Below are 229,611 nucleotides of genomic sequence, written 5' to 3' on the forward strand. Positions count from 1 at the left end.
TGTCGGATGCGCCGACTCTGGTAAAGATGCGATCAGTCAGCCCAATCCTGGCTTCCGTGGCAGGGACAAAGCTTCCCATCTGCGCCATCAATGTAATCAGGGCGACCTGTCGGAGGTAGGTGCTCTTCCCAGCCATGTTGGGGCCAGTCAGAATGTGCAGCCGGCTGGTAGCCAGATCCAGATGGGTGTCGTTCGGGATAAATCCGCCGGAGAGATCAAGACGTTCGACGACCGGGTGTCGGCCCTGAACAATATGGAGGCCATCACCTTCGTCGACGGTTGGTCGCACATAGCGATTGAGCGCGGCGGTTTCCGCCAGGGCGGCGATTACATCAAGGGTGGCCAATCGTCGGCTGATCTCTTGAAGGCGGGCTGTTTCCTCAGCGAGTCGTGTCTGGAGCTGTTCGAACAGCGCTTGCTCCAGGGCCGTCAGTTTTGTGTCGGCTCCCGTGACCCGCTCTTCAAGTTCCTTTAACTCGGCGGTCATGAAGCGCTCGGCATTGACCAGGGTTTGCTTGCGGATATAGTCGGGCGGTACCTTCCCGAGATTCGCCTTCGTGAGTTCAATATAGTACCCGAAGACTTGGTTATATCTGATTTTAAGCGACTCGACGCCGGTCCGTTCGCGTTCTTTGGCTTCGAGGCCGGTAATCCAGCCTTTGCCCTCCCGACTTGCCTTGCGAAGTTCATCGACTTCAGGATGGTATCCGCTCTTCAGGATGCCGCCGTCGCGAATCGATACGGGCGCCTCCTGCTCTATGGCTCCTTCGATCAACTCGTAGAGATCCTGGGCGTTATCCCATGACGACATCAGGTCGGCGATGAGTGGAGAATCGAGCACGGACAATTCGGCCTGAATTGCGGGAAGCGAAGAGACGGAAATTTTCAGAGCGAGGACATCCCGCGGATTGGCAACTCCGAGGGACATGCGGCTACAGAGACGGGAAATGTCCTGGACGGTTCGCAATGCCGTTCGGAGGCGAACTCGTGCGTCGATCTGTCGTTTGAGTTCGTCAACCGCTGTCAGTCGAGCCTCGATTGCCGCGCTGTTGACCAATGGCCGCAGGAGCCACTCACGGAGCAACCGGCTTCCCATGGCGGTGACGGTGCGATCCAGAACGCCCAATAACGTATAGGTGGACTGGTTCGACGAGTCCTCCGCACGACCGGCAGGCCTGACGAGTTCCAGATTGCGGATGGTGACGCTGTCCAGGTGCATGGCGTCATGATCCTGTCTCACTCGTGGCGGGCGGATATGGTCGAGAGGGGCCGACGGTTGAGTCTCCCTGACATACCGCAACACTGCCGCCCCGGCTTGGATGCCCAGTGTGAGTCGGTGGCAGCCGAAGGCTTCCATGGAATGCACGCGAAACTGTTCTTGTAACGTCATGCGACCCTGCTCCAGGTCGAACCACGTCGCAGGTTGTGCGCAGCATCGGGGGCCGGTCAGATCGGCGGTCCATTGCTGTTCGTCCGGAGAGAGATCTTCGGGAAACAGCAATTCTTTCGGTTCAAGCCGCGCCAGTTCGTCCCGCAGGGAGGCTTCTGCCTGGATCCCATGAAACTCACTGAGCCAATAGTCTCCGGTCGAGACTTCAAGCGTTGCGAGGCCATAGGAGGGCTCTTTGCGTCCGGTCCCTGCGGATCGAAGGCGCACGCATACCGCGGCCAGCACGTTTGATTCCGTGGACGGAAGGAATTCGCTATCGATGAGTGTGCCGGGGGTATAGAGCCGGACGACTTCCCTGCGCACCAGACCCTTGGCCAGTTTGGGGTCTTCGACTTGCTCGCACAGGGCGACGGTTCGTCCCGCACGGAGGAGTTTGGCGATGTAATTAGTGGCGGCATGATAGGGGACACCGCAGAGAGGGATCGGGGTTTCGCTGGATTTATCGCGTGATGTCAGCGCAATGGAGAGAAGTTTGGACGCCTCCACCGCGTCCTCCTGGAACATTTCATAGAAATCGCCGACACGGAAAAAAAGGATGGCATCGCGATAGGCCTGCTTGATGTCGCGATACTGCCGCATTAATGGGGTGCCGTCGGCGTCACCCATCGGAGGGCTCTCCCTCAGCGGGAATGTCCGAAGACGTCCCCACGCGGCGGGCAGCCTTGTCGAGGGCTTGTCGGAGGCGCTCCAGATCCACCTCGGCCTCCTGCAGCGCCTTGGTTTTGCGCCGGAGTTCGATGCGGCCGCGTACCCAGGCCGGAAACAGCAGAATCCCGGACACTAACAGTCCGACGCCGAAGGCCGCCAGAATCGGTTTATAGATCAGGATTGAGGCGGATCGAAGACCGAAAAAATACCGCAGAGTGACTTCCTGCTCCTGGTTCTGCAAAAAAAACGACAGCGCGAGTAGCAGCAGCGTTCCCACCAATATCAATCGGATCAATGCGAGGCCCTCCTTGGCCGGTTCAATTGTACACGGGTTTGCTGAGCCGCTCTAGTGGGGCGATTTGCGGAGAGCCGGGAGCGAAGCGCGTCCAGCAGACGCCGTGCAGCAGGGCCTCTGGCTGTGAGAATTGCGCGGCGGGCCGCCGGGGGGCGGTGCGACAAGTGGACATCGAGCCGGTCCGACGGAAGACCGTCGCCCCACCGATCGGCCCATTCGATCGCAGTGACAGTGTGGCCGTCTAAGTAGTCGTTGAGTCCGGTATCTTCGAGTTGGGCGGCGGTCAGGCGGTAGAGGTCGGAGTGGACCAATGGAAGGCGTCCCCGGTATTCGTGGATGAGTGTAAACGTCGGGCTGCTCACGTCCGTCGGTTCGGCGAGCAGCCCGTCGGCGATGCCTTTGACCAGTGAGGTTTTGCCTGCTCCCAGTTCGCCGAACAGGGCGAGAACTTCGCCTCCCTGGAGGAGTGTGCCCAGGCAACGTCCCAGGCGGTGCGTGTGTTTCGGAGATCGAAGCACAATGTGCCACGGTTTGCCGATAGGGGGAGACCCCGCGGTTGTTTGCCTGAGAGGTGCCGCAGGTGATGGCACCGGCTTAGGTGTGTGTGGTCGGCGCGAGGGCATGGGGGATGTGCTGAATGAGATCACTCGCAATCATGCCGGCTTGGCCGAGATGCTGCGCGGCCAAATCTCCGGCCAAACCATGAAAGTATGTCGCCGCGCAGGCGGCGTCCCAAGGGGCCAAGCCTTGCGCGAGTAGCCCGCCGACCATGCCCGTCAAGACATCACCGGTACCGGCGGTGGCCATTCCGGGATTGCCGGTCGGGCAGATGGCTGCCAGGCCATCCGGGCGCGCAATCACCGTGCGGGCTCCTTTGAGGATGACAAAGACGCCGCGTTCCCGCGCAAATCTGGTGGCCGTGCCAAGACGATCTTCATTGACCGATTGCGTGGTTGCCTCGGTTTCCAACCTGGCCATCTCGCCTGGATGAGGAGTGATAATCGGCGGTCGCTTGCACTCGGTCAGTAACGAGGATTTCCCCGCCAATGCATTCAACGCATCGGCATCGAGTACGCAGGGCTTGTCGATTCGCTTCACGAGTTCCTGTACCAGGTCGACGGTCTCGGGATGGGTGGTCAGGCCCGGTCCGATCGCGACGGCATCCCGGGCGCCGGCGAACGCGAGGAGGCGATCCAAACCGGAACGCGCGAAGGTCCGAGCTTTGGTTTCCGGCATCGGCAGTGTCATCACTTCGAGGAGTTTTGCTTCCAGAATATCATTGGCGCTCGAGGGAATTGCGGCCGTCACCAAGCCGGTTCCGATGCGCAGGGCTGAGAGTGCTGCCATGGCCGCCGCGCCTGTCTTGCCGACCGAGCCGGCGATGACGCCGAGGTGGCCGTAGGTGCCTTTGTGTGCCGAGGGGCGTCGTGGGGGGAGTGCCGCGCGAGCAGCCGTATCGGTCAGCAGCATCAACCGACTTCCGATGGCTTCGACAAAGGAGGCGGGAATCCCAATATCCACGAGTCGAACCGTTCCAGCGCAATCGATGCCGGATCCACTATAGAGCCCCGCCTTCGGCAATCCCAACGTCACCGTGAGATCCGCGCGCACGGCGGCTCCCAGCACCGCTCCTGTATCGGCATGCAGGCCTGATGGAAGATCGACGGCCACGGTCGGTCGGCCAACGGCGGTGATGGCTTCGATCGCATCACGATAGAGCCCGGTGACGGGGGTGGAGAGGCCGGTACCGAGAATCGCATCGACGAGAATGTCCCCGGTCGCCAACCGTTGTTGGATTGTCTCCACGTCGGCGGGGCATGTAACGGCCGATTTCCCTGCTGATCGGAGAAATCGCTGGTACATCGTCTTTGCATCGCGACTCAGATCCTCGGGGGACGCGAGCAGCAGGATGTGGACCTGGGCCTGTTTTCGTCGTAACAGCCGTCCGACGACAAAACCGTCTCCACCATTGTTCCCCTTGCCGCAGAGGATGATGACCGATTTCCCGGCAAGCGGTGCATATCGGGCCTCAAGGTGAGTGACGACCCCCGCTCCGGCTCGTTCCATCAGCGTCAGGGACGGCACCAAGGCTTCCGTAATTGTCCGCTGATCCAGGGCTCGCATTTGCTCGGCGGTCACGATCGGTATCATGGTGTTCTGTGACTCCCGGTCGGTTTCTCGCGGCGAGGGTGACAGGCCGTGTCGTGGGGATGGCCGGACTAGGCGATCAATTCCCTCATTTCTCGCACGGCCTGGACCAATCCGACCATGACGGATCGGGCGATGATGCTATGACCGATATTGAATTCCACAATTTCGGGCAACTTGGCGAGTCGTTTCACATTTTTGTAGGTTAAGCCGTGCCCGGCGTTCACGCCGAGACCGAGCTTGTACGCCAGTTTGGCTGCCTGGGTAATGGCCTCGAACTCCTCGTCTTCTTCCTTCGACCGCTTGGCGTTGGAGTAGCGGCCGGTATGTAACTCGACATAGGCCGCGCCGATTTTGTGCGCCGCCTTGATTTGATCGAGACTCGGCTCGACAAACAAGCTTGTGGGGATGCCTCCGTCGCGGAGCAGATCGACGATTTTCTGAATGCGATCGCGGTGATTAGCGACATCGAGACCGCCTTCCGTGGTCAGCTCCTGTCGGCGTTCCGGGACGAGTGTCACCAGGTCCGGTTTGACGCTCAGGGCGATCTTGGCCATGGCGTCGTCGGCGGCCATCTCCAGATCCAGCTTGGTTCGCACGATTTCCCGCAACATGGTGAGATCTCGATCTTGAATATGCCGGCGGTCTTCCCGAAGATGCACAACCAGGCCATCGGCGCCGGCCAATTCCACGAGAATGGCCGCGGTCAAGGGGTCGGGATCGGTCCCTCCTCGCGCCTGCCGGAGTGTCGCCACATGATCGATATTTACACCCAGTCGAGCCATTACGCCTCCGCAATTTCCCTGCAGATCATAGGGGAAAGATTTCGGAACTGGTCGAAAATCATAGACAATTCTCTGGTTGCTGAGGCATTATTAACAGAAGACGGTACGGGGGAGCAAGGAGGCAGATCGTGAGAGGCCTCACTGTTTTGAGTGTGACCACGATAGGGTGCCCACCCCCAAGTCCTGACAATCGTAGCGAAATTGACTCGTTTTGAGGCCTCCATTAAAATACGCCCCTTTCAGAGGCATGGCGACTGAACCTGTTCGGCAGAGGACCCGCCTGTAGGAGTCTGACAAATTCATGGCGATCGGCGACGGATTTTACCGCATTAAACGACTTCCCCCCTACGTATTTGCGCAAGTACAAACCCTGAAACTTGAGGCGCGTCAGCGGGGCGAGGATATCATCGACTTCGGCATGGGCAACCCGGATCAGCCCACGCCGCCTCATATCGTCGATAAATTGATCGAAGCATCGAGGAAGGCCAAAAACCATCGTTATTCAGCTTCACGCGGGATCACGAAGCTGCGTCATGCGATTACCGGTTGGTATAAGCGCAATTACGATGTGGATTTGGATCCTGAGACCGAAGCGATCGTGACGATCGGCTCCAAGGAAGGCATCGCCCACTTGGCGCTGGCTACGATCGGGCCAGGCGATGTGGTGTTGACGCCCACGCCCACCTATCCCATCCATATGTACAGTTTTATCATCGCCGGCGGGGAAGTGCGCGGGATTGAGCTGCGCCAGGACAGCGACTTTTTCGATGACCTGTTGCGCGTCTATCGCCAAACCTTGCCGCGTCCGCGTATTCTCGTGATCAATTTCCCGCACAACCCGACGACCGCCGTGGTCGATCTTGAGTTTTTCAAGAAGATCGTCGCGTTTGCCAAGGAACACGACGTGATCGTGATTCACGACTTGGCCTATGCCGATATCGCGTTCGACGGCTATAAGGCACCGAGCTTTCTGCAGGTGCCGGAGGCGAAGGATGTGGGTGTGGAGTTTTATACGCTGTCCAAGGCCTACAACATGCCCGGCTGGAGAGTCGGATTCTGTGTCGGCAACCGTGAAGTAGTCGGCGCGCTCGCCAAGCTGAAGAGTTATCTCGACTACGGAATTTTTCAGCCGATTCAGATTGCCAGTACCGTCGCGTTGAATGGGCCACAGGACTGCGTCAAGGAAGTCGTGCAGCGGTATCAAAACCGGCGCAATGTTCTCGTGAACGGGCTGAATCGTATCGGCTGGCCGGTGGCGTTACCCCGCGCGACGATGTTCGTGTGGGCCCGTATTCCGGACCCGTTCCGGCATATGGGGTCGCTGGAGTTTTCGAAGCTGCTTCTCCGGGAAGCCAAGGTCGCCGTATCGCCGGGAATCGGTTTCGGAGAAGGCGGAGACGAATTCGTGCGGTTTGCGCTGGTGGAAAATGAGCATCGCACCCGGCAGGCTTTGCGCGGGATCCGCAAAGTATTGAATTTGGATGACCAGGAATCATGAAGAGTGAGATCGGGGTCGGGTTAATCGGATTCGGAACGGTCGGCACCGGTGTGGCTCGTGTGTTGATCGAGAATGCTGAATTGATTCGTCGGCGGGTGGGTGTACCCGTCACGCTGGTTCGCATTGCGGACTTGGACATCACGCGCGATCGCGGCATTGCGATTCCGCCGGGCGTGCTCACGACGGATATCCAGCAAGTCCTCACGGATCCACGGGTGGATATCGTCATCGAGTTGATGGGCGGGTACGATCTCGCCAAGCGTGTGATTTTGGACGCCGTGCAACGAGGCAAACATGTGGTCACGGCTAACAAAGCCTTGCTGGCCGTGCATGGCGAAGAGATTTTTGCCGCGGCTTCGCGTCAAGGCATCGATCTCGGCTTCGAGGCGAGCGTGGGGGGTGGAATTCCGGTCATCCGCGCATTGATGGAAGGATTGGCCGCGAACAATATCCAGTCGATTTACGGCATCATCAACGGCACCTCGAATTATATTCTTAGCCGAATGACCAGTGAAGGCCAGCGTTTCGACGTGGTGCTGGAAGAGGCGAAACGCGCCGGTTATGCCGAGGCTGACCCCACCTTCGATGTGGCGGGAATTGATTCGGCTCACAAGCTGACCATCATGGTCAGCTTGGCCTACGGGACACCCGTCAATTTCAAAGAGATCTATACCGAAGGTATCACCGGGCTTACGCCGCTCGATATTGCTTATGCGAAGGAGTTCGGGTTTACAATCAAGCTGCTGGCGATCGCAAAATATTCCGATGGCGAAATCGAGGCGCGCGTGCATCCGACGATGGTGCCGTCGGCCTCTCAAATCGCGAAGGTCGACGGTGTCTACAATGCGATTCAGCTAGTGGGCGATGCTGTCGAAGATGTCGTGCTGTATGGCCGGGGCGCCGGGTCGATGCCGACGGGAAGTGCGGTCGTGAGTGATGTCATGGCCATCGCGCGCAATCTGCTCAAGGATGCCGCCGGTCGTGTCCCGCCTGCATCCTACCAGCCCGATCAGCGGCGGCCGTTGCGCATGCGACCGATGGAAGAAATTACCTCGCTCTACTATATTCGCTTTATGGTGCTCGACCGGCCGGGCGTGTTGTCGCAGATTGCGGGGGTGCTGGGTCGTTATGGGATCAGCATTTCGTCGGTGCTGCAGCAGGGACGCAAAGAGGGGCAGACGGTGCCGGTGGTGATCATGACGCATATGGCAAAAGAGCGGGATATTCAGAACGCGCTCCGTGAAATCAATCCGATGTCCTACATCTCCGAGCCCACGACGCTGATCAGAGTCGAAGGGCGTGATGAATGAATGTGTCTCTCCCGTTGTGCTGAGAGGATGGTCGAATAGATTGTTATGAATCGTTGGCGTGGGATCATCGAAGAATATCGGAAGTTCCTGCCGGTTACGGCGCAGACCCCTGTGATCACACTGGGCGAGGGCAATACGCCACTGATCCGCGCGGCGCGGCTCGCGAAGAAAATCGCTCCGGGGATCGATCTGTATCTGAAGTATGAAGGCATGAATCCCACCGGATCCTTCAAAGACCGCGGTATGACCATGGCGATCTCCAAGGCTGTCGAGGGGGGCGCGCGGGCGGTCATTTGCGCCTCCACCGGAAACACGTCTGCCTCCGCTGCGGCGTACGGGGCCAGGGCGGGCATTGCCGTGTATGTGCTCATTCCGGCCGGCAAGATCGCGCTGGGGAAGTTGTCGCAGGCGATGATGCATCAGGCCACCGTCATTCAAGTCGAAGGAAATTTTGACCAGGCGCTGACCATCGTCAAAGAGCTGTCGGCGACCTACCCCGTTGAGTTGGTCAACTCCCTGAACCCCTTCCGGATCGAAGGACAGAAAACGGCGGCGATGGAGATTTGTGACGATCTCGGCGATGCACCGGCTATGCATGTACTTCCTGTAGGGAATGCAGGTAATATCACCGCCTATTGGAACGGCTATCGGGAGTATCGTGCGTCCAATCAGACGACGCGGTTGCCTCGGATGATGGGATTTCAGGCCGCTGGTGCGGCGCCGATTGTCTTGGGCCATATCGTCGAAGAGCCACAGACGGTGGCCACGGCGATCCGAATCGGCAACCCGGCCAGTTGGCAATCGGCTCTCACTGCGGTGAAGGAGTCGTCCGGTGCCATTGATATGGTCACCGACGAAGAAATTCTGCATGCCTATGCGTTGGTGGCCAGTGAGGAAGGTGTCTTTTGCGAACCAGCCTCCGCTACCTCCGTGGCCGGTGTCATTAAATTGAGTCAGGCCGGACAATTAAAAGAAGGTGCCACGGTTGTGTGTACGTTGACCGGGCATGGTTTGAAGGATGCCGATACGGCGATCGGCATTTCACGTCAGCCTCAAACGGTGAAAGCCACCCGCGATGATGTGGCCCGCCTCCTTCATGTCTGATTACCTCAGGAACATTGCATGAAATATTTGATCCTGCATGCCGACGGGATGGCAGATCTCGCGTGTCCGGAACTCGGTGGAAAAACCCCGCTTCAAGCGGCCGCAACTCCGAACCTTGACCAGATCGCCCAGCGTGGCGAGGTGGGGTTGTTGAGCCTTCCCTCGGAAGCCGGAGCCGCTGGAAGTGATGTCACCAGTGTGGCTGTGCTGGGATATGATCCGAAAAAGTATTATCCGGGCCCCGGTCCGCTGGAGGCGGCCGGTCTCGGCGTCACGGTGGGTGAGCAGGACGTGGTGTTCCGGTGCACCATGGTGACGGTGCGGGGGGAGTCTGCCTCCGGTAGCAAAGATCGAGCAACCGACATCAAGAAACTCGGGCCGCATGTCCTCATGGAGGACGCGACCGCCGGTCTCATCGACACGGAGCAGGCTCGTGAGTTGCTCGAAGCGGTGAATGAGCAGCTTGGCTCGGAATCGATTCAGTTCTACCCCGGTTCCGGGCATCGACACCTCATGGTCTGGGTCGGAGGAAAATCCCGCGCGACGTGTCTCGATCCACAACCGTTGGTCGGCCGGTCGATTGCCGATGCATTGCCGAGCGGCGATGGCGCCGACGTGCTGCGCAAGATCATGGATGCGGCGTTTTTCATCCTGCGCGACCATCCGGTGAATGAGGAACGTGAGCAGGAGGGGTTGAAGCCCGCCAATTGCCTGTGGTTGTGGGGCCAGGGCCGTGCCGCCGTGTGGCCGCCCTTGCCGGAGCGATACCAGATTGCCGGTGTGGTGGTGTCATCCAGTGATGTCCATCGTGGAGTTGGGGTGTGCGCCGGGTTGGATGCGGTCGAGCTTCCGCTTGCCGACGGAAGCGACGCGAATGAGTTCACGGGTTGCGTGCAGGCGGCGGTGCAGGAGTTGGCCAAGAAGGACTTCGTCTATCTGCATGCCGGGCTTTCCGACGACGTGCTGCACGCGACTGATGTGCAGGACAAGGTGCGGGCCATTGAGCGGTTCGATGCCCAGGTCGTCGGGCCGATTCTCGCGGCACTGGCGACGTATCCAGCCTATCGGTTGCTGGTCGTGTGTGATCCCGGCCTCGCAAAGAGCCACGGTGCTGAGGTTCCGCCGATCCTGTATGCGCTGTGTGATAGTGCCGCCAAGCCGTCGGCCGGAGTCACCAAGCGGTTTCACGAGCAGGATGCGAACATCGCCGGGACCGCGCCTCGCGATGCGACGAAGTTGATGCTGCGATTATTCCCGCGCGGAGTATAGAGCTGTGGCGCTGATCGTTCAAAAATACGGGGGAACATCCGTCGGCACGGTCGAACGGATTCATCGCGTCGCCGAACGTGTCGAACGCGCTCAGAAAGACGGCCACCAGGTGGTAGTGGTGTTGTCGGCCATGAGCGGGGAAACCGATCGACTGCTGAAGTTGGCGCATGAGGTCACCGGTGCACCGGACGAGCGGGAATTGGACATGCTGCTCTCGACAGGGGAGCGCGTGACTATTGCGTTGCTCGCCATGGAGCTCCGGGGGCGAGGGGTGAATGCCCGGTCCTTCACGGGCCGGCAGGTCGGCATTCACACCGACAGCGCGCACACTAAAGCTAGAATTTCCCGCGTCACGGCTGATCGAATCAAGGAAGCGTTGTCTGCGGGCGTGATCCCCGTTGTGGCGGGATTCCAGGGCATTAACGCCAGCTCGGATGTCACGACGCTGGGCCGGGGAGGTTCCGATCTGACAGCCGTTGCGCTGGCGGCGGCGCTCAAGGCCGACCGCTGCATTATTTATACGGATGTGGACGGTGTCTACACTGCCGACCCGAACATCGTGCCGGCTGCGCGGCGTCTGGATAAGATCTCCTACGAAGAGATGTTGGAAATGGCAAGCCTCGGCGCCAAGGTGCTGCAGAGTCGCTCGGTGGAGTTTGCGGCCAAGTACTCCGTGCCGGTGGAGGTCAATTCAAGTTTCAAAGAAGGAAAGGGAACGCTCGTGACACGTGAAGATGCCGATATGGAAGGGGTCATGGTGTCGGGTGTGACGGGGGACCGCAATCAGGCCAAGATTACGATTGTCGGTGTGCCGGATCGGCCAGGGATCGCCGCGCGCGTATTCGGGGCCGTGGCCAATGCCAACATTGTGGTGGATATGATCATCCAAAACGTCAGCCAGGCCTCCACCACCGACATTTCGTTCACGGTCCCCAAGGCTGATTTGCGTAATGCCGTCGATCTCGTTCAGCGTCTGTCCGAAGAGATCGGCGCCCGGTCGGTGGCTGTGACGGAATCCATCGCCAAGGTGTCGCTCATCGGGGTGGGTATGCGGTCGCATTCCGGAGTGGCGGCAAAGATGTTCGAGGTGCTCTCGCGCGAAGGCGTGAACATCATGATGATCAGCACGTCGGAAATTAAGATTTCCTGTGTCATCGAGGAAAAGTATTTGGAATTGGCCATGCGTACGCTTCACACGGCGTTCGGCCTGGATCGGGTTTCGGCGCCTGCCCTGGGCTAGTCTGCTCGGAGGGCGGTCACGGTCGGTGTGCCGTCTCCTCGACAGGTCCGTCATGACCCTGCTACTCTCACATCTATGAAACGTCGCAACACAGCGCCGCGGCGCCCTCGCGGTTCGGAACCTGTTTCGGTGCCGTCGCTCACGGCGGCGCAGGCGTCCGCGCTCGAAATCTACGATACCACCTTGCGGGATGGGGCTCAGGCGGAGGATGTCAGTTTCTCCGTGGAGGATAAACTCCGGGTGGCGCAACGGTTGGATGAACTCGGTGTGCATTTCATTGAAGGTGGGTGGCCTGGCGCGAATCCGAAAGACATCGAGTTCTTTCGCACGGTCAAGACCATTCCCTTTAAGAATGCGACCATCGTGGCGTTCGGGTCGACGCGCAAAGCCAGCAACTCGGTTCGAAAAGATAAAAATCTTCAAGAACTGCTCGCGTCAGGAACTCCGACCATTACGCTCTTCGGCAAGAGTTGGTCGTTTCAAGTGACGGATGCACTGGGCATTGCGCTCGCCAAGAATTTGGAGTTGATCGAAGACTCGATTCACTACCTGCGGTCCAAGGATCGCCGGGTGTTTTACGATGCCGAGCATTTTTTCGACGGGTATAAGGCCAATCCCGACTATGCGTTGCAGACGATTCGCAGAGCGATTGCCGGAGGAGCCGAGCGGGTCATTCTCTGTGATACCAACGGCGGGACCATGCCGTGGGAAATCCGTGAAATTTGCCGCATTGTGAAGCAGGAATGTCCCGTGCCATTGGGGATTCATGCGCACAACGACAGCGAAATGGCGGTGGCGAACTCGCTCGTCGCCGTGGAGTCGGGCATTCTGCAGGTGCAGGGGACGATCAACGGCATCGGTGAACGATGCGGCAATGCCAATCTCTGCTCCATCATCCCGAATCTACAGTTGAAAATGCAGCGGCCTGCGCTCGGCAATAAGCTGACGCACCTGAAGGATGTATCCGGGTTCGTGACGGAGATCGCCAACCTGATGCCCAATAAGCGGCAACCGTATGTCGGTGACGCGGCGTTTGCGCACAAGGGCGGCGTGCATATTCATGCGGTGCTCAAGAATGCGGCGACCTACGAACACATCGATCCCGCAGCGGTCGGAAACCGCCGTCGGATCTTGGTGTCGGATTATGCGGGGCGCAGCGGGCTCCTGGAAAAGGTTGAAGCGTACGGCATTTCACTGAACAAGAATCACGCAAAGTTGCAGGAACTGGTCGAGACGCTCAAGGAGCGTGAAAGCCAAGGGTATCAATTCGAAGGCGCGGAAGGATCGTTTGAGTTGCTGATGCGCAAAGCGATGGGCAGCCATCGCCCGTCCTTTCAGCTGCTTGGTTTCCGGGTGATCGTCGAGAAGAAGCAGGAGCACGGTCTGCTGCTGTCGGAAGCCACCGTGATGGTGAAGGTCGGGGAGGTCGTCGAGCATACGGCCGCCGTCGGGGCCGGTCCTGTGAATGCCCTCGACCATGCGCTCCGCAAAGCCTTGGAAAAATTCTATCCGCAACTTCGGGAAGTGAAGCTCCTCGACTATAAGGTCCGTGTGCTCTCTGCGGATAAAGGGACGGAATCAAAGGTGCGCGTCCTGATCGAGTCGGGCGACCATAAGGACAAGTGGGGCACCGTCGGTGTGTCGGAAAACATTATGGAAGCGAGTTGGCAGGCGTTGGCGGACAGCATTGAGTATAAATTGCTGCTGGCGGATCGCTAGGCTCTTTTCACCTCCGTCGGGCGCACATAATCCTTGACAGGGCAGGTAACCTCACGTAACTTATGGGGAAATTCTTTGTCTTGGACGCTCGACACCAAGAAGCACTTCCTAAGGAACGACTCTAGTGGATGGCGGGGGGAAAGGCATGAGAAAGGCGGATATCGCGAACGAAATCTTCAAGCAGGTTGGAGTCTCCAAGAACGATGCAGCCGATATCGTCGAACTCGTGCTCAATCTGCTGAAGGGAGTGCTGCAAAAAGGTGACGCGGTCAAAATTGCAGGATTCGGGAATTTTGTAGTACGAAGCAAAGGGGCTCGCAAGGGACGGAACCCGCGAACCGGAGAAGAAATCGGGATTACTCCCCGTCGAGTGGTCACGTTTCGGCCCAGTCAGGTGTTTAAAAAGTACGTCAATTCCTAGTCGCTACCTTGTTACGAGCACAAGCAGCATGAGGACCGGTCATGGGGAATGAGCCCCGACTGGGAAGTAAAGTTTTTTACAAAATCGGCGAAGTCAGCAAGATTTCCAAACTGCCGGCTTATGTCTTGCGGTTTTGGGAATCGGAGTTTAGCTTCCTGAGACCGAAGAAGAGCCGTGGGAATCAGCGGCTCTATGTGCAGAAAGATGTAGATACGGTACTGGAGATCAAGCGGATGCTCTATGACGAGGGGCATACGCTGGCCGGGGTTAAGCGCTACTGGGCTCGTCGAGGACGAGTTACCGTGAAGAAGCTGGGCTCGCGGAAAGAGCTGGCACAACGTGTCAGGGGCGATCTCCAGGCGATCATTAGAATGATCGATTCCCATTCGTCCTGAACCGTTCTTGTGATGCGGGCGGCTGCGTCCAATTGTGGGTACATCGATGTCGTGTGTGTCGGGGCGTAGCGCAGCCCGGTAGCGCACTCGCTTGGGGTGCGAGGGGTCGTGGGTTCAAATCCCGCCGCCCCGACCATCGGCACGATGTTCTCTAACACTGTCAGTGTCCTGAGGGACGTTGATCATTGCGGACGATCTTGTGAGCTTGTTCGAGTGCGTTCCTGCCTCTTTCGTCCCCACTCTTGATCCAGCGGTTTCGGTGCTCCCCTTTCACGACGTGTGCGAAGCATAAAGGAGCGGTTGTGGCGCGTGTACGGATCCTTGTGACCAATGACGATGGAATTACGTCTCCCGGGATTCACGCGGTCGCGGCGGCGTTGGGTGCATTGGGGGAGGTGTGGATTGTCGCACCCGACCGGGAGCGCACGGCAGTCGGGCATGCGGTCACGTTACATAAGCCCCTTCGTCTTACCAAGATGGCACCCCGTGTATTTATGGTGAACGGGACGCCCGTAGACTGTGTCAACTTGGCTCTGGTGAAGGTATTGCCAGGGCGGCCGTCGTTGATTGTGTCGGGGATTAATCGAGGGGTCAATCTCGGCGACGATGTGATGTATTCCGGCACCGTGTCGGGGGCTCTGGAAGGAACGATCCTAGGCATTCCTTCGATAGCCGTGTCTCAGGAAGGCAACGAGACATTTCGATTCGATGTCGGAGCGCAGTATGCGGCTCGAGTGGCTGCTGAGGTATTGCGGCATGGATTGCCGCCGGAAACGATCCTGAACGTGAATATTCCGAATGTTCCGGTCCGGTCGATCAAGGGTGTGAAAGTGACCTGTTTGAGTCGGCGTCGTTTCAACAACCCCATCGTTGAAAAAGTCGATCCGAGGGGTCGGAAGTATTACTGGATCGCCGGGACGCGTCAGTCGTGGAGTCGCGAGAACGATGCCGACCACGAAGCGCTGGAGCAGCGCATGGTGTCGGTGACCCCGATTCATCTCGACACGACCCATCATGAGGTGCTGGAACAGTTCAAGGCGTGGGAGCAACCGCTCTCGCGACCATCCGCGCGTCCCAAAACGGTGAAGCCGCATCCTCGAAGGAGAGCCCAGGCGTGACCGGATTGATCGAGTGGCTGATAGAAGTGCTCGGCCGGTTCGTGATCGCCACGATTTCGACGTTCGGCTATACGGGTATTGTCATTACGATGGCGATCGAAAGCGCCTGTATCCCGCTGCCGAGTGAAATCATCATGCCGTTTTCCGGCTACCTGGTCTCCACCGGCCAATTCTCGATGATGGGCGTGACCCTTGCCGGCGCCATCGGGAACGTGCTGGGGTCGTTGGTGGCCTACTACGTGGGTGTGTGGGGAGGGCGACCGTTTGTCGAGCGCTATGGCCGATATGTTCTGGTGTCGCAGCATGATATGGAACTGGCCGATCGGTGGTTTGCGAAACATGGAGAGGCGGCGGTGTTGATCGGCCGTCTACTGCCCGTAGTTCGAACGTTCATCTCTCTCCCGGCGGGGATTGCGCGCATGGACGTCAAGAAGTTCGTGCTCTATTCATTTGTCGGAGCGCTTCCCTTCTGTTATGCGTTGGCCTATGTGGGCTTGAAGATGGGGGAGCACTGGAATCAATTACGTCAGTATTTCCATCACGCGGATCTGGTGATCGGGTTGTGTCTTGCCGTGGGCCTCGGGTATTTTCTCTGGTCCCACTGGCCGAAGCGTCGTCCGTCTATGGAGTAATTGCGCGTTATGTTGCGTGTCCACAATACCCTGACCGGAAGCAAAGAGCCGTTTGAACCCTTGGTGCCCGGCAAGGTCCGCATGTATGTGTGCGGGGTGACGGTGTACGACTATTGTCACATCGGACATGCGCGGAGTGCGCTGGTGTTCGACGTGTTGCGCCGGTATCTGGAATATTCAGGTTTCGTCGTCGAGTTTGCCAAGAACTTCACGGATGTCGATGACAAGATCATCAAGCGGGCGAATGAACAGGGCGTGAGCTGCGAGCACGTCACCACCACCTACATCAACGCCTATTACGAGGATATGGACAAGCTCGGTGTGCGCCGCGCGACGCTCGAACCCAGAGCGACGGAACATATCGCCGACATTGTGAGGCTTGTCGACACGTTGCTCGCCAAGGGAATGGCGTATCGTGTCGACGGGGATGTCTATTTCCAGGTCGATCGGTATCCGGTGTACGGCCGGCTCTCGAAGCGGAACGTCGATGATTTGCAGGCAGGAGCACGGGTGGATGTCGATGAGCGGAAACGGCACCCGATGGATTTCGCGCTGTGGAAAGGCAGCAAGCCCGGTGAGCCTTCCTGGGATAGCCCCTGGGGCCCGGGTCGTCCCGGCTGGCATATCGAATGTTCCGCTATGGCCATGCGGCATCTTGGTGAAACCTTCGATATCCATGGCGGCGGGATGGATCTCATTTTCCCCCACCACGAAAATGAGATCGCGCAATCCTGCGGGGCCACGGGCAAGGAGTTCGCGCGGTACTGGGTGCACAACGGGTTCGTGCAGATCAATCAAGAGAAGATGTCCAAGTCGCTGGGCAATTTTTTTACTATTCGCGAAATCTTTCAGAAGTCGGAATGGTCCGACACGGTGACCGGCGAGATGCTGCGCTATTTCCTCCTTTCTACACACTATCGAAGCCCCTTGGATTTTTCCGATCAGAGTCTGAACGAAGCGAAAAACGCACTCAACGGATTTTACGATCTCTTTGAACGGCTGAATGAATCGGCCCCAGCCCATGGTGCGGCCGATCAGCAGATGCAGGAGTCCACGATGCGGGCGCGAGCGGCATTCGTGGCCGCCATGGACGATGATCTGAATACGCCCAATGCGGTGGCCGCCTTACAGACGTTACGTGGGGAAGCGAACAAGGCTCTCGAGGTCGGATTGTCCGGTGAGATGCGCCGGGTGGTGCGGCAAGAGTTCCGCGTCTTAGGGATCGTCCTGGGACTCCTCCAGACCGACACCTGGCGATTTAAAAGTCAGCGGCAGCAGCCATCATCCGGCGGAGCGGAGGCATCCACGGACACCCTGTCAGATGAGGACATTGCCGACAAGCTAGCCGCACGTCTCGCCGCAAAGCGATCGAAGAATTACCAACTCGCCGACCAGTTACGAGCAGAGTTGGCCTCCCATGGCATTACGATTGAGGACCGGCCGGATGGCACCAGTCGATGGAAACGATAACTCGCTGGAGGTGATCTACGGCCTCCACGCCGTGCGCGAAGCGCTTCGCGCCGGGGTTCGTCCGATCCAACGTCTCCTCGTGTTGGGAACCGACCGACAGTTCGGGGAAATCGCGCGTCTGGCCAGGGATCAGCGTGTGCCCGTGCGAGTGGAACCGCGGGCTGCATTGGATCGCCTGGTTCCTTCCGGTCACCACCAGGGGGTGGTGGGTGTGGTCGCTGCCAAAGCCTATGCGGAGCCGGACGATATTCTCGCTTCCGCACAGGCTGAAGGGCAGACGCCACTGCTGGTCCTGTTGGACGGTGTGGAAGACCCGCACAACCTCGGGGCGATTCTGCGAACGGCCGAGGCGTCGGGTGTGCAAGGCGTCTTTATTCCGGAGCGCCGCGCAGTGGGGCTGACGAGTGTCGTGGCAAAGGCCTCTGCCGGGGCTGTCGATTACATGCCCGTCGGGCGCGTGCCGAATCTGTCGCGCTTGATCGAACGTCTTCAAGGCGCAGGCATCTGGGTCTATGCGTTGGATGCTGAGGCTCCGAAGCCCTATACCGCGCTGGATTTCAGCGGCCCGGTAGCGCTCGTCTTCGGCGGGGAAGGGACGGGGGTTCGCCCAGGGGTGCGTGACGCCTGCGATGAGGCCGCCCACATTCCCATGATGGGGAAAGTCAGCTCGCTCAATGTCTCGGCATCAGCAGCCATCGTGCTGTATGAGGCATTGCGTCAACGTCGGGAAGGTGCGGGAAAGAAGCCGTAAGGAAGGATGCGAAGGGCTCACCGGAGCTTCAGCATTTTCCCTTGGATGGCGGCCTTGAGCAGTTGGGCGGTATTGGAGACCCGGATCTTTTTCATCATATTCGCCCGATGCGCCTCGACTGTCTTGACGCTGATCTTTAACCGCTGAGCAATTTCTTTGTTCTTGAATCCGGTCCAGATCAACTCAAGGATTTCCTGCTCGCGGGTTGTGAGGGCTTCGGGACGTCGTTTGCGAGGGGGAAGGACCGGATCCGGTGCGGATACTTTGGCTCGACTTTTCGTGGTCTTGGCGACTGGCGACATGTACATCTAGCTCCACTTCAGGTAAAGGCAATTCACTGATTGAGGTTTGCGATCTTCCGCGCCCAAATTGCTCCCGGATTATACGCAGTGCCCCCGGCGTTTGTAAATGGAAAGAGCCAAGACGAGGGGGCCTTGTGCCTGCTCTTATTGACCTAGGATTAAATACGTATACTTAGGAGGGGGATCATGTCGAGCCTGGCCACATTGTTTCAGGAATGTTCATGATTTCATACGTTACGGTACTGCTATTCGGCGCGGTGATTGGCAGTTTTTTGAATGTCTGTATCTACCGCCTGCCGCGTGAAGAGTCGGTTGCCTGGCCGGCCTCTCACTGTCCCTCCTGTCGCCAGGCCATTGCTTTCTACGACAACATTCCGATTGTGAGTTATCTGCTTCTGCGGGGCCGCTGCCGGGCCTGCCATGCGCCAATTGCGATTCAGTACCCAGTGGTGGAAGCGGCCAACGCGATCGGATACGTGCTGGTCTTTTGGACGTTTGGGTTTGCGCCGGCGGCCTGGGCCTATGCGGCGCTGGCGTCTGCGCTTATCGTGGTGACGGGGACCGACCTTTCCCATACGATGATCCCGGACGCCGTTACGCTGCCGGGAATCGTCATCGGTCTGCTGTGTGCCATCTTGATCCTCCCGATCGGACTTGTCGATTCCTTGCTCGGTGTGTTGTTGGGCGGCGGGATCTTATGGTTTTTAGCTTGGATCAGTCCCTATGTTTTCGGGAAGGAAGGGATGGGGGGCGGGGATATCAAGCTGATGGCCATGGTCGGGGCCTTCCTTGGCTGGCAGCCGGTGTTGTTGGCGATTATGATCGGATCTTTTCTGGGGTCCATTGTCGGTGTCGGGCTCATCGCCATCGGGGTCATGCGGCGTGAGCAGTACATTCCATTCGGACCGTTCTTGGCAGTGGGATCAATCCTTGCCCTGTTGTTTCATCAGCCCCTGCTTGAGTGGTATTGGGCGCTGATCGACATTCCTCAGTAACTGCCTTCAAATCGTTACCCAGAGCCAATTTCAAAGGATCAGCGCCTCGCCGAACTGTATCTGAACGGATGACTGACTGTATCCGATTCGGAACAGTTCATAACTGTTCACGCGCTTTTTTCTGTCCTACCTCAGGTAACATTCCACGGCTCACGGCAGATTTCCTCAACATTTCTATAGCTTCGCCGGCCGCTTCGTAGAAGAGGCGGCCTCATTGCTTCTACAGGCGTCGGGAATGAGAAACGGCATGGAACTTGGAAATGCTCTACGCGCTCGAAGAAAGGAGCCGGTATGAACGAACGTGGCGGGAGTCTTGTGGAGCTGTGTACGGTAGTCGCGATCATCGGGATTGTGGTGGGCGTGAGTGTGCCTGGATGGGCCGCCCTTGTCGCAAAACATCAACAGCGCGCGGTGATGGTGGAGATCGCATCGGAGTTGCGCATGGCCCGGCAATTGGCGATGGCGAGGCATGAGCGTATTCGAGTGGTCGTGGATGCGGAACAGTCTGAATTGCGCACGGAATGCATGGACTGTGACACAAGCTTGCTGCGCCGGTATGAGTTCGCTCACAAAGGCACGGCGGTTGAGTCGATGACGACGAAACCGGAAATCATGTTTCAGCCCAGCGGTCGTTCGGCCACGGCGACCACCATGGTCCTGGTCGACGGTCGTCGTGCGACACATCAAGTCACGGTGAGCATCACCGGACGGGTGACCCTGTCATGACCCAATGTGAGCCGAATCTTGTGACGCGACGATCTGCGTTGATGAGTGCCAGAGGGTTCACCCTCGTGGAGAGCATGGTGGCGTTGGTGGTGCTGTCGATCGGCGTGATCGGAACGATCGGCATGTGTGAATGGGCTGAGCGCGGTCTGCAGCGCGGGGCGTTGACGACAACCGCGCTGGCGCTCGCTGAATCACGCCTGGAGGCGAAGCGGAGTGTGGCGTGGGAGCGGTTGTTGATGGACGACGTGGACCAAGACGGAATAGTGGAGTCCGTCATGCACGACGATGGCTTGCAGGATGATCAGACGAACGGCGACGGCATCTTCACGGCCAGTGCCACCCAGTCCAACATCCGGCTTGTCTGGACCGTGGAACTGAATCGCGGCCACGAGCCGGCCGGGGCGAGCCTGGCGACTATCGAGGCGCGTGCAATCTTCCGGACTATGGGAGGGCAGGAGAAAGAGGTTCGCGTTCGCACGATCAGGGCCAATCCTCGGTATGTCGGCCTGTCTGTGTTGTCATGAGGCGCGGCATGGTCAACGGTTCGAACGCGCCGAAGCGCATGAATATTGGGTGGTGCCTCGGCTCTGCCGGAGCGAGTCTCATAGAACTCCTCATCGCAATGGCGATCAGCAGTATCGCAATATCCGCTTCGATTCATGTCTTTTCCTCAGTCGGCTTGCGGTTCAGCGGACAGCATTCGACGATGGTGACGAATCAGGACCTGCGCCTCGGACTGGATGTGCTGTGCAGCGAAGTACGTCTGGCTGGAGCCGGGTTGCTAGGTGAAGACTCGCCGTTTCTCAAGGCGAAGTCGGACGAGATCGAATTCTTCGCCAACTTGAGTGGTGCGTCGACTACGCTGACACAAGTCGCAGAAATCGGCCGCCAGGATCTCCCCGTCGAAGACGGAGCCGGTTGGCCGAAAGGCAAGCAACTACTGGTGTGCACAGCCGTGCATTGCGCCTGGAATCAGTTGGCTGCCGATGGACGGAAGCAGACGCTGACATTGGTGACACCGACTGCCGAACAGTTTCCTGTGCGTAGCGCCATATTCCTGCTGAATCGAGTGCGTTACTACGTGAAGCGCCAGGATGATGGGGCGATGCGGGTCATGCGTGATGTGGATGGCGGTGCGAGTACGCTCTTGGGCGATGTGAGTCAGTTCGATCTGCAATATTTTGATAGGGATGGGCGTGTGACGACGGACTTGAGCGAGGTGGTGCGGGTACGTTTGGCGATACAGGCCGGACGACAAGGATCGAGGCTGGTGCGGGACGTGGCAATCCGGATGTAATAGGTAAAAGGAATAACTATGAAGACAAGCATGGGACGATCACGAATTGCGGTGCGGCGAGATGAGAGGGGAATGGCGTTGTTGGCGGTGCTCATGGTGGTGTTTCTGCTGACCTTGCTGGGGATGACTTCTATGCAGTTGGCCGGCCAGGAGATCGTCGGCGCCAGTGCGTTACAAGAGGAACGGCTTGCGCACCACGCCGCTGAAGCGGCGGTTGATGTGGTGATGGGATGGTTTCATGATCCTGCGCTGCATCCGCAGGGAGTCGAGACGACGTGGTTGACGAAACGGCTGGTGAATGCACAGGGAGATGCCTCCTATTTCGATGCACAGGGGCGCGCACAGTTTGCGGGAACCGGTGCGTCTCCGGATGTGGTCTTCGATGCGGCCCATGCTCAGCACGACCGGCTTATGAACGATCCTCAAACGGGTTGGTTCAAATCCCTCAAGGGGCTTGCGAGGATTCTCAAGTTACGAGTCTATGGGGCGACGCGGCCAGGACTGCTCTGCACGGTGGAGGTGACGGCCGGAGCCGGCCATACCTCACGGGTAACGAAAACAGTATCAGTCGAATTCGGCGCCTATGCTGTTCCGGCGCTGCACGCGCCGATCCAGGGCGGCACAGTGGGAAATGAGTCCGCGCCATCCTCAGCCGGTTCCGTGTTCGCCCATTGGGGCGACATGGTGGTACGTGGCAAGGCGTATTTCCCTCGGCCGGAGGCGGTCCCGATGAAGAGCGGGTTGGCGCCGGTGACGGGGCAGTCCTATGACGAAATGACGCACCGCGAGGATCGCTGGTTCACCATCCGACTCGGTGGCGACGCCTTTTTTGCGCAGCTTCCGGCAGAGGCCTGGTCGGGAGTTCCACTGAATCTTCACACGCACCAGGATCCGGTGCCCGGTCTCAAGGTAGACCAGTGGGATTACGACACCTTGAAGCGAATGGCCACGCAGTTCGGGCAGTACTACGGCATAGACCGGGATGGATTGCTCTATGCCGGCGGTGTGATTCAGCCAGGAGCGGGGCACCCAGCCTCGGAAGTGTTTGCCTCGAGGGGCCCCGGTGACCATCGTGGATTGATCTTCGTCGACACGCTTGATGGGATGCCGCCACGACCGGATAATTTGGGGACGATCGTGCTTGATCAAGAGTATGCCGAGGGCATCTTCATTGTGAATGCGCATGTGCTCTGGAAGGCAGGGGCGCATGGGAAACCGGTTTCAGCTCTCAGTCCACCGCCGGAAGGTCAGCAATCTCTTGGAGCCAGGATTCCTGTTCAACTGTCCGGTATTCATCTGCAGGGTGTTCTGTATGTCGCGGGTGACGTGCGGTATGCAGGGCATCTCAAAGTCTACGGTGGGGTGGTGGCACAAGGGGCGATCGTGGACGGCACGAACGGGTCGGGGATGTTGGACGTTTGGTACAACCACGACCTCCGCGATGGGCTGGTGCAGGGCATGCCGCTGGTGTTTGTGGCCCCTGGAAGCTGGCAGGCCAAAATTTGACGGCAGCGCTACGAGGTTGATGCGGTTACTCTGTCAGCATGTTGAGTTCAGACAATCATCTACAATCGAATCGTCTCCACGGTATTCAGAAAGGAATCGGTCCCATGAGTCGTGCCACGGTGCCCATGTTACCAGTCAGTGAGTGTTCCCAAGCGGTCAGCCCTTTGGCGCAGACGCGCTCCGCCACTTGCTACCACCGGCTCGTCGAACAGGGTTTTCTACAACAGGAGGAGTTAGTGCTCGCCACGGCTGAAGCCGCGCGAAAACGGCTCGATGTGGCGACCGTGCTCATGGAGCGGTATCGGATACCGAAGCCGGCGCTCGGTGCCGCACTGGCAGAATTCTATGACTGCCCGTTTCTCGCCTATGACGAGCGCACGGTCATGGAGCGGGAGTTATTGAAGAATCTCAGCTTGGATTATCTTCGGATGAACCATTGGGTTCCGCTCAGGCGTCAGGGCAACGGAATCGAAGTCCTGATCGACGACCCGCACAATCCGGACAAGCTGTTCGATGTGCGGCGAGCGTTTCCAGGCCAGGCACTGTCCTATCGTGTCGGACTCCGTTGCGATATTGCACGGTTGTTGAATGCCATTCAAGGGCGTGAGTCGGGCGATGCGATATCCGACATTCTTGGCGAGCTGGTCAGTGAAGCGCAGCTCGAAGAACAACAAAATGCGACGATTGCGGCAATCACGGAAAACGATTCGGCCATCGTCCGGCTCGCCAATCAGATCATTACCGACGCCTATCGGCGCGGGGCATCGGATATCCATATTGAGCCCTATGCCGATCGAAAGGAAACGGCTGTGCGCTTCCGCGTCGATGGCACCTGCTTTACGTACATGAAGATTCCGGCGGCCTATCGCCGGGCGATCGTCTCCCGCCTGAAGATTATGGCCAGTCTGGACATTGCCGAGCGGCGCAAGCCGCAGGATGGCAAAATCCGGTTCAAGTTGGGTACGGGGCAGGAGATCGAATTGAGGGTGGCAACACTTCCCACTTCGGGCTTCAATGAAGATGTTGTGATTCGCCTGCTGACCGCCCACGGAGCTCGCCGCTTGGAGGATCTGGAGTTCAGCGACGGCACACGCCGGCTCGTAGGACAGTTGGCTCAAAAGCCGCATGGCATCGTCCTGTGCGCCGGTCCGACCGGATCAGGAAAGACCACCACCTTACATGCCATTCTGGCGTCGATTAATACCGATGAGCGAAAGATCTGGACGGCGGAGGATCCGATCGAGATTACGCAAGATGGATTGCGGCAGGTGCAGGTTCATCCCAAGATTGGACTCACTTTTGCCACGACCATGAGGGCCTTCCTGAGAGCAGATCCGGACGTGATCATGATCGGGGAAATGCGGGACAAGGAGACGGCGGATATTGCCATTGAAGCCTCTCTGACCGGACACTTGGTGTTCAGTACCATTCATACGAATAGTGCCGTCGAGACTGTGGTGCGATTGCTCGATCTGGGGTGCGACCCGTTCAATTTTTCAGATGCCATGTTGGGAGTGTTGGCGATGCGGTTGTGCAAGCGCATCTGTCCCAACTGCCGCGAGGCCTACCATCCCACGAGCAGCGAATATGACGAACTCGTGCAGGCCTTTGGGGAGGGTGATTGGGAAGGCGTGCATCCTGCATATAATCTGGGGCTCACACTGTTTCGTGGACGAGGGTGTGACACGTGTAACCAGACCGGGTACCGTGGACGAGTGCCCATCCATGAGTTGATGGTGGTGTCTGATTCCATGAAGGCACTGATTCAGGCCAGGGCGCGCACCGGGGAACTACTCACACTCGCAAAGAGTGACGGGATGAGGACGTTGGTGCAAGACGGTATCGAGAAAGTGCTGCAAGGACTCACCACGTATAAACAGGTGCGGGCAGTTGCGATCAAATAGTGCCCTCGCGTTCGCCGTGTCTCACGTTTTGCCCAGGGCGATACTCTCCGTTCAAGGCCGCTCCTGCTTGTTAATTATGCGCGGGTGAACGTCAGAAACAGCCCGCTTGATCTGGCGCCTATCCTGGGTGAGTTTTTCCGGTCTCTGCCCGCATCAAGAGGTTGGTCGCGGCTTCTCTTGCGCCCTTCCTCTCTCATCATTCCTGGCCCACCAGTAGGTGAAGTACGCCAGACATCCGACAAAAATTGTCATCGAAGTGATCACGGAACGCTCGGAATTGTACGCCGTCCAGTATGAATGGGTTTGATATATCAATCTGTTAGGCCATCGTCCCATGTCATATCCATCGGCATGGCACTTGCTCATCTGGCTGTTGCCATGTGTGTCTCTATCTCTCTCCAACGGTCTGCTGCTGTCCACCGCCAGAGGGGCTTCACCCTTATCGAGGTGATGATAGCGGTCGCGATTGTCGGGATTCTGGCCATGGTGGCCGTCCCCAACTATCTTCAATGGAATGCCCGCTATCAGCTGAAACAAGCCACAACGGAATTGGCTGGCAGTCTCAACCTGGCCCGGATGGCAGCGATGAATCGGAATCTTGCCGTCACAGCCACATTGGTCCTTGTGTCGGGCAGGGTGAATGTCGATTTCGGAGGTGCGTTAGCCCCTATTGTGTTGCCCCAGGCCGTCGTCGGATTCACGGGAGGTCCGACGATTCAATTCACCCAGCAAGGGTTGAGCGGGGCTGCGGCGAATGTTCCTGTGGCGCTGACGTCCCAACAGGGGACCACCTATTCCGTGGTCGTCACTCCGGCAGGCAAGGTGAACTGGTGTGCGCATGCGACGTGCCCATAGAGGCCCAATGAAACACCGTCAAAACTCACACCCCTGCTTCAGTCTGCTCGCCGCCGCACAGCGGGGGTTTACGCTGTTGGAAGCCATGATTGCGGCCGGTGTGCTCTCGGTCGGACTGTTGGGATTAGCGGGTCTCTCGGGGATGTCGCTGGGCAAGAATGTCGATGCCAACGACATGTCGCGCGTGACCAATATCGCCGCCGATATGGCGGAGCGCATTCAAAATAACCGGCAGCGTGTTTTGGACTACCATAACACCAACACGAGCGTGGCCTGCGCGCAGAGCGCGAACACTCAACGCATGGCGTTGGGAGATTGCACCCAATGGCAGGCGCTCGTGGCGAATTCCGGTCTCACGGGTGCCACTGGACTTGTCACCGCGGCCCGCCTTGATCCGGACCCCACCGCGAATCCGGTGACGATGAACCGGTTCCTTGTCACGGTGACCGTCAGCTGGCAAACCAGACAGACGGATGTGAGCACGGCTCGGACCAAGACCGCGATATTTACGACGGTGGTCGCGCCGGAATAGGCGTAGCCTGGAGCATGACGATGCGTAGATTCGACTGGAACCAGCAGGGCTTCACTCTCGTGGAACTGATGGCAGCTGTCCTGATCACGGTGGTGATTGTGGCGGCGACGATGACCACGGTAGTCACTTCGAATCGCGCCAATGTCGTCAACACGCAGGTCGCAGACACGCAGCAGAATGTTCGATTGGCCATCGACTTGCTCAGCAGGGATATCAAACTGGCCGGCTTTAATTACAATGCGACCGATCCGGCAACCGGATCCGTGGGCGCGTGTAATGCCACCATCGGCGCCATCGTCAAGCCGGTTGGACTGCTGCCCCAAGACCAAACGCCGACAGGTGCGGATACCGGGACCGATAGCGTGTCGATGGTGCTGCCGGTGATGAATACGACAGGGTGGACGCTGACGGCGGCGGTCGGTGGAACGCCGAACAATAAGACGTATGACAACAGCATCAGTCTTTCCGGAGCCGTTATGACGGAGATGGTTGCACAAGGTCTTGTGGTCGGATCGACGATTTCCATCGGCGGTGCATTGTCAAAGACGGTGCAGGCTGTCAATGCCACTTCGATTGGCTTCGGTACCGGAAACTTCGTCGATGGACAATTCCCGGTCGGCACGCCTGTGTATTTGATGCAATGCGTGCGGTATCAAGTGGTGGCGAATACGCCGGCGACCTGCGGCAGTGACACGCCTTGCCTCGTGCGAAACAACGTGCCGCTGGTCGATGGCGTGGAAGACTTGCAACTCGCCTATGCCTGTGACGGCTGCAATCAAGCCGTCCCCAATCCCTTATTCCCGGACGGGGTTGTCGATGATCAAGATGCCTCCTCGACGTCGGGATTTCCCACCTTCACGCAGGGAGATTTTGTCTCCAACAGTGCGTGGGCGATTGCCCCGTGGACGCCGGATAAGATCAGGCTGGCGCAAGTGAGCCTGGTGGTGAGGCCGACGAATGCGGATGACGGTCTAGATGAGAAGGGAACCAAGGCCGTCAATACCACCGGGCCTGTGATCGTCGGCGACCATAATCCATCTGCGGATGCGGGTTATAACGCGAGTACTTATATGCAACAGCGCCGGCGCGTGATGATCCGCACGATTCAACCGAGAAACCTGTAACGAGAGACGACGTGATGAATCTGCAACAGGGCATGCACGGCGCGGGTCGCGAGGGCGGAGGAGCCGGATTGAACAATCAGCAGGGCATCGCATTGCTCACCGTCATGTTGATGTTGTTGATTCTCACCATACTCGGCATCGCCTCCATCACGGTGACCAGCATGGAGAATCGAATGGCGGGATTTTTCCGCACGACCGAGGCTGTGGTAGCGGCTGCCGATTCGTGTGAAGGACTGGCCGCGAACATCATTCAGCAGACGTTGTCCCCTCCAGGCGTGCTCCCGGCTTCGTTCATCGCGCCGACGGGGCCGGTTCCGACGGCCAATGCCACCACATTGTACGCAGAAATTTATGGCTACGATCTGCCGTCGCCGGCTCCGGCAAATACACCGGCTGTCAACTATGCGGATGTGGCGAGCACCGCACCGAATTTTGTGATGACGAATCTTCCCGGATTCACAGTCAACGGCGACATCGATCTCTTGTATACGCATACGAAGAGTGGGCAGGGCACAGGAGTGGCCGGCACAGAACATGTCTATCGGATTACCTGCATGGCGAGTAACCCCGCGACCGGTTCCAATAGCACGGTGACCTCGGTGTACGGCTGTTTGGACGGCGATACCTGTGTCAAGAAAATCAACTGAGAGAGGGAGCATGGCGATGAACAACACAGCGTTTATTGTGGTGCTCGGCCTGCTGACACTCGGACAGACGATGCCTTCCGTGCCGTCTATCAGTCTCGCGGAGACAGCGCAAGGCCCGGAGGCGATGCTGTTTTCGACCGTCGGGTTTCAGTCCGGCGTGATCGACGTGGTGCAAGGAGCAAGCATTCGCATCGATGGTCGTAGTTATGTCTTGAAGTCCGCGGTGGTGGTCGTCAATCACGAGGGGGAACCGCTCGAGATCGAGCGGATCATTCCCACTTCGCTCGTCAAGTTTCATCTGAAAGAGGGCCACATCGACAAGATGGTGGTCACGTTGCCGCAATAGCGCATGAAAGGACTTGTCTCAACTTGTAGCCGAGAATCGACGGCTGTTGTCCTGCTTGAGATAAGGAGGAAGAACGCATGAATCGCCGAACCTTTGTCGCTGTGATGTTGGTGGCCGGCAGCCTGAGTGCTGCGTTGCTTGGCTCCCGTGATGCCGTCGCCGTCGTGTCCAACGCCGATTACACGGCTGTGCCGGCTTTCGTGTCGAACGCGACGACGCCGAATATCATTGTGGTGATGGACAACTCGGGCAGTATGAGCAATCGAGCCTGTGAATCGTCGTCGTGTGGGACGTTGGCGGATGGGAGCACGTCGACTACGACCACATGGACCAATACTACACGGTACTCCGGGTACTTTGATTCGCTGCGTTGCTATACCTACAACACAACCGATACTCGATTCGAGAGCGGAACCGGCAAGACCGCATTGGCGACAGCCTGTCCGGACACGGAATGGGACGGGAATTTCTTGAACTGGGCGACGTTGCGCCGGTTCGATGCGGTGAAGCGAGCGATGATCGGAGGAGATTGTACCAGCACGAGAGCTGCCGACGGCACCTGCCCGACGAGCGGCACTCCGGCTCTAAAGACTGTTCGGGCGCAGGGTGCGGGTCTGAGTAATGAACGCGCAGACGTCAATTATGGCGGCGGGACCGGAGCTAATACCTATGTCGGCCGTATTCCATTGGCCGATAGAGGCAGCGATCCAGCAACAATCTCGATTGGTCTTTCGGCAAGCGGAACACCGGCTGCGCCCTACTTCTGTGTGGACAATGACACGACGTTCAATAGCAACTGCGGTGACTCATACAGCGTTCGGAAGTATGAATTGAAAGTCGGGTACTCATCTGAACCTACCGGAGTCATTCAGCAGATCGGCAGCAAGGCGCGGTTCGGGCTGGTTGAGTTTAAGTCCAGCAGCGAAGGCGCGCGTATGCTGGTGGGAGCTGGATCGCGCCAGTCGATCGACTGGGCGGACGGCGACGTTGAGACGTTCACGACAAACACCGCGGCCATGGTTGATGCGGTGCAGGAGTCGTATCCTTCGACATGGACTCCGTTGAGTGAGGCGTTATATGAAACCGCACGGTATGTCGCGCAGATCCAATCCACTTTTGCGACGGGCTATGTCTACCCGATCGCCTTTTCCGGTGGCATTTCAAACGGCGTCAATTTTGCCACGAGCGGTGCCGGTTCGATCGGAACAAGTGAAATAACGGCATTGGTCGGTACTGAAACGTGCCCCGCCGGATATATCACGAGTGCCTGTGGCCGAGACCCGTATTTTTTTGGACAAAACCATACCCCGCCATGGTCCGCCAGTTCTCAGGTTGTGGCCTGCTGTCGGACGTTTGTGATCGTCTTTACGGACGGCGAACCGACACAAGACCAGAATATCCCGACGGCTCTGCAAGACTATGCGCATGCCCATCATGGGCAGCATTGCACCGGGAGCGATGGCGCAGCTCCTCCGCGTACCATCGATGGCACCTGCAATACACACGCAGCCACTCCTTTCAGTGATCTGTTGGCAGAGCACAAAACGAGTTATGCTGATAGCGGCAGCCACTACTTGGATGACGTCGCCTATTGGGCCCACACGACCGACCTCCGGCCTTGTAGCGGCACGACTGACGGCACCATCGCAGGTTTAACAGTCACCGGGCATTGCATCGCAGGGACTCAGAGCCTGACGGTGTACTCCTTCTTTGCGTTCGGCAACATCAATGGTCGCGGAATCCTGGCCCAAGCGGCCCGGTTGGGCGGGTTCGAGGATTCGAACAATGACGGCGTCCCTCAAACGAATGAATGGGATAAGGAAAACAACCTCACGGGAGCGGCGACGCCGGACGGTATCCCGGACGCCTATTTCGAATCCTCCAACGTTGACGATCTTCAGGACAAGCTGCTCGCCACAATCGCAAGCATTCTCAGGCGAAGCGCGTCCGGTTCATCGGTATCCGTCCTGGCTACTGCCTCGACCGGTGAAGGGGCCTTGTATCAATCGTATTTCTTTCCCAGCACGATCGAGCCCTCGACGCTGAGCGATGTGAAATGGACCGGCTATACGCAGGCCCTGTTCATTGACACGTTCGGCAATACCCGAGAGGACACGAATCAGGACGGTCGTCTCGACTACAAAGTCGACAAAATCATCAAGACCCGTTTTGACTCCGCGTCGAATTCGGTGAAGGTCGACAAATATGTAGATTCGGATGGCGATGGATTGCCGAACGATCAGAATAGCGATGGCGTGGTGACGACGGCGGATTGCAATCCGTGCGGGCAGGCATTGAGCGATATTCTTCCGATTTGGGAAGCCGGGAAGCAACTGGCGTTGAAAGACTCCACCACCCGCACCATCCTGACATGGGTCGATTCCGATCATGACGGCGTGGTTGATTCCGGCGAACAGCTGGCATTCACGACAGCCAACGAGCCGACGCTCCGACCATACCTTCGTGCCGCGTCCAGTGCGGAAGGGACCAAGATCATTAATTTTGTGCGTGGGTGCGATGTGGGGACATGCGCGGAACAGGCGACGACGAGGGATCGCCGTCTTCAAGTTCCGGCCGGGAGCGGGAGCCTGAAGGTGTGGAAACTCGGGGATGTCATTCACTCCACTCCGACGGTGGTTGCGGGTCCGAAGGACCGGCATGATGCCATCTATGGGGATCAGAGTTATTCGGCATTTCTCCAGAAATGGTACAACCGCAGACAGGTTGCCTACGTGGGGGGAAACGACGGCATGCTGCACGCGTTCAACGCGGGTTATTACCATCCCGGCGATGATGCGAGTGCCTCTGCTCCCGCCAATACGACTGAACACGGCTGGTTTACGACTGCCCCTGCTGACAATTCCACCGGGGCTCCATTAGGGGATGAATTGTGGGGATTTGTACCCTATGAACTCCTTCCGCAGCTGGAGTTTTTGAGCCGTGCCGACTACCAGCATACGTATTATGTTGATTTGCCGCTCAAAGTGGCGGATGTCCGCATCTTCACTCCAGACACCGATCATCCGAACGGGTGGGGCACGATCCTGATCGGCGGATTCAGAATGGGGGGAAGTTGCGGCGCCTGTTCGGCGGGAACCGGTGCGCCGCCGATGACGGTCAATATCAGCGGCACGGACTACACCTTCTACAGTTCGTACTTTGCGATGGATATCACGAATCCCGATGCTCCCAAATTGCTCTGGTCGTTCAGCAGTTCGAGTTTGGGGTTGACGACCAGTGCTCCTACCGTGGTTCGCGTGAATCCCGCGGCCGATGCCAAGGCCAGCAATACGAACGCGAAGTGGTACATGGTGGTCGGGTCTGGCCCGACCGGATATGACGCCAGCGTAGTTCAAAGTGCAAAAGTCTTTGTCGTCGACCTTGCGACGGGCCCGGGTAGCGGCAACAGCCTCGTGACGTCGTATTCGGTGGGGTCCTGGAATTCGTATATCGGAGACATCACGGCTTTCGATCGAGATCTCGATTACCGTCACGATGTCGTGTATTTCGGGCGAGTGATTCATGACGGAGCGCTTCCCTGGCGGGGCAAGATGTATCGTTTGACCATGGGAGCAGGGGGAGCTACGGCCAAGTTCGGTACGGTCACCAGTCCGACTCAGTGGGGCATCGCCTCGGGAAGTGCTCGCGTGCCCACGGAGATGCTGGATACGTTCGTATCAGGGGCGGAGATGGGCCCCGTTGCGACCGCGCCTTCCGTGACCACAGACGATGCGGCTAACGTGTGGGTCTTTGCGGGCAGCGGGCGGTATTACAGCAAATCCGATAAGACCGACGTGTCCACGCAATACTTCGTGGGGTTGAAAGACTCGGTCCTCAATTCCGGATGCAATCAATCAGCCGGCGCGCTCAACTGCATGGACAATGATCTTGTGGATGTCTCGAATGCCACCGTCTGTGTGGTGGGAGTCGGCGATTGTGGTCAGGCCAGTGGAACCAACCAAGTCTCCGGCGTGTCCGGTGCCACGACGTTTACCGGTTTGATCGGATTGGTTCAGAGTAAAGATGGTTGGGTGACTAAACTGGTCGAACCCGCCAACCCACCGACTAACCCAGTCCCTTACGGCATCGGCGAACGTGCTGTGAGTAGCCCAACGGTATTCGGAGGGGTGGTGTTTTTCCCCACCTTTATTCCAACGAACGACATCTGCGTGTCATCCGGAACGAGCCGACTCTGGGCACTCTTCTATAAAACGGGGAGTGCATATCAAGAGCCGATCATCGGAACGACTACCTCAGGAGCGAATCAAACGGTCAATAAGTTCGGCTCTCTTGGAGAAGGATTGGCGTTCGGTATCGTGGTCCATATGGGCTCAGGACGGGACGGCGGCAGTCCGTTCGGCCTCCTGATCAATATGAGTCAGGGAAACTTCGGTGACTGTGCAACCTGCGGGTTCGGTGGAGGGTCTCCCGGAGGTCTTCCGAGCTCAAACATCGGGGCCAATGTTGCGATTGATCCACGGAGCCGGTACTTCTCATGGACGAACATGTGATGATCCCCTTTGCACAGGCAAAACACGGGAGGGTGGGGGGGCTCCGTCCCCTTGCCTTTCCTCAGGCAACTCGCCTGGGCTTGATGGCCCTCGCGATCGCTGTCTACGGCGGTTGTTCGTCTTCCCCTCAGGACGGCGGGATTCCCGGGGACGGCCCGAACAATAACCACCCTCCGACTGTCCGCCTCGTGACCATCGTTCCCAATCCCTTGATATTGACTGGGCCCATCACTGCACATGTTGCGGCCGATGACCCAGACGGTACCGAACCGACCAAGCGATTCCAGTGGATCGTCAACGGGGTTTCGGTACCTGGTGCGACGGAGCATGAGCTCCCTACTGACCATGTGAAGCGCGGCGACACGGTCGCGCTCGAAGTGGTGGTGTCTGATGGCCAGGCAGAGAGCGCTTCGTATCGCACAGAGCCGGTGATGGTGGTGAATACGCCTCCTCTCGTGTCACGAGTGACAATTGAGCCAGATTCATCCGATAAGGGGAATCGGGTCCTCGCCAAGGTCGAGGCGTTGGACCCTGACCATGACGATATCCAATACGTCTATCGTTGGTGGCGTAACGACAAGCAGGTGAAAGAAGGCGAGGAAAACGTTCTTGATACAACCGGGTTTGGCCGAAAGGATATTGTGGCGGTCGAAGTCGTCGCAAAGGATCAGGATGCGACGGCCGCACCTGCTCGATCAGTGCCGATCGTCCTCGGTAATTCACCGCCACAGATCCTCTCAAGTCCGGCCGCGTTGACCAATAGAGAGCAATACGAGTACGTCGTCCAAGCGAAGGATGTCGATGGCGATAGCATCAGCTATGGGCTCGAGACAGGGCCTCCAGGGATGACGATCGACAAGGCGACGGGCCACGTGACCTGGAAAGTGACGCCGGGTGTCGGGGGAACTCATCGCATCAAGATCATGGTGGAAGATGGGCAGGGTGGCACGGCCTGGCAGGATTTTGAGCTCTCGATACCCTCTACTGCCCAATCGCTGACGGTCCTCCCCACTCAAGGCTAGTCGGTTCCGGTGGGCCTCCTTATTTTCTGTTCTGTCCCCTCCGACCTTGTTCCGGACTTTCCCGGTTTGTTAGAATCTCCCTATCGTCCTGACGAAAGGAGTTTTCGACACCGGCGTGCGCAAGATCAAACTACGGGAAGGCACGAATACCGCAGCCCTGTTCGGGCACCATGATCGACACCTCAAGCTGATTGAGGAAGAGTTCGGTGTGCGATGCTCGGCGCGGGGTGAAGAAGTGACGGTGGAGGGTACGCCTGAGACCGTCAAGCAGGCGGAACGGGTTCTCAATGAGCTCGCTTCGTTGACGAATGAAGGGTATGACCTGCGGTCCGATGATGTGACGCATGCGCTGACCGCTCTCCGCCACAACCACGACGCTTCTCTCAAAGAACTGCTTTTCAGCGCTTCCCCCATCGTCACTCGGAAGCGATTCATCGTTCCGAAGACTCCGACTCAGAAATACTATCTGGACGCGATCGAAAAACACGACATCGTGATCGGTATCGGTCCTGCGGGCACGGGCAAGACCTATTTGGCCATGGCGATGGCGGTCAGTGCGCTGATGAAAAAAGATGTCAGCCGCATCATCCTCGCAAGGCCGGCCGTGGAGGCCGGCGAGAAGCTGGGGTATTTGCCCGGCGACATGTATGCCAAGGTCAATCCCTACCTTCGGCCACTCTACGATGCCCTGTTCGATATGATGGATATGGAACGGGCCAATCGTTTGATTGAGCGAGGGGATATCGAAATTGCGCCCCTTGCGTTCATGCGCGGCCGTACCCTGAACGATTCATTTGTGATCCTGGACGAAGCGCAAAACGCGACTGCCGAACAGATGAAGATGTTCCTCACACGGTTAGGCTTCCATTCGAAGGCCGTCGTGACGGGGGACATTACGCAGATCGACTTGCCGTCGGACCGGGTGTCCGGCCTCATCGAGGTGCGCGACATTCTTCAGGACATTGCCGGGATCGAGTTCGTCTACTTCGATGAGCGAGATGTCGTGCGGCATCGCCTTGTCCAGGAGATCATCAAGGCCTACGATCGCCATACGGCCAGTCCTGCGCCTCCGGCTCAGCCACGAAAAGGCGAGGCTCAGACGAAGGGCCATCGTTCGGATTCTAAGCCCACCCGTCCCGCGGCTCCTGCCACAGGTTCCTGGGGCCAGTCTCATTAATGCCGGTTGTGATCGGCATGCGGTTGACGCGGTGGCCCCTTCGCCTCGGCGCCCTCAAGCAACTCGCCACTCATGTCTTGCAAGCAGTCGGCGAAGCCGAGGCGCTTCTGAGTCTTGAGATCGTCGGCGATGTCAGGATGCGGCGCCTGAATCGAACCTTTCGTCATCGTGACAAGACGACGGATGTGCTGGCGTTTGCGACCAGGGAAGGGCCCGGGCCACCCTCGTCTCTTCTCGGGGACGTCGTTATTTCCCTGCCGCAGGCCATTCGTCAGGCGTGTGGTCATGAACAGGGCGTTGACCACGAGTTAGCGGTACTCCTGATTCACGGCATTCTCCATTTGTGCGGATATGACCACGAGCGTAGTGATGCGGAGGCGCAACGCATGAGCCGGCGCGAAAAGGCCGTGCTCCGCGCCGTTGCTCCGGTTCCACGGCTATTGGTGTCACGCGGATCGGATCAGGTATGATCTAGAATTTGATCGCCGTGCCCGAGAAGTCCTAGTCTGGATCGTTCATCAATCATTCGAGTCGGTCGAAGAGAGGGTGAGGTATGCGGTGGATTGGCTTCAGAAACTAAGTGCGGGGCTCTCCAAAACACGTGATGCAGTCACGGGACAACTGGATCGACTCCTGGGGCGGGCGGCTGATCCGGCGCTGCTGGATGAGCTGGAGGTGGCCTTGATCAGCGCAGATCTGGGCATGCCGGTCGTGGAACGTGTGATGGGGCAGCTGCGGGCCCAGATGCGGGGCGGTAATTTCTCGTCGGCCGATAAAGTACGAGACCTGCTGCGGCAATCCGTGCTGGATATTCTTCTTCCGACACAATCTGCCTCGATGGAGCAATTGGTGGCACAGGGGCCGCGTCCCTTTGTGATTCTTGCCGTGGGGGTCAACGGTGTCGGCAAGACCACGACGGTGGCGAAGCTGACGCAACGGTTTCGACAACAGGGGAAAAAACCATTACTCGTGGCCGGGGATACCTTCCGCGCGGCGGCGATCGATCAATTGCAGGTCTGGGCGGACCGCATCGAGGTCGATGTGATCCGCCATCGACCGGGTGCGGATCCGGCTGCGGTCGCCTACGACGGGATGACCGCTGCGAAAGCGCGCGGGTCGGACGTGGTGTTGATCGATACCGCCGGGCGGCTGCACACGAAAACGAATCTCATGGACGAATTGCGGAAGATCAAGCGAGTGGTCGCGCAAGAGTGCCAGGGGGCGCCACATGAGGTGCTGTTGGTGTTGGATGCGACGGTCGGCCAGAATGCCATTGCCCAGGCGAGACAGTTCCACGAGGCGGTCGGGGTGACTGGAATCGCCCTGACCAAGCTGGATGGAACGGCGCGTGGTGGCATCGTGGTGGCCATTGCCGACACCTTCAAGATCCCGGTCCGCTTAATCGGCGTCGGGGAAGCCGTCGATGACCTCCAGGACTTTGACGCCAAGGCGTTTGTCGACGCGTTGTTCTAGCCCGCATGATTCGTGACGGGTTCGTCACGAACTCTCTTGAAGCACGCGGACTGGCCTTTCCTGACGGAAGGCGGTCCGTGATCCACTCCAGACGTTTTCATTCAATTTCTTCTCATCTTGTCGTGCCCATGCTAGGCTCCTGCTAACGGGCTGCTACCGTCTGCGGCCTTGCGCGACTGGTTGTGACGCACAAACGAGATAAGATGATGAGCACGTTACTGGTGATCGACGATGATCGGTTGCACTGCGACTTGTTGCAGATGGCGCTGGCCCGTCACGGGTATCAAGTCAGCATCGCGACGAGCGGGCGTGAGGGTGTCGTCTTATTTCAACAGCTTCGCCCGCTGGTGACCTTGCTCGATTTGCGCATGCCGGAAATGGACGGTCTGGCGGTGCTCAAGGAGATCCGAACGCATGACCCCCGTGCCGGGGTGATTATGCTGGGTGGCGGCGCGACGGAGGAACTGGAGAATCAGGCGCGCGAGTTGCGCGTCACGGATTTCCTGCGAAAGGGGCTGTCGCTGGATGTGCTCATCGGGGCCGTCCATCGTGTGGCGCAGCAGGCGAGGCGACAGGCTTCATCCGAGCAGTCTCATGCCGGGGGAGAGATAGATCAGCTTCCCGATGAGCAGATCCTTGTCGTCGATGACGACGTGATGGCGCGCGATCTTCTGGTGAGATTTCTTAGCCTGCGCGGGTATCACGTTCGCACGGCGCGCGATGGTCGTGAAGCATTGCGACTGATCGGTGAGTCCGCGCCGGATCTTCTGATTTTGGATCTCGCTATGCCGGAGATGAACGGCGTGGAGGTCTTGCGGACGCTCACGGCGCGAGACTATGCCGGCAGGACGATCATTTTGGGCGGACATCAAAACGATCTCTTCCTGGCCGAGGCCTGGGCGTTGGGCCCGCAAGAGGTCCTGGACAAGCCCATTGATTTGGAGCGGGCGTTGATGGCTATCCAGCTTGTGATGGTCTGTCGGGAGTGTTAATCTTCACCGTCCACCTCAGGGTGCCGGTGAAGGGTGAATGGTTTGTATCGCCTCATCCGTTTCAGTCTCCTCACAATTTGTCTCCTTCCTGCGCCCGCAGTCGCTGATTCTGTTGCTCCCCCTCCGACGATTGAACACCATCAGCTCGCGCTCGAGTTGTCTCCTGATTCCCATCGACTGATCGCGACGGATCGAGTGACCGTTGCGGGAGGATTTCCCGGACAGGAGCTGGCATTTTCCCTTGCACCGACGCTCTTGTTGGAACGGGTCGAGGATCTCACGCATTGTCAGGACCCCTGTGAGTTCGCCCCCTCCGTTCCATTTGCACGGGACAGGTCGTCAAGTCAGGCGGAATCGCAGCGCATTCTCCTGAAGCAGCCGCCTGCCAACCAGGCCGGCGGGTCGATACGGCTGAAGTTTGTCTATCACGGGGTGATTGATGATCCTCCCCGGGATCCACGCCACCTCCGGTTTGTCACGCCGAGCGAAACAGCCGGTCACATCGGTCCTGAGGGGGTGTATCTCAGCAGCGAGAGCCAGTGGTACCCGGACCTCGACGATTCGCTGGCCACCTATGATGTACGCATCACGCTGCCTGAAGGGTGGGCTGCCGTCACGCAGGGCACGGCCCAGGCTGACGCCTCGCGATGGATTGTGTCTACGAAGAGCGAAGCGCTGACGGTGGTGGCCAACCGCTTTGTGGTCAAGACCCGTACCTGGAAGGCGCAATCCGGACAGGCGATTCAATTGGCTACGTATCTGTTCCCGGACGATGCCGCGCTCGCCGACGAGTACCTCGACGCATCAGCCAGATATCTCGACGCCTATATCCCGTTGCTGGGGGCCTATCCCTTTTCACAATTTGCCGTCGTCGAAAATTTTTTCTCGAGCGGATTGGGCATGCCGTCCTTTACGCTGCTGGGGAGCGGGGTCATCAAGCGCCACTATACGCAACCGTACGCCCTGGGGCATGAGATCGTGCATTCCTGGATCGGCAACGGGGTGTTCAACCGGGTGAGTCGGGGCAACTGGGTGGAAGGGCTGACGACCTACCTGTCGAATTACTACTATCACGAACTGACCGGCGACGAGGCTCAGGCTCGTGAACAACGGCGGCTGATGCTGTTGGGCTATTCCGTCTATGTGCGTCCCGGCGAAGGGTACCCGCTCAGGAGGTTTGCGCAAAAGAGCGATGAGAAAGACAATGCCATCGGCTATCAGAAATCCGCCATGGTCTTTCATGCGCTGAGACAGGAAGTGGGCGATGCGGCATTTTGGCGGGCGCTGAAGCGCATCCCGGAACAGCACCTTGGGACGGTAGCTGATTGGAGTGATCTGGAGCGAACCTTTCAGGAAGAGGCGGGTCGCGACCTCCGATGGTTTTTTGCCCAGTGGGTCGAGCGTGCCGGTGTGCCGGAACTCGCCCTGTCCGGCCTTCGCCTGCAAACTGTCTCCGGCGCTTTCGGCCACGCGAATGCGGTCGAGGCGGCGATCCATATCGCCCAGAGCGATGAGCCCTATCGGGCCCCGGTCGAGTTGGAGTTTGTGTTGAGCGGGGAGCGCACCCATCGCGTCCGTGTTCAGTTGAGCGCCGCACAGGAGGATGTGGTTGTACCCCTTGCGGAGCCGCCGTCGGCAGTCCGGCTGGATCCGGACTATCATCTGTTTCGTCGTGTGGCCAGGAGCGAGATGGCTCCCGTGCTGAATCTGTATGTGACGGATGGACAGCGAAGCGTCGTCCTTGCCCAAGGCTCCCCCGCGCAGCCTGGCCCGTTCGGCGATATCCTCCAGCGTATCGTCGCACAGGAATCGGCGAAGCCTGATGCAGTGCGCACGATCGTGCTTCAACCAGGTGAGGGCAACCGATCCGTACCGTCGGGATCGTTGCTGGTGCTGGGAGATCCGCGCGAGAATCCGATAGCCGCAGCGGCCGTGCGGTCGTGTGGTGACCGTGTGCGTTTCCTAGACGGCGGATTTTCCGTGGCGGGTAAGATGTATGAAGGCGCCGCCATGGCGCTGCTGGTATCCTGTCGGCGTGAGGAGCATCCCGGCAGCGTGGTGACGCTGCTGTACGGGGTGACGCCCCAGGCGCTGGGACGTGTGGCCCGGCTCTTGTTTTTTTACGGGTGGCAGAGTTATGTGGTCTTTCAGGAAGGCGCCGTGGTTGCACGGGGAGATTGGGAGGATAGGATGAATACAGAGGTGCGAATTGAAACACGTTAAGACGGCGATGATCGGAATGGTGGGCCTCGCGCTGGTCGCCACTTCAACGGTTTTGGCGGGAGCAGCCGAACCGAAGTCTGCGCAGGCACCGGCGAATGCGTCCGCCTCGGCCGAGCGGCATCTGACGAATATCCGGCAGCTGACATTCGGCCGACAGAATGCCGAGGCCTATTTTTCTTTCAGCGGGAATAAACTCATCTTCCAGTCGACGAACAATTGGATGAAAGACACGTTTGCCGCGGCTATGCATCCGTCCGACATCCCGCTCGGCTGTTATCAAATGTACGTGATGGATCTCGGGAGCGAAAAGATTCGGATGGTCAGCACCGGTGCCGGCACCACGACCTGCGGGTATTTTTTCCCCGGCGATCGCCGAGTCTTGTACTCGTCCACCCACCTGCGAGGGCCCAACTGTCCTCCGAAGCCGAAGCGTGACGGAGGGGCCTATCGCTGGGCGTTGGATGACTACGATCTCTTCTCCGTCCGGATCGACGGGCTGGACCCGCAACGTTTGACGAACACGCCGGGGTACGACGCCGAGGCCACGGTCTCTCCCAACGGCAAGACGATCGTCTGGACCTCTATGCGTGACGGGGATCTGGATATCTACGCGATGGATCTGGATGGGACCCACCCCCGTCGGCTGACGCAGGAGATTGGATACGACGGCGGGGCGTTCTTCTCACCCGACAGCAAGCGGATCGTGTATCGCGCGCAGCATCCGAGCAATCAGGAAGAGCTGGATCAGTACAAGGCGCTGCTCGCTCAAAACCTGGTGGAGCCCGGGCGGCTTGAGATCTTTATCATGAATGCCGACGGGTCGAATAAGCAGCAAGTGACGAATAACGGCGCCTCAAACTTTTCGCCGTTTTTCCATCCCGATGGCCATCGGGTGATTTTTGCGTCGAATGTGGACACGCGGAACGCATCGGGGCGACCGGAGTTTCACCTCTATCTCGTGAACGAGGACGGTTCCGGGCAGGAACGGTTGACGTTCGATGGACAGTTCAACAGCTTTCCCATGTTCTCGCCGGACGGGAAGACTCTTGTTTGGGTGTCGGACCGGCATGCGAAAGAGCCCGGAGAGTTCAATGTGTTTCTCGCCGATTGGGTTCCATGATCGAACCAGGTGACGGGCAGGCGGCGTCGCAACCGGCGCCGCCTGAGCCACCACCGGCCTGCCCACCGATCCCGGTGGTCCTGCTATCGGTGATTGTCTTGTTTGGGTCGTTTGCGGCGCTGTTTTATATCGATATCCCCATCCTGTGGTTCCTCCGCTCGCACAATCTATCGGCGCTCCAATCGCTTGGTGATCTGGGCGAGAAGCTGGGCAATGGCGGCACTCTCGTGACTATCAGCCTGCTGCTCCTGGGGGCCGGGTACATGCTGAAGCGCCGCGCACTCACACGCGTGGCGCTGGATAGTCTCCTGGCACACGGTGCGGTGGCGATACTGGTGAACGGGCTGAAGCACATCATCGGTCGTCCCAGGCCAAGGCTCACACATTCGGGAGGGTGGCAATGGTGGCCATCGCTGGATTCCGGTCTGGATTCGTTTCCGTCCGGCCATACCTCTGCGACCGTCGCGGTGGTGACCGTGCTGGCGAGGGCGCTGCCCCGGTATCGATGGGTACCGTTTGTCCTGGCTGCGTGGGTCGGAGCCAGCCGGGTCTGGCGGGGCTCCCATTTCCCGGGGGACGTGGTGGCGGGGATGGTGCTGGGGTTTGTGGTGGGGTCGATCTTTAATGGCCCGTTGCGCTGGTGGGGACGGTCCTGCGGGCAGGCGCTTATCCGTATCGCTCCGGTAGTCCTATCGCTGACAGGTCTCTTCTGGGTGCTGACGCATCGCATCGTTGACCCGATGACGGATCACATCCTGCTTGCATCCGGAGCCATGCTGGTGGCCGGAGGTATGGCGTTGCGAATGGCAGGACGTCCGAATCCGGCGGGCGACGGTCATGCGACTAGAGTTGCAGCGGCAGAAAGTCTGGTCGGATTGGGATTAGGTGTCGTCACCGGCGCCCCGATCGTGATCGGGTTGGCCGGACTATTGTGCTTCGCACGATGGAGCGGGAGAGTCGCCTATACGGATCCGTCCCCGGCCGCTCCGCCTTCCCCTTCAAGCCACATCCTTTATGCGGCGGGTATTATTGCCGCTGTGGTCGTGATCCAGGCACTCAAAGGGCTCGTGCCGTTGCAGTGAGGAGAGAGTGCGCAGGATGTTCAAAAAGTCCGTCAGCAAGGCCGCAGTGAGCAAAGAGGCGAAGCGTACTCTCGTCCGTACGTTGAGCCTCGGTGCGATGCGAGAACGAAGCTGGTGGGCTTTTTCAACATTCTGTCAGTGCCCTGGAATGCGAACCGGCGGCTGCTCTGCCTCTTCCGGCACATGGATCAGCGATTGGTTGGCCAGCAGGATGTAGCCGTAGCGCTCGAGTAATACCGGGTAGTCCATGGTTTCAAACGGCAGCCTGTTTCGAAGCGCCGCCGGCAGGAGAATCATTGTGCGCCCTGGCTGCGTCAGATAGGGCTTGATGTTCGCTTCTTCATTCTTCGGCACGACGATGGCGTTCCGCTTTGCATAGAACACCAAGGAGGGGCGTGGCTGCCCGTAGAGGATCAACCGATCGTTGGGCCCGAGATTGACGCCTGCGACCTCGGCGAGTTGCTGGGGCGGTTCGATCACAAAGTGGTGCACCAGTGGGAAGATCAACTGTGTGGTCGCAAGGACGACGAGGGCCAGCGATCCGCCGGCCACCCAGAATACGGCCGGTCGTCTCGTCTCGCTGAATCCGAAGTAGGCGATGAGGCCCATACCCACCAGGAAGATCGAAGCGACGGTATAGGGCCCCGGTCCGAGCGTCACCTGCCCCGCAAGGGGAAATTCATCGATCAGCTTTCCTGCGAACTTGGCATAGAGGGGCGGCAATGAAGCAAAGGCCAGCGCCAATATGCAGCCTACGGCGGTGATGGTGTGGATCGCAGCGCGCAGCCCTGGAGTGGCCTGGTCGGTCACGCAGCGGTTCCAGTAGGACGCCGTCAAGATCGCCGCCGCAGGAAACAGAGGACCGATGTAATGCGGCAAGCGGGTCGAGGACAGGCTGAAAAAGACCAATCCGCCCAGGACCCAGGCGGCGGTGAACCATTCGAGTGCATGCGGCGAAGGGTGGATATCCAGCACCGAGGTCTGCGACGGAGGCAAGGCGCCGGATCGTTTCGAATCCCGCCAGCTGCGATAGGCCTGGTACCAGGCGAAAGGCAGCAGGCCGCTCCAGGGAAAAAATCCAAGCAGGAACACGGGGAGATAAAAGACCAGCGTGCCGCCGTGCCCTTCCATGGTGCCGAAGAACCGGCCGATCGTGTCGCCCTGCGCCGAGGTCGTATATCGCTGTCCATGGATATTCAGCATGATGAGGTACCAGGGCAACGCCAGGAGCAGGAACAGCAGGAGGCCGGGAATGGGAAATCCATGACGCCAAAAGAGCCCCCACGAGCGGGTCAGCCACAGGTGCAACCCTACCGCCAGCATGGGAATCAGGAAGCCGATCGGGCCCTTCGTCAGGGTCGCCAGCGCCATGCCGATGTAGAAGAACCACAGGTAGTGGCGTTCACGGCCTTCTCCGTACAAACCCAGCCAGAATCCGTAGAGCGACAAGGTGGTGAAGAAGATCAACACGCTGTCGGTGAGCGCCATCCGGCTGAGGCCGATGATTTCCAGGTTCAGTAACAGCATGGCCGCGCCGAAGAGGCCCACTACCGGCCCCCGGCAGCGTGTCAGGAAGAGGTACTGGAGCAGGATCAACCCGACACCGAAGAGCGCGGAGGGGAATCGTGCGGCGAATTCGCTCACCCCGAAGACGTGATAGGAGAGACTCATCAGCCAATAGATAAAGACCGGTTTGGCGAAGCGCGGCTCATAATTGAAGGTGGGGCTGATGTAATTGCCCGTTTCGTACATTTCGCGGCCGGCTTCGGCGTTCCGCCCTTCATCTCGATCGGTCAGTCCGAGGGAGCCGAGTCCAACGAAGAAGAGCACGGCGGCCAGTGCCAGCAAGAGGATGAGCGCCAACGGTTGGATTGACCGGTCGGCCTGCGCCGACGTCTGCGAGGACGGCTGCTGCCCATTCATGTGAAGTTCCATTAGGATTTTGTCGCCGGAGATGCCGTGCCGGAATCGGCTTGGTTGGGGCGATGAATCAGCATGAGATTGCGCAGATAGACGATGCTGCCGATGCTTTGCCCGGCGATAAACACCGGATCCTGCCGATAGATCGCATAGGCCAGCGTAATCAGCCCGCCGATCATACTCATGTACCAGAAGGCAGTCGGCACGCGACTTTCCGCATGGCGCTCGGAGGCGATCCATTGCACGACCCAGCGCATAAAGAAGATCCCCTGCCCCAGGAATCCGATAATCAGCCAGATGGTGTCGAGTGTCATAGTCGTGTGGGGGCCAAGGCCGAAGGCGATGATGTCGTCGCGGCGGCACGGTATTGGTAGCGCAGGCAACGGTGCTGCATCCATCGCACGGCCACCAGGTCGTACAGGCCTTTGAAGAGACGGTTGCCGACGCCGTATTTCGACGTGCCCCGGGTGCGTGGATAGTGGCGCACCGGCACCTCGGTGACGGTGAACCCATGCATCAGGGCGAGGGCGGGAAAGAATCGGTGCATGCCCTCGAAGAGCTGCATTTTTTCCACCACCGGGCGGCGAAACAGTTTGAGCGAGCAACCGGTGTCGTGTACCCGGTCGCCGGTGACCGCGCTGCGGACGGTGTTGGCAATACGGGAGGAAATCTTGCGTGTCAGGTTGTCATGTCGGTCTTTGCGCCAGCCGCAGACGAGGTCGAAGGTCTTGATGTGCGGAAGCAGCGTGGCGATATCCGCCGGATCGTTTTGCAGGTCGCCGTCGATGGTCAAGACCAGTTCCCCTGTCGACTGCTTGAATCCCGCATCGAAAGCCGCCGATTGCCCGTAGTTCCGGTCGAAGTGAAAGACCTTCACCGTGGGGTATCGGGTGGCCAGATCATCGAGCACGTCTGAACTGCCGTCCGAACTACCATCGTCGATGAAGATCAATTCGAACGGGGCCGAACGCGACTCTTCCCGGCCGCCCAGGACCGTCACAAGTTGCTCAGTCAGTGGCACCAGATTGTCGCGCTCATCCTTGATGGGGATGACTACGGAAGCCCATGGGCGGGTCACTACAGTCATGGAGCGGGAACAGTTCCTTCACGCAGCGGTTTATCGGTGTGTACGGCGCACATTCTACAAAACGCATGGAGGGGCGGTCAAACGGTTCCGTCCAGGGTTCCGTCTCAAGATGTGTGGCCGCGCTCACGAATCGAGCGAAATCCGACGATCAACAAAGGCAGAGAAGTTCGGATCGTTGGAGAGAAAGATGACCGACCAGGGCTCGTCCTTGGCGCAGAGACGGCGAAGCAGCACCTCTCGCGTGGCGGGCAGCATGTTGTGGAGCGTGCCGTCGAAGATCAGTAGTTGCGGCCGTATCACAATCGCGCGGGCCATGAGAAGCCGTAGGATCTGACTCATGGAGAGGTTGGTGTCCAGGCTGGACACGCGCGTGTTCAATCCCTGCGGCAACGCATCGATCTCGTGATCCAGTTCCACGAACCGGAGCGCCCATTGGAGGTCTTGATAGTCGATCGTGGGTCGGCCAAGTGTGATGTTGTCTTCGAGCGTGCCGTCCAGCAGCGTGGGATGGGAGTCGAGGACAAGGCCGCGAACCCGGCTGATCGAATCGCGTTTCACTTCTATTAGATTCATATCGTTGTACCGGACGAACCCGGATGCCGGCGGGTGTAGTCCGGCCAGGACCTTGGCAAGAGCGGTCTTCGCGTTGTTCGTGCTGCAGAGGACCGCCACCTTCTCGCCGGGGGCGACATCGAGGGACACGTTCTCAAAGATCGGAGTGCCATCCGGACCGGTATAGGTCAGGTTTCGGCACGTCAGGTGGATGCCGGCCGCTCCGAACTGTGCCGCCGGCACGTCTTCCTTCGCGCCGTCCTCTTCTGTGGGCAGGGAGAACACCGCGGCCATCTCCCGGCAGGACACGAAGGTGAAAAACATCGCGACCATACGTCGAGCCAAGGTATCCATGTTGATCAGCAGGTTGCCGACCAACACCTCGGCGGCGGCGAATTGCCCCACGGTAAGTTGTCCGTCCGCCACCAGGAGTCCGGCGGTGATGAGCAGCCCGCTGTGGCCGGCGACTTGCCAGAGCGCTGCGGCTTTGTATTGCCTCCCGGTGAGTGTGTCGGACCGGCGCTGTCGAATTCTGGCATACATGCGGGTCAGTGTATCGGTTCGTTCAAGGAGATAGGGGCTGTCGCCGGCGGCTCGCAGATGGGGAAGATTGTGCGCGATGTTTTGAATCCACCCGAAAATATCGTAGTGGAGCCGGGACATCTCCAGAGTGATGAAGAAGCCGCCGCGCCCGAAGAGGGTCAGTAATCCCACAAAGCCTAGAATCAGTACGAGAATGTAGAGAACGAAGAAGGGGTGAAACAGGATCAGCATGGTCACGCCGATGGTACCGACCACGGCGACGTTAAACAGATCCGCCACCATGGCTACCAATGCGCGTGTCAGCAGGTCGGCCTCCATGAACCGGTAGGCCTGCGGCGTGGCGAACGTATCGTCGCGGAGGCGGGGCAGGAGACGTGTGAACCCGATCGCGATGCGCGTGTAGATCCGCTGTTGGAATGTCTCCACTGCGCGCGCCTGCAGCACACGGAATGCCGCGACGCCGGTCAGCGAACTGGCGACGAACAGGGCCAGTGTAAAGATCATGCGGGGTTCCATCGCAAAGGAGAACGTGCTGACGAGCTCCTGGACGGCAATGGGGACACAGAGGAGGAAGAAGCCGATGGCAACTGCATACGAGGCGATGATGCCCAGGATCGATCGCTCCAGCTTCAGCAGCATGCCCAGGTGGGCGAAAATATCGCGAAGGATCTCGGTCAGCTGATACTGGGGATAGGTCGGGGTTGTTGTGGGGCGCTGGTTCACAGAAACTCCTACCGCGTTGGGCGCTGGTAGGAGTTATCAGCCGAATGCGAGGATCGCGACCGGCGGTTCTCGGTGAACTCCATCACCGGGTGGACTGGCTATAACTGCGCAAAGTCTAGACTGAGTTCCCACATTTCGTCAACACAGTGCTCCTCTATTGGGGCTGAGGTCCGTTAGCCTTGCTGAATCTAGCACGCTGCGAACAAATCGATTTTGGCATAACACGCCGGGATCAGCTTATGCGGGGCGTTGATCATCAGAGTGTATGCCGGATGCGCAAAAAGTTCGTCCAGCAAGGCCGCAGCCAGCGAAGGGGCGTAGGCGTACCCTTGTGGTACGTTGAGCCGCTGAGGTTCACGACGCGCTGAATAAAGCGCGTCACGTTTGTGAACGCCGCCGAGTTGGTGAGGCGGCAGTGTCTTGCGAGAACGCCGCTGGCGGAGTTTTTCCGCATCCGGTTAGCGGAGGAAGAGGGACTTGAAGATCAGGGCCGTGCCGGACAAAAAGAGAAATGCGGCGAAGGTGGTGCGGTATCGTTCGGTGCTCATCTTGCTATAGAGCAGCAGTTCGGTAGCCAGAAACATGCTCACGCCCACTGCCATGTAAAGTGCGGTGTCGGAGGTGGCAATTGCAGAAGGACCGAGGGAGATGCCCAACGTGACGAGTTGAAACAGCGCGAACGTGCCGTAGGACAGGGCGGTCGTGGCGCGGGTCTGATCTTTGTCGTACTGTTTGCTGTGGATGATGGCCGTCAACAGCGAGCCACCCAGATTGGTCAGGCCATGAACAACGCCCATCACGATGAAATAGGTGCGCTCATATCGCACCAGCGACTCGATCAACCGATTGAACGGCACATAGATGCTCTTGAGCGCCGCGACGATCAAGAAGAGCCCGACAATGCTGCCGATGTTCAGCTTGAGTGTTGTGACCAGCAGGAGACACAGCACCACGCAGGGAATCGACAGAGTGAGGACCTGCCGGTAGAAGGGCACCTGGACGTGTCGGTAGTCCTTGCTGACTTGTAGCAGGTTGATGGTCAGCGAGATCGGGAGGAGGATAGTCAGGGCGGTGATGAAGTCATAGCCGAGCACGAGGAGGATCGGAGTCCCGAACAGCAGCACTCCCACGCCGAAGAGCGACTGGATGGTGGCCGTCAGGAGGATGGTCGCAAGAATGTCCCACTGCATGGCGATGATGCTCCTCTCGGACCGAACGTGTCCAAGATACAGGCTCTCAACTCCCGGTCCGGTAGCCCGGTATATCCCAGCTTTGGCGCGGGCGTCAATCAGCCCACAGGCGGGGCGTGGTTTACCGGCTCCTGGCAGGGGCCCCCGAGTCTGAGGAGGCGGTGATGGTGAAGCGCATGGTGCCCATCAGGCTCATGTCATTGATCTGTTCGCCGGCATGGATTTCCACCTTATACCGTCCTGGTTTCCAGCCGCTTTCCGTCGGGAACAGCTTCAGATAGCCGGTTTGGTCCTCTAAGGCGATATACATCGCATCTTCAGCGACCACGGTTCTTCCGTCCAGCCCTGTCACTTCCTCCGGGTAGCAGCGCCCGAATACTTGGAACGATTGGTAATGCTGATGGAGTTCGAAGACGATGAAGACCGGTCTGGAGCCGGCGGCGAACTGTTCGGTCGGTCTGACGGGAACAATTTCATGGGTTCGTTGAAATCCGAGCTCCTCATCAAACCCTTCGGCGAGCACGATGTGGCGGAACATTCCTTCGGGTGGGGCGTCGAAGTTATAGGGTTTCGCGCTCTCGGTGCGGTTCTGGAAATCGGGAATCGGCACATTGCGGGTAAGCGGGAGATCCTCGGCCCAGAGAAGGGAGCCGGAGAGCAGGAAGATGGGACAGCAGAACCAGAGCAACTGCCTCATCCCGTCTTGGTACACTCCGCCCGGCCGGCCTGTCAAGGAGAGGCTCTGCGCCGGGCCTCTGGCCGGACGGTCCGCTTGGTAAGAGGGAGGTCTAAGAGGCGAGGCGGGAGCGATGAATCGTGCGGGGCAGGTTGCGGGTGAAAATTGCTTCCTGTTAGACTTTCCTCCTTTCTACGGGGGGACAGACATGGAACAGCACCTCATGACGCAGTTAGAGGATCCCGACGCGCTGCCGCAGCCGCTCGGGGAGTATAAGCCGGTCGATTATTGGCAGGCCCATATCAACACCCTGTTTTATCAACTGCGGGGCGATCAGCAACGCAGCTTCTATCAGACATTCACCTCGGCCGATTATCGATTGGCACATGCGCTGGCCGCCGACTACTTCGAGCAGGTCACCAAACGCGACAAGAAAGTCGCCGCCAATCGTGTGACGTCAAACGGCCCCACTGCGACGCCGTCCACCGACGCCACTCCTCAAGCACAGTTGACGGTGATGGAGTGGGGGCCGGGTAACGGGAATCTGGCCGCATGCTTCCTCAGTCACCTGCAGCGTCTCGACAAGGGCGGGCGGGTGTATCCACGAGTCCGGTATCTGTTGGTCGATTCCCAGGCCCATGCGTTGGAGCGGGCGCGGGCTCATCCGGATCTGGCTCCCCATATGGCGAAGGTGGAGTCGCTGTGCGCCGAGGTCGAGGACTTGGCGACTATCGCCGACGGCACCGTTGATCGCATTCTGTGCAACGAACTCTGGAACGAGTTGGCGACCAAGCTCATGGTGAAGAAGGGGGGCGAGTTCGAAGAGGAGCACCTCCGGCCGAACCTCAACGAGCGAAAGGCCGCGGCCATTGCCGATTGGTCGGGATTTGTCCGTGCCTTTGAGGCGAAGGACATTGAGCGCTTGAAGCAGTTTCCGCCCTTTCTGGACGATCTGATCTGGGAGCGCGAGTACCACAAGGTGGACTGGAAAGACGTTCCCTATCGCAAGACGATCACCGAGTTCATGAAAGCGATCGACGATGAGGTGTTGGTGCCGGTCAATCTCGGCGCGTTTGCATCCCTGAAGGAAGCGAAGCGGGTGTTGGCCCAAGATGCCGTGGGATTCAGCAGCTTCGATGCCGGGACGGCTGACATGGAAGTCCTCAATGATCCGGACAAGCCCTGCTATGGCCAGTTCGGTGGCCAGTACAGCTTCATGGTAAATCTGGCCCTGATTCAGGCTGTGGCCAAGCATCTAGGGCTGAACGCGGTGACGATCGAAACGCAGCGGGAGTTCGTCGGGAGCCGGCTGGGGACGAATGTGATGACGCTGATGGACTTGCTGGCCTGCCACCCGATGGTCGGCTCAAAGGTTCAGCCCTGGGAGCTGGATCGCCTCACAGTCAAAACCATCCGCACGCTGAACGAGACTTATGAGAGTCCCTATCAACGCAAGATCGAGTTCCCGTTGCGCAGTGAGATGCCGGCCGAGGAGCGCGACGCGGCGCAGGGTATTCTGCTCTCGCTCAAACCGAACGGGATTCCCGATACCATCGCGTATGTCACCGAAGAAGAATTGAGCCAGGCACAACCGGAGTTGGAGAATCTGGGCTATGAACGCGAGGCGGTGTTGATGGCGCTCGGGGCGCCTCCGAGTCCTGTCGAGTACTATCACTTTGCATGTCGGCCGTAACCCGCGCTGGATCGTGCGGCAGGACGGGCCACCAGGTGATGTCTGTAGGAGAAAGAGCTTGACTAATTAATTCCATTTCTATAGCCTTTCCCGCGATTTCGAAGAGAAGACCCGTCTCCCCTCCGTGCATCGCGAGCATTCAATCGGGATGGGGTCTCGCAGGCAAGATCATCTCAGACGACGTTCTTCACGAGAGGGCTTTGCAGTCGTGAGTGCGTGAATATACGTCGTGCGAATAATCACACAGCTGTAACAAGGAGCATACAGTACCATGTTTGGTTCGTTTGGCTGGATGGAGCTGTTGCTGATTCTCATCATCGTCCTGATCATCTTCGGTGCGGGGAAAATTCCCCAGCTCGGTGAGGGATTAGGTAAAGCAATCAAGGGGTTCAAGAAATCGGTTCACGAAGCAGATGCTATTGACGTGACGGCCACCGAGGCGGAACCTGCCCCGGCTCAGCCTGCGGCACAGATCCAGCAAACCGGACAGCCGGCTACACCGCCGCCTGCGCAACAGGCCGGTGCGGCTCCACCGCCACGGACGACGCAGGGGTAACTTGCGAAACTGAGGATGCAGACCGAATGACGGCGATGTGATCTCGGAGTCCCGCCGCTCGGTCTTCAGCACACCCCCCTCAGTATGGAACACCATGTTCGGTCTTGGCGCTGGTGAAATTCTCATAATCCTGGTCATTGCGTTCCTGCTCTTCGGGCCCAAGCAGTTGCCTGAGATCGGGCGTCAGGTGGGCAAGGCCGTGAAAGGATTTAAAGAAACGGCGGACGATCTGAAGAAGACGGTTGAGCCGGAGCTCAACATGATTCAGCAGGAAATGAAAATGGTGGAGCAGGATTTCGAGTCGTCGATGAAGGAAGCGGAAGAACAGATTAACCACGCAACATCGGGCGTAGAGCACGGGGCAGAGGAATCGGGTTTGCCCAAGCAGGCCTAATACCATTCATATCCGCTCTACGGCTGTGAAGGGAGGTGACCACAGCAACAATACAAGACCTTACGGTGTGAGGAGCTCGTTTCAGGATGAAGCGAGGATCGGGGCCGAATGGTGGGCACCATTCAGGTTCGAGCCCCCCGACATCACACACAAAGTGGGCTTTGTAGTGCAATAGCGGTTGGATGTATAGGCGGCACCCGGCGTGAGTGGGTACACAATGGGTTGCCATCCAATTCACAGGAGGAACGCTATGAAACGCATCCATGGACGGACCAGGTGGGGCCGGTTGGCCGCCATCTTCGGCGCTGCGGCAGTGACGGCTCTGCAGTGTCTGACAGTCCCGGCCTTTGCCGGATTCGAACTTCCCCCGGGCGAACGTATCACGAATCTTCCTGCCATTCCTCGCAACATGCCGCAAAAAGAAGCGTACGAACTGTATGACCCGGTCATCGGTCGGAACTTCGACATCAAGAATCTCTGGATGCGCGCCGATCTGCGTGTGCGCCCGGAAATGCGGAACAATGCCTGCTTCGGCGGCGCCCAAGGGGCCGGCGGAACATGTAACTCGTTTGGAACCCGCGGAACCGCTCCCGGCGGCGGCAACAAGGGCAACGACATGTTCGTGCAACAGTGGATGCGTTTGGGCATCGGCTATGACCTGTCTCCGGACGTGAATTTTTATGTGGAAATCATCGACAGCGCCACCTGGGGCGGTAACGGCAGCGCCGTGAATGCGGGGAACGCCGGCGATCCGCTGAATCACAATGGTGGGGCTGCGGGTGGTTCGGGCAACGGAGGCCGTTTGGGTGTCCGAGCAGCCTATATGTTGGTCAGAAATCTGGCCGATATCCAGGGCTTGAGCGTGAAGGTCGGTCGCCAGTATGTGATTTTCGGCAACCACTCTCTGTTCGGCCACTTCGATTGGGCCAACACCGGTTATTCACATGACGGTGTGATGTTCGCCTATCAGACCAAGAAGTGGGACAGCTACTTCGGCTGGTTTCGTAATTCGGAAAGCGATCTCGGTCAGGCAGCTCCAGTCGGAAGTGGTGCAGCGAATATCGCCGGCACCGGCGCTCAGGATGCCCAGCGCGATGCCGACATGTTCATTTTCTACAACCAGATCAAGATGGTCCCCGGAATGGTTATCGAGCCGTTCTATGTATTGTACCAGAACCGTTATGGTTCGGCGGACAACGCGGGGCAGGGACTTGGGACCGCCAAGCACTCGAATCAGACCCGGCATATGATCGGAAACCGGATCGAAGTGCGCAAGGGCGGGTTCGATTTCAGCAACGAAATCGCCTATCAATTCGGACAAATGGGCCAGGCTGGGGCCTGCGCGGGCGAACAGAAATGTTTGCACATCAACGCCTGGGCGACCAGAAACTGGATCGGCTACACGTTCTATGACACGGCGTGGAAGACGCGTATTGCGTTCAACCTCGACTATGCTTCCGGAGACAGCAGAAACAATACCTGCGGCGCGACGCCGGGTTCTTGTAAGACAGCCAATACCTTTGAAAATTTCTTCCCGACGAACCACATCCACATGGGCTACATGGACGTGCAAGCGTGGAAGAACATGCTCTCACCGTCCGTCAACTTGCAGGCTCGTCCTTCCGCTCGTGACCATATCGAATTGTGGTACACGAACCTGAACCTCGCCAACTCCAAGGATTGTTGGTATCGAGGGGCTCAGGGCTGCTATGTCTTCTCGAATGCCAATAACACGAAGACGCATATCGGTGATGAAATCGATGTCGCGTACACCAGAATGTTCGCAGACGGCAAGGTGGCCCTCCAGGCTGCTTACGGCACGATTTTCAGCGGTGGCTATCTGACCAGCACCCTGAACCAGACGCAAAATCAGCACTGGGCCTATATGTCGTTGTGGATGAACTTCTAAGGAGAAGACTTCAGCTCATTGCTGTCAGCCATCAGCGCTGAGTGCCGTAGGCTGAGAGCGAAAGCAAGACAAAGGAGATCATGATGAAAAAACTCATGTTCGTAACGCTGGGCATTGCAGCGTTGGCGGTCGGCGGCCAGCCGGTTGCTGCGCAGGCTCAGGTCGCGGATGCGATTCAGGCAGTGAACGATGCCATCGTCGAGTTGACTGATGCGCCCGGCTTGGGCAAGCGCACGACGGTCGATCTGGCGAAGCGATGGGGGTCCGACCGTTCCGTCATCGACAGCGCCACGGCAAAGCTGCAGGATGGGCTCAGCAAGGCTCAGTCTGGCGGAGTTGGTGCCGATGCCATGCGTCAGTTGAAACTGGCGGTGGAGTATGGCAAGGCCCGCTTGCACAAAGAAGCCCGCTTGTCCGCACAGGGCGCTCTGCGCCACTTGTGCGTGGCGAACCAGGATCAAGGGCCTGGTTGCGATACGGTGCCGAAGTTCGGCAGCTATACCGCTCCCTAGGAGTGCGACCTGCATAGTGCGAGGCGTGAGGGAGATCCCCTGCCTGTCTCGAAGAGTGAAGCCCCGCCGGGTGATCCCCGGCGGGGCTTCTTTTTTCCTGCATGGGTGGGGCAACGGGTTACGGTGAGAGCGCTGGCTTGCCCGCAGTCAGTCGATCGCCTTATACTCGGCGCACTCGTAATCTTCATCACCGTTCGTGCGTTTCTTTCCTCATCGTGGACGATCTGAGCACACAGCTGAGCCGGACATTCGGGTTTTCGGCCTTTCGCGCGGGGCAGCGCGAAGTCATGGAAGCCGTGCTGGCCCGTCGCGATGCCATGGCGGTCATGCCGACCGGCCAGGGCAAGTCGCTCTGTTACCAGCTTCCCGCCACCCTGTTGCCCGGGGTGACCCTGGTGATTTCTCCGCTCATTGCGTTGATGCAGGATCAAGTCACTAGTTTGACGGCGCGGGGGATTGCCGCGGCGGCGTTCCACTCCGGGCTTTCCGAGCAGGAGCGGGATCGAGTGGTATTGGATCTCAAGCTGCGCCGGTTGCAGTTGCTCTATCTCGCTCCGGAGCGGATGCAGCATGAGCGGTTTCTCCGTCTGCTCCGTTCGCTGTGGGTGTCGTTACTCGTCGTCGACGAAGCGCATTGTATTTCCCAGTGGGGGCACGATTTCCGCCCTGACTACCTGAACATCGGCCGGTTGCGCCGGGAACTCGAGAATCCCCCTTGCCTGGCCTTGACGGCCACGGCGACCGCGCGCGTGCAGGCAGATTTGTGCGACCGATTGTCACTCCAGGACCCGCTTCGCTTGGTGACCGGCTTTCGACGCTCTAACCTCGCGCTGTCTGTCCGCCTCTGCCGGTCCCGCCAGGAAAAGCTCGCGACATTGGATCGTGTGGTGCGTGAATACGAAACGGGCACCATTCTGATCTATTGCGCCACGCGTCGAGCGGTGGAGGAGGTGGCGGCCTGCCTGGGGCAGTCGCAGTCGTCCGTCGGGTACTATCACGCCGGCTTGTCGGATGAAGAGCGGCGGAAGGTGCATGACGAGTTTCGTGTGGGAACGGTGAGGATTTTGGCGGCGACCAATGCGTTTGGCATGGGGATCGATAAATCGGATGTCCGGTTGGTGGTGCATTTCGATATTCCGGGAAGCCTGGAGGCTTACTATCAGGAAGTGGGCCGGGCGGGGCGTGATGGCCGACCTGCCGCCTGCCTACTGCTGTTTCATGAACGGGATGTGGCCACTCAGGAGTACTTCATTCAGCAAGCGTCGAAAGAATCCGGTAGTTCAGCACGCGCCGATCGCATGAAGACGTTGCTACAGGATTTACTGGAGTATGTGTCGGTGCCGACCTGTCGGCAACTCGCCATTCTCGACTACTTCAGCGATGAGGCCGAACGGGCCCTTGGGCCCTGCGGGCTTTGTGATCGTTGCGTGGTGACGCCACAGCTCAGTGCGCACGTTGTCGGCGATGAGGCCTCCTGCGCGAAGGCTGTCCTGGCGGCGGTCTCCTGGTGTATGGGCCGATTCGGTGTGAGCCGAATTGTCGACATGCTCCGCGGGAGTCGATCGAAGGCGCTGCTCACCTATGGGGCCGAAGAGTGTCCGGGGTATGGGGGGTATCACGCATGGTCGAAGACGGCGTTGACTCATCTGGTGAAAGCCCTCATCGATGCGGGATATCTGCAGGTCGAAGGACTGGAGTATCCCACGCTCGACCTGACGCGGAAGGGACAGGAGGTGTTGAAAGGAATCAGTCCTCTGGTATTGAGCGAGCAGGCTGAGGATCCGGCAGCGTCGACGCTGAAACCACAAGGGAGCGGGCGAGGTAGCTCGATGGCGCCTCTGCATACCGCCTCAGTCGACCCGCAGCTCTTTGAACGGCTTCGTCAACTCCGGCGTGAGCTGGCCGAGGAAGAAGGGGTCGCGCCGTTTGTTATTTTTCATGACAAGACCCTTCGGAATATCGCCGGTTACAAACCCGTGACGCTTGCCGCCCTGCTGGAGATCCCCGGGATCGGCGAGGTCAAGGTGGAGCGGTATGGCCGTCGAGTGCTGGGTGTGGTGAACGAGGCCTACGACTAAGCCGTCTTCTCGTTATTGTCTAACGACCCCTTCAATGCCATTTTGCCGGGGAAGAATGATTTCGTAGCCATTTGGCTATTATTCTCTCAGATTCCCTGCCTTTCGAAATTGCTCCTGCAGTTCGGCATACGTTTTCGTCACCGGAAACTGAGGGAACTCTTTCGGGAGATGGTCAGGGGGGCGGAAAAAGAATCCGGCGTGAGCCTCTCCCAGCATGGCGGTGTCGTTGTAGGCGTCTCCTGCCGCCATGACACGAAAATTGAGGTTCTTCAACGCGGCCACCGCATGTTTTTTCTGGTTCGGCTGGCGGAGTTTGTAGTGGACGATCCTGCCGGTCGTCCCAATCTCCAGTTGATTGCAGAAAATCGTTGGATATCCGAGCTGCCGCATCAAGGGAAGCGCGAATTCATAAAACGTATCCGACAGAATAATGACCTGTGTCCGCTCCCGCAGCCAGGCAATGAATTCGGCTGCGCCTTCCATCGGCCCCATGGCGTCGATCACGGATTGAATGTCCGCCAGGGTCAGGCCATGCTGATCTAGGATGCTCAGGCGGCGTGTCATCAGGGCATCGTAGTCCGGCATCTCGCGGGTGGTGATCTTGAGCTCTTCGATGCCGGTCTTGATGGCAAAGTTCACCCAAATTTCAGGCACCAGCACGCCCTCAAGGTCCAGACACACAATCACGGGGTTCTGCATTCATCCTCCTGCGGGAATTGATGGGTGGTGAAAAGTGGGCTTTTCGGTAACGGGTAGTGATAGGGACAAACCAGCGGTCTGCCCTATCCCGCGTTACTACGACGGGCCTTTTCTTGACTGAGATACCGCCAGATCTTGTCCATGGCCTTCTCGAATAGTTCTGTGCCGGTCCATTGGTTGGTCTGCTCCTCCTTATGCCGTCTGGCCCAATCGACGGCCAGCGGGAGCGGGATCAGCCTGGGTGCTGTTCCGGTCAGGTCTGCCCAGAGCAGGCTCAGAGCCGTACTGAGGCGAACGGCGACGGGAACCGGCTGGACGGTCGGCGTGGTCATGTCCTGACATTCTGTGGCCGGCGACGTGACAGCAAGCTCCCGGCAGGCTGCAGGCCGATCGGCGTAAATGCTGCAGGTTTCATTGTCGAGAAAGGGGCAGGGCATGCGAAGCGCGTAGTAGGCCCGGTTCAACGGCTCGATCGCCTCGTCACTCAACGGCTCAGAAGAATCGGCCAGCGAAGAGAGTTGTTTCAGGATACCGGCGCGAGCCAGTTGTTGCTGGGCCTGGTCGAGTTTGGACAGCAGGCGATTCCGCTCGTTCTGGTCAAGCCGGTCGATGGTGTTGGTGAGAGCAAAGGCTTCCGGCACCGAAATCGGTACGAGCATCCGGCAGCAGGCGGCGCAGCCCTTTTCGCACGAGACCCTCTCGCCGGCTTGGAGTAATCGGCGTTGTTCCAGGACCTGGGCTTCTTCTCCGAGACTGCGCATGAGCGGGAGAATCGCAGTGATCGGTACGAAGCTCGTTGGCACGCCCACGGCAGTGCTGATTTCTCCGCTTGGAGTCTGCAGAGAGATTTCAAAGTGTTCAACGGCAGTGTGGTTACTCACGGGTACCCATCTTTAAGTCCGAATGGGAGTCACTTGCGCGATGGCATTCGTGCCATCCTGCGCAGGCGCTATCATAGAGAACCTCAGAATCAGTGGTCAACCAAAGCCTCATAGCCCTCAGTCTTGCCCCGGGAGGACTGTTGCGGCTACTCTGTCGTCGATGCGTTTGTCAGGCCACATTATTGGATTGCTGAAAGAATACATGCGGGATCTTGTCGAGCAAGCGCGGCAGGAGTCGCAGGCTCAAGAGGCGTTCGGCTTCTCGGCACCTCCGTACCAGCCGGACCATGCCATCGCCGATTTACTGGCTATTTTAGATGACCGCATCGAATCGGAAGGGGTGCAGGTTGGGCTGCCCATTGAGTTTTTGCACGAGATGTGGCGGCGCTGCAACGAAGCGCGCGGTGAGATCACCGATCGTGTGTGGCTCGAAACCAATATCGGCCTGTCTGGTCCTTCCAAGGCTCGTGTTCGTGAGCTGACCTACGCCTCTGTGATCGACTGTCTTGAGCGTGAGCCTTCCGGCGAGTGAGCCAGACGAACGACAGCATTCCGTCGCACAGCTACACGGCCCTTATTCTTTTGGCTGTGTGGAGTCTCAGCAGGCTAGAGTCTTGGGGGGATCCTACAATTTCCCGGCAAGCCAATAAACGATGATCCCTGCCACTTCGTCGACGGCTTGGGTGGTGATGAGCAGGGCCTTGGCTGTGGGCAGGAAGTCAAAGAGGGTGGCCTGTTCCCAGGCTTGTTGTGGAGTGTGTTGAGATTCGTAGCCGCAGGGAAACGGGGTGACGACAAAACCTTGCTTTTCGAAGAGTCTGACTGCGCGGGGCAGGTGATAGGCTGCGGTCACCAATATGATGCGTCCTGACCCAAGTATGGCTTTGGTCTGCACGGCGTTTTCATAAGTGGTCCTGGATTGTTCCTCGATCAGGATCGCGGACTCCGGCACACCAAGGCGAAGGGCCCACCGTTTCATCTCGTGGGATTCCAGCAGACCGGTTCGGAATACAGTGGCGTCGCCCCCGGTGAGCAACAGTTTTGGGGCAAGATTCTGTTGCCACAAGTCTGCGCCACAACCCGTACGCTGGCGGGAGGCATCAGAAACCTCATCGGCTGGGCGGAGTGATCCCTTCTGAAAGACGCCTCCTGCCAGAACCACCACCGCGTCGAACTTCGATGTGGAAGTGGGCTGGAATGATGGATACTGCGTTTCGAGCAGCGCAATGTATAGGAGGGATAGTACGGGAGTGGCCGTCAGCAGCAACAGTAGCACGGTGAGGAACAAGAGGCGCCTGACCCAAGTCCTCCGCCCGGGGGACACGGGGAGGCAGGCGGTCAACAGGGCGAGGAGTCCGGCGATGAGAATCCATGACAAGGGGTAGAGCAGGTATTTCAAGGCCTTATACACACCGAACCACATGGGCGTGAGGTCCATGGACGCTCCCGGTTAATAGGCGAAACAGAGTGCTCAGCATACACTGAGGGCGTACAGACACCAAGTGTTGAGGAGGATTCGATGGCAGACGGACGGCACTATTGGTTGATGAAATCCGAACCCAAGGTCTTTTCAATCGATGATCTTGCTGGGTCACCGAAGAGCACGACTTCATGGGATGGTGTACGGAACTACCAGGCGCGTAACTTTATGCGGGCAATGAAAATCGGGGATCAGGTCCTCTTTTACCACAGTAATGCCAATCCGCCCGCGGTGGTTGGAGTTGCGGAAGTGGTGAGAGCGGCCTATCCCGATGCCACGCAGTTCGATAAGCGGGATTCGCACTACGATCCGGCCGGCAATCCGGCTCAGCCTCGCTGGGACATGGTCGATATCCGGTTTGTTCGCAAATTCCTCGCGCCGCTGTCGTTGGACCTGTTGCGTGCGAAGGCTGGTCTGAAGGGAATGGAATTGCTTCGAAAGGGATCGCGGCTGTCGGTTCAGCCGGTGCGGGCGGCCGAGTGGAATGAAATTATCAGGCTGGAGGAGGTACAGGCGGACAGCTAGCACGGTCCGGGAAGAACTCACTTCCGGACGGGAGGTGTCCTCGGTTCAGCACGGGTCAACTACGAGCCTTTCCATCATCCAGATATCGATGTTGCCAGTCGAGCCAGGCATGTCCCAGTTCATGGGCGAGGATGTATCTCCGCCGCGTGACGGGTAGTCGTTTGCGAATATAGATGGTCTTGGCTTCATTGTCCCAAATCCCATCCGCATTCGAATCCTGCCGGTCCATCTCGGAGTCCGTGACCTGCCTGATCATGATGTGGTAGCCGAATGGAAGGATGACTTTGTTTGGTATTCGCACCATGCCCCTCACGGTCGTATCAAATAGGTGGCCTCAGCCAAGAATTCCTGCTCCGGAATAGCCTAACATATTTTCTCTTTCGTCTTCCTGTCTAAATAATCATTACTATCAGTGGTTTGCGAGAGATTGCTGCTTGGTCGCTGTATGGCTGCTCGGTGGTGGTTGAGCAATTTTCGATGGCGATGAGACAGCGCTGAGCATTTCAATTGAAAGATTGGATGGTGTATCATGCCCCCATGGTCGAGAAACTTCTTGCGCAAGAACTCGCGAACCCCTATCCCGCAGTCGTTCGGATCGTGGGCGTAAAGATCCGTGACCGTGGGGAGGTGAAGAAATTCGATGCCGGAGAGGCGTCCCTGGTGATGGGGGATCGGGTACTGCTCGAAGTGGCCGGCGAGTTGAGCTACGGGGTCGTTTACGGGGCTCCTCAGGTGATGCCGTTCATTCCGCCCATGCGCGTGCTTCAGCCGATCACCAGGAAGGCGACAACCGAAGATGTGGCCACGATCGATCGGTACGAACGGTTGGCATCGGAGGGAATGAAAGCGTGTCGGGAGCAGGCGGCGGCCCTGGGACTCAGAATGAAACTTGTGGAGGTGTTCTGCTCGTTTCATCGCCGGCAGATGACCTTTGTCTATACCGCTGAGGATCGAATCGATTTTCGCGAGTTGGTTCGCTTGTTGGCGCGCCGATTCGGCGGGCGTATTGAAATGCGTCAAGTTGGGGTACGCGACGAAGCCAGTCGGTTGGGCGGGATCGATACATGCGGTCTCGTACTCTGTTGTGCCGCGTTCCTCACTGAAGTGAAACCGGTGACTGTCAAGCAAGCACGGGTGTTGGGGCTTCCTGTCGATGACCCCAAATTACTCGGTGTCTGTGGTCGTCTCAAGTGTTGCCTCTTGTTTGAGGCGATGGACAATCCTTCCTCAAAATCATCAGCTCTGATTAACCCGTCCCGTTCGCGCCTGGCGTCGTCGTAATCCACAGCAGTTCAGAAGAATATTCCCCTCATTCGTCTCCCCGGCCCAGCTCTGTCCCCACCTTTCGTTCAGAAAAGGCGGTTCTTTTCGTCCGAAGGAGTATAATGGGCTGTGAGGTGACTGATGCCTCAGGTGCTGGTGCTTGGAGCCGGAAAAATCGGGTCCCTCGTGGCTGGGTTGTTGTCGGCTAGTGGGCAGTACCACGTTCACCTAGCCGATCTTACCCTTGATGCCCCGAAGCGACTGGTTGATGACTTGTCGTTGTCCGCGGTTACTCCCTGTGCGTTAGACGTGCGGCGACCAGATGCGGTTGCGGCATACGTCAGTTCCTCCCCCTTCGATGCGGTGATCTCCAGCCTGCCGTACTTCTGCAACCCGACCGTTGCCGAGATCGCGCGAGCCCATCAACTCCATTATTTCGACCTGACCGAAGACGTGGCCGTGACCGGTCGCGTCAAGGCGATCAGCGCGGGTGCCGATCATGCGTTTATTCCTCAGTGCGGGTTAGCGCCGGGGTTTATCAGTATCGTGACGAATGACCTTATCGGCCATTTTGAATCCATCGACAACGTGAAGATGCGTGTCGGTGCCCTGCCTGTTCATCCGAGTAATGCGCTGAAGTACTCCCTCACCTGGTCCACCGACGGGTTGATCAACGAGTATGCCAACGTCTGTGTCGGCATTGAGGAGGGGGAGGAGGTCCACCTTCAGCCGTTGGAAGGATATGAGACAATTGAATTGGACGGGCTGCTCTACGAGGCCTTCAACACGTCCGGCGGCCTGGGCACTCTCGCGGACACGTACCGCGGACGGGTCCGAACCATGAATTATAAGACCCTGCGGTATCCCGGGCATTGCGAAAAAATTCAATTTCTCATGAAGGACCTCAAGCTGAAGGAGGATCGGGAGACGCTCAAGCGAATCCTGGAGAGAGCGATTCCTCAGACGCAGCAGGACGTAGTGTTGATCTATGCGGCCGTGACCGGCACCAGGCAGGGTGAGTTGTTCGAGGAGACCTATGTGAAAAAGGTGTATCCGCGGACGATCCTCGGGCGGCTCTGGTCTGCGATTCAGGTCACGACAGCGTCGTCGCTTTGTTGCGTCGTTGATCTTGTGATGGCCAGACCTTCAGCTTATCGTGGCTTTGTCACGCAGGAACACTTTCACTTGCAGGATGTGCTGAACAATCGCTTCGGGGATTGTTTCCGGGCCTGACGGCATCATGACGATACAGGAACTGTTCAAGACCTTGGGGTTGACGCAGGAACAGCCCGGGGGATGTCTCTCCTCTTCGACGTGGAGTCGCACCACCGACGCCGGTATCGTCGAGTCCCGCAATCCATCAACTGGAGAACCGCTGGCGCAAGTGTACGGGTGTTCCCTTGCCGATTACGATGTCCTCGTAGCCGGATCGCAGCAGGCCCAGGCCTCGTGGCGTATGGTGCCGGCGCCGAAGCGCGGCGAGGTGGTCCGTCTGATTGGTCAGGCGCTACGCGTGCACAAGGATGCCTTGGGTACGCTGGTGTCGTTGGAGGTGGGCAAGATCAAGGCCGAGGGCGATGGCGAAGTGCAGGAGATGATCGATATGGCGGACTTCGCCGTCGGGCTGTCACGCATGTTGTACGGGCAGACCATGCATTCGGAGCGTGCACAGCATCGGATGTATGAGCAATGGCATCCATTGGGTGTGGTGGGTGTCATTACGGCGTTTAACTTTCCTGTGGCGGTCTGGGCCTGGAATGCTTTTATTGCCGCGGTAACCGGCAGCACCGTGTTGTGGAAGCCGTCACCGAAAGCTCCACTTTGTGCATTGGCGGTTCAGCGGCTGTGCAATCGTGTGCTGGAAGAGGCCGGGTATCCCGGTGTTTTCGCGCTCTTTACGACGGATCGCGTCGAGCTGGCCGAGCGGATGGTGCGGGACGAGCGGCTTCCGTTGATCTCCTTCACCGGCTCGGTGCCCGTCGGGAGGCACGTTGCGGAGGTGGTCGGACATCGGCTGGGCCGGAGTCTTCTGGAATTGAGCGGGAACAACGCCGTCATCGTGGACGAAACAGCCGATCTGGATTTAGCGACGCGCGCCATCGTCTTCGGCGCGGTCGGTACGGCGGGACAGCGCTGCACCAGTACCAGGCGACTGATTGTGCATGAATCTCAGTACGAGCTGCTGGTCCCGCGACTGCTGTCGGCCTATGCGCAGGTGAAAATCGGTGATCCCCTCGAGCCGGATATGCTGATGGGGCCGCTTATCGACGGGGAGGCGGTGACGCGTTACCTGTCTGCGCTTGAGGAAGTGAAGAAGGCGGGCGGTGAGGTGCTATGCGGAGGATGTGTCTTGTCTCGCCCCGGATATTTTGTTGAGCCCACGATCGTGCGGGCGCAGAACCACTGGGATATCGTCCAGCGGGAAACCTTTGCGCCGATTCTCTATGTCATGACCTATCGAACGCTGGACGAGGCCATCCGGATGCACAATGCAGTTCCACAGGGACTGTCCTCCGCGCTGTTTACCACCCATCTTCGGAACAGTGAGACCTTCTTGTCCGCGATCGGCAGCGACTGTGGCATTGCCAATGTGAACATCGGGACGTCCGGTGCGGAAATCGGCGGGGCATTCGGTGGAGAAAAAACCACGGGTGGCGGACGGGAAGCCGGTTCCGATGCGTGGAAGGCCTACATGCGTCGACAAACCAACACGATTAATTGGGGAACTGAGTTGCCGTTGGCCCAGGGCGTGACGTTTGGACGGGCGGAAGGAGGGAATGATGGGGCAAGAAGCTGACCTCGATGCGGTGATGGCTCGTATGACGGCCGACTTTCTGGCGCAGAATAGCGCAGGACGGATGCTTCGCCGGGCGCTGGACGACGTCGGGGTTGGGTTTATCCCGGTGATCGACCATGTCACCATCCGGACGATGGATATTGATCGGCGCGCCGAGGAATTTCTCGCACTGGGTTATCGGTACGATGAAACGCTTCATTTTGACGATTGGTATGCCAAAGTATTCCGGTGGGCCGGGTATCCGGCGCTGTTTGTCGATCAGGCCTATCCGGACGACCGTGGCAAGACCAGCATCATCCCCCGCTGGGTCGAGAAATTCGGTGATCAGGTGTTTCACCATGTGGCGGTCCGTGTCGAAGACATCGAGCAGGCCATTCTCAAATTGAAGGCGAAGGGCGTGGTCTTTGCCGGCGAGATCGTCGGTGCCCGGGGAGGCACGTTGCGCCAAATTTTTACAGCCCCTGAGATGCTCGATGGGCAACCCTTTTCCGTCCTTGAATTGGCCGAGCGGCACCAGGGTTATCAGGGATTTCTTCCTCCACAAGCTGACAGTCTCATGCGCTCGACAATGCGAGGCCTGTAAGGCCGTAGGCTTCGGCCGACCGCTGCTCTGCTGTCGCGATGTGTTGGCAGCCTCTTCCCGCCGCCCAAAGAGTGCCTCGACCAGATGGGTTGAATTGCGTACAATGCGCCGTGTCGACCAACCAGGTCGAGAGTGTCTGGCATGCGCGATCTCAACAGGAGGTTCTCTTCATGGTGCAATCTAACGCGACGTTACGCTTGATCCTCGCACTGCTGGTGCTCTGTGCACTTGGAGCAGGAAGTGGTTCCGTGCAAGCATCGCCGTCCGGCCATGCCCCTCATGGCACCGTGACGATCGATGGTGTCACGGTCCCGGATGTCGGGCCCCTGCCGACGGTGGTCCCGATACCGTCCTCCAATCTCAACTACACCGCTAAGATCGAACTCGGCAAGCAACTCTATTTTGACGGACGACTCTCCAAAAATAACGCGATCTCCTGCGCCTTCTGCCACAACCCCGGGACCGGATTTGCGGATCCCCGCCAGACGTCCATCGGAGTCGGCGGAGGCGTCGGAGGACGACAGTCACCTACGGTCTACAATACGGGATTGAATCACGTTCAGTTTTGGGATGGTCGGGCACGTTCGCTTGAAGAGCAGGCCATCGGGCCGATTCATAACCCCGTGGAGATGGCCGAGACGCATGAACATGTGGTGGCCAAGCTGGGGAAGATCAAAGGGTATCAGCAACAATTCAGGGCTGTATTTGGAACAGATGTCAATCTTCAGGGCATTGCCGAGGCGATCGCCGCCTATGAGCGCACAGTGCTCTCCACCAATTCCGCTTTTGATAAATACGTGTTAGGCGCGCAGAAAGCCATGGATGAGGCGGCGGTTCGAGGACTGGCCCTTTTTAAGGGCAAGGCTCGTTGCATCCTCTGCCACAATGGGCCGAACTTCACCGATAATCAGTTTCACAACCTCGGCGTGCCTCAGGTCGGTCCGATGAAGGAAGACCTTGGGCGTTTTGCTGTCAGCAGGGCGGAGAAAGACCGGGGCGCATTTAAAACGCCGACGCTCCGTAGCATCACAGAAACCGCTCCGTATATGCACGATGGCGCGTTTAAAACGCTGGAAGAGGTCGTCGAATTTATGGATCAGGGCGGCGGGAGCAATCCCAATCTGAGCCCCCTCGTCAAGCCGTTGAATCTGACGGCGGAGGAGAAAAGCGATCTCGTTGCATTCTTGAAGGCGCTGGCAGGAGAGCCGATCCCGTTCAGTATGCCACAATTGCCGAAATAAAACACGAATCCTTTTGGGCCGCCTGTGACTCTCACGGGCAGATACGTGTGCCTTGGTCAGACTATTTTGTCCAAGCATCGGTACGTTCCAACCCCAACCATAGGAGGCCATCTATGTTTCGAAATCTTTGTGTGCTCGGTGCGAGCACCATTGCGCTCGCCCTCGGCGGGCCTGCACTTGCGGCGGATATGAAGCCGGGTCCGGCGGACGGATTCGACATTCACGTCATGGCGCCCCATAAAATGGAAGATGGGTCGGTGGCAGGCCCGTTCCATCACTATTGTAAGGCCGTCAAGCCGGAAGTCTTGCAATGTCTGCTGTTCGAATCCACGGATCCCAATGCCGTGCTCACCGACGTGGAGTATTTTGTGGCCAAGCCTGTGTCACGGTCGGCGGTGCCTCTCGATGTCTGGAACAAGTTCTATCACGACCATGAGGTCGAAATAGCGACCGGGCGTGTTCAGGTGCTGGATATGCCTGATGCCCAGGCCAAAGAAGTGGCGGCGGCTGCGGCCAAGACGGATGGCATTATTTTCCACTTGTGGCCGAAGGGTGCGAAGGCTCCGGATGGATCGGTGGAGCATCCGACGTCCGTGGGGCATAAACCGCGGACGGAGTAAGTCTGCGAATAGCGCGTGATCCATCCTGTGCCCTAATTGTAAGGAGGCCACTATGCGAAGTGCGATTTTGATGTTTGGATTGTGTGCGGCGGCGTTGACGGCAGCCGGTTGTGCGGAGACTGCCCGCGAAATGAAATCCTCCTCTGCGGCACCAGCTGCCGCCACGGCGGCGAAAGCTATGCCGACACCGGCACAGGGCTATACCATTCATGTCATGGCTCCCCACAAGTTTGAAGACGGATCGGTGCACGGTCCGTATCATCACTACTGCAAGCCGATCTCCCCGGAAGTGCTGCAGTGTTTGTTGTTCGAGTCGACAGATTCCAATGCTTTGTTGACGGATATTGAATATTTCGTCGCAAAGTCCGTCTCTCGCGCGCATGTTCCGTTGGAGACGTGGAATAAGTATTACCACGATCATGAGGTAGAGATTGCCACGGGGCGGGTGCAGATTCTGGACATGCCGGAGGCGCAGGCGAAGGAAGTCGCTGCCATTGCGGCCAAAACCGACGGGATCATTTTTCATCTTTGGCCGGACGGAGCCAAGGCGCCGAACGGTCAGGTGGGGCATCCCCAGTCTGTAGGCCACAAGCATCGCACTGAATAGCCGGAGCGACGCAGATCCATCGGGCGGAGGGGGCACAGCCCTCTCCGCCTGTGCTATTTCTGATGAAAGGGAGACGCTGTGATGGATGCTGGACGTCTATGCCTGATGGGATGGCTGCTGCTCGGCGGTGTATCTGTTGGTTGGGCGGCGAATTCCGAAGTGTTAAGGCCCCGTGTTCCGATCGATCAGATCGAGGCGGCCAGGACTGTAACCAATCCCTTTCCTGTTACACCGGAAATGCTCCAGCAGGGAAAGGCGCTCTTCGAAGGCAAAGCATTCTGTCGCGCCTGCCACGGGTCGGATGGGAAGGGACTAGGAATGGATTTGGACTATTCCACCTTCAAAGGACCACTCCCACGGAACTTTACTGATAGGCTATGGCAGCAGGCCAGGACGGACGGTGAGCTGTTCTGGATTCTGAAGAACGGGAGTCCCGGGACGGATATGGCCCCGTTTATTCCACTCGTCCTGACCGAGGAGGAGGCCTGGCAAGTTCTCATGTATGTCCGTTCTTTCGGTGGGCGATGACGCGTGGGCTCCGTGCCGCACTCACGGTTTCAATGTCGTCGGTAGGCTCGGTTCCTTGCGGGCGGCTTGGTTGTCGGGATGCCGCAAGCTCGCCGCGCTGAGACAGGTGAATGGTCGGCATTGACCGAAGCTGAGGCGCTGTATACCGACAATGTGTCTGACTGGTCCGTTACGCGGCGCCTGCACTATCAAAGGATCTCAGCCAGCCGACGATCACCCCCCCCTGTTCAGCGACAATTAGAATTGCAGGGCGTGTTGCCTCACAATAGAATGTTACCCGAGCGTGGGGGAGAAATCACGGGCCCATTCGTGCGCGCTGGGATTGGCAAGAATGAGCCGCCGAGCCTCCGCCGTCCGCCACGCCTGGACCCGCCGCTGGAGTGTTCGAAGCTGCCCGTCTGAGAATGTATCGGGTTGTGCGACCTGGAGACGGTGGAAGAGCTCCTTGGCTGTTCGATCGGGCTCAGCCTCCAGCCAGTGGCGAACTAGGGGCCAGGCCTGCTCGAAGGGATCGACGCGGGTCCGCCAGTCCCGCAATGACTTCGGCTGCACGGCGTGGGTTGGCCTCACTTCGCCCCTCTGCCAGGCCGTCCTCAGACTTTTGAGAAACGTCTCCAGCTCCGGATCTCGGCTCGCAGGCAGTGCCGGGACCTCGCCGGCGGCGATCTCTGCGAGGTGGCCCTGCATCGTCCGAATCTCATCGAGCAGCCGCAGCGGATCCAAGGAGGAGGCCACTGCGCGCAGTTTGTCTTTCACCTCTTCTGGAACGGCCTCCGATGCCAAGAGCCTGGCGCTCGGGGTAGCCGGCAGGTAATAGCGTTTCGTCACCCGGGCGCCGACCCGGGTCTTCGAAGCCAGTTTGAACGAGGGTTGGAAGAAGTTCACGAAGAGCCTGGCCGCCTCATAGAGCCGAGCCAGGATCCCAACCGCCGCGAGACCTTCAAGCCGTCGGTATCCGACCAACCGTCGGACGACCGAGCCGTTCTTTTGTTCGACCCATGCTTGATCGTTCTTGCGATAGGGCCGCGAACGCGTGAACTCGATCGCATGGTCGTGACAGTACGCGATGACGATGTCATTCAGAAATTCGCTGCCGTTGTCCGTATCAACGCCACGCAGCTGGAAGGGCATGATCCTGCGCAGCTTCGTGAGCGCTTCCGTGACAAGCGATCCATCTCGTACGATGAGCGCCACACATTCAGTCCAGCCACTCGCCACGTCCGTGAGTGTGAGTGTCTGCGCGAAGCTGCCACTGGCGCGTTCACCGGAGTGGGCGACCAGATCCGCTTCGACGAACCCGGGAATGGGATCGCCCCAATCGGCGAAGGTCCGCAGCGGGACACGCCGTCGAATGGCCGTCGTGGGCCCCGAGCGGTGGCGCCGACGGGGAGCACTCCCGCTTCTGGGCAGGACGAGGAGTCGGTCAATCGTCGCCGCACTTGCCGAGAGCACCTTCACCCGGACATCCCGGTCGAGCTGCAGATGTCCATGTCGTTCCAGCGCGCCAAGCAGGGTCGGGATAAGTGCCTTGAGCCGCTTGCCGCAGACCCGATCGGAGGCCTCCCACAGCACCACCAGTGCCTCGGCGACCGCGTTGCCGTAGCGACGTGGACGCGCCCGCGCCACCGCTGGTCGCGCCACCCTGCCCAGTGTCAGCAGACGGATCGAGTGTTTGCGGTGGTATCCCGTTACCGCCACGAATTCGTCCAAGATCCGACATTTTTCCACTCGTGACCCTGAACGGTAGCGCGCCCGCAGCGAATCCATCAATTCCTGACGACTCGTTACACTCAGTTGCCTCTTCATCGATGCTCCTTTCCGGTCGTCCTCGACGGCCGGTAGCATTGTAGATGAGGCAACGGTTCCTTCTCGGTAACATTTCAGCCGCGGCAATGCGACCCTCAAATCTAATTGACGTCGAACACCCCCCCACTTCACAAGATGTTGCCGAGAGTCTCTTGATGTCCGGCGTGTCTCGAGGACTGCTTTTGGCTAGACCGAATGCTCGATGAACGCAACCGGCGTCATCAAGACCGATCATAGTTTTCTTATTCACTGAAATTATCGATTGCAGGCAAGAAGGCGTTGGCCCCAGATTGGATCGCTTTTTGTGCCTGGTGCAGGGTTTCTCTTCGTATCTTGGGTAGGTCTATCGACGGAAGAGTTTTACGATTGAGCTGGTAGGAGATAGCAATCGGGTCCTAGTTGAGACGACCTCCGTCGGATCCGCGGAACTGCATTGTCGGATTGGCCCAGCCGCGTTGGGACCCAGGCATTGCAGGGGGATCGGCGAGCCTTCAATACGGCGGTCGTGATTTTATAGTACCAACACCTCCGTCGGGATACAGCATCGACTTTGGGTTGTGAGGACAGGCGTTTGTGAAGGGTTGTTGAGACGTTAGAAGATCAGCGCTGGTGGGCCAATAGGAAATGAGCTAAGCGGGCCTGATCAGAAGTAGGGAGCTTGAGGAATTCGATCCCGAAGTATTCCTCCCTGATCCATCGGACGGCGGCGAGTTCAATGATCAGTGCGTGGGTGGTATCGGGCAGGAGCAGGCGCACAGCCATATAGCTACCCTCCAACATTCTCCGGTGGCATTCCACTAAACATCCCGTTTGAGACAGGTTGTGTATAAGGCCCTCTCCGATAAAGAGGGCGCCGGAGAACATGACAGGACAGACGATTCCAAGGCGGTCTCGAGACCGCTGAAATATGAGAATTGCTTCGGATGAAGGTGGGCGGCCCAGAGGGCCAAGTGATGCTGGGGAGTAGTGGCTCATGGAAGGGAGTATAGTTCCGAGACGCAGTGTGGCAACATCCCGCCTTGGAGGGGCCAGAGACTCGTTGGATGAAGTCGATGCGGGAATTCGAATGACTTGTGAAGACAGGTAATTTAGGGACAGTTCATCGGCGGCTTGCGGCATAAAAGCGGTGGCTGCAGGCCCGACACCGCCAAGGGTAACGACCAAGCAGATACCGGACGAGGTCTCGCCACCCCCGACGTTCAGAGCGACGGATGATTCCGGTACAGGCGGGGCAGGAATAAGCTGTCTTGGGTAGGGATTTCCAGTGAGCGCCGATCGCCCAAGAAAGAGATCATTTAGTGAGCCCCCGACTTGAGAGCTTCGCACTGGTCGCGGGAGTAGTCGTGTAGCGGTTCACGGGCTGCAGGTTTCGGGCTTTCCCAGTTCGCCATGCAATAAAATCGCTCTCGATAGTTGATGGTGAGTAAGTCGAAGGGGCTAGGTCGAGGGTGTTCCGTCTGTTCACGTCGGCGGTCGGTCGCTGTCTCGTTGTGAGCAGCGCTCAGATGACTGGCGTGAGGACGCATTACTCCTGCCACCACACCAGGCGAATGAGATAGATTCCTGCCACATAAGTTCCCGCAATGATGATGGCCCAGAGCATGATCGTGCCTCCTCTTTTTATCTTTTCTGTTTTTGCCGGGGTGTCGCTGCCATAACGACTCTGAGCAGTAGCAACTCGCGTACCACTTTGGTAATGCGTCCCAATCTCGGTTAAACACATTGATTCGCTTGTGAGGAGTGCCTGTGAGATCAATCGCGTTAAGGCAGCAGGTCTAGACAAATGGGACCAAGGTGTATCCGATTCGATAATGACAGCATCAATTTGGATAACGTTGGGAAGTTCGACTTGAATGTGGCCGTGGGTTGGCTACTCGTGGCTGGGCGAATTTATGGTGTGGGCGGCCAGAATTGCCGTGAGGAACATGGCTCTGATGAGCCTTGGATGGCACATGATTACTTCGCCTGGGAGTGAAAGCGGTGACCAAACTGGTGCCTGCCTCGATCAAGGCGCGCCTGGATTTTGGTCGCCGGAGCTAGTTCGAGCCAAAAAGTGAACTCGTAATTGCGACCAGAATCATGAATAGCGATGCGATTAAGCTGAGTGCCGCCGGCAAGTCACTCTGTGCTCTGCGTAAGAGGTCTTTTCGGACGGGATTTTTCTCAGCCATTATGATCGTAGTTGAATTACGCAAGATTCTGAGCTGGCGAAGCGCCTTTTCGAGGTTGTTGTTCGACGGCCAAGGCATGGGCTGTGATAGCGTAGCCGCAGTGGCCGCAAGATAAAAATCCACCCGTGGGGGCGAGGCTGTGATGTTTACAGCGTGGACAATCATAGAGCTTCATGGCGGTTTCCTGGATTAGTGGCAGAAGTCATTGTGTAGTGTCGGGATTGTGCCGGATGGTTGTGGCTGCCGTAACTCCTTATACCGTGCGTGTAGGTGTGCCACGGCGTTGGCGAACGATGTGAACTCGTTGGACTCAAAATGTAGGGTGACTGAGCCATACCTGAAGTGAAGTTTTCCGCAGGTGCACATGTTGAGTGCCGTCTGGCCATTGCGCGGATTCAGCGAATGCATGGGTTGTGAGCTCCTTTGTTGTATGGGAGGGCGGTTTCGATGATCGGTCGTCAGACGGCCGATGATTCGCAATAAAGATTCATCCGGATTAGGACTAGGGATGTCGTGTGATTCGTAGATCGTCTACCGTTATGTTGGATATGGTGCGGCGTGATTTCGCCTGCCTCTCGCCTGAGGAGTATGAGCAAAGTGAGCTATGGGCCCCGCAATTGATACACCTCCATCGCTCCTCCGGATGATAGAAGTCATTGGATGGCTCGCTGGCAAGATATCCTCCGCAACGAGAACAACTCATACGTTGCCCCTCCAGAATAAAGTGTTCTCTGTGAAGCCGCTGGGTGGAGATGGTAAAGGGGTGCTCCCTTCACCGTCTCCACCCAGCGGGTCCATTCACACTACTCCGTCGACCTGATGGGCTTGATCAGTGCCGCCTTGTCTTCAGGCGAGGGACATAAACGGGCAGTTCCTGGTCGCGCTGAAGATTGGAGCAGGGCGAATGAATATTATGATTTCAATTCTCAATATCAGTATAGTGAGTTAGTGAGATCTCGGGAATGCTTATTTTCCTGATCTTCAGATAATTTCTTGGTGCTGAGGATGGCGCGGGCCTGCTATTCGAACTGCGAAGGCGAGGCCTTTCTAGCAGGGAACGAAAAAGAGGGAGCTAAAACGCGGTTTGGGAGGAGTGCGGTGGTCGCTGCCGGCTCAGTCAGTGAAACTTCTTCATCTCCTAGCCGGGAGAGTTGAATCTACGCCACGCTCAGCATGAGAAGGAGGAACGAGTCTGGTCATCTGTGGCGCTCGTTGCGTCTTGCGCTCTGCAGGCGAAAATCGAGGGTTTCCATTTTCGCGACCTGCGACATACGTTTTCGACGATCCTGGTACAGAGCGGAATCGATCTCTACAAGGTGCAACTAGTTGCTGGGGCACAAATCGTCCGTCATGACGCAACGGTATTCGCATCATTATCTGGAGAGTTTACGAAATGAGGTAGAAGTTTTAGATCGTATGCGAGGAGCTAGGACAAATTTAGCACAGCTGGCGGGTCTTGAAGAGGGGTTGAACTGCGTAAGTGATTGGAAATAATGGTGGGCCGTGTAGGGGTCGAACCTACGGCCCGCTGATTAAGAGTCAGCTGCTCTACCAACTGAGCTAACGGCCCCACCTGTGTGCACTATGTTTCGATCATAACGTACCTGACAGAGCGAATGGTGCGCCTGACAGGATTTGAACCTGTGGCCCTCAGCTCCGGAGGCTGATGCTCTATCCAGCTGAGCTACAGGCGCTCCCGTCGATCAGATCCGACACATTAGCATAGCGTTTCTGTTGCTGTCTAGGGAGTTGGATCACCATTTGGCACGAATCCATAGGGCAGGAGGATTTCATCGTCGCCCGGAGGTTGAGCTCGGCGCAGGATGGACAAAGAGAGTGCCTCGTGTTCGGCCAGGCGGTCGGCATCGCGTCGAAGGGTGGCTGAGAGGCGGACAATGGGCACGGCGGTTTGGACGGCACAAGCACCATGGACTATCCCGTCCGATTCGCCGGGAATGCCCATCGTGCGGCATGTGATGGGTCTGTGGGAGTAGATACTGCAGGTTCCGTCGGCCTCCAGGGCGGGGCAGGGAAGGTGGGCGAATCGTTCGGCTATCTCATCGATGGTGTCATCTGCCCACTCGTCAAGGCCCGGTGTCGATTTCAACCTTGGGTAGGCCGTTTCCACAGCGGTGATCTGGGTTCTGGCCCGCGTGACGATGGCGTGCGTGAGGGCGGAAGGCAATTCATCAAGGCCACGTTGTATTTCGAGGGCGTCGAGGCGAGTGATGGGAAAGATGCCGGTACAGCAGTCGCAGCAGCCGCGCCCGCAGGGGATCTGCCCCAGCAGTGAGGCTCGTGCACGTCTGAACCAGTCCTCGGCTTGCTGGAAGAGGGGCAAGGTGTGAGGGGAGGACGCCGTGGCCTCCATGGTGCCTATTCCTCGGGGAGAGAGAGATCGACGATGAGTTCTCCTTTGGGGGAGAAGAATCCTTGCTGATCGATCTGCACGATGCCGTTGCAGTGTTCCTGGAAAAATTCCAAAATCCATCCGTTGAAATCATAACCCTCGTCGGTGACGTCGGCTTCGACCATGCGCGTTGTGAGGATGAACCGCGCGCGGGTGACGTGTTCTTGGGCCAGACTGGCCTCGAGGCTGTCGTGTGAGGACAGATGCTCCAGGAATTGTTTCTGCTCCTGCTCGAACAAATCTTGATAGCTGCCCCGGTCGCGCACGCAAAACACGTGAATCGGCTTACGCTCGCGCGCATAACCCAAAATGACCTGCACCCATGCCCACTCGTCCAGCATGGCATCGCTCATGTCGGGGGGGAGAATGGGAAGTTGTCCCCGCGACTTGAGGAATTCCATCAACAGGCGAAGCGGTGGAGCATTGTCATTTTTGCAGAAGACTCGTGAGTAAATGACCGCTTCGGGTGCGGCGCCCTCGGCTGGTTGGGCGGTAGAGGGAAGAATAGGAAGTTCTTTAGCCATGGCGACGCCTCGTGATCCTGAGTGATGCATTGAACAGCAGCATGCCTTTCTACTCTACTCTGTGGCTCACACGGCGCGCAAGAGCATCGAGCGTGCTGGTCGCCTCTCTGGATGCGCGTGCTCCGCTTTGCGGCTCTTGACAGCCCCCAGGGCTTTGGATACACTCTCGCCCTGTTTTCGGACTGATTCTGCAGGACACTCGCAGATTTCCGGCTCTACCTCTGTACGTACGAGTTTATAGATCGCAGACCGCACAAGTCAGTTCACTTTCATTCGTTGTTCAAAGGGAGGAACGCATGGCCAAGTCGATGACGAAATCGCAGATTGCTGACCATCTTGCTGGAAAGGCGGGGATTACCAAAAAGACGGCTGTCCAGTTCCTGGACGATTTTGCCGCTCTCGCCTATCGTGAAGCGAAGAATGCCTTCGTAGTACCGGGAATCGGAAAGTTGGTGCTGGCCAATCGGAAGGCCCGCATGGGTCGGAACCCGCAAACGGGTGAGCCGATCAAGATTCCGGCCAAGCGGGTGGTGAAGTTCCGAGTCGCGAAGATGGCCAAAGATTCGATCCTCGGAAAGAAGTAGTCAGCCTCGTTCCTCTATTAGACTGAAGGGCCGGTGCTCCGTCATTGAGAGCACCGGCCTTTGTGTTTTTGCAGCGGCCATAGGTAGCGGCGTGCCAATGAGTACGTGGCGGATACTAAAAAGACGGGGCGAGTCCGCTTCCACCTGCGCCGTCATGTCCCACGAAGCGCACCGCATCGCCGTCTTGCACCAGAGAATCTTCGCTGGCGATGCGTTTGTTGATGGTGACCAGGACTTTTTTCTCCCGCAACAGTTGGAGCATGTGACGAAGCCCGCGTCCTTGCCGCTGAATAACCTGCCGAACTGTCACAGGGGTGGGGAGTTCACATGCGAGGTCCCGCTCTCCATCCGTGGTTTGAAGTTGTCCCATCAGCGTAATCGTAATCATGCGACCTGTGTCCTCCCAGTCGATCTGCCGTAGTGTTTCGTTGTGCCGTGCAGCCGAGCGGCCCAAATTGACTCCCCCAGCCGGCTGCGACTAATATTATCACCATGCAATCCCTGAATATCCAGCGACCAGGAATGCCGGACCTCCAGTTTGCCTTGGTGGTATCGGCCTTGTGCACGTCCGGCCTGGAAACCCTGAACGTCCCGGAGGAACTTCGGCGGAGAGTGTTCGACGCTTGTTGGGCGCTCGTCAGCACCGATCCCCCACCGACCAACCCTCGGGAGCGTGTGCTGGACTTGCGATTCGGCACGGAGCTCACGCTGGACGCCATCGTGGCCACCATTCGCCAGCTCTTCGCAGCAGCGGGGATTTCCATGCTGACCTGGGATCATGCTCCCAGCGATCCAACCCGACCGAGTAGTCCTGCTGCAGAGCCGTTGATTGATCGATTGCAGAAGCTCTACCCTGATCCGCCTCCGACTGCTGATCCCTCAGACCGAAACTAGCTGCCATTCTTGGTTCTCTATTGGCTTCGTTCATTCAACATCAGGTTGGGGAAGTGGAGGGTCGCTTTCCGCCTGAGATCGAACGAGGTATGATGCCATCCGTTCTCCCCCTGCGATTCAGGAGGTGTCATGCAGATTACGCCCACGCCGCTTAAGGGCCTGTTTCAGATCGAGCCTGATGTGTTCGGCGATGCCCGGGGAAAATTCGTCGAGATCTTTCGCGAATCACGCTACGACGCGGCCGGAATCGACAAACCTTTTCTCCAGGACAACTTTTCCTGGTCCGTACGTGGCACGTTGCGCGGACTCCACTATCAGCTATCTCGGCCGCAAGGGAAATTGGTCACGGTCGTCAAGGGAACGGTTTACGATGTGGCGGTCGATATTCGGCACGGGTCGCCGACGTTCGGGCAGTGGTATGGAGTCGAGCTATCCGATAGCAACATGCGGCAGTTGTATATTCCTCCCGGTTTTGCCCATGGCTTTTGCGTCCTCAGCGAGGACGCAGGGTTTCTGTATAAGTGTACGGATGTCTATTCCCCGCCGGATGAGCGGGGAATCCTATGGAATGATCCGGCTCTCGCCATTGCCTGGCCTGTAAAGACCCCGCTGCTGTCGGCGAAGGATCAAGCGTATAAGTGCCTGGCCGACATGATGACGGAATTGCCTCGTTATGAAAGCCGCTAGTCCTCGGCCGTTTGGTCGGCCGATTCCATGGCCACACAACTCTTTTTCTTAGGCGGGTCTCCGGCAACGTGTTGCCCGTGTCTTCTCTTCCCCTTCCTTTCGCTCGTCGTCCGGAATCATGGACTCAGGTACTTTGTGGCCTTCCTTCCGATGCCTGAGACCGAGCCAGTCTTGCCGCGCGATGGGCCTGCATGCTATGTAGGAATCATTCCTGTTTAGTGAGCGAGATCATGAAGTTGAATTCGCAGGAGATTGAGGCCCGGTTTCGACGGCACGCGGTGCGTGTGACTCGCCAGCGGGCGGCCATCTATGCGGCGTTGGCGGAGACTACCAGCCATCCCACTGCCGAGGACCTCTATCGCACGGTCAAGCGCGAGCATCCGATGATGTCACGCAATACGGTGTATTACACGCTGGGGGTCTTGCGGCAAGCCGGTTTGGTTCAGGAAGTAAACGTCGGTCATGAGGTGGCGCGGTTCGACGGGAATGTCACGGTGCACCATCATCTGATTTGTCTGGGCTGTGGTCAGATTGTGGATGTGATGGACGACGGGTTGAATCATCTGGCCATCCCGAGTCGGCAGGCCGGGGGATTTCATGTACTCGGGCATCGAGTGGAGTTTCACGGATATTGTGCAGACTGTCAGCAGGCAGGTCTTGGCGCGATGGAGCGTCGTGGGTAGGAGTATCGATTCGTCACTTAACTGAAGGAGGAGAGTATGGGAAACAGTTTGAAGGGCACGAAGAGTCACGAGAATCTTAAGCACGCGTTTGCCGGGGAATCACAAGCCAACAGGCGCTATCTCTATTTTGCGCGCCGTGCAGACATCGAAGGGTATCCCGATGTGGGCGGGCTGTTCCGTGATACGTCTGAAGCGGAAACCGGTCATGCATTCGGCCATCTGGATTTTCTGAAAGAAGTGGGTGATCCCGCCACCGGTGTGCCGATCGGAAACACCGAAGCCAACTTGAAGTCCGCGATCGAAGGGGAAACCTACGAATACACGCAGATGTATCCGGGTATGGCAAAGACCGCACGCGATGAAGGCTTCTCTGAATTGGCGGAGTGGTTTGAGACCCTGGCCAAGGCGGAACGGTCCCATGCCAATCGGTTTACCAAAGGCCTGGATAGCTTGAAGCAAGGCTAAGACCTGTTCGACGTCAGTCTTTGGATATCGGCGATCAGCGAGGGATCGATGTGATCTCCTCCGCTGATTGCTGGTTGCCGATGGCTGCCTGCATGATGGCAACGCGCCTATGAACCAATTCAACCTCATCAATCCGATCGATCCCAAGGACCTGGAAAAGGAAACCCTGCGGATCTACGATGTGTGCGACGGCTGCCGCCGGTGTTTCAATCTCTGCCCCTCATTCAATACGTTGCTGGATCGAATCGATGAGTACGAGAGCGATGTGGCGAAATTTACCGCGGCGGACCATCATCGCGTCGTCGACGAATGCTACTATTGCAAACTCTGTTTCAACCATTGCCCGTATACGCCGCCCCATCAATATGGCATCGACTTTCCGCTCTTGATGGCGGTCTGGAAGAAGCGGCTGGCAACGGAACGGGGCACCCGCTGGCGGGACTGGCTGTTGACGCGGACCGATCTGCTGGGGAGAGTGAACAGCGCCTTCGCACCGTTGGTCAACTGGGGGTTGGGTCAGGGGTGGCTACGGGGTCTTCTGCAGACGGTGCTGGGTGTCCACCGTGACAGGCAGGTGTTGCACTATCAGCGTGAAACATTTGTGCGCTGGTGGGCTCGTCGATCTGCAGGCCGCAAGGTAGGCACTGGAAAGAAAGCGGCATTGTTTGCCGGCTGCTTGGTTAATTACCAGGCTACCGATGTGGGCAAAGCGACCGTGCAGGTGCTCGAAAAGAACGGGGTTGAAGTGGCACTGCCGGACCAGTCCTGTTGCGGAATGCCGTCATTCGATATCGGCGATACAGCGGCGATGGTGGCGGCGGCAGAGCGTACGATCGCCTCACTGAAATCATGGGTGGATCAGGGCTATGATGTGGTCATTCCTACTCCCAGTTGCAGTCTCATGGTGAAGCGGGAGTATGTCAGTTTGGTGGCCGGAGACGAGGCGAAACGGGTGGCCGAGCATACGTACGACATCAGCGAGTACCTGATGAAGATGAAGCGTGAGGGGGGCTTGGCCATGGATTTCACGCAGAAGCCGGGTCGTGTGGCCTATCAGGTGCCCTGTCATCTGCGGGATCAAAATATCGGTTTCAAATCGAAGGAACTCATGGAATGCGCCGGGGCCAAGGTCGAGGTCATAGAGAAATGTTCCGGGCATGACGGTTCCTGGTCGGCCAAGGTCGAATTTTTCCCCCTCTCCATGAAGATCGCGCAAAAAGCCGTGCGCATGGTCGAGCAGGCGCCGGCTGATTTGGTGGCATCCGACTGTCCGCTGGCGGGGCTTCAGCTTGATCAAGCCGGGGCCGTGGCCCACGCGGGAGGGAGATCCTCGCAGCATCCCATCCAGATTGTGCGAGACGCGTATGGATTACCCAGGGACCCGCGTGCCTCCTGAGGGTTGGCCTCCTGCTCGCGGCAGGAGATGTCTTCTCACCCCGGACTAGATCATGAAAGCACTCACACAGCAGGACCTGATTCCTCACGATGAGTATGAGAGGCGGCGCGAAACGTATCGTCAGGCCATCATCGAGCTCAAACGGCGTAGGCGGATCGGTCTTGGCGAGAAGATCACGTTGGTGTTCGAGAATCGGGAAACTCTGCGTTTCCAGATCCAGGAAATGATTCGCGTCGAGCGGATCTTCGACCCGCAAAAGGTCCAGGAGGAGCTGGATGTGTACAATGCCCTTCTCCCGGCCTCGGGTGAATTGAGTGCGACTCTCCTGATCGAACTCACGGATCCTGACACAATGAAGCAGTGGCTCGATTTGTTTATGGGCCTGGATCACGGCCAGAAGGTCGGCCTCCGGGCAGGGGGGGACGTGGTCTATGGCGAATTCGAGGGCGGCCATAGTCATGACACGAAGATCAGCGCGGTTCATTTCGTCCGCTTTCGTCCGACCCCTGCGATGGTAACGGCCATCGGTGATCAGGCTGCGCGGGTGGCGCTGACAGTTCGTCATGCCGGGTATGAGGCCGAAGCCGAGGTGCCGTGGGTGATGCGACAGGAATGGCTTGAGGATTTGAGCACGGTCGGGTAATGTTCATGGATGTGTGCGCGATGCGCACCCACAATAATCGTGCCTGAACGCTGTCAAACGAGAATCGGTTCCTATGGCCTCAGTTCTCCTCAACAAACGCATTGAGTTCTGCGCGTCCCACCGGTACCACAAGCCGGAGTGGGATGCTGCGAAGAACCGCGCCACGTTCGGCCCCTGTAATAACGATCCTGGGCATGGCCATAACTACATGCTGGAAGTGACGGTGGCGGGAGAGGTCGATCAGCGGACCGGAATGGTCGTGAACCTCTTTGATTTGAAACGCGTGTTGTTGCAGGTGTTGGAGGAGTTCGATCACAAGCACCTCAATCTCGACCTGCCCTATTTTGAGCGCCAAATTCCAACCTCCGAAAACGTCGCGCGTGTCCTGTGGGACAAGCTTCAAGCGCAGCCGGATATCGGTACCCTCCAACGGCTGTCGTTGTACGAGGATGAAGATCTCTGTGCCAACCTCACGGCAGAGGCCGGGCCGGAGGTGGCCTCGGTGACGAGGAGGTATTCGTTTACCGCCGTGCATGACGGCCATCGTGGACATACCTGGGATCTGTTCGTGTCGGTGCATGGACCGATCGATCGTGAGACCGGCATGGTTACGGATATTGTTGCGTTGGATCACTTGCTGAAAGAACGCGTACTGGTCCCGTTCGACGGGCGGGATCTGCGCATGGTGTTGGCGACGCCCTCAGTCACTGGCGAATATCTGGCCAAGGCGGTGTGGGATCGTATCGTTTCGGCCATTCCAGCCGGAACGCTTCAACTCGTCAAGCTCGTCCAAACTCGCGATCTCTTCTACGAATACGCCGGCTGATTCCGGTCCGTCTCCTCTCGTCTCCCTGCAACGTGGCTGAGCGTTGTGCCTGCGAGGGCCAGCCAGCCGACGCACGACAGAAGCTGCACAAACTTCCACCGCTCGGCAGTTCTTGCCGGGTGTTCTGCGTCGAGTGCTCCTCGCACTCGCAAATTCACTGGGTTTCAAGCCGTTCTTCATCCCGGTATCTGTGGCCCGAAAGTTGTATCTATGGATGGATGCTGGGTCGTTCTGCTCGGGTCGATCGGGAGGTACTGACACCATGATGTCCATCTGGGAATTCTTCGGCCAAGACGTGGCGCTCTTCGGGCAGCTCCATAGTCCCATGTTGAGTTGGCTCGGTTCCGTCGGATTGATCGCGCTGTTTCTATGGCATGCCGGGCGGCTGACGGCGGCCATCTCCAGCGTTCAGGGATGCTACACCCGCGTATGGCCGACCTTGACGAGTCTCACTGCCAGCCGCAAGAGTCTGCAATCAGAGTGGCTGACGGTCCCCAGCTTGAGCGATGTGAAGAAACCGGCCAACGAGTCCGGTGGTCAATCGGAGCGGGTCGATTTGGATGATCTTCACACGCTCGACAAGGCCATGCGTCGGGAGCCTCGCCTTGAACAGGCCTGGCTGCATTTTCGCAAGACCTTTATTGTGGAGCGCACCGCCTGGTTCATCGAGCCGAAAGTGTTTGCGACGCGCACGGCGGCAGAATTTTTCCCTCGTGATCTACTGAATAGCCGATTGAATCTCGCCTTTTACCATCAGTTCCCGTCGTTGATTACGGGAGGCGGTCTGTTGCTCACGTTTCTTGCGATTCTCATCGGCCTGAGCAAACTTCATGCGGATGGATCACATATCGTGGGCATTCAAGGGTTGATCAACGGATTGGCCGGGAAATTTTTGACGTCGATTGTCGGGTTGCTCTGTGCCAACCTCTTTGTGCTTCTGGAGAAGTCCGCCTTGCATCGGTTGGGCACCACTCAGCAGCAGTTTGTCGCCATGGTCGATGAACTGTTCCCGCGCAGAACCATGGAACAGATGTTAGAGAACTTCACCCCCGGAGCGGGGCCATCACACACGCCTGCCGCAGTGGGTGCGGTGCCCGTTGATCTTGGCGATCGCCTCGTGGGTACCCTCAGTGATCGGTTGAGTCCCACCGTGACGGCGCTGAGGGAGGCCGTAGAGGTGTTGAGCAGGCGGGAACCGGGTGGCCGGTTCGCTGCACCGGATCGTTTGGCGGAGGAGTTATCGCGGGTGATGCAGCAGACGATGGCGGCTCCGATTCAGGAATTGAACCAGGCGATTCACTTGCTTGCCCACTCGGTCGAGGAACTCAAACGTGGCCAAAAAATGGAGCCAGGAGCGGAGCCGAGAGAGAGCGAATTTGAATCGACGTTCTTCGATGACACGCTGCCGTCAGAATTGGAAGAGGAAGCCATCCCTGATGACAGCATGAGCGGGTTACGGTGGTTTGCGAATTGGCGTCAGGGCGCCTCAATGAAGGGCGCGGCCTGATATGCGCACCAACTTCTCGTCGGATTCGCAGGAACAGTCTTCGACTCTCACCATGGGCATCACGGATTTGATGACGTCACTCGCCGTCATTTTTATCCTCCTGTTCAGCGCCTATGTCACCAAAGTCTCCGAAACGGAATCACAGGCGAAGGTGCCGGTCCCCATTCCGGCGCCGGAGCGGAAGGTGGCTCGGACGACGACGGATGATATCAAGGGGCTGTTGCGCGACCATTTTCAACGATTCGACCTTTCCCTGGATGCCGATCCCGCCGATCCCAATGTGGTGCGGATTGTCGTGCCGGAGGCGTTGCTGAACTTTGAGTTCGGGAGAGGCGCACTCTCGTCGGTGGCGGACCGATTTCTTGCGGATGCGATGCCGACCTATGCGGCGTTGCTCTGCGGTGCCATGCGGGATCAAATCGATTCGCTCGTGATCGAAGGGCATACCGATGATCGCGGCTCGGATATCTACAACTTGAAGTTGAGCCAACAGCGTTCGTTGAATGTGATGGTGAAGGGGTTGGAAGTCATCCAGGACTCGGCGCCCTGGGCCTATCGCTGTTTCCACGAAAAGACGTCTGCCAGCGGGCGAGGTCGGCAAGATCTCGTCATGGATGAGTCGCGTGGCCTTGATCGAGATAAGAGCCGACGAGTGGTATTTAAAATCCGCCTGCGGCCTACGGCTCAGCAGACTGAGATGAAGCAAGCCATGCGGACGATTGAAGAGCCGAACTTCAGCTCCCGCCTGTTCTAACGCCGTTCCGGGGACGGCCCGTCTTGCGCGCAACGAAATCCGACATCATTCCGTCGCGCATCTGGCGCATATCCGGCGCGATTTGACGACCTGATGGCCTTGGAATCATTGTTCCAGGCGCCTCCACGCAATGCCCGAAGTGGCCCCGCGGAAGGTCCTTTCGGATTGTCTCGTGCGCTGAATTGGTAGTAGGTCGGATCATACCAGTCGGCGACCCATTCCCAGAGATTCCCTGCCAGGTCATACACCCCCTCCGGTGTTTTGCCCAGTTCAAAGCGTCCGACATTGCTCAGGGTGTTGTATCCGCGCCATCTGGTCTCACCTGCATTGGCATGTCCCCTGGTCGGATGCGCACTTCCCCACGGGTAGATCCGGCCCTCGGTGCCGCGAGCAGCAATCTCCCACTCCGCTTCTGTCGGCAATCGTTTCCCCACCCATCGGCAATAGTCACGCGCATCGTACCAATTGACGCCGACCGCCGGTTTGTTCTCGTGAGCGCCGGCGGTGGCCTCATTCCACTTGAACGGCGCATCCGGTTTCTGGGAGGCCAGGAACTCGGCATAACGAGAGACGGTGGTTTCGTACACATCAAGATAAAAGGCTTTGACCGAGACGCGATGGACCGGCTGTTCATCCTCCTGACCGAGGTCGCTGCCCATGGCGAATTCACCGGCAGGAATGAGCACCATTGGCCCACCACGATGCGAGCCGATGAACTTGGTGCTAGGCTCGACGGGGGCGGAGTTGGATGGATTAGCTACGACTGAATGTGAAGGGCGTGGTGAAATGTCCTCCGCTTCGGCAGCTCCTGTGAATGGGAGGCAATAGAGCAGCGCGATGGCACAGGCGATCGGTACGAATGTCTGCATTGTTTCGTGGGTGATCGACTGCGAGACGGTCGGCGGTTTTGGTCTCACCTGCACATTGTATCCCGTTCATGCGAAAAAGTGTGGGGGAGGGACCGTGTAGGGTGCGCGTCCTTAGCGACGGACAAGTTGCAGCAGGGCTTCAGTGGGTGCGGTGAGGGCTATCGGAGATGGAGGCTGTTACTTCAGCAGATGGTCGGAGATTAATGCCGCCAGCTCGGCCGGTTCGACCACCCCTTCACGAGTCAGCAGCAGTTTGCCCTGCGCGAAGAAATGCGTGGTGGGGTAGGTCTCAAACGTATGCGCTTTCTTGATCTCTCGGCATCGGCCTGGCACGTGCATTTTGGCCTTGCCGATCTTGATCGTGGGGAACTTTGCAGCGGTTTCTTCCAGGATGGGATCGTATTGCTTGCACGGTTCGCAGGTGGCCAAGCCGTAGGCGACGACTGCGCCGGCACTCTCGGTAAACTCTTTGTAATTTTCGTCGCGAACGTCTTGGACTGTGCCGGTCATACTCTCTCCTCGGCTGTGAGGGATGACCGAGGGGTGGGCGTCGTGGTGACCTGACCCCTTCCCCCTCGGTCCCTCGTGGCGCTTAGCTCAGTTTCGCGAGGGCCGCGAGAATGTCCTTATCTTCCCGTGCCACCTTGATTTCCTGAACTTTCACGTAGGCGACTTTGCCGTTCTTATCGACGATGACCGTTGCGCGCTTGCCGCAATTCAACGGTTCAAAATACAGACCATACTTCTTCACGACTTCGCGATTGAAGTCAGAGAGCAGGCGATGCTTCAAGTCGAGGGAATCCGCCCAGGCCTTGTGGGAGAAGAAGCTGTCGCAGCTGATGCCGAACAGTTCGGCGTGGGCGCTCTGGAACTTCGGGAAGTCATCGGTCAGGCACTTGTTTTCACCCTGACAGACCGGGCTCCAGTCGAGCGGGTAGAACGCGAGCACGACATTGCTCTTCCCTCTGAAATCGCTCAACTTCACGTCCTTCTGGTCCTGATCTTTTAATGTGAAATCCGGCGCGGTATCGCCGACCTTAATTTCTGCAGCCACATCACTCATTGAGAATCCTCCTAGGTTAGACCTACAGCCCTACGCAAAACCTTTTTGTGGTACCACGCCTGGAAAAACCTTGTCAACGGGGCCAGAAGGCCTAGGGGGAAGCGGGTGCAGTCACAATCACTTGATTTCATGATGTGTTGCGGACTTTCTGAGGTGGCGGGTCAGAGGATGTCAGAAGTGATTTGTCGGAATGCCATCATGCGGCCGGTCGGTGCTGCGGTGCGATGTTTGATGAATCGGATGGTGTGAGCGAGGGCCGGAAGGTCCAACGAGCTTCCTACTTTTTGATTCTGTCCGGACCGTAAGACTGTGTCGGCCGCGGACTTTAGGAGGGCGATGGTCTCGGCGTCCGGAAGGCCTCGGGGCTGAATCACTTCCAGCTCGTCCAGTCCGAACTTGTTTAATCCCAATGTATGGAACCATTCGGATGATTCATCGGTACTCTCGCTCTGCTGGACGGTGACATGATCGCGGTGAGAGAAGACATTCAACGGTCGATCATTCCAATCCGACGGATTGAGGTATTCCTGGCACAGGACATCGAAGGCCGTGCCCTGGGTGAGCAGTGTCAGGCCGCGGGCGAGCCGGGCAGCGACGAGCACCGTATCTGCAATGGTGCTTGGGGCGGTGGCGGCTGGTGAGATGGCTCCGAGCTGCCGGTGATCCCAGGATAGGACGGGCTGCCATTGTGCGGCGTCGGATTGAGGGAGGCTGGTCAGGAGATATGCCTGCCATGGACCGTGGCTGGCGCTGATGCGGCCTCCGGCTTCATGTTCGAGGCAGGTCAGCGGCCCGCCGTACTGAAGGTCGTACCAGATCTTCAGTTCGTCGAGAGACGGCGGCGCCCCGCGATAGCCGACCAAGTAGAGTGGAGACTTCGCGGGCGCAGGTTTCGGGGATTTTTTCCTGATCTTCATGCCGCCCGCTCAGCAAGGCGCCGAGCGCCTGCTGAGTTACTTGGAGCTCTTCTTCGCTTTCCGACGGTCATCCGGGTTCAGGAGCCGCTTGCGGAGGCGGAGATATTTCGGCGTCACCTCGACCAATTCATCCTGGCCGATGTATTCCATCGCGAATTCCAATGACATTTCACGCGGTGGTGTGAGCACTAAGGCCTCGTCCGTGCCGGCTGCGCGCATGTTGCTCAATTGTTTCTGCTTGCACACGTTGACGTCCAGGTCCTCGTCGCGGCTGTTCTGGCCGACGACCATGCCCTGGTAGACTTCGACCGAGGCGCCGATAAACAATTCACCACGTTCTTGAGTCATGAAGAGCGCATAGGCCGTGCTGGTTCCGGCTTCGAAGGCTACCAGCGAACCATGCGGTGCCACGAGAAGCGCCTTTTCATCCGCCGGGGCATAACCGGAAAACACGTGGTGCAGAATGATGGTACCGCGGGTCTTCGCCAGCAGGATGTTTTTCAGGCCGATAATGCCGCGCGTCGGGATGTGATACTCAATGTGCATTTCGCTGGCGGTGCCTTCGGAATGCACGAGCTTCATGTGACGGAGTTCGCCGCGTCGTTTGCCGATTTCTTCAATCACCGGCCCCTGATATTCAGAAGGAACCTGAATGGTCAGCTCTTCAAAGGGTTCCGTGACTGTATCGCCTTCTCGGTGCAGGATGACCTCGGGCTGAGAGATCTGCAGCTCATATCCTTCACGACGCATCTGTTCGATCAGCACGCCGAGATGAAGTTCGCCACGGCCGGCCACGAGAAACCGGTCGGCGCTGTCTGTTTCCTGCACGCGCAGGGAGACGTTGGTTTCCAGCTCCTTGAACAATCGTTCACGCAGGTGGCGCGAGGTCAGGTATTTTCCGTCACGGCCGGCGAACGGGCTGTTGTTGACCGAAAACGTCATCTGCACGGTCGGTTCGTCGATCGTCACGCGCGGGAGCGCGACCGGATTGGTCGGATCGGCAATCGTGTCACCGATGTTCACTTCTTCCAGGCCGGAGAGAGCGACAATTTCACCCGCTTCAGCCGTTTCGACATCGGTGCGCTCAAGGCCTGAAAACACCGCAAGATCGGAAATCTTGCCGGGGACCTGGCCGCCGTCCTTGGTCAGAGTGACCACGTTTTGGCGGCGGGCGATGGAGCCGGATTGGATCTTTCCGATCCCCATTTTCCCTTTATAGGAATCCTGGGCCAGGGCCAGCACGAGGAGCTGGAACGGGGCGTCCGCGTTGATGGCCGGTGCCGGAATCTTGTCGAGAATCGTCTCCAGGAGCGGGGAGATCTCCGTCCCTGGCTGCTTGAGATCGAGGGTCGCCACCCCCTTGATGGCGGAGGTATAGACGATAGGAAAGTCCAGCTGTTCGTCGGTGGCTCCCAGATGCACGAAGAGATCGAAGGTGCGATTGACGACGTCATCGATGACCGCATCGGGGCGATCGATTTTGTTGATGACGACGATGGCTTTATGTCCGAGGGCCAACGCTTTGCGCAAGACGAACGTGGTCTGCGGCATGGGGCCTTCTTTGGCATCGACGAGGATCAGCACGCCATCCACCATGCGGAGTGTCCGCTCCACTTCGCCGCCGAAATCTGCGTGGCCCGGCGTGTCGACGATGTTAATCTTCACACCTTTATAGGTCACGCTGGCGTTTTTTGCGCGGATCGTGATGCCACGCTCGCGCTCCTGATCCATTGAGTCCATGATGCGCTCACCCATGTCATCGATCTTGCGATGCACGTGGGTCTGGCGCAGCACGGCGTCGACGAGAGTCGTCTTTCCATGGTCGACGTGGGCGATGATGGCAATGTTGCGGATGTCGGTCCGACGACCTTGCGGCGCGTGCAGACCCGATGTGGTGGATGAGGGCGCTGAGCTGTTCATAATCTCCAATGCCGTGAAAGTGCCAAAAAAAAGACGCCTTCCTATGAAGGCGTCTAAGCCTATGGAATATACCCGATTCAAACGTCTTCCCGCAAGCTGATTGTCGAATGTTCCGCGGAAACTTCTTCGGACGATGATTCGAACCTTGCTTGAGTTTGTCGGGTGTGCATTGTATGGTGGGGTTGTCGCGGGTTGACCCCTTCTCCTCGCAACCATCCAACTTCATGTCCGAACTCGATCACTTACTCGATAAGCCGGAGAAGCCTCGCCGTCGCTGGCGATGGTGGAAGATTGCCGTCATCGGCCTGCTGTTGGCCATTGTGCTCGGTGGCGGCGGGGCGGCCGGCATTCTCTGGTATTTCTCTCAAGACCTGCCCTCGCTGGATCCCTTGCAGAACTATCAGCCGAGTCTGGTGACGCGCGTCTACTCCGACGACCGGCAAGTGATCGGCCAGTTTTTCATCGAGCGACGGTTCCTCAAGCCCATTCAGGAGATGCCCAAGAGTCTGACTCAAGCCGTCATCGCGACTGAAGACACGAGATTTTTTGAGCACCCGGGCCTGGACATCGTCGGCATTCTGCGGGCGGCCTGGACCAATATTCGCCATGGCGGCCGGAAGGTTGAAGGCGCGAGTACCATTACCCAGCAGCTGGCGCGGTCTCTGTTTCTTTCGGCAGAGCGGACGTTCGATCGCAAAGTCCGGGAACTCATTCTGGCCTACAAGATGGAACTGGTGCTGACCAAGGAACAGATTCTGGAGATGTATTTGAACCAGATCTATTTCGGCCAGGGGGCCTATGGCGTGGCGGCGGCCAGTCAGACCTATTTCGGGAAAGAACTGTCAAAGCTCACGCTGGCTGAATCGGCGTTTCTCGCCGGTCTTCCCAAATCCCCCAGCCACTACTCCCCCTTTAAGGCCTATGACCGGGCCAAGAAGCGGCAGGAGCATGTGTTGAGCCGGATGGCCGAGGCGGGTTTTATCAGTGCCGCCGATCGTGAGCAAGCTGTAGCCGAAAAGCTGAACTTCCGCCGTCCTGGCAGTGAACATCTCGGGCCCTATTTCGTGGAGTATATCCGGCAATTGCTGGTGGCCAAGTTCGGTGAAGCGATGGTGTACAAGGGTGGACTGGAAGTGTTCACCACGCTGAATGCCGATATGCAGAAAGCGGCTGAAACGGCTGTGTTCAACGGACTCCGCGAGGTCGATAAGCGCCAGGGCTGGCGTGGCCCGCTCCGCACCGTCGATCTGGCGACCCTGGAGGTGCCGGCACCCGATCCCTCTGTGAAGCTGGCGGAGGGGGATATCATGGAAGGGGTGGTGACGAAGATCGCCAAAGATCACGTGCTGGTCCAAATCGGCGGTAGCACCGGTCGGCTGGCCTTCGACGATATGGCCTGGGTAACCAAGTATCTCAAAGGCAAGGATCCCACCAAGGATGCCGTTCCGGTCAAGAATATCAAGCAACTGCTGGCGCTGGGTGATGTCATCGAGGTCGGGGTGAAGAAGCTTGAGAAGGAGATTGTGCATCTGCGCTTGGAGCAGACCCCGCTGGTTGAAGGCGCTCTGGTTGCGATCGATCCCAAAACGGGCGCCATCCGCGCGATGGTCGGCGGGTATGATTTTGCGCGCAGTGAATACAATCGTGCGGTGCTCGCGCGCCGTCAGCCCGGGTCCTCGTTCAAGCCGATCATCTATGCCACGGCGATGAACCAAGGTATGAGTCCGGCTACGGTAGTGCTCGATGCCCCGGTGGTGTACGAACAGGAGGAAGAAGACAAAACCTGGAAGCCTGAAAACTACGGCAAGCGGTTCCACGGCATTGTGAGTTTGCGGGAGGCGCTGATTCATTCTCACAATCTCGCCACCGTGCGGCTCCTGGATAAAGTAGGCATTCGGAACGTGATCGATTTCTCGCGGACGGTCGGTATTGTGAGTCCGCTGGCTGCCGATCTTTCGCTGGCGTTGGGTTCGTCCGGCGTGGGGTTAACGGAGTTAGTGTCAGTGTACGGTGTGTTTGCCAATCAGGGCATGCGGGTGGAGCCTTATGCAGTGGCAAGCGTGCAGGACAGTGGCGGTCGCACGTTGGATCAGGCGGCCATTCAGCCGCGTCAGGTGGTGTCCCGCGAAACGGCATACCTCATTACGAATATGATGGAAGATGTCATTCAACGCGGAACAGGCATGGCGGCCAAGGCTGTCATCGACCGGCCGGTGGCGGGGAAAACCGGGACGACCAATGACTTCACCGATGCCTGGTTCATCGGTTCGACGCCTAATCTGGCGACCGGGGCTTGGGTGGGCTTCGACGATCGGCGTCCCTTGGGTGAAACCGAATCCGGCGCGCACGCGGCCCTGCCGATCTGGATCTCCTTTATGAAGGACGCGCTCAAGCAACTACCGGTTGTGCCGTTTGAAATTCCCGACGGGGTGATGTTTGTGAAAGTGGATCCCTCGACGGCGCTCCTCACCGATCAGGACGAGCAGCATGGCACCGTGGAACTCTTTACAAAAGGCACTGAGCCAACCAAGAGTGCGGGATCCAAGATCGATCCCACCGAGTTCTATAAGCTGGACCAGCTGCAGGATAGTGCCCCACCGGTTCCTGTCGAGCCGTAGCCCGACGCCGACCAGGTTTCCTACCTAAATCTTCTCTGCCCATCCGGGCACAGCACCACACTACGATGGTCATGACGCCGGCGCCGGCCTGGCTGTGAGATGTGTTGTGTGGTGAAGGACGTTCGGTTGGCCGTATCAGGACTGGGAGTCCTGATATTCTTCGTGCCAGGCCATTTGAATGGATTCAAGGGTTTTTTCGTTCGACTTCTTCGGGTCGTCCTTGAATTCGGGGAGGGCGACGATCCACGCATGCATGTCGGTGAAGCGGACGGTGAGGGGATCGGTGGTCGGGTGGGCCTCCACCAAACGGATGGCGAGTTCTTCAGTGTCACTCCACTTCAAATCCATTGCAGCTCCTCGAGTTCAGGATTGCGTCACGTCAGAGACTTTTTTGCCTTGGAGCCCTTGTTTCAGGGAATCGTCCAGCATGGCCACGGTGAGCCCTTTGGCTGCCTGCTCAATGTCAGCCATGCGCGCACGGATGGCACGAGGATCGATTCCGTCCTTGGCCGTCGACAATGCCGAGAGGGCCGTGCGTATGGCTTCGACTTCCCCTAAAGCGACGAGATGCCCGCCATCGGCTAACGATTTTTCGGTCGTGGTGATCAGCGCTCCTGCATCGAGTCTGGCTTCGATCAGCTTTCGCGCGTTGACGTCGTCTGCGGCGAACTTGAACGAATCTTCGATCATCCGTTCTACTTCTTGATCCGATAATCCGTAGGAGGGTTTAACCTCGATCGATTGAGTCTCAGCGGTCCGCATGTCTTTGGCCATGACATTCAGAATGCCGTTCGCATCGATCAGGAAGGTCACTTCAATGCGTGGAACTCCCGCGGGCAAGGGCGGCACCTTGAGACGGAAACGGGCCAGGCTGCGGTTGTCTTTGGCCAGCTCTCGTTCGCCCTGGAGAATATGAATGTCCACGCCTGTTTGGCCGTCCACATAGGTGGTAAACATTTCCTTGGCGCTGGCGGGGATGGTGGTGTTTCGTCTGATCAGAATGCTCATGACCCCGCCCATTGTTTCGATACCCAATGACAGGGGTGTCACATCCAATAGCAACATATCCGTTGTGCCGCCGCTCAGAATATCTGCCTGTACCGCCGCGCCCAACGCGACCACTTCGTCCGGATTCAGTTCGCAGTGCGGTTGTTTTCCGAAGAGGGCTTGTACTCGTTGGCGAACCAGCGGCATGCGTGTCGAACCGCCGACGAGGACGACTTCATCGACGTCGCCGGGCGCTAGACCGGAATCTTTCAAGGCCAGCCGGCAGGGACCCAGCGTACGCTCAACCAATGCGGTACAGAGCCCTTCAAGTTGATCGCGTGTGAGTTCGCGTGTAAACCGGCCCTTACTTTCCGGGAGGTCGAGACTCACGGCGGTCTTGAGTTCTTCTGAAAGGCGAATCTTTGCGCGCTCGGCTTCCAGGCGGACTGCCTGCATATGGTCGGGATAGGTGCTGAGATCGAGTCCATACTGCGTGCGGATGTCAGCGAGGAACAGGTTGGCAATCAACTGGTCAAAGTCGTCGCCGCCGAGATGCGTATCGCCATTTGTGGCGAGCACTTCAAAGATCCCGTTTTTTAATTTCAGGATCGAGATATCGAACGTTCCCCCGCCCAGGTCGTAGACGGCGATGGTGCCCTGCGTCTTTTCTTGCAACCCGTAGGCCAGTGAGGCAGCGGTTGGTTCATTGATGATGCGCAAGACTTCAAGTCCGGCAATCATGCCTGCGTCTTTGGTCGCCTGCCGCTGGCTATCGTTAAAATAGGCAGGCACGGTAATGACGGCTTTGGTGATGCTTTCTCCCAGAAAGGCTTCAGCACGGAGCTTGAGTTCTTTCAGGATCATGGCAGAGATCTGGGGTGGGGAGTAGGATTTCTCTCCCAGCTCGATCCGGATGACGCCACCTTTCTCTGTGAGCGTGTAGGGAAAGTAGGCCAGTTCGTTTTGGACGTCGGCCAGGCTCTTGCCCATGAACCGTTTGACGGAGTAGACCGTGCGCTCGGGATTTCTGGTGAGATGTTCTTTGGCCGGGTCGCCGACAATGAGTCCGTTGTCGGTCAGCGCGACGACAGAGGGGACCATCGCGCGTTCGTGGCGTGCCGAGATGACGCGTGGCGTGCCATGATCCATGTAAGCGACAAGGGAATTGGTCGTGCCGAGGTCGATGCCGACAATGCGTGCCATAATGATTAGGCGATCGTTGCGACGAGATCGTTGACGATGTTGTTCACGTAGGTGCGGTTGGACAGGATATCCCGCATTTCCTTGAGAATGCGGCCGCGCTCAGCGCGTGCCTGCTCGGTGGCCTCGCCACGATCCTGCAGTGCATCCCACCGGCTGAAAAGCTGTTGGAGTTGGGCTTCCATATCCCGTTGCCGTTGCTCAAGTGTGGCGCGATCAGCGTGGAGTTTCGTGCGGAGGGTAGACGCACTTTCAGAGGCGCGATCACTGGTGCGGAACTCATCGAGGGTATCCTGCAACTCGAGAATTTCTTCGAAGAGATCGGCCGGCGGTGTCGTCCGGATATCTTTCACGGAGCCCGCTTCGAGGTCCAATAGGTATTCGGCTCGTTGAATCGGGTCTCGTAGGGTGCGATAGGCGGTGTTCAGCATGGCCGAGTTGCCGAGGCTGATGGTCTGCTCCGCATCGCTTTTATTCTGGTAGAAGTCAGGATGGAATGCCCGGCTCAACTCGTAGAACTTGGTTTCCAGTGTCTGCGGATCAATCGCGAGGCGCCGTGGCAGCCCAAAGCAGGTAAAATAGTCCAGATCCTTGGAGACCGGTTGGACTTTCACGCAACGGTCGCAAAAGTACTCTCCAGCCATTTCGGACTGGCAATGCCAGCACATGCTGCGAGCCATCTGCAGCTCGCGTCGATCATCGGTGTTATGAATATGTCCGCTCATGGGCTGTCGCTCGCTCAGGCCGAAAAGGATTCCCCGCAGCCGCACGTCTTGTTGGCGTTGGGGTTCACGAATTTGAAGTTTCCGCCCATCAGGTCCTTCTGAAAATCAAGCTGGGTGCCCTGCAGGTAAATGGCGCTCTTGGCATCCACAATGACCTTGACGCCGTCGAATTCGTACACTTGATCGTACTGGCCGATCTTGTCGTCGAAATTGATGGTGTAGCTCAGGCCGGAGCAACCGCCTCCCTTGACGCCTAAGCGGAGGCCGCCTTCTTCGATGCCTTGGACATTAATGAGACGTTTGACCTCTTTCAAGGCTGCGTCGCTCAGAGTGATGACCGGGGCTTGAGCATCCGTATTCGTGGTGGCGTCCATATTGCGCTCCTTCTTGTCGTTACTTCGAGTCGGCTTTCTTTTGATAGTCGGCGAGGGCTGCCTTGATGGCATCTTCAGCCAGCACGGAGCAGTGAATCTTGACGGGAGGCAGATTCAACTCCTGCACGATATCGGTGTTCTTGATCTTGCCGGCTTCCTCCACCGTTTTCCCCTTGAGCCATTCGGTGGCCAGACTGGAGCTGGCAATGGCGGAGCCGCAACCGAAGGTCTTGAACTTGGCGTCCACGATCGTGTCGTTTTCAACTTTGATCTGGAGTTTCATGACATCGCCGCATTCCGGGGCGCCGACGATACCGGTGCCGACTCCATCTTCTTCTTTTTTGAAACTCCCCACGTTACGGGGGTTGTTGAAGTGGTCGACGACTTTTTCGCTATAGGCCATGGTGTCCTCCGAATGTATCGCTCACAGTAGTGAAGTTTCAGGTTAATGTGCTGCCCATGACACGGATTTCAGGTCAATGCCTTCCTTTGCCATTTCGTACAGCGGTGACATTTCCCGGAGCTTGGTCACGACTTCGACAATTCTCTTTCCGGCATAGTCCACTTCTTCGTCGAGCGTGAACCGTCCCAGGCCGAATCTGATGGAGGAATGCGCGAGTTCCGCTCCCACACCCAATGCACGCAACACATACGAGGGCTCCAGGGTTGCTGACGTGCAGGCCGAGCCGGACGAGAGAGCAATTTCCTTGCAGCCCATCAGCAGCGATTCGCCTTCGACGTAGGCAAACGAAATATTGAGATTGTGGGGGAGACGTTCGGTCGGGTGGCCGTTCAAATAGACGTCTTCCAGCGCCTTGGTGATGGTGGCATGCAGCCGGTCGCGCATGACAGAGAGCCGCGCGGCGTCGGCGGCCATTTCCTGCTCGCACAGTTCACAGGCTTTTCCGAAGCCCACAATCAGCGGCACGGGCAGGGTGCCGGAACGCATGCCGCGCTCATGTCCGCCGCCATCCATTTGCGCCGCAATTCGGACCCGGGGATTCTTTTTTCTGACGTACAGGGCGCCGACGCCCTTGGGGCCATAGATTTTGTGCGCGCTGAAGGACATCAGGTCGATTCCCATGTCCTGGACATCGATCGGGACTTTGCCGACGCCCTGAGTCGCGTCGCAATGAAACAGAATGCCCTTTTCCTTCGCGATCTTCCCGATTGCTTTGACCGGGTTGATGGTGCCGATTTCGTTATTGGCGAACATGACGGAGATCAAGATGGTCTTGTCAGTGATGGCATTCCGCACGTCTTCCGGGTTCACCATGCCGAACTTGTCGACCGGCAGATAGGTGACCTTGACCCCGCGTTTGGCTTCAAGGGCTTTCGCCGTGTCCAGCACCGCGCGATGTTCGGTGGATGACGTAATAATGTGGTCGCCCTTTTCGTGATACATCTCGACGACGCCTTTGAGCGCGAGATTGTTCGATTCGGTGGCGCCGCTGGTGAAGACAATTTCTTTGGCGTCCGCATGAATCAACTTGGCGATCTGTTTGCGCGCGGCTTCGACACCTTCTTCGGCATCCCATCCGAAGGCGTGGTTGCGACTGGCGGCGTTCCCGAATTTTTCCGTGAAATAGGGCAGCATCGATTCCAGCACCCGCGGATCCATCGGGGTGGTCGAATGGTTATCCAGGTAGATCGGGAACTTCATCGCTCGACTCCTTGTTGTTCCGTCGCGACGGATTGAATGGTGATGAGTGGGGTGCCCCCCATCATATCTTGCAAGGTCATGTTGTTGAGAAGCTGATAAATACTGCTCTGGATTTTCAGTAACGGGGTGCGGATGTTACAGTGCTCGCGCTGCATGCAGGCATCGCCGTCTTTCTCGTGTGAACAGTCCATGATGCCGAGTGGACCTTCCAGGCTTTCGAGTACGTGGGCAATCGTGATCTCGCGAGGATTCTTGCCGAGCAGATAACCGCCCTTGGGGCCGTTATGACTCTCAATGATTCCGCTCTTGGAGAGGGTCTGGAGAACTTTGGCAAGTAATTCGACCGGAATGTGATATTCCTCGGCGATTTCCTTTGTGTTTACTACGCGAGCTTGGGCGACATCGCCGTATTGGTTGGAGGCGATGTGCTGGAGTGCCATCAACCCGTAGTCAGCTTTTTTCGATAATTTCAGCATGGGCCTATTGCCGATCCTTCAAGTCGGAGACTATAATGATCTCCGATCAAATCAGTCGTACAAAAGGTATCATGTGGTCTTCGGGCCTGTCAAGCGAGCGGAGGGGCGGAGAAGTAAGAATGTCGGTCCCTGGAGGCTTGCGGCGGGTGATACGGAAGCAGCACGATACATTGCACCACATGCATGACAAAAGGGGCTAAGCAACATGGGTGGGACAAATCCCTACATTGAAAAGGCAGACGTGGCGCTGCCGCAAAAATCTTATATCGTGACCTTCATTTTTCCCGACAAAACGGAAAAGAAGGTTGAGGTACAACCGGACAAGATTCCGTACGGTCCTACGGGCCTGCCGGGAAGTATTCTCGACATTGCGATGGGCAATGGGATCGACCTGGAACATGTGTGCGGTGGCGTCTGCGCCTGCTCCACCTGCCATGTCATGGTGAAGAAAGGCTTGGAGACGTGCAATGAGGGGACGGATGACGAGTTCGACCAGTTGGACGAAGCACCCGTTACGACGTTGCAGTCCCGACTCGGCTGCCAATGTGTGCCGAATGGAACGGTGGAAGTCGTGGTAGAAATTCCTGCCATCAACAAGAATCTGGCGAAAGAAGGACACTGAAGGCAACGAGATGGAGTGCAGGTCGTATAGCGGTCGTATCAGTCGTACGTTTCCAGCTTCACTTCCCGCCGATCGAACCCCAGTTCCATCAACAGTGCCCGCAATGGGCGTGCAAATGCTTTGACCCCGGCAATCATGGGGGTCACCCGCCGACCGTTTCCCGCGATTTGTTTGATCACATCCACAGTCTCGGCATTGCTCTCTGGGCCTTCGTTGACAAACGGCAGATACCGGAAATTGGATTGGCTTGCCGCCAGGGCCATGAATTCCTCATGGTAGAGCTGTTCGGCAGTGGTGGGTGCTTGGGCGATCAGCGTGCTTGAAGGTAGCGAGCCATGGCCTGCCAGTGCGCGGAGCATACAGCGCAGTGGGACGAGCCCAGAATAGCGTCCGATCATCAGCAAGTGCTGAGGTTCCGAGTCGGGCAGCACAAAGTGGCCATAGGGGCCTGACAGGGGAATGCGATCCCCCGGCTTGAGCGACGCGAGATAGCCGGATCCTTTCCCGCCTGGAACGTGGTCGAAGAGCAGTGTGAGGTGGCCGGTGGTAGACGGCGGTTCCGCCAACGAGTAGGCACGATTCAATGGCGGATGGTCTCCGACCGGCAATTGCAGTGAGATCCACTGCCCGGGCTTGAAGGACAGCGGGTGCTCGATGGGGCGGAGCACGAGTTCCGTCGTATGCGGAGTCAGGGTCGTGAGCGAGATGATTTCGGCAATCTGTGTTGGTTCGGCCATGGTCTGTTCTTAACAAAAACGGATTCAGAATGGAACAGGCCAGTTCTGTACATCATTCCAACGCCATGTTATAGATAGCGCCCCGTTTACTATTCCACACGAACTACGGTGATGCGATGAGTCAGGTCAGGGTTCGATTTGCGCCCAGTCCGACAGGTTTTCTGCATATCGGCGGGGTACGGACGGCCTTGTTCAACTGGCTGTTTGCGCGGCAGCAGAACGGGGTCTTTGTCCTTCGCATTGAAGACACGGATCAAAGCCGTTCTACCGATGACTCCATTCAAGCCATTCTTGACGGCATGCGCTGGGTCAAACTGGATTGGGACGAAGGGCCCTTTCGGCAGACCGAGCGAATGGATCTCTATCGTGAACACGCGATGCGATTATTCGAGCAAGGCCATGCCTATTGGTGCGTCTGCTCCTCGGAAGAGCTGGAGGCGCGTCGAAAAGCGGCCGAAACCAAAGGCGGATCGCCCAAGTATGACGGCCGGTGTCGGAATCTCGGTCTGACAAAACCGACCGGGGAAGCGGCGCTCCGCTTTAGGGCTCCGCAGGACGGGCAGACGGTTGTCGATGATTTGATCAAGGGCCCTGTGGTGTTCGACAACCAGATTCTGGATGATGTCATCATTCTCAGATCCAATGGGTATCCTACCTATAATTTCTCCGTCGTTGTGGACGATGCCTTGATGGGGATTACCCATGTGGTGCGGGGCGATGACCATCTCACGAATACGCCGCGCCAGATTCCAATTTTTCAGGCGCTGGGATTTCCGTTGCCGCGATTCGGGCATTTACCGATGATTCTTGGACCGGACAAGGCAAGGTTGTCGAAACGGCACGGCGCCACCTCGATCATGGCCTACAAGGACATGGGGTATCTCCCCGACGCGATGGTCAATTACCTGGTTCGCTTGGGCTGGTCGCATGGCGATCAGGAGCTGTTCTCGCGCGCAGAACTGATCGAGAAGTTCTCCTGGAAGAATGTGCAGACCTCGGCGGCTGTGTTTAATCCGGACAAGTTGCTGTGGCTCAATGCTGAATACCTCAAGACCAGCCCTCCGGCTGAGATTGCTCAGGCGCTCGTGCCGCTTCTTGAGCAGGCAGGACTCAAAGAAGAGGTTCGTGCCGTGTCGACCGAATGGCTCGCGCAGCTGGTCGTCTTGGTGAAGGAACGAACGAAGACATTGGTGGAGATGGTCCACTGGGTGACACCCTACTTCGGCCAGGCGGTCGTGTGTGACGAAGAGGCGGCCAAGAAATTCCTCACATCCGCTCACTCGCCGGTGTTAGCCAAACTGTTGAGCCGATTCGAAGCCTTTCCCGCGTTTTCCAAGCAGGACTGGGAAGAGTCATTTAAGCAACTGGTCGAGGAAGAGGGGATCAAGATGGGGCAACTGGCCCAGCCGGTGCGGGTGGCCCTGACGGGACGGACGGCGAGCCCCGGTCTCTTCGAGGTGATGGAGGTGCTAGGTCGCGATCGCACCTTGCTCCGACTTCGCAAGGGGATCGAGCAGGCCTCCAGATCCTGAGAATCGGCCGGTCAAGAATCAGCATCGATCTTGACGCAGTAGAGAAGCTTATATTACTGTGTGGACCGGTTGGGGGATCGTCTAGCGGTAGGACGTCAGTCTCTGGATCTGACTACCTAGGTTCGATTCCTAGTCCCCCAGCCAAAATCTTTCCCACGCCTTGCTCTTCAGCTCGATGTCTCGGTTCCGTACCGCGCTGGGGGATCGTCTAGCGGTAGGACGCCAGCCTTTGGAGCTGGCTACCTAGGTTCGATTCCTAGTCCCCCAGCCAAACTTATCTCTCCACAATTTCAGTAACTTGCGACCATTCCACATCCCGATTCGATTTATCAGCCGGGGCACTGGTCACGGTTTTGGTCACGGTTCGGGTGAGGCTCCCCTTGTTGACTGCCTCTTGGAGGTGACCAGGAGATAAATGGGAGTATCGGAGCGTCGTCTGAATATCCCTATGTCCAAGGATCTCTTTGACCGAGACTAGATCGACTCCAGCCATAACCCGGCGACTCGCCGCCGTGTGCCTCAATGTATGCCAACAAACCCCCTCGATGCCGACTTTTTGCAAATAGGGCGAGTAGAAGTGGTTCACGAAGCTTTGAGGGTTCCACGATTGGAGCGGAAACTTGGGACTCGGGAAGACCCATGGCGACCGTACGAACGAATCCAGGGACCGCAAGATGTCCTTTGCGCCCTCGCTAAGGGGCACATGACGGGTTTTCCCACCTTTGGGCAGGGGAATCGTGGCTACACCTGCTTCCAGGTCGATCTGATCCCACCTCAGCTGAAACTGTTCCTCCCGTCTCATGCCGGTTTCAATAGCAAACGCCACCAGCTTCCAGGCGGCGGGAGGCATGATCTGCTCCAGTTGAAACAATTCCTCATCACTGAGAAACCTGGTGCGCCGGACTTCCGGCAAGAATTTCACAGACGACACCGGATTGCGGGTCAGTTTGCCGTCTTTAACAGCCAGCATCAGGACATGACGGAGGAACGTGAAATGACGGTTAATGGTCGCGTCACTCCACTGGCGTTCCGGCTCGGAGTCCTTTGACGCATCCGCTGGACGTGGTCTGAGCCTTGTCCTCATCTTCGCTTGGACGCGCCGCAAGTCCTCTGTCGTGATCTCGGTAATCAAACGCTTTCCCAAGAGGAGTGACCAGCGGCGACCGTAACGCCGCTCATTTTCAATGCCGCGATTCGTAGACCCCTCCAGGCATCGGTTCATCCACGCTCGTAAGGTAATGTCCTTTCCTGAAGAAAATTTCTCCGGAAAATATTTGCCCTCTCGAATATCCGCCTTCAGCCGTCCATACAAGGCTTTGGCCTGTGATTTTGTATCACAGCGATGCCAGCGTTCCCGTCCGTTGGCATACAAACGCACCCACCAGCCTTCCCGGCCCTTTCGTTGGGTGATGCCTCTATCCTTTCCCGCTTTTCTTGCCATGGCCGTCCTCCTTTCGTCTCGCGGTCTTGTGGTCAGTCTTCTGGCTGTCACGCCACTTTCTCGCCGCGACGCGGTTTTGACAGCGCGGGTTGCAGTACAGTTGGTCGCGTCGAATTGCGAAAAAGATCGTGGCGCATTCCGGACAGCGTCGAATGTAGTCCCCCGTTTGGGCCAGGAGGTGGACAAAGCGGTATTCAAACTCCTTCGGCTTCCGTTTCGCACTCACGATGACCGTGCCGGCCTCGTCAGAGCCCTCACCCGGCGACACCGCGACCAGCGTCATTTGCGGAAACGTGAAGGTGGTGTAGCCTTCATGCCAATAGAGCTCTAACTGCTCCAGGACGGTAGCCTGAATGTCCAGGGCTTCTTTGCGACTGGGTATCGTCTGATAGTTCTTCGCGTGAGGCACGCCCTCAACGCTCCAGCCACTTTCCGGGGCCACCATCCCGCCATACCGCTCCCCCGTCTCATCGACAAAGGCCGCGACCTCAAACGCCACCAGTGTCCATTCCGTGGGCGTCAAGGCCTCCAGATCGGTCTGTAAAAACCGGAGCACCCACCCCACGGCGCCATCCGGCATCGTCTGGATACGCTCCATCGCTTTCTCATACTCCACTTGGAACTCGTGTTCGGCTTGCTCCTGTGCGCTCATGCCTTCGGCTCCTTTTTCACGTGGACCCCTCCCTCAGTGCTTCATCCCAACACCACTGAAAAATGTGTCGTGCGAAAGGGACTTTTCCACCGGAATGTGTTTGGCAAGTGTACCTCCGGCTTGCTAATGGGTGTCAAGAAGAATCACGGCTCATAAATATCAGCCGTGATCATTTTTGAACCATTCTTTCAAGGAGGTGTCCGATGGTCCCGAGTGCAAAATTGATCACCATTCGAGAAGCGGCCAACCGGTTAGGGCTCAAGGAAAGCACGATCAGGAAATATATCCTGAAACGGCAGATTGCCTATGTGAAGCCGTCGGTGCGAGCCGTGCGGATTCCCATTGAGGAATTGGAACGGATTCTGGCGGCCGGCTTGAGGCCGGTCATTCCCCAGGCGGAAGGTGCCCGATGAGCCGCTGGAAGGAGTTTCGGCGGGAACCAGTGGCCGGGGAATGGACCAGAAAGCAGAAGCGGGGCTACCACCGGGTGCGGTCGCTCCTGTGGTTCTGGGAATGCCACCAGTTCCAAGTGCTTTGGGTCACCCTGTCAACGGCAGAAGGCGGGAATGCGGAGAAGTTGACCTATCACCACAAGCAACTCCGTCAACGGATTGAACGCCTGCTGGGCTTTCAGGGCTTGGAGTACTACCAGGTCCGGACGGAAGAAGGTCACGGCGTCCTCCATATCTTCTGGGCTTGGCGGGTGCCGGATGGGGAACGTGCGCGCCGCTTCTGGATCTCGCAAGAATGGCTCTCGTCCCAATGGCAGGGCCTCCACGGGGCTCCAGTCGTCTGGATTAAGGCCTATCAGCCCAGTCATCGCTCTCGAAATCGTCTCAGCCGCTATGTCATCAGCCAGTACGTCCAGGATCAATGTGGCTACGTGAATATGTGTTGGTCGTGGAAACGCTCGCTGGGGTTCCCCATCAGCCGGCTGTGGGAAGAGATGCGGCATCAGTGGTCCACTAGGAATGCCTATCGCCGGATCAGGGGAGAAATCGAAATCCCGCGCATTGTTTTCATTAAGACTTGGGAGGATCTGCTCTCGGGGCATCCGATTTGGTTCAGCGGGACCATTCTGCAACTGGTACTGGGAAAAGGCTTGGTCTACCAGGAGGTGTGAGGATGATCTGGCATCGATGCGATTTGAAGCTCCCGAGTCTGTTTGGCCCGGCCTGTTGCGGACGGGAAGCGACCACCTACGACCGGGCACGAAAAGCTTGGCTTTGTCCTGAGCATACGAAGGACCGGCTCTGTGAGTTCTGCCACTTCGAACGAGCCTGGGTGCGACTCTGTTATCCGGAGAAGGATGTGACGTGCGAAATCTGGCTCTGTATCGACTGTGCGGGGCTCTCTGCGCGACTGTGAACCAATCAAATCAATTTGTCCCTGTCACCCGTCCACTATCCGTCACGGGTGAGAGGGAACGATGCTCCGCCCTTACACAAGGCGGCGATGCGTCAGCTTGGCCGCCGTTCTGTTGGATCGTTGCTTACAAAGACAGAGTAGAGAAGAGGACAACTGAAACCATGGGGAGAGTAGGAACGCAAAGACTCCGCCCAACGAGGCCGCCCGGCCGTTCCGGACCACTGGACCGGACGGCCGGGGGGATCGGGGGCGCAGCCCCCGCTTCACTTGATCTATATGGTCAAAGTAGGACGTGAGTTTGATGGTACGTAGCTTCATGGGGTAATATTCGCCCGCATCGCAGTGGATCTAATAGGTGTCCGGCTATACACCACTGGTAAAGGTTATTTCTATGGAATCAGAATACTTGTCCGATGATGGCCTGGAGACACCAGAGGTTGGTGCCTGGGCAGAAGAAAAATACCGAATCGTAAATCTGTATGACACACTGTTTTCAACCGGAATGAAAAATAAATGGGAATGCCGGGTGTATATTGATCTTTATTCCGGGGCTGGATATTCGCGGATCAAAGGTACGAAGAAGATAATTCGCGGCTCACCCATGATCGCTTTGAACGTGGCGCACCCATTTGACAAGTATATATTCTGTGAGAAGGACGAAAGTCTCATGTCTGCACTCAAGGAACGGGTGGCCCGAGATTTCCCTATGCGGGATGTAGCCTTTGTGTGGGGAGACTGCAATGAAAATGTGTCCAAGATAATGTCATTAATTCCTCCACATTCAAAGGATAAGAAAGTTCTGACTTTATGTTTTGTGGACCCCTTCAATATCGGCATTCAATTTGAGATTGTAAAAAAGTTAAGCTCCAAGATCATGGATTTTCTGATTGTCTTAGCGGTTGGAATGGATGCTACTAGAAACGAGGCTATATATGCTGACCCCGGTAACTCCCAAATAGATCGTTTTCTCGGCAACAGTACCTGGCGTCAGAGATGGTCTGAACAACGGCTGCTCAAGATACCCTTTCGCCACTTTTTGGCTCAAGAATACGCGAATCAGATGGCACAAATTGGTTATTTACCGATTAGTATCGATAAGATGAAAGAGGTTAAGTCTGACGATAAGAATTTGGCTCTCTACCACATAGCATTCTTCTCCAAAAATAAAATGGGATATAGTTTTTGGAAAGACGTCCTGAAGTACTCTGACCCTCAGCAAACGCTAGGCCTTTGAAAGTTAAATGGCGCAATTAACATCAATAGAGTGGACAGAGGCAACCTGGAATCCTGTCACAGGTTGCTCAAAGATTAGCCCCGGATGCAAATTCTGTTATGCGGAGCGCCTTGCTATGCGCCTGAAAGCTATGGGGCAGCCTCGCTACAGGAACGGATTTGAAATCACTTTACAACGTGACTTGCTATCGTTGCCGCTTAAATGGTCACAACCCAAGATGATCTTTGTTAATTCGATGAGCGATCTTTTTCATGACTCAGTTCCGGAGGAGTTTATTCAGGAAGTATTCGCTACAATGAAGGCTGCACATTGGCATACATTTCAGGTGCTTACGAAACGATCGGAGCGCTTGGCGGACGTTGGTGGCAGGTTGCCATGGTCTAAAAATGTTTGGATGGGAGTTAGCGTGGAGTCTCCCGATTTTGTTCATAGGATTCGTCATTTATTGAAAGTGCCCGCTGCAGTGAGATTTTTATCCGTAGAGCCATTGTTGGCACCAATTCCGCGACTACCGCTTTCTGGTATTGATTGGGTCATACTCGGCGGAGAGTCGGGACCGGGCTGCAGGTCCATGGAAGAGAAATGGGTTCGCGATATACGTGATAAGTGCCTTTTTCAAACCGTGCCATTTTTCTTTAAGCAGTGGGGGGGTGTGCGTAAGAAGGCAACAGGAAGAGTCTTAGATGGTGTTACTTGGAATCAGATGCCGAAACCGAAACGCCGCCATCCAATCTCTGGTAGGGTAAAGGCTGAAATCCGCTGAAACGAATCTTAATGATCCATTTTGTGCCAGAGGGGGCTCCGGAAATTCGGTCAGTGTGTTAAGTGGTAGCCTGGCTTCACCTGCCCCGTCGAGGGGTGGCCGACGAAAGGAGCGAGGCAATGAAGAGGACGAGACGGAATCACGGAGCAGCCTTTAAGGCCCAGGTGGCCTTAGCCGCGGTCAAAGGGGACAAGACGGTGGCCGAATTGGCCGAGCAGTTCAGAGTTCATCCCACCCAGATTACCGAATGGAAGCAGCAGCTCCTGGCCCGGGCGGCAGACGTGTTTGGCGGGACAAAACCGCCGTCGGAGGCGCCGGATCTCAAAACCCTGCACGCGAAGATTGGGCAATTGACGCTGGAGAATGATTTTTTAGAGGGCCCGCTCACCAAGGCGGGCTTGCTGAGCGCAAAGCGATGATTGACCGAACGCATCCCGTATCCATCGGGCGACAATGCCAACTGGTGCAGCTGGCTCGCTTGACCGCGCACTACCAACCGAAGCCCGTCTCCGACACCACGCTGGCACTCATGCACCGGATCGACGAGCTCCATCTGCAGTATCCGTTTGCTGGTGTGAATCATCAGCCGAAGTTGACCCTTTTATTCTGATGTGAACTTGACCCCTCCCCCGAGTTGAATCTGCATGTGATGGCGCTATGACTCCGACTGGGGCGCGGCACCGACAGGGGACTTGAAGAGCCCCGCCTTCCGCTTCTCTCGCAATCGATAGCTCTCCCCTTTAATATTGATCGTGATGGAATGGTGGAGGAGCCGGTCGAGAATCGCCGTGGCGATCACCGGATCGCCAAACACGTCGCCCCAGGCGCCGAGGCTCTGATTGCTGGTGAGCAGGATCGAGCCCTTCTCATAGCGCCGAGAGATGAGCTGGAAGAACAGATTGGCGCCTTAGTTAAACTGTTTGATCTTTCAGGAGTACGTGCTTAGGGGCGTGCGGGGCTGCGCTGTAATCGCAACCAAGCAGGGCATACCGTTTGTCGCAGATAGTGTTTTTCATGCCCCATACGGTATCAGTCGTTCGCGAAAGTTATCACTTCTAGTGTCCGTGCCTCCATTCCGTGGGCCGGCTGTTTAAGCGTCCTCGGAAGTTGTAAGTCAGGGTTCTTTCCAGGGCACCCCTCCTCCTGGTGCTCTATGTTGTGCGGGATTAGTGAGCATTTCCGTATCGATTTAAGCAGGTCACGCACACCTATCTGGGGCCATTGCTAAATAGCAGGGCAATCGCCGGTCACCTGCTGTGCTAATGACTGAAAATACTGGTATTTCTAGTTGGCAGTAGGGCCATTTGGACATATTGCTAATGCGTAGTGATTCATATAAATGTCCATTGTGCGTCTGGATGCTAGTTCCCATAATTCGTAAGAGTATTTGAAAGGCTTGTCTGCTGTAGGGGATTGGTCAGGAACGAGAGGAAGGCCTTTGGGGGGGGCTTATCCGCCTTAGCGGCTAGCGAAAGTTTGTGGTCGAACCCGCGTGATGTTTCGTGCGGTTTGCGGTCTCCGGGAATAAAAGACTGCCTCGGTGGGGAAGTTATAGATAGGTGTTGTGAAAATAGCTTTCTGCCCATCAAAAGAGAAGGCTAATTTTGCCTGGTCTGTTGTACGGTTTGATGTTGGGGGCAAAGTGACGAGTGTGTGGGTTGATACGCTTAGGGAATGTTGGTTGCTATGCATAAAGTAGTGACGATTTTTCTTGTCGGCATACTGCCTGCCTTATTAAGTGCCTGTCTATCGGGGCGGAATGTCCACAATTTTATTCGATCATCAGATGGACGGATCGTGAAATGCTTCGAGCCGCCGCCAGATCTGATCCTGAAGAGTGGCGATGCTAAGGTTACTGCTGCCGTGAAGGGGATTGGTGATTTACTTAAGGCCGAAGGTGGTGTGAAAGTTGAAGCTCAGAAAGTTCGTGAAGTTTCGTCCGGGGTTAATAACTTCGAGGTTGTTGAGTTTAGGCTGTGCACACAATACGGAAATGACCTGCTTTCACCAACCCAGTTTCAGAAGTTTCAAGATGAAATTTTGCCAATTCTGCGCTCCCAGTCTTCGAAGTTATCCGGAAGTGAGACGCAATTAAGATTTGAGGCCGATCTTAAGGAAGCCAACTTTATCCGTCATCCTACCAGCAAAAAGGTGAGAGCGGAGTTTGTTTGGATATTACGGCCTGTGCTCGAGGACAACCAGTTAGCCGCCCACATTTTCATTGGTGAGGCAAGTCTGTGGGATGATGAGCTGCTTGAGTGTGGCGAAAGTGTAGGAGGGGGGAATAGCCGTTGCCAAGATGGGGGGAGGCCTATTCGCCAAAAGGTATGGAGTGAATTGCAGGAGAATCCAATTATTCTCCGAGGAGGCACGGCGGGCAGTTACGTCACCTGGATGACGATGCTGCCAGTTGGTGTAAAGGTTGTCCGATTAGACTGGGATTTCTATCAACGAGAGGCAGACGACAACGCCTTCTGTCGACCCAAGGAAAGCCCATATGTGCCTCCGGCAGGTATACCACTGCTCGAAACTGCGCACGTCAGCGGGGCTCCTGCCAAAGGACTGTGCTATCACTCTTACGACTCGAGAGTATTTGCGGTGCCATCCTGAACCGAGGGAGGTTGACATGAGACATCGGCGCTTCGGTGGAATGGTTGTTTTATTCGCTTGTATTCTGGCCGGCTCACCGCTTGGTTTCGCCGGGCAAGAAACTATCCGTGTACAGCCCGATGATGATCAAAGTGAATTCATCCAATTGGCACAGGCCTCTGGAAGCGTGGATATGCCATCGAGCGGGATGGGGGCTGGCGGAGCGCGTCCGCCGAGCCGCATCAATCCACCACNNATGGGGGGGGCGGGGCAGGGCATGGGTGGCCAGCCAGCCTACCCTTCTGGCGCAAACTGCAGGACTCCAATTGGAATGTGTCCGAGGGGAGAGTGGCGCCCTGTTGGGGAGCCATGCTATTGCCAGAGAATTTCTGATGGTGGATTTGACCCTGGACAGATTGTCAGGTGATTTGTGGAGGCGGGTGACCATTAGTAGGTGGCCCGTCCGACCCCCACGGCACGACAGGCCCGCTGAACCGGGAGACCATGGACCGTCACCAGATGCGTGACGACCTCCCGCCGTTCAGCAGGCCTTAGAGCTTTTTTGCGATGACATCCTTCAGGGCCAGATTCTCCAACGACAGGTCGGCATACATCCGTTTGACGCGGCTGTTCTCGTGTTCCAGTTCCTTCAACCGCTTTACGTCGGAGGCTTCCAAGCCGCCGTACTTGGCCTTCCACTTGTAGTACGTGGCGGAATTGATGCCGTGGTGCCGCCAGATCTCATTGACGGGACGACCGGCATCGGCCTCTTTCAGGGTCGACACAATCTCCGTTTCGGTGAACTTCGACTGACGCATGGGAACCTCCTGGCTAGGGTGGCTATTGTGCCAGAAAGTTCTCCTAATGACTGTCTCGATCTACGGGCAGCTTACAGTTCCATCAAATTGCTGTTGGGGAGTTTAGGCAAAATGAGACTGGGAGAACTGCAGCGGAGGAGATCATAAAAAGGTCACACGAAACGATTGAGGCATTGAAAATCATAGAAGCCGCGCATAGGGAAGCAGTAGACAAGTACTATCGTTGGTTCTCATATACCGTTCTGGCGTTGATCTTCTCTGTGTTTATGTATTTTGGATTTCGGATCACTATAAAAAATACCTTTGTAAGTTTAATAGAGGGCTTGGCCGTTCAAGATAAGGCTTAATTGGGAAATAAATCGTTTTCCCCCGCTCAGAGAAGTGCGACCCTGCTCTGGCAACTCGACTGCCGGCTCCATTCCCGAAATGGTCTTGATCGCAATCTAGACGCCCATGATGGATTTCATGAAGAGGAGCGATTATTTATTTGATCGTCTGCCCACTTAGTTTCCTTAGAAGTTATTCATGATGTGCCCTGCGTGCTCGCTATACGCCATAAGTCTAAATTTGACTTAATGCCTGCCACAGACCAAAGATCTGCTCGTACCCCATCATCCATTAGACAATCGTCAGGATGGGCAAAGATCCGATTTGCGCGCTGTGTGATCGCATCTCGTGTTGCTGTATCCCGGCCTTCCCACCACGACGGTGAAAAGAATACGTTTTCCCCGTATTCAAAAATAAATCGCAAAACAGCGTGAGTCTGAAGATAAGGCTTGAGTCTTCGCAAGCTGGTCATCAGCTTGCTGCAAGCGCCATTGTTATCTTCGATCCAGGCGAAAACAATTGCTGATCCGCGATCTGTGCATATGATCGAGCACGTTACGATATCAGCATGGGTTTCCGGATACTCAAGGGATTGAATTCTATTGCCATCGAAGTCGAAGTCGGGGGTCGTGCCTACACTACAGACCAAGGGTGGCGAGTGGTCGAGTTCGATCGCGTAATACCGAACGTTACTATAGTGCTGTGCTTGCAAATAATCGTCATATTTGGACTTTATACTCTTCAGATCGCGAAGGCCTGCCTCAAGACCAAGCTCCCTGCCATTCATGAATTCTTGCAAAATAAATTGCTCCGTAGGCTTCTTACCCCTATCGATAATCTTTTTAATCCGGCTTGCTGAGTAGGCGCATTGTTTCGTGAAAAAGACCTGGCAAATGGCACGGTAAGCCAGAAGGAAGCAATGTTCATCGGTCAGAGTCGAGATGCGATCATCTACTGCGGAAAACGTCCGGCTATCATGTGCATGACAGAAGCCGGCAAAGGTGGATGCTTTGTTTACGCCGACTTTGCCGACAGTAAGTTGTCCTCCATTTTTAGCCATGGAAGGAAAATGAGAGCTGAAATGCAATACGTGTCCATTTTCGGCGATAACTTTCAAATTAGTACTAATGGAAATGCTATGGGCGTCAATTATGTGTGAGCACGCAATAGATGACTGAGGGGGATGGAGGCATGTCTTGAGAGAAAAGGCCTTGCGCGTTAGGGCGACTATTTCATGCGGCTGCAATGGAGTCTGGGATGCCCTACTTTTATGGCACTGGGCATATGTATCACCTGATTCGCACCAACATGGAGCCTTATCGGCGAAGTATACGCGTTCTTCCGACATAAACCTCGAATGCTCTAGCTTGAATGTTATTCCATTGATTGAAGATCCCGCCCCGTCGCGGAACCGTTCGAGGGCATAACAGAGGTTGCGGTCGCATATCGTTGGTATAAGGGTGCATATTGCTAACCCTATGGACTTCGTTATAGTTCAGGTGGAGGCACTGAGATTTCTCCTTGGTCGGAGTGCATTTTAATCGAGGGAATTGGTCCCGATTTTGGTCACGGTTCGGTCCCGGTTTTGGCCACGATTACAGGTATGCCTCCATCTCAACTAGTCGCCAGAGTCATTTAGCTAAGTATCTGTTTTGTAAAATTAAAGTGGCAATCTATCTTCCTTGATCGCTGTCAGTCTTGAGGGTGCTTTTTGCGACTTTGGAGCTGGCTACCTAGGTTCGATTCCTAGTCCCCCAGCCAATTTCCCTCCCAGACGATCCTCTGAGAACGTACGCGACTCAGGTCGAGATGTGAGGCTGTCAGCGCCACAACTTTGAACGGGCGGTCGTTCCTTCACGAACTCTGCACGGTCTGTGCACGTTTTTCATCCAGTTCGGCCCAACGGGCATAGAGCCGCTCCACCTCAGCTTGTGCCGCCACCAATGCCTGGCTTCGTGCCTGGAGCGCTGCGGCATCCGACAGCACGGCCGGATCCTGCATCGCGGCTTGGCAGGCTGTGACCTCTTCCTCGGCTTTGAGGATACTCTCTTCGATCGTGCCCCATTCCTTCTGTTCGCGATAACTCATCTTTTTGGGTTTGCGAGCGGGACTTGTCGAGGCAGTCTCGTCCTGGACCGCAGCACGCCCGTCACTCTTCGACTCCGGGGCGGATCCACCGGCCCGCTCCTGCGCACTTTCCCACTGGGCATAGTCGGCAAACCAGTCCACGCGTCCCGTGCCATCCAGTGCCAGCAGGATGGTCGAGACGCGATCCAGCAGCCACCGATCATGGGTCACCAGCACGAGCGCACCGGGGAATTCCAGCAGGCTATCCTCCAGCACTTCGAGGGTTGGAATATCCAAGTCATTGGTCGGCTCGTCCAGGATAAGCAGGTCCGCAGGCTGGAGCATGAGTCGGGCGATGAGGAGCCGTGCCTGTTCGCCGCCGGACAGTTTCGAGACCGGGAGATCCAGTTGTTCGGGACGGAAGAGAAAGCGTTTCGCCCATGAAGCCAGGTGAATCGAGCGATCCTGATAGACGACGGCATCGCCCGACGGGGCCAGTGCGCGTCGCAAGCTCGTCGATTGGTCCAGGGACTCGCGATGTTGCTCAAAGGAGACGATACGCAGCGCGTCGGCTCGCGTGATGGTGCCGGAATCGGGCTCCAGCGTCCCGGCCAGTAACCGCAGCAGGGTGGATTTACCGCTGCCGTTCGGACCAAGGAGTCCCAGCCGTTGGCCGGGCCCGAGGAGCAGGTCGAGATTGGTGATGACGGGCGTCCCGTTGAAGCTCTTGCTGACCTGCTCCGCGACCACGAGTTGTTTGGACTTTCGGCCCGAGGCGGAGAAGTCGATGCCGATGGTCGACTGTGCCGAACGGGATTCGGCCTGGTTCAATTCGTCGATGAGCTTGCCCGCTGATTGGATCCGACCTTTGGCTTTGGTCGTGCGGGCCTTGGGGCCGCGCCGCAGCCACTCCACTTCACGGCGGACGCGATTGGCTAATGAGGCCTGGTAGTCGGCTTGTGCTTGAAGGGCGGCATCGCGCTGTTCGAGGAAATCACTATAGCAGCCGCGGGATTCAAACCGGCCTTCGGGATAACAGCGGTTCAGTTCCACCATGCGAGATGTCACCGATTCGAGGAACCGGCGATCGTGGCTGATCACGAGAAAGGCTTTGGCGCGATTCTTCAGCAGTTGCTCCAGCCAGATAATGCCTTCCAAGTCCAAATGGTTCGTCGGCTCATCCATGAGTAGCACATCTGGCTCGAGTAGCAAGGCCTGGGTGATGGCCAATCGTTTGCGCCATCCTCCGGAGAGTGTGGAAACGGCCTGTTCCGGGTCTGGAAAGGTTCCGATGCTGAGGGCCCTGGCGATCCGGCCACCCTGTTCGTGAGGATCCAGCCCGTCTTCCGTCAAGGTGTCTTGCAGCACCTGTTCAATGCTGTGATGCGGAGGAAACAGGGGTTCCTGCGGAACATAGCCGATGCGTGTGTGGCGCCGCAGGGTGCGTGTGCCTTCATCCGGGGATTCGAGCCCTACAAGGATCTTAAGCAGGGTCGATTTGCCGGATCCGTTCGGTCCGATTAATCCCACATGATCGCCGTCGGAGAGTGCCAGGGAGAGATCTGTAAACAGGGCTCTGACCCCATAGCTTTTGCTGATCGATTCGCAACTCAACAGAATGTTCGGGGCCATACCCTGGGTACCTCTTTCGTCACGTTGAAAGCATGCAGTATACGGTGTGGTGGGGGCTCGGGGCTAGCGGCTAGCGGCGTGGGAGGGAGTGGTCTACCGTGCCGCCGAGTGAAACGATGTGAGGTATCTTGCGGGTGGGAATGTAAAAATCAGTGCGCCGTTCGAGCGCGTCCCGTGCGGAGACGTTGCTGAAAGCAGCTCGGGCAGAGATGGTAACCACCCTGTGTGGAGGTATGAAATGATTCCATTTTGGTGGTCCCGCAATCAAAACAGCGCACCTCGCTCACCACAGACCGTGGCAAGGGGGGCGTGGGATCAATGCGCTGCAGTTGGTCGTGCAGACGGCGTGTGGAGCGGTAGATGTGCCGGAGGAGGGGTTGTGCTTCGGTTGCTGCATAGGGGATCGCGGCTTCGAGCAGGGAGAGGCGTTCGCGAAACGAGCCCGGTTCTTCGAGAGGCTCTTCACTGCAAGGTCCCGTCACCATCGTTGAGGCTCCTTTGTCGTGGAGTGATGCCCGATCAGACGAGTGGCGATTCTCGTTCATCGGCGTGACAGGGTTCAAGGGTGCCGAAGGCTGGAGTCCCCGTACTTTGTGAGGGACGGTGGAATGGGAGGATTCGATGGGACTTGGTGCTGGTCAGCGAGGGGTTTGAGCTTTCTCGATCTTGGCCCAAGTGTCTTTGAGTGTGACGGTTCGATTAAACACCAGCTTGTCGGGTGACGAATCGGGGTCGGCGCAAAAGTATCCCACGCGTTCAAATTGCACTCTGGTTCCGGGGGCGATCGCAGCCAGGCTGGGCTCTACCTTGCAAGTCGGCAGTCGCTCCAGCGAATGGGGATTCAGGTGCTGGGTCCAGTCCTGGTCAGCGGGAATCTTGCCTGGATCCATGAGCATGAGGCTCTCGTATAGCCGAATTTCTGCATCGATGGCATGAGCGGCCGATACCCAATGGATCGTCGCCTTCACCTTCCGTTGCGCTTGCGCTCCGCCGCTCTTGGTTTCAGGGTCATAGGTGCAGCGCAACTCCGTAACCTCACCCGTGGCTGGGTCCTTCACCACGCCGACACAGGTGATGATGTAGGCGTACCGCAGGCGCACCTCGCGTCCCGGAGAAAGGCGAAAGAACTGCTTCGGCGGATCTTCTCGGAAATCTTCCTGATCGATATAGAGGGTGCGTGAGAAGGGCACCTGACGCGTCCCGGCTGAAGGGTCTTCCGGGTTGTTGACGGCTTCGAGTTGCTCGACCTGTCCCTCCGGGTAATTCTCAATGACCAGCCGCAAGGGCCGAAGCACCGCCATCACACGGGGCGCACGTTTGTTTAAGTCTTCCCGGACGAAGTGTTCAAGCAGTTGCATCTCGACCACGGCATCCCGTTTCGCGACGCCGATAGCCTCGCAAAAGGCCCGCAGGGCCTCGGGTGTGAAACCGCGGCGGCGGAGGCCTTTCAGTGTGGGAAGGCGAGGATCATCCCAACCGTTCACCAGCTTGCGTTCCACCAGATCGAGCAATTTTCGTTTGCTCATGACGGTGAAGGTGACGTTCAGTCGGGCGAATTCGATCTGCTGCGGACGCTGTGCAGTGCCGCAGTGCTCGACCACCCAGTCGTACAGCGGCCGGTGGTCCTCAAATTCCAGCGTGCAGATCGAATGGGTGATGCCTTCCATCGCGTCGGAGAGGGGGTGCGCAAAGTCGTAGGCCGGGTAGATACACCAGGCTGTGCCGGTGCGGTAATGGGCCACGTGTCTGATCCGGTAGAGCACGGGATCGCGGAGATTGATGTTCGGCGAAGCCATGTCGATCTTCGCCCGCAGCACGTGGGTCCCGTCGGGAAATTCGCCGGCACGCATCCGCCGAAACAGATCCAGGTTTTCTTCGACGCTCCGGGTGCGGAATGGACTGGCTTGTCCCGGCTCGGTCAGGGTTCCGCGGTATTTGCGCATGTCGTCGGCCGTGAGGCTGTCGACGTACGCGAGACCTTTCTGAATCAGGCCCACGGCATAGTCGTAGAGCCGCTCGAAGTAATCGGATGCGAAAAACATCTTGTCCTGCCAGTCGAAGCCGAGCCAGCGGACATCGTCTTGAATGGCCTGCACATATTCAGGATCTTCCGTGGTCGGGTTGGTATCATCCATGCGGAGATGGCAGATGCCGCCGGAATTTTCGTTGGCGATGCCGAAGTTGAGACAAATCGATTTGGCATGGCCGATATGGAGATACCCGTTCGGCTCCGGCGGAAAGCGGGTGACCACTCGGCCTTCATGTTTGCCGGCAGCACGATCGGTTGCGACGATCTCGCGGATGAAGTCTGAACGTGTCGGTGGTTCTGGCGTGGTGGACATAATGGTTGCGAGTCCGTCGAGTTGCAGGTGATGAAACGCGCATGGTTCTATCACAGAACGGCGGGGTGGGAGAAGAGGGTCCGGTGCCTCACTCTGTGGCGAGTCGATTTTCCCTGGATCGATCGGAAGGACTATTTTAGAATCAGGCTGCTGTGGAAGGCGGATGTCTGACGGGCGCCGAGTAATGGAGAATAAGAGATGATGAATGGTCGATGGAGCGCATGCGGACAGGTGGTGCTGCTCGGCATCCTCTGGGCGGGCGGAAGCCAGGCTGTGGAGCCGGACTCACTCGAGGCGTGCCGGGCCCAACCGTTCGACGCCAAGATGCAGTGTTATCAACGGCACTTGGAAACAGTCCTTCAGGCAGAGGGCACAGAACAAACGCTCACGGTCTTGGAGCAGATCACGGTTCAGGATCCTGAGGCATTGCGTGAGGCGCATCCGCTGGTTCATCACGTCGGCCAGCGGTCGTTTGCGCGCTATGGTACGGCACCACTCGCGCTGGCCCATTGTCGAGACGTGTTTTGGTCTGGCTGCTACCACGGGGTCTTGCAGGCCTTCCTCAGCAGCCTTGCGACTGTCGAGCCACAGCATATTCTGCCCCTGTGCCCGATCAGCGAGACGGTCTCCGCCTATTCGTTTCAGCGGTACAACTGTCTCCATGGGTTGGGCCATGGCCTGACCATTCAATTTCGCTATGACCTACTCAAGAGCCTGGCCTTTTGTGATGCGTTGCCGGGCAGTTGGGATCGGGAGTCCTGCTATGGCGGCGTCTTCATGGAAAACATCGTGACGTTCCAGCAGGCACAACGGGCGCAGCCGGCGCAAACGGGCAGCGAACATCATCACCATGAGGCCACGAGTTTTCTCAACCCTCAAGACCTCCTCTATCCCTGCTCCGTCTTGAATGAGAAATACCTGCGAGCCTGTTATCTGATGCAGACCTCCGCCGTGCTGACCTTTCTGAATTATGATTTTGCCCAGGCCTTCATGCAGTGCGCCAGAGTGGAGGGGGAGCATCAGACGACCTGTTACCGCAGTTTGGGCCGTGACATCAGCGGCTACACGTTGCGTGATGCGGTGCGGGTCAACGAACTGTGCCGGCTGGGGCAGGCCGATCAAATCCGGCAATGTTTCATCGGCGCCGTGAAAGACTTCATTCTCACCGACGCCAATCCGGACCCAGGGCTCGCGCTGTGCCGAAGCCTGGATGGGCCGTTCAAAAAAGACTGTTATGCCACCGTGGGTGAAATGGTGATCCCTCTCTTCGACGACAAGGAGAAGCGGGCGCAAGCCTGCCGCAAAGGCGAAGACGAGTATGTTGATGCCTGCCTTGCAGTCGCCACTGCCTTTTAGTTAGGGCGATTCGGGACTCCCGGTTCAGCGACGCCGCTCGGATCCTGCCCCTGATCAGAACCGTATCTCGTGAAGCGCGAAGCGCATCTCGGTGGGGATAAGCGCGTATGGCTCATGGCGTATCGCTGGTAGCCACGTACCCCACTCTCCATTTCAGACGATAGGCTCTTTTCTTCGACGAGATAGGAACGACGCTTCACGGTCGCCGAAGGATTCGCGGGGAATCCGTTCGAGGTCAGGCGCCGGGCGGTGCCGCCACCTGGACTACGTGAAAATCCTTTTGCGCGATCATGCGGCCGTTCATGCGGAGACGAAATTCATAGCGACCGGGCGCAGGGAAGAGGAGGGCGGGGATGTTGATACCGAAGTCGGAAATCTGCAGACGATCTCCAATGACGATGTCGGGGAGCGATGCGCGGCAGACCAACTGGTCTGTATTGACGAACATCAGATCGATTTCGACGCGATACGTGCCTTCGGCGTCGGTCATGCAGAAGTACAGGCCGAGCTGATGGTGCTGAAACGGGAACGTCACCGACTGGAGGTGGGAGAACAGGCCGATCAGAGATTTTTTCTTAGTCAGGCTATCTTCGATGACGCAGTCGCAGACGAGGAACGCCTGCACGCTGGGCGGCGAGACGTCAGTCATGCGATCCGGCCATTGTCAGCCGAGCACCGCGGTGCCGCCGCGGGCCTCGAAGACATCCCCGAACAGCGTATGGGTGGATCCGATGCGACAGAAGTGCGACGTGATCTCGATGAGCTGGCCGCGGTGCGAATAGAATTTCCCGGTCGCCACGTGGATTTTTTCACCTGGTGCGACAGCGGCTTCCAGGACCGTTTCGCCGGTTTCCTGGTCCGTGACTTTGAGCCATGGCAGATTGGGAAAGAGGGTCGGCGGGGACTCGCTGGTGTTGAGTGAAAAGCGATTGCCGTCGTTGAACGCCCAGCGATTGCGACGTAGATGGGCCACATGATTGCCGCTGCCGTCATAGAGGTCGATGGTCAGCAGGATTCGCTCCTGATCCGGCGCAAGCTCCAGCACGAGCTGCTCTTTGCCTTGAACCCGGATGACTCCGTTGGTATTCCGGAAAATGTTAGAACCGAGCCGGATTTCCAGGCTGTGCTTGTGCCGATCCGATTCGGCTTCGTGGGAGGAGTGTGCTGGGTCAGGTTTGCGTAGTTCCATGCGTAGAGATCTAGGGCGACCCGAGGACCTGTTGAGCGACGCACTCGACCATACGTTCTTGCCTGAGCAAGTCGGGAGCAAGGTAGGCCCTTGGCGGGGCGCTGTCAAGTCCGTTCTGGTCGGGCTAGGGAGAGGCGGGGCCTTCGCGCTCGTCGGAATCGGTGGCGGTCACACAGACGGTGACTTCCTGTTCCGATTGGTCACGCAGCGGAATCCTGACGACTTGGGACACAGCCGCTCCGCCGGTCTTTCCAGACGCGGGGACGACCTTGCCGATGACCGGGCCATCCCCGGCGTTATAGTAAATGGTGGTATAGGCAAGGTTGGTCAAGGGTTTGCCGTCGGTGCCGGCCGTGGGTTCGGTGTAGGCGACCGTGACGGTCGAATGTGGCGGCTTCACGCGGACCTTGGTGGTGGCTCCGCATTTGGTCCAAGCGCTTGAATAAGGGGGCGCGATGGTTCCTTCCAGAAAGCTCGCCCCGCAGCCGGCCAGTGAGAGGAACGCCGGGAGTAGGCCCGCGAGAAAAAGTGTTCGGAGGCGAGTGGAGCGTAGAACCATAGTCCTACTTTAGGCCAATTCAATAGGCTCCGCAAGCAGAGTGAGCCCAATTCGGTCTCGATCTCTGTTCAGCAAGCCTCGGCAGCGTGTAGTTTGACTTGCTGTTTGAAAAGCCAAAACCCGCTATGGTACAGTCCTGCTCTTTCAACTGCCTCGCAGATTGCCTCTCTGGTCCCATCGTCTAGCTTGGCCTAGGACGGAGCCCTCTCAAGGCTCAGACACGGGTTCAAATCCCGTTGGGACCACCAACCTTTTCAGGCAGTTAGCACAAGCCTGGTCGGACCCACCCCCGGCATTGTGCTAAATTTGTGATAGTCGTCCTTAAACACCTGCACCGCTTCTCGCAAATTCTCCGGCGCCAGATGCGCATAGCGTTGCGTCATCCGTCCGTCGCGGTGACCGAGTAACCGCTGCACCCGATAGAGATCCACGCCCTTCTGCACGAGCGCGGAGGCGAAGGTATGCCGCAGGTCGTGAAAACGAAAGTTCATCACGCCTACGGACTTGCAAGCGCGCCGAAAGGCCGTCGTGACCATATCCGGCGTCACCGGCTCCCTGTCCTCGGTGTGTTGCAGGAACACCGGGCCGCTTGCGAGTGGTCTCGATGGTCTCACGGCCTCCAAGGTCCTCAACGCAGGATCACACAGGGGAATTCCTAAACGATCCCCATTCTTCGTGTGATCCAGAATGATGAGCCCCCTAGTCAGATCGACTTGCTCCCACTGCAAACACACCACGTTTTCCCGGCGGAGGCCAGTATACCGTGCCAGCATCACAATCGGTTGCAGCCATGTCGGACAGGCTTGGTAAATCTTCGCCAACGTCTCGTCATCGCAGTACCGGACGCGGGCATTGTTCACCTTGCCCATCGATACGCGACAGACCGGATTGTCACGGCACCATTCCCATTCTCGAATGGCGATATTGAAGGCGGTCTTCATCAAGGCCAATTCCTTCACGATGGTGGCCGGTGCGGCTCCTGCTTGTTGCCGTTTCCACTTGTACGCGGCAATCTCCTTCGGTGTGACCTGAACCAAGGTCTTTTTGCCAAACACCGGTAGAAGATGAGCCAGGACGCCTCGCGCCCGTCGTTCACCGTGGCGACTGGCTCCCACGACTCGCTCAGCCACGTAACGCTCGACCATTTCTTCAAAGGTCCGTTCTTGTTCTTCGAGTCGGTCGAAATAGCGACCTTCGACCAACTTGACCTTGATCTTTCCGAGCACCGCTTCTGCGAGCCGGCGGTCCGTACATTCGGTACTTCGCCGGATCTGCCGCCCCTGATAGACAAACGTCATCCACCACACTCTATTGCGCTTAAACAGCCCCATCTGCATCCTCCTTCTGGATGAGGCCTGATTTCGGTCTAGTTTCCCCGTGCCGGGGAGTATAGACCTCGGATTTGGCGGCTTCAATGAGGTGGTTAATATCTCGGGTATCGTCGTGAATCGGCAATGGGAAGGGCTGGACGGGAGTTGCCCCAAAGCCATTCAGCCACGCCTGGATGGCGTCAGGGTCGAACCGGATGAGGCCATGAATGCGATGGCAAGGAATCTTGTTCCGTGAGACCCAGAGGTAGAGTGTGGACGGCTTGATGTTGAGCCAAGCCGAAAGCTCTTTGGTGGTGAGCATGATGCAGATATACCGGGGGAGTCTCGCGACACCCCCAGTCCCCCTAACATGGGCTGCCCGCGTTCCCGCCGGCAGACGACGTGTGAAACCGAGTGGGTGGTTGCTTGAGCAAGTTCCGGTGCCGGTCTTTCCACCTGGAGATGCCCCTGACTATTTCGTGCTGTAGCCATTCTTCCCCACCAGGGGTGGCACAAATTACCGCCAACATTGGCGTCAGGGTGTCGCTCACCCATCGTTTCACGTTCTGCAGGGTCTGCACCTGCTTCTCCTGGGCTAATCGCCCTTTTTGAAATCCCTCCGTCAGGAGGGCGTACCACTCCAGCACTGGAGCCCGGTATCGTTCTTCATCCTCGGCATCCTTCGGAATCTGCCGGAAATCCACATAGGATCGAAGCAATCCAACCACCAACTCTTTCCAATCGGCTTCGTCTAGCGAGGCTAAGGCTCGGGCACATTGTTCGGCGCGATCCTTCTTCAGTTCCAATTCCCACCTGGTACCATACTCCTCCCAATTCTCCTGTTCCTTACTCTTGAGTTCGAGACGCTTGTCGTAAATGCGCAAGAGGGTCTGGCTCTGCGGACTCCCGAAATACATGGTCTCGCCCGTCGTGGCTCCGTCCCCATGTGTCAGGTTGGATACAATGTGTCGGACCTGTGCTGCACGCGTCACACATTGGCCGGCAGCGACGGCCTCTCGAACCGTCGAGACGGAAACGGTCGCGGCTCGATCATCGAGCGCACAGTCAATTCGGGTGACGTGCCCTTGCTGTGCATGGACCCACTTCAGGAGCACTCGAATCTGATCGAGTGTGAGCGCAGAGACCAAACCGCCAGAGAGATCGACATGGATTTCATTCGGACGACGAGGCGCGTTCGTGCCCAGTTTGCCAACTCCTCGCAGTCCATCTGTCTTTATCCACGAGAGGGGATACCCTCGAAAACCCCCTTTGGCTCGACTCCACTCTCCACCGAGGACCTTCATGGTTTCTTGAGGATTGCTGGCCAGGACCGTAAAGGCCAACCAATCAATGGAGAGAGTGAATGTAGAATCCATGGAACCTATCGACCTCCTGTAAGGAGCGCTGTAGGTAGCGCCCCCGTGTTACCAAGACGGGGGCCATTCCGCTCCGCCCCGCAGCCTATCGGCATGCGGCGCGGACCGGCTTTGTCTCCCGGCGACGGATGACGGTGTTGCTCTGAACAGGGCTCCATTCTGAGTATCATCGCGTCCTTGTGATCGTTTCGGTGCATGCGTAGACCTTATGCAAACGCCCCCACGCAGTAAAGAACCCTCTAGAGGACAGAAAGGGTCACGAGGGGACAAATCGAGGACAGATTATCGGGAGGACGAGGCAAGAAGAGAAGTAGGCATAAGGAGGCGTATGTGCGTTTTAGTGCGCTCAGAGCGGCAATTGTGAGCATCGTTCAGAGCCGGAGCATGCAGCAACCAAAAATCGACCGGTTTTTTGACCGTGCGCGAAAAAAAAGTTTGGGGAAGGAATTAGGAGCCTTGTGGGGTACGATCGGAGATATGGTGAACCGAAACCGATGGGGGAAGCGAGTGATTTGGGACGATATTAGGCTTACTTGAATCTCGCTGGAATGAAACAGAGCTAGAGTGGTGAGGCGCCGGCTGCTTCGACCAGGTTCACGGAAAGACGATAAAGCAAAGGGACCAACTTGCGAGATTTAGCCCGACTTGGTCTGAGTTTCTTTGGTGGGACGCTGCTCGCCGGGAGCATCGTCATTAGCCTAGACATATTTCTAGTCGGCTATTTTTCGCAACATTCAAACTCTGCGTTACTAACAATCGAGTTAGCAGCTGTTCTCCTTGATTCACTCATAGGAACAATCCTCTTCATGATCGGCCTCAGCTTTCAGAGGTCACAAGTGGCCGGGAACGGTAAGCGATCAATGATTCTGGCGTTCATCTGCGGTCTGTCATATAGCGTGTTATTGGCGCTTTACGGGCCAGGCGTTTTGATTCGTGCTGATAAACGCAGCGAGCTTGGCAGTTTGGCTCTATTTTCCCTCTGGCTTATTCCAATAGGCTTAGCATTCCTAATGCGCCTCAGGGGAAATAAAGTTGCTGGAAATCATGATTAAAAGTACGACCCTCGTTGGGGTGGAAGGCTATCTCCTTAACTTTCCGACGCGCCGGTATTTGCATAGTTGCGGGATCGCGAGAAGCTTAGAGGTGAGTAACCAATGATCGGAATAGGGGCCCGTCATCGAGTCAGAGCGCTAATACTGGCTACTCTTTTTTCTCTATCGTACGCAGCTATTTCCGATGGGAAAATCGTCGAAGAAGATTTAGAAACTATGGTTCACGAATCAAAACTTATTGTGCTAGGCAAGGTCGCCAGCGCGGAATTCACTGGTGAGATACTTACTGATGAATTCAAGATCGGCAAATGGAATTTGTTCAAGGCTGTGATCAAACCTGATCTTGTGATCAAAGGACGCCTTCAACAAGATGAGCTTGACCTCTATTGCATTGGTGGAATGAGTACTGAAGCAAGATTTAATGTGAACGATGCCAGCATATTTTTCGTCGATGAGGATGATCAAGGCCGTCTCGCTACCGTGCGCGGTTATGCAGGAAAAGTCGATATCACGCAGCAGGTTGCCATGCCGGTAGCAATTCGCAATGAAGAGAATCCTCAACCGCTTGATGCGTTTATGGAAAAAATTAGGTCTATCGTACAAGTAGGTAGAGTTTCCATGGTGAAGAAGGAAGATGCCATTAAGATTGCAAATAAAGAAGTCGAGAAGTTGGGGATCGATCTTCGGGATCTAGAGATAGAGGTCGATAAAGGCAATCGACAATGGGACGAGTTCATGTCCATTCTCAGAGAAAGTGGAGAGGCGACTCGGGAGCAATATCAACGGTATCAATCCAGACTTAAAGGAAGAATATTTTGGACAATTTTCTATAGCCCTAAACGCATTGATGGACGTCGGCCAAAGGGTGGTGACGCGACCGTGCTCATTGATGCTCGAAGTGGAGAAGTGCTCATTGTGATCCGTGGCGAATGAGTGACTGCCTAGTAGCGTTTTTCGTGTGATAGATTTGTGCTAGAAATTGTCAGAACCGCTCAATTCCTCCAGAACCTATCGACTTAATAGACAGCGCCTAAACTGAGATGCTATCAGGGAAAAACGGGGAAACCTTCGCAAAATCAAGCCGGTGTAAAAATTACTTAGTATCGACTCTCAAGGCTCAGACACGGGTTCAAATCCCGTTGGGACCACCAACCTTTTCAAGAGCGTCTCTGATAAGCCCCATCCATCCTCCCGATTCTTCCACCGAGTCGCTCCCCCTTATAATACGTCGATCTGCCTGATTCAACGGTTTCATGGAGACATGCTGACCTGCCTTCCGGCGCGAGTCCCACGCCGATCCATACTCGAGCTGAGCCACAGTGTAAGTCGCGTAGCGACGAGTGTGGCCTTCTGCTGAAAACAGCTGCTTCGGTTGACTGTGAAAAGAACACGGCTAAGGTAAGGATGGCCGCACAGAGATGCAGACACGATGTGCCTTGCCAGCGGGCGGTGACGCGCAAGTACAGAAAGGAGATGGCATGAACAAAGGATTGTTAATCGCGTTGACAGGGGTGTTGATGGGTGTTCAGGCCGGCGTGGCCCACGCTGTCAATCCGGACAACGGACCCGGATGCGGATTGGGTAAATTGGCCTGGGCGGATTACAAGACGCCGAAGAACATTGCCCCTCAAGTCATGATGGCGACAACGAACGGTACGTTCGGGAGTCAAACGTTCGGGATCAGTTTTGGTACATCCGGCTGTACCAATGACGGGAAGGTGATGGCCGGGCAGCAGACGAACGTGTTTGTCGCCGGCGCGTTCGAATCCCTCTCTGAGGATATGGCCAGAGGGGGCGGAGAACATCTGGCGACCCTGGCGACACTCATGGGCGTGCCGTCCGAACAACAGTCCACGTTTTTTGCACTGGCTCAGCAGCAGTATGGTGCGCTTGTTGGGGCCGGTGAACTTTCTTCAGTCGCCGTCGTCAAGGCGCTGCAAGAGGCGATGAAAGAACAGCCGGTACTCGCGCAGGCATCAGGCATCCGCTGAGCGGGTCTCCCCCTTCAGTTTCTCTTGGAGAAGGTCGCCGGGATGTGTGCGTCTGGCGGTGGATGGGCGTGCTCTGCCTCCGCTGCCAGCCGCGCCCCGGCAAGCGGCTCACGTCTTCGGGAGGCGGAGTGCGCCTTGGGGCTCCTCCTTCCCACCTCCGGCGAGACGCACCGGCTTGAAGCGCTCAGCCTGACAGGAGGATAATTGTCCTCCGATGACCCAGCCATCCCACAGACTGCTGCTTCTGACGATCGTCATCCTCGGAATCGGCCTCTACAGCCTTGATCTCTACCTTCCATTAGGCATCGGCAACGGGGTTCTGTACGGAGGCCTGGTGGTGCTGTCGCTGGCATCTCCGGATCGCAAGATTCCCCTGCTCGTGGCCGGCGCCTGCTCCGTCCTGGCCATCTCGGATGTTTTTCTCGGGGTGAGGTTCCCCAATGTCCCCCTCTGGATGGGAATCAGCAACCGGCTATTTAGTCTGGCGGCGATCTGGTTTCCCGTCGTCTACGCCTTCCAGCGCAGAAAAATTGAAGAAGCGCTTCGTGACGCGCATGGAGCACTGGAGGTTCGCGTGGAGGAACGCACGCGCGAGTTGGCGCTGGTGAATCAGGCGCTGCTCGGGGAGATTGTCGAACGAATGGAGACGGAGCGGTCACTCAGGGAGAGCGAGCGCTCGTTGAAGGTGAGTCAGCAGGAGCTGCAGCAGAGTCGCGAAGAACTGAGGGCGCTGGCCGGCCAACTGTTGACGGCTCAAGAGGGGGAACGCCGCCGGATCGCGCGGGATCTGCATGATGACGTGAACCAGCGATTGGCGATGTTGGCGATGGACCTGCGCCGGATTGAAAAGGGTGACCAGGCAGACCCTGCGGCCGTCGCGAGCATGGTCCGATCGATCACCGGCCGGCTGACGGCGGTGTCGGACGATGTCCGCCAGATGGCCTACCGATTTCATCCTTCGATCCTGGACGACCTTGGACTGACGAAAGCCGTGCGCCGGTTGGTGGACGATTTTTCCGCCAGCACCGGGATTCAGGCGGTGTATGTCCATCATGACCCCGTGAGCCCTGTCCCTACCGACCTGGCTACTTGTGTGTACCGGATCGCACAGGAAAGCCTCAATAACGTGGCGCGTCACGCCAGGGCCTCCGAGGTCGAGGTCGAATTGATTTGCGATGAAGGGAGGGTTACTCTTTCTATTCGCGACAACGGCGTCGGGTTTGATCCGCTGCAGGTGTCACAGATGCGGGGTCGATTGGGTGTGCTCAGCATGAAAGAGCGGGTGCGTTTGGTGGGGGGAACTTTGGATGTGACGACGGCGCCCGGGCGCGGGACGCACATTGAGGTGGATGTGCCGCTGGCAGGGAATGCGCATGTCTAAACCGCGTGTGTTGCTGGCGGACGATCATTCGCTGGTGCTCGAAGGGTTTCGCCGCATTCTCGACGATCAATGCGACCTGGTGGGGATGGTCGAGGACGGACGGGCGCTTCTTGAGGCGGCACAACGGGTCCAGCCCGACATTGTGATTCTCGATGTGTCGATGCCGCTCCTGAACGGCATCGATGCGGCTACACAGCTAAAAAAATCGCATCCGTCCATCAAGGTGATCTTTGTCACCATGCATGCCGATGCGGACTATGTCCGGTCGGCGTTTGAGGCCGGGGCCTCAGGCTATCTCCTGAAACGATCGGCGGTCGATGAACTGGAGCAGGCGATTCGAGCGGTGTGGGCCGGGCATACCTACATCACCCCGTTGATCGCGAAGGGGCTGCTCGACGTGCTGATGACGATCGGCCCGGGGCAGTCACAGCAGAAAAAAACACTGACGTTCCGTCAGCGTGAAGTATTGCAGCTGCTGGCTGAGGGCCGAACGGTAAAGGATATTGCGATTCGCCTCAAGATTTCGACCCGGACCGTTGAGTTCCACAAGGCGCAGATCATGGAACAACTCAATCTTCGTACCACGGCAGAGTTGATCAAGTATGCGCTCACGCATGGGATCGTAGCCCCTTCCTAACGCTCCCTTCGGTATCCACGAGAGCTCCCTCAAGGGTTCCTGCATCGGGACCTCGTAATCTTCCGCTCAAGACTGTCAGGCCTTACGAGTTCCGCAGTCTTCGGGGCTGTTCTATAAGGAATGGCGTGATGTGCCGATCCAGGCGGGAGGGTGTATGCGCACCGGAGATGGAGAGGAGGTAGGCGAAGGATCGCTACAATTCTTCGGTCGCCCGGTGTTATTCCGCTGTCGTTCCTGTGAGCGGGTCCGGCTTGCCGGACTGCTGGAGGTGTCCCGGCCTATCTGGCAGGATGAATCCGCGGTGCTGCGGGGCCAGGAGCTCAGTCGGGAAGACGTCTGGTGGTTCCATATCTGCTGCGAACGTTGTCAGCCTACCGAGCACACCTCCGACTCCGTCTAGCCCCGCGCCGATTATCCTCACAACGATCTTTCTTCCCCGCCGCCGGTTCTGGTAGAAGTCTGACATGATGAATGTCATTGGACTGGGCGCAATCGCCGGTCTCATTCCGGTTTATCTCGGCATCCTTGCGGCCCTGTTTTTAGGCAAGGTCTTGCCGCGGACTTGGGAGGGCGGGCTGATCGGCGTGGCGAACGGTGTCTTGGTGTACCTCTTTTTCGATCTCATGCACGAGGCGACCGAGCAGACCGGCGTACGTGATGTGACGTCGTGGGTGGTGTTTCTCGGGAGTCTGGGGGTGAGTTTCGTCGGATTGGTGGCGTTGGAATCGAGCCAGGTCTTCGGCGGGCGCTCAGGAAATCGCATGTTGTCTCTGCCCTACATGATTGCGGTGGGGATGGGCTTACATAATCTCGGCGAGGGGCTGGCCATCGGCGCCAGCTACGCCAGCGGTGAATATACGCTGAGCGCGTTATTGGTGGCGGGTTTCGGTCTGCACAACGGCACCGAGGGTTTCGGTATCGTGGGCGCGGCCGGCAAAACGCCGATGTCCTGGCGCGATGTCTTCTTGTTGGGGTTAATCGCCGGGCTCCCGACCTGTGTCGGGACATTTCTCAGCGGACAAGGGGTGTCTCCCTATTTCTCCATCTGCTTTTACGCGCTGGCAGCCGGTTCGTTGCTCTATGTGGTGCTCTCGTTGACGGTCATGTCGTATACGGCGACGCGCCGGGTGCAGGTGGCGGCCGGGATGTTTGCCGGCATCAGTCTCATGTATGTCACTGCGATGGTGCTGACTCTGGTCAGCGGCGTTCGCAGCTGACGGCTCCTTCCATCCGCAGTCTCCTTCCGGTCCGGTTGATGCGCATAACCTCTGCTCACTGTTCGCGCGGTTCACGGCGGGCAGTCATGGCGCTGTCTGGTGGTCTGACCACGGGGCCGGCGCTTCAATTGACCCCGCGACGCTCGGTTGTGTATAAAATGACCTGCTCGATCGGAAGGCTGATTTTTTTCGGGAGGCTCTCATCATGGCGGGACGGGAATTTCACGACGGTGCCACGGATGGCTTGGAGGCGCTCGAGCCTCTCGACCCCGAGAAGATTCATTCCTTTTCGGAACTGCTGGAGGCGATGCGGAAGACGGCATTCGGCGGCCGACGGCTGGGCGAAGCGTACGAAACACTCGCCGCGATGATCGAGGATTCCGATTGCAAGGTGGTGCTGACCCTCTCCGGCGCCATGACCATCGCGAAGATGGGCAAAATCGTCAGCACGATGATCGACCGCGGCATGGTGCAGGCCATCATCTCGACCGGCGCGCTGGTCGCGCATGGCCTGAGCGAATCGGTGGGCAAGCTCCACTACCGTCACGAGGCGTCTCATAGCGACGAGGAGTTATTCCAGAAGGGATACAACCGCGTCTATGACACCCTCGAAATGGAGTCGAACCTCAATTACGTCGAGCACGTCGTCTCATTGACATTGAAACGTATCAACACCGAGCAACCCCTCTCCTCGCATCTCCTGACTCGGGAACTCGGCAAGACGCTGGCGGAAGAATTTGAGGGCCCCGGTATCCTCAAGAGTGCCTATCTGAAAAATGTGCCGGTGTATATTCCCGCGTTTACCGATTCCGAGATGGGGCTGGATGTCGGTACCTGGGCGATGGGCAAGCGGATGGATCAGGCCCGCAGCCAGGTGAAGGAAGGTGGAGACATGGCGGTTTTGCGCGCGCTGCACCAGACCTGTCCGGTCTTTAACCCCTACCTCGATCTCAATCACTATGCGGAAGAAGTCCTGGGGTCGAAGCGCCTCGGCATTTTCACCATCGGCGGCGGGGTGCCGCGCAATTGGGCGCAGCAGGTGGCGCCGTATATCGAGATCAGCAACACGCGTCTGGGCCTCAACGTCCAACCGCCACGCTTTCATTATGGTGTGCGAATCTGTCCCGAGCCGGATTACTGGGGCGGCTTGAGCGGCTGCACGTATCAAGAGGGCATCTCCTGGGGCAAGTTCGTGCCCCCGGCCGAGGGTGGACGGTTCGCTGAAGTGCTTAGCGACGCCACGCTGGTGTGGCCGCTGCTCATGGTCGGCTTGTTGGAGCGTATCCCCGCCAAGAGTGTCCCGGCATGACCCCCGTGACTACGTGGCTGCTTCGGGCCGGGACGTCGTGTTTCCTGCTCTTGCTTGTCGCCGGAGCGGCTCTGGCTGCGAGTGCGCCGGCGGTCGATCATCGTATGCGGGGCAAGGCGGATGCGCCGGTGACGCTGATCGAGTATTCAGACTTCACGTGCGGGTACTGCCTCAAGTTTTTCAAAGAAACCTGGCCCAAGATTCAGGCGCGGTATGTCGACACCGGCAAGGTGCGGTTTCTCTACAAGGATTATCCCCGCGCAGATCAGGGGCCAGGGGTCACCGCTGCGCTCGCCGCTCGTTGCGCCGGCGATCAGGGAACCTATTGGCCGATGCATGACCGATTGTTCGCGGCAGACGGGCGGTTGGATGTGGACAGTTACTCCCAACATGCCAAGGCGATCGGACTCGACCAGTCGCAATTCCGGCAATGTTTGCGCGATGCTCCGCATATGCAGGCGATCTTTCACGACCGGGATGAAGCGAATTCCTGGGGATTTCACGGCACACCCGGCTTCGTCCTGATGCGCACGGCCCAGCAGCCGACGACCAAGAATCCGGCTATTGCGATTCCCGGCGCGTTCCCCTTTGAAGCCTTCGAGGAAGAAATTGAGAAGCTGCTCGCGCCGGCGGGGGCGAAACAGAAATAATATTTCTCATGCGGAAGAAAGCCAGGACTGTGACGAGACTCATCGTTTAGCCAGGAAAGAGGAAACTGCACTATGGCGTCGAAACAAGCCTTTTGGTCTGTGCCTGCAAAGGATGGAGAACCCGATTTATGGGTGTGCATGTCCTGTTTGAGCGAGGCGTTTTGCCGGAAGGTGCCGATGCCGGCCTGTCCGACATGCCACGGCGTGTCGACCTATGAAGCCTTTACCTTGGCGGCGGTTCAGGATTGGGGAACCGAGGAATTAATCGCCAAGGCGGTGGCGGCTCAGCGTGATGCGGAGGCGATCAGTGCCGCAACCAACGTAACGCCACCACTGGAATCCGTGCCGTAGCGATTCTCCCTCTCCTGGAGTAAGTCCGTTGGAAGATGGACGTCCATTTCTAATCGGCGGTCGGTGGTTTCACACCAGCACGACTGCTCCCGTATACAATCCCTATACAGGCGAGACGATCGCTCATGTCTGCCAGGCCGGCCTGGCCGAAGCGGAGGCGGCAATGCAGTCGTCCGTCGAGGGCGCGGCCGCGATGCGCCGGTTGTCCGGCTATGCACGCTCGACTCTGCTTCAGAAGGCCGCTCAGGCCCTCCAGTCCAGGCAGGAAGAGTGTGCACGCATCATGATGGCTGAGGCCGGCAAGCCCCTGACCGATGCGCGTCGCGAGGTGGGCCGTGCCATTCAGACGTTCTCGATTGCTGGGGAAGAAGCCAAGCGCATCGGGGGTGAAGTGGTCCCGCTCGATTGGTCTCCCGGGATGGAATCGTACTGGGGGGTGACGCGGCGATTTCCCATCGGACCCATTCTCGGGATTACCCCGTTCAATTTCCCGCTGAATCTTGTCGTCCATAAGGTCGCTCCGGCCTTGGCGGCTGGTAACTCGATTCTCATCAAACCGGCTCCGCAGACCCCCCTGACATCGCTCCTCCTGGCGGAGCTGCTTCTCGAAGCGGGCGTTCCACCGGGTGGTCTCAACGTGTTGCCCTGCGATAACCGGGTGGCGGAGCAATTAGTCGTCGATCCCCGGTTCAAGTTGCTGAGCTTTACCGGAAGCGCGCCGGTGGGCTGGATGTTGAAGGCCAAGTGCGGCAAGAAAAAGGTGGTGCTCGAATTGGGCGGGAATGCTGCCGTGATCGTCGAGCCGGACGCGGATCTGGATTATGTGGCGCAACGTTGTGTGACCGGGGGATTCAGCTATGCGGGGCAGACGTGCATTTCGGTCCAACGGATTTTTGTGCACGAGTCGATCGTTGCAGCCTTTACCGAGAACCTCGTGGCCCGTGTGGAGCGGTTGGAAACCGGAGATCCCGGCAATGAACGCACGGTCGTCGGCCCGCTCATTGATCCGGGGGCCGCGCAGCGCATCGAAGGCTGGATCGGGGACGCCGTGGCCCAAGGTGCCCGGGTGTTGTCGGGCGGAACGCGGGTGGGGTCGGTCGTGCGGCCGACGGTCTTGTCCCAGGTGACGCCCGCCATGAAGGTGTCCTGTCAGGAAGTGTTCGGTCCGTTGGTGACGATTACGCCCTATCGCGAGTTCGATGACGTATTGAAGGCCGTCAATGAGTCGGAGTACGGCTTGCAGGCGGGCGTGTTCACCAGCAACATCGGGCGAATTTTTCAAGCATTTGAGCAGCTGGAGGTCGGCGCCGTCCTGGCGAACGAAATTCCGACGTTCCGCGCGGACCATATGCCCTACGGCGGGGTGAAAGATTCCGGGATCGGACGTGAAGGGCTTCGGTATGCGATCGAAGACATGACCGAGCCCAAGTTGCTGGTCATGAACCTCCGCAGACCCTGAAAGGCCCTGGGGCGAGGCAAAAAAACCCTGCCGCCGTATTGCGGATGCCCCACAAACTTGATACAACTTTCGCGCGTGTCGCCGCATGATCAATTGCGTGGCACAAGGCTTGTGACAATTCTTCGAACACTCAGGGTGGAGTGATTTCGACGAGGGATGAAGAGGGAGACCTACATGGTACCAACACACATGTTTTTGACGAGGGGCGTCGGGGTGCACAAGGAAAAGCTGGCTGCGTTCGAGCAGGCCTTGCGTAGCGCCGGCGTGGCCTATTGCAACCTCGTCAGTGTCTCGTCGATTCTCCCGCCCAATTGCAAAATTCTCCCTCGCAAGCGTGGCGAGAAATTGTTGAATCCCGGTGAAATCACGTTTTGCGTCATGGCCAGATCGGAGACCAACGAGCGCAACCGGCTGATTTCCGCGTCGATCGGTTTGGCGATTCCGACGGATCGGGATACGTACGGCTATCTCTCTGAGCATCATGCGTACGGTGAAACGGACGAAGAGTCCGGAGAATATACGGAAGACTTGGCGGCACAGATGCTTGCGACCACGCAGGGCATCGAGTTCGATCCCGATGTGGCCTGGAAAGAGCGTGAGCAGGTGTTCAAGATGGGTGGAAAAATCGTCCGGACCCTGAATATCACGCAATCGGCGGTCGGTCGTCCGAATCGATGGACGTGTGTCATCGCCTTGGCGGTGTTTATCCCCACGGAAAACATCCCCAAGAGTCTTCGAGACAAGGCCTAGCGGCGGGCGGCATGGCGCTCCCGTCCGGATGGCTTGGGCAAGCCGACAACTTTCTGGGGATCGACGAACCCTGGTGTCATCCCGATCAGGCCGGAGTGTACGTACTCCCGGCTCCCTACGAACATACCTCCAGTTATATCCTCGGGTCCGATCGGGGCCCTTCCGCGATCATCGAAGCCTCCCAACAGGTCGAGTTGTACGATGAGACTCTACGCTACGAGCCCTACCGCGAATGGGGCGGCGTGGCGACGGCAGCCACATTGAACCTCGATGGGCGGGTCGATGGTCCGGCCGTCCAGGCTATTCAGGATTTTGTGCAGCCGCATGTCGGTCGGGGGAAATTTTTGGTCACCCTGACCGGTGAACATACCGGCGCCTTAGGGGCGATTCGGGCGCATGCCCGGAATTATCCGGGTATGTGTGTGGTGCAGATCGACGCCCATGGCGATCTCCGCCAGGCCTACCAGGACAATCCATACAGCCATGCGAGTGTGATGGCCCGTGTGGTGGAGGATGGGCTGCCCCTGGTACAAATCGGTGTCCGATCGATCAGTCCGGAGGAAATCGATCTCATTCAGAAGACCCCACGGATCCATACATTTTTTGCCGCCTCGATTCTCGATCCATCCGGTCCCTATGAGGGGCGGGCCGCTCGTTGGATTCCCGAGGTTCTGGCCGCCTGCACCGGGCCGGTGTACCTCACCTTCGATTGCGACGGGCTCGATGCGTCGCTCGTGCCGGCATTGGGAACGCCCGAGCCGGGCGGGTTGGGTTGGTACGACACCCTCGCGCTGGTGACTGCGTTGGCAAACGGTCCCGGCATCGTCGGCATGGACATCAGCGAGATCGCGCCCATCGAAGGGTTTGTCGCGCCCCAGTTCAGCATCGCCCGCTTGATCTATCGGATGCTGGGTCGGATTCGTGCCGGCCGCCGCGTGTATTGACTCTCACATTGTGAAGCGTCTCTCGTTGGAGAGCGGAATGGATCGCTCATGACTTAGAACACAGGCAATGAGAGAGCTCTGCCTGTGTTTTTCGGTCGAGGTTTTTGTCCATACGCTCTTTGCGAGATACGACAGACGCTTCATGAGGGACGGCTCACGCGAGTTCATTCCCCGCCATGCGCATCAATAAATTTTTCACCGAGCAGGGCCTGTGTTCACGGCGGGAGGCCGATCGCCTCATTGCCGAAGGGCGGGTGACCATCAATGGCCAGGTGGCCAAGCTCGGCGACCAGGTCTCGCCACAGGATTTGGTCGCGCGCGATGGCGTTGTGCTGCAGCGCGGCAATCGCTTGGTGTATCTCAAGTATCACAAACCGGTCGGAGTGACGACGACCACCGAACTGCATGTGCGGCGGAACATCATCGCCGAAATCGGCCATACGGCCAGAATTTTCCCGATCGGACGGCTCGACAAAGATTCTTCCGGACTCATTCTGCTCACGAACGACGGCGACATCGTCAATGAGATCTTGCGGGTCGAGCACGGACATGAGCGGGAATATCGCGTGGAAGTGGATCGGGAATTCGACGAAACGTTTCTCGTGCGGATGGCCCAGGGGGTGACCATTCTAGGGGTGCCCACCAGGCCTTGCACCGTGGCGCGTCTCGGCCCCCTTCGCTTCCGCATCATCCTGACGGAAGGACGCAACCGGCAAATCAGGCGCATGTGTCACGCGCTCGGGTATCGCGTCATGTCCTTACATCGCGTGCGGATCATGCACATTACCATTGACGGTTTGCATGTCGGGCAGTGGGTGGATTTGACCCACGATGAGCGTCGCCGGCTGTTTCAGGCACTCGGCAGGCCGGCGGATTCGTCGATGTAAGCAGGGATGGGGGCGTCGGGAGCAATTGCTGGGATTGCGAACGGTTATCCCTCGCTCGGCAGGCCCCTCGTTGATCCAGGATGGGGCGTTTCTTCAGGTCGTGAGGAGGGCAGTTCCCGTACACGCGCCGGGCGGGCGAGAAACAGGTTCAGCAGCGCAATGAAAAAACTCCCGCCTACGATCCAGTAGCCTGTCCTCACAATTGTCTTTGTGCCTTCGTCGCGCATGTCTTTCGAGACTTCCGCCACGGTTTCCAGCAGGCGATCCAGCGCGAGGCTCACCTGCATGACTTTCGGTCCGCCGTTGTCGGCCGCATGAATTTCGGCTTTGCGCCGAAGTTCCGTCGCTTCCGCCGCCGATCCTGCCCGCCACTCTTGAGACAGCAAATCGATCGTCTTGCTGGCGACGTGAAAGTATTGATCGAGGCTTTCACGAACCGCTTGTATGTCTTTTTCTTCGCTGCGTCCGCTTCGCGACACGCGCAGACCGGCTGCGGCATAACGATCGACGGCATGTTGAATGCGCGCGCGTTGCGTCGGCAGCGATTCGGTAATCCGTTCGAAAATAGTCTGATTTTCAGCCTCCAAGGACCGAATGATCGTATTGCGATATCGGATGACGTCCGCTGAAATATGGGCGAGATCCACCGCGCCCAGGGTGTACTCCGCATACATGATGCGCAGGTCTTGGTCGATACGGCTGAGCGCCTGGCCGCTGACCCATCCCAACCCCGCGATCAGAAGACTGATGAGCAGTTGGTTAGTAGTGGGGAAAGACAATTTCAGGCGTGATGCCAATGACACAAGCGTTCCTTTCGTCAGGCTGCAGGCCACACCTCGCGCCCAGTCTAGCAGATCGTTCGCGAAGAAAGAAATCGAGCCTGTTTTGATGCAGAACCGGCCGCTAGTCCAGCACGACCCGTCGTTCGACCAGCTGACTGATCTCCGGATCGTTGGAGACGAACACCACCGACCAGGGTTCTTCTTTCGAACAGAGTCGGCGCAGCAGGGTGAGTCGCAGCGCCGACTCGATGTTATGGAGGCTACCGTTGAAGATCAGCAGTTCCGGCCGGGTGACGATCATCCTGGCCAGGAGCACACGGAGCACCTGGCTTCGAGTCAAGTTGGCTCCGTTTCCATGCACCAGCGTTTCCAGTCCCTGCGGCATGGCGTCGATTTCCTCTTCAAGGTCCACAAACCGGAGCGCCCAGCTTAACTCTTCAAACTGAATCGAAGGGCGTTGCAGAGTGATATTTTCCTCCAGGGATCCGTTGAACAGGGTGGGATGGGAGTCCAGCATCAATCCCCGGCAGCGGTTGACGTAATTCAGCGACACATCGCGTAGGTCAATGTCGTTGTAGCGGATCACCCCGGCGGTCGGATGGTAGAGTCCGGCTAACACCAGCGCGAGCGAGGTCTTGCTTCTACTGGTTCCGGAGAGGACGCTGATTTTTTCCCCCGGCATGACTTCCAGGTTGAATCGCTCGAAGAGCAGCGGTCCCTCCGGTGCGGCGAAGGACATGTCTTTGCACGTCAGGCGCACCCCCTGCAGCGAGGGATCGGGGAGCCAGGCGGCCATGGGACCGGAGACATCCTCCTTCGGCAGGCCAAACAGCTCGGAGAGCTCATGAAGCGAGGTGGCGACATAGATGGCGGCATACATGCGCCGGGCGACGGTGTCGAGATTGAGCAACAGGGTTCCGACGATCACCTCGGCCGCGACAAACTGGCCGAGGGTGATGTCGCCGACCGACAGCAACCAGCCGCCGAGCCCGATCATGCCGCTATGCGCCACGGCCTGAAAAATGACCGTACTCTTATATTGCGCGCCGCTCAGAATATCGGAACGCGTCTTCCGCGCCATCACATAGGCCTTGACCAGCGAATCGGTTTTTTTGAGGAGCAGCGGCAGACTGTCCGTCGACTTGAAATGGAGCCGATTGATGCCGATGTCCTGGAGCCAGTGAAAGGTTCGGTAGTGCAGTCGGGACACCCGTTGCGTGATGCGGAGCCCCCCTCGACCGAAAAACGTCAGCAGAAAGGCAAACCCTGTGATCAGGAGCGTGTTATAGCCTAGGAAGTAGGGATGGTACATGATGAGGATCGCCATGCCGATAGTGCCCGACACCGACACATTGATCACATCGACCAGCATGGCGACCAGGGCCCGGGGCAACAGCTCCGCCTCGATAAACGTGTTGGTATGTTGAGGAAGAAAGACATTTTCGCGGAATCGGGGTAGGGCTTCGGTAAAGGCGACGGCGAGCCGCGTATAGAGGCGCTGGACCAGGATTTCCACCGCCCGCGCCTGCAGGACCCGGAAGGCGCCCATAGCGAGCAGCGCGCCGAACATCGTGGCCACCAGCGTGACGATCATGATCGGTTGAATCGCGAAGGCGAAGGTGTTGACCAGTTCTTGCACCGTGAGCGGGACGATCAATGCAAACAGACCGATCACGACCGCATAGGATACGATGATGGCGAGGATGCGGCGCTCGAGCCCGATCATGAGATTCAGGCGGGCAAGGATGGTCCACGCGGAGGGTGTCGAAATGGACGTTTCAGTGGCGGTGTCGTTCACACAAGGGCTCGTATCGGGCGGCTGTGGGCCGCAGTGTGGGCGATTGCCTGATGTCTGTCAAGTTGAGCAGGTCCGGCCATGCGGAGCGCAGGGCCATGAAGCGGGCGGGAACAGAAACGTAGAATTGATGCGTTGGCCGGCTAGTTCAGCATGATTCGACGGTCGACATGGGGGGTCAGGTTGGGATCGTTCGAGACAAAAATGACCGACCACGGCTCTTCCTTGCTGCAGAGACGCCGGAGAATCGTCTCGCGCATCGCGGGATGCATGTTGTGGAGGATTCCCTCGAAAATGAGGAGTTGCGGCCGACCCAGAATCGCCCGGGCGACCAGGATGCGCGCAATGTGCGTCGGGGCGAAAACCTTTCCGGCAGCCCGGACGTGGGTTTTGAGGCCGTGCGGCATGGCATCGACTTCCTCTTCCAGTTCGGCGAAGCGTAACGCCCATCGCACATCACTATAGGGGATGTACTCCCGTCCGAGTACGATATTTTCTTCGAGCGTGCCTTCGAACAACGACAACTTCGAATCCAGGATGAATCCTCTGAACCGGTTGACGGAGTCCAGGTTGAGGTGCCGGAGGTCGACGCCGTTGTAGCGGATCACGCCGGAGGTGGGTGATTCCAGGCCCCCCAAGATTCTGGCCAGCGTGGTTTTGGCCATCGTGCTGCCCGCATAAATGCCGACTTTCTCTCCGGGGGTGACTTCCAGATTGAAGTCCTCGAAGACGGCCGGGGTGCCCGCTGGCGCAAAGGTCAGATCTTTGCAGGTAACTCGAATGCCGTGCACGGTCGGATCCGGAAGCGGGATGGAGAGGGTCGCCGTATCCTGATCTTTGGGAAGCGAGAACAAGAAATTCAGCTCCGTCAGTGCCGTCAGGAAGTAGTAAATGTGTCCCATCCGTTTCACGACCCCATCGAAACTCGACAGGATGCCGCTCACGACGACCTCGGCGGCGACGAATTGTCCGAGCGTCAATTGCCCGATGCCCAGGAGCCAACCGGCCGTCGCAATCAGCCCGCTGTGCGCGATCGCTTGCCATCCGAGTGATCCTAAGTACTGCCGGATCAAAATCCCGAAGCGTGTCCTGCGCACGCCGATATAGGTATCCACCAGCTGGTCCGTCTTTTTAACCAGTAGGGCCTGGCTGTCCGTCGATTTTAAATGGAGCAGATTGTGGGCGATCTCCTGAAACCAGTGCAGGGTGTCATATTTGGCATGGGAGAGGCTCATGTCGGCCTTGAGGCCGCCATGGCTCATGAGAAAAAAAACCACGTTGAAGCCGACCAGCAGAATTGCGTTGTACAGCAAGAAATACGGATGATAGAAGACCAGAATAGTCATGCCCACTGCGCCGCCGACGATGACGTTGATCAGGTCCACCAGCAGGACTGAGACCGCCCGTTGCATGAGAATGGTTTCGACGAAGAAATTTGCAAAACGGGGTTCAAAGCCCTGGTAGCGCAGGTGCGGGAGTTGCTGCGCCATGGCAATGGCGACCCGAGCGAAGATGCGACGTTCCAACACCTCAACCGCATAGTATTGTAAGGCTCGAAAGGCCCCGACGAATAACAGGGCGGCCACCATGACGGCGGCCAGGGTGACGATGGTAATGGGTTGGATGGCAAACGCGAAGGTATTGACGAGTTCCTGTACCGTGAGAGGCACGATCAGGGCGAACAGTCCGATGGCGATCGAATAGGAAACGATGAGTCCAAGGACGCGCCGTTCCAGGCGCAAGAGGAGGCCAAGATGACCGATGACGGCCTGGAACAGATTGCTCTGATTGCCGGAATGGTCCTGGGCCATCGCGCTACTCCTGCAAAACCTGACTGGGCCCCTTGCCGTGTCTCTTTGCGAGCAGTCTGAAGTCCTGGAGGTGACACGCCTGTGCCGGACCACCTCGTCGGCTAAAACCTATCAGAGCAGACCGTAAAATACCACTATTTGGAGAAGCTCGCCCCGACGCGATAGTTCACCGGCGTCGCGGACGGCTGACTCCGTGCCCAGCTGCCGGTCGCCCATTGATACAAAGCCAACGCTTTCTGATAGTCTGCCTTCGCTCGCACCAGCTGCATTTCCGAATCGACGGAGTTTCGTTCGCGCAGGTTCACAAACAGGACGCTGGTAGCGCCCAGACTGAAACGGAACCGCTCGCCTTCCTCCAGCGTCTTGGCCATGCGGAGCGATTCGGCCGCTGCGACGACCCGCTCCTTCGCGCGTTCGATGGCCGAGAGCGCATTGTCGACGTCCACGACCACTTGCTGTTCCCGGTATTTCTGCACCATCACCAGGCGATCGGCCTGTGCCTGCGCTTCCATCACTTCACCGCGGCTTCTCCGCTGCAGGATCGGCATCCGCAACTCCACACCAAACCGGTAGCCGAGGCCGAGGACGAATTTCTCCGGCGCTCGCGCCGGCGCGGCTTCAAGATCCAGGCTGGGCAGCAGGTTGTTTTTGGCCAATTCCAGGTCGATGTTGTTGACCTTGGCTTCGATATCGACCTCGCGAATCTCCGGCCGGTCGGTTTTCGCCTGGAGCTTGTCGGCTCGCACGATTTCAGGCGTCGGCACGGCGGTCGGCGGCGGGAAATCCGGTGCTCGCTCGAGTTGTGGCGAGGTCGGGGTCTGGTTTTCCCAAAGGAACATCGACATCTTATATTGTTCCTGCTCTACGGCTCGTTGTGCGCCGATGGCGATCTCGCGCCGGCGCTGGACTTCCTGCCCTGCTTCAACGACGTCGAGCGGGGCGACGGCGCCCGCTTTGGCTCTGCCTTCGACCTGCCGCAACCGTTCTTCAGCAACTCCCAGGGCCCGGCGCTGCACGTCCACGTACTTTGCCGCAGAGACCCAATCCCAGAACTGGGTGGCGGCTGCGAGGAACAGGTCCTGCCTGGTTTGGGAGATTTTGACATCGGCACGTGGATCGGCCAACTCCGATCGCTGGAGTTCGGCATTCTCCGGGTTGATCATGAGTCCTTTGAGGAGGGGCAGAAAGCCACCGAGAATGACCTGTTGGCCGTTGCCGAAACCGAGGTCCGGGATCTTGGCGTCGCCAATGGACTGCCGAACGCCCGCGCTGCCACGGAACCCCCAAGGCGTGCGCGCTTCGACCAGCGTATCGTTGAAGCCGACGCTTTGCGTCTTGGTGGTCCCTTTCTCGATAAATCGTTCGATTTCCGTATCGTTCACGAGGACGGGCTCGAAGGCGCCCAGGGCTTTGAGCATTTTCCCGCGCGCTGAAGTTTTTTCGGTGCCGGCTCCCTTCAGCAGGGGATGGGATCGATCGATCCAGGCGTGGACTTCGTTCAACGAGAGAGGAATGGGCGGGAGCGTGCGTGGTTTCGCCGTCTCGTCCGCAGACAGACCGGTGTCAGGCAGCGAGCAGAGCCCACAGGCGGCGAGGGCAAGTACCCAAGCATGGATCTTCATGAAACGCACTCCTTTCTGAGTATAAACAAGAGAGAACAAGGTCGAAGGAAATGAGCGCTGCGGCCTGGTGGCCGGTCGGAAGGGGCCTGTTACTTGGCCCCGCGACCGGCTTTCGGCAAGAGCGTATCGATCAAGCTCGGGGGCCGTTCCTGGTAGTCGGGCGGAAACAGATTGAAGCGGCGCCACAGCTCGTACCAGAGCGGGACACGATTGAGAATGACCCACCCCATGGCTTTGGTGCCCTGGCGGACATGTTCTTGCGGAGGCCAGGGACGTTCCTCCTGGTCGGGGACGACCCAGAAGCGGAAGTTGCCTTTTCCGTCGTCCACCTGGTCGATGACTTTGATGACGCCGTTATAGGTACCGGCCATCAGTTCCGGCCACGCCGGCAACGGGATGGCGGGAATACCGTAGAAGAGAATCTTGACCTTCCGGCCGACATTGAGCAATGGCGCGTCGATGCCGTCGGCGACCATTTCGATGGCCTTGTCCGTGCTGCTCGGTGAAATTTTGACGAGTTTGTCCCCGGGACGCACGGTTTCGCCCGCGCCGGCCTGCGCCATTTTCACCACGGTGCCGTCGATGGGAGAAAGAATGCGGCCAGCCACGCGCCGCTGGTTGGCATTGGAGAGGCGTAATGAGACGTCCGCGACTTGATCGGCGGCTCGTGCCGCCTCTCCGATCGACGCATCGCGGGCCGCTTCAGCGTCGAGGAGACGTTGGAGCACTTCCGCGCTTACCTGTTCCCGTCCGAAACTTAATGCTTTCATGCTCTGTTCGGCCGCACTCAAATTGGCCTGTGCGCCTTGCAGGTCGGCTTTACTGGCCAGGGCAGATTGAATCGTGAGTTCCAGTTCGCGTTGGGAGACCAGGCCTTGCTGCGCCAATTGCTGGTGCCGCTCGACGTTGAGCTCGGCAGTGGCCACGGCAATCTTGGAGGCTTCGATTTTCTGCCTCGCTTCGCGCACCTTGCTTTCCGCCTCGAGGACGCGGGCACCTGCCGAAGGGACGGCCGCCTTCACAAGGTTTTGCATTTCTTTGATCCGCTTATCGAGCTGATCGGCTCGGCTCAACGCCGCCTTCCGGGTGTCCTCCAGCGCTTTCCTGCGTTGTTCGAGGAGGCTCAAAAGATCGGGGGCCATGAAGTTCGGATCGTAGTCGTCGAGTTCGAGAATTACATCGCCGGTCTTGACTCGCACGCCTTCGAAGACGTGCCATTTTCTGATGCGGCCGGTGATCTGTGCTTCGACGTCCTGCGGCCGTTCGAACGGTGTGTAGGCCGACAGTTGCCCGGTCACCGTGATGGTTTGCGTCCAGGGTACGAATGCGACGATGAGTATGAAGAAACCGACCAGGAGAATGGCCAGCCGCGAGGAGAAGCGAAGCCGCTCGGGAATCTGGACCGCCTCCCACGACTGGAGCTGGGTCGATGTCGCAAGATCATCGACCGCCATTTCATCCAGCCCCGTGCGCTGGGTGACCAGGGAGCGAATTCTGCTCTTGAGCCCTTCACGGATCCGCTGCACGTGTTCCCTCCAGGGCACAACCAGTGAGATAAAACTGCACAGCATATCATAGTGGATTGCGGAGGACTTGGTCAATTCAATGAGGGGTTCCGTCTGGGTGTGGCTTGACCCTTTGACCGGAGAACGGCTAAGGTTCGCCGCATCGTTCTTTTCTTCAGCCAAAGGCGGCCTCTCACATGTCAAAGAATAGCACCGCGGTCCGGGCTTCAGTCGGGGTCCTGGGCGGAAGCAAGTCGGACTTCCCGATCCTGGAAAAGGCCGTAGCCATGCTGAACGAACTAGGCATTCCCAACGAGCTCTTGGTGGTCTCCGCCCATCGGACTCCCGATCGTCTCTTCGCCTACGCGGAACAGGCGATCGACCGGGGCATTCAGGTCATCATTGCGGGCGCCGGCGGGGCCGCCCATCTTCCCGGAATGCTGGCGGCGAAGACTCCGTTGCCGGTGATCGGGGTTCCCATTCCCACAGAGAATCTCAGAGGATTGGACTCGCTGTTGTCCATCGTGCAGATGCCCAGAGGCATTCCGGTGGCGACGGTCGCCATCGGGGGCGCGGAGAATGCCGCCATTCTTGCCGCACAAATACTCGGACTCCGGTCCGCCGCCATCAGACAGCGTGTCGAACAGTTTCGCGCGAATCAAACACAGTCGGTGCTCGACTCACAGGACGACGCTCGATTGTGTCCTCCCTTGCGGATGGGGCGAGGCTCCCGGGCGAGCCGCCAGTCGTGAATGCGACGGTCATCGATCCTGGCGCGACGCTGGGTGTGCTGGGAGGCGGACAACTCGGCGCCATGTTTGCAACTGCAGCCCGGCGTCTCGGGTATGCGGTGGTCGTGTGGGATCCCGATCCCGAAGCGCCGGCCCACCGGCTGGCCGACTCCTCCCTTATCCGACCATTTACGGACTCTGCCGCGTGTCAGGACTTTATCGGGCGCGTGTGCGCCGTCACGTATGAATGGGAAAATGTGCCTGCCGACCTCTGCGAGCAGTTGGAACGCGACGTGCCGGTCCGGCCCTCGAGCCGGGTGCTTCGTGTGATTCAAGACCGAATCGAGCAGAAAACCTTTCTTCGAGCCCATGGCTTGCCTGTTCCGGGGTTTCACGCGATCTCGTCGCCGGAGGAACTCAGCCGGCAGAGAGCGCTGGAATATCCGCTTGTCTGCAAGACTGCAACGGCCGGGTACGATGGCAAAGGCCAATGGAAAATTGCGCGCGCAGAGGATTGCGCGGCCGTGCAGGAAGATCTGGCTCGAAGCCGACGCCCCGGTTCACGCTGGATTCTGGAAACCTGGTTGCCCTTCGAACGGGAGGTGTCGATTCTGGTGGTGCGAGGCCTGGATGGGGCGGTGCAAACCTACCCGCTCGTCGAAAATGTGCATGAAGAAGGGATCCTTCGTCAGTCCACTGTTCCGGCCGATGTGCCCGCCACAGTGGCCGATCAGGCTGCGATGAGGGCACGGAGCGCAGTGGAGGCTTTGAACGGCGTCGGGGTGTTCTGCGTGGAGTTATTTCTCATGCCCGATGGCCGGCTACTCATCAACGAGGTCGCGCCCAGGCCGCATAACTCCGGGCACTATTCGTTGGACGCCTGTACGGTGTCGCAATTCGAACAACAGGTCCGCGCCCTCTGTGGGCTCCCGCTTGGCGAAGTGCGCCTGCTGAGCCCGACGGTCATGCTCAATCTCATCGGTGACGAGGTTCTGCTCGCGACCGTGTCGCCCGCTGCGCAAGACCTGCTTCGTGAGCCGGGCGCGGTGGTCCATCTCTATGGGAAGCGTATGGTGCGTCCGAAACGGAAAATGGGCCACATTTCCTTCCTGGCCGCCACCCGTGAAGCAGCCCGTTCAAAAGCATCGGTCTTCCGATCCCGCCTCGCCCGGTATCACTCTTAAGCACCCTGCGTCACGCGAGCCGTATCGGTCGCAGTCGACTCGCTGCTCATTCGCATCCGTTAGCGCAGCCCGTCTCCCCCGGGTCCGTTCGTTTTTGTGATCCGCCGAGAACGATCCGGCCCTTCCTGAGCACCGGACCGCTTGCGCCTCCTGATAATGCGACGACTTGCCGTCTGGTGCTGCACGGTACAGGACTTGCTGATACCTCCGGCTGGCTTCACACTCTTCCACCGAAGGCAGGCATAGTCGTGAGCGTTCCACTTCCCTCGTCCGATCTCGATCAAACCGGACGCTATCCCTACTTCAGAGGCCTGGGGCGGCTGCTCGATCATTCCCGAACCCGCACGATTTTTCTGCAAAGCCTGGTGGCCGGTATCCTCTCGTACGAATTGCTGGTCAGTAACGAGACGATCTTCGGCCATCGAGTGAGCCTCATGCTGGCCGCCGGCCTGATCCTGATCAGCTGCGGCATCATGCTGTTGCCGCGAAACCTCCTGGAGAGCGCCTGGTTTCCCGGCGCGCTGATCAGCATCAATACGCTGTTCGTGACGGGGACGATTTATCTCTCCGGGGCCGCCAGTTCGGAGCTGTACCTCACGTATTTTCTCCTCCTCTTGATCGCCTCATCGGCCCCGTCGCTCAGGCAACTGCTCGGTCTTTCGACGGTGATTTGCGCTGGCTACGGCGTCTTGGTCTACGAACATGCGATGCAGTCGGGCGGGCTCGAAGTGGGGCATCTCTTGGGCATTCCCGTGTTGCTGATCATGTCGGTCTTTTATGGATTAACGCTTGAAACCGTCGCCACCGAACGCCGGCGCAATCGCCTCTTGCAGGAAAACGTGCAGGGGTTAAAGCAGTCGGGGCAGGTGCTGGAGGAACGACGGACGCAACTCGAAACCCGCGTGCAGGGATTGAAGCAGGGGTTGTCACGCGCGAATCAGGAAATTCGTCAGGGCATGGTGGAGCGGACCGGCTTGGAGCGGCAGCTTCGCGAAGCCCAGAAGTTCGAGGCGGTCGGCCGCCTGGCCTCCAAATTGGCCAATGAGTTCAACCAGGTTCTGGCGGTGATCGGGAGTCAAACCGGAGTCATTGTCTCAAAGTTGAAACCGGATGACCCGTTGCAGCGGCCGGTGGAAGAGATTTTCCGAAGCGGGGAACGGGCTGCCACTCTGACGGCGCAATTGTTGGCGCTACGCGTTCATGAGACGGCGATCCGGGATACCCTGTCGCTGAGTCCGGCAATCGAGTCGATGCGGGACACGTTTGAGGCATTGCTGCCGGGTCGCATCGATTTGCGATTGGCGAACGAGTCGATCCCAGTCCTGGTGGAGATCGGACATGATCGCTTGGAGCAGGTGTTATTGCACCTGGTCGCCAATGCGCGGGATGCGATGCCGAAGACGGGACGGGTGGAGATCGCGCTGGAAGTCGTCACCGGCGAACTCCTTCCCGCCGAGCAACTGGAAAAGAATCCCCGGAAGCGTATGGCGCGGATTGCTGTGAGCGACAACGGCGGCGGAATGAACCTGGATGTGCAATCACAAATGTTCGAGCCGTTTTTCTCCACGAAGGACACCCACGCCGGCCTGGGACTGACATTGGTATACGGGATCGTCCGGCAATATGGAGGGACGGTCGAGGTGCAGAGTCAGCCCGGGCAAGGGACGACGGTACGGGTCTACTTTCCCCTGGTTGAACGGAACGGGGTGGTGCGGGATACGAGGGTGCTCAGCGGGGCCCTCTCAAAAGGGGCCGAGACCGTGTTGCTGGTGGAGGAAGATGAAATTACCCGAAAACTGGCTTCATCGACGCTCCAGACCCATCGCTACCAGGTGTTAGAGGCGGGGTCTGCTGTCGAAGCGTTGTTGGTGGCGCAGCAGCATCCCGGGCCGATTCACCTCACGGTCAGCCATCTTTCGATGCCGGAGATCAGCGGTCGGGAGTTGGCCAAGCGCCTGGTTCTCCAACACCCCAAGATGAAGGCGTTGTTTGTGTCGGGGTTCTCGGACGACACGATCGCGAGCCATCGGGTCAATAAGAAGTATTTCCTGCAGCAGCCGTATCGGCAGCACGATCTGGCAGGAAAGATTCGTGAACTGCTGGATGTGTGAGTGGCCGAGTGTGTCCTAGTAGCGCCAGGACCTGGTACGTCCGGGCGTGAAGAAGCGCACTTCCGGTCGTTTGAACAGGCCGATCAGAACCATCCCCGCAATGAATCCGCCGATGTGGGCAAAGAACGCGACCCCTCCTCCCTGCGAGCCGATGCTCGCGCCTCCGTTCAACAGTTGCATCACAAACCAGAATCCCAGCACGATGCCGGCCGGCACGTAGGTCGTGCCCACCACCGGGGCGAGCAGCAACACCCGGGCGTGGGGAAACAGCAGCAGATAAGCGCCCAGTATGCCGGAAATCGCGCCGCTCGCTCCCACCATCGGCACGGTGGATGTCGGGTCGGTCAGGGCGTGGCTCAATGCAGCCAGGACGCCGCACACCACATAGAAGAGGACAAATCTGGCATGGCCCATGATGTCCTCAATGTTGTTGCCGAAAACCCAGAGGTACAACATGTTGCCGATCAGGTGCATCCAACTGCCGTGTAGGAACATGCTCGTCAGCATGGTCGCGAACGCAGGTACCATCGCGACCTCGGGCGGGAGCACGGCCTGGCCGAAGACGACGGAGGGAATCGCGCCATATTGATACACAAAGGCTTCGCCGGGAGCCGGGGGCAGCGAACTCTGGTAGAGAAACACGAGGCAGCAGGCGACGATGAAGGTGATGGTGACGACCGGTGTGTGTTCGGTCGGGTTGTCGTCATTGAGGGGCAGCATGGCGATCCCTATGGGGGCGACGCGTTACGGCGCCGGTCGGGGGAGACGAGGATTGAGGGGGAGTGAGCCGTCGGTTTGTAACGGAATGGAGAACCCGGCCGCATGGGTATGGCCTCCGCCACCGAACGACGCGGCGATCGAGCCCACATCGGTTCCCTCCTCGCGGGAGCGCATGCTGTAGTACCGTCGTCCGTTGCGGTCGTGCCAGATGAGGCAGAAGGGGTGCGCGGCAGAGAGTCGTTCGCCGATCTGACTGGTGAGGACTGCGCTTTGAACCGCGGGTACGGTCGCCCCTTCAAACTGCACCAGGGTCGCGTGTGAGGCCAGTTTCGTGACCAGCTCGTTTTCGTAACGGAGAATCGCTCGTCCCTCCCGCTCTAACTCCTGCTGCTCGAAGCTGCTCCAGAGTTGAAAATCGAACGGGTGCGAGGCCAGCGCGGCGCTGATCTCCCGGCTGTTCGGGAGCGCCCAATTCCAGAGATCTTTGTCCTGAATGTAGCGTAACAGCCAGGGAGCCGGCTCATCATGGGCCCATTCCCATCCGAGCACCGCGCCGGACTTCTTCTGATCGAAGTAGGCATAGGGTAGATCCGCCAGCGTTTGCTCGGCGGTGATGTGATGATCCAGGACCACCAGGCTCGCTGCATCTTTGGCGATGGCTTCGAGGGTCGGCCGGGCGTAACTGAAATCGACGATGACGATATGATGACCGGCCAGGTTGGCCGGCGGGCCTTCGCCATGTTTCACGGGGCGATATTCTGCGTTGGGGTAACGTCGCCAAATGGCCCAGGCGGCACCGAACCCATCCGCACATTCCGCGTGATAGAGAATCAGTGTAGGAGGAGAAGCGGCACGGCTTCGCATGACGGCGGCGCTCATAGGCTGACCACCTTAGCATGTCCGTTCATGGAGACTAAAGCGCAATCTCTGGAGGGGACGCGATGCCGGTTGGTGCGGCCGGCATCGCGCGGGATTCCGGTTATGCCGTCGAGGGAAGCTGGTTCAGGTGGTTGATCAGTTGCCGGAGGCGTCCGGCATTCCGTCGGTTGAACGAGAAGGTCAATCGCGCGAGATCCTTCAACCCCGGTTCATCGATTTCCTCGGGAAGCGACGGACGCTGCTCGAACGTCCCCTCCGTCAGCATATCGCTGAATTGCTGCTGCACTTCTTCAACCTGCGCCGCACTCAACGGGGTCTTCAGCCTGATGGCGAGCTGGCGGCCCACAAACCGGAGCGAGTGATAGCGCCGGTAGAACGTGCGGATTTCCGTGACGGCATCTTCGACATTGTCGACGATGGTGAAGAGCGAGAGATCTTCCGCGTTGATCAGGCGTCGCTTCAGCAATTGGTCGGTGATGAAGGAATTCCAGTGATCCCAGTAGTCGCACCCGGGCGCCTGAAGGCATACGATCGGTTTCGGGTCGCTCTTGCCGGTTTGCACGAGGGTCATGATCTCGAATCCCTCGTCATGGGTCCCGAATCCGCCCGGAAACAATGCAATCGCGTGCGACTCTTTTTGGAACATGAGTTTGCGGGTGAAGAAGTATTTGAAGGTGACGAGCTTCGGGTCATCGGCGATGACGGCGTTGGCGCCTTGCTCGAAGGGCAGCATGATATTCACGCCGAAACTATGCTCACGGCCGGCGCCTTCCTGCGACGCTCGCATGATGCCGTCTGCGCCGCCGGTGATGGTCATGTACCCCTCTTCCACCATTCGCCGGGCGAATTGAAAGGCCAGCTGATAGTTGGGATCGTCGGCCGGCGTGCGTGCCGATCCGAACACGCTGATCTTCAGTCGGTGCCGGTAGCCCTGGAATACTCGAAAGGCATGCCGCAGTTCCTTCAGCGCCCGATTCACGATTTTGAGGTCCAGGACATCCAGCTGCGATTCCGAGAGCCGGATCACACCCGCGAGAATTTCCTTCATGAGCGCGGCCTGGATGTCGTCGTCAGGACGGTCGAGCAGGGTGGTGAGTTGCGCGAGAATCTCCTCTTTGGTCGGGGTCGGCTTGGAGCGGGCGGCGGGGCTTTTCATGGATTGTCACCTAACGCACGGTAAACTCCTGACGCGTATCGTCGGAGAGAGCACGCATAAAAATCATAACAAGCTGATGCGAATGAAGCAAAAGATTCATGGAACGGAGCTTAGGAGAGGCCGGAGGCCCGCGGCAGATTTTGCAAGACCCAGGCGCGAATCTTCGACTCATCGGAGGAGGGAAGGGGCGCAAATTGGATGTCGACCCCGGGATAGGTCCCGAGCGCATCCCGGTCTTCGTGGAATTCGGGCTCGTAACTGCTGTTGAGAATGGTCCCACGCAGGGAGAAGCTCAAGTCTGTTCCTGGAAGCATAAACGAAAGGACGATACTCGTGCCGGGCAGCAGCAGCGTGCGGCTCTCGATGAACGCGCCGACGTGGCTCAGCTGTCGGATCGTGGCGAGGTGTTTCGCTCCCTCGCCTTCACCGTTGGTCACCCGGATAGTGGCAGGCAGGCAGGTTTCGCATCGCTTGGGGGCCAGGGCCAGGTCCCGCGCCGTTAGGATGCCGACTGGCTGGCCTTGTTTCGTGACGATCAATAGCGAGGCGCCGGTGGAGGCCATCACGCTGGTGGCGTCATCGAGGATCTGATCGCATTCGATGGAATGCACGGGCTTCGACATGATCGTGCGGACTTCCACGTCGTGCGGCTCCAGTCCCTGGGCGACGACCTTCATCACGATATCGGCGGAGGTCATGATGCCGAACGTGGTCTCACTATCTTTCACCAGCAGGCAGGGAATCCGCTCCCGGTCGAGGAGCAAGGCGGCTTCGCTGACAGAGACATCCCCGGGGACCTGTACCACGCCGGGTGTCATCATGTGGGCCACCATAGGGGTTGAGTAATGCGTCGGTTTGTCGCGGAGCATGGAGCCGGTTTTTGTCATCGGTTAAGCCTGTTTCTCGCCGTGAGAGGGGCTGACGTGTCGGCCCGGCGACCACCACGTCGAAAGGAAGTATACCAGATCGATTTGCCGGGTTAGGTTCCCCATCTTCCCTTGTCAACCAAGAGGTTAGGCGCTTAGACTGCACATGAACTATAGTCAGTATGGTTGCTTCAAAATATGCCAAACGCGATCTGATGCAAAGCGAATTCACAGAACGTGCGATCGGCCTTGCCACGCACGGTGTAGGGCTGTCGGTGGATGTCTATTCGCCTGACCTGCTGCACCTCGTCCATTCACTGCGGGACGCAGGCCTGCAGCCCGGGTATCTGGAGGTCTTCAAGGCGACCACGTCAGCCATGCAATGGGTGCGGCGGCACCTGCCGGACATGAAGCTTCCTTACCATGGCGAGGGCCTATGGGTCACGCAGCCGGATTTTCCTCGGAGTTCCTCCGGGACGCAAGGGGTTGCGGAGGCCTGCGCGCAAATCCTCGCCCTGGGGAGTGCCTGGCTCAATCACGAATGTGCGATGAAGCAGATGGTGGGGTATTCCTTCGGGACCTACCTGCCGCCGTTGTATACGGAATTGTCCGCCAGGATGACAGCCGAGAACCTGGCCTTTCTACAGGAACAGGTGGATGAGCAGGCGCGTCGTCATGGGACAGATCCTGCGCTCGTCCTCTTGGAAATGCCGCCGCTCACGTATTTTGGTTGCGGCTCTCTCGCGATTCCCGCCTTCTTCCGGGCCGTGACCGACCGCGTGGCCTGCGGTCTGGTGTTGGACATCGGGCATCTGTGGACGGTGTATCGTTACACGGGGGCCTGGCTGCGTCAGACGTTGGAGGCCTTTGCCGCTGAATTTTTAGACGCCTTCCCGATGGAACGGGTGATCGAAATTCATGTCGCCGGCTTGGCAGAATTCACGGCGCAGGGCGGTGCCCAGTACATGGTCGATGCTGAGGCCTTGCCCTACTGGATCGATGCCCATGGTGCTCCGATTCCGGAAGTCCTGTTCGATCTGCTGGCTCAGGTCTTGGCACATCCCCGCCTGACCTGCTTGAAAGGTGTGGCGCTGGAGGTCGATACGAAGCCGGTCGCTACCATCGTTACAGAGTTCCGCCGGTTTTGTGACCGATTTGAATCAATGGTCACCAGCGTGGTGCAGGCGGGCGCGGCTCAATCGCTCACGCGACCGGCGGTGGAACAACGCACTGGAACGCGGCAGCCTCTGACAATGGATGAGCAGGCGTCGCTACGCAATCAGTATCAGGGCTATGTCCGGTTCGTCACAACCGGCCAGGCCTTGCCGCCATCGGAACATCCGTCTCTGCTCGGTGGATCGCTCGATAACCTCGACCGGTATCGAAAGACTTATCTGCCCCACGAACTACTGCATTGGGGCGGTGAGCTGAAGGACATGTTTCCGCGGACCTGTAGCTTACTTATAGCAGCCCATCTCCCGTTGGAGCGGTTCGTTTCGTTCTGGTTCAGCCGGCCGAGGACTGACGAGCAAGATTATGATTTTTTCCTGCTGAAGATCGATCGGTTCGTCGAATTCGTCGCGCATGACTGTCCCTCGGCGGCCGTGACCGTGATGGAAGAGGCTGAGGAAATGCGGATGGCCTATCGCACGGCAAACGAACCGACGGAATCGGCTGAGGTGCGTGCATGAGTTTCTGGGCGACGCTGCCACAGCCTATTCTCGGATTGGCGCCGATGGATGGAGTAACCGATGCCGCCTTCCGGCGCGTGGTGGCCTCGCAGGGGCGACCGGACATCACCTTCACTGAGTTCACCAACGTCAATGAGATTTGTCGCGGACCGGACCATCTGCTGGACTCGTTGATTTACAGCGAGGCAGAACGGCCGATTGTTGCGCAGCTCTACGGCAAGGACCCGGATCAGTTTTATCGCGCGGCGCAGGTAGTCTGCGAACTGGGGTTCGACGGGCTCGATATCAATATGGGCTGTCCTTCGAAGAGTGTCGCGGCGTCAGGATCTGGCGCAGCGTTGATCAAGACGCCCGATCTGGCCCATGCCATCGTGCGCGCCGCCCGGCAGGGTTTGGAAGATTGGGCCGGCGGTCAATCGATTCACAGTCAGGGATTTAAACCCTCCCGCATTGAGTTTATTCATACGCTGAACCATAGCCGTTCCGGTGTGCCGGTCGTGCCGCGTCGGCTCCTACCGCTGTCCATCAAAACGCGACTGGGGTTTGATTGTGTGGTGGTCGAACGTTGGGTCGAACATTTGCTGGCGGCCCGTCCGGCGGCCATCACCCTGCACGGCCGGACGTTGCAGCAGATGTACCGGGGGGCGGCTGACTGGTCCGCCATTGCCGAAGCCGCCAAGCTGGCCCATGGTACCGGCACGCTGATGCTGGGAAACGGCGATCTCAATACCTTGGTCGATGCGATTCGACGCGCGGCTGAAAGCAAGGTGCAGGGCGTGTTGGTCGGGCGCGGTACGTTGGGCTCGCCCTGGTTCTTCCGCGAGAAAGAGCAGGCGCGGCGGGCGTTCAGCGAGCGGGATGACTTGTCCACATTGCCCGCCACGGCTTGGGAGCCGCCGGTCTCAGTGAGCCATCGCATGCAGGTCATGCTCGACCACGCCAGGCAGTATGAAGCGATTGCGGGGCTGGAACGGTTCCGGTCCGTCCGAAAGCATCTGGGCTGGTACTGCAAAGGATTTCCCCATGCTGCGGCGATGCGGGGCAAGATGTTCGGAGCGTCCAACGTGCAGGATGTCGAACGCATCGTGGCCGAGTTTTGCCAGGAGCTCATGCAGGCAGAGCGAGACGCGTCTGCTCCCACTCCGCTTGCGGCACAGCCCTCTTCCGTCTCCGCCGCGTAACCCATGCGTTTGATTCTCGCCTCCACCTCGCCAAGACGGAAGGAATTGCTGACCCTCCTGGGGGTGCGCTTCGACATTGTGGCCCCGCCGTTTGTCGAACAGGTGGCGCCGAATAGGTCCGCCGAGCAGCAGGCGGTAGAATTCGCGGTAGGCAAGGCCAAATCCTGCATCGAGCTGTTCCCCGATGCGCTCATCCTCGGCAGCGACACCCTGATCAGCCTTGGCTCGGAGGTGCTGGGAAAGCCGGCCGATTTGGCCGATGCTGAATCCATGCTCAGGCGTATGGCCGGACAGATGCACAAGATTTTCACTGCGGTTGCACTGGCGGGATCCGGCACTGAGTCCTGCGAGGTTCAGGTCGCCGAGGTATCGGTCACGATGAAACCCTTGAATGAAGAGGCCTTGGCCGCCTACCTGCGGACGGGGGACAGTCTGGGCAAGGCCGGCGCCTATTCCATTCAGGGTGGAGGTGCCGCACTGATCGAGCGGATCGAGGGCGATTACACGGCGGCCGTGGGATTGCCCCTTCGCATGGTCGCCGAGATGTTGCGCAAGCGTGGCATGTCCTGTCCGGTCGATGTCGATCAACTCTATGTTCACAAGCCCTATCCCAACTGGAATCGGTTCAATTCCTAGCCCGGACTATTCATGAATCCCTGCTCAGGCGTCCGATCCTCTCGCCCGGCGAGGCTGTTCTCGTTCAGCCTCCTCGACGGACTGCGAGTACGCCTGCGTCGACTTCACTGCGAGCAGCCTCGGCGGGCTTCCGTCTCGAACGCCTCGCGACGGCATTCGTGAATAATCCGGGCTAGCAGGCTTCCTGCCTGTTCAGCTGTGAGATTGAAAAGGCCTTCGCAATCCTTTTACAATGCGCCCTTGTTCAGTGACGCGTCAGGGAGGTACTCATGCGCGCGAATCATAGCAGGGCAGGTCGGCATCGTCGGTCCCATGGAGTCATCGGGCTTGTCGTCGGAGCAATGGTGGCGGTCGGCGGTCCCGCGTGGGCGATCGACGTCAAGTTGTCCCCCGAAGAGGCGAAGAAAGCCCTGGAAGCCGGGCGGGCACCGATGGAAAAGGCTAATTCCCCGGAGGACGTGAAGAAGGTGTTGCAGCAGGCCTCGATGGTGACGCGGGTGGGAGCGGATCCCGAGAAGGATCAATGCGGCGCGAGCGCCATCCTGCGCACCAAGCGGTATCGGCTGGAAGCGTTCGGTCGACAGGAAGCGGCGGAGTCGAAGAAGCAGAAAAAAGACGTGCGCATGCCCGAGGAGTTCATCCAGAAAGTCGTGGACATGCCGAACATGGAAGTGGAAGTGCAGCTCTGCGGCGACGATGAGTACTTTGCAGAGAAGGCCGACATCGTGTTCCAACAAAAGGGAAAGAATATCCGTCCGGTGGACATCAGCCCGGCCGATCGGGGCAGAAAAAACGAGGGCGCAGGCCCGGCTTATCGGTCGCGCTTCACGGCCCGGTTCGGATACGAGTCGTTTGATCCCAACGCCAAGACGACGGTGATCGTGACGTTGCAGGACGGGCAGACCATGCAATTCGATGCCGATTTTGCCAAAGTGAAATAGATGGCTCGCTCCGGTGCGGGCATCGCGCCCGCACCGGAATAGGCTGTGCTCTCACCAGTGTTTCTCTGCCGCTCGTTCACTCCATATTCTGCTCAGTGCCCGTTCCGGAACATCCAGGTTGAGTCGCCTTGTCGTGGGCATGCATAATGACCGACATGGACAGGGACGATCTGCTTTCCCTCTATCGTCAGATGTTGCTGATTCGCCGGTTTGAAGAAAAATCGGCGGAGATGTATGCGCTCGCCAAGATCGCCGGGTTTCTCCATCTCTACATCGGCGAAGAGGCGATTGCCGTCGGGGCCATCGCCGCGCTGAGGCCGGACGATTATGCGATCAGTGCCTATCGCGACCATGGACATTGTCTGGCCCGCGGCTCTGATCCCGGTAAGGTGATGGCCGAACTCTTCGGCAAAGCAACCGGGTTGTGCCAGGGCAAGGGCGGCTCTATGCATCTGGTGGACCTCGCGCACCGGTTCATGGGCGGTTACGCCATCGTCGGCGGGCACATTCCGTTGGCCACAGGGTTGGCTTTCGCGACCAAGTATCAGAAGCAGGATCTGGTGACCGTCTGTTTCTTCGGCGAAGGCGCCGTGCCGAGCGGCCAGGCGCATGAAGCCTTCAATCTGGCGGCCTTGTGGAAGCTCCCCGTGATCTTCATCTGTGAAAATAATCGATACGGGATGGGCACGCCGGTGCATCGGGCCGTGGCATTGTACGAAAACGTGGCGGAGGCGGCGCGTTCCTACGGCATCATGGCCGAGCGTGTGGATGGCATGGATGTGCTCGCGGTGCGGGCACTGATGCGGACGGTCGTGGATCAGGTTCGCGCCGGGCATGGCCCGTTTTTCATCGAGGCGATGACCTATCGGTTCATGGGCCATTCGATGGCCGATCCTTCGCATGGCCATTACCGGAGCAAGGACGAGGTGGAGGAACATCGCAAGCGGGATCCGTTGGTGTTACTCAAGCACCAGATCCTGAGCCTGGCGTTCTGCAGTGAAGCCGACTTTAAGCCGATTGAGCAGGAGGTCGGCGATATCGTGGCCTCGGCGGTGAGGTTCGCCGATGAAAGCCCATTCCCCGACCCTGCGAGCTTGCATACCGACGTCATGGCGGAGGACTAGAATCACCCATGCTGTTGTCCTACCGAGAGGCACTGAATCAGGCCATGCGCGAAGAAATGCGCCGCGATCCGCGCATCTTTTTGATCGGCGAAGAAGTGGGCTACTACCAGGGGGCCTTCAAGGTGACCAAGGGATTTGTCGAAGAGTTCGGACCGCAGCGGGTGGTGGATACGCCGATTACGGAGGCGGGTTTTACCGGCTTGGCCATCGGCGCGGCCATGGCAGGATTGCAGCCGATCGTCGAGCTGATGACCATGAATTTCGGAATCGTGGCGCTGGATCAGATCGTCAACAACGCCGCCAAGATCCGCTACATGTCGGGTGGCCAACTATCTGTTCCCATCGTGATTCGTGGCCCCGGCAGTGCAGCGCATCAACTGGGGGCGCAACATTCGCAAAGCCTCGAAGCCTGGTTTTGCCATGTGCCGGGGTTGAAGGTCGTCGCGCCGTCGACGCCACAGGATGCGAAGGGGCTGTTGAAGAGCGCGATCCGCGACCAGAATCCCGTGATCTTTATCGAAGCGCAACTGCTCTACGGCACGAAGGGCGAAGTGACGGAAGGGGAGTACACGATTCCCTTAGGTCAGGCCGAGGTGAAGCGCGCGGGGGCGGATGTGACCGTCGTGGCCTATTCCAAGATGTTGCTGGTAGCGATGGAGGCAGCGGATCAGCTGAGTCGTGACGGGCTCGATGTCGAGGTGATCGACCCGCGCACGCTCAAGCCCTTGGACCTCGACACGATAGTCACCTCGGTCAAAAAGACCGGGCGCCTGGTGATCGTCGAGGAAGGTTGGCGCTTTTGCGGACTGGGCGCGCAGATTGCCGACAGCATCTACACGGCGGCGTTCGATTACCTGGACGGCCCCATCGTTCGCGTGACCGGCGAGGAGGTGCCGATGCCGTATAGCCGTCCGCTGGAAGATGCCGCCATTCCGGATGTGCCGCGTGTGGTCGCTGCCGTCAAATCAGTCTGTGGTGCAGCATGAGAAGCGGTCGCCGTCTGATTCGAGCCGGTGTACGAAGATGGTCCGCATCCTGGAGGAGGATCCATGGCTAGTCGCGTCGTCATGCCCAAACTGACGGATACGATGGAAGAGGGAGTGCTGCTGGCCTGGAAGAAGCGCGAAGGTGATCAGGTGCATGCAGGCGAAGTGATCGCGGAGATCGAAACCGACAAAGCCGTCATGGATCTGGAAGCCTTTGCTCCCGGCATCCTGCGCAAGATTCTCGTGCGAGATGGGGAAACGGTGCAATCCGGCACGTTGATCGCGGTCATCGCCGAGTCTGATGAAGACATTGCCTCGGCCTTGTCAGACGGTGTGACGGCGGCGCCGTCGATCGGCAATGGTGCCAAAACCGGCGCCGCGCCGGGAGTGGCCCCTGCCCCAACTGCAGCGGCGCGTCCGGAGGGTGCGCGTCCATTCGCCTCTCCGCGAGCGAAAGCCCTGGCTTCTGAACGGGGCATCGATCTTTCCGCCCTTACGGGCAGCGGTCCTGGCGGGCGAATTGTCGAAGAGGATGTGATGCAGGCGACCGCTCAGCCTGCGCAGGCATTGCCTGCCGGAACGGATCAGCCGTTGAGCCAGATGCGAAAAGCCATCGCCAGGGCGACGGTGCAGAGCAAGGCGCCGGTCCCCCATTTTTATCTGACCGTCGAAATCGACATGGAGCAGGCGGAGCGGGTCCGCGATCAATTCAAGCAGAGTCGTCAGACCCATCCGTCCATCACCGATTTGCTCATCAAAGCATCGGCGCTGGCGTTGTGTCGGCACCCGGAGATCAACGTCTCCTTTGCCGGCGACGCGATCAGACGGTTCGAGCAGATTGATATCGGGGTAGCCGTCGGCATGGAGGATGGTTTGATTACGCCGGTGGTTCGAGACTGCGGGGCGAAAACGCTGGCCGAGATTTCGGTAGAAGCCAAGTCGCTGATCGAACGGGCCAGGCAGAAGCGCCTGCAGCCGAACGAATATACGGGAGCGACCTTTGCCATCTCGAATCTGGGCATGTTCGACGTAGACAACTTCATTGCCCTGCTCATGCCGCCGCAGGCTGCTTCGATCGCCGTGGGTGCGATTCGGGATGCACCGGTCGTGACCAAGGGGATTGTGACGGCCGGGCGGCGGATGAAGGTCACGCTGTCGTGCGATCATCGGGCGTTGGATGGATTGATGGGTGCGCAGTTTCTAAAAGAGTTCAAACGTGTGTTGGAACATCCGCAGGAACTGGTGGCTCCGGTGGTAAAACCATGAGCTTCATTCACATCGACCCTCGGCCGACTGCTGAAGAAAATCAGCCATCAGCCGTTAGCCCTCAGCCTTCGGCTGCTCAGCCACGCCGGCTGCCGCCCTGGTTCAAGGTCAAGCTTCAGACCGGTCCGGATTATCACGACATTCGCAAGACCATGGACCGGCTCAACCTCCACACGATCTGCGAGGAGGCGCGTTGTCCGAACATGTGGGAATGTTGGAACGCCCGCACGGCGACCTTTCTGATCCTCGGCGACATCTGCACGAGGCGTTGTCACTACTGCTCGGTCGCTACCGGTCGGCCGCATGAAGTGGATCGCGAGGAACCGTTGCGCGTGGCGGAGGCGGTCCAGGCCCTCAACTTGAGACATGCCGTGATTACGTCGGTGAATCGCGATGAACTGGACGATGGCGGCGCCTCCGTGTTTGCCGAAACCATCCGCCACATCCGGCGATTGATTCCCAGTTGCACGATCGAAGTGCTCATTCCGGACTTTGAGGGGAACGAAGCGGCGCTGGCCCTTGTCGCAGTTGAGAAGCCGGACATTCTGAATCACAATATCGAAACGGTGCGGCGATTGTTTCCGTCGATCCGGCCGCAGGGGAAATATCAGCGGTCGATTGAATTGCTGGACCGGGCCAAGCAGATGGGCATGACAACCAAGTCGGGATTAATCGTCGGCATGGGCGAAACGACGGATGAGGCGCGCGAAGTCATGCGTGATCTGCGTTCGGTTGAATGCGACATCATGACCATCGGCCAGTACCTGCAACCGACGAAGGAACATCTCTCCGTGGCGCGTTTCTACCACCCCGACGAATTCGCCGTGCTGAAAGAGGAAGGCCTCGCCCTCGGTTTTCGTCACGTCGAATCGGGACCGCTGGTTCGTAGTTCCTACCATGCGGAACAACAAGTGGCAGGATGTTGAAAATGGCCTCCGCCGTCGTCCTCGCATAGCTCAAGGCCTCAACGTACGACTTACTTGTACGCCTGGCCTTTCGTTCGTTGCAGCCTAGCCGGGCGACCGTTTTGAACATCCTGCCCAGTGCCAAGCATCCACTCATACGCCATTCGCTAGAAGCCATAGGCTCTTAGCAAAGCCGCTTGCCTACTCATAATGCAGCGCGTCGATGGGATTCATCCGCGAGGCTTTGTTGGCCGGATAGAGGCCGAAGAAGATGCCCACGGCGAGAGAGAAGAGGAAGGCCACGGCCACTGCTTGCGACGAGATGATCGTGGGCCAGCCGATGAGGCGAGTGAGGAGCCGCGCGCCGGCGATCCCGAATATTACCCCGGCCACCCCGCCGATCGCCGTAAGGATGATCGCCTCAACCAGAAACTGCAGCAGAATGTGGGCGCGTTTGGCGCCGACGGCCATGCGGATGCCGATCTCCCTGGTGCGTTCCGTCACTGAGACCAGCAAAATATTCATGATTCCAATGCCGCCGACCACAAGCGAAATGGAAGCGATGCTGAGCAGCATCACCATCATGGTCCGGCTGGCTCCGGCCACAGTTTTGGCGACATCCTCCATGGTGCGGATCGTGAAGTCGTTCTCTTCGGCCGGGTGAATCCGGTGTCGTGCGCGCAGGAGTTCTTTAATCTCCTCCACGGCAGCCGGGATGCTGTAGCGGTGCTGGGTGGCGACCATGATGATGCCGACCGTTCCGAGGAACTTTGTTCCGAGGACTTTTCGCTCTGCGGTCGTGAACGGCAGGACGACGATGTCGTCCTGGTCCTGTCCGGAGAGGGATTGGCCCTTGGAGGAAAGAATGCCGATCACACGCAGCGGCACATTCTTGACCCGGATCTGCGCCCCGATCACCTCTTCCCCGCGTTCGAATAGGTTGTCCGCGACGGTTTTTCCGAGCACCACGACTTTGGCGGCGGCGTCCTCATCTGCCTGGGTGAAGAAATTGCCGTCGGCTACCGGCCAGTTGCGAAGATCCGGGAAGGCGGTGGTGGTGCCGAGCGCGATGGTGTTCCAATTTTTATGTTCGTGGACCACTTGGAGGACCGATCGAGAGGCATAGGTGACGAGGCTGATATCGCCGATGCGTTTTTCGATGTCGCGCGCATCGTCCACGGTGAGGGTCGAGACCGAGCCGAGTCCGCCGCGGACGCCGCCCGTCGTGGTGGCGCCGGGGATGATAATGAGCACATTGGTACCGAGGCTGGCGATTTCACGCTGGACCGAGGCGGTCGCGCCCTGCCCGAGACTCACCATGCCGACGACGGCGCCGACGCCGATGACAATGCCGAGCATGGTCAATCCTGCGCGTAGCGGATTACGCCGCAGCACACGCAGGGCGGATTGAATGGTCAGCCAGAGAAAACTCATGAAATGCTCGTCACCGCATTTTCGGCCCGAACTCAAAGCCAGGCGGGAGTTTTTCTTGGGCGCTGTCTTCCGCCGACGCAATCCCCACGATGGCGGCATCGCCCTCGCGCGCCTCGCCGGTCGTAATTTCTGTGAACAGCGAGTCGGCAATACCTGTGCTGATCGGTGCCGCCCGCACACGACCTGTTGGCTCCAGCACCCAAAGCTGCGCCGTTTTGCGATCCACCGGCACGCCGGGCATACGAAATCGTAAGGCCGCGTTGGGGGCGCGGAGCGCATCTTCGTTGCGCGCCGTCACGATGGTGATGTTGGCCGTCATGCCGGGTTTGAGTTTGAGCTCGGGGTTTTCGACGGAGATGATCACGTCGTAGGTGACCACATTCTGGATGCTGACCGGAGCGTTCCGGACCTGCGTCACGACCCCGTGAAAAAACTCACGCGGGTACGCATCCACTCGAAAGTCGGCTGAGGTGCCCTCGCTGACGCCGCCGATATCCGATTCGCTGACATTGGCGATGACCTGCATGCGGGTGAGGTCCTGGGCGATCACGAAGAGGGTCGGGGTTTGAAAGCTGGCGACGACAGTCTGCCCTTCCTCCACGTTACGGGAGACGACGGTGCCGTTGACTGGCGAAATAATGGTGGTGTAACCCAGGTCCAATTCCGCAGACGACAGGGTGGCCTTGGCTTGGTCAACCTGTGCCTGAGACAGATCCACCTGTGCTTCGGCATCGCGATAGTTGGTTCTCGACAGATCCAGATCCGACTGGGCGACGAATTGTTGCTCCCGCAACGCAGCCATGCGATCGAGTTCGAGTGTTCTCTGTGCGAGCATGTTCCGGGCTTTGGCTAATGTGGCTTTGGCGCTATTGAGTGCGGCTTTGGCCTGGCTGACCTTGGCTTGATAGGGTTTCTGGTCGATGGAGGCGAGGACCTGGCCTTCCCGCACGATGGAGTTAAAGTCGGCGTAAAGTTTCGCGATCTTTCCGGAGACCTGACTGCCGACCTGCACGGAGATGACGGGGCTCACGGCTCCCGTGGCTGTGACCAGTGAGGTGATCGGGCCACGATCGACGGGGAGGGTCTTATAGTGACCGGCAACCGGGTCATTGGACCACCAATGCCACAATCCGAGAGCCAGGATCGCCAGAAGCCCCACCGCCGCGAGTAGAAGCGGTATCCGTCGCTTTCTGCCAGGAAGGGGGCCGGCGCCGACTCTGACAGGCACCTGAGCATGGCCCTGACCTTGCACTACCGGAACGGGAGCCAGCACGACCGGTGCCGGACGGGTGGTCGGCCGCGGATCCTGTTTCGAGTGATCTGACTCCATAGACGACCTCCCGTCTCGCCAGGGAAGACGCAAGAGAAGTGCCGTTGCGGGATGAGTGTACAACCCGATGAAGTGGCGTGCTCACCTCATAGGCTTGGCGGCTCGAAGAATGGTCCGCGAGTGACGTTGGGGCATTTCGCGACAGCAGGCGGCAATGACCTGCGGCAGGACGCCCCTTGACCGCCCGGGAGTAAGCCGATTAGGCTGTGCGCGCACTCGCTAGAGAACTGGTCCGATGAGAGGAGCACGTGAGGGAGCTGTATGACTGAGGAATGGGGCGCGGTCCTGGTGGTCGACGATGATGCCGACATGCGCAGCCTGCTGTGCGATGTCTTGCAGGGTCGCGGGCATCAATGCACGGGTGTCGGCAGTGGTGACGACGCGCTTCAGCGGCTGAGTGAGGAAGACTATGCCGTGGTCCTGACCGACCTTCGCATGAAAGGCATGTTGGGCACGGAGCTGTTGGCGGAGGTGAAACACCGGTATCCCGATATCGGCGTGATCCTGATGACGGCCTTCGGATCTGTGGAGACGGCGGTCGAGGCGATCCGGCATGGCGCCAGCGACTATCTGACCAAACCGGTCAAAACCGAGGAACTGGTGCGGGTGGTCGAGCGCGCGATTCGGGAGGCGGCGCTCCGGCGCGAAGTCAGCCGGCTACGGAAAGAGGTGCACAAGGAGTACAGCTTTCATCAGATTCTCGGCAAGAGCAAACCGATGCAGGCGGTCTTCGATCTGATTCGACGCGTGGCCGACAGTCCCACCAACGTGTTGATCACGGGAGAGAGCGGAACGGGAAAAGAACTGGTCGCCAAGGCCATTCATTACAACAGCGACCGGCGGGATGCGCCGTTTGTTCCGGTGAACTGCGCCGCGATCCCGGAACAATTGCTGGAAAGTGAACTCTTCGGGCACATGCGCGGCTCGTTTACAGACGCCAAAATGGACAAGCGCGGACTCTTTGAAGAGGCACAAAAAGGCACGTTGTTTCTGGATGAAATCAGCGAACTTCCGCTCATGCTCCAGGCCAAACTCCTGCGCGCAATTCAGGAACGGGAAATCCGTCGCGTGGGGGCGACCAAATCTATTCCCGTGGACGTGCGTATCATCGCCGCCACAAACTTGAACCTTTCCGAAGAAGTGAAGAATAAGCGATTCCGCGAAGATTTTTACTATCGCCTCAATGTGATCGAGTTGCGTCTTCCCCCGCTACGGGAACGTCGGGAGGATATTCCGATTCTGGTGGATGCCTTTCTAAAGAAGTGCGCCGACAGCAGGGGCAAGCAGGTCAAGGGCCTCAGCGAATCCGCCCTTGCCATGCTGGCCGACTATGCCTGGCCGGGGAATGTGCGGGAGTTGGAGAACGTCATTGAGCGGGCTGTCACGCTGAGCCATGGGGACATGATCGGCGCGGACGATTTGCCGGTGCAGGTGCAAGGCTCCAGAGGCGATCGCCGGATTCTCGATGAAGCCGCAGAACGCACCCTGCCACTGCACGAAGTGGAAAAAGAGTACATCGTGAAAATTTTGGAAAAGACGGGTGGCAACAAGTATCAGGCCGCGCACGTCCTGGGTATCGATCGGAAGACCCTGTATCGGAAGCTTGCCGAAATCGAAGGCAAACCACACTCAGACGCGTAGATTCACCGTTTCACCCTCGCGCTGGGAGCCATCGGCGTGCAGCCCCTTCATCAGAAATCCCCGCTGTTCGAATCCGGCCTTCCATTGTTGTTGACGGTCGGGATCTTTGTCCTGGATCTGTCGGCGCCTGCCGGGATCGACCTGTGGCTGCTCTATGCGGTTCCGTTCACTCTGATCGCGGTGTCCTCACTCGGGCAGATTCCCCGCTATTTTCTAGGGCTGGTGGCGTTGCTGGTGCTCATCGGCCCTGTTGTATCCTCCGCCGGACCCCTGCCGCGCTCCATCGGCCTCAATCGTCTACTGGGCCTCGGGATCCTGGGGGCCGTGGCTGCGCTGGTTGCCCGCCGTCGGTCTTCTTCTGCGAGTCCGGATGCGAGCACAAGCTTGTCGTCCCGGGCGTTCACGACGGCGCGGGTTGAGCGGCATCAACCAGAGGCAGGCGAGGTTTCGGATGCGGAAGCGCGGGCCCGGGCTGAATCGGCGGTGGTCGGTGCGGTGACCGGACAACGTCGCGCCGAAGCAGAACTGCATCAGGACAAGCTCCGTTTCGAAGGCATCGTGCACTCGGCGATGGACGCGATCATTACCGTCGACGAAGCGCACAAAATCGTGCTGTTCAATCAGGCGGCCGAAAAGATGTTTCAGTGGGGCGCCGAGGAAGTGCTGGGGCGGCCTCTGGATCGACTGCTTCCCGAGCGTTTCCGTAGCACCCACCATGAGCATATCCGGGAGTTCGGCCGTTCCGGCATCACGACGCGCCAAATGGGTGCGCTGGGCATGGTGATGGGGGTGCGGGCCAACGGAGAGGAATTCCCGATCGAGGCCGCGATCTCGCAGATCGGTGTGGAAGGGAGGCGGTATTACACCGTCATCCTCCGCGACATTACGGAACGCCGGCGGCTCGAGCAGGAATTAGCGGAACGCGAGGCCCTGTTGCGGGCGATTATTGAGACCGAACCCGAATGTGTAAAGGTGCTTGATCTGGACGGCAGCGTTCGAACCATCAACGCCGCAGGGCTGGCCATGATCGAAGCAACGAGTAGTGCGGACATCGTCGGGCGGGATGTGTGCCACCTGGCCACGGCCGAGTTTCGGTCGGTCTACCGTGACCTGATCGGCAAGGCCGGGCGGGGGGAAGCGGGGCGACTGGAGTTTCAGATGGTCGGTCTCCTGGGGACTCCCCGATGGCTGGATACGCATGTGGTGCCGCTGCGATCAGCCGATGGCACCATTACGGCGGTCTTGGGTGTGACGCGCGATGTGACCGAGTGGAAAAAAACCGAGGCGCTGCTGCGCCAAAGCGAAGACCGGTATCGCCGGCTCCTGGCCGTCTTGCCCGATGCCATCCTGGTCAATCGCGAGAACCGGATCTTTTTCGCCAATGAACAAGGGGTGCGTTTGTTCGGGGCCCGATCGGCCGAGGAGATTCTCGGCAAGTCGCTGTATGACCTGGCGCATCCCGACTATCACGAGATGATCGATGCGCGGATCCGGCATCTTCTGGGGCCCGGGAACACGGTGCCCGAGGTCGAGGAAAAGATCGTGCGCTTGGACGGGATGAGTGTGGACGTGGCTGTCAGGGCTGCGCGGTTTCAGGATGAGGAGGGGTTCGGCATCCTGGTCGTCCTGCGGGACATTTCGCTTCGAAAAGCCGCCGAGCAGAAGTTGCGGGAGAGCGAAGAGCGGCTTCAAAGTTTATTGGGAGCGATGGAGGATGTCATCTGGTCGTCGTCGCTGGATCTATCCACGATGTTTTATGTCAGTCCGTCCGTGATGGAGATCTATGGCCGGCCGCCCGACGCGTTTTTAGCCAGGCCTTCGTTATGGCTGGAGGCCGTTCATCCCGACGATTGCGTGATTGCGGAACAGGCGCGACAGGCCCTCTCGACAATGGGGGAGTTCGATGTGGAGTATCGCATCGTCAGGCTCGACGGCGATCTGCGTTGGCTACACGACCGCGGGCGGGTCATCAAGGATGCCAAAGGCCGTCCGTTGCGCATCGACGGCATTGCCAGCGACATCACGGAGCGGAAGCGGTTGCAGGCGCAACTTCGCCGGACGGAGCGCGTGGCCGAACTGGGAACGGTGGCGTCCGGCATGGCGCATGAGATCGGCACACCCATGAACGTCATTCTGGGCCGGGCCGAATATCTGATGGAGCGCACGAAGGAGGAGCCGGTCAGGAAGGGGCTCCAAACCATCGTCAGTCAGGTCGAACGAATTACGCGGGTGATGAATCAGTTGCTGGCGTTTGCCCGGCGACGTCCGGTCGAACACCGTGCCTTGGACTTGCGCCAGACCATCGAGGACAACCTGGAAATTTTCCAGGAACGCCTGTCGCAAAGTAACATCAGCGTGGAAACCTCCTTTGCCGACGCCTGCCCCTTGGTGCATGCCGATTCCGATCAGATGAGTCAGGTCTTGATCAACCTGGTGATGAATGCGATCCATGCGATGCCCGGGGGAGGGGTTTTGAAGCTGTCACTGGCGCCGGACCGTGGCATGGTCCGGTTGACGGTGGCGGATACCGGCCACGGGATGCCCCGGGACGTGATCGCCAAGGTGTTCGACCCGTTTTTCACCACCAAGGAGTTCGGGAAGGGAACCGGGTTAGGTTTGACTGTGGTGAAGGGCATCATTGAGGAACACAGCGGAACGATTGAGGTGGAGAGTGAGCCTGAGCGGGGGACGACCTTCACCATTTGCCTGCCGATAGACAAGAGCTGATAGCGTATTGCATGTAGCTTATGGCAGGGATTGAACAGTCTTTGGGAATGGTCGGCCTCTTTTCTTCGCTCGTGCCATACGCCATCGGCAATTCGCCATAAGCTCTACTCGTCCCGTTGTGGCGCTTCGGGACAGGGCTTTTTCAGAGGGTGGGGTCTTTCTCGCCAGAGGCCGGTTCATGCACCTACTGTTTGGAGAAACCTTCGGGGCTAGTTATCCATTGAATACAATCAGTTGCTCGCTTTCACGCGCCGACGTGAGTGGCACATGGTTTGCGTTGTGTTGTCCCCATGGTGACCTATTCCGAGGGCTCGAACGTGGAAAGTCGAACACCAGCGGTATTACTGGTGGTGGAAGACGACAAGGATATGCGGAGCTTGCTCTGCGACGAGTTGTGGGGAGAGGGATACCAATTGCGCGAGGCCAGCAACGGGGAAGAGGGGCTGGCGGCGGTCATGCGAGCGGCTCCCGATCTGATCGTGACCGACTTGAAAATGCCGGCCGGCGGTTTCGACTATGTCCATCGATTGAGGAGCTGTGTGCCCGGTTGTCCGATTATCGTCATGACCGCCTTTGGCGATGCCCAGACCAAGGACGAGGCGATGAAAAACGGCGCGACGGCCTACTTCGACAAGCCGGTCAGGCTGTCGGAACTGAAGGCGACGGTCAAGCAACTCCTGCAACATCCAGGAAGCCGGTCCGAGGATGGACTGCTGCACTGAACATTGGCAGTGGATACGTGTTTTCGCGAGGTCTCCCCCAAGGGGGGAGGGTTGTCTTCGTGATCGTGGCTGTAGTACTAATAGGGCCTTCATAAAAATCAGAAAGGCCCCGCTTGGTTCGTATAGAAACGAGGAGTGATGAGATGGCCGGATCTCACTCACAGGGAACACCCTTTTCCCCCTTTACCGATCCGATTCTGGCCGCTCGGTTGGAAGCTCTGAAGCTCTTGGCCGACGGGCTGACCGACCGCGTGGCGGTGATGGATCGGGATCTCAATGTGGTCTATGCCAATGACGCCGCTTGGGCGAAGTCGGGGAATCCCTCTGCGGTCGCCAAGCCGGCCAAGTGTTATCAGGCTTTCGTTCACATGACAGACCCTTGCGGGACCTGTCCTGCTGAGTCGGTCTTTAAGACGGGGGAAGTGCTCACGGTCTCCTGCAACGCGTCGGGCGATGGGACTGCCTGCGGTATGCACCAGGCGTTTCCGCTCGTCTCGTCGGCAGGAGAGGTGGCCTCGATCCTCGTGCTCTTTCACAAGCGGCCGGAGCCGCTCAGCATTCCAGCGTCGCTGCCGCAGCAAAGGCTCGGTCGATCGCGCCCGGAACGGACCGAATCGAGATTGGGCGATCTGGTCGGCGCGAGTCCGGCCATGAATCAGCTGTTTGAAATGATCCGGTTGGTGGCCGACAGTTCAGCCACGGTGTTGATCCAGGGTGAAAGCGGCACGGGAAAGGAACTCGTGGCCCGGACCATTCACCAGACGAGCTATCGTCGCGACAAGCCTTTTGTGGTGGTCGATTGCGGGGCGCTCCCGGAAACGTTGCTGGAGAGTGAACTGTTCGGCCATGTCAAAGGAGCGTTTACCGGAGCAGCCGGGGCCAAGTCCGGGCTGTTTGAAGAGGCCGACGGGGGCACGATCTTTCTGGATGAGATAGCCGATACGTCTCCAACCTTCCAGGCTAAGCTTCTTCGAGTCTTGCAAGAAGGCGAGATCAAGCGAGTCGGCGGGACGCAGCCGGTCAAGATCAATGTCCGTGTCATCTCCGCCACCAATAAGGATCTGACTGACCTGGTCAAGGCCAAGGCATTTCGTCAGGACCTCTACTATCGGTTAGCCGTGTTGCCCGTTCATTTGCCGCCGCTCCGTGACCGGAGGGTGGACATTCCCTTGTTGGTCGTAAAATTTATTGCCGACTCCTGCCAGCGGCATCGGCAGGATTTGCGTCAGGTGAATGAAGAGGCCATGCGTGCCTTGACGGCTGCGCCTTGGCCCGGGAATGTCCGTGAGCTCCAGCATTATATCGAGCGAGCCGTGGTGACCACGACCCATTCGGAACTGACCTGTGCGGATCTGGTCGAACTGGGGAGTCACCCTCAGGATACCGACCTCAGGACGGTCGGCCGGGGCGCGGCGCGACAGGCCGAGCGGGTGCGTATCCTTCAGGCATTGCAGCAGACCTCCGGGAATAGGGTGCAAGCGGCTCGTGTCCTTAAAATCAGCCGGGCCAGTCTCTACAACAAGCTGCACGAATTCGGCATTCAGTAGCTCAGCCCAGAGAGCCTGTTTTCAGGCCCTCCCCGCTTCTTGTCTCTATCCTAATCCTCTTCAGAATCAGTCCAATGGCTCTTCCTTTCGTAACCGCTAAGCGAGGAAGCTGTCCCGTATCGCCCCATAATTCACGATCTAATGTCCAGCGGCTTGGACAGTCTAAGTAATTGTATTTTATATGTTCTTATCCTTGCCGAGGTGTGCTGTCTAATCGTCTGGAAAACTGTGGCATTTTACGCCGGTTCAAAATTTCCCGCCTAAATCTTCAACTCCTTGAAAAATATATAACATTTCAGTCCGGCTAGGACTACCCCTAGTGGGCACATCAATTGCGTTGTTAGGCAGTGCTGGTGAAGGTGCGGGTGATTAGGACCGGCCTCCGAATGACCTGCTCCCTCGATCTTTGAGGACATCCTTCACCAGCCCTTTTTCCTTTTGGGAGCGTTTCGTGGAGGGAAAAAGGAGAGGCCGGAGGAGCCGGGGTCCTGCCTGACGGAGGCCGGTCACACGACCACGTTTTTTAACCACTCCCGCGGAAGGGCGCGGGATTATAAAGGAGGGAGGCCGACATATGAGGTCTTCAGTGCAGTCAAAGCGCAGGCGCATCAGTCGTAAGGCGATGCTGAGCCTGCAGGCGGCGCTGCTCTCGGGCAGTTTGCTCGCGGCGCCGTGGGTGTTTGCGGCTGGTCCGGGCGATCAGTCGCATGAGGGACATGCGACGCCGGTCGCCATGCCGGGCTGGACACAGACCCTGAAGGGTCAGACCGTGGTGGAAAACGCCATGGAAGGTCGCGCCGGCAATGCAGAGAAGATGGAGATGCAGCACCACCGCCTGATGGAGAAGTTGGAACAGCAGGCGCAGACGGACGCGAAGGCGCAGCAGACCTCCGGTGCATTCAACGAAATGTCGATGATGCACCAGTATATGGGGCAGGACGGGAGCAGCTTCCTGTTGGCGTCCGATTCGTCGAAGGGCGAACCGGTGATGACGTCAGGGGGGAAATGTCCCGCCAATGCGCCGGTGAAGAAGTACGACGTTTCGATGATCAACATCGAAATCAGTTTGAACCGGTGGCTCGACTTCTATCCCGGGTATATGTACGTCCATACCGGGGAGATCGACAAGGTTCGCGCCGAGGAAACCAAGAACAAAGAAGCGCGGGAAAAAGACGGATTCGATCCTGGTGCGGTGACGACCGGAAACCAGGGCGATGCGATTCAGCCGCTGGTGCTCCGTGCCAACCAGGGCGATTGCGTCAAGATGACGTTGCGGAATCAGATGGAGGGTGAGGATGGCAGCTTGGTCATCCAGGCCTCCAGCATGATCGTGAGCGCCACGGGCAAGCCTGCGACGACGACGAACCCGGACACGGTGGTTTCGCCGGGCAAGACGCAGGAGTTCGAATGGTACATTCATCCGAACATGCAGGAAGGTGTGCGGCAGTTCCACTCATGGAGCCATGATCGCGAGTTGACGGTGTTGGGCCTCTTCGGCGCCTTCATCGTCGAACCGAAGGGTTCCAAGTACCTCGATCCGCTCGGAACGGGCGCCGCGCCCGATACGAACAGCGGATGGCAGGTCATGATCGACAACGGGTCCGGACCGGACTTCCGCGAGTTCGTGTTGTTCTATCACGAGATCGGCGACGAAGCCTTCCGGCCGCTGAACAAGAAGGGTGACTTCTTGCCGCAGCGCGATCCGCTGACCGACGCCTATCGTCCGGGTGGCCGCGCGATCAACTATCGCAGCGAGCCGTTCGGCATCGATCAGATGCACTTACAGCACGAATATTTCGGCTTCGAAGATGAGTCGCTGGCCTACAGCGCCTACACCTTCGGTGACCCGCCCACCACGGTGGCCCGCGGCTACCTCGGTGATCCGGTCAAGTGGCGTTTGGTGCATGGTGGATCGGAAGTGTTCCACTCCCACCATCCGCACAGCGGAACCATCCGTTGGCAGCGCAGCCCGCGTGCCGATCAGGAAGAGCATTGGTTTAAGGGACAGGACGGACCGGTGAAGTATCCCGTGGTCCGGACGAAGTCCGATCGGGTGGACGTCGAAGTGGTTGGTCCGTCCGAAGCGCTCGACCTGGAGCCGGAATGCGGCGGCGGTGGCTGTCAGCACCTGGCCGGCGAGTTCCTCTATCACTGCCACGTTGCGCACCACTATGTGGCGGGCATGTGGGGGTACGGCCGGTTCTACAATACGTTGCAGGTCGGCAATGCGCACACCGACACGATGCCGGATATGCGCGAGTTGCCGGATCGCCTGGGCCGTATGAAGCAGGGTGTCTCGTCGGATAAGTTGATCGGCACGACCGTCGACTGGTTCGGCAAGACCTTCAAGATCGTCGACAAGAGCCAGAAGACGAACTGGAAGTCCGATCCTGTGATCGTGAACATCAAGGATTGGGTCGAGATGTTTGTTCCGGCCCAGGGTCAACCGGGCCACACGAGCGATGAGAAGGGCCAGATCATGGCCTACGATTCGACGGTGTGGGACTGGAAGTGGGACGGCAACATCGCCCGCGGCGAGCGGGAGAGCACCGCTCCGAATCCGAAGTATGCGTGGGCTGCGAAGTGGGATGACAGCACCAGACCGGCGATCCTGTTCGATCCGACGACAGGGAAAATGGCCTGGCCGTTGTTCAAGCCGCACTTCGGCAAGCGCGTGCCGTTCTCGGCGAACCACAGCGGTGCGCCATGGTTGGAGCCGATTCACCAGGATGCCAACGGTGAGCGGACCTCCGAGCCGGCGATGCCGGGCGAACAGGGCCGTTGGAGCCTGTGCCCTGACAACGCCAATCGGAAGCATTACAACATTCACTTTGTCCGCATGCCGATCACCCTTGCTAAGAAGCAGGGGAAAGAGCCGGCCATGGTGGACAAGGATGGTCTGATCTACGTCCTTCACGAAGAAGAGCGTTTGACCAGAGCCAATGACGATCTCAAGCTGCCCGCCGTCATCCGCGCCAACGTGTATGACTGCGTGGACTTGTTGTTGACCAGCGAATGGGACGACGACGATTACACGAATTTCCAGTCGTCCAAAATCAACATCCATCCACACTTCTTCCAGTTCGACACCGGGAATTCGGACGGTGTGATCTCCGGGATGGAGTACGAAATGTCGGTCCGGCCGTTCACCATGTGGGGGAAGAAGACCAAGCATGGTTTGCCGGCACCGATGGTTGCGAAGCTCACGGGCGAGGCGAAAGCCGGCGCCACCTCCATCAAGATCCAGATGGCGCCCGGCGCCACCGCGTTCCACGTCAACACCGAGTTGATGGTGGGCATGGATTGTTTGGAGAAGGGCAACGATCCGGCGGCCTCACTGCCGCGGGATAAGAGCTGTCAGGAAGTCGCCCGGGTCAAGGAGATCAAGGGCGATGTCGTCACGTTCTTCAAGCCGCTGAAGCACCATCACCCGGCGGGCGATCTCGTGTCGCCGGAGTTCGTGCGCTATCGGTGGTGGGTGGACGTGGATATGGGAACCGTGTTCTGGCATGACCACGCGTTCGGCGCGACGACCTGGCCCCATGGCGGGTTCGGCGTGACGATCGTAGAGCCATTCGGATCCACCTACCATGATCCGAAGAACGGCAAGTTGGTATATAGCGGTCCGATCGCGGACATTCACAGCAACGAGCCGATCGGTGCCGGTGTCAGCGGCAGCTTCCGTGAGTTGATGGTCTCCATCCACGACACGGTTCCGCACACCGTCAACGTCATCGAAGCCGGCAATCCTCCCGGACAGCCGATCGAAGTGGCGTTGGAAGCAGGAAAGACGGTGTCCTTCCAGATGCCGGACAAGATCCTGAATGCGCCGAACAAGTACATCAACGGCGGCACGCACACGACCGGCAGCGGTTTCAACTTCCGCGCGGCTCCGTTTGCACAACGCCTGTCTAACAATCCTGACACGTCCAAGCTGTTCAGCAGCGCGATCCACGGTGATCCGGGCACGCCGCTTCTCCGGGCGTACACGGGCGACACCATGGTGTTCCGTCTGTTGCACCAGCTGATGAACGAATCCCACGTCTGGACGATCGCCGGACATACCTTCCTTACGGAGCGGTACGCGCCGGAAGCCAACCGGAAGAACTCGATTCACGTCGGGATCGCCGAGCGGTACGACCTCGTCACCAAGGCGGGTGGATTCCAGGGTATGCCGGGTGACTACATCCACTTCAACGGCAGAACGTCACACTTCGCCGAAGGTGGATGGGGCATCATTCGCGTGCTCGACAAGGAAGTGGCGGACTTGAAGCCGCTGCCCAAGGGGACCAATCCTCTCGGGATTCCAGCGACTCCTAATTCCGTGTGTCCGTCGGATGCCCCGGTGAAGAGCTTCAACGTCGTGGCGTTGGATCGCCCGATGAAGCTCAATCCGAAGGCCCCGGATGCGATCGAGGTGGACTTCGAGCGGAAGATCGAAATGACCATGCCGGAAGGCAAGATCTTCGCGCTGGAGGAAGAAGCCGCGACCGTCGCGGGCAACGTGATGCCGAATCCGCTCACGCTGCGCGCCAATCTGGGCGATTGCATCAAGGTGAATCTGAAGAACAAGATGAAGGCGAGCCGGGCGTCGTTCTTTGCGCCGGGTCTGGCCTTCGATCCGAAGGACAGCCAGGGCTTGAACGTCGGCAACAATGCCGGCGATCAGACCGTGGCTCCGGGCGAAAGCCGCACCTATACCTACTACGCGCATCCTGCAAACAAGGAAACGACGTCGTTGGTGTGGGACGGTGGTAACATCGTCGTCAATCCGCGCAACGGATTGTACGGCGCGATCGTCATCGGGCCGAAGGGATCGCAGTATCGTGATCCAGTCACCGGTGCCGATGTGTCACAGAAGAACACATGGCGGGCCGACGTCATCGTCGACACCACCTTGTCTGAAAATGCCGGAAAGCGGAACTATCGTGACGTGGCCCTCTTCTTCCAAGATGAGGACAACATCATCGGAACCGCCTTCATGCCCTATGTGCAGAACGTGGCCGGTTTGACGTCGGTGAACTACCGCGCTGAACCGTACAAGTTCCGTGAAGAACAAGGGTGCTCCTTGGGCAAAATCTTCCAGCCTTGCGCGGTCGATAAGCCCGAAGATCCCGTGACGCCTTTGATCGAGGCGCACGCGGGTGATGCGCTCCGTATCCATGTGATCGGAGCGAACAGCGAGCAGAACGGCATGTTCAGCGTCGAGGGCCACGAGTGGCCGATCGAGCCGTACATGGCGGGTGCCGACATGATCAGCGTGGTGGAGTATGCCGGATCTGAGATCCTCGATGTCTTCATCCGTGGCGGTGCGGGCGGACCGTATCGTCAGGTGGGTGACTTCGTGTGGTCGAATGCACGGCTGCCCTACACGCAGTCCGGACAGTGGGGCTATCTGCGCGTGTTGCCGACTGGCGATGCGCGGATTCAGCCTCTCAGCGCAAGTGGAGCGGGTGCACGTCAAGCCGAAGTGCTGCCCGAGCCGCAGGCGATTCCGACTGCCATGAAGTAAGCGGGTCAGTCATGGCGTAACACCGGATGGGGGAGCTGCCTGTATCACGCAGCTCCCCCATCTGTGTTTTGAGCCCCGGGGGAAGAAAAACGTGACGGCTTCCCTGTATGATCGAAGATATCTGTCGATCGCATCATGAACCAATCACAGAGGAGGCCGGACGTGACACTGGGTAGCACAATTCAAAGTGAACCGCAGACGATGAAGGAGAGTTGTTTCGGGTGGGTCCTGGCATTGGCTACGGTGGCCCTCGCATCGTCCCTCGCGAGCAGCCCTGTATCAGCCTATGAAGAAGTCACCGTATCGGATGGCGGGACATTGACCGGGGTTGTGAAGCTGGAGGGGACGGTTCCGAAGCCGAAGGGGTACAACCTCACCACGCTCCCGGATCCGTTCTATTGCGGGCGCATTTCCGACGGAGAAGGCTGGCGCATTCTGCAACCGTTCAACGTCGGTCCGGGAGGCGAGTTTCGAGAAGTCGTCGTGTATCTGGAGGGGATCGAGAAAGGAAAAGCGTTCACTGAAAAAGAGGTGCCGCAAATAGAAGCGAAGGATTGCCTCTTCCTGCCGTTTACCACGGTCGTGCGAGACGATCAGTCGGTCACCGTCGTCAACATGGACCCGGTCATGCACGACATTCAGGCTTACGAAACGTCGAATTTAGGTGCGCGAGTCCTGTTCAACGTGCCGCTTCCGATGAATCCGCAGCATCCGCGCAACTTCAAGGATCGCAGTGAAGCCGGGATGTATCACAAGCACATGGCTGGTCCACCGATGAAGGAGCTGGTGAAGTTGAGCAAGGGGCGCCGGATTTTTGTGATGCAATGCGGTTTTCATGCCTACATGGAGAGCTGGGGGCTGGCCATCACCAATCCCTACTTTGCCAAGACGGACGAGCAAGGCCGATTCACCATGACCGATGTGCCGCCGGGTACCTATAGGTTGGTCATCTGGCATCCCTATATCAGGACCGCGACGGAACGAACCGTCACCATCGGCCCAAAGGGCACCGTCGAGGCCACGATCGGAGTTCCGGCGCCGACCGGACGGCTGTATGCCAATGAGGTTCTGGACCATGCGTATACCCGCTATAACGTGACCGAGGAAGCGAAGAAGGAAATCGATCCCCTGCTGCAAAAGCAAGCGCACTAAGTGGGGGCGCGCGAGTGCCGAAGTGTTCGTGGATCAGTGGACGCACTGATCCATCCGATCAGTGCGTCCGGAGTGATCGTGTAATGAACATCTGGTTACCTGGTTTAATTCCGGCTTTTGTGCTGGGCATCGCCGCCGGGGTGGTATTCGGCTCCGTTGCGCCGAGCCACGCTGACCATGAGTTGCCGAAGCCTCCGCCGCTCTGGTCCCCACTGGACGACATAGAGCGGCTGGCGTTGATTGAGGTGCCGGACGGGATGGTGCCGGTGCCGGCCGGTTCGTTCCTGATGGGAAGCGACCCAAAATTTGATCGAGCCGCCGGACCGCAGGAACTGCCTCAGCACCAGGTCTATGTCGACGCGTTCGGCATCGACCGGTACGAGGTTAGCAATGTGAACTATCTGCGCTTCGTGCTGGCGACCGGCGCGGCCTGGCCCCACTACTGGCGAGCCCAGCCGTTTCCGGACAAGATGGCGAAACATCCGGTCATCGGCGTCTCCTGGCGGGAAGCCGATGCCTATTGCCGTTGGCGCGGGGCCCGCTTACCGACCGAAGCGGAATGGGAAAAGGCGGCGCGCGGTGAAGACGGACGGATGTTTCCCTGGGGCAATGAGCCGGCCGGTTGGATCAAGAGCAACATCGCCCATTCGGGTTCCAAGCGCGGGGCCAAGTATCCGCCGTTGGCGAATGTCGATCGTTATGACAACGGCGTGAGCCCATACGGGGTGCATCAAATGGCCGGCAATGTGAGTGAATGGGTCTCGGACTGGTTCGATCCGGAGTATTACCGGCGCCAGGAGAATCGTAACCCCCAGGGGCCTGAATCCGGGCAGGACAAAGTGTTTCGCGGAGGATCATGGAATGAAGATCCTGAGGTGGCCCGTTCAGCCGGGCGTAATGCCGGGGGGCTGGATCACTGGAGTTATTTGACGGGGTTTCGTTGCGCAACATCAGGCGAGAGTGGTCGTCAGCTTTCGTCCATCGATCCGGGCATTCTGCGGAATACCGATCGCTGAGTTTTGACGGCAGGACAACGAGGAGGCCAAACATGAAAAGACCACGAACGGGCATCACAAGGAAACGAACCAGGTTGGCACAGGCCCTGGTGATCGGAGCGGCGCTGTTTGCGCTGGCTCCTGCCGCACGAGCGTTGGATACACAGGATATTGTCGTTGAGTGGAGCGAGGAAGGCAAGAAGCTCGCGCAGGAGCGGGTCGCAAAGTGGAAGACCAAGGAAGAAATGGTCCTCATTCCGGCCGGCGAATTCCTCATGGGGAGCGATAAGAAGACGGATCGGTTGGCTTACCGTAGCGAAATCCCACAGCGGTCGGTCTATCTGGATGCGTTCATGATCGGCAAGTACGAAGTCACGGCGCTCGAGTATCTCAAGTTTGTCCTGGCCACGGATCGTCTGCCGCAGCTGGATTGGCGGTACGATGGAGGGAACTTCCAGGACACGATGGCGCATCATCCGATCATGCACGTCAACTGGTACGACGCCGATGCCTATTGCAAATGGGCGGGCAAGCGGTTGCCGACGGAGGCGGAGTGGGAGAAGGCGGCGCGTGGCGTCGACGGACGTCTGTTCCCGTGGGGCAGCGAATATGCCGGTCCGACCCGGGCGAATTTCGGCAGAACGGGGTTGTCCGGTCCGGTGCGGGATCGTCCTGAGCGGTTGTTGCTCTACCCGCCGATCATTTCAGTCGATAGGTACGAGAATGCGTTGAGCCCGTACGGTTTGTATCAAACCATCGGGAATGTGGCCGAGTGGGTTTCCGATTGGTACGACCAGGATTATTACAAGACGGCGCCCAACCGGAACCCGAAAGGGCCGGAGACCGGCACGCAGAAAGCGTTCCGCGGCGGTGGATGGATGGATAGCACCACGACGATGCGGGCGGCGATGCGGAACGGCACCGATCCGAAGACGAAGATCAATTGGATGGGCTTCCGTTGTGCGCAAGATGCCAAAGAGGACGCGGGGGCGAAGGTTTCGCTGACGAAAGAGTAGTGTAGGGAGCGGGGGCGGAAGGACGGTCTTCCTCCTCCGCCAAATCTATGGGCCGGTTCGTCTCCAGCTGGATCGGGGACGACCGGCTCCCCGTCGCTCCGCTTGCTCGCCCTGATGTTGTGTCGGCCAATGGCGGGCCGCTCGGGAAGCGCGGAGAAGCCCCACCCTCTAGCGCGGGCAGTCCGAAGAAATCTTGGCGAACAGGAAAGGCCGACCGGAGGTGGACGGCCGGGCTTGAAGGGTTCATCTGAATGCGCTGTGAAAGGTCCGGTTTGACCGTGTTTCGAGCAGTTTTCGAGAGCACGGTGTTGGATTAGCGCCAGGAATCGGCAAATCGTGAAACGGAAGCCCTGCCTTATCGAAAATTGCGACACCTGCGGGCTTCGCGAAAAGGTCGTCTTGTGCGATATTTCAGGAAGCGATCTCGCCGAATTTCAAAAAATTAAACGCACGCTCGAGTACGCGCCTCACCAGACCGTCTTCTACGAAGGTCATCTGTGCTTGGGTCTCTACCTGTTATGTTCGGGTAAGGTCAAGCTCACTCGCTCTTCGACGCGAGGCCGGCGGCAGATCGTCCGCATCTTGGGCCCTGGTGAGTTGATCGAGAAACACGTCTTCGGTGAGAGCCCCTTTCATGAAGTGACGTGCGAAACCTTGGAGCCCTCTCAAGTCTGTGTCATCGAGAAGGAACGCTACCTCGCCGTCATCCACAGAAATCCTCAACTGGCGATCAAGCTGATCCAGCTCCTCAGTAACGAAGTCGGGGTCAACATGGATCATCTCGATCAATTCACGTTCAAGTCTGCCCGTGAGCGACTAGCCGGCCTGTTGCTGGAACTCGGAGATCGATTCGGCAAAAAAAATGACGATCATGTCCGGGTGGGACTCACGCTCAAACGGGAAGAAGTGGCCGAGATGGCCGGTATTACCGTTGAAACCGCCATTCGGCTGCTGGGCGTCTTTCGCGACGAGGGTGTCCTCACCATCGATGGAAGAACCATCACCTTGCTGAATCCAGACCGCCTCTCCAGAATTGCCGAGCGCTGAACTAAACCCGTCGACCGTAATTCGTGAAGCGTCGTTCGTGAAGTCCGACAGGCGGAAAGCGACGTTCACGCCTCGAGGGTTCACATCCCGCACCGCTTGAGTCCTTCTCCCTTTCGTCGTTCTCGTACGCGCCACTCATCTCGATGTTCGCCGCATCTCTGCAGACATAGGTCCAATGGCCTATCCGAAACCTTGAGATAAATCATGTATCAGACTGGCCGATGCCAGTGTGTGCTCGCCTACCTGTTCGGTACAGTGCGCACGGCATGACGCTGTCGCATTGCTCGCATGTTGGAGCTTCCGTCCATGGGATCCCGAAACGATGGTGTCTCAAGGTAGCAGGCGAACGAGTCTCAACGTCGATCCGTTGGCGCTGCTCAAACGGGAGCACCGAATGATTCTGGACCGACTGGCCATGGTCGAAACGGCGATGAGTCCTCGCTCATCCGGGAGCGGTACGGTCAAGGGAACGAACCGGGAAACGCTGCGAGAACTGCTCGAATTCTTTACCGGCCCCGTGGACGTGCATTTCAAACGGGAAGCAATGCTGGTGGGCGATCTCCGGCGAATCCTCGGCCGGAAGCAGGAGGAGCAGGAGCAGTTCCAGAGTTTCTTGGACGAACACCGGGCGTTAAAAGCCGCCGCGGCCGCAGTGATGAGACAGCTGGCGAGCAAGCGGACCGATGCTCAAGACGCAGCGGCGTCAAAAGCATTCGGCGGATTGCGGACGCTGACCGGGGAGCTTCACGCGCTGATTCGTCGCTACCGTGGACAGATCGCCTGCGAGGAGCGGCTGCTGTTTGCCTTGGCCGAGATGCGGTTGACCGCAGAACGAAGACGGCGAATCAGCCGGCGCATGTTGCAAGTGTGAAGTCGCGCATGAGCGGCAACGGGCTGGGGCCGATGAGGACCGCGACTCGCTGCCGTGAGGCAGGCACGAGCGTCGCCGGGATGTTGGATGATCGAAGCAGGGCTCAGACGAGGAATGTCCACGATGTTCAGAAGAGTGACCCACATACTTTCGCTGCTCCTGCCTCAGGCCGGTGAGGACAAGACGGGGAGCCAACCCGGGCGCCGGTCAGGCGCTTCGGTGATACATCAAGGAGGGGACTATGATGCGGGTTCGGAGAGTCGTGCGGAACATTGGAATGTGGGGTGCGGGGCTTGCGATCGCCGCGGTGTTCGGTGTTGCTTGTGTGCAGCCGGCATCGGCTGAGGAAGGCACCGGCAACATGGTGTTCTTCAAGGGCGGGTTCATGAATTTGAACCAGGACCGGAGCGGGCAGATTTTTACGGATACGGCCGGGATCGCGGGTGCGAACGGAGGCAATGCCGGGTGGTATGCCGGCGCGGGGTTGGATCTGGTGATGTCGAAGGATGTCTGGGGCGGAATGGACAAGACGTGGGTGGTCGGTGAAATCGGCCTGCAATTCAACAGCATCAATTCAAACCGTGTGAACAATGCCGCCGGAAGTATTGCCACCCGGACGTTGACCGACACCCTGGCCACCGACCCGCAGAAGGTGCAGCTCACGATGGTGACGATCGACGTGGCACCGAAGATCAAATTCATGGAGGGCAGCGCATTCAGGCCCTGGGTCATTCCGATCGGTCTGGACATCCATGTGATCAGCCCTCCGTCGAATCGGACGCAGTATCTCGATCTCGGGGTGCAGTTCGGCGGTGGATTCGAATATGCGGTGTGGAAGGCCTTTAAGGTCGGGGTCGACGCCCGGTATCACCTGACGGCGCGACTGACCAACACCAACAACGATTACTTCCAGGTCGGGCCGTATATCGGGATTTCGTTCTAGGAGGAAATAAAGGCGGTCAGGAAGACGCCCTGTTTCACAATCGCGACTTCGGCTGTAGGCGAAAAAGTACGACGCTGCCATGCCGGTCGGTACCGCACGGTCCGACCGGCGTGGCGGCCTTCCTCAACGCTCGACTCATGAGCTCGGGTCTTGGTGATGATCGCCGTATATCTTCTGGACGACGGTTCCTTGCCAGCCTCGAAAAGAACACACTGCCTCGCTCCCATGTTGGTACCTTCATGAGCCGAATCTGCGTCGTCCTCCTCACCTCTAAGACGCCCTCCCTTGCCGCTCCACGCTCTCCTCGGTCATAGTGCGCTTAGTGATGCGAGAGAAAGGAAGGTCTTGTGTTTGCACTGGTCTGGATTCACTTGCTGGCGGCCATGGTATGGATCGGGGGGATGGTATTCCTATCCGTCGTGCTGGTGCCGGTGCTGAAGCGGGATGGGGCATTTGCTCAGTATGCCCTGCTGTTCCGAACGATTGCCTATCGGTTCAGAGCTGTGGTCTGGGGGGCGATGGGGATCCTGGTGGCCACCGGACTCACGCTGGCTGCAGGTCGATCGATTCCGTTGATGGAACCATCCCGCTGGCCCACGATTTTTGCCGCCAAGATCGGATTGGTAACGCTGCTATTCACCCTGACGCTGCTGCACGATCTCGTGGTCGGGCCGCGTGTGCGACGGAGCTTGGGAATCCCTGAGGCAGAGCGATCCGCGAGAGATCGGGTGCTCCTGCGCTACTCGGTGCTCGTCCCGCGTATTTCGTTACTGGTCGCGCTGCTGGTGCTGTTGCTCGCCGTCGTCCTGGCCCGCACCTAACCCGCATTATTCATGAGCGTTTCTGCTGCAATCGCGGATTCGCAGCTGCGACTAGCCTGTCGGCGGGCGGGCTCGCCGCTCGGTCGGTCGACATCCTGTTCAAGGATGCCTTCCTCCCTCACGCCTCCGCGCGCCCGTCTCGCTGTGCGACTCCGCACTTTCGCGACGAACCGTCATGAATAATGCGGGCTAGAAGTTTGTCCGAGTCACGCCATTCTCCTGCGGCAAACGATCTGCAGCCATCTGTCTCGTTCTCGGCCCGAAAAAATCCTCAACGTATTTCAGCGAGTACGCTTACGGTTTTTTCGAGCCTGCGGCCTCGCATCTCCCAGCAGCTCCTTCGCCTCGCAACGAAGGATGACTCGGACAGACTCCTAGCAGGAAGATCACAAGGGATAGCTTCGTCGTTCGTGAAGCGTGTCGTTCGTCTCTCGTGGAAGCGCGGACGGCGTCTGTGAGCGGGCAGCAACGCGGCCACCTGTTTAGAGTGTCGCGCTGCTGCTGCGCAGTCCTTATCGTGTTGCCGGGGTAGCCTGGGGGGCTTGGAACGAGTGGAGGAGGCGTTCAGCCTGTGCCTGGCTGGTGAGGGCCATTTTGATCACGATGCCGCAGAGAGTGAACACCACCGCATTCAGGAGGAAGAACACGGCGGCGAACGAGCCGGTCGTAAAGGCCCAGGCTTCAGAGTCTGCCCGGTGGCGCTCCAGGACCCTGGTTTCCTCCTTGCGGATTTGCGCGCTGATATCCTGGATGGTATCCATTGTCCGGTTCTGTTGATTCACCGCCACGGCCGACTTGGCATAGAGGAGCCCCTTGCTGCGACGTGTCACGATGGCCTGGTCCATTTCCTCCGATCGCTGTTCGACCTGTGTGGCAAGATAGGCCACCCGGTCCTGCTGGATCGAATTGTCCCTCGTCAGCCCTCCGATCCGCCGGATCTGGTCCTCAAGCGTGACGACTGCCTCGCGATAGGGTGCAAGGTACTCGTCCGAGCCGGTAATGATGTATCCGCGTTGGCTGGTTTCAGCCCCCGCCACGGCACTCATCATCCGTTCCAACTCAAGCAGCACCTGCTCACTTTTCGTGGCCCAATTGTTGGAAGTCTTGAAGTGCAGCAGGCTCAGGAAACTCGCTGCGACGATAGATTCAACCGCTATAAATCCCACGGCAAGGGCGATGATAAGGCCTTTGCCGGCAAAAAGACGATGGAGCATGGGGGACCCTCCTCGATAATACGTCCATAGTAGGAGTACCGGCCCGTCAGCGGCTATGTCAACCCGACAAATCCCCCTAGGTATCGTAAGATCTGTCGTAGTGTTCGTGCGAGACACAGTGGAATGAGGGATCACTACCCCGAGCCCAGTCTTGGAGCGGGGTATAAAATTTCCCCGCAGCCGGTTTATCTCTACTCCGGCTGAATCCAAATGACCTGTGATGGCTCTTAACAAGAGGAGTGGGAACGGACCGTGCATGGTCCCAGGTTTGGAGCGGGATGGGTGACTCGCGGGAGGGACGGGATCGCGCAGCGAGGCAAGGACGGTAGGAATCTACTTTGAGGGGAGGTGGATCATGGCAAGGGTCGTCATCATCGGTGCGTCCATCGGCGGGTTGCCGGCAGCCTATGAAGCCCGGGAATTGCTGGCGAAGAAACACAAAGTGACGGTGATCTCCAACGTGGAGTCGTTCCATTTCGTCCCCTCCAATCCCTGGGTGGCGGTCGGATGGCGAACGAGGAAAGACATCAGTTTTGCACTGGGCCCTGTGCTGGAGAAAAAAGGCGTGGAATACATTCATGCCATGGCGGAGCGGATTGAGCCTGAACAGAATCGTGTCATCACCTCGAAGGGCGAAGTCCCCTATGACTACCTGATTATCGCCACCGGGCCGAAGCTGAACTTCGGCGCGGTGCCCGGACTCGGGCCAAGCGGGTATACGCAATCGGTCTGCAATGTGGACCATGCCGAACAGGCCTGGGGCACCTACCAAGCGTTCCTGAAAGACCCCGGTCCCATCGTGGTAGGGGCGGCGCAAGGCGCCTCCTGTTTCGGACCGGCCTACGAAATGGCGTTCATTCTGGATGCCGATCTCCGCAAGAAGAAACTCCGGAAGAAGGTGCCGATCTATTTTGTGACGCCGGAACCCTATATCGGACATATGGGGCTGGCGGGTGTGGGGGCCTCCCGACGCCTGATGGAAGATGAGTTCGCCGACCATTCGATGAAGCCCATTTGTAATACCGCCATTAAGGAAGTGCAGCCGGGCAAACTATTGCTCGACGGAGGACAGGAAGTCCCGTTCCGGTATTCGATGATCATTCCGCCGTTCGCCGGCGTGGATGCGGTGGCAGGGACGCCGGGGCTCTGCAATCCCAAAGGGTTTGTGAATATCGATGCCTATCAAGCCAATCCCAAGTATAAGAATATCTATTCGGTCGGCGTCTGTGTGGCCATTCCGCCGGTGGAACAGACTCCGATTCCGACCGGTGCGCCTAAGACCGGGTACATGATCGAGTCGATGGTGTCGGCGGCGGTACACAACATCAAGGCCGATATCGAGGATGACCCGAAGCGCGAGACCGCGACCTGGAATGCGATCTGTCTCGCCGACATGGGGGACACCGGTGTGGCCTTTGTGGCGTTGCCGCAAATGGCACCACGGAATGTCACCTGGGCGAAGAAGGGCAAGTGGGTGCACCTTGCCAAAATTGCGCTGGAGAAGTATTTCTTGCGCAAGATGAAAAAGGGCGTCAGCGAGCCCTACTATGAGAAGGTGATTTTGAAGGCCCTGGGGATTGCCAAGTTGGAAGGCCCGGCCTAACCCGGACTATTCATGAATGCCTGCTCCGTCGTCCGATTCTCTCGCCCGGCGGGGCTGTTCTCGTTCGGCCGCCCGGCCGCCTCACCGGCTCGGCGGCGCGCACAGACGTGGCGCTCTTTAGTCATCGCGCCGTGTGCCCTCGACGGACTGTCAGTACGCCTGCGTCGGCCTCGCTCGCGAGAAGCCCCGGCGGGCTTCGGTCTCGAACGCCTCGCGACGACATTCATGAATAATCCGGGCTAAACGATATGGAGACGGGGCATCGCGTAGCGAGGATCGACAAGGAACCGGCATGATCGACCAGGCGTTGCGTTCCCTGCTGGCGGGCGTCCCCATCGGTTTGCAACTGGGCGCGACGGGGACGGGTGGCGCGATTCTGGGCCTCCCCCTCATGGTCTACCTCGCCGGGATTCCCATGCAGCAGGCGGCGGCGATGTCGTTGATCATCGTGGCCACCTCGTCGTTGCTGGGTGCGTGGGAATATGGGCGGCAGGGACAGGTCAAGGCCAAAGCCGTCCTGGCGTTCAGTTGGACCGGCGCGATCGGTTCGTGGGCGGGCGCGTTCGGGCATCGCCTGGTTCGCGAGGAAATCTTGCTGGTGCTGTTCGGACTCCTGCTGCTGCTGGTCAGAGCGGCGATGACTCGCCATCGTCGGATGTCTTCCGGATCTGACGGGGAAGAAAGTTGTGCGACCCGCTTTCCCCGCACCTGCTGGCTGAAGGTCGGCGGCATCGGACTGGCGGTGGGAACCATGAACGGTTTGTTCGGAGTCGGTGGCGGATTCATGGTGGTCCCGGCCCTGATCCTCATCCTCGGGTTCCCGGCCAGGTTGGCGATCGGAACGTCGCTCAGCATCATTGCCTGTATCTCCATCGGCGGGGTGGTCGGCCATCTCCAATTCGGGCGGATCAACTGGCCGCTCACCGCATGGGTATTGGCAGGGAGTCTGGCGGGGATGCTTCTGGGGGTGCGGGTCGGCACCTGGCTTTCTCCGACCACGATGGGTCGCATTACGGCCTTCATCACGGTCTCGATCGCGGTCAGCATGATCGTGGTGAATCTGGTGAAGTTATGGGGTTCACAAATATGAACTTTGTTGACGGGAGGCTTGTTCTGTCGGACGCTCAGCAGCAGGCTCTCGTGGGATGGCCCCTGTTCCGCGATGGCGTGCGAAACTGACGGGGATGTGTTCCCCATTCCATGCTCCTGTGGGCCACACGAATCGATGATGCGGTACCCGCATTCCCTCCTGTCCACCCTGTGCCGCGCCGCCTTGTGGGGCGTGCTGGCAAGTTTGATGTGGGGGCCGGATCGGCCGGCGCAAGCCGAATGGTCGGCCGTCGCTGAACAGAAGACCAGCTACACGACCGACGCCTTTCAGTTTTCCTCCGCACGCCGGCTTCGCTTGACGGAAGATCCTTCGCAACCGACGGTGGTCTCCGCCGACAAGCCGGAGGATGTGATTTGGGAGCCGGCGCTGGAGGTGATGCACTCAACGCCCACGGCGCAGGGGAAGAATGAACTCTCGGTGAAGGCCCAGGGGGCGATCTATACCAATAACCCCATCTTCAACCATGCCGACTACCGTATCCAGGACCGATTTTCTCTCGATCGGGCGACCTCGGTGATGGTGCGGTATCGGTATGTGCCCAATCTTTTCCTGGGACCCAATTTCGAGCGGCGCACCGGCACCCGCTCGATTCAGGAAGAGCGGGTCAGCTCGCACCATTGGCGCGCCGAAATCGAACGCCGTTTGACGGACACCGTCACCGGCACGCTGATTACCCGGTACGGGCTCAGGCGTTACAACGACTCATTTGCGGAACGGAATACGAATTTTTTTACTCTGGGCCCTCGCGTCGACTACCGTGCCATGGAGTGGCTCACAGTGACGCTGACCTATCTCTATGAACGGGGGTTGGCCGACGGGCACAAGGACACGCAGTTTGCGGACGACGTGTCCTACTACCTCCATATGGTGTCGGCCGGTACGGAGTTTCGGCTTAATCGACAATGGGATCTCGGGTTCACCTATATTCACCGGCGAAAAACATTTACCAGCGGCCTCGCCGGCGACACGCACGTGGGCCGGTTCGATGCCACGCACCAGGGCATCGCGGAGCTGCGGTATCACATGTCGGCTGCCGCGACGGTGATGCTGTCGTACCAGTACGGCCAACGCACCTCGACGAATGTCCTCCGGGACTTTCAGGACTCGATTTTTTCCATCGGCGGGCAATATCGCTTCTGATCGTTCGCGTACGGGGCGGCGGCGCTCAAGTTGGTGCCGGGGTGAGAAGAAAGTTTGTGCCGGAGACGAGGGAAGTCCTTGATTCATGGCGGACTTCGCCTTCTAGCGAATCCTTTTTCCCCCTGCTTACTCATATGGTGTAAGAAAGGGGGTGCGGCACATGAGACTCAATGAATCGCTTCGTTTGATCGCCGGGGTGTTTGTCCTGGGCGCGGTCGTGCTGGGCGCCACAGTCCATCCCTACTATAATTACTTCGCCGCGTTCGTCGCGGCCAATCTGATCCAGTCGTCATTCAGCGGCTGGTGCCCGATGATGGCTCTCTTGCGGAGGCTGGGTGTTCAGGAATAACGACGCATCTGTGAAGGCGGGATGGCTTGTGGTCGCTCTCCTGGTAGCGGCGGGCTGCGGGCAGTCCGAGCAGCCGTCCCGGACCGGAGAGGCCCCGTCGGTGGCGGCCGTTCAGCCCGCCCTCCAGCTGGCGGTGATCGAGGTGGAGACCGGCCAGGTCCCGGTGACGGTCGAAGTGACCGGGCAAGTTACGGCGGTGTATCAGGCGACCTTGGCCAGCCGCATACAGGGCACCATCGACAATCTGCTGGTCCGCGAAGGCAGCGTCGTGCGCAAGGGGCAGACCCTGATGGTGCTCGACAATCGTGACTTGCAGGCCGAGTTATCCCGGGTGACGGCAGAGCTCGACAATGCCAACGCACACCAGACCCGGATGGAAGACCTCTACCGGAAGGATGCGGTATCCAAGCAGGAGCTGGAGAATGCCACGCGCGGGCTGCGGGTCGCCGAAGCCGCTCGCAAGGCTGTTCTCGCGCAGTTGAGCTACACCATCGTGAAAGCGCCGTTCGATGGCGTCATCACGGAGAAGAAGGTTGAGATCGGGGAACTGGCCTCCCCGGGGCAGCCGCTGCTCAAGATGGAAGACCCCGAACAACTCCGGCTGGAAGCGACTGTGGCCGAAAGCGATGTGCGGGTTGTCTCGATCGGGTCGTCGGTCCCGGTCGTGATCGATGCGTTGGGTGCCGATCCTCTCAAGGGGAAGGTGTCGCAGATTCTTCCTGCCGGCGATCCGCAAACCCATACCTTCACGATGAAGGTGGACCTTCCCAAAACGGGCGGGCTCAAGTCGGGAATGTTCGGTCGGCTCCGCCTGGAAAAAGGTATGAATACGACGCTGCTCCTCCCGAAGTCGGCCTTCATCGAGCGGGGCGAGCTAGCCAGCCTGTTTGTGGTCGGGAGCGACCGGGTGGCTCGTCTTCGATGGGTCAAGATCGGCCGTACGTTGGAGCGGGGGGTTGAAGTCCTCTCCGGCGTGGACGCCGGTGAGCGAGTCATCGTGGAGGGGGCCAAGGGCAGGGACGGCGCGTTGGTACAGGATATGACGGCAGTGGCATCGCCGCCTCAGGGATCGTGACTCGCCCAAAGAGCCTATAGCTCATGGCGTATGGCAGGATCGAAAACAGGCTGATCTGTCGAATGGCGTCAAACCCCATCCATACGCTATAAGCCATATGCTATCAGCTCCCCCACAGTCCCCAGCTCCCCTTGGAGTAAGCGGCCGCCTCGCGGCGCTCTTCGTCGGCAGCAAACTCACCCCATTGATCATCATTGCCAGCCTCCTGCTCGGGCTGTTTGCCATTGTCCTGACCCCGCGCGAAGAAGAGCCGCAGATTGTCGTGCCTATGGCCGACGTCTGGCTCTCATTTCCCGGGGCCTCCGCGAAGGTGGTCGAAGAGCAGCTCACCAAGCCCATCGAGCGCAAGCTGTCCGAAATCAAGACCGTCGAATATGTCTACTCCATCTCCCGTCCGGGCGGGGCGTTGATCATCGTCCGCTTTTATGTCGGCGAGCCGATGGAACAGAGTCTGGTGGATCTCTACGACAAATTGATGTCGAACCAGGACCTGCTTCCGCCCGGCGCTCAGCCGTTTCAAGTCAAACCGAGGGATGTGAACGATGTGCCGATCGTCACCCTGACCCTGTCCAGTGAACGGTATACGGATTTCCAGCTACGGCAACTGGGCGATCAGGTCTTGGAAGATGCGAAGAAGGTCCCCGGCACTGCAGCTGGCTTCGTGGTGGGCGGTCGCGGCCGCGAGTTGCGTGTGCAGATCGATCCATCGCGCCTGAAGGCCTATGGCCTGACGCCGTTGCGGGTCGCCGGCGTGATTCAGGGCGAAAATCTCGCGTTGCCCACCGGCCGGTTCGAAAGCCGGAATGAAAGTTTTCTGGTGGAGACCGGCCGGTTCATCCGCTCGAAAGAGGACCTGGAGGGAGTGGTCGTCGGCGTCAACGAACAACGGCCGGTGTACCTTCGCCAGGTGGCCGAGGTGACCGATGGCCCGACCGAAGCGACCAGTTATGTATGGCATGGCGAGGGACCCGGCGGTGCGCATGAGACGTTACACGTGAAAGGTGAAACGAATACTCCCGCGTCTCACCTTCTACCTTTCACGTCTCACGAAAATCAGGCTGTGACCGTGGCGATTGCTAAACAGGCCGGCACCAACGCCGTGACGATTGCGCAGGGCGTCATTCGAAAAGTCGAGGAACTCAAAGGAACCCGGATTCCCGACGAGGTGCGGGTGACGGTGACGCGGGATTACGGCGAGACCGCCGATGAAAAAGCCAACGAGCTGCTGTGGCATCTCCTGATCGCCGTGGTCGCCGTCGTGGTGTTTCTCGGAGTGACACTGGGGCTGCGCCCCGCACTGGTGGTCTCAATCGCCATTCCACTCACGCTCGCCCTGACCCTGTTCATTTCCATGCTCATCGGCTACAGCATCAACCGCGTGACGCTGTTTGCGTTGATCTTTTCCATCGGCATTCTCGTGGATGACGCCATCGTGGTGGTGGAGAACACCTACCGGCATCTCACGTTGCGGATTCGCCCGCACCGCGAAGCCTCGCTGTTTGCCGTCGACGAGGTCGGCAACCCGACGATTCTGGCCACCCTGACGGTGATTGCCGCGCTCCTGCCCATGGCGTTTGTCTCGGGCTTGATGGGGCCCTACATGCGGCCCATCCCGGTGAATGCGTCGATTGCCATGTTCGTCTCCCTGCTGGTCGCGTTCATCGTCATCCCCTGGTTTTGCCAGACCTGCTACCGGCCCGGTGTGCACATGGCCGGGGTCGATCACGAATCGTTCGAAGGCAGCCGCAGTTATCGCCTGTACCAGCGGCTCCTGGCTCCGGTGTTGTCCCATCCGGTCGTGGCCTACCTGGTGTTGGCGGTCATTGCGCTCTTGCTGGTCGGGTCGGTTGCGCTGTTCTATACCCGGGCGGTGGTGGTGAAGATGCTACCGTTCGACAACAAGAGCGAGCTGCAGCTGGTGATCGATATGCCGGAGGGCACGACGCTTGAGGAAACAGCCCGGGTGACGAAGGCTTTGACGCAGTACGTGCGAACGATTCCGGAGACCCGCGATTACCAGGCCTATGTCGGCACGGCCTCGCCGTTCAATTTCAACGGACTGGTTCGGCACTACTATCTGCGCGACCAACCGTACGAGGCCGACATTCAAATCAATCTGGTGGCCAAGGAACAACGGAAGACGCAAAGTCATGATATCGCGCAACGGATTCGTTCCGCGGTCCAGGACATCGGGCGGCCTTTCGGAGCGAATGTGAAAGTGCTGGAGGTGCCACCCGGCCCGCCGGTGCAATCTGTGCTGGTGGCGGAGATCTATGGGCCCGACTATGAGCGGCAGAGAGCGATTGCGCGGGAGGTCCGCGGGCTGTTCGAGACGACGGCCGGCGTCGTCGATGTCGATGACTACCTCGAAGCCGACCAGGTGAAGTATGTGTTCAGCGTGGATCGCGCGAAGGCGGCGCTGGCCGGGATTCCGTCGGAGGAAATCGTTCGGACGTTACGACTGGCATTGGAAGGCGCCGACGTAGGACTGGTGCACATTCCCAAAGAGAATCGGCCGGTGCAGGTGCGACTGCGCCTGCCGGTCATCGAACGGACCGGTTTGGAGCATCTCGGGGAGATTTCGTTGCGAACCACTGCCGGCCACATGGTGCCGTTGTCTGAGCTGATTCGCGTGGAACAGACCGTGCGGGATACAGCCATCTATCACAAGAACCAAAAGCCGGTGGTCTATGTCATTGCGGATGTGGGAGGAGTGGGCCCGGACAAAGGTGAGAGTCCGGTCTATGGTGTGATGGGCATCGGGAAGAAACTGGAGCAGCTGGTGTTGCCGGAAGGGTATGCGATGACGCAGCAGTATGCCGTGCAGCCCTGGTCGGAACAGCGGTTTGCGATGAAGTGGGACGGCGAATGGCACATCACCTATGAAACATTTCGAGATATGGGGATCGCCTTTGCGGTGGCGCTGCTGTTGATCTATTTGCTGATCGTGGCGCAGTTCCAATCGTTTCTCACGCCGGTGGTGATCATGGCGCCCATTCCGCTCACGCTCATCGGCATTCTTCCCGGTCACTGGCTCACCGGGTCCTATTTCACGGCCACCTCGATGATTGGATTTATCGCCCTCGCCGGTATCATCGTGCGCAATTCGATTCTGCTGGTCGATTTCATTCAACATCAGGAGGCGGAGGGGGTCTCGCTGTTGGAGGCCGTGATTCGCGCGGGCGCGATCCGGACGCGTCCCATTCTGTTGACGGCCGCGGCATTGATGGTCGGGGCGTTCGTGATTATTCTCGACCCGATTTTCCAAGGACTGGCCGTCTCGCTGTTGTTCGGCGTCGGCGCCTCGACGGTTCTGACGCTGGTCGTCATTCCCGTGCTCTATTACCTGTGGATCGGTGGCCCTCGAAATTCATCTGCCGGCCTGATACCGAAACAAGAGCACACAGAGCTGCCACAGCCGGTCGTGGGAAGCCGACCGGAATGAGCCGGAGCTGATTCCGTCCCGCCGGTCTGCCGCTATCTGCCACAACCCCGCGAGGAAGCCTGTAGCGAACCTCCACGATTCGGCGCTAGGCTGGTCCTCGATCGACGACGATCCGCCCGTTCCATCGGCGATGATGCGGGCTTCGATGTCGCGGCGTTGGAGGGTGTCATCTTTGCACATCGAGACACGATGGACGGGGATGTCGGAATGGTCCGTCTGCCTGTTCACCGTTGGAAGGAGGCCCCTGTGAGGCGGTTATGGAGACTCGTCTTGTTGGTGCAGGCCTGCTCTGGCTTCATCGTCATGCCATGGCTGCCCGGCTCGGCCGCCGAGCCGCCGGCCGGGACGCCGGAACTGCGGTTGAGTTTGCACGAGGCGATTCAGGCGGCCATCGACAATAACGCCAATGTGCGGTTGTTGAAAGAACGGATCGTGGCGGCCCAATCGGCGGCCAGTACGAGTTTGGGCGCGTTATTGCCGAACGTATCCGGATTCATGAGCGGGAGCAATCAAACGGTCAATCTCGCCGCCTTCGGACTTCCTCCCGACAGACTTTCCGGCTTGGGACTGCAGAGACCCGTGACGGAACCGTTCGATGTGTACAACGCGCGGGCCAACCTCGTTCAGAATATTTTCAGCCTGAGCCTGATCCAGCGCTGGCGGGCGGCAAGAACCGGCGTTGATGTGGCAGGGCTTGAGGCCGAAGTGACCAAGCGTGATGTCATGGCCACTGCGGGGCTGCTGTACATGGAGGCTTCCCGAGCGGAGGCAGCCGTGAAAGCCCGACAGGCGGACCTCGAACTCAGCCAACAATTGTTGAAGCTCGCGCAGGATCGAAAGCAGGCCGGCGTGGCTACGGGCCTCGATGTGACCCGGGAAGAAGTCCAGGTTGAGAATACCCGCCAGCGACTGCTCGTCGCTCAAAACGATCACGAAAGCGCGAAGTTGAACCTCATTCGCACCTTGGGCATCGATTTCAATGTGTCCGTGATACTGACCGACGAACTCTCGTCGGCGAAGGTCGAATTCCAAACCCCCGACACGGCCCTCGCCGTCGCGCGAGAGAATCGCGCAGAACTCAAGGCGCAGATCACCCGCCAAAAGCTCGCCTCACTCAGCCTGAGTTCCGTAACTAGTGAGCGGATTCCTTCTCTATCCTTGAACGGCGACTATGGATGGATCGGCCTGAAACCGGATGAGGCCTTAGCAACCAGGTCGGTCGGTCTTATGCTCTCGGTGCCCATTTTCGACGGGGGACAACGGGAGGGACGCATTTCGGAGAGTCGGAGTCGCGTGCGGCAGGAATTGATCCGAATGAAGGACGTGTCGGATCAGGTGACGCTGGAAGTGCGAAACGCGCTGCTGACCCTTGATTCCTCTACGCAACAAGTCACCGTCGCCGAGAAGGGGCTGGAGTTGGCGCTGAAGGAACTGACGTTTGCGCGGGACCGGTTTGCGGCGGGGCTGGCGACCAACATCGAGGTGACGAACGCTCAGACCTCGGTGGCGCGCGCGCGCGACAACATCATCGAAGCACTCTTTCGATTCAATGCTTCACGCATCAATCTGGCCAGGGCGAAGGGCGAAATCGAGCAACTATTCTGAATCCGCGGCCGGCATCGTGTTCAACCTTGCCGGACAGATCGCCGGTCGGTTTAGTGAGCCCCTTCTGCAGACTCGTTTCGTCCGAGCGACCGATCAGCCGGGCGCCCGGGCCCGCGTGGTGCCGGAGATGCGTGTCTGGTTCAACGAGAATCTGGAAAGCCGCAACTTCTACGTCCCTGGCGCCATCGTGTTGATCGTGACCTCTTCGCCTTGACGAACTACATTGTAAACGACATCGTTCATCTGACCGGGTCGTTGCGTGTCGGATTGTCGAATGGCGCGCCGAATTACGGATTGGGCGCAGGGGTCAGATTCCGGTCTTAGTGGACGGCCGTGTGGGCCGCTCGACAGCCGAGCGCCGCCTCACGAACGTCGGACATTGTAGAGTCAAAGGAGGTGAACAATGGAAGTGGTCAACGCGCGAGAGGCCGATCTCACTCAGAATCCGCATCAGGTCAAGGCGAGTCGGTTGTACGACACGGAGCATGCCCAGGTCGTTCATATCACGTTGGAACCGGGTGAATCGCTCAAGAAGCACGTGACACCCGTCGATGTCTTTTTCTATGTCCTGGAAGGACGAGGGATCGTCGAGATTGGAGAGGACACGAAAGAAGTCGGGCCGGACATGCTCATTCCCAGCCCGGCTCGCATTCCGCACAGGTGGTCCAACCGGAGCGACAAGCCGTTTCGCGTGCTGGTGGTCAAGGTTCCGCGCCCGACCGAAGCCACGAAGTTGCTGTGAGAGACCGATTGGGTCAGCAGTGACAGGCGCGTGACGAATTTTGCATCAGAGCGCCGCCGGCGCACTGGCTATTTACCCGTCGGTCTGGCATGCTTTCGCGCCGGATCGAAGCGCCGGGTTCTATGCCTGGTGCATCATTCTGCGCAGGCGAAGAAACCCGTCCTATACGTCGTTCGACAGGATCGTCTTCTTCGGGAGGCGCTTGTGATGGAACAGCCGTGACGTGCGTGGGCATAATCCGGAAACGGGGGGAGTGCTGAGGTGTTGGTCGAACAGGTGATGAATCAGGACGGAACGGATGAACGTCCGCAGTCGAATGCCGCCATTCGCCGGTACGTTGAAATTGCGCTGCTGGCGCTGGTCGGCGGCTGGGCCTATTTTGCCAATCTCCATCTGTCGTTATTGGAAGGCAGCGAAGGACTGTATGCCGGCATTGCGGGAGAAATGGGGCGCCGGCGTGAATTTTTCGACCTGACCTATCACGATGTGCCGTACTTCAATAAGCCGCCGCTGTTCTTTTGGTTGCTCAATCTCTCGACATCAATATGGGGCGATCACGAAGTGGCCTTGCGGCTGCCCGGCTCGCTTGCCGCCGTGGGCACCATCGTTCTGACCTATGTGCTTGGAGCCAGGCTGGTGTCTCCGACTGCGGGATTCTGGGCGGCGCTGGTCGTCGCCACCAGCCATGTGTTTCTCTGGTACGGGCGTCGCGTGCTGTTCGATTCGACCCTCACATTTCTGGTCACACTCGCCCTCTTCGCGTGGATTCAGGTGCAACTGCTGGGGCGAAACTCACGCTGGTATCTGCTCGCCTTCGTCAGCATGGCTCTCGGTGCGATGTTGAAAGAGATGCACGGGTTTTTTCTGCCGTTGCTCGTGATGGCGCTGTATGCCGCCATTCAGCGCGATACGCGGATGCTGAAAGATAGATACTTCTGGGCCGGCTTGGCGGTGGCTGTCGCGATGATGGGGGCATACGCGCAGATGCTGGGGCCCGGGTATCAGCACCATTTTCGAATCGGCAAAGCCATCGAATCGACTTGGAATACCGGATTCATCGGCAAAGCAGGCCCGGCCACCGACGGGCACCCGCTCTATTGGTATCTGGGGATGATGTGGGCCGACTTTTTCCCCTGGTGCGCGGTGCTTCCGTCGGCGCTGCTCTTGCTCTGGGCCCAACGACCGTTTCGTGCTCATCCCACGGAGCTGCTGCTGCTCGTCTGGGTGCTGGGGCTCTTTACGGCCTTCAGCCTGGCGACACTCAAACGGGAGCCCTATCTCACGACGATCGTACCCGGTATCGGCTTGATGATCGGATACTATTATCATCGGGTGCTCGCGTCCGCCGAGGACTCCGCTGCGATGACGCCCCTGCTCCGTATGTTGCTGGGTGTGTTGGCCGTGACGTTCGCCGCCGGGATGTTCTTTGGCGCAGCACCGCTTCGCCGCCGGTGGCTGGTGTCCACTGCCGTGGTGTCTCCGATGTTCATCGTGACGATCGTTTCACTGGCCGGCTTGCTCCTCTATGCCGTGCTTCGATCACGCGTACGCCTGGCACTCGGCATGGTCGGAGCCCTGGCGATCGCCTACGTGGTGCTGGTGGTGAACTACGTGTTTCCCGCGATCGATCAGGCCGCATCGCCCCGAAAGGCCGTGGAGGAAATCAAGACCCTGGCTCTGGGCACTCAGCCCGCCCTGTTTATGTATATCCCGGGGTGGCCGAAGAATGAAGACGCCCTGTATTATCTGAAGCGGGACAATGTGGTGCCGGATCTACCGAGTCAGGATGCGGTGCGTGAAGCGGTGCGCACACATGGGACCATCCGGGTGGTGACTGAGGAGCAACATGCCGCTGCGCTGCAAGCACAAGCGGGGTTGGTCGTAGGGAAGCTGCAGGAGTTTCGACAACCCGGTCGCAAACATCTATTCCTGCTTTCTGTGCAGGAACAGACCTCAGCTCCGGTGCTGTGAGCGGGGCGATCGACAAGCCTTGCGATGCCAGGTTCGTTGCCGTGTCCTATTTTTGATCCCCTGGCTCTGTTGCATTCTGCCACAGAGCCAAGGAGTCCCTCTGTAGCAGTCCTCCCCGATTCTGCCCCGCCTTCTGGAACTCCCGCCTCTCCTGCTCCGGTCTTGTCGTAAGCTTTTGCATGCCACTGTGTCTGCAAGGAGTAGGGCTCCATCCTTGCACTTCTGGATTGGAAGGCGCCAATCTTGGACGGTCCTGTCCGTTTTGACGATTCCAGATGAGGCCGTGCCGAGTTACTGTGTGCAACGAAGGAGAGGGCATGCATCCCATTCATCCGATGGTCGTCCATTTTCCCATCGCATTGTTGTTGGCAAGCACCCTGTTCGATGCGTTGGCGTTTCGATGGCGGAGCCAGCAGTTTCGGGAGACCAGTTTATCTCTCCTGATCCTCGGTATTCTGGCAGCCGGAGCGGCAGTGCTGACCGGACATTTTGCCGAAGAGGCCGCGGAACGCAGCGGCATCCCGAAACAGGCCATCGAAATTCATGAGGAGCTGGGCGGCTCCGTGTTCTGGGTATTTCTCGGCCTGCTCGGGGTGCGGCTGGCCTCCTTTTGGGGCTGGGTACGCGAACGGCCGACGCTGGTGCTGATCATCGGCCTGGGCGGCGGCCTGTTGTTGTTGATTGCGAGTTATTTCGGCGGGGACCTGGTCTATCGATTCGGAGCCGGCGTCCTGCCACGATGAGCGCGGTTCCAGGTCGGGTATGGCCTGCGGCGCTTTCGAAGGGAACTCACATGACGACACGTATGGTGATGTTGTTGATCCTGTGCATGCTGCCTGCCGCTGCCCAGGCCGATGAACCGTTGTCTCGCGCGCCGTGGAAGGAGCGGGCCGTGTTACGTGCGGGGCAGATTGTGCAGGGGGACTATTTCGCCTTCGGCCCGCATGTGGAAATTTCCGGCATCGTCAACGGCGATCTCTATGCCGCCGGTGGTGAGGTGTTGATCGATGGAGTGGTCAACGGCGATGTGATCGTGGCGGGAGCCAAAGTGATCCTGTCCGGCACCGTGGCTCAGGATGCCAGAATTGCCGGTGCGCAGGTGACGGTGAGTGGAACCATAGGGAGGAATGCCACCCTCGGTGGCGCGGATGTGCATCTGACCGAGACGGCAAAGGTGCGGGACAACCTCATCGCCGGCGGTGGCCATGTGCAACTTGCCGGGTCTGTCGGTCGGGATGCGAGGGTCGGTGCCTGGAAAGCGACGCTCTCGAACCAGATTGAGCGAGATGTGATCGTGGCGGCGGGGTCGGTGCGTCTCACCTCGAAGGCCACGGTCGGGGGCAGGCTGAGGTACTGGGGTGAAGCGGCCCCCTCAATCGACGAAGAGGCGACCGTTCGGGGCGCGATTACACAACGGCCGTTGCCCGAAGGGTGGAGCATCGAACGGGCGCGCCAGGGGCTCGTCGGCATCCGGCTCATGGCTGCATTCATCGGATTCGTCTCGACGTTGATCCTGGGATTGGTGCTCTTACAGGTCTACCCGGTGTTTGCCAGGCGGGTCACCGCGACGATCCGTGAACGTCCGACCGCGGCTCTCGGGTGGGGCACGGTGGCTCTGGTTGCCACGCCCGTAGTGGCGCTGAGTTTCGTCGTCACATTGTTCGCGCTTCCGATCGGCGTGTTGCTGCTCGCCTTGTATGGCGCGACGGTCTATCTGGCGAGAGTCTACGCCATCACCTATGTGGGACAAATCCTGATTCGCCGGCAGGAGGATTCGTCGTCGCTTGCCTGGCCCTTCGTGGCGGGGCTGGTCCTGTATTCGTTGCTGTCGCTTATTCCGGTGGTCGGAGGGCTGTTGACGTTGTTGACGGTGCTGTTCGGGCTGGGTGCGCTGCTGGTCAGTAAGAAAGAACTCATTGCGACGTTGCGCGAACAGAATCAGGTGTAAGGCGCGAGTCGAAACGGCGGATGAAGCGCGGTCAACTAATGGCTAACCAGCAGCAGCCGGCCGGTGTGACGTGGCTGGAGGGCCGGACCCTCCGTTGTCGGGGAGCCTGGACCATGCCCGATGTGGCGCCGGTCGAACGTGCGCTCAGAGGAATGGTCTGGCCTGCTCGAAGTGCGCTGGTCTTTGAGGCGAGCGGGATCGAGGCGTTCGACACCGGCGGTGCGGTCGTGTTGTATCGCGCCTTGATGGAAGCCAGACGCCAGGGCTGCGAGGTCTCGATCGAAGGCCTTCGGCCGGACTATGCGCAGCTGATGAACCTGGTGTCGTCCAATTGGGGCGCGATTGTGGCTGAGGTCGCCTCGCGGTCGAACGGGACTGAGCGGTTTCGGACGTCGATCAGAAATCGTGTCGCCCAGGGTGCCCGGGCGCTGGAGTTTCTCGGGGAGAGTGCGACGGCGCTGGTTCGTTTGGTGGCGTCGCCCGGTCGCATGCGTTGGCGCAGTTGCCTGAATAGCCTCCGGCTGGACGGGGTCAATGCGTTGCCGATCACCGGGCTGCTGACGTTTCTCATCGGCGTGGTGATTGCGTACCAGGGCGCCGAGCAGCTTCGGAAGTTCGGGACGAATATTTTTATCGTGGATCTGGTGGGTATCTCGCTGTTGCGGGAAATCGCCCCGTTGATTGCGGCGATTCTGATCGCCGGGCGGTCCGGGTCGGCCTATGCGGCGCAGATCGGCACGATGAAGGTGACTGAGGAATTGGATGCGCTGCAAACCTTCGGCCTGTCGCCGATCGAGCTGTTGGTGTTGCCGCGGGTCCTCGCGTTGGTCGTGGCGCTGCCGCTCCTGACCGCCTATGCCGATGTGCTGGGTGTCTTCGGCGGCATGTTGATCGCGTCGAATCAGCTCAACGTGAGTTTCACCGCCTTTCTTTCGCGCTTCGATGAGGCCGTGGCGCTACGACATATGCTCATCGGTCTCGGCAAGGCGCCCTTCTTTGCTGTCATCATCGCGCTGGTCGGCTGTTATCAGGGGTTCCAGATTCGCGGCGGGGTGGATGATGTGGGGCGGCATACGACGATCAGTGTGGTGCAAAGTATTTTTCTCGTCATCATCTTCGATGCGATTTGCAGCATTTTGCTCAACTGGTGGGACCTGTAGATACAGGATGTTGAAAATGGTTCCCTGGTTCGTTCTCGCGTCGCGCAGAGCCTCAACGTACCACAAGGGTACGCATCGGCTCTTTGCTTGCTGCGGCCTCGCAGGAAACCATTTTGAACATCCCGTGGAGCTGAAGGTTTGAGGATGCGTATGCACGAGTTGCCTTCCACGCTCGCAACAGCAGCGCAGATTGGCGTCCCCGTGATCGAAGTCAGCCATGTCTCGACGCGGTTCGGCACGGCGGTCGTGCATCGGGATGTGAGTCTCACGGTCGTGCGTGGCGAGGTGTTCGCCATTGCGGGCGGCAACGGTTGCGGGAAATCGACGTTGCTGCGAGAAATCATCGGATTGCTGGCTCCGACGACGGGGACGATTCGTCTGTTGGGCACAGACAGTCGTCAGCTGACACATTCGAACGGAAGCCCGCTGCATCGGCGGTTCGGCGTGATGTTCCAGCATGGCGCCCTGTTCAGTTCCATGACCCTGGCGGAAAACGTGGCGGTGCCGCTTCGTGAGCATACGCCGTTGAGCGCTGAAGCGATTCGGGATATCGTGGCGCTCAAAATCGCCCTGGTCGGATTACCTCCGGACAGCGCGATCAAATTCCCGAGTGAGCTCAGCGGCGGGATGAGAAGACGCGCGGCGCTGGCCCGTGCGATCGTTATGGATCCGGAGCTGCTGTTTCTCGACGAACCGACGGCCGGACTCGATCCGATGATTGCCGCCGGATTCGACGATCTGGTTCTGGAGTTGAAACGATTGTTGGGTCTGACCGTTGTGATGGTGACGCACGATCTGGATTCGTTGTGGCGCATTGCGGATCGGGTGGCGGTGCTGGGTGAAGGGCAGGTGCTCGGGTTGGGAACGATGGACGCGCTGGCCCGTTCGGACGATCCCGTTATCCGGAGCTATTTCCACGGTCCCCGAGGGCGTGCAGCCCATCTGAATCATTCCGGAACGGGACTGCATCGGGATTGAGAGGTGGCGGATGGAACCGAAGGTGAACTATATCCTGGTCGGCGCGTTCGTCGTCCTGCTGGGCGCCACGATCCTCGGTGCGATTTTCTGGTTGGGCAAAACCGACTATCGCGGGATCTACGATCGGTATTATGTCTATACGCGTGAGTCCGTCGCCGGACTCAGCGTCGATTCGACCGTGAAGTATCGCGGGGTGGATGTCGGGCGTGTGAAACAAGTCATCCTCAACCCTGAGAATGCCGAAGAGGTGCGGGTGACTCTGGACATTGTCGGCGGGACACCCGTCAAGACCGATACGCAGGCTGTGCTGGTCACGCAAGGGCTCACGGGCTTGGTCACGCTCAATTTGACGGGTGGTACCCGGGAGGCGCCTCTCCTGACGCCGAGTGCCGGGCAAGACTATCCGGTCATCAAGAGCGTGCCCTCGTTATTCGGTCGTCTGGACGGGACGCTGGCGAAACTGTTGTCGGATCAAGGCCTGTCGACCCTCGTGGCCAATCTGAACGGGTTGGCCCAAAATGCTGCTTCTGCGCTGGATGAAGAGAATCGTACGGTCTTGAAGCAGATCCTGAGAGATCTGTCGGAGGTCACAAAAGTGCTGGCGGAGCGCAGCGGTCAGATGGACCGCGGAGTTCAGCAGGCGGTGCAGGCGGCCGATCAGTCGGCGCGTATGACGGAGCAACTCGGTAAACAGCTTCCCGCGCTGGTGGAGCGCCTGAGCAGGAGCGCGGCCGGATTGCAGCAGATGACGGAAGACTTATCGCGGACAAGCCGCTCGGTCGGAGAGATGGTCGGCGCCAGTCGGCCCGGCATCGAACAGTTTTCGCGGCAGACGCTGGCCGATACGGGGCTGCTCGTCACGGAGCTCCGGCAACTGACCGCCACCTTGAATCGTGTGGCGCAGCAGGTCGAGCGGCAACCGAATGTGCTGGTCCTGGGCCGATCCTCCCAGCCGAAAGGCCCGGGGGAATGAGGGGAACCGAGTGGTAATCCGGCGTGCGATATCATGGGTCGGCATGGTCACGCTGTCATGCGCGCTCGCTGCCTGCGTGTTGCCTCGATCCACAGAGAATCCGGTCCATACCTTTCTGCTGACTCTCGATGAGTCCGCCTGGAGTGCGGGTGTGCGCGCCGCACAACCGGGAATCCACGGTGTGCTGGTCGTCGGGTTGCCGCAGGCGGAGGCCGGATTTGAGCAGCCGCGGATGGCCTACCTGCGACGGCCGTATGAAGTGAGTTATTACGCCACCAACGTCTGGGTCGATGCCCCGGCGCGAATGTTGGCGCCCTTGCTGGTCCGCTCGCTGGAGGCCACCGGCCTCTGGCGTGTGGTGGTGTCCATGCCTACGGTAGTCCGGGGTGATTATCGGCTGGACACCTCGGAGTTGTTGCTGCAGCAAGAGTTTCTTCAGCCACCGAGTCGGACTCGATTGCAGTTGCGCGCGCAATTGCTCGAAATGAAGGAGCAACGCGTGCTGGGAGTCCGGAGTTTTGAGGTCCTCGAACCGACCTCGAGCGACGATGCCTATGGAGGTGTTCAGGCGGCCAATCGTGCCGTGACCCATCTGCTCGAGACGCTGAATGACTGGGTCGCGTCTTGTCTGCGAGGCGCGGGGAAGGACGCCTGTTGATCCTCGACTCCGACGACCCGCACCGTCTAAGACGGTCTGTCGCGATGACAAGGTATGGGGTATGCGCACCGCGTTGAAGATCGGGTTCAGCTTCGGACTCACCTCCGGCGTGATCACCACGTTGGGGTTGATGGTGGGACTGCATGCGGGCACCCATTCGAAGTCCGTGGTCCTGGGCGGGCTGCTCACCATTGCGGTCGCCGACGCCATGTCCGATGCGTTGGGCATCCACATCGCGGAGGAATCCAAGAATCATGGGAATACGAATGAAATTTGGGAATCGACCCTGGCGACCTTCGCGGCGAAGTTCGTGATTGCCGCGACCTTTGCGGTTCCGGTGTTGTTCATGCCGTTGGATCTGGCTGTAGCGGCCAGCCTCGTCTGGGGGTTGTCGCTGTTGGCGGTGCTCAGTTATGCGCTGGCGCGCGCGCAACGGGTCCCGCCCTGGAAGGTGATCGGGGAGCATGTCGTGATCGGACTCTGTGTGGTCGCGATCACGCACTACCTTGGTGATTGGGTTCGCGTGACGTTCGGGTAGAAGAGCAGCGATAGAAGTTCGGAGACGGATGCATGAGGGAGATTCAGGGACAATGGAATTGAAGACGCAGTTGCCGAAAGTCGGCATCGGACGACGATGCGGATCGATACAAGCCAATCTGGATGGGTACCGAAAGCTGATGAGCGAGGAGGCCTATGAGGAGCTGAGGACGCTCGCGAAAGAACTGCAGGGCGTCAAAGTCTGTCATGTGAACTCTACGGCGGCCGGCGGGGGCGTGGCGGAACTGTTGGCGCGGTATGTGCCGATGTTACAGGCGCTCGGTGTGCAGGCGGACTGGCGCTTGATCCATGGCGAAGCGGATTTTTTTGCCATCACCAAGGCGTTCCATAACGCACTGCAAGGCGGGCACTACGGCTTGGGGAAAGCGGCGCAGGACCTGTACCTCAAGGTCAATGAACGCAGCGCCAAGGCGCTCGGCAATGACTACGATGTGTATATCGTGCACGACCCGCAGCCGGCGGCTATTCGACATTTTGCCGGGCCCCGCGATGCCAAATGGATCTGGCGGTGCCATATCGACAGTTCGGCGCCTGACAAAGAGGTCAGTCAGTTTTTGCGCCCGTTGCTCGAAGAGTATGAGGCGGTCGTCTTCACCATGAGCCAGTTCGTGCTGCCCCAATTGGCAGCGAAGCGGGTGGCCTTCATCGCCCCGGCCATCGACCCCCTGGCCACGAAGAATATGGACTTGCCGGAAGATTTGTGTCGGCGCGCGATCGCGGACTCCGGGGTGGATCCGAGGAGGCCGTTGCTGTTGCAGGTGTCGCGGTTCGATCCCTGGAAGGATCCGCTCGGGGTCGTCCGGGCCTACCGCCTCGTGAAAGAGGCCATTCCAGCCGTACAACTGGTACTCATCGGCGCGATGGCAGGCGACGATCCGGAGGGCTGGGAGATTCTGGACCGAGTCGAGGAAGAAGCCGCGAAGGACCCGGACCTGTTCGTCTTTACGAATCTCGCCGGCGTGGGGAGCATGGAGGTCAACGCCTTCCAGCGCGGCTGTGATGTGGTGATCCAGAAATCCTTGCGGGAGGGATTCGGGTTGGTCGTATCCGAAGCATTATGGAAGGAAAAACCGGTGGTGGCGGGGAATACCGGAGGCATTCCCATGCAATTCCCCGAGCCCTTTCAGAAGAATTTGGTCGACAGTGTGGAAGCCTGCGCGGAGCGGCTGCTCCATCTGCTGCAGCGACCGGGCGAACGTGGAGAGTTCGGCCGGGCCGGGCGTGAACATGTGCGCCGGCATTTTCTCATGCCGCGGCTGGTGCGCGATGAGCTTCGGCTGATCAAGCAGGTGCTGGAGGCCTCATGACCCGGCAGAACAGCCACACCCTCGTGGCGTATTTTTCCATGGAGATCGGTTTGAATCCGTTGATGCCGACCTACTCGGGAGGACTCGGGGTGCTGGCCGGCGACACCATTCGTTCCGCGGCCGATCTGGGTGTGCCGATGGTCGGTGTCACACTGCTCCATCGGCGGGGTTATTTTTATCAGCGGCTCGATCAGAAGGGGTGGCAGTCGGAGGAGCCGGTGGCCTGGGCGGTCGACGATTTCGCCGAACCGATGGAACCGCGAGTCTCCGTCGAAATCGAGGGCCGGACCGTGCACGTGCGTGCCTGGCGGCATCACGTTACCGGCATGTCGGGCCATACCGTCCCGGTGTATCTGCTCGATACCGATCTGCCCGAAAACAGCCCGTGGGATCGGACCATCACGGATACGCTCTACGGCGGGGACTCGCATTACCGCTTGTGCCAGGAAATGATCCTGGGGTTCGGGGGGTTCGCTCTCCTGCGCGCGTTGGGGTACGGGAACATCTTTCGCTACCACCTCAACGAAGGGCATGCGGCGCTGCTGGTCCTGGCGTTGATCGAGGCGGCCATCGGGACGGAACCGCGGAACGGAGATGTGCCGCCGGAGGTGATCGAGCAGGTGCGGGAACAGTGCGTGTTCACCACGCACACTCCGGTGCCGGCGGGTCACGACCAGTTTCCAGTGGAACTCGCGCATCGGGTGTTGGGGAGTCGGCGATGCGATCTCGTGCAGGCCTGCCAGCACCAGGGCGCGTTGAACATGACCTTGCTGGCCTTGCGAGGATCCCGGTTCGTCAACGGCGTCGCCATGCGGCACGGAGAGGTGTCCCACTCCTTGTATCCCGGCTACCCGATCCATTCCATTACCAACGGCGTGCATGCCGTGACCTGGACCGCGCCCTCGTTTCAAAGCCTCTATGACCGTCATTTGCCCGACTGGCGATACGATCAATTATCGCTTCGTTACGCCATCAGTATTCCCGGCGCTGAAATCTGGAGGGCCCATCAGGATGCCAAGTTGGCCTTGGTGGACGAAGTGAACCGTCAGACCAACGCGGGATTCGATCGCGATGTCCTCACCATCGGCTTCGCCCGCCGCGCGACTGCGTATAAGCGAGGGACCCTGGTGTTTCACGATGTCGAACGGTTGCGGCGGCTCCTGAAAGAGGCAGGCCCGATTCAATTCGTCTTTGCGGGAAAGGCGCACCCGCAGGATCAGGCGGGCAAAGACATGATCCATCGCATTTACGGCATGCGTGGGCAGCTATCGGTGGCCTATCTTGCCAATTACGACATGACGCTGGCACGTCTCCTCTGCGCCGGCGTGGATGTGTGGCTGAATACGCCGCTCCCGCCGATGGAAGCCTCCGGTACGAGCGGCATGAAGGCGGCGATGAACGGGGTTCCGAGTTTGAGCGTGCTGGACGGTTGGTGGGTCGAGGGGCATATCGAAGGGGTCACGGGCTGGTCGATCGGCGAGAAGATCGAGGCCTGTGTGTCGCCCGCGGAGGACATGGAGGCCTGCCATGCCCGGGCTCTGTACGACAAGCTTGAGCAGCGGGTCATGCCTTGCTTTTACAAGGACCGGGAGGGGTTCATCGAGATCATGAAGCATGCGATTGCCGTGAACGGGGCGTTCTTCAACACGCAGCGCATGGTGGGGCAGTATCTGCGCAATGCGTATCGGCTGGTCGGACAAGACGTCAATGGAGCCTAAAGTGATGGCCCTGGATCAAGATGTGTTGCGATCCGATTATGCGCATCTATTGACGTTGTGGACGTCCGGCGTGCGGGACTATCACACGATGCTGTCGGACTATCTGACCGCCAATTCGATTTTTGTCGCGGTGATCGGGTTGCTGGTGTCGCGGGAATCGCTGGCGCTTCCCTTTACCCTCATCATTGTATTGTTCAGCATCATCGGGATTCTCATGAGTGTGCAGATGGCGATCGTGCTCGGGCGGTTCTCCGGGCAAAATGCGCTCTGGGAGTGGCAGCTACGGGGCATCGAGACCATGCCTGAATGGCGGGAACGAAAGCCGGTGAACAGTCTCTATCGACTCCGCGAACATCGTGAAACGATCGTCGAGGACACGAATGAGCCGCGCTTCTTCGAGCCCTCCTGGGCGTTCCGGCAACATCGCCAATGGTGGGCGCATCGCGCGATCAGCTTCCCCTGGTTTTTCGGTACGGTCTATGGGCTCTTTCTGCTGTGGGGGCTGACCCAGGTCGTGCGTGCGAGCACGTTGTCGTGGGGGTAATAGGCCCTGCCTGATTGACGGTGTCTGCATCACCGTGAACATCAGCAGCGCGGAATGGAGAGCGGCACCAGCAACAGAGGCCGTCACCGCCTGCTGTATCACGTCTTCCAACGACTCACTTTCCGGCGCTTGGTAACAGGCCGATATGCAGTGCGGATGAAGCCTCCATGAAGAAACATTCATGGATGAATTCTTCATGCTCCGTTCATCGTCGATTCATGTTCTGCTGCTACAGTGACATCGTGACGGGGCGGGGCGACGAGGATCCCGTCTCGGGCGGATCATGAAAGGTGAACGAGATGAACAAACTGAGTACCATCGTGCCGGTCACGCTGCTGCTGTTGTCGGTCGTTGGCGCAATGGGGGTGATGGTCTTCTGGGGTTTGTCTCTGCTGAATCCATCTTAGGAGTCTGTCCGAGTAATACCATTCTGCTGCGGCAAACGAGCTGCCGGTATCTGCGTCGTTCTTGGCCCGAAACAATCCTCGACGTATTCCAGCGAATACGCCTCCGGATTTTTCGTGCCTGCGGTCTCGCATCTCCCAGCAGCTCCTTCCCCTCGCAACGAAGGATGACTCGGACAGACTCCTATCCCGGACTGTTCCTGAATGCCTGCTCCGTCGTCCGGTCCTGTCGCCCCGCGGGCCTCGATCTCAAACGCCTCGCGACGGCATTCATGAATAGTCCTGGCTAGTTAGGGGCTCGCTTGGCCTTTATCGAGCGGCCGAGCGAAAAGGGGTGACGACATGCTTGTGATGTTGGCAGTGGGAGGGATCACCTGTGTGGTGTGGGGGACAATGCTGTGGCTGTCCTTCCTCGATGAAAAACGGGTCGGATTACTGAGGAGGCCCGTGAAACATGGCAAGAACGCCGTTCGAGACGTCGGAGGTTGAGAACCGGACGACAGGGATATCGTGAGGAAGAGGATGAAGCGCAGGTTGTGTAGATCGGAATCGTACGCACCGGCACAGTGCGACCAGGCGATGGGATCTCGTCGTGGCGGGGTGTATTGCCTCATGGCAAGGAGGGCCTCTGCTGCAAATGGCAACAGTGGGGAGTTGGAATCGGGGCCCTCTGTCTTATACCTGCCCAGAAAATAAGCGAGAGACCAACGGATGAACGGGAGAGGTGCTGGCATTTGTCTTGCTCGTGAAGGCGCTATCAGCCGTTGACCGTCTGCGTTCAGATTGCCATCACCCACGCGCACCGCTCCTTGATCGACCATCCGACGCCGCTTGCCGGAGACCGGTCGCCTCCATGGGAACAGTCGCCCAACCGTTTCAGAGGAGCTATCATGACTAAGCCACTGATGACACGGATCCTCTTGGCGACCGATTTTTCAGATGGCGCGGCCTGTGCGCAGGACTATGCCATCTATCTCGCCTCCCACTGGGGAGCCACGTTGGAGGTCCTGCATGTGATCGAGACGCCCCACCGGTCGAGCGCCGAGGCGGAATCCCTTGCCGCGGTTGTACAGGTGCGAGCGGAGGCTGCGCGGCAGTTGGAGCAGGTGCGTGACGATCTGGTGCGGCGTGGCGTCTCAGTCAAGGTGCGGCTGGTTCTGGGGAACCCGGCAGAGCACATTGGTCTGGCTGCCAAGGACAAGGGGGCGGAGCTTGTCGTGCTGGGCGTCCAGGGCCGAACCAACTTGCTGTATGGGCTGATCGGCAGCACGGCGGAACGGGTCGTGACAGAAGGGCCCTGTCCGGTTCTCGCGGTACCAGGGTTGCGTGAAGAAGCGGGCAGGCCGTCCGCGGCAGGCAGACAGGTACACATCCGGCATATTCTGGCACCGCTGGATTTTTCGAGTCCCTCGCTGGATGCCGTCGAATATGCCATTCAACTCGCCAACGGCCTCGGCGCCACAGTCACGTTGATGCATGTGTTGGAACCGGTCTGCTACGACCTGGATTGCGGCCTCGGTGTAGTCGAACAGGAGGCGCGAAAACGAGACCATTGGAACAGGCAACTGTCGGAACTCCAGACCCTCGTGACCTCGTTCGGATTGGCGGCCGACGTCGAGATTTCAGGAGGCATTGCCTCCGATGCGATTCTCGCCTCTGCGTTACGCCATCGATCCGATCTGATCGTGATGGGGACCCATGGCCGCCGCGGTGTCTCCGCGCAACGGTTCGGAAGCGTGTCGGAGGCGGTGTTGCGCCTGGCAACCTGTCCGGTCTTAACGGTCAAGACGCCGAAATTCGCCGCAGGCCACCGCCGGGTAGTGCCGCAAGCGATGAGAGAGACGGAAATTAAGGGAGCACAGCCATGAACCAGCGCGATATCTATATTACCGAATTCGATTTGAACCGTCTGAGAGATGTCCTGAGGGCTCGTATCAGCATTGAGGCGCGGGACAGGGATCATCTGGAGAGCTTGGAGAATGAGCTCGATCGCGCCCATGTCGTGGACCCATCCGCCGTTCCCCATGATGTGGTCACGATGAATTCCCAAGTCCGGATCGAAGACGTCGAGACCGGCATGGAAACTGTCTATACGCTGGTATTTCCTGCCGATGCCGGTATCCAGGAGAAGAAGCTGTCGATCCTTGCGCCGATCGGGACGGCTCTGTTGGGGGCGCGCGCGGGTGAGACGGTGGACTGGCCCGTGCCGGCGGGCGTGCGAACCGTGCGCATCAAGGACGTCTTGTACCAACCCGAAGCCGCAGGGCATTATCACCTATAGCAGGTAGGCTGTAGTCCACACAGTATGAACCATACCGGAGGAATCGATGGAAGTTCGCAGCAAGGTCTATACGTATCGTACGGCAGTGAAATGGACGGAACAGAAAAAAGGAACGATTACCTGCGAAGGAAAACCGGATATCCAGGTGGCGACACCTCCGGAGTTCAAAGGACATGAGGGGATTTGGTCGCCGGAGGACTTGTATGTGGCGTCGGCCAATATCTGCCTGATGACGACATTTTTGGCGGTCGCCGAACGGGCCGGATTGACCTTCACGTCGTACCACTGTGAGGCGGAAGGACGGTTGGAACTCGTAGAGGGAAAGTTTCAGGTCACCGTGATTACGTTGCGTCCGCAGATTGCGCTTCAGTCGGGAAGCGATGCGGCGAAAGCCAAGGAGCTCATCGAGAAGGCGGAAGCCAACTGCCTGATCTCGAATTCGATGAAAACGCGTATCGCCCTAGAGCCCACCATCTCCTGACGCTCCGGATTGGGGCATCTTGCGCCAGCCGGGATCGAGTGGTGGGGTGATTCTCTCCACGGCCATCCCGGCTGGGCGTCGAGTTTTTCCGCGAATCGGTTACTCTCACCCTGTTTCTCTCATTTCACTTGGTTGTCCCTTCCTGTCCGACTGGCACGAGGATCGCATTCTCATCGTCGTATGTGGGGTGCCACGGGTGTGCGGCAGCTCCTTACAAAGGAGACGATGATGAACGCCAGAGTCACCGGTCCGGTTCTCCTGTCGATGCTCCTCATTGCGGCGGTCGGCAGCGGTTCGTATGCGGCCGGGGGGAATGTGGCCAAAGGCAAGGTGCTCTATACCAATCTCTGTATCCGTTGCCATGGAGTCGATGGGAAGGGCGACGCCTATATGAAGTTTAATCCTCCGGTCGCCGATCTCAGCTCTCCTGCCGTGCAAAGCAAGTTAGATGAATCCCTTATGAAAGCGATTCACGACGGACGGAAGGATACGGCCATGGGAGCCTGGAAATTCGTCCTCTCCGAAGAAGAGATCAGTGACGTGACCGCCTACGTACGAGTGCTCGGGAGTCACGCCAATCGCACGCTGCCGTAGCCGAATGGAAAGGAGTGCCTCATGAACTGGCGTGTACTTGGGCTGGGAACCGCGGTGTTATGGATGGTCACGGTGGGCGTGATTGTGGCGTTGTTCGTCCAGGGGCATACCAGGCCGGGGGCCGACGGGCGCACGGAAATTCTCCTGGCGCCGGCGGAGCGGGATCTGATCCTGACAGAGATGCGGCAATTGCTTAAGTCGGTGCATGGGGTCGTGACGGTCTTGGGGAGTCCGGACCAAAACCTCAAGGCCGCAGAAGCCGCAGCCCGCTCAGCGGGTATGGCAATGGCGGCAGACGTCAATCCCGCCGTCATGTTGAAACTCCCCCTGCCGTTTAAGCAAATGGGCATGTCGATCCACAAGGATATGGATCATCTGGCTGACGGCATTGCGCAGGGGGAATCTTCCGTCCAAATTCTCAATCGTCTGTCGAGCATGACGGCGCGCTGCACCGCCTGCCATGACATGTATCGGTTTGCGACAGCAAAGTAGCGGTCGGCTGTCAGGCTATCCGGAGCGAATCCTTTTTCATGAAGCTGACTCCTACCGAGTAAGAGCTGGTTTGGCACAGGGGTGGATGATCGGAGGCAGTCGCCCGATTGGCGCTGACAACTGACGGCTTCAAAAGAATGAAGGAGGTGCTGTGATGGCATGCAATGTTGGTGGAATCGAACGGCCGGTCCGGATCGTGTTGGGGGTCTTGTTGATCGGAATCGGTGTTTTCGCCGGGCTGCCTCCCGTGGGGATGGGGGTTGCGCTGGCCATGGGAGCGATTGCGCTGGTCACCGGCGCCATCGGGTTTTGTCCGGTATGGACTCTGTTGGGGGTCAACACCTGCCCGATCGACGCAGGTAAAAAATCCTGACCCAACAGGTTTTGCGGTGAAGTGGCGTGTGCGCAGGGTGATCATAGGCAGTGTGGAGAGTGCCGGTGGCAATTCCGTCACTGGAGTAGCGCGAAGGAGGACAGGATGACGACGATGGCGAGACCGGGTGTGCCGGTAGGCGGATTTAAGACGGTCGGACAGATTGTAGGGACGAACCAATTGCGCATTCACCGGAACCAAAGCGCATTGGCGATCGCGGTGGAGTTGCTGACGAGTCATACACCCGGGGCGCCGGTGGTCGATGACGCGGGACAGTACATCGGGTTCATCAGTGAATTCGATCTATTGAAAGCCCTGAGGTCGAACCAGGATCTCAATCAGCTGACGGCAGAACAGGTTATGGTCAAGGATCGGATTACCGTGACGGCGGAGACATCGATCGACGATGCGGTTCGAATGATGGAAGAGAAGCGTTTGCTCAATCTGCCCGTCGAGAAGGACGGCACGATCAGATACACATTGACCCGACACGATTTGCTGCGGGCCTGGATCGGTCTGGGGCTGGATATTGAGAACCAGACGGTCTGAATCAAGTTGCGAATGGCGGAGGGGGCGGGAGTGAATAGGCTGCCGCCTCCTCTCCTGCCCGGAATCACCCTACATGATGGATTACGAACGTGAGTTATTCCGACGACACACAGAGCTGTGAAGGGGCAGGGCTGTCGACTCCGGTCGGGTCGCGGCGGACATTTTTTCACTGGGTGACGGTTGCCGCTGCCGCTGTGGTCGGGGTGGGGCTGGCTGTGCCACTGCTCGGCTCGCTGGTGTCACCGGCCTTCATGCGACGCAAACGTGAATGGGTCGATGTCGGCCCGGTGGATACGTTGCCCGCGGGGCGCCCTACCCAATTGGATCATGTGACCACCGTCCGCGATGGCTGGCTGGAAGCGAAGTCCCAGAAGGCGGTATGGGCGGTGAAGCAGGCGCAAGGCGAGGTGAAGGTCTTCTCCCCCATCTGCACGCATCTGGGATGCGGGTACCGCTGGGACGATACGGAAAAGAAGTTCCTCTGTCCCTGTCACGGGAGCGCCTATGACATCAACGGTCAGGTGTTGGGCGGACCCGCGCCGCGTCCGCTGGACGTACTCCCGTCGAAAGTGGAGGGAGGCCGGCTCCTCGTCATGTATCAAGACTTTAAATCGGGCCTTCCACAGAGTGTGGAGTTGTGAGCGGCGATGGTTTCATTGCCGAGATCTGGGAGTTGAATGTCTTCTCGCCTATACGATTGGTTCGACCGTCGGTTGAACCTGAAACCGGTGCAGCGCACGCTGCTCGACGAACCCATTCCGGGCGGAGCCAGCTGGATTTACGTCTTCGGCTCCGTCACGTTGTTCTTGTTCGTACTTCAGGCCGCCACCGGCATGTTCCTCGCGCTTTATTATGCTCCGACGCCGGATCACGCCTACGACAGCGTCCGATTCATTGAAACCGAGGTCACGTTCGGGTGGTTCGTGCGCGGGCTCCACCATTGGGGCGCGTCGTCGATGGTCGTGGCGATCGGTCTCCATATGCTCCAGACCTTTCTCTATGGCGCGTACAAAAAGCCGCGCGAAGTGATGTGGATGGTCGGGGTGGTGCTGTTCCTCGTGGTGATGACCTTCGCGTTTACCGGCTATTTGCTGCCCTGGGATCAAACCGCCTATTGGGCGACTCAGATCGGCATCAACATGGTGGGCACGGTTCCGCTCATCGGAGATTTTCTCTCCCGGGTCTTGCGAGGAGGAGAAATCCTCGGCGCATTGACGCTGTCGCGGTTCTTTGCGATTCATGTGTTGTTTCTTCCGGCCATCCTGATCGGTGGGATCGCTCTGCATCTGTTCGTGTTGAGACGGGTAGGGCCGGCCGGACCCTGGACCGACGATCGCGCGTCGCTGGGCAGCGAGACCTTCGCTCCCCGGCAGGTTTATATGGATGCGGTGGTGATTGCCCTGGTGTTTCTCACGGTCGCCGCGCTGGCCTTGAGCATTCCTCTGCCCCTGACGGATAAGGCTAATCCTTCCGATACGAGCTTCGTGCCGGTCCCCGAATGGTACTTTCTGTTTTACTACGAGCTGCTCAAGTACGTGCATGGGCCGCTTGAACCGTTGGCGACCTGGGTTCTTCCTCTGTCTGTGATTCTGATCATGTTGTGCTGGCCGTTCATCGATCGTAACCCGGTGCGCAATCCCATCCGGCGGCCGGTGGCCTTGGGCAGCGGCCTGCTCTTCCTGTTCGTCGTCTTCGGTCTCTTAGGCATCTCGCTCAAGAATCTCTACGCTGTGCCGAGAACCGATCCGGCCGTCGTCCAGGGACGAGCGATCTATGCCCAGCTCGGTTGTGCCGGTTGTCATCGCATCCATGGTGAGGGAGGCGCCGTCGCCCCCGACCTGTCTACGATCGGAGACGCGAGACCGGATCGGGCGTGGCATCTCAAGCATTTCCGCGATCCGCAATCCGTCTCGCCGGGATCGTTTATGCCGAAATTCCCGCTTACCGACCAACAGCTCAATGACTTGACCAGCTACATGCTGAGTTTGAAGCGGGAGAGTTAGGGTGTGTCTAATGCGGGCAGAGAACGGAAAGGAGCGATGATGACCGACGTCTGGCGTAGTGGCGGCCTTCTTGTGGCGCTCGTAGTTGGGATGACGACGGTCTTTGCGGTTGCGGTCACTCGCGTTGCGGCAAAGGGCGAGCAAGCGGGCGAACAATTTGTGAGGAACACCTGTACGGCCTGCCATCGAATCGAAGGTCCGGTCGCAGCCCGCAAAACCAAGAAGGCACCGGACCTGATTTGGGCCGGTAATAAGTATCAGCCAGCGTGGCTCGTCAACTGGCTCCAGAATCCCGATTTCAAGCACTATCCCGTCGGCTACGATTTTCGCCCGGATCGAAAGAAGCGACACCTTGCCTTGCCCCTCGATCAGGCGAAAGCGGCGGCGGCGTTTCTGGCTACGCGGAAGGATCCTCGTATCAAGGAAGGTGTGATGAAGGCAGGCACGGCGGAGCAAATGGCGAGGGGACGCAAGCTCTATCAGGAGCATGGATGCCAGAATTGTCATTACACGCCGGCCGGTACGCCGAAGGGGTATGTCGGAGGAACGTCCAGTACCTCGTTCATCAAATTGAGCGAGCGGTTAAACGCGGATTGGGTCTACCGTTTTAACCTGAACCCCAACGATTTCGAGCCGGACAGCGGGGCCTATATCCCTAAGCCGCCGCTGCCGGATGAGGACATTTACGCCATTACCGCATACATGATGACATTCAAATAGGTTGAGTGAGAGGAGGGAACGATGAACGATGCAGGTCGCCGGGCGACAGTCGCGGGCGGAGGACTCCTGTTGATGGTAGCGAACATTGTCATGGGCGGAGCCGCGGGAGGGGCTGAGGGAAAGTCGAATCCCGAGGCCGGGAAGAAGATCTATCTGGAGAGTTGTCAGAACTGCCATGGACCGACGGGCAAAGGCGACAGCGACATGGCGGCCTACCTGTCGCCGCCGCCCGCCAATCTTACCGCCAAGGGGACCCAGTCAAAGACCGATGCGCAACTGCGGAAGGTGATTCTGGAGGGGCGGCCCGGTACGGCCATGACCGGGTATGAGGGAGCGTTTGAAGAACCTCAATTGTCGGATTTGATCGCCTACATCCGCTCGCTCAAGTCATGAGGTTCGAGGAGGGCACAACAGCGGATCTCGACCTCCCCTGCTGGTGGTTCGAAGAAGAGTATCACAAGACTGTACCCGGTGGTCGTCTCTTGGCCGGAGGACCATCATGAAGGGAGGCTGTTATGTCGATCACACAGAAGCTTGCGGGGGGACTGGTTGTGGCGGTTGCTCTGCTCGGAGGCTGGGGCCCCAGCTTTGCCGGCGCACCATCGGCCGGCAGTGTCCCGGTTGAAGCGGTGATGGACTATCTCCATTCCGTCCTGGAGGCCAATCGCACATTTTATACCGTCCATGTCGTGGAGCGGATGCAGCGGAGGGGCGTGATCGAGTCTTCTGAGAAATGGCGCGAACTCAGCGCCCTTCCGCTTCCAGCCCAGTTCTTTCAAGAGGCATCGAGCCTGGCCACGCTGACCGGCAGCGCCGTCCGGTATCGCTTGATCAGCCTGAACCCGATCAACAAACAAAACGGGCCTCATGGCGAATTCGAGCGCAAGGCGCTCGAAGCGGTCATGGCACATCCAGAGCAGCCGTATAAGGGGTCGGTGACCGAGGGAGGCGTGCGATACTTTCAGGCCCTGTATGCGGATCTTGCCGTGTCGTCCGTGTGCGTGAGCTGCCATAACGCCGATCCCCGCAGCCCGAAACGGGACTACAAGATGCGGGACGTGCTCGGCGCGGTCCTGATCTCGATTCCGATCTCGGAGTGACTCGTCTCAGGATGGATCAAGCTGTTCGACGTGATCCGAGCGCTGCGAAGGGGGCTACGGCTTACGGCATAGGCTGCGTAGGGCCGTGCCTATGTTGTGGCCGGAACCGGAATCCCCGTAGCGGCGTAGGATTATCGAGAACACCAAAGACATGATGCTCGGAGGCGTGAATGATGAGTGCAAGGCACCGACGTTATATCGGCCGGTGATCACGTTAGTCCCTTCGTCCATCCTCGAAGCCTCCCGGGCCGGCGCGAGGAAACAGGGCAGATAACGCCTCAGAACGATCAAATCAACATTCTGAATCCTTTTCCACAAACCTGTCCCTAATCACCACATTCAAGACGGTGGTGTATGAGTTCGCTGTAGCACGATGCCGCAGGCGGCGGAGGGGGACTGTGGCTTTTGTCGTCAAGTATGCAGGCATGCATTCCCCTGAGGGCCTGCCAAAAGCTAATTCTCTTAGGCGAGCTCGTGTCGACGTGGTATGCAGTTTGCGAGACCCTCTACGTATGAGACACATATTGTTCAGTGCCCTAGTGATCGTCGCGTTCATGACAGGTTGCGTCGATTCGAAGGAAGCACGCAGCGGCGCACAGTCTGCCATGAGTCAAGCCGAGCCGGACAGGCTCGATGCCCTCTTCAGCCATCCCTCCCCCGATTCCATCCCCGGCGGGCAGCGCGGGGAGCAGATCCGGTTGGGTTATGAGCTCGTCGTTCATACGCAGGAATTCGCCGCACCCTACGTAGGGAATCGGCTCACTTGCGCCAATTGTCATTTGGACGCAGGGCTCGATCCCAATTCGGCCTCTTATGTCGGGCTCTCGCGGGCCTATCCGGAATATCGCGCGCGAACCGGGCGTGTCGTGACATTGGCCGACCGTATCAATGAATGTTTTGAACGCAGCTTGAACGGCAAGCCGATTCCGTCGGACAGCCACAAGCTCCGGGCCATCGTGGACTACATCGAATGGTTGTCGAAGGATGTTCCGGCAGGAAGCCGGATGGCCTGGCGTGGCATCCCACGGATTCAAGCGCCCAAGCCGCCGGATGTGGCGAATGGTGCCAAGGTCTTCACGTCCCGTTGCGCGTTTTGCCACGGAGCGGACGGGCAGGGCACGATGGCAGCTCCCGCTGTGTGGGGACCTCAGTCTTACAACATCGGCGCGGAGATGGCGCGCATTCCGGTAGCCGCTTCCTTCATTAAATCGAACATGCCTCGCACCAGAGGATGGGCCCTATCGGATCAGGATGCCTATGACGTAGCGGCGTATATCAACTCCCAACCACGCCCGGATTTTCACGACAAGGGCAATGACTGGCCGAAGGGAGAGAAACCGGCGGATGCACCCTATTGAACGCGTGCAACGCATCTCGTGAGGCGTATCTCATGACACATCCCTCCTGGGAATGAACAACGAGATGCGAAGTACGAGATGCGAGCGGAGGAGGACGAAATGAAACTCAGCGTGGCGTATCAGGGGGGAGCGCGGTACGACATCCTGAGCGATCGGCACCGGATCGTGACGGATCAGCCGGTTGAAGACGGAGGGGCCGACGCCGGTATGAGTCCCGTGGAACTGTTTGTCGGTTCGGTGGCGAGCTGCGTGGGGTACTTTGTCGGCCAGTTCTGCGCGCGACACGATATCTCACGCGAAGGCCTAAAGGTGGACGCTGAATGGACGATAGCTGAAGCGCCGCATCGAGTCGGGCAGATCCAACTTGCGATTCGCCTTCCCCATCGAGTGACACCCGAGCTGAGAGAGCGGCTGCTGAAGGTGGCGCACGGGTGCACGGTCCATCAATCGATCGTCGTGCCTGCCGCTATCGCGATCGAGCTGAATCCGCACGGCCATCCGGCGACGGCATCTGATCTTATGGAGGAAAAGTCATGACGGTGTCCCGACGGGAATGGTTGCGAACGGTCCTGCAAGGAATCGGCATCGGTATGGTGGTTGGGCCCGTGGGCACCGCGATCGCCACCGCGCAGGGGAGTGAGGCGGGGCATGGAACCGGGCCGTTGACCGTACGAGTGACCAGGCCGTTCGACGCAGAAACACCGGTCCGGGAATTTGCCTCCTGGCTCACACCCAATGAGCGATTTTTCACGCGCAGTCACTTCGGCCCTCCTTCAGCCGAGACGGTACAGCCCGATGTCTGGCGACTGACGGTCAAAGGGCTGGTCAAAGAGGAGCTGACGCTCAACCTCAAAGACTTACAACAACTCGAGGCCGTCACCCTGACCGCCGTTCTGCAATGCAGCGGAAACGGACGCGCGCACCATCGTCCCAAAGTGCCCGGTGTGCAGTGGGAACGCGGAGCGGTCGGCAATGCGCAATGGACCGGCGTGCGGCTTCGCGATGTGTTGCAGCGAGCCGGAGTGAAACCGCAGGGAGTCCACGTGCAATTGCAGGGGGCGGACCGGCCGGCGCTGGCGACCGTGCCGCTGTTCACGCGAAGTATCCCCCTCGCAAAGGCTCTCCATCCCGATACCCTCCTGGCCTATGAAATGAACGGCCGTCCGCTGCCCCTGCTGCATGGCGCGCCGCTGCGGGTGATTACTCCCGGCTGGATGGCGGAGTCCTGCATGAAGTGGCTGACCGAGATTACGGTTCGAGCGGATGAAACGCCCGGCTACTACATGCAGCAGGCCTATCGCATTCCGGAAACGGCCGTTCGCCTGTCTTCGGGATTGCCGGGAAGCGCGATGGTTCCGGTCGAGCAGATGCCCGTCAAGTCGCTTATCGCCGCTCCGGCGGAGGGAGACACGGTACGGATCGGGCCGGTCACGATTCAAGGTGTCGCCTGGGCCGGCGAGGCGCCGGTGGCGAAGGTTGAAGTGTCCTGCGACGACGGAAAGACCTGGGAGCAGGCCCGGTTATTGGGAGAGGGGCAGCCCTACGCCTGGCGGCAATGGCAGTCTGTGTGGAATGCCCGCACGCCAGGGCCTATTGCGATTCTCTGCCGCGCCACCGATGCGCAGGGGGAGCAGCAACCGGCGACGAGCTCTTGGAATCCCGGAGGATTTCTATGGAACGGATGGGATCGCCTGTCCGTCACGGTGGCGGCATGACCCAGAGCACGGCGAAAAAGACCTCCGGTTTCGTGCTCGCTGCATTACTCTGTACTCTGCTTGGCTGGGTGGTGATCACGGCGGCTCAGGAAGATGACCGTGGAACGATTCAGCCGGCCCAGGCTCGTCAAGCACTGACATTGATTCATGCCCGTTGCGCCGTCTGCCACACGACCGACCTGATCGTGCAGCAACGGTTGCCGGCCGACCGATGGACAGTGACGGTTGAGAAGATGATGCATTGGGGCGCGGATCTGTCCAAGGACGAGGCGGCGATGGTCTTGCAATTCGTGACGGCGCGGTATCATTCCGGTGCGCCGGACCATCTGCCGTCGATTGAAGAAGAGTTGGCCATGATCGGGCCTGCGGTAGGCCCGCGTCAGGGGTCTGAGGGGCCGGTGTCCGGTGTGGCATCGAGAGGCGCGGGACTCTATGCGCACAATTGCCAGGCCTGCCATGGTGAAGGAGCGTCCGGTGGGGCCGGACCTAAACTCGCGCGCAATACGATTCTGAAAAATGAAGGGGCTTTTTGGGAGACGGTGCTCCATGGGCGGGGGCCGATGCCGTCCTGGGGCGCAGTGCTGAGTCATCAGGAGATCGCGGATATTCATGCCTGGTTGGCGACACGCTGACCGGTACGGCAGTGGGGCGAAAGAAAGGGGTGTTTCATGGGTGGAAGACGGACGGTGGTAGTCGGATGCGCGTTGGTCATATTGGTGGGGTTGTTCTCATTCCCCCGCTTGCTGTTAGGCAGTGATCAGACTCGCGTCAAGGAGATGATTCAGAACAATTGCGCCGGTTGTCACCGCTTGGAAGGGAAAGCGGATTCGCGTTTCAACTTGAAGGCGCCCGACCTGATTTGGGCCGGAAGCAAATATCAGCGCTCATGGTTGCTTCGTTACCTGACGGGGAAAGAGGCGCCGCTGTATCCAAAGGGATATCGCTGGGATTTGTCTGAGGGGCCGACGCGGCATCCGGTGGTCAGCGAAGACGAGGCCCTGGGTATTGCCGAGTATTTCGAACAACACAATAAAGACCCGCGGGTGAAAGTCGGGGCCTTCGATCTCTCGAAGGTCAGCAAGTTCGATGCGACGTTCGGCGGCATGGCCTACAAGGCTCACGCCTGTCTCGGCTGTCATTTGGTCGAGGAGAACGGCAAGCTGATCGGCGGGCCGCAGAGCGCGTCGCTGGTAGCGGCCGGTCAACGGTACGACAAGGATTGGCTCTTCCGGTTCGGACAGAATCCGCAAGATTTCACGGTTCACAACGGGGAGTTCCTGGCGGACGCGACGGAACCGCAACTCCGTGCCGTCATCGGGTACCTGATGGTGCAGGGCGTCAAGGACTTCAAGTATTACGAACCCTGGACGGCGCCGGAGTTCGGGATGGCGAGTGCCGATCGCGGGAAGGTCCTCTATAAAGAATATTGCGCTCAGTGCCATGGGTTCACCGGAAAGGGCGACGGTCCGGCTGCGTCCGGATTGGAACCGAAGCCGGCGATCCATGCGAACATCCCGTTCGACAAGGTGCCGACCGACTATCTTTACAATGTGATCAATCACGGCGGGGCGGCGATGGGAAAATCGCCGAGCATGCCTTATTGGGGTCTGACCATCGGTCAACAGGGTGTCGCGGATGTCATGGCCTATTTGAAAGTGACCTTCAAGGGCCAAGCGGAAGTCGCACAGGCAGCCGCAGGGTCCGGTGAAGGTCCGAGCGGGGTCTGCCCGCAGCCTCGGAAAACGGCGAAGGCGCCGGCAGAGTTTCTATCCAAGGCCAATCCGTTGCCGCAGTCGGATGCGACCATCAAGGCGGGGAAAACCCTGTTTCTCCAGACGGCCCAGCCCGTGGCCTGCGCAATGTGCCATGGCGACAAAGGCAACGGGCAAGGCTTCATGGGCGCGGCCTTGATCCCGCCTCCCCGAAACTTTACGTGCGGCTCAATGATGAAAGATCTTCCGGACGGGCAACTGTTCTGGATCATCAAGAACGGCTCGGCTGGAACCGGCATGATGTCGTTCGCCGGATTGCCGGATGAGCAGGTCTGGCAGTTGATTGCCTATGTGAGAAGTTTGGCGAAGTAAGAACGGGAAGCGTGAAACGTATCTCGTGAAACGTTCCGGACGAACGACGAGATACGCACGACGAATGGCAAGCGAAGGAGGTTGTTAGTGGCGACGTTTATCATTTCCGGCAGTCGGGGCACAGACGATCCGACCATGGCGACTCTTCCGTTCATGGCGGCCAAGACCGCCAAGGAGCAGGGTCATGATGTGGTGTTGTGGTTGTGGAACGAGGCGGTGACGTCAGCGCGAAAGGGCTCGGCGGATCATGTCGTCGGCGTGAATTTGACGCCGCTGAAAGACCTGTTGGCGGCCGTCCAGGCCGCCAACATTCCCATCTGGGTCTGCGGAGCCTGTGCCGTCGCCAGGCAGATCGGCCAGGCTGATCTCATAGCCGGAGCCGTGATCAAAGGCATGCCGGACTACATCAAGGCTGTGGCTGAGCGCGACCGGACCGTGGCGTTCTAAAGTTCTAAATAGGTGGGAAGGGGACGGGTATTCGCATGGCATCCGACGAACAAGCGGGCAGGAAAGCTAAAGGCAAAAAGGGGCGTATGGCTGCAGGAGCCGCGGTCTCGATTGCGGAACACAACGGACGACTTGAGACGGATGACCTGGAGATTATTCCGACGGCCGTGCCGAGGGAGGGAGACGGGTACCAAGCTCCTGATCAAGCCACCGGGGGAGTGACGGCCGGATTAACCGGATTAATCGGTGAAGTGGGCCGAACCCTGACCGAAGACGATCTGCGGCGCGTGAATACGCGGCGCGGGCTGCTGCAGTTGATCAAGAGCAAGAATATCGATCTGGATGACGTGCGCAAGACGCTGCTGTATGAACAGGAATTGCAGCAGCTGCAGGTCGAGCTGGTCCGTCTTCAACGCTGGGTACAAGCCGATGGGCAGCGTATTGCGATTCTTGTCGAAGGCCGGGATGCGGCCGGGAAGGGCGGAACGATCCGCCGGTTTACCGAGCATTTGAATCCGCGTGCCATGCGGGTCGTCGCGTTACCGAAGCCGACGGACGATGAGCGGGGCCAGTGGTATTTCCAGCGGTATATCCGGCAACTGCCCAACAAGGGTGAGATCGTGTTTTTCGATCGCAGTTGGTACAACCGCGCCGTCGTCGAACCGGTGATGGGGTTTTGCAGCAAGAAGGAGCATCAACGATTCTTGCAGCAGGTGACGGAATTCGAGCACATGCTCTACGAGGACGGCGTGACGATCATCAAGTTCTGGTTCTCGATTTCCAAAGAAGAACAGGCCAGTCGATTCGAAGCGCGCCGGCAGAATCCCCTCAAGCAGTGGAAGCTCAGTCCTGTCGATGAAAAGGCGCAGGAGCTGTGGGATTCGTACACACGATACAAAGAAGAAATGTTCAGCAAAACCCATACGACTTTCAGCCCCTGGATCATCGTCAAAGCGAACGACAAGCAGGCCGCGCGATTGGAAAGTTTGCGCCACGTGCTCAACCTTCTGGCGTACAGGGGCAAGGAAGAGGCGCAGATCCGCCTGACTCCCGACCCCAACGTCATCACTCGGTTCCATCGTAAGATGGTGGAATTGGATTTCTGATGCAGAGGCGGCTGAGTATCACATGGGCGATCATGGCGGCGGCCGTGGTGACGGGTGTCCCTGCAGTCGCCCAACATATGCAGCCGTCCCGCGTCCCGATCGAGCACCTCGAGGAGGCGCGTGCGCTCAAGAGTCCATTGCCTGATTCGCCTGATGTGGTCGAAAGGGGCAAGGTCCTCTATCACGGGAAGGGGACGTGCGCCAACTGTCATGGGCCGGAGGGAGCGGGCGATGGGCCGGTGGCGTCGCAGCTGAATCCATCCCCCCGTAATTTTCAGCGCCCTGGATTTTGGCGCCATCGCACGGAGGGCGAAATTTTCTGGGTGATTAAGAACGGGTCGCCCGGAACCAGCATGGTCGGATTTGCGGGACAGCTGACGGACGAAGAAATGTGGGCCGTGATCCAGTATGAACGCACCTTCGCTGAGAGCCATGGTCACGGGAGAGGAATGGGGCCTGCTGGAGGGATGGGGCATAAGGGAAGGTATGGGCGGCATGGGGCATCGAGGAGCCGGAAACGGGGGCTGTGAAGGAGAACATTGCGATCGGTAATGGGGCTGGATGTCGCATGGACCAGGTGAGGCGGTGACGGAGAAACTCCATCTGGTCTGTCCGCATTGCCGGAGTATCAATCGAGTTCCGGCGGTCCGTCTGGCGGAGCAGCCCAATTGCGGTCAGTGCCATGCCTCCTTGTTTACCGGTCACCCGATCGCGTTGACGGCGGCGGATTTCGATCTGCATGCGCAGCGAGCGGAGATTCCCCTGGTGGTGGATTTCTGGGCCCCCTGGTGCGGGCCCTGCCGCATGATGGCTCCGGCCTATGAACAGGCGGCGCAGATGCTGGAACCTCAAGTTCGCCTGGCTAAAGTAAATACGGAGGAGGAACAGCCCCTGGCCGCGAGGTTCGGCATCTCGAGCATCCCCACGCTAGTGCTGTTGCGAGGAGGGCGCGAACTGGGGCGTCAGCCGGGGGCGCTGGGGCTTCAGGATATTGTGCGGTGGGTTCGCAGCAAGATCTGACCGGTCCTCTCTTGTGACCGCGCTTCGTTCGTATCCGTTCTCCTTTCCCTCGGTGCAACCCAGCCCTCCGGATTCTGAGAGATCCTGATCGCTGGCGCGTTTTGCGCCAGTGCCGAGTCCGGGCCGGTTCTGGAATTCCCCAATCGACATCCCCCTCCGTTGTTGCGGTTTGCTGGTCCCTGAAAACCCTTGCCAAAGCGGGTATTTCGTTGGTGCGCCGGCATCCTTGCCTGGCACGTCCTCTGCTTTCTCCCAAGAGGGGTATCGAGGGGATAGGCTGAAGCCGGAACAATCGATAGAGCAGGGAGGACACATCATCATGGCAGACCATCATGACAGCTGTTCGGGACTGGGGGTGTCGATCGCGTTTTTGAGCGGGGCGATGCTGGGGGCGATGGCGGCGATTCTGTATGCGCCCAGTTCCGGCGAGGAAACCCGTCGGGCGATCAAAGGCTATGCGCGTCGGACGGAGGAGGAGGTGTTGGAGAAGGCCAAAGAAGTGCGAAGGGAAATCTCCCACAGCGTCGACGAAGCCAAGCGGTATCTGAAGGAGACCGAGGCGACGATTGCCGCGGCGTTGGCGGCGGGAAAGGAAGCGTTCAAGAAAGAAAAGACGGATCGGGCCTGAAATGTATGCGGTGCGATTTCACGGGCGCGGGGGGCAGGGCGCCAAGACGGCGAGCCGGATTCTCGGCACGGCGGCGTTCCTGAGCGGGTACCAGGCTCAGGATTCGCCGATCTATGGAGCCGAGCGTCGCGGAGCGCCTGTCGCGGCATTCACGCGGTTCGGCCGGGAGCCGATCCGCGAGCGAGGGGTCATTGCCCATCCCGATCTGGTGGTGGTGGCCGATGCATCGCTGCTGGAAGATCCTGCGGCCCGCGTGTCGGACGGCATCACCGAGCAGACCATCCTGTTCATCAATTCGCCGCTGCATGCGGAGCAGATTCGCGCGCCGAGCGCGTTATGTGGTCGCATCACGACGTTAGGGGTGACGGAGATTGCCCTGCAGCATTTCGGCCAGCGGGAGGCGATCAGCGCGTTGCTCGGTGCCGTCGCCGCCCGGTTGTCCGGGTTGCAACAGGAACCGCTCCGGCAGGCCATTGAGCAGGAGTTGGGAAATCTCGGCGTAGCCCCGCCGATTATTGAGCGGAATCAAACCGTCGCGCTCACGTGTTATGAGTCGGTGCAGGTGATGGAGCGGGAGTCTGTGGCAGAGTCGGCGACTATCGCGACGACTTTCCACATACCGGTCTATGAATCGCCGAGCAGGGGGACGGCCAGGATCAGCGCCACCGGGAATTCCGTGCTGCGTGAAACCGGCGGGTGGCGGACGTTTAGGCCTGTGCTGGTCGCCGACAAGTGCAACGGATGCTGGCTTTGTTTCGTCTATTGCCCCGACGGGGTGATTTCGATGAACAAGGATGACCGGCCGATGATCGACTATGCGCATTGCAAAGGCTGTCAGATCTGCGTGCACGAGTGCCCCACGCATGCCCTCGTCGCGGAGCGGGAATAGGAAGGCGGAGTGGCATGGACAGCCAAATGATGACCGGCAACCTGGCGGCGGCCTGGGGGGCGAGACTGGCTGACGTGGATTACATTCCTGCGTTTCCCATCACACCGCAAACGGAAATTGTGGAAGCGCTGGCCAAATGGTGTGAGGGCGGTGAACTGGCAGCGCGGTTCGTCACGATGGACTCTGAACATTCGATGATGACGGCGGCGGGAGCGGCAGAGGCGACGGGAGCCCGAGTCTTCACCGCGACATCCAGCCAGGGATTGCTCTACGCCTTCGAAGTGCTCTACTCGATCTCGGGCTGGCGTGCCCCGCTCGTGCTGGTCAACGTATCGCGGGCACTGGCTGCGCCCATTACGTTGGAGTCGGATCATAACGATGTGCTGGCGGCGCGTGATGCCGGATTTTTACAGATACACGCCGAGACTTGTCAGGAAGTACTCGACTCGATTCTGATGGCCTATCGGATCGCAGAAGATGAACGGGTGATGTTGCCGGTCATCGTGAATCTGGACGGCTTTTCGCTCTCGTTCACGCGAGAGCCGGTCCGTATCCCGGATCCGGAGCAAGTGCAGACGTTTCTGCCGCCGTTCCGTCCCGCTCACCTCGGGTTCAGCGCGTCTGCGCCCCATTCGTTAGGGGTGACGGTGATCGGTGGGACGCCCTATGCCTATTTCCGGCATCAAATGCATCTGGCCTCGATCAATGCCCTCGAGGTGCACCGTGAAGCTGCCGCGTCCTTCGAACAGGTATTCGGTCGGCGTTACGATGCGGTCGAGGGATATCGGCTGGACGATGCGGAGGATGTGCTCGTGATGACGAATTCCTGTTCGAGCACGGGCAAGGCGGCGGTCGATGCAGCCAGGGGAGAGGGGAAACGAGTGGGCCTGTTGCGGCTTCGGATGATTCGACCCTGGCCGGCGGAGGCGATCCGCGACGCATTGCGAGGGCGTCGCGCTGTGGCCGTGTTGGATCAGAATCTTGCGCCGGGGCAGGGTGGCATTCTGTTTCAGGAAATTGCCGCCTCGCTGTATCACGAAGTCGAGCGGCCGCGGGCACTCTGTTCCTTCATCGGAGGGCTTGGGGGACAGAATCTGTCGGTGGGGGCGTTTCACGCGGTCTTCGAGCAAACGGCGAAAGCCGGAGTCAGCGGAAAAGGAATCGGTCCGGTTCTCCTCTACACTCAAGCAGAGCATCGGGAGATGACTCAGCTCCAGATGGTAGCGGCAGGAAGCGTGAAACGCGAAACGTGAAGAAGAAATCCTGCTGACCGTTCGGACGCGGCGAGATACGAACCACGAGATACGAGAGACGCCATGTGGCAACGAGAGACATTTAAGAAGATCAAGCAGATTCCAGGTGAGGAGCATGTGCTTTCGGGAAGCGCGCTCTGCGCCGGGTGCGGTGGGTTGGAGTCGTTGCGACTTGCGGCGAAGGTGCTCGGCGACGAGGTCGTGTATGTCAACGCGGCCGGTTGCTTCACTATGTTGGCGGCCTATCCCTACACGTCATTCAAGGGCTCATGGCTCTATACGACGATGGGCTCCGCGCCTGCCGGTGCGCAGGGTGTGCGTGATGCGTTGGACGTATTGATCGCAAAAGGACGGTTACCGAAGCGCGAGAACCTGAAAGTCGTGGTGCTGGGAGGCGACGGCTCGACCTACGATATGGCGCTGTCGTCCACCTCGGGCGCGATGAATCGCGGACTCGATTTCTATTACATCTGTTACGACAACGAGGCGTACGGGAACACCGGTATGCAGCTGTCCCCGGCGACCCCTTATGGGGCGCGGACAGCCACCTCGCCTTGCAGCCTGCAGCATCCGAGCGGGGCATCTCAAGAGAAGAAAGACATCTTTGAAATCTGGCGCGCGCACAAACCGCCGTACATCGCGACCGTCGCGCCTCGATACCCGCTGGATCTGGAAGAAAAATTTGCGCGGGCGGCTGCCTTCACGGGGCCGAAGATGTTTCTCATGTTAGCCGCCTGCCCGACCGGCTGGCTCTACGATCCAGGGAAAACGCCGGAAGTGGCCAAGTTGGCGGTCGAGACCGGGCTCTGGCCGCTGAAGGAAGCTATCAATGGAGTGCTCACCCACACCTACGTCCCGAAGCGCAAGCCGGTCGAGGCCTATCTCAAGTTGCAGGGACGGTTCCGGCACCTGTTTGAGCCGACCGTACAGACGGAGGCGATTCAGCACATTCAAGCGCGCGTGGACGCCTATTGGGAGCGGGCAACCAGGGAGGGATCATGATTCGACAAGCCGCTGTTCCACTGGTGTTCTTCGCGGCGCTCCTTGCGAGCGGCTGCGCGGAGCCGAAGGCTGCATCCGGCATCAATGGTGTGACGCCGGTTCATTTGCCGGATGTGCGCACGCCGGTCCAGCTCGATGCCGACGCCCGACAGGAACATCGCGCCGTCATGCTCCAACATTTGGAGACGGTTCAAGCGATCGTTGCAGCGCTGGCCGACGAGGATTACAGGCTCGCTCAAGGCTTGACCGAAACGCACTTGGGGTTTTTCATGCACCGACACGCGATGGCTCGCCAGCAGCCGGAGAATTTTCCGCCGGCCTACCATGACCTGGCGATGGCGCATCATGAAGCCGCGGAAAAGCTGGCCGATGTGATGCCGTCGCGGGACCTGAAGCAGATCCTGCCCGAGTTCAACAAACTGCTGAAAGCCTGTGTTGCCTGTCACCTGGAGTACAAACTGCGTAGTTCATAACCAAGGAGAGCTGCATGTCCGAAGGAAAGATCAGCGTCACGTTCGAGCAGGATCACGACCGTCTCGATGCCCTGTTCACGACGTTTCAGGAGCAGAAGCGAAAGGATTTCGCCAAGGCCAAAGAGGCGTTCGTCGCCTTCAAGTTCGGCCTGCAACGCCACATTGTCTGGGAAGAAGACGTGTTGTTTCCCAAGTGGGAGGAGAACTCCGGCATGGCGGAAGGCGGTCCGACGCAGGTTATGAGAACCGAGCATCGGATGATCGGCGATTGCCTGGAGGCGATTCACCACAAGGTTCAGGCACAGGATCCGGAGAGCGATCAGGACGACCAGCGGCTGTTGGATATCCTGAAATCGCACAACATGAAGGAAGAACGGATTCTCTACCCGTCGATCGATCAGGTGATCAGCGATCAGGAACGCGCGGAGTTGTACCAGGCGATGAAAGAAATTCCTGAAGAGCGATATCGCACCTGTTGCGGGAGTGGGCACTCATGAGTCGCCCGGGCCTCGGTGCTGCTTTGTGCATCCTGGGACTGCTGGTCGTAGCCTCAGTGCCGCGATGGACCTATGCGGTGCCGTACGGTGGTGTGATTGCGTCGGAGGCGGAGGGGCCGTCGATTGCGTGGACGATAGCTGATGCCGGTGGCATGGTGGCCAATCCGCACAGCGATTTGATTTTTCGGGCGACGGGCGCCACCACGTGCCTGGATTGTCATCGAGCTGGCAAAGAGGGGACGTTGAGTCCACAAGTCCAGGACAATGCATTGGTCCAGGAACTCAGAGCTAAGGCCAAGGGGGTTCATGGCCCCGGGCGATTCGCGGACTGTCTGCGGTGCCATGCCGGGGGCAATAAGGGCGTGGAAAAATACCGAAAGTAAGTCAGGGAGCGAATGGCTTATGGCCGATGATGGCGTGCGTTGAGTTATTTACTATAAGCCATGCGCTATCAGCTCTCCTCTTGTTCTGAGCGAGCGAGGTATGACATCTGTGCGGCTGCGTGTCCTTGTCGTGACGGTCGTGGTGGTGGCGGCGGTGTCGGGCGCCCTGATGTTCGAGGCCCTGCTCAGTCTCGGGGAGACCACCCCCTTCGGGCATACGCGGTATGGCCATGCAGCCGGCTGGGTCGGCCTCGCCGTTACCCTGCTGGTATTTGTGTATCCGTTGCGCAAGCGAATCAGCCCGGCCCGCCGCTGGCCGCGAGGCTGGTTTCGAGTTCATATGGTGGCGGGGGTGGTGGGCCCGTTGCTGATTTTTCTGCACTCCGGCGCACATTATCACGCGTTGGTGCCGATTCTCGCGATGCTGTCCATGGTAATCGTGGTCGTCAGCGGGATCGTCGGGCAGGCGGTACATGCATTCAGCCTGAGAGCGCTCAACGATCAACGCCGCCGACTCCAGCACGAAGGATTATCCGAGGGCGATATCGACGCGCAGTTGCATGGCATGGCGTCCCAAGAGGAAGCGTTCCGCATGTGGCAAGCGATCCACGCGCCGATGACACTGATGTTTCTCGTGTTCACGGTGTTGCATGTGGCGGGGGCGTTGTTCTTCGCAGGAATCTCGTGACGGATGCGATACCATCCGCTGCCAAGAAGTGCGGTGCCGGTGGTGGCTCTGGTGACGCTTGTGCTTGTTGTCTGGATCGGCTGGGGGTCGGTGAGAAGTCCCGCTTCGTTCTGGGCACCGGGCGATTTGAGCCGATACCACGTCGATCAAGCCGGGTGTACCCACTGCCACGAACCATTCCGTGGCCCTAGTCCGGCTCGCTGTGTGAGTTGCCATTCGGAGCGATATTTCGAGGATCGGGCGACGCCTGCCGTGACGACCTGGCATCGTGACCTGGTGGCGCAACGCATGGCCTGCACGGCTTGCCACACGGAGCATCGCGGCGCGCTTGCTCAAATCACCGAACGAGCGAGGACCAATCCCCACGGTGAATTTGTCTTCCGTGCAACCGGCACCAGTTCCTGCACGGCCTGTCACGAGTTCGGTGTGAGGGTCGCGACCAAGCCGACGCTGCGAGACGAGCCGATCGTGCGGCGGTTGTATGAACAGGGAGGTGGCGCGCATCAGCCTGGTCGTATAGCCGTGTGCCTTGCCTGTCATGGCAGGGGGGCATCGTGAGGGGAGTATGATGGAGTGACGATGCGATTGAATCTCGAACAAGCCTTTCCTACCGAACAAGCCCTGCGCGACATGATCGTGACGCGAAAAGTCTGTTTCGATCACGACCCGTTCTATGTGAAGACGGGCGCCGGCAATGTGGTCCAGATTGGATTCCAGCTGAACCTCTATGCGGCGTTTCACGATCCGACTCAGCTGCCGCTCAATGATGATGCCGAGCATCGTGAAATTCTTGGCGACCTGCAACGGCTCTGCCGGGTGTTCTTTCAGACGCTGGATCTTCTGAAGCCCTGCGAGCATCCGCAGCCTCCCGCGCATCGCATCGTCTTCTCCCCGGAGCGAAAAAATCGCGCCGAAGTTTGCCTTCAGATTCCGATCTTCGACCTGGCGAATTATGCCGACAGTTCGGCTCACCAGGTGCAGGATCTTCTTGCGACCGCGGAATGTCTGCTGACGCATGTCGGTGCGAGACGGCGGGTGTGGGATGAAGAGGGGCGCAAACCGAAGTCTTCCACCGCTGGTTGTGAAGGCCGTACGGCGGCAGACGGAAGCTAGATCTGCGTATGCGTGAGACCCCGGATTGAGGTGAAATCATTCTCTATAATCGTCATATGTAGATATGGTAGGAAGTGCTGCCTATCGAGGCTCAATTAGTCGAATCATCGGTGCCAGGTGTTGCGGAAGGGCGCGGCCGGTTATGAGTACGAAAATACGATATAGGGATGAGCCTCTGGGAGAGATCCGTGTCGTTCCAGATTTTGTCCCCTCTCCTGCCCAATTGGCATTTCGTGATGAGGGTGACAAAGCGACATCCGCATTGAGAAAAAACGCGAAAAATTCTTCAAGGCCGAAGCGCCCCGGCACTACACGCAATACCAGCGCATGATTCGCGGCTTGCTCGATGCCTATGTCGAGAGGCAGCTTCAGAATCTTCTCTCACGTTCGCCGCGGGCCGCGGGCAGGCGGCCCTCAAGCGCAATGCTGCGTAGTTCACCGTTACAGACTAACCGGTATAATGTAACTGAACACCTTCGGAATTCGGAAGAGATGGTTGCGTATCTGGGCATTGATCAGAAGCGGTAGAGGGTACCTCTGTATCAACGAGGAGGCGGAGCGAAATGGACCGCAGCGAAATCTCTGCCATAGTTGAAAAAGCCATAGATCGCTTTGTCGAGGAACAATCTGCCCTGCTCGATCTTGATGTCACGGAGCGCGCGCTATCTCATTACTTGGCCATATATCTCGCAGCACTAGTGCCAGGCACATACGACGTTGATGTTGAATATAATCGACATTTCGGCGATCCCAAACGCCTTTGGCTCCCCACGAGAAAAGCGTTGGATCGAGAGCTTCGAGCAACCACGGTCTTTCCAGACATTATTGTGCATCAGCGCATCACGGATAAAAATAATCTGCTTGTTCTAGAAATGAAAAAGCCTGGAGAAGATCTCGCATACGATAATTTGAAACTGCAGGCGTTTCGAAAAGAGCTCGGCTATATCCACACCGCTCACGTAATTCTCGGGCGAGGAAATCTAGGTCAAGTGGTGCGCGAAGTGAAATGGCTCGATGGCTAATCAACAAACCGATTCTAGCCTCCAAGTCTCTAGGCTATCTTTCCCACCCTGATCCTCGCATCCACGATGCGGCAGCCCTGGCCCGGCGGCATGGCGAAGATCGGATTCAGATCCAGTTCCACGATCTCCGGCACCTCTTCGACCAGCCGTGACAGTCTGAGCAAGAGTTCTTGAATCGCATCCACATCGCACGGCGGATGGCCGCGATAACCCTGCAGCAGACGATAGCCCTTAATGCTGCGAATCAGGTCGGCGGCATCCAGCTCCGTCAACGGCGTGATTCGGAAGCGCACGTCTCCCAGAATCTCGACGTGAATCCCGCCCAGCCCGAAGCCGATCAAGGGACCGAACGAGGGATCCTGGACCATGCCCGCCATCACCTCGACGCCGCCGGTCACCATCGGTTGGACCAGGACCCCTTCCATGGCTTCCAGGCTCTGATCCTGTGCGAGCCGTGCGGCGATCTGCTCGAACGCCTGCCGAACCTCAGCCTTCGTGTTGAGGTCCAAATGCACACCGCCGATTTCCGTTTTGTGGACAAGTGTATGGGACGCCAGCTTCACGGCGACCGGAAATCCGATCTGCTCGGCAAGCAGGGCGGCTTCTTCAGCGCCGGTCGCGACACCGCCGGGCGGAAGCGGGATCGACATCGCGCTCAACAGGGCCCGTGTCTCGGCTGTCGTCAGCCAGCCGTCTCCACGTGCGGCCAGGGCGTCATGGCAGATGCGGGTCGCGGTCGGGCGGTCCAGATCGTCGAAATCCGGCACCATGCCGGCGGGGCGCTCTCGCCACTGCACATATCCGGCGATTTTCCCCAGGGCGCGCGCGGGGAGTTCCGGCAGCGAAAAGGTGGGGATGGTGTCGCTCGTGAAGGAAAATCTCCGCTCACGATCCGTTTCCACCATCCACCCGATATAGATCGGTTTCTTGATGGATGCCGTGGCTCGCGCTTCGAGGATGCCCTTCTTGATGCCTTCGGCGATCGGGTCCACATCGGTGGCGGTGACGGCAAGGTAGAGAATGATGAGGGCATCGATATCGTCGGATTTCAAGAGCGCCGCAATGGCTTGGGCGTATTGCTCGGGATCGGCCGAGGCGATCAGATCGACCGGGTTGCGCAGGGCCGCAGCCGGCGGCAGAAATGAGGCCAGGTGAGTCATGGTCGCTTGCGACAATTCAGGAACCTCCAGGCCGCTCGCTTCGCAGGCGTCGGCGCAGAGGATGGCCGGCCCGCCGGCGTTCGTGATGATTCCGACGCGGTTGCCCTTCGGCAGCGGTTGATCCGAGAGGCCTGCCGCCAATGCGAACATGTCTTCGAGCGTCTCGGCGCGCAGGATCCCGGTCTGCTGAAACAGGGCTTCCACCCCGACATCATTGGCGGCCAGCGCAGCCGTGTGGGATCCCGCGGCGCGTTTGCCCGAAGAGGTACGGCCTGCCTTCAGGACGACGATCGGTTTGTTGCGACTGACCCGGCGGGCGATCTGCGCAAACCGCCTCGGATTGCCGAACGATTCCACATACAGCAGGATGACGCGCGTTGCGGGATCGTTCTCCCAGTATTGCAGGAGGTCGTTGACCGACACATCCGCCTTGTTGCCGACGCTGACGAAGGTGGAAAGACCGAGCTGCAATCGTTCGGATGCGGCGAGCAGGGCCAACCCCAGAGCGCCGCTTTGTGACGACATGGCAATGGAGCCGGCGAGGGGAAACGTGGATGCGAAGGTGGCGTTGAGCCGCACGGCCGGATCGGTATTCAGGATGCCGAAGCAATTGGGGCCGACCATGCGCAGGCCCTGTTGCCGAACCTTCTCGAGGAGTTGGTCTTGCAAACGGCGTCCATCTACTCCGACTTCGGCGAACCCGGCGGTGATGACCACCAGCGCGCGGACTCCGGTCGCCGCACAGTCGTCCAGAACAGAGAGGACGGCGTCTTTGGGGACGGCGATGACGGCCAGATCGACCGGTTCCGGCAATGCCTGAAGCGACGGATAGGTCTGCATGCCGGCGATGGTGGCGGCATGCGGATTGATCGCATAGCAGCGGCCGTGAAAGCCGTTGCTGCTCAAGGCGTCAAGCAACCGGTAGCCGATACTCTGAGGATCGCGCGAGGCGCCGATCACGGCGACGGCCTGCGGATGGAAGAGGGGCCGGAGCGAAGCTGTGGTGGCGACCCGTTCACGCCACTCGGATTGACGTACGCTGTGGTCGGTCGGTGTCAGCGAGAGCTCGACCTCCATGTCGCCGCCTTCGACATGTTCTTCCATGGGCAGTCCGGAGGAGGCGAACACCTCGCGCATGGCCACATTGTCGGCGTGGGTGATGGCCCAGAGTCTCGTAAAGCCGTAGCGGACTGCCAGCAGCGCCAGTCGCTCCAGAAGCAGCGTGCCCAAGCCATGCCCATGAAGCCGATCGTCTACGGCCAGAGCTACTTCGGCCTGGTGCGGGTCCCGGGCATGATAGGACCCGGAGGCGATGACACGGAGGGCGCCATTCTGCCGGCGAAGGGCAATCACGGTGAGGCTACGCCGCGGGTCGGAAGGGTCGCAGAGTGTGCGGATCACCTCGGCGGGCGGCGCGGTTTCGGAAAAAAACCGGTGGCGTCTGGCTTCCGGCGACAGGCGTTCGACGAAGTGCTGCAATTCATCCGCGTCGGATGGCTGCGCAATACGCAGAAGCGCCGTCGTGCCGTCGCTCAAGACGACATGACCGGCGTCAGGACCCTCGTCACGGGAGGGCGGCATGTGGAGTGGGCGGATACGTTGCATGAATTACCCCGAGAGCAGGTCCGGTTTCACGAGCAGCAGCAGGCCGAGTCCGATCATGACCGCCCCGCTGATCAGTTTCAACCATCGTCCTTCGCGTTCCGCTAGCTTGTGACGACCCAGGGTGATCACCGCGATCGTCACCATCAGCGCGTCATCGAAGATGTACGCCGCGTTGTAGAGGCCAAGGTACCCATAATACTGCCAGGTGGAGAGCGACTGCGTGCTGAGGATGTGCGTGTAGAGTGCGGGGAGTCCGGCCGTGCACAGCAGCTCGACGACGTTCACCAGCGCGGCCAGGATTACGATCCCGATCAGAGCGCCGGTGAGATTCTCCGCCTGAACGATCCGGCGCAGCCGCGCATAGAGGCCCGGTTTGGCCGCGGCCGGAATACTCAGCGACAACCCCTGCCGGAAGGCGAAGAAATCTTTCACGTTGACTGCGCCGATCAGGAGTGCCACGCCGCCCAGCGTGAGTTGGACTGTGCGCGAGAGGCCCACGAAGAGAAAGACATTCAGCCAGGCGGCCATGAAGGCAAAATACAGCCCCCCGCTCATCAGGACGAAGGTGCCGGCC

General features: G+C 58.7%; 217 protein-coding genes, 6 tRNA genes, 3 pseudogenes and 1 riboswitch (2 of these 227 cut by a window edge). Of the genes and pseudogenes, 161 read left to right on the plus strand and 65 right to left on the minus strand.

The window, feature by feature from the left end; all coding sequences use genetic code 11:
- The 5 genes from mutS to NSND_RS14785 all read right to left on the minus strand — a co-directional run.
- On the minus strand, window positions 1-2,056 hold the 5' portion of the coding sequence (gene mutS / locus NSND_RS14765; RefSeq protein WP_080879727.1) for a DNA mismatch repair protein MutS. It extends 593 nt beyond the left edge of the window; 2,056 of the gene's 2,649 nt are visible here — the first part of the coding sequence; it begins with the start codon at window positions 2,054-2,056; its stop codon lies beyond the left edge, outside the window.
- On the minus strand, window positions 2,049-2,393 hold the full coding sequence (locus tag NSND_RS14770) for a LapA family protein (protein ID WP_013250609.1): 345 nt from the start codon (window positions 2,391-2,393) through the stop codon (window positions 2,049-2,051). Before NSND_RS14770 ends, mutS begins: the two co-directional genes overlap by 8 nt.
- Complete coding sequence (gene tsaE, locus NSND_RS14775) at window positions 2,390-2,911, minus strand: tRNA (adenosine(37)-N6)-threonylcarbamoyltransferase complex ATPase subunit type 1 TsaE (protein WP_200810541.1); 522 nt, start codon at window positions 2,909-2,911, stop codon at window positions 2,390-2,392. The genes NSND_RS14770 and tsaE overlap by 4 nt, the downstream gene beginning before the upstream one ends.
- 76 nt (window positions 2,912-2,987) lie before the next feature.
- The gene (locus tag NSND_RS14780; RefSeq protein WP_080879730.1) at window positions 2,988-4,544 is read right to left on the minus strand and encodes an NAD(P)H-hydrate dehydratase; all 1,557 of its coding nucleotides are present in this window, start codon (window positions 4,542-4,544) and stop codon (window positions 2,988-2,990) included.
- A 68-nt stretch (window positions 4,545-4,612) separates the two neighbouring features.
- The gene (locus NSND_RS14785; RefSeq protein ID WP_080879731.1) at window positions 4,613-5,326 is read right to left on the minus strand and encodes a pyridoxine 5'-phosphate synthase; all 714 of its coding nucleotides are present in this window, start codon (window positions 5,324-5,326) and stop codon (window positions 4,613-4,615) included.
- 301 nt (window positions 5,327-5,627) lie between these two features.
- Between NSND_RS14785 and alaC the strand changes: the two genes are divergently transcribed.
- The 13 genes from alaC (at window position 5,628) to rlmB (ending at window position 18,253) form a co-directional block, all read left to right on the plus strand.
- Window positions 5,628-6,824, plus strand: coding sequence for an alanine transaminase (gene alaC / locus NSND_RS14790; protein ID WP_080879732.1), 1,197 nt, complete (start codon window positions 5,628-5,630; stop codon window positions 6,822-6,824).
- Window positions 6,821-8,134, plus strand: a complete 1,314-nt coding sequence (locus tag NSND_RS14795; protein ID WP_080879733.1) for a homoserine dehydrogenase — start codon at window positions 6,821-6,823, stop codon at window positions 8,132-8,134. The genes alaC and NSND_RS14795 overlap by 4 nt, the downstream gene beginning before the upstream one ends.
- Window positions 8,135-8,179: 45 nt before the next feature.
- Complete coding sequence (thrC, locus tag NSND_RS14800) at window positions 8,180-9,238, plus strand: threonine synthase (RefSeq protein WP_080879734.1); 1,059 nt, start codon at window positions 8,180-8,182, stop codon at window positions 9,236-9,238.
- 18 nt (window positions 9,239-9,256) lie between these two features.
- A complete protein-coding gene (gene apgM, locus NSND_RS14805) occupies window positions 9,257-10,507 on the plus strand; it encodes a 2,3-bisphosphoglycerate-independent phosphoglycerate mutase (RefSeq protein ID WP_080879735.1) in 1,251 nt (416 codons plus the stop codon).
- Window positions 10,508-10,511: 4 nt separating this feature from the next.
- Complete coding sequence (locus tag NSND_RS14810; RefSeq protein WP_080879736.1) at window positions 10,512-11,747, plus strand: aspartate kinase; 1,236 nt, start codon at window positions 10,512-10,514, stop codon at window positions 11,745-11,747.
- 129 nt (window positions 11,748-11,876) lie between these two features.
- Window positions 11,877-13,466, plus strand: coding sequence for a citramalate synthase (gene cimA, locus NSND_RS14815; protein WP_080879737.1), 1,590 nt, complete (start codon window positions 11,877-11,879; stop codon window positions 13,464-13,466).
- Window positions 13,467-13,611: 145 nt separating this feature from the next.
- On the plus strand, window positions 13,612-13,887 hold the full coding sequence (locus NSND_RS14820; RefSeq protein WP_013250598.1) for an integration host factor subunit alpha: 276 nt from the start codon (window positions 13,612-13,614) through the stop codon (window positions 13,885-13,887).
- 41 nt (window positions 13,888-13,928) lie between these two features.
- Entirely contained in the window at window positions 13,929-14,282 is a 354-nt protein-coding gene (locus NSND_RS14825) for a MerR family transcriptional regulator (protein WP_080879738.1), read from the plus strand.
- Between the two features lie 59 nt (window positions 14,283-14,341).
- Window positions 14,342-14,418: transfer RNA gene (locus NSND_RS14830), tRNA-Pro, on the plus strand.
- A gap of 166 nt (window positions 14,419-14,584) precedes the next feature.
- Entirely contained in the window at window positions 14,585-15,400 is an 816-nt protein-coding gene (gene surE, locus NSND_RS14835) for a 5'/3'-nucleotidase SurE (RefSeq protein ID WP_080879739.1), read from the plus strand.
- A 5-nt stretch (window positions 15,401-15,405) separates the two neighbouring features.
- Window positions 15,406-16,032 carry a DedA family protein gene (locus NSND_RS14840; RefSeq protein ID WP_080880893.1) on the plus strand — a complete coding sequence of 209 codons (627 nt, stop codon included), beginning with the start codon at window positions 15,406-15,408 and terminating at the stop codon, window positions 16,030-16,032.
- Window positions 16,033-16,041: 9 nt separating this feature from the next.
- Window positions 16,042-17,502: a cysteine--tRNA ligase gene (gene cysS, locus NSND_RS14845; RefSeq protein WP_080879740.1), complete on the plus strand. Its 1,461-nt coding sequence runs from the start codon at window positions 16,042-16,044 to the stop codon at window positions 17,500-17,502.
- A complete protein-coding gene (gene rlmB / locus NSND_RS14850; protein WP_235000264.1) occupies window positions 17,477-18,253 on the plus strand; it encodes a 23S rRNA (guanosine(2251)-2'-O)-methyltransferase RlmB in 777 nt (258 codons plus the stop codon). Before cysS ends, rlmB begins: the two co-directional genes overlap by 26 nt.
- 17 nt (window positions 18,254-18,270) lie before the next feature.
- Here the strand turns inward: rlmB and NSND_RS14855 are convergent, their stop codons facing one another.
- Window positions 18,271-18,561, minus strand: a complete 291-nt coding sequence (locus tag NSND_RS14855; protein ID WP_080879741.1) for a LuxR C-terminal-related transcriptional regulator — start codon at window positions 18,559-18,561, stop codon at window positions 18,271-18,273.
- A 215-nt stretch (window positions 18,562-18,776) separates the two neighbouring features.
- Between NSND_RS14855 and NSND_RS14860 the strand changes: the two genes are divergently transcribed.
- The 20 genes from NSND_RS14860 to NSND_RS14955 all read left to right on the plus strand — a co-directional run bounded on the left by NSND_RS14860 (window position 18,777) and on the right by NSND_RS14955 (window position 42,087).
- Entirely contained in the window at window positions 18,777-19,550 is a 774-nt protein-coding gene (locus NSND_RS14860) for a prepilin peptidase (protein ID WP_080879742.1), read from the plus strand.
- Between the two features lie 291 nt (window positions 19,551-19,841).
- Window positions 19,842-20,276, plus strand: coding sequence for a GspH/FimT family pseudopilin (locus NSND_RS14865; RefSeq protein WP_080879743.1), 435 nt, complete (start codon window positions 19,842-19,844; stop codon window positions 20,274-20,276).
- A gap of 20 nt (window positions 20,277-20,296) precedes the next feature.
- Window positions 20,297-20,800 (plus strand): type IV pilus modification PilV family protein, encoded by a 504-nt coding sequence (locus NSND_RS14870; RefSeq protein ID WP_159450804.1) that lies wholly within the window; start codon window positions 20,297-20,299, stop codon window positions 20,798-20,800.
- Between the two features lie 8 nt (window positions 20,801-20,808).
- The gene (locus tag NSND_RS14875; protein WP_080879745.1) at window positions 20,809-21,573 is read left to right on the plus strand and encodes a hypothetical protein; all 765 of its coding nucleotides are present in this window, start codon (window positions 20,809-20,811) and stop codon (window positions 21,571-21,573) included.
- A gap of 30 nt (window positions 21,574-21,603) precedes the next feature.
- Window positions 21,604-23,079, plus strand: a complete 1,476-nt coding sequence (locus NSND_RS14880; protein WP_143833570.1) for a pilus assembly PilX family protein — start codon at window positions 21,604-21,606, stop codon at window positions 23,077-23,079.
- A gap of 104 nt (window positions 23,080-23,183) precedes the next feature.
- Entirely contained in the window at window positions 23,184-24,983 is a 1,800-nt protein-coding gene (locus NSND_RS14885) for a GspE/PulE family protein (protein ID WP_235000265.1), read from the plus strand.
- Window positions 24,984-25,361: 378 nt separating this feature from the next.
- Window positions 25,362-25,838 (plus strand): prepilin-type N-terminal cleavage/methylation domain-containing protein, encoded by a 477-nt coding sequence (locus NSND_RS22180; protein WP_159450931.1) that lies wholly within the window; start codon window positions 25,362-25,364, stop codon window positions 25,836-25,838.
- A 7-nt stretch (window positions 25,839-25,845) separates the two neighbouring features.
- On the plus strand, window positions 25,846-26,370 hold the full coding sequence (locus NSND_RS14895; RefSeq protein ID WP_159450805.1) for a prepilin-type N-terminal cleavage/methylation domain-containing protein: 525 nt from the start codon (window positions 25,846-25,848) through the stop codon (window positions 26,368-26,370).
- A 20-nt stretch (window positions 26,371-26,390) separates the two neighbouring features.
- Window positions 26,391-27,494, plus strand: a complete 1,104-nt coding sequence (locus NSND_RS14900; RefSeq protein WP_159450806.1) for a PilW family protein — start codon at window positions 26,391-26,393, stop codon at window positions 27,492-27,494.
- A gap of 14 nt (window positions 27,495-27,508) precedes the next feature.
- Window positions 27,509-28,141, plus strand: a complete 633-nt coding sequence (locus NSND_RS14905) for a PilX N-terminal domain-containing pilus assembly protein (protein WP_080879750.1) — start codon at window positions 27,509-27,511, stop codon at window positions 28,139-28,141.
- A gap of 16 nt (window positions 28,142-28,157) precedes the next feature.
- Complete coding sequence (locus tag NSND_RS14910) at window positions 28,158-28,487, plus strand: hypothetical protein (protein ID WP_080879751.1); 330 nt, start codon at window positions 28,158-28,160, stop codon at window positions 28,485-28,487.
- 77 nt (window positions 28,488-28,564) lie between these two features.
- Window positions 28,565-32,998 (plus strand): pilus assembly protein, encoded by a 4,434-nt coding sequence (locus NSND_RS14915; protein WP_080879752.1) that lies wholly within the window; start codon window positions 28,565-28,567, stop codon window positions 32,996-32,998.
- Window positions 32,983-34,020 (plus strand): putative Ig domain-containing protein, encoded by a 1,038-nt coding sequence (locus NSND_RS14920; protein WP_080879753.1) that lies wholly within the window; start codon window positions 32,983-32,985, stop codon window positions 34,018-34,020. The genes NSND_RS14915 and NSND_RS14920 overlap by 16 nt, the downstream gene beginning before the upstream one ends.
- Before the next feature lie 115 nt (window positions 34,021-34,135).
- Entirely contained in the window at window positions 34,136-35,197 is a 1,062-nt protein-coding gene (locus NSND_RS14925; RefSeq protein ID WP_080879754.1) for a PhoH family protein, read from the plus strand.
- Entirely contained in the window at window positions 35,197-35,667 is a 471-nt protein-coding gene (gene ybeY, locus NSND_RS14930) for an rRNA maturation RNase YbeY (protein WP_080879755.1), read from the plus strand. The genes NSND_RS14925 and ybeY overlap by 1 nt, the downstream gene beginning before the upstream one ends.
- An 88-nt stretch (window positions 35,668-35,755) precedes the next feature.
- Window positions 35,756-36,670, plus strand: coding sequence for a signal recognition particle-docking protein FtsY (ftsY, locus tag NSND_RS14935; RefSeq protein ID WP_235000266.1), 915 nt, complete (start codon window positions 35,756-35,758; stop codon window positions 36,668-36,670).
- Between the two features lie 203 nt (window positions 36,671-36,873).
- Complete coding sequence (locus tag NSND_RS14940; RefSeq protein WP_080879756.1) at window positions 36,874-37,662, plus strand: response regulator; 789 nt, start codon at window positions 36,874-36,876, stop codon at window positions 37,660-37,662.
- 195 nt (window positions 37,663-37,857) lie between these two features.
- Window positions 37,858-39,885 (plus strand): M1 family metallopeptidase, encoded by a 2,028-nt coding sequence (locus NSND_RS14945; RefSeq protein ID WP_143833572.1) that lies wholly within the window; start codon window positions 37,858-37,860, stop codon window positions 39,883-39,885.
- Window positions 39,872-41,005, plus strand: coding sequence for a PD40 domain-containing protein (locus NSND_RS14950; RefSeq protein WP_080879758.1), 1,134 nt, complete (start codon window positions 39,872-39,874; stop codon window positions 41,003-41,005). The genes NSND_RS14945 and NSND_RS14950 overlap by 14 nt, the downstream gene beginning before the upstream one ends.
- On the plus strand, window positions 41,002-42,087 hold the full coding sequence (locus tag NSND_RS14955) for a phosphatase PAP2 family protein (protein ID WP_080879759.1): 1,086 nt from the start codon (window positions 41,002-41,004) through the stop codon (window positions 42,085-42,087). Before NSND_RS14950 ends, NSND_RS14955 begins: the two co-directional genes overlap by 4 nt.
- A gap of 135 nt (window positions 42,088-42,222) precedes the next feature.
- Here the strand turns inward: NSND_RS14955 and NSND_RS14960 are convergent, their stop codons facing one another.
- The 6 genes from NSND_RS14960 to NSND_RS14990 all read right to left on the minus strand — a co-directional run bounded on the left by NSND_RS14960 (window position 42,223) and on the right by NSND_RS14990 (window position 48,799).
- Entirely contained in the window at window positions 42,223-44,010 is a 1,788-nt protein-coding gene (locus NSND_RS14960) for an ArnT family glycosyltransferase (RefSeq protein WP_159450807.1), read from the minus strand.
- 11 nt (window positions 44,011-44,021) lie between these two features.
- Window positions 44,022-44,321, minus strand: coding sequence for a lipid-A-disaccharide synthase N-terminal domain-containing protein (locus NSND_RS14965; protein ID WP_080879761.1), 300 nt, complete (start codon window positions 44,319-44,321; stop codon window positions 44,022-44,024).
- The gene (locus tag NSND_RS14970; protein WP_080879762.1) at window positions 44,318-45,094 is read right to left on the minus strand and encodes a glycosyltransferase family 2 protein; all 777 of its coding nucleotides are present in this window, start codon (window positions 45,092-45,094) and stop codon (window positions 44,318-44,320) included. The genes NSND_RS14965 and NSND_RS14970 overlap by 4 nt, the downstream gene beginning before the upstream one ends.
- A gap of 123 nt (window positions 45,095-45,217) precedes the next feature.
- Window positions 45,218-46,912: an ATP-binding cassette domain-containing protein gene (locus NSND_RS14975; RefSeq protein WP_080879763.1), complete on the minus strand. Its 1,695-nt coding sequence runs from the start codon at window positions 46,910-46,912 to the stop codon at window positions 45,218-45,220.
- A gap of 20 nt (window positions 46,913-46,932) precedes the next feature.
- Window positions 46,933-47,008: riboswitch (Fluoride riboswitch) on the minus strand.
- A 362-nt stretch (window positions 47,009-47,370) separates the two neighbouring features.
- Complete coding sequence (locus NSND_RS14985) at window positions 47,371-48,102, minus strand: TSUP family transporter (protein WP_080879765.1); 732 nt, start codon at window positions 48,100-48,102, stop codon at window positions 47,371-47,373.
- Window positions 48,103-48,223: 121 nt separating this feature from the next.
- Entirely contained in the window at window positions 48,224-48,799 is a 576-nt protein-coding gene (locus NSND_RS14990; RefSeq protein ID WP_080879766.1) for a hypothetical protein, read from the minus strand.
- A gap of 202 nt (window positions 48,800-49,001) precedes the next feature.
- On the opposite strand from NSND_RS14990, the gene NSND_RS14995 reads away from it, so the two are divergent.
- The 6 genes from NSND_RS14995 (at window position 49,002) to NSND_RS15020 (ending at window position 55,920) form a co-directional block, all read left to right on the plus strand.
- Entirely contained in the window at window positions 49,002-50,471 is a 1,470-nt protein-coding gene (locus NSND_RS14995) for an SAM-dependent methyltransferase (protein ID WP_235000267.1), read from the plus strand.
- Window positions 50,472-50,742: 271 nt separating this feature from the next.
- Window positions 50,743-51,027 (plus strand): twin-arginine translocase TatA/TatE family subunit, encoded by a 285-nt coding sequence (tatA, locus tag NSND_RS15000; RefSeq protein ID WP_080879767.1) that lies wholly within the window; start codon window positions 50,743-50,745, stop codon window positions 51,025-51,027.
- 94 nt (window positions 51,028-51,121) lie between these two features.
- Complete coding sequence (locus tag NSND_RS15005) at window positions 51,122-51,421, plus strand: Sec-independent protein translocase subunit TatA/TatB (RefSeq protein WP_013250563.1); 300 nt, start codon at window positions 51,122-51,124, stop codon at window positions 51,419-51,421.
- Between the two features lie 250 nt (window positions 51,422-51,671).
- On the plus strand, window positions 51,672-53,330 hold the full coding sequence (locus NSND_RS15010) for an alginate export family protein (protein ID WP_080879768.1): 1,659 nt from the start codon (window positions 51,672-51,674) through the stop codon (window positions 53,328-53,330).
- 80 nt (window positions 53,331-53,410) lie between these two features.
- A complete protein-coding gene (locus tag NSND_RS15015) occupies window positions 53,411-53,842 on the plus strand; it encodes a hypothetical protein (RefSeq protein ID WP_143833573.1) in 432 nt (143 codons plus the stop codon).
- A gap of 215 nt (window positions 53,843-54,057) precedes the next feature.
- Window positions 54,058-55,920, plus strand: a complete 1,863-nt coding sequence (locus NSND_RS15020; protein ID WP_159450808.1) for a RecQ family ATP-dependent DNA helicase — start codon at window positions 54,058-54,060, stop codon at window positions 55,918-55,920.
- A 78-nt stretch (window positions 55,921-55,998) separates the two neighbouring features.
- Here the strand turns inward: NSND_RS15020 and thrH are convergent, their stop codons facing one another.
- Together thrH and NSND_RS15030 are read right to left on the minus strand one after the other, a co-directional pair.
- Entirely contained in the window at window positions 55,999-56,619 is a 621-nt protein-coding gene (thrH, locus tag NSND_RS15025; RefSeq protein ID WP_080879771.1) for a bifunctional phosphoserine phosphatase/homoserine phosphotransferase ThrH, read from the minus strand.
- A gap of 83 nt (window positions 56,620-56,702) precedes the next feature.
- Window positions 56,703-57,500: a YkgJ family cysteine cluster protein gene (locus NSND_RS15030; RefSeq protein ID WP_080879772.1), complete on the minus strand. Its 798-nt coding sequence runs from the start codon at window positions 57,498-57,500 to the stop codon at window positions 56,703-56,705.
- Window positions 57,501-57,540: 40 nt separating this feature from the next.
- Here NSND_RS15030 and NSND_RS15035 point away from each other — a divergent pair, with 40 nt between their 5' ends.
- A complete protein-coding gene (locus tag NSND_RS15035; protein WP_235000268.1) occupies window positions 57,541-58,032 on the plus strand; it encodes a hypothetical protein in 492 nt (163 codons plus the stop codon).
- A 93-nt stretch (window positions 58,033-58,125) separates the two neighbouring features.
- Here NSND_RS15035 and NSND_RS15040 read toward each other — a convergent pair whose 3' ends face one another.
- Window positions 58,126-58,938, minus strand: coding sequence for a YdcF family protein (locus tag NSND_RS15040; protein ID WP_080879774.1), 813 nt, complete (start codon window positions 58,936-58,938; stop codon window positions 58,126-58,128).
- A gap of 81 nt (window positions 58,939-59,019) precedes the next feature.
- On the opposite strand from NSND_RS15040, the gene NSND_RS15045 reads away from it, so the two are divergent.
- A complete protein-coding gene (locus NSND_RS15045; RefSeq protein ID WP_080879775.1) occupies window positions 59,020-59,505 on the plus strand; it encodes an EVE domain-containing protein in 486 nt (161 codons plus the stop codon).
- Between the two features lie 55 nt (window positions 59,506-59,560).
- Here NSND_RS15045 and NSND_RS15050 read toward each other — a convergent pair whose 3' ends face one another.
- Window positions 59,561-59,809, minus strand: coding sequence for an ImmA/IrrE family metallo-endopeptidase (locus tag NSND_RS15050; RefSeq protein ID WP_013250554.1), 249 nt, complete (start codon window positions 59,807-59,809; stop codon window positions 59,561-59,563).
- Window positions 59,810-60,042: 233 nt separating this feature from the next.
- On the opposite strand from NSND_RS15050, the gene NSND_RS15055 reads away from it, so the two are divergent.
- From NSND_RS15055 to NSND_RS15090, 8 genes are all read left to right on the plus strand, one after another.
- On the plus strand, window positions 60,043-60,786 hold the full coding sequence (locus NSND_RS15055; RefSeq protein ID WP_235000269.1) for a PSP1 domain-containing protein: 744 nt from the start codon (window positions 60,043-60,045) through the stop codon (window positions 60,784-60,786).
- A 123-nt stretch (window positions 60,787-60,909) separates the two neighbouring features.
- Window positions 60,910-62,001, plus strand: a complete 1,092-nt coding sequence (locus NSND_RS15060) for a saccharopine dehydrogenase family protein (protein WP_080879777.1) — start codon at window positions 60,910-60,912, stop codon at window positions 61,999-62,001.
- A gap of 7 nt (window positions 62,002-62,008) precedes the next feature.
- Window positions 62,009-63,565 (plus strand): L-piperidine-6-carboxylate dehydrogenase, encoded by a 1,557-nt coding sequence (locus NSND_RS15065; RefSeq protein ID WP_143833574.1) that lies wholly within the window; start codon window positions 62,009-62,011, stop codon window positions 63,563-63,565.
- Entirely contained in the window at window positions 63,546-64,148 is a 603-nt protein-coding gene (locus NSND_RS15070; protein ID WP_235000270.1) for a VOC family protein, read from the plus strand. Before NSND_RS15065 ends, NSND_RS15070 begins: the two co-directional genes overlap by 20 nt.
- A gap of 170 nt (window positions 64,149-64,318) precedes the next feature.
- On the plus strand, window positions 64,319-65,389 hold the full coding sequence (locus NSND_RS15075) for a cytochrome-c peroxidase (RefSeq protein ID WP_080879778.1): 1,071 nt from the start codon (window positions 64,319-64,321) through the stop codon (window positions 65,387-65,389).
- A 113-nt stretch (window positions 65,390-65,502) separates the two neighbouring features.
- On the plus strand, window positions 65,503-66,009 hold the full coding sequence (locus tag NSND_RS15080) for a DUF1264 domain-containing protein (RefSeq protein ID WP_013250548.1): 507 nt from the start codon (window positions 65,503-65,505) through the stop codon (window positions 66,007-66,009).
- A gap of 52 nt (window positions 66,010-66,061) precedes the next feature.
- The gene (locus NSND_RS15085) at window positions 66,062-66,616 is read left to right on the plus strand and encodes a DUF1264 domain-containing protein (RefSeq protein ID WP_080879779.1); all 555 of its coding nucleotides are present in this window, start codon (window positions 66,062-66,064) and stop codon (window positions 66,614-66,616) included.
- Between the two features lie 81 nt (window positions 66,617-66,697).
- The gene (locus NSND_RS15090) at window positions 66,698-67,144 is read left to right on the plus strand and encodes a c-type cytochrome (RefSeq protein WP_080879780.1); all 447 of its coding nucleotides are present in this window, start codon (window positions 66,698-66,700) and stop codon (window positions 67,142-67,144) included.
- Between the two features lie 273 nt (window positions 67,145-67,417).
- Here the strand turns inward: NSND_RS15090 and NSND_RS15095 are convergent, their stop codons facing one another.
- The 6 genes from NSND_RS15095 to NSND_RS21050 all read right to left on the minus strand — a co-directional run bounded on the left by NSND_RS15095 (window position 67,418) and on the right by NSND_RS21050 (window position 74,055).
- On the minus strand, window positions 67,418-68,950 hold the full coding sequence (locus tag NSND_RS15095; RefSeq protein WP_080877520.1) for a DDE-type integrase/transposase/recombinase: 1,533 nt from the start codon (window positions 68,948-68,950) through the stop codon (window positions 67,418-67,420).
- Window positions 68,951-69,550: 600 nt separating this feature from the next.
- Window positions 69,551-70,069, minus strand: a complete 519-nt coding sequence (locus NSND_RS22185; protein ID WP_080879781.1) for a PilZ domain-containing protein — start codon at window positions 70,067-70,069, stop codon at window positions 69,551-69,553.
- 2,546 nt (window positions 70,070-72,615) lie between these two features.
- Window positions 72,616-72,691, minus strand: a tRNA-Lys gene (locus NSND_RS15115).
- 47 nt (window positions 72,692-72,738) lie between these two features.
- A tRNA-Arg gene (locus NSND_RS15120) sits at window positions 72,739-72,815 on the minus strand.
- Between the two features lie 47 nt (window positions 72,816-72,862).
- Window positions 72,863-73,492 (minus strand): YkgJ family cysteine cluster protein, encoded by a 630-nt coding sequence (locus tag NSND_RS15125; RefSeq protein WP_159450810.1) that lies wholly within the window; start codon window positions 73,490-73,492, stop codon window positions 72,863-72,865.
- A gap of 5 nt (window positions 73,493-73,497) precedes the next feature.
- Complete coding sequence (locus NSND_RS21050; RefSeq protein ID WP_143833575.1) at window positions 73,498-74,055, minus strand: hypothetical protein; 558 nt, start codon at window positions 74,053-74,055, stop codon at window positions 73,498-73,500.
- Between the two features lie 296 nt (window positions 74,056-74,351).
- Between NSND_RS21050 and NSND_RS15130 the strand changes: the two genes are divergently transcribed.
- Window positions 74,352-74,639 (plus strand): HU family DNA-binding protein, encoded by a 288-nt coding sequence (locus NSND_RS15130; protein WP_013250536.1) that lies wholly within the window; start codon window positions 74,352-74,354, stop codon window positions 74,637-74,639.
- Window positions 74,640-74,754: 115 nt separating this feature from the next.
- Here NSND_RS15130 and NSND_RS15135 read toward each other — a convergent pair whose 3' ends face one another.
- Complete coding sequence (locus tag NSND_RS15135) at window positions 74,755-75,027, minus strand: MoaD/ThiS family protein (protein WP_013250534.1); 273 nt, start codon at window positions 75,025-75,027, stop codon at window positions 74,755-74,757.
- A 134-nt stretch (window positions 75,028-75,161) separates the two neighbouring features.
- Here NSND_RS15135 and NSND_RS15140 point away from each other — a divergent pair, with 134 nt between their 5' ends.
- From NSND_RS15140 to NSND_RS15180, 9 genes are all read left to right on the plus strand, one after another.
- On the plus strand, window positions 75,162-75,533 hold the full coding sequence (locus NSND_RS15140; RefSeq protein WP_080879785.1) for a hypothetical protein: 372 nt from the start codon (window positions 75,162-75,164) through the stop codon (window positions 75,531-75,533).
- Between the two features lie 129 nt (window positions 75,534-75,662).
- On the plus strand, window positions 75,663-76,220 hold the full coding sequence (rfbC, locus tag NSND_RS15145; protein ID WP_080879786.1) for a dTDP-4-dehydrorhamnose 3,5-epimerase: 558 nt from the start codon (window positions 75,663-75,665) through the stop codon (window positions 76,218-76,220).
- Between the two features lie 230 nt (window positions 76,221-76,450).
- Window positions 76,451-76,903 (plus strand): Fur family transcriptional regulator, encoded by a 453-nt coding sequence (locus NSND_RS15150; protein ID WP_159450812.1) that lies wholly within the window; start codon window positions 76,451-76,453, stop codon window positions 76,901-76,903.
- A 36-nt stretch (window positions 76,904-76,939) separates the two neighbouring features.
- Window positions 76,940-77,368 carry a rubrerythrin family protein gene (locus NSND_RS15155; protein WP_013250530.1) on the plus strand — a complete coding sequence of 143 codons (429 nt, stop codon included), beginning with the start codon at window positions 76,940-76,942 and terminating at the stop codon, window positions 77,366-77,368.
- 109 nt (window positions 77,369-77,477) lie between these two features.
- Window positions 77,478-78,764 (plus strand): heterodisulfide reductase-related iron-sulfur binding cluster, encoded by a 1,287-nt coding sequence (locus NSND_RS15160; RefSeq protein ID WP_080879788.1) that lies wholly within the window; start codon window positions 77,478-77,480, stop codon window positions 78,762-78,764.
- 52 nt (window positions 78,765-78,816) lie between these two features.
- Window positions 78,817-79,407, plus strand: a complete 591-nt coding sequence (locus tag NSND_RS15165) for a DUF3501 family protein (RefSeq protein ID WP_080879789.1) — start codon at window positions 78,817-78,819, stop codon at window positions 79,405-79,407.
- A 73-nt stretch (window positions 79,408-79,480) separates the two neighbouring features.
- On the plus strand, window positions 79,481-80,233 hold the full coding sequence (locus tag NSND_RS15170; protein ID WP_080879790.1) for a 6-carboxytetrahydropterin synthase: 753 nt from the start codon (window positions 79,481-79,483) through the stop codon (window positions 80,231-80,233).
- A gap of 262 nt (window positions 80,234-80,495) precedes the next feature.
- On the plus strand, window positions 80,496-81,740 hold the full coding sequence (locus NSND_RS15175) for a hypothetical protein (RefSeq protein WP_080879791.1): 1,245 nt from the start codon (window positions 80,496-80,498) through the stop codon (window positions 81,738-81,740).
- Window position 81,741: 1 nt separating this feature from the next.
- The gene (locus tag NSND_RS15180; protein WP_080879792.1) at window positions 81,742-82,494 is read left to right on the plus strand and encodes an OmpA family protein; all 753 of its coding nucleotides are present in this window, start codon (window positions 81,742-81,744) and stop codon (window positions 82,492-82,494) included.
- On the opposite strand, the gene NSND_RS15185 is transcribed toward NSND_RS15180, so the two are convergent.
- The 5 genes from NSND_RS15185 to typA form a co-directional block, all read right to left on the minus strand.
- A complete protein-coding gene (locus tag NSND_RS15185; protein WP_159450813.1) occupies window positions 82,491-83,183 on the minus strand; it encodes a formylglycine-generating enzyme family protein in 693 nt (230 codons plus the stop codon). The genes NSND_RS15180 and NSND_RS15185 overlap by 4 nt on opposite strands.
- Window positions 83,184-83,540: 357 nt before the next feature.
- Window positions 83,541-83,873, minus strand: a complete 333-nt coding sequence (locus tag NSND_RS15190) for a thioredoxin family protein (RefSeq protein ID WP_013250523.1) — start codon at window positions 83,871-83,873, stop codon at window positions 83,541-83,543.
- An 82-nt stretch (window positions 83,874-83,955) separates the two neighbouring features.
- Window positions 83,956-84,426: a redoxin domain-containing protein gene (locus tag NSND_RS15195; RefSeq protein ID WP_013250522.1), complete on the minus strand. Its 471-nt coding sequence runs from the start codon at window positions 84,424-84,426 to the stop codon at window positions 83,956-83,958.
- A 161-nt stretch (window positions 84,427-84,587) separates the two neighbouring features.
- Entirely contained in the window at window positions 84,588-85,343 is a 756-nt protein-coding gene (locus NSND_RS15200; RefSeq protein ID WP_080879794.1) for a DUF4026 domain-containing protein, read from the minus strand.
- 36 nt (window positions 85,344-85,379) lie between these two features.
- Complete coding sequence (typA, locus tag NSND_RS15205) at window positions 85,380-87,263, minus strand: translational GTPase TypA (RefSeq protein ID WP_080879795.1); 1,884 nt, start codon at window positions 87,261-87,263, stop codon at window positions 85,380-85,382.
- Window positions 87,264-87,487: 224 nt separating this feature from the next.
- Between typA and NSND_RS15210 the strand changes: the two genes are divergently transcribed.
- Window positions 87,488-89,881: a penicillin-binding protein 1A gene (locus NSND_RS15210; protein ID WP_235000271.1), complete on the plus strand. Its 2,394-nt coding sequence runs from the start codon at window positions 87,488-87,490 to the stop codon at window positions 89,879-89,881.
- A 135-nt stretch (window positions 89,882-90,016) separates the two neighbouring features.
- On the opposite strand, the gene iscX is transcribed toward NSND_RS15210, so the two are convergent.
- From iscX to NSND_RS15245, 7 genes are read right to left on the minus strand one after another with little or no spacing between them, the layout of a single operon-like run.
- A complete protein-coding gene (gene iscX / locus NSND_RS15215) occupies window positions 90,017-90,229 on the minus strand; it encodes a Fe-S cluster assembly protein IscX (RefSeq protein WP_080879797.1) in 213 nt (70 codons plus the stop codon).
- 15 nt (window positions 90,230-90,244) lie between these two features.
- Complete coding sequence (gene dnaK / locus NSND_RS15220) at window positions 90,245-92,071, minus strand: molecular chaperone DnaK (protein ID WP_080879798.1); 1,827 nt, start codon at window positions 92,069-92,071, stop codon at window positions 90,245-90,247.
- A gap of 5 nt (window positions 92,072-92,076) precedes the next feature.
- Window positions 92,077-92,793 carry a Fe-S protein assembly co-chaperone HscB gene (hscB, locus tag NSND_RS15225; RefSeq protein WP_080879799.1) on the minus strand — a complete coding sequence of 239 codons (717 nt, stop codon included), beginning with the start codon at window positions 92,791-92,793 and terminating at the stop codon, window positions 92,077-92,079.
- A 14-nt stretch (window positions 92,794-92,807) separates the two neighbouring features.
- Window positions 92,808-93,167, minus strand: a complete 360-nt coding sequence (locus NSND_RS15230; RefSeq protein ID WP_080879800.1) for a HesB/IscA family protein — start codon at window positions 93,165-93,167, stop codon at window positions 92,808-92,810.
- A gap of 19 nt (window positions 93,168-93,186) precedes the next feature.
- The gene (iscU, locus tag NSND_RS15235) at window positions 93,187-93,570 is read right to left on the minus strand and encodes a Fe-S cluster assembly scaffold IscU (RefSeq protein ID WP_080879801.1); all 384 of its coding nucleotides are present in this window, start codon (window positions 93,568-93,570) and stop codon (window positions 93,187-93,189) included.
- A gap of 42 nt (window positions 93,571-93,612) precedes the next feature.
- Complete coding sequence (locus NSND_RS15240; RefSeq protein ID WP_080879802.1) at window positions 93,613-94,830, minus strand: IscS subfamily cysteine desulfurase; 1,218 nt, start codon at window positions 94,828-94,830, stop codon at window positions 93,613-93,615.
- A complete protein-coding gene (locus tag NSND_RS15245) occupies window positions 94,827-95,306 on the minus strand; it encodes an RrF2 family transcriptional regulator (RefSeq protein ID WP_013250512.1) in 480 nt (159 codons plus the stop codon). The genes NSND_RS15240 and NSND_RS15245 overlap by 4 nt, the downstream gene beginning before the upstream one ends.
- Before the next feature lie 205 nt (window positions 95,307-95,511).
- Between NSND_RS15245 and NSND_RS15250 the strand changes: the two genes are divergently transcribed.
- Window positions 95,512-95,928: a 2Fe-2S iron-sulfur cluster-binding protein gene (locus NSND_RS15250; RefSeq protein ID WP_080879803.1), complete on the plus strand. Its 417-nt coding sequence runs from the start codon at window positions 95,512-95,514 to the stop codon at window positions 95,926-95,928.
- Window positions 95,929-95,966: 38 nt separating this feature from the next.
- Here NSND_RS15250 and NSND_RS15255 read toward each other — a convergent pair whose 3' ends face one another.
- On the minus strand, window positions 95,967-96,665 hold the full coding sequence (locus tag NSND_RS15255) for a ferredoxin--NADP reductase (RefSeq protein WP_080879804.1): 699 nt from the start codon (window positions 96,663-96,665) through the stop codon (window positions 95,967-95,969).
- Between the two features lie 116 nt (window positions 96,666-96,781).
- Between NSND_RS15255 and gltX the strand changes: the two genes are divergently transcribed.
- The 3 genes from gltX to NSND_RS15270 all read left to right on the plus strand — a co-directional run bounded on the left by gltX (window position 96,782) and on the right by NSND_RS15270 (window position 98,468).
- Window positions 96,782-98,197: a glutamate--tRNA ligase gene (gene gltX, locus NSND_RS15260; protein ID WP_080879805.1), complete on the plus strand. Its 1,416-nt coding sequence runs from the start codon at window positions 96,782-96,784 to the stop codon at window positions 98,195-98,197.
- A gap of 70 nt (window positions 98,198-98,267) precedes the next feature.
- A tRNA-Gln gene (locus NSND_RS15265) sits at window positions 98,268-98,341 on the plus strand.
- 53 nt (window positions 98,342-98,394) lie between these two features.
- Window positions 98,395-98,468, plus strand: a tRNA-Gln gene (locus tag NSND_RS15270).
- A 3-nt stretch (window positions 98,469-98,471) separates the two neighbouring features.
- Here the strand turns inward: NSND_RS15270 and NSND_RS15275 are convergent.
- Together NSND_RS15275 and NSND_RS15280 are read right to left on the minus strand one after the other, a co-directional pair.
- On the minus strand, window positions 98,472-99,638 hold the full coding sequence (locus NSND_RS15275) for a tyrosine-type recombinase/integrase (RefSeq protein WP_080879806.1): 1,167 nt from the start codon (window positions 99,636-99,638) through the stop codon (window positions 98,472-98,474).
- Entirely contained in the window at window positions 99,613-100,290 is a 678-nt protein-coding gene (locus tag NSND_RS15280; protein ID WP_080879807.1) for a hypothetical protein, read from the minus strand. The genes NSND_RS15275 and NSND_RS15280 overlap by 26 nt, the downstream gene beginning before the upstream one ends.
- A gap of 203 nt (window positions 100,291-100,493) precedes the next feature.
- Here NSND_RS15280 and NSND_RS15285 point away from each other — a divergent pair, with 203 nt between their 5' ends.
- The 6 genes and pseudogenes from NSND_RS15285 to NSND_RS15310 all read left to right on the plus strand — a co-directional run.
- Window positions 100,494-100,703 (plus strand): helix-turn-helix transcriptional regulator, encoded by a 210-nt coding sequence (locus tag NSND_RS15285; protein WP_080879808.1) that lies wholly within the window; start codon window positions 100,494-100,496, stop codon window positions 100,701-100,703.
- Window positions 100,700-101,413 carry a hypothetical protein gene (locus NSND_RS15290; protein ID WP_080879809.1) on the plus strand — a complete coding sequence of 238 codons (714 nt, stop codon included), beginning with the start codon at window positions 100,700-100,702 and terminating at the stop codon, window positions 101,411-101,413. Before NSND_RS15285 ends, NSND_RS15290 begins: the two co-directional genes overlap by 4 nt.
- A 2-nt stretch (window positions 101,414-101,415) precedes the next feature.
- Window positions 101,416-101,658 (plus strand): hypothetical protein, encoded by a 243-nt coding sequence (locus NSND_RS15295; protein ID WP_080879810.1) that lies wholly within the window; start codon window positions 101,416-101,418, stop codon window positions 101,656-101,658.
- A gap of 355 nt (window positions 101,659-102,013) precedes the next feature.
- Window positions 102,014-102,892, plus strand: coding sequence for a three-Cys-motif partner protein TcmP (gene tcmP, locus NSND_RS15300; RefSeq protein ID WP_143833577.1), 879 nt, complete (start codon window positions 102,014-102,016; stop codon window positions 102,890-102,892).
- Between the two features lie 7 nt (window positions 102,893-102,899).
- On the plus strand, window positions 102,900-103,655 hold the full coding sequence (locus NSND_RS15305; RefSeq protein WP_080879812.1) for a DUF5131 family protein: 756 nt from the start codon (window positions 102,900-102,902) through the stop codon (window positions 103,653-103,655).
- Window positions 103,656-103,774: 119 nt separating this feature from the next.
- Window positions 103,775-104,229: pseudogene (locus NSND_RS15310) on the plus strand (transposase); the annotation flags it as partial.
- An 81-nt stretch (window positions 104,230-104,310) separates the two neighbouring features.
- On the opposite strand, the pseudogene NSND_RS15320 reads toward NSND_RS15310, so the two are convergent.
- Window positions 104,311-104,559: pseudogene (locus tag NSND_RS15320) on the minus strand (ATP-binding protein); the annotation flags it as partial.
- A 782-nt stretch (window positions 104,560-105,341) separates the two neighbouring features.
- On the opposite strand from NSND_RS15320, the gene NSND_RS15325 reads away from it, so the two are divergent.
- A complete protein-coding gene (locus tag NSND_RS15325; RefSeq protein ID WP_143833578.1) occupies window positions 105,342-106,265 on the plus strand; it encodes a hypothetical protein in 924 nt (307 codons plus the stop codon).
- A gap of 530 nt (window positions 106,266-106,795) precedes the next feature.
- Here the strand turns inward: NSND_RS15325 and NSND_RS15330 are convergent.
- The 6 genes and pseudogenes from NSND_RS15330 to NSND_RS15355 form a co-directional block, all read right to left on the minus strand.
- Window positions 106,796-107,062: a transposase gene (locus tag NSND_RS15330; protein WP_080879816.1), complete on the minus strand. Its 267-nt coding sequence runs from the start codon at window positions 107,060-107,062 to the stop codon at window positions 106,796-106,798.
- A gap of 523 nt (window positions 107,063-107,585) precedes the next feature.
- Entirely contained in the window at window positions 107,586-108,506 is a 921-nt protein-coding gene (locus tag NSND_RS21055; RefSeq protein WP_235000272.1) for a hypothetical protein, read from the minus strand.
- 153 nt (window positions 108,507-108,659) lie between these two features.
- Window positions 108,660-108,737, minus strand: a pseudogene (locus tag NSND_RS22190) (SEC-C metal-binding domain-containing protein); the annotation flags it as partial.
- 506 nt (window positions 108,738-109,243) lie between these two features.
- Window positions 109,244-111,088 carry an ABC-F family ATP-binding cassette domain-containing protein gene (locus tag NSND_RS15345; RefSeq protein WP_080879819.1) on the minus strand — a complete coding sequence of 615 codons (1,845 nt, stop codon included), beginning with the start codon at window positions 111,086-111,088 and terminating at the stop codon, window positions 109,244-109,246.
- A gap of 149 nt (window positions 111,089-111,237) precedes the next feature.
- Window positions 111,238-111,573 (minus strand): ZZ-type zinc finger protein, encoded by a 336-nt coding sequence (locus NSND_RS15350; RefSeq protein WP_080879820.1) that lies wholly within the window; start codon window positions 111,571-111,573, stop codon window positions 111,238-111,240.
- Window positions 111,574-111,726: 153 nt separating this feature from the next.
- Complete coding sequence (locus tag NSND_RS15355) at window positions 111,727-113,430, minus strand: glutamine--tRNA ligase/YqeY domain fusion protein (RefSeq protein WP_080879821.1); 1,704 nt, start codon at window positions 113,428-113,430, stop codon at window positions 111,727-111,729.
- A gap of 198 nt (window positions 113,431-113,628) precedes the next feature.
- Between NSND_RS15355 and NSND_RS15360 the strand changes: the two genes are divergently transcribed.
- Window positions 113,629-114,786: a hypothetical protein gene (locus NSND_RS15360; RefSeq protein ID WP_080879822.1), complete on the plus strand. Its 1,158-nt coding sequence runs from the start codon at window positions 113,629-113,631 to the stop codon at window positions 114,784-114,786.
- A gap of 235 nt (window positions 114,787-115,021) precedes the next feature.
- Here the strand turns inward: NSND_RS15360 and NSND_RS15365 are convergent, their stop codons facing one another.
- From NSND_RS15365 to NSND_RS21705, 3 genes are all read right to left on the minus strand, one after another.
- Window positions 115,022-115,435 (minus strand): DUF6941 family protein, encoded by a 414-nt coding sequence (locus NSND_RS15365; protein WP_080879823.1) that lies wholly within the window; start codon window positions 115,433-115,435, stop codon window positions 115,022-115,024.
- A gap of 15 nt (window positions 115,436-115,450) precedes the next feature.
- A complete protein-coding gene (locus tag NSND_RS15370; RefSeq protein WP_080879824.1) occupies window positions 115,451-115,975 on the minus strand; it encodes a hypothetical protein in 525 nt (174 codons plus the stop codon).
- Between the two features lie 124 nt (window positions 115,976-116,099).
- Window positions 116,100-116,375: a hypothetical protein gene (locus NSND_RS21705; RefSeq protein WP_235000273.1), complete on the minus strand. Its 276-nt coding sequence runs from the start codon at window positions 116,373-116,375 to the stop codon at window positions 116,100-116,102.
- Window positions 116,376-116,704: 329 nt separating this feature from the next.
- On the opposite strand from NSND_RS21705, the gene NSND_RS15380 reads away from it, so the two are divergent.
- Window positions 116,705-116,782, plus strand: a tRNA-Glu gene (locus NSND_RS15380).
- Window positions 116,783-116,788: 6 nt separating this feature from the next.
- Here NSND_RS15380 and NSND_RS15385 read toward each other — a convergent pair.
- Genes NSND_RS15385 through NSND_RS15395 form a run of 3 tightly spaced genes read right to left on the minus strand, consistent with a single transcriptional unit; the run spans window position 116,789 to window position 119,220 of the window.
- Complete coding sequence (locus tag NSND_RS15385; RefSeq protein ID WP_080879826.1) at window positions 116,789-117,865, minus strand: tyrosine-type recombinase/integrase; 1,077 nt, start codon at window positions 117,863-117,865, stop codon at window positions 116,789-116,791.
- Window positions 117,852-118,166, minus strand: a complete 315-nt coding sequence (locus NSND_RS15390; protein WP_080879827.1) for a helix-turn-helix domain-containing protein — start codon at window positions 118,164-118,166, stop codon at window positions 117,852-117,854. The genes NSND_RS15385 and NSND_RS15390 overlap by 14 nt, the downstream gene beginning before the upstream one ends.
- Before the next feature lie 43 nt (window positions 118,167-118,209).
- Window positions 118,210-119,220, minus strand: coding sequence for a replication initiation factor domain-containing protein (locus NSND_RS15395; RefSeq protein WP_080879828.1), 1,011 nt, complete (start codon window positions 119,218-119,220; stop codon window positions 118,210-118,212).
- 626 nt (window positions 119,221-119,846) lie between these two features.
- Between NSND_RS15395 and NSND_RS21710 the strand changes: the two genes are divergently transcribed.
- From NSND_RS21710 to NSND_RS15470, 13 genes are all read left to right on the plus strand, one after another.
- Complete coding sequence (locus NSND_RS21710; protein ID WP_080879830.1) at window positions 119,847-120,272, plus strand: hypothetical protein; 426 nt, start codon at window positions 119,847-119,849, stop codon at window positions 120,270-120,272.
- Between the two features lie 102 nt (window positions 120,273-120,374).
- Entirely contained in the window at window positions 120,375-121,205 is an 831-nt protein-coding gene (locus NSND_RS15410; protein ID WP_080879831.1) for a hypothetical protein, read from the plus strand.
- A 545-nt stretch (window positions 121,206-121,750) separates the two neighbouring features.
- A complete protein-coding gene (locus NSND_RS15415) occupies window positions 121,751-122,263 on the plus strand; it encodes a DUF3015 domain-containing protein (RefSeq protein ID WP_080879832.1) in 513 nt (170 codons plus the stop codon).
- Between the two features lie 214 nt (window positions 122,264-122,477).
- The gene (locus tag NSND_RS15420) at window positions 122,478-123,644 is read left to right on the plus strand and encodes a sensor histidine kinase (protein WP_080879833.1); all 1,167 of its coding nucleotides are present in this window, start codon (window positions 122,478-122,480) and stop codon (window positions 123,642-123,644) included.
- A complete protein-coding gene (locus NSND_RS15425) occupies window positions 123,637-124,281 on the plus strand; it encodes a response regulator (protein ID WP_080879834.1) in 645 nt (214 codons plus the stop codon). Before NSND_RS15420 ends, NSND_RS15425 begins: the two co-directional genes overlap by 8 nt.
- 464 nt (window positions 124,282-124,745) lie before the next feature.
- Window positions 124,746-125,498: a ZIP family metal transporter gene (locus NSND_RS15435; protein ID WP_080879836.1), complete on the plus strand. Its 753-nt coding sequence runs from the start codon at window positions 124,746-124,748 to the stop codon at window positions 125,496-125,498.
- Window positions 125,499-125,703: 205 nt separating this feature from the next.
- Window positions 125,704-126,807: a deoxyhypusine synthase family protein gene (locus NSND_RS15440; RefSeq protein ID WP_080879837.1), complete on the plus strand. Its 1,104-nt coding sequence runs from the start codon at window positions 125,704-125,706 to the stop codon at window positions 126,805-126,807.
- Window positions 126,804-127,457 (plus strand): DsbA family protein, encoded by a 654-nt coding sequence (locus NSND_RS15445; protein ID WP_080879838.1) that lies wholly within the window; start codon window positions 126,804-126,806, stop codon window positions 127,455-127,457. Before NSND_RS15440 ends, NSND_RS15445 begins: the two co-directional genes overlap by 4 nt.
- 72 nt (window positions 127,458-127,529) lie before the next feature.
- The gene (locus tag NSND_RS15450) at window positions 127,530-127,808 is read left to right on the plus strand and encodes a hypothetical protein (protein ID WP_080879839.1); all 279 of its coding nucleotides are present in this window, start codon (window positions 127,530-127,532) and stop codon (window positions 127,806-127,808) included.
- A gap of 28 nt (window positions 127,809-127,836) precedes the next feature.
- Window positions 127,837-129,267, plus strand: a complete 1,431-nt coding sequence (locus NSND_RS15455) for an aldehyde dehydrogenase family protein (protein WP_080879840.1) — start codon at window positions 127,837-127,839, stop codon at window positions 129,265-129,267.
- Window positions 129,268-129,441: 174 nt separating this feature from the next.
- Window positions 129,442-130,017, plus strand: coding sequence for a pyruvoyl-dependent arginine decarboxylase (locus NSND_RS15460; protein WP_143833581.1), 576 nt, complete (start codon window positions 129,442-129,444; stop codon window positions 130,015-130,017).
- Window positions 130,018-130,028: 11 nt separating this feature from the next.
- Complete coding sequence (speB, locus tag NSND_RS15465; RefSeq protein ID WP_159450815.1) at window positions 130,029-130,961, plus strand: agmatinase; 933 nt, start codon at window positions 130,029-130,031, stop codon at window positions 130,959-130,961.
- Between the two features lie 176 nt (window positions 130,962-131,137).
- Entirely contained in the window at window positions 131,138-131,848 is a 711-nt protein-coding gene (locus tag NSND_RS15470; protein WP_080879843.1) for a pseudouridine synthase, read from the plus strand.
- A gap of 44 nt (window positions 131,849-131,892) precedes the next feature.
- Here the strand turns inward: NSND_RS15470 and NSND_RS15475 are convergent, their stop codons facing one another.
- The 5 genes from NSND_RS15475 to NSND_RS15495 all read right to left on the minus strand — a co-directional run bounded on the left by NSND_RS15475 (window position 131,893) and on the right by NSND_RS15495 (window position 139,384).
- On the minus strand, window positions 131,893-132,651 hold the full coding sequence (locus NSND_RS15475; RefSeq protein ID WP_159450816.1) for an MCP four helix bundle domain-containing protein: 759 nt from the start codon (window positions 132,649-132,651) through the stop codon (window positions 131,893-131,895).
- Between the two features lie 100 nt (window positions 132,652-132,751).
- Complete coding sequence (locus NSND_RS15480) at window positions 132,752-134,428, minus strand: ATP-binding cassette domain-containing protein (protein ID WP_080879845.1); 1,677 nt, start codon at window positions 134,426-134,428, stop codon at window positions 132,752-132,754.
- A gap of 140 nt (window positions 134,429-134,568) precedes the next feature.
- Window positions 134,569-136,236: an ATP-binding cassette domain-containing protein gene (locus NSND_RS15485; protein WP_080879846.1), complete on the minus strand. Its 1,668-nt coding sequence runs from the start codon at window positions 136,234-136,236 to the stop codon at window positions 134,569-134,571.
- Window positions 136,237-136,370: 134 nt separating this feature from the next.
- Window positions 136,371-137,858 carry a TolC family protein gene (locus NSND_RS15490; protein ID WP_080879847.1) on the minus strand — a complete coding sequence of 496 codons (1,488 nt, stop codon included), beginning with the start codon at window positions 137,856-137,858 and terminating at the stop codon, window positions 136,371-136,373.
- Window positions 137,859-137,947: 89 nt separating this feature from the next.
- On the minus strand, window positions 137,948-139,384 hold the full coding sequence (locus tag NSND_RS15495) for an HlyD family secretion protein (protein WP_235000274.1): 1,437 nt from the start codon (window positions 139,382-139,384) through the stop codon (window positions 137,948-137,950).
- A gap of 176 nt (window positions 139,385-139,560) precedes the next feature.
- Here NSND_RS15495 and purE point away from each other — a divergent pair, with 176 nt between their 5' ends.
- The 3 genes from purE to NSND_RS15510 all read left to right on the plus strand — a co-directional run bounded on the left by purE (window position 139,561) and on the right by NSND_RS15510 (window position 143,389).
- Window positions 139,561-140,115, plus strand: coding sequence for a 5-(carboxyamino)imidazole ribonucleotide mutase (gene purE, locus NSND_RS15500; RefSeq protein ID WP_080879849.1), 555 nt, complete (start codon window positions 139,561-139,563; stop codon window positions 140,113-140,115).
- Complete coding sequence (locus NSND_RS15505; RefSeq protein WP_159450817.1) at window positions 140,112-141,278, plus strand: 5-(carboxyamino)imidazole ribonucleotide synthase; 1,167 nt, start codon at window positions 140,112-140,114, stop codon at window positions 141,276-141,278. The genes purE and NSND_RS15505 overlap by 4 nt, the downstream gene beginning before the upstream one ends.
- 248 nt (window positions 141,279-141,526) lie before the next feature.
- Window positions 141,527-143,389 (plus strand): ATP-binding protein, encoded by a 1,863-nt coding sequence (locus NSND_RS15510; protein ID WP_080879851.1) that lies wholly within the window; start codon window positions 141,527-141,529, stop codon window positions 143,387-143,389.
- Window positions 143,390-143,404: 15 nt separating this feature from the next.
- Here NSND_RS15510 and NSND_RS15515 read toward each other — a convergent pair whose 3' ends face one another.
- The 4 genes from NSND_RS15515 to NSND_RS15530 form a co-directional block, all read right to left on the minus strand.
- The gene (locus tag NSND_RS15515; RefSeq protein ID WP_080879852.1) at window positions 143,405-144,109 is read right to left on the minus strand and encodes a rhomboid family intramembrane serine protease; all 705 of its coding nucleotides are present in this window, start codon (window positions 144,107-144,109) and stop codon (window positions 143,405-143,407) included.
- A 24-nt stretch (window positions 144,110-144,133) separates the two neighbouring features.
- The gene (locus NSND_RS15520) at window positions 144,134-144,988 is read right to left on the minus strand and encodes a hypothetical protein (protein WP_080879853.1); all 855 of its coding nucleotides are present in this window, start codon (window positions 144,986-144,988) and stop codon (window positions 144,134-144,136) included.
- 100 nt (window positions 144,989-145,088) lie between these two features.
- Entirely contained in the window at window positions 145,089-146,144 is a 1,056-nt protein-coding gene (locus NSND_RS15525; RefSeq protein ID WP_080879854.1) for an LOG family protein, read from the minus strand.
- A gap of 110 nt (window positions 146,145-146,254) precedes the next feature.
- Window positions 146,255-146,965 carry a CBS domain-containing protein gene (locus tag NSND_RS15530; protein ID WP_159450818.1) on the minus strand — a complete coding sequence of 237 codons (711 nt, stop codon included), beginning with the start codon at window positions 146,963-146,965 and terminating at the stop codon, window positions 146,255-146,257.
- 227 nt (window positions 146,966-147,192) lie between these two features.
- Between NSND_RS15530 and NSND_RS15535 the strand changes: the two genes are divergently transcribed.
- The 8 genes from NSND_RS15535 to lipA all read left to right on the plus strand — a co-directional run bounded on the left by NSND_RS15535 (window position 147,193) and on the right by lipA (window position 155,761).
- Entirely contained in the window at window positions 147,193-148,701 is a 1,509-nt protein-coding gene (locus tag NSND_RS15535; protein ID WP_080879856.1) for a multinuclear nonheme iron-dependent oxidase, read from the plus strand.
- A complete protein-coding gene (locus tag NSND_RS15540; protein ID WP_080879857.1) occupies window positions 148,698-149,882 on the plus strand; it encodes a tRNA dihydrouridine synthase in 1,185 nt (394 codons plus the stop codon). Before NSND_RS15535 ends, NSND_RS15540 begins: the two co-directional genes overlap by 4 nt.
- 3 nt (window positions 149,883-149,885) lie before the next feature.
- The gene (locus NSND_RS15545; protein WP_080879858.1) at window positions 149,886-150,518 is read left to right on the plus strand and encodes a Maf family protein; all 633 of its coding nucleotides are present in this window, start codon (window positions 149,886-149,888) and stop codon (window positions 150,516-150,518) included.
- 269 nt (window positions 150,519-150,787) lie between these two features.
- Window positions 150,788-151,459, plus strand: coding sequence for a hypothetical protein (locus tag NSND_RS15550; protein WP_143833582.1), 672 nt, complete (start codon window positions 150,788-150,790; stop codon window positions 151,457-151,459).
- A 155-nt stretch (window positions 151,460-151,614) separates the two neighbouring features.
- Window positions 151,615-152,583 (plus strand): pyruvate dehydrogenase (acetyl-transferring) E1 component subunit alpha, encoded by a 969-nt coding sequence (pdhA, locus tag NSND_RS15555; RefSeq protein WP_235000275.1) that lies wholly within the window; start codon window positions 151,615-151,617, stop codon window positions 152,581-152,583.
- 8 nt (window positions 152,584-152,591) lie between these two features.
- Window positions 152,592-153,569, plus strand: coding sequence for a pyruvate dehydrogenase complex E1 component subunit beta (locus tag NSND_RS15560; protein ID WP_080879861.1), 978 nt, complete (start codon window positions 152,592-152,594; stop codon window positions 153,567-153,569).
- Between the two features lie 63 nt (window positions 153,570-153,632).
- On the plus strand, window positions 153,633-154,835 hold the full coding sequence (locus tag NSND_RS15565) for a dihydrolipoamide acetyltransferase family protein (RefSeq protein WP_080879862.1): 1,203 nt from the start codon (window positions 153,633-153,635) through the stop codon (window positions 154,833-154,835).
- Window positions 154,832-155,761: a lipoyl synthase gene (gene lipA / locus NSND_RS15570; RefSeq protein ID WP_080879863.1), complete on the plus strand. Its 930-nt coding sequence runs from the start codon at window positions 154,832-154,834 to the stop codon at window positions 155,759-155,761. The genes NSND_RS15565 and lipA overlap by 4 nt, the downstream gene beginning before the upstream one ends.
- 180 nt (window positions 155,762-155,941) lie before the next feature.
- Here the strand turns inward: lipA and NSND_RS15575 are convergent, their stop codons facing one another.
- On the minus strand, window positions 155,942-157,174 hold the full coding sequence (locus tag NSND_RS15575; RefSeq protein WP_080879864.1) for an ABC transporter permease: 1,233 nt from the start codon (window positions 157,172-157,174) through the stop codon (window positions 155,942-155,944).
- A 10-nt stretch (window positions 157,175-157,184) separates the two neighbouring features.
- Window positions 157,185-158,504, minus strand: a complete 1,320-nt coding sequence (locus NSND_RS15580; RefSeq protein ID WP_080879865.1) for an efflux RND transporter periplasmic adaptor subunit — start codon at window positions 158,502-158,504, stop codon at window positions 157,185-157,187.
- A gap of 261 nt (window positions 158,505-158,765) precedes the next feature.
- On the opposite strand from NSND_RS15580, the gene NSND_RS15585 reads away from it, so the two are divergent.
- The 12 genes from NSND_RS15585 to NSND_RS15645 all read left to right on the plus strand — a co-directional run bounded on the left by NSND_RS15585 (window position 158,766) and on the right by NSND_RS15645 (window position 177,498).
- A complete protein-coding gene (locus NSND_RS15585; RefSeq protein WP_080879866.1) occupies window positions 158,766-160,145 on the plus strand; it encodes a sigma-54-dependent transcriptional regulator in 1,380 nt (459 codons plus the stop codon).
- 36 nt (window positions 160,146-160,181) lie between these two features.
- A complete protein-coding gene (locus NSND_RS15590) occupies window positions 160,182-162,872 on the plus strand; it encodes a PAS domain-containing protein (protein WP_080879867.1) in 2,691 nt (896 codons plus the stop codon).
- A gap of 290 nt (window positions 162,873-163,162) precedes the next feature.
- Window positions 163,163-163,594: a response regulator gene (locus tag NSND_RS15595; protein WP_080879868.1), complete on the plus strand. Its 432-nt coding sequence runs from the start codon at window positions 163,163-163,165 to the stop codon at window positions 163,592-163,594.
- 143 nt (window positions 163,595-163,737) lie between these two features.
- Entirely contained in the window at window positions 163,738-165,141 is a 1,404-nt protein-coding gene (locus NSND_RS15600) for a sigma-54 interaction domain-containing protein (RefSeq protein ID WP_080879869.1), read from the plus strand.
- A 574-nt stretch (window positions 165,142-165,715) separates the two neighbouring features.
- On the plus strand, window positions 165,716-170,653 hold the full coding sequence (locus NSND_RS15605) for a cupredoxin domain-containing protein (RefSeq protein WP_080879870.1): 4,938 nt from the start codon (window positions 165,716-165,718) through the stop codon (window positions 170,651-170,653).
- Window positions 170,654-170,815: 162 nt separating this feature from the next.
- Complete coding sequence (locus NSND_RS15610) at window positions 170,816-171,805, plus strand: carboxypeptidase regulatory-like domain-containing protein (protein ID WP_080879871.1); 990 nt, start codon at window positions 170,816-170,818, stop codon at window positions 171,803-171,805.
- 83 nt (window positions 171,806-171,888) lie between these two features.
- Window positions 171,889-172,821, plus strand: coding sequence for a formylglycine-generating enzyme family protein (locus NSND_RS15615; RefSeq protein ID WP_080879872.1), 933 nt, complete (start codon window positions 171,889-171,891; stop codon window positions 172,819-172,821).
- 32 nt (window positions 172,822-172,853) lie between these two features.
- A complete protein-coding gene (locus NSND_RS15620) occupies window positions 172,854-173,816 on the plus strand; it encodes a formylglycine-generating enzyme family protein (RefSeq protein WP_080879873.1) in 963 nt (320 codons plus the stop codon).
- 336 nt (window positions 173,817-174,152) lie between these two features.
- Entirely contained in the window at window positions 174,153-174,863 is a 711-nt protein-coding gene (locus NSND_RS15625; protein WP_080879874.1) for a Crp/Fnr family transcriptional regulator, read from the plus strand.
- A 322-nt stretch (window positions 174,864-175,185) separates the two neighbouring features.
- Window positions 175,186-175,734, plus strand: coding sequence for a hemerythrin domain-containing protein (locus NSND_RS15630; RefSeq protein WP_080879875.1), 549 nt, complete (start codon window positions 175,186-175,188; stop codon window positions 175,732-175,734).
- 241 nt (window positions 175,735-175,975) lie between these two features.
- Window positions 175,976-176,677, plus strand: coding sequence for a hypothetical protein (locus NSND_RS15635; RefSeq protein ID WP_080879876.1), 702 nt, complete (start codon window positions 175,976-175,978; stop codon window positions 176,675-176,677).
- Window positions 176,678-177,024: 347 nt separating this feature from the next.
- Window positions 177,025-177,498 carry a CopD family protein gene (locus NSND_RS15645; protein ID WP_080879878.1) on the plus strand — a complete coding sequence of 158 codons (474 nt, stop codon included), beginning with the start codon at window positions 177,025-177,027 and terminating at the stop codon, window positions 177,496-177,498.
- 512 nt (window positions 177,499-178,010) lie between these two features.
- Here NSND_RS15645 and NSND_RS15650 read toward each other — a convergent pair.
- The gene (locus NSND_RS15650) at window positions 178,011-178,712 is read right to left on the minus strand and encodes a CHASE3 domain-containing protein (RefSeq protein ID WP_159450820.1); all 702 of its coding nucleotides are present in this window, start codon (window positions 178,710-178,712) and stop codon (window positions 178,011-178,013) included.
- Between the two features lie 355 nt (window positions 178,713-179,067).
- On the opposite strand from NSND_RS15650, the gene NSND_RS15655 reads away from it, so the two are divergent.
- The 52 genes from NSND_RS15655 (at window position 179,068) to NSND_RS15915 (ending at window position 226,272) form a co-directional block, all read left to right on the plus strand.
- Window positions 179,068-180,315: an NAD(P)/FAD-dependent oxidoreductase gene (locus NSND_RS15655; protein ID WP_080879880.1), complete on the plus strand. Its 1,248-nt coding sequence runs from the start codon at window positions 179,068-179,070 to the stop codon at window positions 180,313-180,315.
- Window positions 180,316-180,607: 292 nt separating this feature from the next.
- On the plus strand, window positions 180,608-181,405 hold the full coding sequence (locus NSND_RS15660; RefSeq protein WP_080879881.1) for a sulfite exporter TauE/SafE family protein: 798 nt from the start codon (window positions 180,608-180,610) through the stop codon (window positions 181,403-181,405).
- 135 nt (window positions 181,406-181,540) lie between these two features.
- The gene (locus NSND_RS15665) at window positions 181,541-182,566 is read left to right on the plus strand and encodes a porin family protein (RefSeq protein WP_143833583.1); all 1,026 of its coding nucleotides are present in this window, start codon (window positions 181,541-181,543) and stop codon (window positions 182,564-182,566) included.
- A 160-nt stretch (window positions 182,567-182,726) separates the two neighbouring features.
- Entirely contained in the window at window positions 182,727-182,915 is a 189-nt protein-coding gene (locus NSND_RS15670) for a YgaP family membrane protein (protein ID WP_080879883.1), read from the plus strand.
- 10 nt (window positions 182,916-182,925) lie between these two features.
- Complete coding sequence (locus NSND_RS15675) at window positions 182,926-183,990, plus strand: efflux RND transporter periplasmic adaptor subunit (RefSeq protein ID WP_235000276.1); 1,065 nt, start codon at window positions 182,926-182,928, stop codon at window positions 183,988-183,990.
- 97 nt (window positions 183,991-184,087) lie between these two features.
- Entirely contained in the window at window positions 184,088-187,435 is a 3,348-nt protein-coding gene (locus NSND_RS15680) for an efflux RND transporter permease subunit (RefSeq protein ID WP_080879885.1), read from the plus strand.
- Window positions 187,436-187,681: 246 nt separating this feature from the next.
- A complete protein-coding gene (locus NSND_RS15685) occupies window positions 187,682-189,040 on the plus strand; it encodes a TolC family protein (protein ID WP_159450821.1) in 1,359 nt (452 codons plus the stop codon).
- A gap of 16 nt (window positions 189,041-189,056) precedes the next feature.
- Complete coding sequence (locus NSND_RS15690; RefSeq protein ID WP_080879887.1) at window positions 189,057-189,254, plus strand: hypothetical protein; 198 nt, start codon at window positions 189,057-189,059, stop codon at window positions 189,252-189,254.
- Between the two features lie 189 nt (window positions 189,255-189,443).
- Entirely contained in the window at window positions 189,444-189,782 is a 339-nt protein-coding gene (locus tag NSND_RS15695; RefSeq protein ID WP_080879888.1) for a cupin domain-containing protein, read from the plus strand.
- A 261-nt stretch (window positions 189,783-190,043) separates the two neighbouring features.
- Window positions 190,044-191,753 carry an ArnT family glycosyltransferase gene (locus NSND_RS15700; protein ID WP_080879889.1) on the plus strand — a complete coding sequence of 570 codons (1,710 nt, stop codon included), beginning with the start codon at window positions 190,044-190,046 and terminating at the stop codon, window positions 191,751-191,753.
- A 317-nt stretch (window positions 191,754-192,070) separates the two neighbouring features.
- A complete protein-coding gene (locus NSND_RS15705) occupies window positions 192,071-192,496 on the plus strand; it encodes a DUF2231 domain-containing protein (RefSeq protein WP_080879890.1) in 426 nt (141 codons plus the stop codon).
- A 50-nt stretch (window positions 192,497-192,546) separates the two neighbouring features.
- Complete coding sequence (locus NSND_RS15710) at window positions 192,547-193,701, plus strand: DUF8173 domain-containing protein (protein ID WP_080879891.1); 1,155 nt, start codon at window positions 192,547-192,549, stop codon at window positions 193,699-193,701.
- Between the two features lie 38 nt (window positions 193,702-193,739).
- The gene (locus tag NSND_RS15715) at window positions 193,740-194,861 is read left to right on the plus strand and encodes an ABC transporter permease (protein WP_080879892.1); all 1,122 of its coding nucleotides are present in this window, start codon (window positions 193,740-193,742) and stop codon (window positions 194,859-194,861) included.
- Window positions 194,862-195,011: 150 nt separating this feature from the next.
- Window positions 195,012-195,839 (plus strand): ABC transporter ATP-binding protein, encoded by an 828-nt coding sequence (locus NSND_RS15720; protein ID WP_080879893.1) that lies wholly within the window; start codon window positions 195,012-195,014, stop codon window positions 195,837-195,839.
- A 10-nt stretch (window positions 195,840-195,849) separates the two neighbouring features.
- Entirely contained in the window at window positions 195,850-196,812 is a 963-nt protein-coding gene (locus NSND_RS15725; protein ID WP_080879894.1) for an MlaD family protein, read from the plus strand.
- Window positions 196,813-196,855: 43 nt separating this feature from the next.
- Window positions 196,856-197,470, plus strand: a complete 615-nt coding sequence (locus NSND_RS15730; protein WP_159450822.1) for an ABC-type transport auxiliary lipoprotein family protein — start codon at window positions 196,856-196,858, stop codon at window positions 197,468-197,470.
- Between the two features lie 61 nt (window positions 197,471-197,531).
- Entirely contained in the window at window positions 197,532-198,008 is a 477-nt protein-coding gene (locus NSND_RS15735; protein ID WP_080879896.1) for a VIT1/CCC1 transporter family protein, read from the plus strand.
- Between the two features lie 52 nt (window positions 198,009-198,060).
- Window positions 198,061-199,335: a glycosyltransferase gene (locus NSND_RS15740; protein ID WP_080879897.1), complete on the plus strand. Its 1,275-nt coding sequence runs from the start codon at window positions 198,061-198,063 to the stop codon at window positions 199,333-199,335.
- Window positions 199,332-201,053, plus strand: a complete 1,722-nt coding sequence (gene glgP, locus NSND_RS15745) for an alpha-glucan family phosphorylase (protein ID WP_080879898.1) — start codon at window positions 199,332-199,334, stop codon at window positions 201,051-201,053. The genes NSND_RS15740 and glgP overlap by 4 nt, the downstream gene beginning before the upstream one ends.
- A 4-nt stretch (window positions 201,054-201,057) precedes the next feature.
- Window positions 201,058-201,597, plus strand: a complete 540-nt coding sequence (locus NSND_RS15750; RefSeq protein WP_080879899.1) for a hypothetical protein — start codon at window positions 201,058-201,060, stop codon at window positions 201,595-201,597.
- A 1,294-nt stretch (window positions 201,598-202,891) separates the two neighbouring features.
- On the plus strand, window positions 202,892-203,869 hold the full coding sequence (locus NSND_RS15755) for a universal stress protein (RefSeq protein WP_080879900.1): 978 nt from the start codon (window positions 202,892-202,894) through the stop codon (window positions 203,867-203,869).
- Window positions 203,866-204,282 (plus strand): nucleoside diphosphate kinase regulator, encoded by a 417-nt coding sequence (rnk, locus tag NSND_RS15760; RefSeq protein ID WP_080879901.1) that lies wholly within the window; start codon window positions 203,866-203,868, stop codon window positions 204,280-204,282. The genes NSND_RS15755 and rnk overlap by 4 nt, the downstream gene beginning before the upstream one ends.
- Window positions 204,283-204,328: 46 nt before the next feature.
- Window positions 204,329-204,763 carry an OsmC family protein gene (locus NSND_RS15765; RefSeq protein WP_080879902.1) on the plus strand — a complete coding sequence of 145 codons (435 nt, stop codon included), beginning with the start codon at window positions 204,329-204,331 and terminating at the stop codon, window positions 204,761-204,763.
- A 225-nt stretch (window positions 204,764-204,988) separates the two neighbouring features.
- Window positions 204,989-205,357, plus strand: coding sequence for a c-type cytochrome (locus NSND_RS15770; protein WP_159450823.1), 369 nt, complete (start codon window positions 204,989-204,991; stop codon window positions 205,355-205,357).
- 21 nt (window positions 205,358-205,378) lie between these two features.
- Window positions 205,379-205,849 carry a hypothetical protein gene (locus NSND_RS15775; RefSeq protein ID WP_080879904.1) on the plus strand — a complete coding sequence of 157 codons (471 nt, stop codon included), beginning with the start codon at window positions 205,379-205,381 and terminating at the stop codon, window positions 205,847-205,849.
- Between the two features lie 154 nt (window positions 205,850-206,003).
- Window positions 206,004-206,222: a YgaP family membrane protein gene (locus NSND_RS15780; RefSeq protein ID WP_080879905.1), complete on the plus strand. Its 219-nt coding sequence runs from the start codon at window positions 206,004-206,006 to the stop codon at window positions 206,220-206,222.
- A 105-nt stretch (window positions 206,223-206,327) separates the two neighbouring features.
- Window positions 206,328-206,771 carry a CBS domain-containing protein gene (locus NSND_RS15785; protein ID WP_080879906.1) on the plus strand — a complete coding sequence of 148 codons (444 nt, stop codon included), beginning with the start codon at window positions 206,328-206,330 and terminating at the stop codon, window positions 206,769-206,771.
- Window positions 206,772-206,860: 89 nt separating this feature from the next.
- Complete coding sequence (locus NSND_RS15790) at window positions 206,861-207,412, plus strand: QcrA and Rieske domain-containing protein (RefSeq protein WP_080879907.1); 552 nt, start codon at window positions 206,861-206,863, stop codon at window positions 207,410-207,412.
- A 36-nt stretch (window positions 207,413-207,448) separates the two neighbouring features.
- On the plus strand, window positions 207,449-208,774 hold the full coding sequence (locus NSND_RS15795) for a cytochrome b N-terminal domain-containing protein (RefSeq protein WP_080879908.1): 1,326 nt from the start codon (window positions 207,449-207,451) through the stop codon (window positions 208,772-208,774).
- A 36-nt stretch (window positions 208,775-208,810) separates the two neighbouring features.
- The gene (locus NSND_RS15800; RefSeq protein ID WP_080879909.1) at window positions 208,811-209,494 is read left to right on the plus strand and encodes a c-type cytochrome; all 684 of its coding nucleotides are present in this window, start codon (window positions 208,811-208,813) and stop codon (window positions 209,492-209,494) included.
- 21 nt (window positions 209,495-209,515) lie between these two features.
- Entirely contained in the window at window positions 209,516-209,887 is a 372-nt protein-coding gene (locus NSND_RS15805) for a c-type cytochrome (RefSeq protein WP_080879910.1), read from the plus strand.
- A gap of 122 nt (window positions 209,888-210,009) precedes the next feature.
- Entirely contained in the window at window positions 210,010-210,594 is a 585-nt protein-coding gene (locus tag NSND_RS15810; protein WP_080879911.1) for a Tll0287-like domain-containing protein, read from the plus strand.
- A 512-nt stretch (window positions 210,595-211,106) separates the two neighbouring features.
- Window positions 211,107-211,952 (plus strand): c-type cytochrome, encoded by an 846-nt coding sequence (locus NSND_RS15815; RefSeq protein ID WP_235000278.1) that lies wholly within the window; start codon window positions 211,107-211,109, stop codon window positions 211,950-211,952.
- A gap of 99 nt (window positions 211,953-212,051) precedes the next feature.
- Window positions 212,052-212,489: an OsmC family protein gene (locus NSND_RS15820; RefSeq protein ID WP_159450824.1), complete on the plus strand. Its 438-nt coding sequence runs from the start codon at window positions 212,052-212,054 to the stop codon at window positions 212,487-212,489.
- The gene (locus NSND_RS15825; protein WP_080879914.1) at window positions 212,486-213,667 is read left to right on the plus strand and encodes a sulfite oxidase; all 1,182 of its coding nucleotides are present in this window, start codon (window positions 212,486-212,488) and stop codon (window positions 213,665-213,667) included. The genes NSND_RS15820 and NSND_RS15825 overlap by 4 nt, the downstream gene beginning before the upstream one ends.
- Window positions 213,664-214,299, plus strand: coding sequence for a c-type cytochrome (locus NSND_RS15830; RefSeq protein ID WP_235000279.1), 636 nt, complete (start codon window positions 213,664-213,666; stop codon window positions 214,297-214,299). The genes NSND_RS15825 and NSND_RS15830 overlap by 4 nt, the downstream gene beginning before the upstream one ends.
- A gap of 36 nt (window positions 214,300-214,335) precedes the next feature.
- Window positions 214,336-215,751, plus strand: a complete 1,416-nt coding sequence (locus NSND_RS15835; protein WP_080879916.1) for a c-type cytochrome — start codon at window positions 214,336-214,338, stop codon at window positions 215,749-215,751.
- Window positions 215,752-215,838: 87 nt separating this feature from the next.
- On the plus strand, window positions 215,839-216,198 hold the full coding sequence (locus NSND_RS15840) for a DsrE family protein (protein WP_080879917.1): 360 nt from the start codon (window positions 215,839-215,841) through the stop codon (window positions 216,196-216,198).
- An 86-nt stretch (window positions 216,199-216,284) separates the two neighbouring features.
- Complete coding sequence (ppk2, locus tag NSND_RS15845; RefSeq protein ID WP_200810587.1) at window positions 216,285-217,304, plus strand: polyphosphate kinase 2; 1,020 nt, start codon at window positions 216,285-216,287, stop codon at window positions 217,302-217,304.
- Window positions 217,304-217,834: a c-type cytochrome gene (locus NSND_RS15850; RefSeq protein ID WP_080879918.1), complete on the plus strand. Its 531-nt coding sequence runs from the start codon at window positions 217,304-217,306 to the stop codon at window positions 217,832-217,834. Before ppk2 ends, NSND_RS15850 begins: the two co-directional genes overlap by 1 nt.
- A 55-nt stretch (window positions 217,835-217,889) precedes the next feature.
- Entirely contained in the window at window positions 217,890-218,324 is a 435-nt protein-coding gene (gene trxC, locus NSND_RS15855; protein WP_080880901.1) for a thioredoxin TrxC, read from the plus strand.
- Between the two features lie 319 nt (window positions 218,325-218,643).
- The gene (locus NSND_RS15860; RefSeq protein ID WP_080879919.1) at window positions 218,644-218,952 is read left to right on the plus strand and encodes a YtxH domain-containing protein; all 309 of its coding nucleotides are present in this window, start codon (window positions 218,644-218,646) and stop codon (window positions 218,950-218,952) included.
- Window position 218,953: 1 nt separating this feature from the next.
- Window positions 218,954-219,841, plus strand: a complete 888-nt coding sequence (locus tag NSND_RS15865; protein ID WP_080879920.1) for a 2-oxoacid:acceptor oxidoreductase family protein — start codon at window positions 218,954-218,956, stop codon at window positions 219,839-219,841.
- A 14-nt stretch (window positions 219,842-219,855) separates the two neighbouring features.
- Complete coding sequence (locus tag NSND_RS15870; RefSeq protein WP_080879921.1) at window positions 219,856-221,094, plus strand: pyruvate synthase; 1,239 nt, start codon at window positions 219,856-219,858, stop codon at window positions 221,092-221,094.
- A gap of 63 nt (window positions 221,095-221,157) precedes the next feature.
- Complete coding sequence (locus NSND_RS15875; protein WP_080879922.1) at window positions 221,158-222,096, plus strand: thiamine pyrophosphate-dependent enzyme; 939 nt, start codon at window positions 221,158-221,160, stop codon at window positions 222,094-222,096.
- Window positions 222,093-222,569, plus strand: a complete 477-nt coding sequence (locus tag NSND_RS15880; protein ID WP_080879923.1) for a cytochrome c — start codon at window positions 222,093-222,095, stop codon at window positions 222,567-222,569. Before NSND_RS15875 ends, NSND_RS15880 begins: the two co-directional genes overlap by 4 nt.
- Before the next feature lie 14 nt (window positions 222,570-222,583).
- Window positions 222,584-223,066, plus strand: coding sequence for a hemerythrin domain-containing protein (locus tag NSND_RS15885; RefSeq protein ID WP_080879924.1), 483 nt, complete (start codon window positions 222,584-222,586; stop codon window positions 223,064-223,066).
- Window positions 223,063-223,449, plus strand: coding sequence for a hypothetical protein (locus tag NSND_RS15890; RefSeq protein ID WP_080879925.1), 387 nt, complete (start codon window positions 223,063-223,065; stop codon window positions 223,447-223,449). Before NSND_RS15885 ends, NSND_RS15890 begins: the two co-directional genes overlap by 4 nt.
- A gap of 100 nt (window positions 223,450-223,549) precedes the next feature.
- Window positions 223,550-224,137: a hypothetical protein gene (locus NSND_RS15895; protein ID WP_080879926.1), complete on the plus strand. Its 588-nt coding sequence runs from the start codon at window positions 223,550-223,552 to the stop codon at window positions 224,135-224,137.
- A 3-nt stretch (window positions 224,138-224,140) separates the two neighbouring features.
- Window positions 224,141-224,695, plus strand: a complete 555-nt coding sequence (locus NSND_RS15900) for a cytochrome c3 family protein (RefSeq protein WP_080879927.1) — start codon at window positions 224,141-224,143, stop codon at window positions 224,693-224,695.
- Window positions 224,696-224,716: 21 nt separating this feature from the next.
- Complete coding sequence (locus NSND_RS15905; protein ID WP_080879928.1) at window positions 224,717-225,250, plus strand: hypothetical protein; 534 nt, start codon at window positions 224,717-224,719, stop codon at window positions 225,248-225,250.
- Between the two features lie 563 nt (window positions 225,251-225,813).
- On the plus strand, window positions 225,814-226,272 hold the full coding sequence (locus NSND_RS15915) for a hypothetical protein (RefSeq protein ID WP_080879929.1): 459 nt from the start codon (window positions 225,814-225,816) through the stop codon (window positions 226,270-226,272).
- 29 nt (window positions 226,273-226,301) lie between these two features.
- On the opposite strand, the gene NSND_RS15920 is transcribed toward NSND_RS15915, so the two are convergent.
- Both NSND_RS15920 and NSND_RS15925 read right to left on the minus strand, forming a co-directional pair.
- On the minus strand, window positions 226,302-229,037 hold the full coding sequence (locus NSND_RS15920; protein ID WP_080879930.1) for a GNAT family N-acetyltransferase: 2,736 nt from the start codon (window positions 229,035-229,037) through the stop codon (window positions 226,302-226,304).
- A 3-nt stretch (window positions 229,038-229,040) separates the two neighbouring features.
- A protein-coding gene (locus tag NSND_RS15925; RefSeq protein ID WP_080879931.1) for a glutaredoxin family protein crosses the window boundary here: on the minus strand, window positions 229,041-229,611 show its 3' portion. It continues 632 nt past the right edge of the window; the window shows 571 of its 1,203 coding nt (coding positions 633-1,203); its start codon lies beyond the right edge, outside the window — the gene reads right to left on this strand; the stop codon is at window positions 229,041-229,043.

This window comes from Nitrospira sp. ND1, from assembly GCF_900170025.1.
GTDB lineage: Bacteria > Nitrospirota > Nitrospiria > Nitrospirales > Nitrospiraceae > Nitrospira_A.

Bases quoted from the DNA above. Each gene is read 5' to 3' on its own strand.
- ppk2 (WP_200810587.1), top strand. From the start codon at position 216,285: ATGGCTGCAGGAGCCGCGGTCTCGATTGCGGAACACAACGGACGACTT.
- NSND_RS15795 (WP_080879908.1), top strand. From the start codon at position 207,449: ATGTCTTCTCGCCTATACGATTGGTTCGACCGTCGGTTGAACCTGAAA.
- NSND_RS15800 (WP_080879909.1), top strand. From the start codon at position 208,811: ATGATGACCGACGTCTGGCGTAGTGGCGGCCTTCTTGTGGCGCTCGTA.
- NSND_RS15425 (WP_080879834.1), top strand. From the start codon at position 123,637: ATGTCTAAACCGCGTGTGTTGCTGGCGGACGATCATTCGCTGGTGCTC.
- glgP (WP_080879898.1), top strand. From the start codon at position 199,332: ATGACCCGGCAGAACAGCCACACCCTCGTGGCGTATTTTTCCATGGAG.
- NSND_RS15535 (WP_080879856.1), top strand. From the start codon at position 147,193: ATGGTTGCTTCAAAATATGCCAAACGCGATCTGATGCAAAGCGAATTC.
- NSND_RS15420 (WP_080879833.1), top strand. From the start codon at position 122,478: ATGACCCAGCCATCCCACAGACTGCTGCTTCTGACGATCGTCATCCTC.
- NSND_RS15125 (WP_159450810.1), bottom strand. From the start codon at position 73,492: ATGGAGGCCACGGCGTCCTCCCCTCACACCTTGCCCCTCTTCCAGCAA.
- NSND_RS15765 (WP_080879902.1), top strand. From the start codon at position 204,329: ATGGAAGTTCGCAGCAAGGTCTATACGTATCGTACGGCAGTGAAATGG.
- NSND_RS15860 (WP_080879919.1), top strand. From the start codon at position 218,644: ATGGCAGACCATCATGACAGCTGTTCGGGACTGGGGGTGTCGATCGCG.
- speB (WP_159450815.1), top strand. From the start codon at position 130,029: ATGGCGCTCCCGTCCGGATGGCTTGGGCAAGCCGACAACTTTCTGGGG.
- NSND_RS15550 (WP_143833582.1), top strand. From the start codon at position 150,788: ATGCGCGCGAATCATAGCAGGGCAGGTCGGCATCGTCGGTCCCATGGA.
- NSND_RS15305 (WP_080879812.1), top strand. From the start codon at position 102,900: ATGGCGCAATTAACATCAATAGAGTGGACAGAGGCAACCTGGAATCCT.
- NSND_RS15395 (WP_080879828.1), bottom strand. From the start codon at position 119,220: ATGGATTCTACATTCACTCTCTCCATTGATTGGTTGGCCTTTACGGTC.
- NSND_RS15095 (WP_080877520.1), bottom strand. From the start codon at position 68,950: ATGAAGAGGCAACTGAGTGTAACGAGTCGTCAGGAATTGATGGATTCG.
- NSND_RS15155 (WP_013250530.1), top strand. From the start codon at position 76,940: ATGGGAAACAGTTTGAAGGGCACGAAGAGTCACGAGAATCTTAAGCAC.
- NSND_RS15035 (WP_235000268.1), top strand. From the start codon at position 57,541: ATGGCATTCGTGCCATCCTGCGCAGGCGCTATCATAGAGAACCTCAGA.
- NSND_RS22185 (WP_080879781.1), bottom strand. From the start codon at position 70,069: ATGCCGCAAGCCGCCGATGAACTGTCCCTAAATTACCTGTCTTCACAA.
- ybeY (WP_080879755.1), top strand. From the start codon at position 35,197: ATGCCGGTTGTGATCGGCATGCGGTTGACGCGGTGGCCCCTTCGCCTC.
- NSND_RS15090 (WP_080879780.1), top strand. From the start codon at position 66,698: ATGGATGCTGGACGTCTATGCCTGATGGGATGGCTGCTGCTCGGCGGT.
- NSND_RS15885 (WP_080879924.1), top strand. From the start codon at position 222,584: ATGTCCGAAGGAAAGATCAGCGTCACGTTCGAGCAGGATCACGACCGT.
- NSND_RS15815 (WP_235000278.1), top strand. From the start codon at position 211,107: ATGAGACACATATTGTTCAGTGCCCTAGTGATCGTCGCGTTCATGACA.
- NSND_RS14855 (WP_080879741.1), bottom strand. From the start codon at position 18,561: ATGTACATGTCGCCAGTCGCCAAGACCACGAAAAGTCGAGCCAAAGTA.
- NSND_RS15160 (WP_080879788.1), top strand. From the start codon at position 77,478: ATGAACCAATTCAACCTCATCAATCCGATCGATCCCAAGGACCTGGAA.
- NSND_RS15615 (WP_080879872.1), top strand. From the start codon at position 171,889: ATGAACATCTGGTTACCTGGTTTAATTCCGGCTTTTGTGCTGGGCATC.
- NSND_RS15680 (WP_080879885.1), top strand. From the start codon at position 184,088: ATGCTATCAGCTCCCCCACAGTCCCCAGCTCCCCTTGGAGTAAGCGGC.
- NSND_RS15355 (WP_080879821.1), bottom strand. From the start codon at position 113,430: ATGTCCACCACGCCAGAACCACCGACACGTTCAGACTTCATCCGCGAG.
- NSND_RS15725 (WP_080879894.1), top strand. From the start codon at position 195,850: ATGGAACCGAAGGTGAACTATATCCTGGTCGGCGCGTTCGTCGTCCTG.
- NSND_RS15870 (WP_080879921.1), top strand. From the start codon at position 219,856: ATGGACAGCCAAATGATGACCGGCAACCTGGCGGCGGCCTGGGGGGCG.
- NSND_RS14875 (WP_080879745.1), top strand. From the start codon at position 20,809: ATGGTCAACGGTTCGAACGCGCCGAAGCGCATGAATATTGGGTGGTGC.
- NSND_RS15635 (WP_080879876.1), top strand. From the start codon at position 175,976: ATGATGCGGGTTCGGAGAGTCGTGCGGAACATTGGAATGTGGGGTGCG.
- NSND_RS15325 (WP_143833578.1), top strand. From the start codon at position 105,342: ATGCATAAAGTAGTGACGATTTTTCTTGTCGGCATACTGCCTGCCTTA.
- NSND_RS15470 (WP_080879843.1), top strand. From the start codon at position 131,138: ATGCGCATCAATAAATTTTTCACCGAGCAGGGCCTGTGTTCACGGCGG.
- NSND_RS14915 (WP_080879752.1), top strand. From the start codon at position 28,565: ATGAATCGCCGAACCTTTGTCGCTGTGATGTTGGTGGCCGGCAGCCTG.
- NSND_RS15485 (WP_080879846.1), bottom strand. From the start codon at position 136,236: ATGGCCCAGGACCATTCCGGCAATCAGAGCAATCTGTTCCAGGCCGTC.
- NSND_RS15490 (WP_080879847.1), bottom strand. From the start codon at position 137,858: ATGAAGATCCATGCTTGGGTACTTGCCCTCGCCGCCTGTGGGCTCTGC.
- NSND_RS15715 (WP_080879892.1), top strand. From the start codon at position 193,740: ATGGCTAACCAGCAGCAGCCGGCCGGTGTGACGTGGCTGGAGGGCCGG.
- NSND_RS14920 (WP_080879753.1), top strand. From the start codon at position 32,983: ATGGACGAACATGTGATGATCCCCTTTGCACAGGCAAAACACGGGAGG.
- typA (WP_080879795.1), bottom strand. From the start codon at position 87,263: ATGAACAGCTCAGCGCCCTCATCCACCACATCGGGTCTGCACGCGCCG.
- NSND_RS15150 (WP_159450812.1), top strand. From the start codon at position 76,451: ATGAAGTTGAATTCGCAGGAGATTGAGGCCCGGTTTCGACGGCACGCG.
- NSND_RS15630 (WP_080879875.1), top strand. From the start codon at position 175,186: ATGGTGTCTCAAGGTAGCAGGCGAACGAGTCTCAACGTCGATCCGTTG.
- NSND_RS15370 (WP_080879824.1), bottom strand. From the start codon at position 115,975: ATGGAACTACGCAAACCTGACCCAGCACACTCCTCCCACGAAGCCGAA.
- thrC (WP_080879734.1), top strand. From the start codon at position 8,180: ATGAATCGTTGGCGTGGGATCATCGAAGAATATCGGAAGTTCCTGCCG.
- NSND_RS15005 (WP_013250563.1), top strand. From the start codon at position 51,122: ATGTTCGGTCTTGGCGCTGGTGAAATTCTCATAATCCTGGTCATTGCG.
- NSND_RS15250 (WP_080879803.1), top strand. From the start codon at position 95,512: ATGGGTGGGACAAATCCCTACATTGAAAAGGCAGACGTGGCGCTGCCG.
- cysS (WP_080879740.1), top strand. From the start codon at position 16,042: ATGTTGCGTGTCCACAATACCCTGACCGGAAGCAAAGAGCCGTTTGAA.
- NSND_RS15530 (WP_159450818.1), bottom strand. From the start codon at position 146,965: ATGATGACACCCGGCGTGGTACAGGTCCCCGGGGATGTCTCTGTCAGC.
- NSND_RS14860 (WP_080879742.1), top strand. From the start codon at position 18,777: ATGATTTCATACGTTACGGTACTGCTATTCGGCGCGGTGATTGGCAGT.
- NSND_RS15850 (WP_080879918.1), top strand. From the start codon at position 217,304: ATGCAGAGGCGGCTGAGTATCACATGGGCGATCATGGCGGCGGCCGTG.
- NSND_RS15695 (WP_080879888.1), top strand. From the start codon at position 189,444: ATGGAAGTGGTCAACGCGCGAGAGGCCGATCTCACTCAGAATCCGCAT.
- NSND_RS15735 (WP_080879896.1), top strand. From the start codon at position 197,532: ATGCGCACCGCGTTGAAGATCGGGTTCAGCTTCGGACTCACCTCCGGC.
- NSND_RS15410 (WP_080879831.1), top strand. From the start codon at position 120,375: ATGATCGGAATAGGGGCCCGTCATCGAGTCAGAGCGCTAATACTGGCT.
- NSND_RS14990 (WP_080879766.1), bottom strand. From the start codon at position 48,799: ATGAGGCAGTTGCTCTGGTTCTGCTGTCCCATCTTCCTGCTCTCCGGC.
- NSND_RS15275 (WP_080879806.1), bottom strand. From the start codon at position 99,638: ATGGCAAGAAAAGCGGGAAAGGATAGAGGCATCACCCAACGAAAGGGC.
- NSND_RS15605 (WP_080879870.1), top strand. From the start codon at position 165,716: ATGAGGTCTTCAGTGCAGTCAAAGCGCAGGCGCATCAGTCGTAAGGCG.
- NSND_RS14985 (WP_080879765.1), bottom strand. From the start codon at position 48,102: ATGCAGTGGGACATTCTTGCGACCATCCTCCTGACGGCCACCATCCAG.
- NSND_RS15665 (WP_143833583.1), top strand. From the start codon at position 181,541: ATGATGCGGTACCCGCATTCCCTCCTGTCCACCCTGTGCCGCGCCGCC.
- NSND_RS15365 (WP_080879823.1), bottom strand. From the start codon at position 115,435: ATGACTGACGTCTCGCCGCCCAGCGTGCAGGCGTTCCTCGTCTGCGAC.
- tatA (WP_080879767.1), top strand. From the start codon at position 50,743: ATGTTTGGTTCGTTTGGCTGGATGGAGCTGTTGCTGATTCTCATCATC.
- NSND_RS15460 (WP_143833581.1), top strand. From the start codon at position 129,442: ATGGTACCAACACACATGTTTTTGACGAGGGGCGTCGGGGTGCACAAG.
- rfbC (WP_080879786.1), top strand. From the start codon at position 75,663: ATGCAGATTACGCCCACGCCGCTTAAGGGCCTGTTTCAGATCGAGCCT.
- NSND_RS15135 (WP_013250534.1), bottom strand. From the start codon at position 75,027: ATGATTACGATTACGCTGATGGGACAACTTCAAACCACGGATGGAGAG.
- iscU (WP_080879801.1), bottom strand. From the start codon at position 93,570: ATGGCCTATAGCGAAAAAGTCGTCGACCACTTCAACAACCCCCGTAAC.
- NSND_RS14960 (WP_159450807.1), bottom strand. From the start codon at position 44,010: ATGAATGGGCAGCAGCCGTCCTCGCAGACGTCGGCGCAGGCCGACCGG.
- NSND_RS15055 (WP_235000269.1), top strand. From the start codon at position 60,043: ATGGTCGAGAAACTTCTTGCGCAAGAACTCGCGAACCCCTATCCCGCA.
- NSND_RS15180 (WP_080879792.1), top strand. From the start codon at position 81,742: ATGCGCACCAACTTCTCGTCGGATTCGCAGGAACAGTCTTCGACTCTC.
- apgM (WP_080879735.1), top strand. From the start codon at position 9,257: ATGAAATATTTGATCCTGCATGCCGACGGGATGGCAGATCTCGCGTGT.
- NSND_RS14905 (WP_080879750.1), top strand. From the start codon at position 27,509: ATGAATCTGCAACAGGGCATGCACGGCGCGGGTCGCGAGGGCGGAGGA.
- NSND_RS15770 (WP_159450823.1), top strand. From the start codon at position 204,989: ATGATGAACGCCAGAGTCACCGGTCCGGTTCTCCTGTCGATGCTCCTC.
- NSND_RS15805 (WP_080879910.1), top strand. From the start codon at position 209,516: ATGAACGATGCAGGTCGCCGGGCGACAGTCGCGGGCGGAGGACTCCTG.
- NSND_RS15575 (WP_080879864.1), bottom strand. From the start codon at position 157,174: ATGAGTTTTCTCTGGCTGACCATTCAATCCGCCCTGCGTGTGCTGCGG.
- NSND_RS15075 (WP_080879778.1), top strand. From the start codon at position 64,319: ATGGTGCAATCTAACGCGACGTTACGCTTGATCCTCGCACTGCTGGTG.
- NSND_RS15545 (WP_080879858.1), top strand. From the start codon at position 149,886: ATGCGTTTGATTCTCGCCTCCACCTCGCCAAGACGGAAGGAATTGCTG.
- NSND_RS15130 (WP_013250536.1), top strand. From the start codon at position 74,352: ATGGCCAAGTCGATGACGAAATCGCAGATTGCTGACCATCTTGCTGGA.
- dnaK (WP_080879798.1), bottom strand. From the start codon at position 92,071: ATGGCACGCATTGTCGGCATCGACCTCGGCACGACCAATTCCCTTGTC.
- NSND_RS14955 (WP_080879759.1), top strand. From the start codon at position 41,002: ATGATCGAACCAGGTGACGGGCAGGCGGCGTCGCAACCGGCGCCGCCT.
- NSND_RS15920 (WP_080879930.1), bottom strand. From the start codon at position 229,037: ATGCAACGTATCCGCCCACTCCACATGCCGCCCTCCCGTGACGAGGGT.
- NSND_RS15785 (WP_080879906.1), top strand. From the start codon at position 206,328: ATGACGACGATGGCGAGACCGGGTGTGCCGGTAGGCGGATTTAAGACG.
- NSND_RS15230 (WP_080879800.1), bottom strand. From the start codon at position 93,167: ATGGACGCCACCACGAATACGGATGCTCAAGCCCCGGTCATCACTCTG.
- NSND_RS15015 (WP_143833573.1), top strand. From the start codon at position 53,411: ATGATGAAAAAACTCATGTTCGTAACGCTGGGCATTGCAGCGTTGGCG.
- NSND_RS15070 (WP_235000270.1), top strand. From the start codon at position 63,546: ATGATGGGGCAAGAAGCTGACCTCGATGCGGTGATGGCTCGTATGACG.
- NSND_RS15345 (WP_080879819.1), bottom strand. From the start codon at position 111,088: ATGGCCCCGAACATTCTGTTGAGTTGCGAATCGATCAGCAAAAGCTAT.
- NSND_RS15730 (WP_159450822.1), top strand. From the start codon at position 196,856: ATGGTCACGCTGTCATGCGCGCTCGCTGCCTGCGTGTTGCCTCGATCC.
- NSND_RS15755 (WP_080879900.1), top strand. From the start codon at position 202,892: ATGACTAAGCCACTGATGACACGGATCCTCTTGGCGACCGATTTTTCA.
- NSND_RS15660 (WP_080879881.1), top strand. From the start codon at position 180,608: ATGATCGACCAGGCGTTGCGTTCCCTGCTGGCGGGCGTCCCCATCGGT.
- NSND_RS15140 (WP_080879785.1), top strand. From the start codon at position 75,162: ATGCCGGACCTCCAGTTTGCCTTGGTGGTATCGGCCTTGTGCACGTCC.
- NSND_RS15600 (WP_080879869.1), top strand. From the start codon at position 163,738: ATGGCCGGATCTCACTCACAGGGAACACCCTTTTCCCCCTTTACCGAT.
- NSND_RS15450 (WP_080879839.1), top strand. From the start codon at position 127,530: ATGGCGTCGAAACAAGCCTTTTGGTCTGTGCCTGCAAAGGATGGAGAA.
- alaC (WP_080879732.1), top strand. From the start codon at position 5,628: ATGGCGATCGGCGACGGATTTTACCGCATTAAACGACTTCCCCCCTAC.
- NSND_RS15175 (WP_080879791.1), top strand. From the start codon at position 80,496: ATGATGTCCATCTGGGAATTCTTCGGCCAAGACGTGGCGCTCTTCGGG.
- NSND_RS15865 (WP_080879920.1), top strand. From the start codon at position 218,954: ATGTATGCGGTGCGATTTCACGGGCGCGGGGGGCAGGGCGCCAAGACG.
- NSND_RS15595 (WP_080879868.1), top strand. From the start codon at position 163,163: ATGGTGACCTATTCCGAGGGCTCGAACGTGGAAAGTCGAACACCAGCG.
- NSND_RS14780 (WP_080879730.1), bottom strand. From the start codon at position 4,544: ATGATACCGATCGTGACCGCCGAGCAAATGCGAGCCCTGGATCAGCGG.
- thrH (WP_080879771.1), bottom strand. From the start codon at position 56,619: ATGCAGAACCCCGTGATTGTGTGTCTGGACCTTGAGGGCGTGCTGGTG.
- NSND_RS14865 (WP_080879743.1), top strand. From the start codon at position 19,842: ATGAACGAACGTGGCGGGAGTCTTGTGGAGCTGTGTACGGTAGTCGCG.
- NSND_RS15280 (WP_080879807.1), bottom strand. From the start codon at position 100,290: ATGAGCGCACAGGAGCAAGCCGAACACGAGTTCCAAGTGGAGTATGAG.
- NSND_RS15245 (WP_013250512.1), bottom strand. From the start codon at position 95,306: ATGCTGAAATTATCGAAAAAAGCTGACTACGGGTTGATGGCACTCCAG.
- NSND_RS15200 (WP_080879794.1), bottom strand. From the start codon at position 85,343: ATGAAGATCAGGAAAAAATCCCCGAAACCTGCGCCCGCGAAGTCTCCA.
- NSND_RS15210 (WP_235000271.1), top strand. From the start codon at position 87,488: ATGTCCGAACTCGATCACTTACTCGATAAGCCGGAGAAGCCTCGCCGT.
- NSND_RS15255 (WP_080879804.1), bottom strand. From the start codon at position 96,665: ATGGCCGAACCAACACAGATTGCCGAAATCATCTCGCTCACGACCCTG.
- hscB (WP_080879799.1), bottom strand. From the start codon at position 92,793: ATGAGCGGACATATTCATAACACCGATGATCGACGCGAGCTGCAGATG.
- NSND_RS15065 (WP_143833574.1), top strand. From the start codon at position 62,009: ATGACGATACAGGAACTGTTCAAGACCTTGGGGTTGACGCAGGAACAG.
- NSND_RS21050 (WP_143833575.1), bottom strand. From the start codon at position 74,055: ATGGCTAAAGAACTTCCTATTCTTCCCTCTACCGCCCAACCAGCCGAG.
- NSND_RS14880 (WP_143833570.1), top strand. From the start codon at position 21,604: ATGGGACGATCACGAATTGCGGTGCGGCGAGATGAGAGGGGAATGGCG.
- NSND_RS14895 (WP_159450805.1), top strand. From the start codon at position 25,846: ATGAAACACCGTCAAAACTCACACCCCTGCTTCAGTCTGCTCGCCGCC.
- NSND_RS14820 (WP_013250598.1), top strand. From the start codon at position 13,612: ATGAGAAAGGCGGATATCGCGAACGAAATCTTCAAGCAGGTTGGAGTC.
- NSND_RS14795 (WP_080879733.1), top strand. From the start codon at position 6,821: ATGAAGAGTGAGATCGGGGTCGGGTTAATCGGATTCGGAACGGTCGGC.
- NSND_RS15515 (WP_080879852.1), bottom strand. From the start codon at position 144,109: ATGCTGCCCCTCAATGACGACAACCCGACCGAACACACACCGGTCGTC.
- NSND_RS15585 (WP_080879866.1), top strand. From the start codon at position 158,766: ATGACTGAGGAATGGGGCGCGGTCCTGGTGGTCGACGATGATGCCGAC.
- NSND_RS14910 (WP_080879751.1), top strand. From the start codon at position 28,158: ATGAACAACACAGCGTTTATTGTGGTGCTCGGCCTGCTGACACTCGGA.
- NSND_RS15825 (WP_080879914.1), top strand. From the start codon at position 212,486: ATGACGGTGTCCCGACGGGAATGGTTGCGAACGGTCCTGCAAGGAATC.
- NSND_RS15525 (WP_080879854.1), bottom strand. From the start codon at position 146,144: ATGAAAAGCCCCGCCGCCCGCTCCAAGCCGACCCCGACCAAAGAGGAG.
- NSND_RS14995 (WP_235000267.1), top strand. From the start codon at position 49,002: ATGACGCAGTTAGAGGATCCCGACGCGCTGCCGCAGCCGCTCGGGGAG.
- NSND_RS15890 (WP_080879925.1), top strand. From the start codon at position 223,063: ATGAGTCGCCCGGGCCTCGGTGCTGCTTTGTGCATCCTGGGACTGCTG.
- NSND_RS14785 (WP_080879731.1), bottom strand. From the start codon at position 5,326: ATGGCTCGACTGGGTGTAAATATCGATCATGTGGCGACACTCCGGCAG.
- NSND_RS15190 (WP_013250523.1), bottom strand. From the start codon at position 83,873: ATGACCGGCACAGTCCAAGACGTTCGCGACGAAAATTACAAAGAGTTT.
- NSND_RS15045 (WP_080879775.1), top strand. From the start codon at position 59,020: ATGGCAGACGGACGGCACTATTGGTTGATGAAATCCGAACCCAAGGTC.
- NSND_RS15040 (WP_080879774.1), bottom strand. From the start codon at position 58,938: ATGGACCTCACGCCCATGTGGTTCGGTGTGTATAAGGCCTTGAAATAC.
- NSND_RS15780 (WP_080879905.1), top strand. From the start codon at position 206,004: ATGGCATGCAATGTTGGTGGAATCGAACGGCCGGTCCGGATCGTGTTG.
- NSND_RS15905 (WP_080879928.1), top strand. From the start codon at position 224,717: ATGCGATTGAATCTCGAACAAGCCTTTCCTACCGAACAAGCCCTGCGC.
- NSND_RS15435 (WP_080879836.1), top strand. From the start codon at position 124,746: ATGATGAATGTCATTGGACTGGGCGCAATCGCCGGTCTCATTCCGGTT.
- NSND_RS15445 (WP_080879838.1), top strand. From the start codon at position 126,804: ATGACCCCCGTGACTACGTGGCTGCTTCGGGCCGGGACGTCGTGTTTC.
- NSND_RS15820 (WP_159450824.1), top strand. From the start codon at position 212,052: ATGAAACTCAGCGTGGCGTATCAGGGGGGAGCGCGGTACGACATCCTG.
- NSND_RS15285 (WP_080879808.1), top strand. From the start codon at position 100,494: ATGGTCCCGAGTGCAAAATTGATCACCATTCGAGAAGCGGCCAACCGG.
- NSND_RS14970 (WP_080879762.1), bottom strand. From the start codon at position 45,094: ATGACTGTAGTGACCCGCCCATGGGCTTCCGTAGTCATCCCCATCAAG.
- NSND_RS15540 (WP_080879857.1), top strand. From the start codon at position 148,698: ATGAGTTTCTGGGCGACGCTGCCACAGCCTATTCTCGGATTGGCGCCG.
- NSND_RS14885 (WP_235000265.1), top strand. From the start codon at position 23,184: ATGAGTCGTGCCACGGTGCCCATGTTACCAGTCAGTGAGTGTTCCCAA.
- NSND_RS15650 (WP_159450820.1), bottom strand. From the start codon at position 178,712: ATGCTCCATCGTCTTTTTGCCGGCAAAGGCCTTATCATCGCCCTTGCC.
- NSND_RS15415 (WP_080879832.1), top strand. From the start codon at position 121,751: ATGAACAAAGGATTGTTAATCGCGTTGACAGGGGTGTTGATGGGTGTT.
- NSND_RS15520 (WP_080879853.1), bottom strand. From the start codon at position 144,988: ATGAGCGCCGCCGTCATGCGAAGCCGTGCCGCTTCTCCTCCTACACTG.
- NSND_RS15565 (WP_080879862.1), top strand. From the start codon at position 153,633: ATGGCTAGTCGCGTCGTCATGCCCAAACTGACGGATACGATGGAAGAG.
- NSND_RS14825 (WP_080879738.1), top strand. From the start codon at position 13,929: ATGGGGAATGAGCCCCGACTGGGAAGTAAAGTTTTTTACAAAATCGGC.
- NSND_RS15385 (WP_080879826.1), bottom strand. From the start codon at position 117,865: ATGGGGCTGTTTAAGCGCAATAGAGTGTGGTGGATGACGTTTGTCTAT.
- NSND_RS15080 (WP_013250548.1), top strand. From the start codon at position 65,503: ATGTTTCGAAATCTTTGTGTGCTCGGTGCGAGCACCATTGCGCTCGCC.
- NSND_RS15240 (WP_080879802.1), bottom strand. From the start codon at position 94,830: ATGAAGTTCCCGATCTACCTGGATAACCATTCGACCACCCCGATGGAT.
- NSND_RS15350 (WP_080879820.1), bottom strand. From the start codon at position 111,573: ATGGTGACGGGACCTTGCAGTGAAGAGCCTCTCGAAGAACCGGGCTCG.
- NSND_RS15705 (WP_080879890.1), top strand. From the start codon at position 192,071: ATGCATCCCATTCATCCGATGGTCGTCCATTTTCCCATCGCATTGTTG.
- NSND_RS15830 (WP_235000279.1), top strand. From the start codon at position 213,664: ATGACCCAGAGCACGGCGAAAAAGACCTCCGGTTTCGTGCTCGCTGCA.
- rnk (WP_080879901.1), top strand. From the start codon at position 203,866: ATGAACCAGCGCGATATCTATATTACCGAATTCGATTTGAACCGTCTG.
- NSND_RS15360 (WP_080879822.1), top strand. From the start codon at position 113,629: ATGATGAATGGTCGATGGAGCGCATGCGGACAGGTGGTGCTGCTCGGC.
- lipA (WP_080879863.1), top strand. From the start codon at position 154,832: ATGAGCTTCATTCACATCGACCCTCGGCCGACTGCTGAAGAAAATCAG.
- NSND_RS15835 (WP_080879916.1), top strand. From the start codon at position 214,336: ATGGGTGGAAGACGGACGGTGGTAGTCGGATGCGCGTTGGTCATATTG.
- NSND_RS15440 (WP_080879837.1), top strand. From the start codon at position 125,704: ATGGCGGGACGGGAATTTCACGACGGTGCCACGGATGGCTTGGAGGCG.
- NSND_RS15740 (WP_080879897.1), top strand. From the start codon at position 198,061: ATGGAATTGAAGACGCAGTTGCCGAAAGTCGGCATCGGACGACGATGC.
- NSND_RS15010 (WP_080879768.1), top strand. From the start codon at position 51,672: ATGAAACGCATCCATGGACGGACCAGGTGGGGCCGGTTGGCCGCCATC.
- NSND_RS15915 (WP_080879929.1), top strand. From the start codon at position 225,814: ATGGACCGCAGCGAAATCTCTGCCATAGTTGAAAAAGCCATAGATCGC.
- purE (WP_080879849.1), top strand. From the start codon at position 139,561: ATGTCAAAGAATAGCACCGCGGTCCGGGCTTCAGTCGGGGTCCTGGGC.
- NSND_RS15390 (WP_080879827.1), bottom strand. From the start codon at position 118,166: ATGCTCACCACCAAAGAGCTTTCGGCTTGGCTCAACATCAAGCCGTCC.
- NSND_RS15560 (WP_080879861.1), top strand. From the start codon at position 152,592: ATGCTGTTGTCCTACCGAGAGGCACTGAATCAGGCCATGCGCGAAGAA.
- NSND_RS15290 (WP_080879809.1), top strand. From the start codon at position 100,700: ATGAGCCGCTGGAAGGAGTTTCGGCGGGAACCAGTGGCCGGGGAATGG.
- NSND_RS15185 (WP_159450813.1), bottom strand. From the start codon at position 83,183: ATGGTGCTCATTCCTGCCGGTGAATTCGCCATGGGCAGCGACCTCGGT.
- NSND_RS15295 (WP_080879810.1), top strand. From the start codon at position 101,416: ATGATCTGGCATCGATGCGATTTGAAGCTCCCGAGTCTGTTTGGCCCG.
- NSND_RS15655 (WP_080879880.1), top strand. From the start codon at position 179,068: ATGGCAAGGGTCGTCATCATCGGTGCGTCCATCGGCGGGTTGCCGGCA.
- NSND_RS14900 (WP_159450806.1), top strand. From the start codon at position 26,391: ATGCGTAGATTCGACTGGAACCAGCAGGGCTTCACTCTCGTGGAACTG.
- NSND_RS15895 (WP_080879926.1), top strand. From the start codon at position 223,550: ATGACATCTGTGCGGCTGCGTGTCCTTGTCGTGACGGTCGTGGTGGTG.
- gltX (WP_080879805.1), top strand. From the start codon at position 96,782: ATGAGTCAGGTCAGGGTTCGATTTGCGCCCAGTCCGACAGGTTTTCTG.
- pdhA (WP_235000275.1), top strand. From the start codon at position 151,615: ATGGACAGGGACGATCTGCTTTCCCTCTATCGTCAGATGTTGCTGATT.
- NSND_RS15875 (WP_080879922.1), top strand. From the start codon at position 221,158: ATGTGGCAACGAGAGACATTTAAGAAGATCAAGCAGATTCCAGGTGAG.
- NSND_RS14965 (WP_080879761.1), bottom strand. From the start codon at position 44,321: ATGACACTCGACACCATCTGGCTGATTATCGGATTCCTGGGGCAGGGG.
- NSND_RS15620 (WP_080879873.1), top strand. From the start codon at position 172,854: ATGAAAAGACCACGAACGGGCATCACAAGGAAACGAACCAGGTTGGCA.
- NSND_RS15810 (WP_080879911.1), top strand. From the start codon at position 210,010: ATGTCGATCACACAGAAGCTTGCGGGGGGACTGGTTGTGGCGGTTGCT.
- NSND_RS15050 (WP_013250554.1), bottom strand. From the start codon at position 59,809: ATGGTGCGAATACCAAACAAAGTCATCCTTCCATTCGGCTACCACATC.
- NSND_RS15085 (WP_080879779.1), top strand. From the start codon at position 66,062: ATGCGAAGTGCGATTTTGATGTTTGGATTGTGTGCGGCGGCGTTGACG.
- NSND_RS15900 (WP_080879927.1), top strand. From the start codon at position 224,141: ATGCGATACCATCCGCTGCCAAGAAGTGCGGTGCCGGTGGTGGCTCTG.
- NSND_RS15720 (WP_080879893.1), top strand. From the start codon at position 195,012: ATGCACGAGTTGCCTTCCACGCTCGCAACAGCAGCGCAGATTGGCGTC.
- NSND_RS22180 (WP_159450931.1), top strand. From the start codon at position 25,362: ATGTGTGTCTCTATCTCTCTCCAACGGTCTGCTGCTGTCCACCGCCAG.
- iscX (WP_080879797.1), bottom strand. From the start codon at position 90,229: ATGGATTTGAAGTGGAGTGACACTGAAGAACTCGCCATCCGTTTGGTG.
- NSND_RS15170 (WP_080879790.1), top strand. From the start codon at position 79,481: ATGGCCTCAGTTCTCCTCAACAAACGCATTGAGTTCTGCGCGTCCCAC.
- NSND_RS15880 (WP_080879923.1), top strand. From the start codon at position 222,093: ATGATTCGACAAGCCGCTGTTCCACTGGTGTTCTTCGCGGCGCTCCTT.
- NSND_RS15195 (WP_013250522.1), bottom strand. From the start codon at position 84,426: ATGAGTGATGTGGCTGCAGAAATTAAGGTCGGCGATACCGCGCCGGAT.
- NSND_RS15710 (WP_080879891.1), top strand. From the start codon at position 192,547: ATGACGACACGTATGGTGATGTTGTTGATCCTGTGCATGCTGCCTGCC.
- NSND_RS15580 (WP_080879865.1), bottom strand. From the start codon at position 158,504: ATGGAGTCAGATCACTCGAAACAGGATCCGCGGCCGACCACCCGTCCG.
- rlmB (WP_235000264.1), top strand. From the start codon at position 17,477: ATGGCACCAGTCGATGGAAACGATAACTCGCTGGAGGTGATCTACGGC.
- NSND_RS15165 (WP_080879789.1), top strand. From the start codon at position 78,817: ATGAAAGCACTCACACAGCAGGACCTGATTCCTCACGATGAGTATGAG.
- NSND_RS15670 (WP_080879883.1), top strand. From the start codon at position 182,727: ATGAGACTCAATGAATCGCTTCGTTTGATCGCCGGGGTGTTTGTCCTG.
- NSND_RS14940 (WP_080879756.1), top strand. From the start codon at position 36,874: ATGATGAGCACGTTACTGGTGATCGACGATGATCGGTTGCACTGCGAC.
- NSND_RS15060 (WP_080879777.1), top strand. From the start codon at position 60,910: ATGCCTCAGGTGCTGGTGCTTGGAGCCGGAAAAATCGGGTCCCTCGTG.
- NSND_RS15750 (WP_080879899.1), top strand. From the start codon at position 201,058: ATGGCCCTGGATCAAGATGTGTTGCGATCCGATTATGCGCATCTATTG.
- NSND_RS15775 (WP_080879904.1), top strand. From the start codon at position 205,379: ATGAACTGGCGTGTACTTGGGCTGGGAACCGCGGTGTTATGGATGGTC.
- NSND_RS15330 (WP_080879816.1), bottom strand. From the start codon at position 107,062: ATGCGTCAGTCGAAGTTCACCGAAACGGAGATTGTGTCGACCCTGAAA.